The organism is Microbispora sp. CA-102843 (assembly GCF_050936215.1).
Lineage (GTDB): Bacteria > Actinomycetota > Actinomycetes > Streptosporangiales > Streptosporangiaceae > Microbispora.
Window position 1 is genome coordinate 2,759,571 of the sequence record NZ_JBNJNF010000001.1, and the last position, 226,568, is coordinate 2,986,138.

Consider the following 226,568-nt stretch of genomic DNA (forward strand, 5'->3'; position numbering starts at 1 on the left):
CCGGCTCGGCCTGGAGCCGGAGGACGTGGCGGAGGTGACCGGCCGGGAGCGGCGTGAGCTGGCCAGGCGCGTGCGGGTCTACCGGGGAGATCGGCCGCTGCCGGAACTGCGCGGCCGTGACGTGATCGTGGTGGACGACGGCCTGGCGACCGGAGGCACGGCGCGCGCGGCGCTGCGGGCCGTGCGGACGATTCAGGCGGGGCTGGGCCGGGTGACGCTGGCGGTGCCGGTCGCCGCTCCGGAGACGGTGGAGGCGATGCGGGGCGAGGCGGACGAGGTCGTCGTGCCGGCCACGCCACAGAACTTCCGCGCGGTGGGCCAGTGGTACCGGCGGTTCGACCAGCTCACCGATGACGACGTGCTGGGACTGCTGGCCGCGGCGGGGTGTGGAGGGACGGATGAGACCTGAAGGGCGCCTCGCGTGCGCCGTCGCCCACAGCGGGGGACGGGACGCGAAGCGCCCAGCGGTGACGCGTGTCGGGGAAGGGGGAAACGCTCAGGCGACGGCGCTGATACCGGCGCTGGCGGCGCGGCGCATACGACGGCGACGCTCGGACGCGCGCTCGTCCTCGTTGAGGCCGCCCCACGTGCCGTACTTCTCCGGACGGGAGAGCGCGTAGTCGAGGCACTCCGCTCGCACAGGACACTGAGCGCAGATGGCCTTGGCCTTGCGCTCCCGGATGTCGCGCTCGGGCTGACGCTCGCCGTCAGGACCGAAGAACAGCACCAGGTCCTCTCCCCGGCACGCGGCATCATCCTGCCAACCCCAGCTGGGGCGCGGGCGGGCGAGCTGCCGACGTACCTGAGACATGAGAAACCACCTTTGGTGAGAGGTATTTCAGTGTTTGTGCCGCATTGGACGCTTGTGGCATCCCTTGTGCCAACGCCGGGATAGGCCGTGGTGTTCCCGGCTCCGGGGCGGAGCCCTCAGGTCAATACCGGCGTGAGCTCGCTCAGCTCGGCCAACCTGTAGGTCGGGATTCCGTCGGCGCAGGTCATCCCGCACGGTGCCGTGAACACCGTGGGTTCGACCACGACCCGGAATCGTGACGTCCCACGCTCCGTCGTGCACCGCACGAAGCAGATCGTGGTGTCGTCCACCGACCGGGAGGATTCCACGGCCACCCCGCCGACCGAGAGCTCGCCGGTATGCGCCCGGACGAAGTGCTCGGCGGCCTGCAGTGACTCAGGGATACCCGCGCGTCCCCGGAAACGGTCGAGGACGACCTCGCCGTGCCGGTACGCGTTTGCCGCCGCGATCGCAGCAGCCTGAGACATGCTGCCGTAGTAAAGCCCGTGTGGCAAGCATACGAGGTTGGCGGCGTATCGATCGCCGCCGACATGTGTGGTTTCCCACACTTCGCCGGACAGGTTCTCGTCGAGGAACCGCGCCAGCGGGAGTCCCAGACGCGCACAGCACATGTTGTGCCTGCCGTGCGTGCAGACCAGGTACATCGGCTCGCTCACCAGTATGCAGGACTCCGGAACCACTCCGTGCACGAGAGCGCCCAGGTCAAGATCGTCGGGGCGTTCCACGAAGCCCTCGGCGAGCCACGGATCGTCAACCGCGGACGCGGCGACGTAGACGTGCAGGGGGCCCGTGAGGGCCTCGCGGCGGCCGGGCCGGCGGATCAGTTGCGGCCGGATGTCAAGAGCCCTGGCGCGAGAAATCAGCCGGTGGACGTCGTCAGGCAGCCGGCACTCCTCCAGCTCCGCGGCCCAGGGCCCCGCGTGCTCGATGAGCAGCCAGAACCGGCCCTTCTTGGTCGCGCTCGCCAGGATCGGCGCCTCCCCCGTGTGGCAGGCGGCGGGGTGCTCGCACCCGTTGGCCATCCGGTCCCGTCCTTCACTCGCGTTTCTTAGGTAAGACTAACCTTATCGGATTGAGTCAGAGGTCGCGGGAGTGGGGCCCTAAATCCACGTTAAATCCGTTAATGTCCGAATACTGTCGGTGCATGTACTGCCGCACGGATCGGCCGCCGCGACGAGGGTGGGCGCCGATCAGGGATAGGCCAGGGCGGCCTCGGCCGCGGCGAGGGCCGCCGCCCGGTCCTCGGGCACCAGGCCGATCCTCGTCCGCCGGTCCAGCAGGTCGCCGGCGTCCAGGGCGCCCTCGTGGCGCACGGCCCACACCAGTTCGGCCCGGGTGATCCCCAGCGCCACCGGCTCGGCCAGGGCCGGGTCCCCGCGCATCAGCTCGCGCACCGCCCAGGCCTCCGAGCCGTACCTGCGGGCCAGCCGCCCGGGCGTGCCCGGCCGCACCGGCCCGGCCCCGACGAGGGGCAGCCGCGCCGTACGGCTCCCGCAGGCGCGGGGGCAGGCGGCGTCGACCGCGTCCTCGGCCATCCGCCGGTAGGTGGTGAGCTTCCCGCCCACGACCGTCACGACGCCCTCCGGCGAGCGCAGCACGGCGTGGCGGCGGGACAGGTCGGCCGTCCGCCCGCCGGCGGAGTCCGGTGCGTCGACCGTGTCTGCCGTGTCGACCAGGGGCCGCAGCCCGGCGAAGGCGCCGGCGACGTCCGCGCGGGACAGCGGCCGGTCCAGCGCCGTCCCGATGACCTCGAGCAGGAACGCGACGTCGCTCTCGGGAGCCTCGGGGACGTCGGGAATCGGGCCGTCGAGCGGCTCGTCGGTCAGCCCGGCGTAGACCCGCCCGTCGGCCTGGGGGAGCACCAGCGCGAAGCGGGCGCGCTCGCCGGGGATCGGCACGTGCAGCCCCGCGCGCAGCGCGCCGAGGGCTCCGGGGCGCAGGACGAGGTGCGTGCCCCGGGAGGGACGCAGCGCCACGGACGGCGTCAGCTCTCCGGCCCACACGCCGGTCGCGTTGATCACCGCACGGGCCCGGATGTCGAACTCGTCGCCGGTCAGCTCGTCGCGCACCCGGGCCCCGTCCCCGGCGAGCGCCAGCGCCCGGCACCGGGTGAGGATCCGCGCGCCGTGGGCGGCGGCCGTACGCGCCAGCGCCACGACCAGGCGGGCGTCGTCCACCACCCGGCCGTCCCACGACAGCAGCGCCCCGCGCAGGCCGTCCGCGCGCAGCGACGGAGCGAGCGCGAGCGCCCGCTCGGCCGCGAGCCGGGAGGGGCCGGGCAGCAGGCGCCGTGGCGTGCCCGCGGCGGCCCGCAGCGCGTCGCCCAGGCGGTAGCCGGCCATGAGGGTCGTGGCCTGAGCCCGGGGGACGGCCCGCGTCAGCGGCAGCAGGTACGGGTGGGCGGCGACCAGATGGGGCGCCGTGAAGCGCAGCAGGGCGTCGCGCTCCACGGCGCTTTCCCACGCCACGCCGACCTGTCCGCTCGCGAGGTAGCGCAGCCCGCCGTGGATCAGCTTGGAGCTCCACCGGGAGGTGCCGAACGCCAGGTCGTGGGCGTCCACGGCGGCCACCGACAGCCCGCGTGAGGCGGCGTCGAGCGCGGCTCCGGCCCCCGTCGCCCCCAGACCGACCACGAGGACGTCCACGACGTCCGCACGCGCCTCGTCGAGCTCCCAGCGGCGTCTGGCCGCATTCAGTGAGGAGTTCATGTCCCCTCCACTACTTCCGCATTACCCTTGAGTAACCTACCTGGAGGCGCGACGGCTATGGAAACCCCTCTCACTCCGGCGGAACCCATGCTCTGGTCGGGCTGGGGCGATCCCGCCAAGGCCGCCGAGCTGCCCGCGCCGGTGCGCGATCTGCTGGCGGGACTCCTCGGCGTCCGGGCGCCCGCCACACCGGGGGCGACGTTCGGCGAGGTGAGGCTGCCGCAGGTGGCGCTGCCGGCGCCCGTCCTGGCCGCGCTGGCCGAGATCGTGGGGGACGAGCACGTGCGGGCCGACGACGACGCCCGCATCCGCCACACCCGGGGCAAGTCCACCCCCGACCTGCTGCTCATGCGCGCGGGGGACGGCTCGGACGCGCCCGACGCCGTCGTGCTCCCCGGCTCGCACGACGAGGTGGCCGCCGTGCTGCGCCTGTGCGCGGAGCAGCGGGTGGCCGTGGTGCCGTTCGGCGGGGGCACCTCGGTGGTCGGCGGGCTCGCGGCGGCCCGGCGAGGCTTCGCGGGCGTGGTCGCGCTCGACCTGGCCCGGCTCAACCGGCTCGTCTCGGTGGACCCCGTCTCCATGGTCGCCGAGCTGGAGCCGGGCCTGCGCGCGCCGCAGGCCGAGCAGCTCCTCACCGCGCACGGGCTGACGCTCGGGCACTTCCCCCAGTCGTACGAGTACGCGACGCTGGGCGGGTTCGCGGCGGCCCGGTCGAGCGGGCAGGCCTCGGCCGGGTACGGCAGGTTCGACGACATGGTCGTCGGCATGACCGTGGCGACGCCCCGGGGCACGCTGGAGATCGGCCGCGCGCCCAGGTCGGCCGCCGGGCCCGACCTGCGTCAGGTGTTCCTGGGCTCGGAAGGCGCCTTCGGAGTGATCACCTCGCTGCGGCTGCGCGTCCGCAGGGCCCCGGACGTCACGGCGTACGAGGGCTGGCGGTTCGCCACCTTCGCCGAGGGCACGGCCGCACTGCGGCGGCTCGCGCAGCAGGAGGGCCCGCCGCCCACGGTGCTGAGGCTGTCGGACGAGACCGAGACCATGGTCGGGCTGGCGAAGCCCACCGACCTCGGCGAGGCGGGGCGCGACTCCGGCTGCCTGCTGGTGGCGGGCTTCGAGGGTTCTCCGGGCGACGTGGCTTACCGGCGGGACCGGGCCGCCGCCGTGCTGGTCGAGGCGGGCGGCGTGCACCTCGGGCCGGAGCCGGGGGAGAAGTGGGCGCAGGGCCGGTTCTCGGCCCCCTACCTGCGCGACTCCCTGCTGGCGGCCGGGGCGACGGTGGAGACGCTGGAGACCGCCTGCTTCTGGTCGAACCTGCCGCGCCTGTACGACGCCGTGCGGCTGGCCCTGCTCGGCGCGCTCGGTTCGCCGCTGGTCATGTGCCACGTCTCCCACGTGTACGCCACGGGCGCCTCGCTGTACTTCACCGTGGTGACCGCGCAGACCGGCGATCCGCTCGGGCAGTGGGCGACGGCCAAGCGCGCGGCGAACGAGGCGATCGTGCAGGCGGGCGGCACGATCTCGCACCACCACGGCGTCGGCCGCGACCACCGCGAGGCGTACGCCGCGGAGATCGGCGACCTGGGCGGCGAGATCCTGCGCGGGATCAAGGAACGGCTCGATCCCGCCGGGATCCTCAACCCGGGTGTGCTGATCCCGTAGAAACGCCAAGATTGTTCCCATGGTCGATGTGGGCGCGGCCGCCGCGCGGGGGAAGCAGGTCTCGTCACGGGTCTCGCAGGCCGGAGCGGGCTGGGACTGCACGCAGATCGGCACGTTCGACGCGCTGCGGCCCAACCGGAACTCCTTCACCTGGCTGAACCCCGCGACGCTGTGGCGGTCCCGCAACGAGGTCCTCGCCCAGCTGTTCGGCGACCCCTCGCCACAGGTGCGCAGCCGCTGGGTGGCGGCCCAGCGCGACCGCGGCGCCGACCCAGACTTCCGCATCAGGCTCGACCTGGGGGAGGAGTTCTCGTTCCTGGTGCTCGGCGACACCGGCGAGGGCGACGCCTCGCAGTACGCGGTGGTGCCGGGGCTGCTCAAGCTCGGCGCGGACACCTCGTTCGCCGTCATCGCGAGCGACGTGATCTACCCGACCGGGTCGGGCAACGAGTACGGCGACAAGTTCTTCCGGCCGTACAAGGACTACCCGGCCCCGATCTTCGCCGTGCCCGGCAACCACGACTGGTACGACGGGCTCGGCGGCTTCATGCGGGTGTTCTGCGACGCGCACCCCCTTTCGGCCGAACGGAGAGGGTTCCGGCTGTCGCCGGACGGGCTGCGCGGGCTGCTGTGGAAGAAGCCCGAGACGATCGACGACGACGCCCTCGCCGAGGCCAGGAAGATGCGTCCCAACCCGGGCCCGGCGCTGCCGGGGCCCTACTGGGTGATCGACGCCGGCCGCCTCCTGCTCGTCGGCATCGACACCGGGATCAAGGGCACGCTCGACCGCGAGCAGGGCGAGTGGCTGCGCCGGGTCTCCGCGGACCCCCGGCCCAAGATCCTGATCACCGGCAAGCCGATCTACGTCAACAACGCCTACCACCCGTGCGAGATCGAGGGCGGCGGCACCGTGGACGACGTGGTCCGCGACCCGGCGCACAACTACGTCGCGGCCATCGGCGGCGACGTGCACAACTACCAGCGCTACCCGGTCCGGGCGGAGGGACGGCTCATCCAGTACGTCGTGTCCGGGGGCGGCGGGGCGTTCATGCACGCCACGCACACGATTCCCCGGGTGGACGCCGGTGGCGTCCACGAGGACGACTTCAAGTGCTATCCGCTGCGCGGCGACTCGCTGTCCTTCTACAGCCTGCTCTACAGCAGGAGGCTGCGGCTGCGCGGGCTCTACATCACCCCGGAGGAGGGGCTGGCCCTGATGTCGCGGCGGATCGGCAACACCCCGCCCCGGCCCACGCCCGGGGCGCCGATCGGCGCAAGGGTGAAGTGGGCGGCCCGGCTGCTCGGCGGCTGGCCGATGCCGTTCCGCCTGCCCGTGGGGCGGGTCTTCCACCGGTACATCTCCGAACTGTCCGACTGGGACACCCCGCCCTTCTTCAAGAGCTTCCTCCACCTGTCGGTCACCGGGGACACGCTCCGGGTGCGCTGCTTCGCCGCCACGGGCTGCCTGCCCCAGGAGGAGGAGCCCCCGCTGGAGGACGAGGTCGAGATCCCGCTTTGACCCCGGCGCCCCGGCGGTCCGGCGGGGGAACTGTCGGTGGCGTCTGGCACGCTGGTGGGGTGCACGTTGTGGTGGCGGCCGACGCCGAGGGGGGCGGCATCCTGAAGCCCCTCGACGGACCGGCGAGCCGGGTCTCCGATCTCGCGGCGGCCGTGCGCTCGCTGGAGGCCGCCGAGCGGCCCCGCTGGGTGTGGGCGGACGCGCGCCGCGTCTACCCGGCGCTCCTGTCCGCCGGCGTACGGCTGTCGCGCTGCCACGACGTCGCGCTGACCGAGAACCTGCTGCTGGCGGCCGACGGGCGCTACGGGGAGCCCAGACAGGTCCAGGCGGCCTACGCGCGCCTGCACGGCCTCCCGGTGCCCGACGACCCCCACGACGCGTCTGAGGCGCATCTGGCGGGCGGCACGCAGGCGAGCCTGTTCGACCCGGCGCCGCCCAGGCATGGCGTGCCCGAGGCCGACATGGTCGCCGAGGTGTTCGAGGACCAGCGCCGCCGCGTCGCGCGTACGCCCGATCCCGGGCGGTTCCGCCTGCTCGTCGCCGCCGAGGCGGCCGGTGCGCTGATCGCCGCGGAGATGGGCCACGACGGCATGCCCTGGCGCGAGAACGTCCACGACGAACTGCTGACCGATCTGCTCGGGCCCCGCCCCGCCCACGGCATGCGGCCCGCGAAGCTGCAGGCACTGGCCGACGAGGTGTCGGCCGCCATCGGCCACCTCATCAACCCCGACTCCCCGCAGCAGATCGTCCGGGCGTTCAAGACCGCGGGGATCGAGATCCCGTCCACCCGCTCCCGCGTGCTGAAGACGGTCGATCACCCGGCCGTCGCGCCGCTGCTGGCGTACAAGGAACTGGCCCGTCTGTACAGCTCCCACGGCTGGATCTGGGCCGATCAGTGGGTCAGCGGCGACCGCTTCCGGCCCGAGTACGTCGTGGGCGGGGTGGTGAGCGGCCGGTGGGCCACCAGTGGCGGCGGCGCGCTGCAGATCCCCAAGGTGATGCGCAGGGTCGTGGTGGCCGACGACGGCTGGACGCTCGTGGCCGCCGACGCCGCGCAGCTCGAACCCCGGGTGCTGGCCGCGCTGTCCGGCGACCGGGGGCTCGCGCGGGCGGCCGGGGAGATCGACCTGTACGCCGCGCTGGCCCAGGCGTTCGGCGGGGTGCGCGAGTCGGCCAAGATCGCCATGCTGTCCGCGATGTACGGCGGGACCAGCGGCGACGCCTCCAAGCTGCTGGCCGTCATGCGGCAGCGGTTCCCCAAGGCGTACGCGTTCGTGGAGGACGCGGCCCGTGCGGGGGAGGAGGGGCGGCTGGTCCGCTCGTGGCTGGGCCGCACCTGCCCGCCCCCGTCGGAGCGGTGGCGGCGCCTGGTGGCCGGTCCGGAGGGCGCCCGAGCCGCCAGGGACCGGGGAAGGTTCACCCGCAACTTCGTCGTGCAGGCCACGGCGGCCGAGTGGGCGCTGACGCTCCTCGCGGTGCTGCGCGGGATCCTGCCGGACCCGGCGCGGCTGGTGTTCTTCCAGCACGACGAGGTGATGGTGCACTGCCCGCTCGACCTGGCGGGCGAGGTCCGCGAGGCCGTGGGCCACGCGGCGGACGAGGCGACCCGGCTGCTGTTCGGCGACACCGCGGTCCGCTTCCCGATGGAGGCGGTGGCCGTCACCTGCTACGCCGACGCCAAGTGACCGAGGGCACGCTTACGGCTCAGGGAGCCGGACGTCATTTCCGGGTGATGAAAGCGGCCACCAGCAGGGCCGGCGCTCCGAAGACGGCGAGGAACACCAGGAGTGCCACGGCGGCGACGGTGCCGTTCCGGAGGTTGGCCGAGGGCGCCGCTCCGACACCGAACACGGTGTCGTCGCCGGAGCACGTCACCTTGTAGGTGTCCGTCTTCGGCGCGCGGATCTCGTAGAGCAGTCGCCACTTCACGGCGCCCGTGGCGAACGGCCGGTAGCTCGTCGCCGGCCGGGCGAGCCTGGCGTTCCGCCCACGGCCGTTCTCGACCTCGCAGCGCGGATCGGGTGACGCGTCGGAGATGTAGATCGCCGGCTTCAGCGCGGGATTCAGCGCGACGGTCAGCGGAGAACCGTCGCCGGAAATCCGTCTCGGCGTGGCGGAGATGCCCATGCCGACCTCGCACACGGCGGCGACGGCCATGAGGAGCCCGCAGAGGACCGCCCAGGCGCGCGTGGTCCGCCGCAGCCAGGCGGGGTACCGCCTGGGCTTTGGCCCGGGTGCGGGACGCGCCGGCGGCCCGTACGGCCTCGCCGGGCGGCGCGCGGGCCCCGCCGGGTGGGGAGCGGGGTGGAAGTACGGGGGGTTCGGCGCGGGAAAGGCCGGCCGGGGTCCGGGCGTGACCACCTGAGGGCCCGGTCCTCCGCCCGCCAGGGGACCCCCGGGCGCGCCGGCCATGTACGGATGCGGCGCCCCCGGCGCTCCCGGCATCCGTGGGCCCGGCGGGCCGGACACCCCAGGGCCGGGCCCGTCGAACAGCAGCGAGCGCGGCGGCTCCGGTGACGCGGTGAAGGCGCGTGTCGGAGCGACGCGCGTACGCACCGCCTGCGCCACGGTCGGGGGAAGCCACCTGCTCTGCTGGACGGGCGAGGCGAAGTCATGGCCGTCGCCGGCCAGCTCGTTCAGCACGGCCGACACGGTCGGCCGCCCCTCGGGTTCCTTGGCCAGGCACCGCGCGACCAGCGTGCGCACCGTGGGCGGCAGCGCGTCAAGGGCGGGCTCCTCGTGCACGATGCGATACCAGAGCCCCTGCCAGGACCCCTGTCCGAACGGCCCGGTGCCCGTCGCGGCGAACGCCAGCACCAGCCCCAGGCAGAACACGTCGCTCGCCGGTCCGACCCGGGTGCCCTTGAGCTGCTCCGGGGACATGAACCCGGGGCTTCCCATGGTGATGCCGGTCTTCGTCAGCGAGCCGCCATCGGTGGCCAGGGAGATGCCGAAGTCGATGACGCGGGGGCCGTCCCCGGCCAGCAGCACGTTCGACGGCTTGAGGTCCCGGTGGACGACCCCGGCCGCGTGGATCGACTCCAGCGCCTCGGCCAGCCCCGCGGCCAGGGCCAGGACGGACTCCTCCGGCCACGGCCCGTGCTCGTCCACGGCGTCTTCCAACGACATGCCCGGCACGTACGCCGTCGCGAGCCACGGTGGTGACCCGTGTGGGTCGGCGTCGACCACTCCGGCCGTGAAGAAGCCGTTGACCTTGCGGGCCGTGGCGACCTCGCGGTCGAACCTGCGGCGGAAGTCGGGGTCGCCGGCCAACTCGGGCCGCACCACCTTCACCGCGACGGCCCGTCCGCTCCGCGAACGCCCGAGATACACGCAGCCCATCCCGCCCTCGCCCAGGCGTGCCTCGATCCGGAAGGGGCCCACCTGCCGCGGATCGCCCTCCCGCAGCGACTCGAAGGTCCGCACCGGCACTCCTTGGAACCCGGGATTCACGCGTGGTCGATCAGGACATTCTCTCCAAAGGTGCGGCGAACAGGTCGCCAGGCGCCGGTGCCGGTGCCGGTGCCGGGGTGAGGCACGCGCTGCCGCGCGACCGGCACGCCCGCGAGGCCGGCGTCCCGGTCACCTCGGCGCGGATCCGCGCCTCCGGCCCGCACCCGGATCCCCGGCGAGGTCCGGGCGTCAGGCGGGGCGGAAGGTGTTCCAGAGGGCCTGCCGCACCGGTGCGGCGGACTCGTTCCAGTCGAAGTCGGGCGAGGCGAACATGATCGCGTAGGCGCGTCCGCCCGTCTCCAGGTAGCGGATGACCGCGTGGACGGTGACCTCGCTGGTGTTGGTGTAGGTGTACTCCCAGTCGGCCGCGGGGTAGCGGTAGTTCACCTGACGCAGCTGGACCTGGGTGTAGTCGGTGAAGTCCTTGATGTCCAGGTTCTGCTCGGCGGACCGCAGCGCCGCCAGGCTGCCGTCCGGGATCCTCTTGATCGTGATGCTCTGCCCGCTGTCCTTCGGGCCCGTGAGCCTGACGGCCCCGTCGTCGGTCGCGGCGGTCCAGTCCTTCGGCACCGCCACCGACACCCCGCCCTGCGTCGCCATGCGGTAGCCCTCGGGCACGCGTACGGCCGACAGCGGGCGAGCGGTCGGCCTGGCGGTGCCGGTGGGCGCCGCGGAGGCGGCCGACCTGCCGTCCTGCTGGGAGACCACGGCCTCGTCGTCAGGGCCGCTCGGCAGCAGCACGAACACGATCGCGACGATCACCGCGACCACGGCCGCGGCGGCGACGGCGAGCAGGAGCTTCGACCGGCCCTCGCCGTCGGGGACCGCGTCGGCCCGCTCCTTGCGCCTGCGCCCCACCCCGGGCCGGTGCGGGCCCGTGGCGTCCGCGCCCGGCCCGGAGTCGCCGGGCTGCGGCGAGACGGCTTGCGGTGAAACGGCGGCCGGCTGCTGCTGGGGCGCCGCGTGCTGCCCGGGCCGGTGCGGCGGCTGCGGCGTCCCGCCCAGGTCCCCGGGCATGTCGCCGGGCGTGGGCGTCGGCCACATGGCCTCCTTCGGCCGCTCCGGCGCGTGCGTCGACCCCGAGGGGGACGACAGCGGGTCGAAGCCCGTGTCGAAGGAAGGAGTCTGCCCGAAGGCGGTCACGGGCCCGAACGCGCCCGGAGGCTCGTACGCGAGGTCGGCGGGCCGCGGCTCCCCGGCACGGGGCTCCACGGGACCGTGCTCTCCGGGACGGGGCGCGGCGACGCCGGACGGGGTCGCCCCGCCCGCGGGCAGGTTCTCGGCCGTGAGCGGCACGCGGACCGGCCCCGAGGGCGTCTCGATGATGCGCGAGGGCAGCGGCCCCGAGGGGATGTCGAGCGGCGGCAGCAACCCCGCGGGCGTGGAGTCCTGCGGGGTCGGCACCAACGTCGGCGTGCCCGCGCGGCCGGGCAGCCCGGCGCCGTGGCTGTGCAGCACCCGCTCCAGCATCTCCGCGACCTGCGCGGCCGGAAGACGGTCGGCCGGGTTCTTGCGGAGCAGGCCCTCGATGACCGGCAGCAGCGCGCCCGCCCGGCGCGGCCGGCTGGGCTCCTGCGTCAGCACCGCGCCGAGCACGGCGACCGCGTCCGGCCCCTCGTACGGCGGGCGGCCCTCCACGGCGGCGTACAGCGTCGCGCCGAAGGACCACAGGTCGGCGGCGTGGGTGATCGGGCGGCCCTGCAGGCGCTCCGGCGGGATGTAGGCGGGCGAGCCCATGAGCAGCCCGGTCTGGGTGATCGTGACGTCGCCCTCGATGGCGGCGATGCCGAAGTCGGTGAGCACCACGCGGTCGGCGGTGAGCAGCACGTTGCCGGGCTTCACGTCCCGGTGAAGGATGCCCGCGGCGTGGGCGTGACGCAGCGCGTCGAGCACCCGGATGCCGATCTCGGCGGCCTGCACGACCGGCAGCGGCCCGCTCTGCCGTACGGCCTGTTCAAGGGACCAGGCGCGGACGAGCTCCATGACGATCCACGGCCGCCCGTCCTCCTCGACGACGTCGTGGACGGTGACGATGCCGGGGTGGCTGAGCCGGGCGGCCGAGCGCGCCTCACGCAGCATGCGCCGGTGGGCGGTCTGCGCGCCGGCGTTGTCGAGCCCGAACGGCAGGAGCAGTTCCTTGACCGCGACGTCCCGGTCCAGCAGCACGTCGTGGGCGTGCCACACCATCCCCATGCCGCCGCGGCCCACCGGGGACAGCAGCCGGTAGCGCCGGCCGACGAGACGTCCCTGCCCTTCGGGGGCGCCCCCCGCGGAGACGCGGCCCACAGGTCCCTGGCCCTCTGGCATAGGGGGGACCATACCGAGCAGGCGATCGGTCGTCATAGATAAGGTCCCCAATTCACGCTCGCTCCGCAAGATCCCCCGAACGGACCGTGCGAATTGCATCGGATATCTGAGGTTGACGACGATATTACGGTCTGATGACGGTCAAAGGGAATTCACGCGTCGCCCAGGGCGTCGAGGGCGGCCGTGAAGGCCCCGGCCGGAGGGCTGACCAGACCCGCTCCCACCTGCCCGGTTCCGGCGATCCTCCCCGCGATTCCGGTGTTCACGACGGGCAGCAGACCGGTCCTGGCCACGAGGGCGACGTCGATGCCGGCCGGCGTGCCGCGGAAGCCCAGCCCCGGGATCTGGTACACCGGGTGCTCGGCCATCGTGATCTCGTACATCGAGGTCGTGGCCGCCACGGCGTCGGACACCTCGCCGCCGACGAACCGGACGATCGCGGGGGCCGCCGCCATGGCGAAGCCGCCCAGTCCCGCCGTCTCGGTGATGGTGGAGTCGCCGATGTCGGGGTTGGCGTCGTCCGGGCCGTACCCGCCGAGGTACAGGCCGTCGGGCACCCCCGCGGGGCCGGTGAACCACCGGTCGCCGAGGCCCGACACCTGTATTCCGAAATCGGTTCCATTGCGCGCCATCGCCACGACCAGGCTGGATCCAGGCACGCCGCGCGCCGCGTCGGCGCTGACTTTCGCCGCCGCCATTCCCGCGTTCAGGAAGAAATGATCATTTCCATTGATGAATCGCAGCACCTCGGCAGCGCGGTCCGGGGCCGCCTCCACGACCGCCGGCGCGATCTCGCGCACCAGCAGGGACGTCGCGGCGCGGTTGCGGTTGTGCAGTTCGTCGCCCATCTGCAGCGCCTGGGCGATGAGGGTGCGCAGGTCGAGGGGGCCGCACCGCTCCAACGCCGCCGCCAGCGCAGGCCCGAGCACCTCGCCCATCCAGCGCAGCCGCTCGATCACCTCGGGCCCGTAAGCGCCGTAGCGCAGGACCTTGCCCAGCCCCTCGTTCAGCGAGCAGTAGGCCGTGCCGCCGTGTTCGGCGTCGGCGACCTCCAGCATCCACATGGACGGGCTGACCACCCCCGCCATGGGGCCGACCGTGCGGTGGTGGTGGCAGGAGTCGAGGGTGATCCCCGCACCGGAGGCCAGGCGGTCCTCCGCCTCCTCGGGGGTGGCCGCCAGGCCCTCGAACAGCATCGCCCCGACGAGCGCCCCCCGCATGGGGCCGGAGGCGCGCTCCCAGGTGATCGGCGGACCGGCGTGGAAGAACTCCCCGGCCTCCAGGCCGAGGACCGCACGCGCCGGACGTACGCCGGTCAGCATGGGCCGGGCCGACAGCATCCTCCCGACGGCGGTGGCGTTGGCGCTCTCGCGCCGGGGGTCGGCGAGCACCCGCGCGAGGGCCGTGGAGGTGCCCGGCAGCGGCGGCCGCCAGTCGACCTCCCGCCGCGGCACGGCCTGCCGGTCCAGCGCCTCGCCCAGCACCTGCGCGCCCACGGTGATGACGCGCGGCTCGCCGTACAGCATGGAGAGGGTCATCGGGCTCCGATCCGGGTCGGCGCGGTCACGCCCGTCACCCGCCCACCAGGAGGCGGGCGTGCCGGGCGGCCGCGGCGTTGGAGGTGAAGACCGCCGCCCCGGCCTCGTTCAGCCGGGCGGCCTGGGCGCGCAGTCCCTGCGGGTCGCCGTCGGTGCCGACGACGGCCACGACCACGTCCACGCCCCTGGCCACCGCGTCGCGGATCGCGGGCGCGAGCCAGGAGGACGGGTCGGGGTCGGCGCCGTGCCCGAGCACGACGTCCATCAGCACGACGCCGGAGGCGACGCCGCGCAGCGCCTCCAGGCGCAGCGCCGGGTCGATCATGGGATGGGCCCGGCCCCGGGTGTAGGAGTCGTCGCCGAAGTCGGTGAACTCGCCGGCGCCTGCGACGAGGGCCGCCTCCGCGCACAGTGTGCCGCCGGCGTAGAGCCCCCGCAGGGCCGCCGCTTCCGGCCGGTTCGCGGGGGCGGGCCAGGAGGGCCACTCGGGCACGTCGCGGCCGAGGGCGCGCAGCACCTTCTCCGCGGCGGTGGTCAGGTCGTCCTGCCCCGGCCCGAGCAGCGCGGCGACGACCGGCGTCGCCAGGTCGAGGTCCCGCACGGCACGGGCCACCTCGGGCGCGGGGGGCTTGGAGACCAGCACGATCAGCTCGGTCGCGGGGTCCTCGTCGAGCGCGCGCAGCGCCTGCACGGCCGAGCGCCCGCCCACCTCGGCGGACAGGTCCCTGCCGCCCACGCCGAGCACGTGGGACACGCCGACGCCGGCGAGGTCGAGCAGGCTGGTCACCTGCTGGGCGCCGGTCCCCGAGGCGGCCACGACGCCGACGGGCCCGGGGCGCAGGACGTTGGCGAAGCCCAGGCCGGCCCCGCCCACGACCGCTGTGCCGCAGTCGGGCCCCATCACGAGCACGCCCTCGGCCCGTGCCCGGTCCTTGAGCAGGATCTCCTGCTCCACCGTCATGTTGTCGCTGAAGATCATCACGGAGAGCCCGGCCTCCACGGCGTCGAGCGCCTCGGCGAAGGCGTGCTCGCCCGGCACGCTCACCAGCGCCAGGCTCGCCTCGAAGGCCCGCGCCGCCGACCGGGTGGTGCGCGGCGGCGCCTCGCCCCGCGTCCCGCTCGCCGGCGCCCGTGCGGCGAGCTGTCGCTCCAGTTCGGCGGCGGCGTCCTCCAGCTCCGCCGGCGAGGCGGCCCGGACCGCCACCAGCAGGTCTCCCGGCGTCGCGGGCGGCACCGCGAAGCCGAGATCGCGGGCGAGGCCCAGGTTGAGCTCGGTGGCCATCGCGACGACGGCGACGGTCACTCCGGGCCTTTCGGTGAGCGCGCGGCTCACCCGCATCAGGGTCACAGAGTCGCGGTAGACCCCGGGGCGCACCTCGACCAGGTCGTTCACAGGGTCGGTCACTGGCCCTCCCGATGGGCGAGGACGGCGGACAGGCCGATCTGCACGCCCCACGCCAGATCGGCGCCCGAGGTGTGGCCGAGGCGGAGCAGGCGGTGCACGGCGGGCTCCAGCGGCTGGTGCCCGGCCACGCCGCGCAGCACCCCGGTGACCTCCGGGCTCACCTCGCCCCTCGCGGCGCAGTGCAGCAGGGTGGCCGAGATGGGCGTGGTCCGGGTGCGTGCGTCGTAGGTGACCGCCGCGGCGAGCCAGTCGGCCAGCCAGACGGCGCGCGGCACCCCTGCCGCCGCGCCGAGGTGCCGCAGCGCGACCAGCAGGCCGGCGAGCATGTCGTCGCCGCTCGGCGTCAGCCCCGGGCCGAGGCCGATCAGCCGCTCTGCCGCGGTGATGCTCTCCACCAGCGAACCGGCCCGGCAGCCGCGCTCGAGCAGCGCAGGGGCGCCGTCCGGGTCCAGGCCCGGCCGCCGGGGCGAGGCCGCGCGGGCACGGCCGAGCAGGCCGAGGGCGGGCGCGAGCCGTGCGGCGTCGGCGGGGCCGAGCGGGGGAGCGGGGTCCCACCAGCGGCGCACGCAGATCGACACGCCGCCGACCTCGACGGAGCCCTCGCCGACCCAGGCGTCGTCGCCCGCCGACACCCCGTCGAGGCGTTCCGGGAGCACCACGGCGTTGGGCAGGCGGGTGGCCTCGCCCGTGACCACGGCGATGACGTGCGGCTCGGTCTCGCTCCTGATCTCCAGGTAGAGCGCGAGGGGAAAGGCCGCGAGCACCCTGGCCGGGCGGCGGGGCGCCTCAAGCGCGGGCCGTAGGGCCACGCTCGCGGCGCCGCTCACGTAGGCGGGGGCCGCCGGGGGGCGGGACGGGGGCGTCGCCGCCCGCCGCCCTCTCGGGCGCGTGCCAACACTCACCGGACCTCCCGAAGCCAGTCGCTGCCGACGCTAAGGCCCGGTTTCCCCCCTCCGTACGGAGAAAGATGCCAACAGTCGGCCGAATGCTTGGCTCTTCCTGACAGGACCGGTGTCGGGCACAATCGGCCTGAGACGTCCCCGGAGCGAGCCCGACGCAGTGAGCGGAGTGGTCCGCGAGGTACGAGCGGCCCGCGTAGCGAACGAGGAGGGTGAGCGACCATGACCGGGAGCGAGCCCGACGCAGTGAGCGGAGTGGTCCGCGAGGTACGAGCGGCCCGCGTAGCGAACGAGGAGGGTGAGCGACCAATGACCCGAGGGCGTCGCGACCCCCGGTGACGGCATTCTCGGAGACGGCATTGCAGAACGACCCGGCCCCGCCCGCCATGCGCCTGGCGAGCACTGGAACGATCCTCCACGGCGTGTCGGTGGGCGAGGTGCTCGGGGTCTCGACGCTGGCGGACGCCCGCCTGATCGCCGGGCGGGGCGGCCTCGACCGCATCGTGCAGCGCCTCAACGTGATGGAGGTGCCCGACATCCTCGCCTGGGTGAAGCCGCACGAGCTGCTGCTCACCACGGGCTACCCGCTGCGCAACACGCCGCAGTCGCTCGACCGGCTCGTGGCCGACCTGGACGAGCGCGGCCTCGCCGCTTTGGCGATCAAGCTGGGCCGCTACCTGGACGAGCTCCCGGGGGAGATGGTCGAGCAGGCCGACCGGCTGGGCTTCCCGCTGATCCTGCTGCCCAACGACGTGGGCTTCGACGACATCCTCAACCAGGTGCTCACCGACATCCTCAACCGGCAGGCCGCGATCCTCGCCCGCACGGAGGAGGCGCACCGGGCGCTCGTGCAGATCGTGCTGGCCGGAGGCGGGATGCGGGAGGTCACGGCGGAGGTGGCCGGGCTGCTGCAGGTGGCCGTGGGGGCGACCGACGCCACCGGCCATCTCCTCGCGGCCGCCGGGGAGTCCGCGCAGGTGGCGCGGTTGCGGGAGATCAACGGGGCCCTCGCGCGGACGTCTGCGGCCACGCCCGCGGGCGGGGACGGGCACTACACGGCGGTGCCGATCGTCGCGGGCGGGCACCACCACGGGAGGATCGCGGCCTACAGCGCCCACGGCACGCTGACCTCCAGCGACATCGGCATCCTGGAGCGCGCCGCGACCGTCGCCGCGCTGGTGATCACCAAGCAGGAGGCGGTCACCGCCGTCGAGAGCAAGTACCGCGCCGACTTCCTGCGCGACGTGCTCACCGGCAGGGGCGGGCTGCGGGTGGCCGAGCGCGCCCAGGCGTTCGGCTGGGACCTGGAGCGACCGGTGAGCGTGCTGGTCGCCGAGATCGACCCGGACGCCGAGGAACGGCCGGTCCAGGACCGCATGCTGGCGGCGTGGCAGGCGTCGGTGCGCAAGCACGACCCGCGCGGCGCGGTCGCCGGCTTCTCCCACGAGGTCGTGGCGATCGTCGGGGCGGCGGCCGACCCGGCCAAGGTGGCCAGGGACGCGCTCGCCGCCGTCTCCGACGGCACGTTCTCCACCGGCCTCAGCCGGGTCGCCTCCGGCGTGGACGCCCTGCCCGGCGCGTACGGCCAGGCGCTGAAGGCCGCCCGGGTGGGCCGCCAGCTCCACGGGGCGGGCGCGGTCGCCCACTTCGACGAGCTGGGGGTCTACCGGTTGCTGTCACTGGTGAACGACACCGACGAGCTGCACGCCTTCGTCCGCGAGACCCTGGGCCCGCTGGCGGGCGACGACGACGCGGAGAACGCCGACCTGCGCCGCACCCTGCAGGCGCTGCTGGAGACCAACCTCAACGTCGCCGAGACCGCGCGCCGGCTGCACTTCCACTACAACACCCTGCGCTACCGCATCGGGAAGCTGGAGCGCCTGCTGGGCAACTTCACCGAGGACGCGCACCTGCGGCTCAATCTCACCCTCGCCCTGCACGTGCTGCGCATGAGGGGCATCTAGGTCGTGTCCCTTAGATCTTTCGCCTACTGCGGTCGCCCGAGGCGGCGCCTCGCCGCGTTGTCGTCGTCGCCCATAGCTCCGCTATGGGCTCCTCCGCCTTGCGACGCACCCCCTGGCCGATCCTCGCTACGGCGAGATCTGCGGGACACTCCCTGACTCCCTAAGCTGGCGGCGTGAACGACGCGAAGGCCCCAGCGATCACCTTCGAGCTGGACGGCGACTACATCCCGCTCTGCGATCTCCTCAAGTTCTGCCAGATCACCGACAGCGGCGGCGCGGCCAAGCACCTCGTCGCGGAGGGCGGGGTGCGCGTCGACGGACGCGTGGAGCTGCGCAAGGCATGCAAAATCCGGGCGGGCCAGGTCGTCACCGGCGAGGGGTACACGATCCGCGTGGTATGACGCCCCGGAGCTCGCCGCTTTGGCAGATCATGCCCATGTCTGTCGCGCACGCCAGTCCTAAAGTGCCCCAAACGGTCTAGAAGCGCCGCGGAGGGACGCCTGCGGGGTGGCCGACCGGCCCACGGCCCAGTACCAAGAGGGGCGCATATGGCTTTCAGATGGACGATGCACGGCGACGGGCGAGGGCTGGCCCCCGGGGAGGTCGTCAAACCCGACGAGAGGCTGAGCTGGCCGCGCATGGTCGGCATCGGCGCCCAGCACGTGATCGCCATGTTCGGCGCGACCTTCGTGTTCCCCCTCGTCATGGGACTGGACCCGAACACGGCCGTGATGATGTCGGGCGTCGCGACGATCCTGTTCCTGCTCTTCACCCAGGGGCGGATCCCCAGCTACCTGGGCACGTCGGCGTCGTTCGTCGGCGGCGTGGTGGCGGTGCGGGCGGCGTTCGGCGGCGACACCCCGGCGGCCGACCAGGTCGTGACCGGCGCGATCCTCGTCGCCGGCCTGGTGCTCGCCCTGTGCGGCGTGGCGATCCACGTGCTCGGCGTGCAGATCATCCACCGCGTCTTCCCGCCGGTCGTGACCGGCGCGGTGGTCATGCTGATCGGCTTCGGCCTGGCGTACGTCGTGGCCGACGTCTACTGGCCGCAGGACCCGTGGATCGCGCTGATCACGATGACCGCGACGTTCGTGTTCATCGTGCTGTTCCGCGGCTTCCTCGGCCGGATCGGCGTGCTGCTCGGGCTGGTCTTCGGGTTCGTGGTGTCCTGGCTCGCGGACAAGGTCCTCGGGAACATCACCGCTTACAACGCCGGCACCGGGAAGATCGACACGCATCCCCGGGTGAGCTTCCAGGCCGTCGCCGACGCCGACTGGATCGGGCTGCCGCACTTCCACGCGCCGTCGTTCCAGGCGTCGGCCGTGCTAGTCGTGCTGCCCGCCGTGATCGCCCTGATCGCGGAGAACGTCGGCCACGTCAAGGCCGTGGGCCAGATGACCGGCGCCGACGTCGATCCCCAGATGGGCAAGGCGATCATCGCCGACGGCGTCGGCACCGCGGTCGCGACCGCCGTCGGCGGCTCGCCCACCACGACGTACGCCGAGAACATCGGCGTCATGGCCGCCACGCGCGTCTACTCGACGGCCGCCTACTACATCGCCGCGGTCATCGCGATCCTGTTCGGCCTGTGCCCCAAGTTCGGCGCGCTGGTCGCCGCCACGCCCGGCGGCGTGCTCGGCGGCGTCACGGTCATCCTGTACGGCATGATCGGGTTGCTCGGCGCGAAGATCTGGGTGGAGAACCGGGTGGACTTCGCCGACCCGGTCAACATGGTGCCGATCGGCGCGGGGATCATCCTCGCGATCGGGCCGGTCACCCACCAGATCACCGGCGACTTCTCGCTCGCCGGGATCGCGCTCGGCACGATCGTGGTGCTCGCCGGCTATCACCTGCTCCGCGCCATCGCGGGCAGACCAGCGAAGGAGGTCACGGGTGGGGAGATCGGGCTCGAACGCGACACGGCCGTCTGAACGGCCCGCGCCGCGGATGCGTACGCGGTGAAGCCGCCCCCGTTCGGCTACCACGGCCCGGCCACCCTCGGCGAGGCGCTCGACGTCCTCGCCGAGGCCGGGCCCGACGGGAAGGTGCTGGCGGGCGGCCAGAGCCTGATCCCGCTGCTCAACATGCGGCTGGCCGCGCCCGCCCACATCGTCGACGTGAACCGCGTGCCCGGCCTGGGCGGGATCGAGGCCGGGCCGTCGGGCGTACGCGTCGGGGCCCTGGCCCGCCACGCCGCCGTGGAGCGCTCGCCGGAGGCCGCCGCCGCGCAGCCGCTGCTGCGGCAGGCGCTGCGGCTGGTCGCCCATCCCGTGATCCGCAACCGTGGCACGGTGGTGGGCAGCCTCGTGCACGCCGACCCCGCCGCCGAGATGCCCGCCGTGCTCGCCCTGCTCGGCGGGTCCGTACGGCTGGCGAGCCGGGGCGGGGAGCGGGAGGTGCCGGCCGCGGAGTTCTTCACCGGTCCGATGGAGTCGGCGTTGCGGCCCGGCGAACTGGCCGTGTCGGCGTTCTTCCCTGCGCTGCCCCGGCGGTCGGGCACGGCCTTCCACGAGGTGGCGCGGCGGCACGGCGACTACGCGGTGGCCGGGGTGGCCGCCGCCGTCACGCTGGACGAGGACTTCCGGATCGCCGCCGCCCGCCTCGCCTGCGTGAGCGTGGGACCGGTCCCGGTGGTCGTGGACGTGACCGCGGCGTGCGGCCCGCGCCCGGCCGCCTCCGTCGACTGGGAGGCCGTGGCGGAAGCCGTACGGGACCGGATCGAGCCGGAGGGCGACATCCACGCGACGGCGGACTACCGGCGGCACCTCACCGGGGTGCTCGCCGTACGGGCGCTACAGGAGGCCGCTCGCGCGGCCCGGGGGGAGGAGCCGTGACCGAGCCGGAGACGCGCCACCGGGTGACGCTGACGGTCAACGGGGTCGTGCGGGAGGCGACGGTGCCCGGGCGGCGGCTGCTGTCCGACTGCCTGCGCCACGACCTCGGACTCACCGGCACCCACGTGGGCTGCGAACACGGTGTCTGCGGCGCCTGCACGGTGCTGCTGGACGGCGAGCCGGTGCGGTCGTGCCTGACGTTCGCCGTCACGGTGGACGGCCATGAGATCACGACGGTGGAGGGGCTGGCGCGCGGCGGCGAACTGTCGCCGGTCCAGCGTGCCTTCACCGAGTGCCACGCCCTGCAGTGCGGGTTCTGCACGCCGGGGTTCCTGTGCACGGTCACCGCGTTCCTGCGGGACAACCCCGCCCCGTCCGAGGAGGAGGCGCTGGAGGCCGTGGCGGGCAACCTGTGCCGGTGCACCGGCTACCAGAACATCCTCAAGGCGGTCCATCGCGCTGCGGAGATCCAGGCGGAGGAGGGCGGGGCATGACCACCAGGCTGTTCGGCGAGCCGGTCCGGCGGCGCGAGGACGCCCGGCTCATCACGGGTCAGGGGCGCTACCTCGACGACCTGGGGGCGAACGCGCTGGCGGCCGCCTTCGTCAGGTCGCCGCACGCCCACGCGCGGATCCTCGACATCGACGTGTCGGCCGCCCTCGACGTCGAAGGCCTGGTCGCGATCTATACCTGGGAGGACCTGCCGGGCGCGCTGGCCGAGCCGCTGCCGCTGCTGATCCCGCACCCCGCGCTCACCCACGGCCGTACGGCGTACCCGCTGGCCCGGGAGATCGTCCGGCACGTCGGCGAGCCCGTCGTGATGGTCGTCGCCCGCGACCGCTACCTCGCCGAGGACGCCTGCGCCCTGATCCGGGTGGACTACGAGATCCTCAAGCCGGTCGTGGGCATCGAGGAGGCCGTGCGCGGCGTTCATCTCGTGCACGAGGACGTGCCGGGCAACGTCGGCGCCCACCTCGTCCAGGAGGTGCCGGGACCGGGCGGCGTGGCCGCGCGGGAGGCCGTGGACGCGGCGCCGCACCGGCTGGAGTTCCGGCTGGACGTCGAGCGCAGCGCGTGCACGCCCCTGGAGGGGAAGGGCGTGTACGCCCGCTGGGACGCCGACGACGAGTCGTTGCGCGTCTACTCCTCCACGCAGACGTCCACGAGCGTGCGGATGGCCCTCGCGGCCAAGCTCGGGCTGCCGCTGCCCAAGGTCGAGGTGATCGCGCCCGACGTCGGCGGCGGGTTCGGCGTGAAGATCGTGCATCCGTGGCCGGAGGAGGTCCTCGTGCCGTGGGCGGCCCGGCTGCTGAACCGCGAGATGAAGTGGACCGAGGACCGGCGCGAGCACTTCGTCTCGTCGTCACACGAGCGCGGCCAGGTCCAGCACGTGCGGGTCGGGTTCGACGACGAGGGCCGTGTCCTCGGCCTGGAGGTCGAGATCCTGCACGACCACGGCGCCTACACGCCGTACGGGATCATCGTGCCGATCATCACCTCGACGCAGCTGCTCGGGCCGTACAAGGTGGGGGCGTACCGGGTCGAGTTCTCCTCGATCTACACCAACACCGTGCAGGTCACGCCCTACCGGGGCGCGGGCCGCCCGCAAGGCGTGTTCTGCATGGAGCGGACGATGGACCGCATCGCCGCCCACCTCGGGAGGGACCGTACGGAGGTCCGCGCGGCCAACTTCATCCAGCCGGACGAGTTCCCGTACGACCAGGGCATGACGTTCCAGGACGGGCGCCCGCTGATCTACGACAGCGGCGACTACCCCGAGGCGCTGCGCATGCTCAAGGAGCTGATCGGCTGGGACTCCTTCCCGGAGACGAAGGCCCGCGCGGCGGCCGAGGGACGCAGGATCGGCATCGGCGTCGGCTGCTACGTCGAGGGCACCGGCGTCGGCCCCTACGAGGGCGGGCACGTGCAGGTCACCTCCGACGGCCGGGTGCACGTCTCGACCGGCCTGACCTCCCAGGGGCAGGGGCACGAGACCGTGTTCGCGCAGATCGCGGCCACCGAGCTCGGCGTGCCCATCGAGAAGGTGTCGGTCGTCACCGGCGACACCCGGCGCTTCGGGTACGCCGTGGGCACCTTCGCCTCACGGGCGGCCGTGATGAGCGGCAACGCGATCGCGCTCGCCTGCCGCAAGGTCAGGGAGAAGGCGCTGCGGATCGCGGCGGAGGCGCTGGAGGCCGACCCGCGCGACCTGGAGATCACCGACGGGATGGTCCACGTCGCCGGCGTGCCGTCGGCGTCGATCCCGCTGGCGACCGTCGCCGTGCTGTCCAACCCGCTGCGGTACGCCTTCGACGAGGAGGCCAAACGGGCCACCCAGTTCGCCGGGCCCGCCTCAGACGACCGGCCGCCCGTGGCGGAGGGGGAGGAGCCCGGACTGGAGGGCCGGGACTACTACTCGCCGATCAGGTCCACGTTCGCGGCCGGCATGCACGCGGCGATCGTGGAGACCGACCCGGACACCGCGGAGATCAGGATCCTGCGTTACGCCGTCGTCCACGACTGCGGCAAGCTGATCAATCCGATGATCGTCGAGGGCCAGATCCACGGCGGGGTCGCCCAGGGCGTCGGCGGGGCGCTGTACGAGAAGATGGTCTACGACGAGCACGGCCAGTTGCTGAACGCCTCGTTCATGGACTTCCTGATGCCGTACGCCACGGAGGTGCCGCGCATCGAGACGGCCCACCTGGAGACGCCCTCGCCGCTGAACCCGCTCGGGATCAAGGGCGCGGGGGAGGCCGGGGTCATCCCCGTCTCGGCCGTCATCGCCTCCGCGGTCGAGGACGCCGAGGGCATCACGATCGCCCGGATGCCCGTCTCCCCCTCCGACCTCCACCACCTGCGCCTGGAACGGTGACCACTGTCATGGCCCGATCATCTGACCGACCCGGAAGACGAGCTCCTCATGGGAGCCCGGATCGATCTTCGTGTGGGGCTTGGTCAGGCTCGCTGCGTTGAGGGTCTCTATCACTCCGAGGTCCGCGACCCCGGTCCCCGGGACGGTGAACAGGCGGCGCGGGTGGATGACTTTTGCCATCGTGTCGTCCCGCCGGTAGACCGGGAGGGTCAGCACGTTCCCGGACCCGTCACGAAGGTGGCGCCTGCTCGAGATGACCAGGCGCGGCTCCGGCCCGAGTACGGCGTTCACATGCCAGATGTCGCCGAAGGCCGGCTCAGTCGGCATTGAGGGCTTCCTGATCCGCGCGGCGTTCCCCGGCGAGCCAGGCCGAGTTCTCCCGGATGCGCTCGGCGCGCCGTGCCAGCGCCTCCTGGGCTGCGGGGTCGTTGGCGAGGTTCGCGTAGTGCCGGTCCTCGTCCATGTCGATCCACTCGGCCAGTGCCTGGCTCACCAGAGCCGACACCGACATGTTCCGGGCGGCGGCGATGCTGCGGATGTCGTAAAGAACGCCTTGGTCGAGGCTGAGAGCGGTCTTCTCCGTGGCCATGCCCCTGAGTCTATCCGACCGATCCTCTCTGACCATTGAGGTATTACCACATGGGCAGGTATGTCTGCCTGCTCCTACCTTGCCATCAGAGGACCTCGGCGGTGAGGCGCTTGCGGAAGACCCAGTAGGTCCAGGCCTGGTAGGCGATGACGCCCGGCAGGGCGATCAGGCCGATCCAGGTGAGGACGGTCAGCGTGTACGGCGCCGAGGCCGCCTCGGCCAGCGTGAGCCCGGGCAGGGGAGCGGTCCACAGCACGCCGAAGACGGTGGCGGTCGTCGCGGCGATCGCCGTCGCGGTGGCGGTGAAGGCCCAGCCCTCCCGGCGGCCCCACACCAGCGTCACCCCGGCCGCCAGCGCCGCGGCGGCGAGCAGGGCCGTGCCCAGCGTCCACAGCGGCCCCTTGCCGGGCACGGACGGCAGCGTGGCGAGCGCGACCGGCACCGCGCCGACCGCCGCGAGCAGCGCGGCGCGCCGGGCGCGGGCGCGGACCCCGCCGGTCGTCTTGAGCGCCACGAACACCGCGCCGTGCAGCACGGCCACCGACAGCGACAGGGCGCCGCCGAGCACGGTCGCCAGCGCCGTGCCGAACAGCAGGTTGCCGAAGATCGCGCCCCACAGGAACGCCGGCAGCACGCTGCCGGTGACGATCCCGACGTCGCACAGCGCGACCTCGCGCCTGGAGTGGACCTTGCCCCGCCACTCCAGGCCCACGCCGCGTACGATCAGACCGGCGATGACGAGGAAGACGGCCAGGTAGAAGCCGCTCAGCAGGCCGGAGTACCAGGCCGGGAAGGCGGCGAACATCGCCCCGATCGCAGTGATCAGCCACACCTCGTTGCCGTCCCAGACCGGCCCGATGGTGGCCAGCACCTGCCTGCGGTCGGCCTCCGACCGCGACAGCAGCGGCAGCAGCGCGCCCACGCCGAAGTCGAACCCCTCCAGGACGAAGTAACCCGTCCAGAGGAACGCGATCACGATGAACCAGAAGGTCGTCATCTCGTGGCTCCTCAGTACATGAGCGTCGGCGTGAGCCGCGCCTCGTCGGGGCGGGCGGGAGCGGCGCCGGCGGGCGCGCTCTCGACCGGCGGCAGCTCCGGGCCCGCCTTGACGTGCCGCACCAGCAGCACGCCCTCGGCCAGCGCAAGCACGCCGTACAGGACCGTGAAGATCGCCAGGGTGATCGCGACCTCGCCGAGCGAGACGCCGGGCGACACGCTGGCGGCCGTCATGAGCTCGCCCTGGACGGTCCACGGCTGACGGCCGATCTCGCTGAGCAGCCAGCCCGAGATGATCGCGATTGCGGGCAGCGGGAGCGCCAGCACGCACACGCGGGCGAACCAGTCGGGCACCGGCTTCGCCGTGCCGCCGCGCCCTCGCCGGGGCCGCCGGGTCAGCCACAGGCCGAGCGCGGACAGGCCCACCGTGGCCATGCCGAAGCCGATCATCACGCGGAACGACCAGAAGACGACCGGCAGGTTCGGGGTGTAGTCGGCCGGCCCGAAGGTCTTCTCGTACCGCGCCTGGATGTCGTCGACGCCCTGGATCTTCGCGCCGGGGTCGTGCGCGGCGAGCAGGCTGAGCAGGCCGGGCACCTCGACGCCGGGCGCGATCGAGAACGGCGCTCCGGCGGTGTCGTGGCGCAGGCCCTCCGCCGCGGCGAGCTTCATCGGCTGCTGCTCGCGCAGCAGCTGGCCGGACAGGTCGCCGCTGCCGGCGACGACGGCCCCCGCGATCGCCGTCATGACCAGCGCGGCGCGCAGGCTGGTCCGCCACATGTCGGGGAGGCGACGCATCGGCGTGGTGGCGTCCCCGGCGGCCGTACGGGCCCGGCGGCCGGGACGCAGGCCGAGGCCGCGCTCGCGCAGGATGCGGTAGCCCGCGACGGCGATGACGAACCCGCCCGCCACGACGAACGAGGCGGCGACGACGTGCGGCACCTGGGCGAGGGCCGTCGAGTTGGTCAGCACCGCCCACAGGTCGGTCATCCTGGCCCTGCCGTCCACGACCTCGTAGCCGACCGGGTGCTTCATCCACGCGTTGGCCGCGAGGATGAAGTACGCCGACAGGTTGGAGCCGATGACGGCCGCCCACAGGCAGGCGAGATGGATCCGCTTGGGCAGCCGGTCCCAGCCGAAGATCCACAGGCCGAGGAACGTCGACTCCAGGAAGAACGCGAGCAGCGCCTCCAGCGCCAGCGGCGCACCGAACACGTCCCCGACGAAGGTCGAGTACTCACTCCAGTTCATCCCGAACTGGAACTCCTGGACGATGCCGGTGACCACGCCCATGGCGAAGTTGATCAGGAAGAGCTTGCCGAAGAACTTCGTGAGCCTGAGGTAGTGCTCCTTGCCCGTCAGGTGCCAGGCGGTCTGGAGCCCGGCGACGTAGACGCCCAGCCCGATCGTCAGGGGTACGAAGAGAAAGTGGTACACGGTGGTCACCCCGAACTGCCACCGTGCCAGGTCAAGCGCGTCCATGTCTCCCTCACGCCAGAGCTCTACGGCCTGTAGTTCTATGTCCAGTAGTACTACAAGCTGTAGAGCATTAGGTCCCGGCGAAGTGCGATCTTCGTCACAGCCGGGCGGTGTGCCGCCCGGACCCCGTTTCGCGGTGCCCGGATTCCCATTGCTTGCAGTACCGACGATCACGGTCGGACCGTCCCGGTCGCCAGGGACGAGGGTCCCGTCCCGCCGGGAGCGCCTCCTGGGGAGGCACGGGATCAAGGATGGACGAACGATGACAAGTGCCGCGTCCGCCGCGCGGCTGATTCGCTCGTACGCCGCGCGGTTGACGGCGCGAAGGCCGGACCGGTGGATGGGTGTACGGTCCGGCGGCTCGCCGAAGGAGGGGTGGGCCGAGACGTGGGGCTGGGGTGAGGACTGATCGTGTTCCTGCGCGAGGTGGACGGCGTCCGGACCGCCGGGCACGGCGGCTCGGCGAACGGGCAGTTCGCCGAGCCGCTCCGCTTCGGGGAGGCGCGGGCGCCCGCCTGGCTCGCCCCTATGCGGCGGTGGGATGGAGGGCGAGCAGGGGGTAGTCGGTGTAGCCGCGGTGGTCGCCGCCGAAGGCGGTGCTCAGGTCGGCCTCGTTCAGCGGCGCGCCGACGCGCAGGCGCAGCGGCAGGTCGGGGTTGGACAGGAAGGCCCTGCCCAGCGCGACCAGGTCGGCGCCCCAGTCCAGCAGTCTCTCCGTGGCGGCCGTGGGGTCGGCCGCCGCGGGGTCGTTGACGACCAGGGCGTTCGGCCACAGGTCGCGGATCCGCGCGTCGAGCTCGCCGTCCCCGCTCGCCACAAGATGCAGGTAGACCAGGTCGAGGTCGGCGAGCGCGGACACCAGCGCGGGGTAGACCTCGTGCGCGTCCTCCTCGACCAGTCCCTGGGCGCCGTTCACAGGGGACAGCCGGATGCCCACCCGCTCGGGGCCGATCTCCTCCGCGACGGCCCTGGCGGTCTCCACCGCGAACCGGATCCGGCCGGCCACCGACCCGCCGTACCGGTCGTCGCGCAGGTTGGCGTTCTGGGACAGGAACTGGTGGATGAGGTAGCCGTTGGCCCCGTGCAACTCGACCCCGTCGAACCCGGCCTCAACGGCGCGGCGCGCGGCGGTGACGAAGTCGTGGACCGTCGCCTCCACCTCGGCGGTGGACAGCTCCACGGCGACCGGCGTGTCCTTGAGGCCCGCCGGCGTGAAGATCTGCTCGCCGACCCGTACGGCCGAGGGGGCGACCGGCAGCCTGCCGGTGTTGTCGGGGTGGCCGACCCCTCCCGCGTGCATGATCTGGGCCACGATCCTGCCGCCCGCCGCGTGGACGGCGCCGGTCACCTCACGCCACCCCGCCACCTGATCGTCGGTGTGCAGCCCCGGCGTGTTCATGTAGCCCTGTCCCGCGGAGCTGGGCTGGACGCCCTCGGTGACGATCAGGCCCGCCGAGGCGCGCTGGGCGTAATAGAGCGCGGTCAGCGGAGAGGGGACCCCGGCAACGTACGCGCGGGAGCGTGTCATGGGCGCCATGACGAGGCGATTCGGCAGCCGGAGGGAACCCAGCTCGAAGGGTGTGAACGGCATGATCGTGTCCTTTCCTCAATAGATGGCCCGCCAACTTGGTCAGCAAACTTGGTCGGCCAATCCATACTCATACAACTTGGCCGACCAATGTGCAAGCGCGAGATGATCGGGTGTGAGGCCTGCGAGGGCCGGTACGCCGTCCTCGCTCTCCGAGACGGCCTCGGCCTTCCGGTAGCCGGCCGCACCGCCGGGGCATGTGAACTCTGCACGACCGCGGCGCCGTGCCGGGGCAGATCTTGCCGTTCTCGACGTACGGGTGATTCTCTAGGGTGCTCGGCATCGGAGGTGGCCCATGAAGGTCTCAGGCAGCGCGCTGGTCGCGGCGGAGCGCAAGCGGGTCTGGGACGCCCTCCAGGACCCCGGCGTCCTGGTGCGGACGATCCCCGGCTGTGAGCGCCTGGAGACGATCGGCGAGAACGTGTACGCGATGACGGTGACCGCCGGAGTCGCCTCGATCAAGGGCGTCTACCAGGGCGAGGTGGCGCTGAGCGGCCAGGAGGAGCCGGACCGGTTCACGCTCGGCGCGCGCGGGCAGGGCGCCCCCGGCACGGTCGAGGCGACCGTGGCCGTACGGCTCAGCGACGCCGGGGGCGGCACCCGGATCGACTACGACGCCGAGGCCGTCGTCGGCGGCATGATCGGCGGCGTGGGGCAGCGGATGCTCGCCTCGGTCGCCAAGAAGACCGCGGGGGAGTTCTTCGCCGCCGTCGAGCGGCACCTGCTGTCCGTCACCGCCGGATCCGCGGAGACCGCCGTCACCGAGGCCGGGCCGGTCGCGGCGCCCGGCGAGGAGCGTGCGGTGCCGGCGGCCGTGACCGGGGAGGTCGCGCCGCGGGTGTTCACGCGAGAGGTCCCGGCCGCGCCCCGCCAGGGCGTGCCGGCCTGGACGATGCTCGCGGCGTTCGGCGCGGGCGCCGGGGTGGCGCTCGGCAGCGCCGTCATCGGCTGGCTTCTCGGCCGCCAAGGCCGCCGCAGGTAGAAGCCGCAGGTAGAAGCCGCGGGTAGAAGCCGCAGGGAGAAGCCGCGGGTAGAAAACGCGCCGCCGCGGATAGGACACCGTGCCGGCGGCGCGGGGGGCTCCGCAGACAGGCCGGTGCCGCCTCAGCGGGACCGGCCTGTGTAGTTCGGCTCCTAGGAGTGGGCGCCGACGGGCGTGTCCCAGTCGATGCGGTAGCGCTGCTCCGGGCCCACGGTCTTGTCCGGATTCATGAACGTCTTCAGCATCAGCGGCATGAGAAGCGGCATCAGCTTCTGTATGACAGGGCCCGGCGTCTTGGCGTGGTTGATCTTGTGGGTGCGTGCCGCCACCTTCTCCACCCGGGTGCGGCGGAGCCGCTCGTACGTGGCGAACGCCCGCGGTACGTCCTCGATGTCCCGCAGGCAGCGGGCGAGCTGGACGGCGCTCTCGATGGAGAGCGACGCGCCCTGTCCGGAGCTGTTCGACGGCGCGTGGGCGGCGTCGCCGACCAGGACCATCCGGTCCCGATGCCAGTGCGGGACGCTGGGCATGATGTAGAGCGCACCCGTCACCTGCATCGACGTCAGCGGGGTGTGACGGAGCAGATCACCGCCGGGCACGTCCTCGCCGTACGTCTCACGCAGGATGCGCATCCACTCCTCGCGCGGCACCTCGCGGGCCTGGGCGAGGGACAGGCGGCGGTGGTAGGGCAGGTTGACGCCCCAGGTGCTGCCGCCTGCGGCGTTGCGCCAGTAGAGGTAGTAGCCGCGCCTGCCGAAGGCGAAGACCATCGTCTCCGGATCTTCGGGTACCTCGTACGAGGACACGCCTTCCAGGCCGAGCATCCCGGTCCACTTCGGGCCGGGCGCGTCCGGATCGATGAGCCGGCGAACGGTCGAGTGGACGCCGTCGGCGCCGACCAGGATGTCGAACCGGGCCCGGCTGCCGTCGTCGAAGACCGCTGTGGTGCCCTCGACCCCGGTGAGCCGTCTGCCGTACTCGACGTTGACGCCCTGCTTCACGGCCTCGTCGTGAAGCGCCCCGTAGAGGTCGGCGCGCCGGACCATGTGCAGCGGCCCGACCTGGGACAGGCTGGGCAACTCCAGGCGCGTGCGATTGGCGAGTGTCATCACCGAGCGCGTGCCGGGCTGCGCGGCCGCCCGCACCGCTTCGGCCACACCGACGATTTCCAGCGCCGCCATGCCGTTGGGGGCGAGGACGAGCGATCCGCCGACACCGTCGGCGCTGGTGGGGTACGCCTCGTAGATGGTGGCGTCGATGCCCGCCTTGCGCAGCGCCAGCGCGGTGACCGGGCCGGCGATACCGCCGCCGATGATCGCGACGTTCTTCATTTCTCCTCCTGTCGATTGACGTGCCGAACCGTCATGGGAGGAGACCCGTTATCCTCGATTCGTTGCCATCTTCGGGCCATCCGCATGTCGGTTCGAAGGTTCTCCTGGTGGCGGTGTTGCAGCACCGCCACCAGGACTAAATGTCGGTGATGTTGTTCTCCGCGAGTTCCTTCATCTCGGCCGACAGTCCGCCGGCCTCGTGGAAGGCCCGCCACTCCGGCAGGCCGGGGAAGGTGCCCGCGGTCAGCTCTTCGAGCAGGGCGCCGATCCAGCCCTCCTCCGCCTTGAGCATCGCCAGGTCGTACTCCGTTTCGATGAGGAACAGCCGCGGCACTTGCGCGCTGTCACGCTCGTAGAGCTCCTCCAGCCCGGTGATCCCCTTCCTGATCGCCGCGAGCCGGTCGGTGAGCAGCCCGGCCACGTCGTCCGGGGGGAGCACCGCCATGACCGACAGGCCGGCTCGAAACCACGGGAACTCCGTGTGGGGGACGCTGAGCAGCTCCCTGGTCCAGTCGACCAACTCCTCCCGGCCCGCCTCGGTGATCTGGTAGATGGTCCGCTCCGGGCGGCGCCCCTGTCGGCTGCTCTCCAGTTCCTCGATCAGCCCGTGCTTGGCGAGGTTGCCGACGACCGTGTAGAGAGACCCCCACTTGATCCCCATGTCGTGCTCTTTGTTCCAGCCGCGCAGGGCCGCCGCCATCTCGTAGGGATGCATGGGCCGATGCGCGAGCGTGGAGAGCACCGCCAACGCCAGCAGATTGGCCACCTTGCGCCGCTTCGCCATGGACGATCACCCTCTTGCCATGTTTACTCGCCTACGAATATACGGTTGCGAGTTGACGCTCGCAAGACCCCGGATCCCGGCGTACGCCGCCGGCGGGGAATCGGCCGCCGACGGCGCCGGTTGGGACATGTCGTGAAAGTCGAGATCTTCTCCGATGTCGTTTGTCCCTGGTGCTACATCGGTCACCACCGTCTACGGCAGGCCGTACGCCTCTACGAGGGGGACGTCGAGGTCACCCATCGTCCGTTCCAGCTCGACCCGGACTCGGTCTCCGGCGGCGAGCCGCTGCTGGGCGCGCTGGAGCGCAAGTTCGGCGGCGCCGCCCGCGTGACGCAGATGACCGGGCAGGTCACGGGCGTCGCGGCGCAGGACGGGCTGGAGCTCCGCTTCGACCGGGCGGTGGCCGCCAACACGTTCGAGGCCCACCGGCTGATCTGGCTGGCCGGGCGCGCGGGGCGCGACGCGGACATGGCCGACCGGCTCTTCCGTGCGCACTTCACCGACGGTCTCGACGTCGGCGACCCCGGGACGCTCGCGGCGCTCGCCGCCGAGACCGGCGTCGAGGACACCGGGCAGGGCGCCGAGCAGGTGCGCGCGGAACTGGCCCGCGCCCGTGCGCTCGGCGTCCGCGCCGTCCCGCTGTTCCTGTTCGAGGAGAAGTTCGCCGTCTCGGGCGCGCAGCCCGTCGAGACGCTCGTGGCCGCCCTGCGGGAGGTCGAGGCGCGCACGGCCGAGGAGAGGGCCGTAGGCGAAACGGCGGGCGAGGGCTGCGACGACGGGGCCTGCGCGGTCTGAGCCATCCGTCCGGGCAGGGTCTGACGACAGGACGGCGATTCTTCGGCAGAGTGCGCCGGTTCTTCCGATCGGCGGTGATCGGTAAACACGGAGCATGTCCAGCGTCCGCATCGGGGTCGACACAGGCGGCACCTTCACCGACGTCGTGCTCGTCGACGAGGAGTCCGGCCAGATCGTCACGACCAAGACTCCCTCGACTCCTGCCAATCCCGCCGACGGGTTCATGGCAGGCGTTCACAAGGTGCTCGAGGCCCACGCGGGGTCCCGCGCCCTCGATGCCGTGTCCGCCCTCGTCCACGGCACCACCGTCGCCACCAACCAGTTGCTGGAGGACCGCCCGGACGGCACGTCTCACCTGGGCTTCGTCACCACGGAGGGCTTCGAGTCCGTCCTGGAGATCGCCCGGCAGAGCGTGCCGGACGGGTACGGCAACTCCTACTTCTGGGTCAAGCCGCCGCGGATCGTGCCCGTCCACCGGGTGCGGACCGTCGGGGGACGGCTCGACCACCTCGGCCGGGAGGTCCGGCCGTTCGACGAGGAGCAGGCCGCGGACGTCGCGCGATGGTTCAGGGAGCGGGGCGTCACCGCGATCGGGGTGTGCTTCCTGCACTCCTACGCCAACCCCGAGCACGAACGGCGGATGCGCGAGGTGCTGCGGCGCGAGCACCCCGAGGCGGTCGTGTCGCTGTCGAGCGACGTGCTGCGGGAGTACCGGGAGTACGAGCGGTCGGTGACCACGCTGGTGGACGCGGCGGTCAAGCCGATCATGCGGCGCTACATCGAGAACCTGTCAGAGCGGCTCGGCCGGCCGTTCTCCGTCATGAAGAGCAACGGCGGCGTGCTGTCGGCGGCCGAGGTGGTGCACCAGCCGATCACGACCGTGCTGTCCGGCCCGGCAGCGGGGGCGCTCGGCGCGGCGCTGATCGCGGGGGCCGCCGGAGACCCGAGTGTCATCACTCTCGACGGCGGCGGCACCTCGACCGACGTGGCCGTCGTGGTGGACGGAGAGCCGTCGCTGACGACCGAGGGCACCATCGGCCGCTACCCGTGCAAGATCCCGATGATCGACATCGTCACGGTCGGGGCCGGCGGCGGGTCCATCGCCTGGATCTCCCCCGAGGGGACGCTGAAGGTCGGCCCGAGGTCGGCGGGCGCGGACCCCGGCCCGATCTGCTACGGCAGAGGCGGCGCCGAGGTGACGGTGACCGACGCGCACGTCTTCCTCGGGCGGGTGCCCCCGCATCTGCTCGGCGGCGAGATCCCTCTCGACGTCGCCGCCGCGCGGGCGGGCGTCGAGGCGCTCGCGGGCCGTCTGGGGCTGACCCCGGAACGCTGCGCCACCGGGATCCTGGAGATCAGCGCGTTCAACCAGTCGAACGCGATCAGGCAGATCACCGTCCAGCGCGGCCTCGACGTGCGGGACTTCCCGATGGTCGCCTTCGGCGGCTCCGGGCCGCTGCTGGCCTGCCGCCTCATCGACATCCTCGGGCTGCGGGCCGCGATCGTCCCGCCCGACCCCGGGAACGTGTCCGCGTTCGGCCTGCTCACGGTCGACGTGAAGAACGACTACGTGCGCACGTACGTCGCCCGCGACCCCTCTCCGGCAACGGTCGGCGAGATCCTCGCCGACCTGGAGGCCGAGGCGGCGGTCGCGCTCGACCGCGAGGGATTCGCCGAGCACGTGTACGCGCGCAGCGCCGACCTGCGTTACTACGGCCAGGCGTACGAGGTGCGGGTGCCCGCCCCCGACGGTCCGGTGGACGAGGCGTGGCTCGCCGTGGTCGCCGAGCGGTTCCACGCCGAGCACGAGAGGCTCTACGGGTACGGTTACCGCGACGACTCCCGCCACGCCGTCGAGTGGGTCAACCTCCGGGTGTCCGGCATCGGCCCGATCACCCGGCCGAAGATCGCGCGCAGGCCCCGCCAGGAGGACGAGCCGAGCCCGGTCGCGACCCGCGACGTGTACTACGAGCAGTGGGGCAGGACCGTGATCTACCGCCGGGGCGACCTCGGGGCGGGGGCGGTGGTGCGAGGGCCCGCCGTGGTCGAGGAGTACGGCTCGACCCTCCCGGTGCATCCCGGCTTCACGGCGACCATGGACGACTACGGCAACCTCGTGGTGGTGAGCGATGACCGATAGGACCGTCGACCCCGTGCTCGTGGAGATCGTGGAGGGCACGCTCGCCTCCGTGGAGATGGAGGTGGAGACCGCGATCGCCCGCACCGCCAGGTCGCCCATGATCCGCGACGCGCACGACTTCCGCGCGGGCATCCACGACGCGCGGTTGCGCAAGCTGACCGGGCGCTCCTATTCGGCGCTGGTGCAGCCGGTCGTCCGCGACTTCCCGATCGACACCATGCGGCCCGGCGACGTCTTCTTCCACAACGACGTCTACCTGTCCGAGGGAGGCATCGGCCACCTGCCCGACCTGTGCGTGACGGTGCCGGTCTTCCACGAGGGCGATGTCGTCGCGTTCGTCCAGGCGTTCGGCCACCACGACGACATCGGCGGCGCGGTGCCGGGATCGATGCCGTCGCACGCGCGCAGCGCGTTCGAGGAAGGCCTGATGGTCCCGCCGATCAGGCTGTGGGACCAGGGCGTGCCCAACCGCGCCGCGCTCACCATCATGACGCGCAACTCCCGGATGCCCGACTCGCTGGGGGGGGACCTCGACGCGGAGTGCTCGGCCTGCCTCATGGGCGCCCGGCGGCTCGGCGAGCTGTTCGACCGGTACGGCCGGGAGGCGGTCGAGGCGTGCTTCGACGCGATCGTCGGCAAGACGACGGAGACGTTCCGCCGCGAGCTGCTCGCGAAGATCCCCGAGGGTGTCCACGTCTGGGAGGACTACGCCGAGCACGACGGCGTGGACGAGCCGCGCCTGCACACCCAGCGGATCACGCTCACCGTCGACCACTCGGCGGACACCCCGCTGACCATCGACTTCACCGGCACCTCGCCCCAGGCCAAGGGGCCGATCAACCACGCCGGCGACTACGCCGACGGGGTCTTCCTGAAGAAGTGGCTGGCGCCGATCCTGCGCAACCTCGCCGACACGCCCGAGCGGATGGCCGAGCTCGACGTCAACGAGGGCGTCGTGCCGCTGATCAGGATGGTCTTCCCGGAGAAGGGCACGCTGCTGACGCCGATCTTCCCCGCGCCCACGAACGCCCGTACGTTCGTGATCCTGCGCCTGCTCGGCGTGCTGGCGGGCGTGCTGGCCAAGGCGACCGGCGGCCGCATGCCCGCCGACCAGGAGACCATCCGCTACACCGGCGTGTACGGCGAGTCGGACGACGGGCCCTACCTCATGCGCGAGGTGCTCGGCGGCGGCTCCGGCGGGCGCTGGTACGCCGACGGGGAGGACACCATCCACGTGGTGCCCGACAGCCGCAACATCCCGGTGGAGTTCGCCGAGGCGCGGTGGCCGTTCCGGGTCGAGCGGCTGGGCCTGGCCGTGGACAGCGGCGGGCCGGGGGAGTTCCGCGGCGGCCTCGGCTACGACAAGCACATCCGCATGCTGCGGGACGCCTCCTTCATGTCGATCGCCGACCGCTCGATCCTGTCGTGCTGGGGCGTCAACGGCGGCCGGGCGGGCCGTCCCTTCCAGGTCACGGTGGACGGCGTGGAGATGGAGGGCCTGGTCGACGACTTCCCCGTACGCGCCGGGCAGGTCATCCGCATCCGCACGACCGGCGGAGGCGGCTGGGGCTCGCCGTACGACCGGCCGGCGGAGAGGGTGGCCGCCGACGTGCGCGACGGGAAGGTCTCGTTCGAGGGCGCGCGCGAGGACTACGGCGTCGTGCTGTCCGGAACCGCCGGCGAGATCGTCGTGGACGCGGAGGCGACCGAGCGCCTGCGGGCGCGGCTGCGCGAGACGCGTCCCGCCGCCTTCTTCGACCGCGGCCCCGGCTACCCCAAACTCTCCGGCGGCCTCCCGCACGCGGAGGTGGACACTCTCTGACGCGCTGCCGGAGCGGCGCCGAGGATCGTCCTCTGCGCCCGGCGGTACGCCCGTTCGCCGGGAAGCCGAGGGCCTGGCGCGGGGACTCCGTACCGCCTCGGCCTCAGCCGCTCATCGCGGCGGAACGGGAGACCTTGGCGGGTGTGGCGCGCAGCTCCGCCTCGAGTTCGGCGATCACGTGCTGAACGGTGCTCCTCATCCGCGCCCGGCGGCCGTTGAGCTCTTCGGCGAAGGCGCGAGCCGCCGGGCCCACCCATACCGGTTCACCGCCGAACTGGGCGCAGGCCCGGTCCAGGGCCGTCTCCAGGACGTGAACGTGCTCCCGAACCGTCTCGAGCGCGGCCCGCAGGTCGTCGTACTTCGGGTTCGGCACCAGGTCGTCGTCCGTGGGCACGTTTCGGGCTCCCATTTCAATGACCGAAAAAGACAGGTGGTCGTGCCGTGCTACTCCCTGAGATTATGTGGCCGGATATGGTTCCGGCGAGACACGGAGGCGAACTCGATGCCCGGCGCGCCCCTTTCCGTACGGCTACGCCCCATCGCCGCCGCGCTCCTGCTGGCGCTTCTCACCTCAACCGCCTGCACAACAGAAAACTCCCCCACAGCAGCACAAGCAGGCCAAACCCTAAAAAAGCACATCCTTCAACTACTGGAGGAGCGCAACGCCCAGAACGTGACCATCACCGACCCCGGCGGCAAGAACATCCCCTGCGGCGACGGCAAAGCCAAACAAACCTTCGCCGCCACTGGACAGGATCTCCCCCAGAGGGGACCGGCTGCTCTTGTGGACTCTTTGGTAGGAGCACTGAAGCGTGTGGCGCCGTACGACATCACCGCTGTTGGTGATCCGGGCGAGCCTGTACGCGTGCGGAACAACGCTGCACACACGCTCCTGACACTTGCATCACCGCGGAATGGCCAGTATTTGGTGAGCGGTGAGACGGAATGCCTGGGCATGAGCTTGCACGGCTAATAAACGGCTGCGCGGCGCTGTGCCGCATCTTTCCGCCCGTCGAACCGATCCGCGAGAAAGCGGGTGACCTCGCCGAAGGAATTCTTGTCACCGCCGAGGCCGTTGGCGATGAACCATTGGTCGAGGGCTCGCAGGCCCTGGTTGCCTGACTGAGCTATGGCGGGGAAGGGGCGGAGGTTGCCCTCCCCGTCCGCGATGGCGACACCGGGCGGGCATGTGGCCTGGTAGTCCTTGGGCGATACGGCCGCGGGGAACCCGGCGCCGAGGAGAAGCCCGGCCACGGTGTGCTGCCGGCCCAGGGTTTCGGCGTCGTCGCTGTCACGCAGTCGCTCGACGTTCGTCTCCTCGCCAGGGCTGATGTTGTTCACCAGACCACGGCCCTGGTCGAGCATCAGCCACAACAGTTCCCCCTGCGGCAGGGCCTTGCCGAGGACCAGCTGGCTGACGTCCCAGGCCATGTCGTCCGCGATGTCGTTCCGCTCCGCGACGTCGTCGAGAGCCTTGAGGTGTTTTTCCGCGGCGGCGAGTTCGAAGCCGCGGACGTTGCCCAGTGCGGCGAAGAGGTCGTCCAGGCGAGAGGGGTCCGCGGCCTTGAGCATCGGTGGCACGTTCACGCCGACGAGGCGCTTGGCGAGGTCGCCCATGCCCTGGTCGAACGGCCTGCGGTCGGACTCGTCGCCCGCGAAGGCGAGCAGGAACCGGTAGGTGTCCTCGGGGCTCAGCCGGAACGCCGGTGACAGTCCCGGCACGCGCGACTCGACCGGGCCGAACGCGCTGGGCAGCAGCTGGTTGGAGTCGCCGAGGTTCGCGCCCTCGGTCATCTCGGTGGCGTACGCGCCCGCGATCTCGGCGAGGTGGACGCGCGTGGGCGGGGCGAAGCGGAGACCTGAGGTCCCGGTGACGACGGCGAAGGCGAACCGCGCCGCGACGTCGCTGTGGGCTCCGTCCCTCTCGTCGTACGCGCCGGACGCGGCGGCGAGCATCCGCCCGAACGCGTCGGCGGACGTGCCGTCCACGGCCGCACGGTCGTTCAGGTCCCGCAGGAACGTCACAAGGTCCGGCCGCCGGTCACGCGAAGCGAGACCCGGACGCGTGAGCAGGCGGGCGGCGGCGTCCCTCGGCAGCGGGCTGTTCCTGGTCGCCAGCGCGATCGCGAGCCGCGCCGCCGCGGGATCGGCGGCCAGCGCATCGAGGTACGGCGTCAGCGTCTCGCCGCGTGTCTTCTCCCCGGGGAGGAACACCTGTGTGGCCACCGCCTCGGCCAGCCATTCGGTGGGCAGGCGCCCCGCCGACAGCAGGTCGCCGACGTCCCTGCGGTCCTCCTCGTCGTCCGCCCTGGTGTGCACGGCGGCGGCGACGGCCGCGAAGCCGGGGACCGCGGACCCTCCGCTCACCGCCGAGCCGAACGCCCGGCTCGCGGTCCGTACGGCCTCGTCCACGTTCTCCTGCAGCACCTGGCGCAGCCGCCGGGGCAGTTCGACGGTCCGGCGTACGCCGATGCCAGCGAAGAAGGCGGCGGTGAACTCGGAGTCGTCGGCGTGCGCGGCCAGGTCCTCGACGAGCGTGCGGTACTTGTCCACGAGGTGGAAGTCGAACGGGGCGTCCGGATCGACGTCCTTGTACGCCGCGGCGAGTGCGCCGCCCAGCCGCCGGGCCTCGGCCGCCCCGAGGAGGTTCTTCTCGTCGTACGGCACCAGCGAGCCGGGCGACCAGCTGGGCGCGTGGGAGAGGCCCACGGCCATCCGGTGGCGGCGGCGCAGGTCGGGCAGCCGTTCGTCGATCCACCGTTCGACCTCACCGATGGGGCTCAGGGGCGAGGCGGGCAGTCCCCTCGCGGCGAACACCCGCCGGACGGCCTCGGCGCGTTCCCCGATGACCCCGCGGGCGTGCTCCAGTTCCTTGACGAAACGATCCATGGGCCCGGGGGATATGCCGCTGAAGTCCGGCGACAACGGCCCCGTGCCCGGTGCATCCGATCTCACGTCTCGCCCCCAGGTCGCGTACCGCCACCGCACGTCGTCCCCGGCTTTCACGGTACCGCCACGAGTGCCACGGCAGCCGGGGATTGGCGGCGGTGTCCGTGGGTAACCGTTCAGTAACGGCACAAATGGGATGGTGAGTTACAAATGGCGTCTATAGTCCAGCGCATCAGGGACTACCTGCAGAGCTCCAAGGGCCACGAGAACGTCGAGAAGGCCAAGACCATGGCGCGTGATCCGGAGAACCGGCAGCGGCTGCGCCGGCTGATGGACCAGTGGCGCGGCCATCGGACGCACCACTGACGTCCCGGGGCCGGACGCCGCGGCCGCCGCCACGCGGCGGCCGGCCCCGGCGGCGACGTCCCGGCAGTGCGAGCCGTACGGCGCGGACCGGGCTGTCGTGCCGGCGGGGTGACCTGGCAGGCTTGCCGGTGGAGACCGAAGGACGTTCTCCTTGACGACCCCCGTGGAGGCTGGCCGTGCAGGGACCTCTCAGCGGCATCGTCGTCCTCGATCTGTCCCGGGCACTCGCCGGGCCGCACTGCGCGCAGATGCTCGGCGACCTGGGCGCCGACGTGATCAAGGTGGAGCACCCGTCGGGGGACGAGTCGCGCGGATGGGGCCCGCCCTTCGTCGGCCCGGACCACGACATATCCACGTACTTCCTCGCGGCCAACCGCAACAAGCGGTCGGTCACGGTGGACATGAAGTCCGACGAGGGCCGCGACCTGGTCGAGCGGCTCGTGCGGCAGAGCGACGTGCTGGTGGAGAACTTCCGCACCGGCGTGCTCGACCGCCTCGGGTTCTCCGTCGAGCGCCTGCACGCGCTCAACCCCCGGTTGGTGATCCTGTCCATCACCGGGTTCGGCCACGACGGTCCCGAGGGGGGCCGGCCGGGCTACGACCAGATCGCCCAGGGGGAGGCCGGGCTGATGTCGCTGACCGGGCCGTCGCCCGACGAGCCGTACCGGGTCGGGGCCTCGATCGCCGACCTGCTCGCGGGCATCCACGGCGCGTACGGCGTGGTCGCGGCGCTGTACGAGCGCGAGCGCACCGGTCGCGGGACGGTCGTCAGGACGTCCCTTCTGGCGTCGGTCGTGGGCGTGCACTCCTACCACGGCACCGCCTGGACCGTCGGCGGCACGGTGCCGAAGGCGGGCGGCAACCACCACGCCTCCATCGCCCCGTACGGCGCCTTCCGCTGCGCCGACGGCATGATCCAGATCGCGGTGGCCAACGACGGGCAGTGGCGTAAGGTCGCCCAGCTGCTGGACATCGATCCCGAAATGCCGAAATATGCGACAAACAGGGATAGGTTCGCCCATCGGGAAGAGCTGATCGCCGACATGGAGAAGGCACTGGCGGCGCACGACCGCGAGCACTGGCTCGCGGCGCTGGGGGAGATCGGCGTGCCCGCGGGCGCGATCCGGTCGATCGACGAGGTGTACGCCTGGGACCAGGTCCGGTCGCAGGGCCTGCTCGTCACCGTCGACCATCCCGTGCTCGGCCCGATCGAACTGCCCGGCCCGCCGCTGCGGTTCGAGCGCGACGACCAGGCGAGGACGATCGGCGAGGGGCATGTCTCGCCTCCCGGCCTGGGCCAGGACAACGACACCGTGCTCGGCTGGCTGGCCGAACGGGAGCGGCGCTCGCCATGAACAAAGGCGACGCGGGCAGGCCCGACGCGCGGACGCTGATCGCGCGGGTGCTCGACCCGGACTCGTGGAAGTCGTGGGACGAGCCTCCGCGGGACCGGGCCGCGCCCGGGTCGGAGTACGCCGCCGAACTCGCCCGCGTCCGGGCCAGGACGGGGTACGACGAGTCGGTCGTCACCGGCGAGGGCACGCTCGACGGCCGCCGGGTGGCCGTCGTCGCCTGCGAGTTCTCCTTCCTGGCCGGATCGATCGGGGTGACGGCGGCCGAGCGGCTCGTGCGGGCCGTCGAGCGGGCCGGCGCCGAGCGCCTGCCGCTGCTCGCCGCCCCGGCCAGTGGCGGCACCCGCATGCAGGAGGGCACGCTGGCCTTCACCCAGATGGTGAAGATCACCGCGGCGGTCGCCGCCCACCGTGCCGCCGGCCTGCCGTACGTCGTCTACCTGCGCCATCCCACGACGGGCGGGGTGTTCGCGTCGTGGGGCTCACTCGGCCACGTGACGGCCGCCGAGCCGGGGGCGCTCATCGGCTTCCTCGGGCCGCGGGTGTTCGAGTCGCTGCACGGCTACCCGTTCCCCCAGGGGGTCCAGGTCGCCGAGAACCTCTACGCCCACGGGCTGGTCGACGCCGTGGTCTCGGCCGAGGACGCGCGGGAGATCGCCATCAGGACGCTGGCCGTGCTCTGCGCCCCGCGCGCGGGCCTGGAACCCGGCCCGGAACCCGAGGAGGCGGCCGAGCCGGCACCGGCGTGGGAGGCCGTCACCCGCTCGCGCCGCGACGACCGCCCCGGCGTGCGCGACCTGCTCAAATACGGCGCACGGGACGTGACCCCACTGCACGGCACCGGCACCGGGGAACGCGACCCCGGCCTCCTGCTGGCGCTGGCCAGGTTCGGCGCCGCGCCCGCCGTCGTCCTCGGCCAGGACCGGCGGCGGCAGCGGGCGGGCAGCACGCTCGGCCCGGCCGGGCTGCGGGTGGCCCGGCGCGGCATGCGCCTGGCCGGCGAACTGCGCCTGCCGCTGGTCACGGTCGTCGACACCGCCGGGGCCGAGCTGTCGAAGGCGGCCGAGGAGGGCGGCCTGGCCGCCGAGATCGCCCGTTGCCTGGCCGACCTCGTCATGCTCGACGCGCCCACTGTGTGCCTGCTGCTGGGGGAGGGCGCGGGCGGTGCCGCGCTGGCCCTGCTCCCGGCCGACCGGGTCGTCTGCGCGCAGCACGCCTGGCTGTCGCCGCTCCCGCCGGAGGGCGCGTCGGCGTTGCTGTACCGGACCGTCGACTTCGCCCCGGAGATCGCCGCCGCCCAGGGCGTACGCGCCGCCGACCTGCGGCGGGACGGCATCGTGGACCGGATCGTGCCGGAACGGCCGGACGCGGCGTACGAGCCGGAGGAGTTCTGCCGCAGGGCCGGGCGCACGCTCGAACACGAGATCGCGGGCCTGCTGGACCGCCCGGCGGGGGAGCGGATGGCGACCCGCTTCGCCCGCTACCGGTCGCTGGGCTCCTGACCAACCCACCGGCCTCTTCTACCGGTCTCTGGGCTCCTGATCCGCTCCGGCTCGAGTCCTCAAGAGTTCTCGTGACCGTCCGCCCGGTCAGGAGTGAGCGGCACCGGCACACGCTCCACCCGGATCGCGTGGACCTCGTCGCGGGGCACGACCACCTCGTACGCGCCGTGGTCCACCAGCCAGTAGCCGAGCGCCTCGGCCTTCAGGCCGTTGTGGCCGGTGTAGGCGATGTGCAGGCCGCCCTCCCCGCCGTCCTCGCCGTCGTCCTCGTCCAGCACGAGGCACGGCTCGCCGCCGAACGCCCCGACCGTGCGCAGCAGGGTCAGCCGCTCCAGCTCGGCCCGGCTCACGGGCAGCCTCCAGTAGCCGCCCGCGGCGGTGAACCCCTCCTGCGGGGTCTCGCTGAACAGCACCACGTCGTCGCCGCCGGGCCCGACCGCGGCGGCGTAGTCCCGGTCGCGGTAGCGGGCGACGAATCCCAGGCCGACCGGCTCGATCTCGCTCATCGCGCCGGCCGCCAGGTCAGGCCGTCGAAGCCGGCGAAGGGACGCTCCCCGGCCGCGGTGACGTGGACGATCTCCGCACCCGCGGGGATCGGCATGGGCATCGTGTGGAACTGCGGCACCACCTGCTCGCGCGAGGCGGTGAACCCGTTCCCGGTGAAGGGCGGTGCATCGCTCCAATCACCGCCCATGTGCGGGCCGTACGGGACGACGTAGGTGTCGATGTCCCGCGCGTCCCAGCGCATGATGTACAGCTCGGGCACGTCCGGCGTCAGCTCCGATCCGTCGAAGCACAGGTCGAGGGCCTCGACGAGCGCGGCGGGGGTGGTGAGGCGGTCGCAGTCCTGCTCGCGGTACACGTAGCCGGAGATGATCGTGCGACGGCCCGACAGGTACGGCACGAGCAGCCGCGGCGGAACCACCTTCTGCATCCGTGTCCTGCGTCCCGGCTCGCTCATGGGGCCAAGTTTACGATCTGACGACTCCGAGCCGGCGATGTTCGAGCGAGGGGAGGGTGGCGCGCGCGGTCTCGGTCCACGCCGCGTCGATCTCCGCGATGAGTACGCCGGGGCCCGTGCCCAGGTCATGCCGGGCGACGCCCATCGGGTCGACGAGCATGCTGCGGCCTACACCGAACCCGTCCGGTATGGCGGGATTAGGCGCCTGGCCGACCGCGACGGTCCAGGTGGTGTTCTCGATGGCCCTGGCCCTGACGAGGGTCGTCCAGTGGTCCTCCTTCAGCGGCCCCGAACCCCAGGCGGCGATCACCGCGAACGTGTCCGCGCCCTGGTCGACCAGCGCGCGGGCCAGTTCGGGGAAGCGGACGTCGTAACAGGTGATCAGGCCGATCCTGAGCCCGGCCAGCTCCACGACCGCCGGCGCGTCCCCCGGCGCGACCAGTTTCGATTCCTTCGCGCCGAAGGAGTCGAACAGGTGGATCTTCCGGTACGCCGCGGCGAGCGAGCCGTCCTCCCGCAGGCAGACGGCGGTGTTCCAGACCCTGCCGTCCGCGGCGGGCTCGAAGACGCCGGCGATGACGGCCGTGCCGTGCTCGCGCGCGGCCTCGGCCAGGCCGGTGACGAACGGGCCGTCCAGCGGCTGGGCCGTCTCGACGATCCCCGGGCCGAACCGGGCGAGCGTCGCTTCGGGGAACACGGCGAGGTCCGCCCCCCGCGCCCGCGCGAGGGCGTCACGCACGGTCGATAGGTTGGTCTCCGGGTCGTGGTCGACGGGGATCTGGCACAGCGCTACGCGGGTCACGGATCACAGTCTGCCCGGTCGCCGGCTCGCCCCACCAGGTGCCCCGTGAGGTGCCCCACCAGGTAAGCGTGCGCCACACCCACTCCAGCGGGCCGTGCCGGTGCCGGGCGAGCCACCACCTGCAGAAGACCGCCTGCGCGGCGACGGTGACGACGGCGAGCGCCACGACGGCGGCCCCCGTGCCGTCGGCCTCCAGCAGCGGCATCGCCACCACGATCACCGTCGTGCCCGTCACGTAGTTGGTCAGGGTCATCCGTCCCAGCGCCTCGAACACCGCCGCGTGACGGGCGAGCAGCAGGAACGCCGTCGCGTACGCCACCGCGGCGCACAGCGCCGCCGCCTGGTAGACCCCGCCGCCGGGCGGCGCGTGGTTCCACCACCAGGTCAGTCCGGCCGCGAGCACGGCCGCCGCCCCGCACACGACGCCGAGGAACGGCCCGCTGCCCAGGCCGTCCGCCCCGCCGAGGCGCCTGGCACCCCTCCTCGCCTCCGCATCCGCCTCCGCATCCGGGGCGGCGGCCAGACCGAGCAGGAACAGCGCGGTGATCAGCACGTACGGATGGGGGTCGAGCACGGCGGCGACCAGGACGCCGCAGCCCACCAGCAGCACGGCCGCCCGGGGCAGGAGGCTCGCCGGAAGCAGGACGACCGCCCCCAGCAGCGCGTACGGCAGCAGCACCTCGCCGGGGTCGATCAGGATGTGCGCCGCCCCCAGCGCGGCGAGCACGGCCAGGCGGCGGAGCATGACGACGCGCGGGCGCCTCGTCCGCAGCCGGGCCGAGCGCAGGAACAGCGCGAAGGACACCCCGAACAGGAACGCGAACATCGGGTAGAAGCGGCTCTGGAACAGGTTCACCATCACCCAGTCCAGCGAGGTCGGCCCGTGCCGCACCCTCTGCTGCCAGGCGTTGACCAGCATGATCCCGCACACGGCGAACCCGCGCAGCGCGTCGACCCGCCGGATCCTGCCTGCCGCCACGTTCACCCGCCAGTCCTTTCGTGTCAGTCCCTTCGCGAGCCGGGCGGCCAGAGCACCAGCACCCGCATCTCCCGCTCGCGGGCGTGCGCGACGACGTCGGCCGTGCCGCCGAACCCGCGCGCCGGCAGCCCGTCCCAGACCGCGAGCAGCTCGTCCGCCCGCTCCAGCATGAAGACCGAGGCGGCCATGAACGCCACCGGCTCCGGCCGTTCGAACGGCATGTCGTGCACGTGCCGCGCGAGCGGGAGCAGGTCGTCGTATCCCGCCCGGGCCGCGTGGGGCAGGCTCTCCCGGTATCCGGCGGCGGGCACGACCACGTCCAGGTCGCCGCCGGCGCGCAGCACCTCCCGGGCGAAGAGCTGGTCGGCCCCTTCGGCCAGGCAGGACAGGCCCACCAGCGGCCGACCCCGGCCGGCGAGCACGGCCCGCAGGGCGCGGCGGACCCGGTCGGCCGTGTCCCTGGGCAGGCCCCGGTGGCCGGTGAACGCGATCGTGCTCATCCCCCTCACTCGTTCAACCGACGCGTACGATCTGGAAACCCGCGGTGGCCAGGATGCGCGGCAGGTTCCGCACGGTGTCGCGGTCCTTCTCCTTCGCCGCATCCGAGATGTTGTCCCAGCTGTCCAGGTCGGGGTGTCTCCTGTTCTCTTCGTCGCGGACCGGGCCGCGGGTCCATCCGTCGGCGACCAGGTCCCGCAGCCACCGTTCGTGCTCCATCATCGCAAGTTGCTCGATCTCGTAGTCCTTCAAGGAGAAATGCAACTCGGGCTCCACGCGGGGAGCGAGGGCGCAGCCGATGCTCGTCAGCTTGCGGCCGATGTCCTCGGCCTGCCGTCGGGAACCGCCGCAGCTCGGCGGCGAAGAGCAGGCGGGCTCCGTCGACCAGGGTGTAGATCGTCACGCCGGGCGCGGTGAAACGGGCGAACTCCAGCAGGGCCGGCAGCGGTTTCGGCTCGTCGAGCGGCGCGGAGTCGAACACGAACAGGTGCAGGTCCCAGTAGAGGAGGTCGAGGGGAGACGACGGCAGACCCAGGGTTTTCGCATATGTGTGGAGACCGATATATCTGGTCACCAATGCGACTATCGCCAGGCCCGCGAATACCGCACGCACCACGTAGCTCGCGGGAAAGGCCATAAATCCTCTTCCTTTGCTGGATGGCACGTGCCTTTATGAAAATAACCCGCCAAAAGGGGAGCGCTCCAGGCCCGCACTATGAAAGGTGTTGCCGTTCCGAGGCCGCCGGGCTCTTTCGCGTTACACCGGTTCGGAGGATGCTCTGCCTGAGATCCTTCGACGATCGACACGGAGGGCCCGGCGTTGACGGACGGGGTGTGGTCGGCGGATCGCGAGCGGCGCCTCGCGGTCGCGCAGAGGGGAAAGGTCCACGGAGGCAGACCGGTGTTCCTGCTGCACGGGACGCCTGGCAGCCGGATCGGCCCCCTTCCACGGGAAGGTCTGCTCTATCGGCTCGGCGTGCGGCTCATCACCTACGACCGCCCAGGGTACGGCGACTCCGACCGGCACGAGGGCCGCAGTGTGGGGGACGTCGCCGCGGACGTGGCCGCCATCGCGGACCACCTCGGCCTGGACCGTTTCGCGGTGGTGGGCCGCTCCGGCGGCGGGCCGCACGCGCTCGCCTGCGCCGCCCTGATCCCCCACCGGGTGACCCGGGCCGCGGTGCTCGTCGGGCTCGCCCCCCGGGAGGCGGAGGGCCTCGACTGGTTCGACGGCATGACCGAGGGCAACGTCGCGGAGTACATGACCGCCATGCAGGGGCGGGAGCGGCTCGCGGCGCGGCTCGGCCCGACCGCCGACGAGATCCGCGAGGACCCCGTACGGCTCGTGAACGCCCTCTACGACGAGCTGCCGGAGTCGGACAGGAGCGTCATCGCGGACGCCGGCATCCGGACGATGCTGGTGCAGAACTACGCGGAGGCCGTGCGGAACTCCGCGTACGGCTGGATCGACGACGCCATGGCCTTCTGCTCGCCGTGGGGGTTCGACCCCGCCGACATCAGGGTCCCCATTCTCCTGTGGCACGGCGAGGACGACGTGTTCTCACCGGTCAGCCACTCGCGCTGGCTGGCCAGGCGAATACCGACCGCCACGGTGCGGATCCAGCGGGGCGCGGCGCACTTCCACGCCCTGCATGTGCTGCCCGACCTGCTGGGCTGGCTCGCCAGGGACGGACGGGCGGCCTGATCACACGGGCAGCCTGGTCACCAGGGGAGGGGTTCCAGCTCGCGGTCGACGCGGCGCCAGTCCAGCACCGTGGCGAGGCTGTCGGCCGTCTGCAGGATGCGGGAGTGCGGGTCGGGCAGGAGCTCCTCCAGGCGGCGGCCGAGATTCAGCGCCCGGTCGAACTCACCCCGCCGCCACAGGTACCGCACGCGGTCGATCACGGGCGGAGGGCACGCAGCAGCGCGGCCGCCGCGTGCTGCTCGTCCAGCCGGAACAGGTCCAGCGCGGGCGGGTCGGCGTACGACTGCGGGAGCCGTAGGTCCGACACTCGGACGGGGACGAGATCGACCGACAGCGCGGCGGGGCCTCGGTGGCGCGCCACGTCTCCCGCGCCCGCCGCGCGCGCATGCGGGCCTGGTCAGTACGGCGGCGATTCACTTCTCCCACAACCGGTCCTCGGGGATGTAGCTCACGGTGACGTCGTTCGACAGCGCCGGGCGAACAGCTCCCGGTAGCTCAGCCGTAGGTCCTCGTTCAGCGGGGGAAGGGACGAGACCCGGCCTCCGGTGATGACGCTCGTGAGCCGCTCGTAGGCGGCCAGCAGCGAGCCGGGGGAACCGGGCGCGTCACCGAAGGTCGCGAGGGTCTCCTCGTACGCGTAGAACGGCTTGTAGGGGATCTCGACGGCCCGCCAGTAGCGGTTCGCCTGTTCCGGATCCATACCGGCGAGGAACCTATCGAACTGACTACGGGCGAACGCCCGGCCGAGGTCAAGCTTCTCCCTCGCCGCGTCGTCCACCCGCATCGGGATGGGCACAATCCTGATGTTGCGATCGGCGTAACGCCCGGCGATGTCCGCCCCTACCTGCACGGCACCCTCAATGCTCTGGTCGCTGAGCGTGAAGGCGAGGACCACGGTATCGGGGAACTGGACCGTGCAGATGTCGGCGATGTCGTTCAGGCCGTTGCGGCTGTCGATGAGTACGTAGTCGTAGCCGCGCAGCATGTCCTCCCGCAGGGCGTCGAGGAACTGCCCCCCGCCGAGTCGCTCGTAGAAGTCGTCCCAGTCGAAGGTGGACGCCAGCGAGGAGTAGTCGCGGTTCTGCCGCCCGGCCGGCAGGAAGTCGAGGGAGCCGCCGTCGGGGAAGTGGGGCCACTCGATCGGCACGACGTGTCGCCCCACGTCCGCGTACCGGGTGTGCCAGTCGGCGGGACGCGGGTCGGGACGGGTCGCGGCCCAGGCGAAGTCCTTGACCAGATCGATCACGCCGGCCGTGCCGCTGATCGCCTTCCCGTCCAGGAAGGGGCGGAAGAACCTGTGCAGGCCGGGAGACTCCAGGTCCCAGTCCACGACCAGCACGCGGTGGCCGTTGGAGGCGAGGATCCAGGCCGTGTTGGCCAGCGCCATCGTCCTCCCCGCCCCTCCCTTGTAGGAGTAGAAGGTAATGATGTGGCCGTTCTGGAACTGGCTCACTGCCTCCCCTGCCTCACTCCCGCCGCGTCGCGGGGCTCGGGGCCACGCGAGCGGGCGGCCGTGTCGGCCAGTTGCGTGGCGAACCGCCGCTCCATCGCCGGGAGCGCCCAGTCGGTGATCTGGCCGATTGTCTCTACCAGCCGTTCGAGTTCCTTCTTACCGAGGAGATCGCTGACAGAGAGCCACCCGTACGCGTCACACAGCAGCCGCTCGCGGCTCATGTCGCCGCCGGTGAGGTCGAGCAGATCGAGCAGCGCATCGAGCTGGGCGTGTGGATGCGCAGGTCGAGATCGCAGACACCCTCGACCGCCCGGCGGAGCGTACGCGAGAATCGCCGGAGCCGCTCGATTCCGGCGAGGAGGGGCTCGCCTCCGTGGAAGACGACGTGCGTCGTCTGAATCCGGTGCTCGGCGGCATGCTCCGCGATCCGATCCGCCACCCGGACGGCGGTGCCATCGGACATCACCATCGGTCGTCCCCGCCAGCTGGTGTCGGCGTGTTCGTACACATAGCAGTGATCGCAGGCCAGATCACACCTGCTCGCCACCTTGAGTACGAATTGCCGGAACGGCACGATGGATAGAGGTGACCGATTGAGACCCATTGGATTCATAGCCTCGGTTCTGTGAGCCCGACGGGTTGGGAAAGCGTTTATTTCGCCCTTGCGACGCCCTCCGGGCTGCGCGGGTATGTAGGTCCCCAGCGGATCGGCACCACTTCACGGCCGACCCTATGAGGAGTCATTCCCGCCGTCTAGTCGGTGACGGTCTGCCAGGCACTCCCGCACCCCTTTCTCGGCTGCGGTAAAGGATGGGTGGCCTTCCCCCACGCCCTGACGAGTCAGTCTCAGGGACTCTTCGTACAGTTGGAGGGCAGCAGTCGTGTCGCCGAGCAGGCGCATGACCCGCGCGAGGTTGTTCATGGATACGATGCTCGCGGGATGCGTCTCGCCCAGTACCTTGCGTCGCAGTGTGAGGACCTTCTGATGGAGCGTATGCGCCTCTTCCAGGTCTCCTCGCGCACGCGACACCTCCGCGAGGTTGTTCATCCAGACGAGATTGTCGGGATGCTCCTCTCCTAACAGCTCGCTTCCGACCCTTACTACCTTTGTGGCAAGAGTACGGGCAGTGGAGAGGTCGTGAAGACGCCGGCACACCTTGCCGAGGTTGTTCATTGCCATAAGAGTGTGGACGTTACGTTCACCGAGTGTGCGTAACCGTGTGGAAACGACCTGCTCGTATATGCGCCTTGCATGGGGAAGACGCTCATCCAGTTCCATGAGGACACCGCCCAGATCATTCATCGTCTGGATTGTGTCCGAGTGGTCCTCTCCGTAGTCGCGGCGGTAAACAGAGAGGATCTGCTCATAGAGGTCTTTTGCTTCGTTCAGATTTCCGAGTCCGTGAGTGACCTGGGCAAGACAGTTCGTCAGGCGCAGCAGGCGTGGGTCGGTGTCGGAGAGCGTCTCTTGGCCGATCCGCAGAGCTCGGCGGCACAGCTCTTCGGCCACCGCGTAGTCGCCGCTTCGGAACAGCCGAATGCCAAGCTCGCCGAAGAGTTGTGCGGCAAGAATCATCTCCTTTTTGCGAAATGTCACCCCTCCGTTCGCCAGGTAGGTCCAGACCTTCTCCGCATGGGGAAGCAGGGTGGCGGCGCGACTCCAACCGTCCGGGTCCCGCTCGTCTACCTGCACGCCCGCCCACAGGAGAGCCAAAGTGGCGTTCACCCAGCGTGAGACGCTCCAGGACGAGGACGAGTCTCTTCCCGGCAGAAATGTCGTCCGCAGGCCGCGTAACCACCGCAACCTGCGGTTCCCATCGGCTGTGATCCTGTCGCGGAGCACGTCTGAGATCAACTGGTGAACCCGGATGTGCTCTGCGGTGGCCGAGGTGAGAAGGGACGCCTGGAGGAGCGTCGCGATGGTCTCATCGAGGCCCACGACATCGGCACAGGCGTGCGCGAGCGCACGAGGAAGCACGGACGGGTTTATCGCAGGCAGGTTTCGAGGAACCTCCGCCGGCGCCATGAACGCGAGGACGCGAAGGAGTTGCATGGCTGCGAGATTGCGTCGCGCGACCCAGTCGAAGGAAAGCTCGAGAGTCGCCTCCACGCTGACGCGATTGAGGCCTGAACCCTGCCGAAGCAGGCGCGCCCGGCTGGAGTCGTAGCGCTGCAGGTAGTCGCGGAGACCGATGCCGGAGTCACGGCAGTAGGCGCCCGCCTGCTCCAGCGCGAGAGGCAGGCCCCCAAGCCTCGTCGCCAGTTCTTCAGAGGAGTCCTGGTCGGTGTCGCCGACGCGGTTGCGCAAGAACCGGGCGGCCTCTTCCTGTGGGAACACCTGTAGGAGCAGAGTCTCTGCAAGACGATCGAATTGTGGGTTCCTGGACGTTATGAGGACCTGACCGCCTGACGTGACGGGTACTAGATCCAGCAGGTCCTCGCAGGTCCTGGCGTCGTCGAATATGAGTAGCCATCCCTCCCGCTCGCTCAGTGACTCCACGACTTTCTTAGCTGTGGACTCGGCGGTGGGGGAGGACAGGTTCAGTTGGCGGCCGAGCTCTGCCAGGGAAGAGATCGCCGACGCTCGGCTACCCGCCGAAATCCGCCATCCCAGAGTGACCGACGAGCGTCGGCGCTGTGCGTAAGCGAGAGCGAGTTGCGTTTTTCCGACACCCCCCATGCCGCACAATAGAAGCGCTCGACCGCTTCCTCGCATCAATATCGTGCCGATTCTGCGAAACTCTGCTCTGCGATTGCTGAATTTCTTAACGGGCGCCGGGATATTCCATATCTGAGCGTCGGTGTCCGGGGCGGCCGTAGCTGGGGGAGGTGTATATTCGGCAGGCGCGTCGTGCCGTGTGCGCAGCTCCATCACCAGTACGGGAATCGCGAGCAGTATGCAGATGGGCCACGCTAGCCAAAGGTTCGATCGCCAGGAATCGGGAAGAGCATTCGAGGCGACGTTGGTCGTCGTCGGCAGCAAGACGACAGCGATGACCGATGTAGTCAAAACCCATGAGGTCCGACGACGTGGCAAGACCGGCTCCTTCGAACGCTCTTCCCAAGGGCGGCCTGCGCTGCCATCCCGCTCGTAGGCTACCCGTAGGAGGGCGCCCGTGACGAGGTTTTCGGACAAGCGCGAGAATTCCGGACCTAGTGAATCGAAGACCCCAATCGAAGGACAAGTAAATTATTTGGTTCGGTGGCCGTCCGGCAACTCCTCCCGAGGTATGTTGGTGTAAATGGCGATCGGCGTGTGCGGAACGGGGAAGTCGTTCATGGAATTCCTGCCAGTTGTGAGCCGGGGATCCTTTGGCGTCTGCGGTGGGGAAATGAGGCAAATGTTGTGCGCGGCCGATGTCCTGGGGCGAGTTGCGGTGCAGGCAGGGGGGCGGTTCTCCCCGTCGTCTGCATTGTGCTGTCGAGGCTTGCACCTGACGTATTGAAGGTTCCAGATAGGCTGACGGCGTGAGTGAGCCGCTGGTGCGGCGGATGCGGGAGTTCGGCACGACCGTGTTCGCCACGATGACGAAGCTGGCCGTGGAGACGGGCTCGATCAACCTGGGCCAGGGCTTCCCGGACACCGACGGGCCGGAGCGCATGCTGGAGCGCGCGGTCGAGGCCGTGCGGAGCGGCCTCAACCAATACCCGCCCGGGCCGGGCCTCCCCGAGCTGCGGCAGGCGGTCGCCGAGCACCGCAAGCAGTGGTACGGCCTGGCCTACGACCCCGACGGTGAGGTCCTCGTCACCGTCGGCGCCACCGAGGCCATCGCCGCGACGATCCTCGCGCTCTGCGAACCGGGTGACGAGGTGGTCGTCTTCGAGCCCTACTACGACTCCTACGCCGCGGCCGTCGCGCTCGCGGGGGCCGTGCGCAGGGCGGTCACGCTGCGCGTCGACGCGGGGCGGTTCACCTTCGACCCGGCCGAGCTGGAGGCCGCGATCACGCCTCGCACCCGGGCGATCCTGGTGAACTCGCCGCACAACCCGACCGGGACCGTGTTCACCCGCGAGGAGCTGGAGTGCGTCGCCCGCGTGTGCCGGGAGCACGACCTGATCGCGGTGACCGACGAGGTCTACGAGCACCTCACCTTCGACGGCGTCCAACATGTGCCGCTCGCCACGCTGCCCGGCATGCGCGAGCGCACGGTCATGATCTCCTCCGCGGGCAAGACCTTCAGCGTCACCGGCTGGAAGACCGGCTGGGTGTGCGCTCCGGCGCCGCTCGCGGGCGCCGTGCAGGCGGTCAAGCAGTTCCTCACCTTCACCGCGAACGCCCCCTGGCAGGCCGCGGTCGCGTACGCCCTGCGGGAGGAGATGGAGTGGGTCTCGGCCCAGCGGGCGGACCTGCAGGCCAAGCGGGACCGCCTCGTGGCGGGCCTGACGACGGCCGGTTTCGACGTGCTCCGGCCGGCCGGCACCTATTTCGTGCAGACCGACATACGGCCGCTCGGCTTCGAGGACGGGCTGGAGCTGGCCCGGCGGCTGCCCGAGCTGGCGGGGGTCGTGGCCATCCCGACCCAGGTCTTCTACGACCACCCCGCGCGGGGCCGTCACTTCCTGCGGTTCGCCTTCTGCAAGCGCGACGAGGTCATCGACGAGGCGGTGACCCGCCTGCGCCGCCTCGGCGACGATCGGGTTTGATGGCGGAGCGTCACCACTCCCATGCTCTCGGTTGATGGTATCAGTGTGATACCGCGCCGTAGGATGGAGGCATGGCCATGACGCTTCGCCTGACCGATGAGCAGACCGAGGCCCTCCGGCGGCGCGCCGAGAAGGAAGGCCGGAGCATGCAGCAGATCGTCGTCGCCGCGGTGGAGGAGTACCTCGCACGGCACACCGCCGATGAGGAAGTGCACCGCCTCGGTGTCGAGGCGGTGCGCCGCTGGAAGCCGGTGCTCGACCGCCTCGCCCAGTGACCCGCTATCTGACGGTCGAGCAGGATCTGGATCTGGCCGAACTGGCCGTTGAGGCCACACCCCAGCTCCGAGACCTCGGCCTGCTCGACTCGGCTGTGCACCGGCCGCAGGCGAGGATGTTCGACCAGGAGGCATACCCCGACCTTCTGGCGAAGGCCGCCGCGTTACTGCACTCACTGGCGATCAACCACCCCTTCATCGACGGGAACAAGCGGGTCGCCTGGGTCTCCACTGTGGTCTTCCTTGCCTACAACGGCGTGGAGGTGGACACGGATGACGACTCGGCCTACGACCTGGTGATCGCGGTCGCGTCGGGGAAGCTCACCGAGGTCGACGAGATCGCGGACGTGTTGCGGGGCTTCACCGCCTCCTGAGCAACCGGACCGTGCCGGTGGCGACGAGCGGGGTCGCCAGAGCCCTGCCGCCCGCCGCGGCCTGCAGACGGTCTGCGCCGGCCTCGCCGAAGATCGATGTCGTGCACGGACGCCACGAAGAACAGCAGCGGGATGCGCGGCACGAGCATCGGCCGGGACACCCGCTCGATCTGGTCGAACAGCGTGTGATGGGCCCGCCAGGCGAACCAGAGCATCAAGAAGGCCGTGAACGAAGGAGCCGAGGAACGCGCTCAGCCGCTGGAAGTCCTCACCTTCCGGGCGGGGGAACGCCCGGACTCCGGCGCGAACGGCCCCGGTGCTCGGTGCCGAGCTTGGTGAAATCTGCCCATGGATGCGGCAGGGGTGGGCGAGACTCGCCAATGAAGGCCCGGATGGGGCTGGATAGTTTCCGGGTGTGGGCGGACGCGTACTGATCGCACTCGGCGGCAACGCCATGACGGCTCCCGACGGGAGCGCGTCCCCGGCCGACCAGCAGCGGGCGATCGGCGAGGCGATGGCCCATGTGGCGGCGTTCAGCAGGGCCGGGCACGAGGTGGTGCTCACCCACGGCAACGGCCCCCAGGTCGGCAACCTCCTGCTGAAGAACCAGCTCGCCGCCCACGTCGTGCCGCCCGTCCCGCTCGACTGGTGCGTGGCCCAGACGCAGGGCACGATCGGCACGCTCATCATGAACGCCCTGCAGCGCGAGCTGGGGCACGCCCGGGTGGCGGCGATCGTCACCCGCACGCTCGTGGACCCGGCCGACCCGGCGTTCCAGGACCCCGTCAAGCCGATCGGGCGGTACTTCGGAGAGGACGAGGCGCGCCGCTTCGAGGGGCACGGCCAGGTTTGGCGGCGGTTCGACCGCGGGTGGCGGCGGGTGGTCGCCTCGCCGCGGCCCGTGGAGATCCCCGACGCCCCCGCCGCCGTCGCGCTCATCGACGCCGGATTCACCGTCGTCGCCGCGGGAGGCGGGGGAGTGCCGGTCGTACGCGGGGAGGACGGCACGCTGACCGGAATCGAGGCCGTGATCGACAAGGACCTCGCCGCCGCCGCGCTGGCGGTGGCCGTCGGCGCCACCGATCTCGTGATCGCGACGGACGTGCCGAACGCCGCCGTGGACTTCGGCACGGCCCGCGCCCGCCCGATCGGGGAGATCGACGTCGCCGCCCTGCGCGAGTTGCAGGCGGCCGGTCACTTCGCCGGCGGCAGCATGGGGCCCAAGGTCGAGGCCGCCCTGCGTTTCGCCGAGGAGACCGGGGGACGGTCCGTGATCACCTCGCTGCACCACATCGGTGCCGCGCTGTCAGGAAATATCGGTACGAGGGTGTACAGAGGGGTGGAGAGATAGTGCCGGATCCGATCGAGGTACGGAAGGTCCCCATCGAGAGCGTCACCGACGCCTCCGGGCTGGCGAGGCTGATCGACGACGGCGTGATCGAGGCCGACCGCGTGCTGGCCGTGATCGGCAAGACCGAGGGCAACGGCGGCGTGAACGACTACACGCGGATCCTGGCCGACCGTGCCTTCCGCGAGGTGCTCGTGGCCAAGGGCACGCGCACCGCCGAGGAAGCCGCGCAGGTGCCCCTGGTGTGGTCCGGCGGCACCGACGGCGTGCTCAGCCCGCACGCGACGATCTTCGCGACCGTCGATCCCGCCACGGCCGTGCGGACCGACGAGCCGCGGGTGAGCGTCGGCGTGGCGATGAGCGAGGTGATCCTCCCCGAGGACATCGGCAGGCCCGCCATGGTCGAGAAGGTGGCCGCCGGGGTGCGTGAGGCGATGAAGATCGCCGGCATCGACGACCCGGCCGACGTCCACTACGTGCAGACCAAGACGCCGCTGCTCACGCTGTCCACGATCACCGACGCCAAGGAGCGCGGCCAGACGGTCGTCACCGAGGACACGTTGAAGTCGATGGACATCTCCAACTCCACCACGGCCCTCGGCATCGCGGTCGCGCTCGGTGAGATCGAGATGCCTTCGGCCGAGCAGATCCACAAGGACCTGTCGCTCTACTCGTCGGTCGCCTCGTGCTCCAGCGGTGTCGAGCTCGACCGGGCCCAGATCGTCGTGGTGGGCAACGTACGCGGGATCGGCGGGCGCTACCGCGCCGGACACTCGGTCATGAAGGACGCCCTGGACACCGAGGGGATCTGGGAGGCCATCCGCGGCGCGGGCGTCGACCTGCCGGAGCGCCCGCACCCGGACGACCTCGGCGACCGGCTGGTCAACCTGTTCATCAAGTGCGAGGCCGACCCGTCGGGCCGCGTACGCGGGCGGCGCAACATCATGCTCGACGACTCCGACGTCCACTGGCACCGCCAGATCAAGGCGACCGTCGGCGGGGTGGCGGCGAGCGTGACCGGCGACCCGGCCGTGTTCGTCTCCGTGGCGGCGGTCCACCAGGGCCCGTCCGGCGGAGGCCCGGTGATCGCCATCGCGGACCTGGGCTGACACCCCCAGCGGCCCCCGGGGGTAGGGTCGGGAGACGTGCCATCGATTCCGCAGCCCCTGCGCCCCGACGACGACGGCGGCACCGACGCGTCCGTCGCGTCGGCGCTGGCGGCGTTCCAGACCGGCACGGCGACCGCGGCCGACGTCCTGGCGGCGCTCGCCGGGACCAGGCTGCTCGTGCCCGTGGTCGCGCTGCTCACCGAGTCGGAGGTGGGGGAGCACGGCCTGCGCCAGGAGAAGGAGAGCGAGATGGCCCTCCCGAAACTGGTCGGCAAGGACGGCCGTGAGGCCGTGCTCGCCTTCACCGGGACCGAGCCGATGCGCAGGTGGCGCGCGGACGCCCGGCCGGTGCAGGCCACCGCCCCGCAGGTCTGCCAGGCGGCGCGGCACGAGAGCGCCGCCGCCGTGGTGGTGGACGTGGCCGGGCCGGTCCCGTTCGTGATCGAGGGCGGCATGCTGCAGGCCCTCGCCACGGTGGAGGAGGCCAAGAGGGACGCCTCCGCGGTGGACCGCCTCGCCCGCGAGGTGCCGGGCGCCATGGTGGCCCGTCTGGGGACCGCGGAGGAGAAGCGCCGCGGCCGCTGGTGGAGCCGCCGCCGCGCGTGACCCCTCCTGTGGCGTTACCGGAAGGGATTGCGCCCGGTGACCGTCAGGTAGAGCGGGAAGAAGACGACCCACAGGATGAGGCATCCCAGAAACCACGCCTGGGGCGTCGCGATCCGGACGGACCCGAGGGTGAAGACCGCGGGGTCGCCCCGCTTGAGATGCTCTTTGGCGTCCGTGTAAACCCAGGCGTCGGCCGTCAACGCCACGACCAGGACGAGAAGCGGCACCAGTGCGGTCAGGGACGGGTCTGTCATCCCGCCCTCCTTCCGGCCTCATCGGAGAGGGGCTCGCGATCAGCGTACTGGCCGCGGCCTTTCGCCGTCTCGTCACCGGGTCGGCCTTCCCGGAGCCGAACTCGGCGAGGGGAGCCGCATACGTTGTCCACAGGCGGGCCCGTGCCCGGAACGAGGCCGGGCGAGGGGCATTAGTGTCGGCCGGGTGTCCCTTGTCGTCCTCGTCGCCGTCCTCGGATTGATCGCCGGCGCGTACGCGCGGGCCGCCGCCGCCGGATTCGACGCGGAGCCGGGCGATCAGCGCGAGAGCCGCCGCGGGGAGGCGAGGGGGGCCTTCGCCGCCGCGGCCCGTGCCGTGCCGCTGCCCCGCCCGCCGTACGCGGTCGAGGCCGCGACCGCGCTGGCCGCGGCGCTGGTGGCCTGGCGCGTCCACGACGGCTGGGTGCTCGCCGCCTGGCTGTACGCGGTGGCCGCGGGGGCCGCGCTCGCGGAGATCGACAGGAGAACCTGGCGGCTGCCCGACGCGATCACGCTGCCGTCGTACCCGATCCTGCTGGCCCTGCTCGCGCCGTCGGGCCGCCTGCTGCCCGCGGTGGCGTCGGGCTGCGCGCTCGGCGCGGTCTACGCCGTGCTGTGGTTCGCCCGCCCCACGGGCCTCGGGCTCGGCGACGTGAAGCTGGCCGGGCTGATCGGCCTGCTCACCGGCGCGCTCGGCGTGCAGGCCACGGTGGTCGCCGGGATGGCGGGCCAGGTCCTCGGCGCGCTGTACGCCGTGGGGCTGCTCCTGGCTCGTAGAGCCACCCGCACGACCGAGTTCCCGTTCGGCCCGTTCATGCTCGCGGGGGCGCTCGTGGCGGTGGCTTTCCCCGGGGCTTCCCCCGGTGGGTAGCACGTGTGGTTTTCCGGTCTGGGGGATCCGCGTACAGTCATGGGGGTGTCAGGGGGACGCCGCAGTCGGGCGCACATGGAAGACTTGTCACCATGCTGCGCTGGTTGACTGCCGGGGAGTCGCACGGCCCCGAGCTTCTCGCGATCCTGGAAGGCCTGCCCGCCGGGGTGGAGGTGACCACCGCCGACCTCGCAGAGGCGCTGCGCCGCCGCCGCCTCGGATACGGCCGCGGGGCGCGGATGAAGTTCGAGCAGGACGAGGTGACGATCTCCGGAGGCGTACGGCACGGCCGCACGCTCGGCTCGCCCGTCGCGATCCGCATCGGCAACACCGAGTGGCCGAAGTGGGAGACCGTGATGGCCGCCGATCCGGTGGCCCCCGAGTTGCTGGAGGGCCAGGCGCGCAACGCGCCGCGGTCGCGGCCCCGCCCCGGCCACGCGGACCTCGCCGGCATGCAGAAGTACGGCTTCGACGACGCGCGGCCGGTGCTCGACCGGGCCAGCGCCCGGGAGACCGCCGCCCGGGTGGCGCTCGGCCAGGTCGCCCGCTCCTTCCTCAAGCAGGCCCTCGGCGTCGACATCGTCAGCCACGTGGTCTCGATCGGCGAGGCCGTCGCGCCCCACGACGTGCTCCCCGGCCCCGGCGACATGGAGTCCGTGGACGCCGACCCGGTGCGCTGCGTCGACCCGGCCGCGAGCGCGGCGATGATCGCCGAGATCGACAAGGCGCACAAGGACGGCGACACCCTCGGCGGCGTGGTCGAGGTCGTCGTCTACGGCCTGCCGCCGGGCCTCGGCAGCTACACCCACTGGGACCGGCGCCTCGACGCCCGCCTCGCCGGGGCGCTCATGGGCATCCAGGCGATCAAGGGGGTCGCGGTCGGCGACGGCTTCGAGACCGCCCGCCGTCCCGGCTCGCGGGCCCACGACGAGATCGAGAACACCCCCGAGGGTGTGCGCCGGATGACCAACCGGGCCGGCGGCGTCGAGGGCGGCATGACCAACGGCGAGCCGCTGCGGGTCAGCGCCGCGATGAAGCCGATCTCCACCGTGCCCCGCGCGCTCGCCACGGTCGACGTGCTGACCGGCGAGCCGGCCAAGGCGCACCACGAGCGCTCGGACGTCTGCGCGGTTCCGGCCGCCGCGATCGTCGCCGAGGCGATGGTGGCGCTGGTGCTCGCGGACGCGGCCGTCGAGAAGTTCGGCGGCGACTCCGTCGAAGAGGTCGCGCGCAACCTGGCGGGCTACCTGTCGTCCCTGGTCATCAAGTAATAGGGTTTGTGATCATGCAATCGGCGTCCCAAGGCCCCGCCGCGGTCCTCATCGGCCCGCCCGGCTCGGGCAAGTCCACGGTCGGGCGGCTCCTCGCGGACCGCCTCGGCCTCCCGTTCCGCGACACCGACGCCGACGTCGAGGCCCTCGCCGGCAAGACCGTCAGCGACGTGTTCGTGGAGGACGGCGAGGAGCGGTTCCGCGAGCTGGAGGCGCAGGCCGTGCGCGACGCGCTGGAGACGCACCCCGGCGTGCTCGCGCTCGGCGGCGGCGCGATCCTGCACGAGCACACCCAGAAGCTGCTGTCCGGCCACCGGGTCGTGTACCTCCAGGTCGGGCTCGACCAGGCGGTCAAGCGGGTCGGCCTCGCCTCGGCCCGGCCGCTGCTGGTGCTGAACCCGCGCAGCCGGCTCAGGCAGCTGATGGAGCAGCGCCGGCCGATCTACGAGGGCCTCGCCGCGATCACCGTCGCCACCGACGGCCGCGAGCCCGAGGACGTGGTGACCGAGATCGAGGCGGCGCTGTGACCGCGACACGCATCACCGTGCGGGGCGAAAGCCCGTACGACGTCGTCGTCGGCACCGATGTGCTGCCGGAGCTGCCGGGCCTGCTGGACACCAAGGTGCGCACGGTCGCCGTGATCCACCCCGCCGGGCTGCCCGAGATCGCCAGGCCGGTGCGCGAGACCCTGGAGGGCGCCGGGTTCGAGGTCGTCGCCCTGCCCGTGCCGGACGGCGAGGAGGCCAAGTCCGTCCACGTGGCGGCCGAGCTGTGGTCGGCGTTCGGGCGGTACGGCATCACGCGTTCCGACGCGGTCGTCGGCGTCGGCGGCGGGGCGACCACCGACCTCGCCGGGTTCGTGGCCGCGACGTGGCTGCGCGGCGTCCAGGTCGTGCAGGTGCCGACCACGCTGCTGGCCATGGTGGACGCGGCGGTCGGCGGCAAGACCGGCATCAACACGCCCGAGGGCAAGAACCTGGTCGGGTCCTTCCACCCGCCGAAGGGCGTGCTGTGCGACCTGGCCACGCTGGCGAGCGTGCCGCGCGAGGACTACGTCGCCGGCCTCGCCGAGATCATCAAGGGCGGCTTCATCGCCGACCCCACGATCCTCATGCTCATTGAGGACGATCCCGCCGCCGCCCGCACCCCCGAAGGCGAGCACACCCGCGAGCTGGTCGAGCGCAAGATCCGGGTGAAGGCCGACGTCGTCGGGGCGGACCTGCGCGAAAGCGGCCTCCGGGAGATCCTCAACTACGGCCACACCCTCGCCCACGCCATCGAGCGGGTCGAGGACTACCACATCAGGCATGGTGAGGCCGTGGCCATCGGGCTGGTCTACGCCGCCGAGCTGTCCCGGCTCGACGGCCGCGTCGGCCGCGACGTCGTGGACCGCACGCGCTCGATCCTCGAGTCGGTCGGGCTGCCCACCTCCTACCGCGCCGACGCCTGGCCGCGGCTGCGCGAGCACATGCGGGTGGACAAGAAGGCCAGGGGAGCGGTGCTGCGGTTCGTCGTGCTCGACGACATCGGCAGGCCCGCCCGCCTGGAGAACCCCGCCGAGGAACTGCTCGAAGCCGCGTACCGGGAGGTCGCCCGATGAGGCAGGTGCTTGTCCTGAACGGGCCCAACCTGGGCCGTCTCGGCAGCCGGGAGCCCGACGTCTACGGCGCGCAGACCTTCGACGACCTGGCGGCCCTGTGCCGCGAGACCGGCCGCGAGATGGGCCTGTCGGTGGAGGTCAGGCAGACCGACGACGAGGCCGAGCTGGTGAGCTGGATCCACGAGGCGGCCGACAGCAGGACCCCCGTGGTCCTCAACCCCGCCGCCTTCACCCACTATTCGTACGCGTTGCGCGACGCGATCGCGCAGCGTACGGCTCCGCTGGTCGAGGTGCACATCTCCAACCCGAACGCGCGGGAGGAGTTCCGCCACACCTCGGTCGTGGCGGCGGTGGCCACCGGGACGATCGCGGGGTTCGGCATGCGGTCGTACGAGCTCGCGCTGCGTGCGATCGCCGGCATGGGCGAGTGACGAAAGAAGGGATCATGGGCTACCGGTCGTATGTGGCGGTCGGAGACAGCTTCACCGAGGGGCTCAACGACCCCCTCCCGGGCGCGCCCCCTGCGGCGCCGGGGGAGGTGCTCCGCTACCGGGGCTGGGCGGACCGGGTCGCCGAGCGGCTCGCCTTACTCGAGCCGGACTTCCGCTACGCCAACCTCGCGGTGCGGGGGAAGCTGATCGACCAGATCGTCGCCGACCAGGTGCCCGTGGCCGTCGGGCTGAAGCCCGACCTGATCAGCTTCTGCGCGGGCGGCAACGACCTCATCCGCCCCGGCGCCGACCCCGACCAAATGGCCAAGAAGCTGGCCGCCGCCGTACGCGACCTGAGGGCCACGGGCGCGGACGTCGTGCTGTTCACCGGCACCGACCCCCGGGACACCCCGATCATGCGCCGGGTGCGCGGCAAGTTCGCGATCTTCTTCATGCACGTCCGCTCGATCGCCGACCTGTACGGCTGCCACCTGGTGGACATGTGGTCGATGCAGGGATTGCGGGACTGGCGGGCCTGGAGCGACGACCGGCTGCACATGAACGCCGAGGGCCACCGCCTGGTCGCGGCCCGGGTCCTGCACGTGCTGGGCGTGCCCGGCGAGGACGACTGGCGCAAGACATGGCCGCCCCGGGAGCAGGTGGACCCGAGGGCCAAGCGCCGCGAGGACGTGCAGTGGCTCACGGAGCACTTCGGCCCGTGGATCGGGCGGCGCCTTCGCGGCACGTCCTCCGGCGACGGTCTCGCCCCCAAGCGGCCCGATCTCAGCCCGCTGCCCCCGATCCCCTCTCCCTGATCCGGGCCCGCGCCGCGCCGGCAGCGGGTAGCCACCAGCGTGCTCGCATCGGCGTCTACCGCGCCGTGCCGATCTGCGCCGTCGCGCGGCGCAGGCTTCGTGATGTCCAGAGCGGGCAGTCCGGATCGCCTTCGGCCTCCTCGGCGGTGACCCAGAGGAATCCCTCCACCTCCTCCGCAGAGGCGACCACGGGCTGGGCGTGAGGCGGCATCGTTCCGCGGAAGACCACGTTGACAACGGGGTCGCCGTCGTCGGTCACGAAGAACCCGCTCTCCACGTAGGAGAGTCCGGCTCCCGTGAGATCGACTCCGATCTCCTCGGCGACCTCGCGTCGTGCCGTCTCCTCGAGCACGTCGAGTCCCGCGCCGTCGACCTCGACCTTGCCGCCTACGCCGGCGAGCATGCCGGGCGCGTGCGCCTCCTGCGCGCCCCTCCGGATGAGCAGCCATCGGCCGTCGCGCTCCAAGAAGACCTCGACGTTCACGACGAAGGCCGGTCTGCCGCCTCGGGTGAGGCACACCGGCGTGGCAGGGGCGTCAGCGCTCATGCCCCCGCACTCTACGCGCGGTTCCGGGCCGCACGCCCTGCCCCAGGCACAGACATACCTCGGTCCGTTGTGCGACGAGCGGACATCGCGCCAGGCTCCTGCCGCACGACCACCGGAAGTCGAGAAGGGGAGTGACGATGGCGTGGAAGCGATGGCGCGCGCCCCGGCGCGGACGCGCGCATCTACGCGAAGGCGGCGTGCCGGGTAAGCCGGTGGGTCACGGCGAACGGCGGGCCGCAGGCCGTGCTCGACCTCATCCGGCGCCTGAACGCGGGGGAGACGTTCGGCACGGTCACGAAAATGTGACCAGACCCGGCCGGGCCCCTCGTGGCCGGAGGCGGGACGCCGAGGTGACTGCCGGGGTTCGGCCCGGCCGAGGTGCGTGTGGTGCCGGAGCCCGAGCCGCTGCGGTGGTGGGGCCGACCCTCGCCCTCTCGTGAAAGCGGTTTCAGACACGTACGCTCTGATTATGCGGGTATGCGATCTGCGGATATATCCCCTCAAGTCTGCTGCCGGTCTGTCCCAAGAGAGCGGTTTCGTCGAGCAGTGGGGGTTGGCGGGCGACCGCCGCTGGGCGGTGATCGGCGAGGACGGGGACAACCTCTGGCTCGGCGAGTTCCCCCGCATGATCACCGTGACCGCCCGCAATCTCGACGGGGGCGGGCTGGCGCTGTCGGCGCCCGGCATGCCCGATCTGACCGTCCCTCCGGCCGCCGGGCCGAGCGTGCCGGTCGGGTTCACCGGGCTGGACCGTGCGGTGACCGCCGATCCGCGGGCCGACGAGTGGTTCACCCGGCTGCTCGGCCGGACGGCGCGGCTGGTGTGGCTGGACGATCCGCGCCGCCGGTCGATCGACCCGGCGCACGGCGGGCTGCCGGGGGAGGTCGTGAGCTTCGCCTGGGACGCGCCGCTGCTGCTGGCCTCCCTGTCGTCGCTGCGCCTGCTGGACGAGTGGATCGCGAAGGAGGCCGCCGAGCGGGGAGAGGAGCCCCCGGGGCCGCTCGAAATGGCCCGCTTCCGGCCGAGCGCCGTCGTCGACGGCGCGGAGCCGTACGCGGAGGACGGCTGGCGGGAGGTCCGCATCGGAGAGGTGGAGTTCCGGGTGTCGGAGCTGTGCGACAGGTGCGCGGTCACCACCATCGACCCCGCCAGCGCCCTCAAGGGCAAGGAGCCGCTCCGCACGCTCGCCCGGCACCGCAAGTGGGACGGCAGGACCTGGTTCGGCATCCGCGTCGTCCCCCGCAACACCGGCACGATCCGCGTCGGGGACCCCGTCGTCCCCCTGGCCTGACCTCCGCGGCGCGCGGTGACGGGGCCGGCCCGGCTCAGGAGCCGGCGGTGAGGCGGCGCAGCGCGTCGCGGACCTTCGCGGGGTCGGTGGTGCGCCAGAAGGGCGGCAGCGAGTTGAGCAGGAACCCGCTGTAACGGGCGGTGGCGAGCCTCGGATCGAGCACGGCGACGACGCCCCGGTCGTCCATCGACCGCAGCAGCCGGCCCGCGCCCTGCGCCAGCAGCAGCGCGGCGTGGGTGGCCGCCACCGCCATGAAGCCGTTGCCCCCCGTGGCCGCCACATGCCGCTGCCGGGCGGAAGCGAGCGGGTCGTCGGGACGCGGGAACGGGATCCTGTCGATGATCACCAGGGTCAGTGAGGGGCCCGGCACGTCGACGCCCTGCCACAGGGACAGCGTGCCGAACAGGCAGGTGGCGGGGTCGCCCGCGAACTGCTTGACGAGCTGCGAGGTCGAGTCGTCGCCCTGGCACAGCAGCGGCACGTCGAGCCGCTCGCGCAGCGCCTCCGTGGCGGCCTTCGCGGCCCGCATGGAGGAGAACAGGCCGAGCGTCCGGCCGCCGGCCGCCTCGATGAGCTCGGCGATCTCGTCGACGTACGCCTCGGGCAGGCCGTCGCGGCCGGGCTGGGGGAGATGCGTGGCGACGTAGAGGATGCCGCGGCGCGGGTGGTCGAACGGCGAGCCGACGTCGAGGCCGGTCCAGTCCCCGGCCGGCAGGCCCCACTGACGGGCCAGGCTGTCGAACGAGCCGCCGAGCGCGAGCGTGGCGCTGGTGAGGACGACGGTCCGGTCGCCGAACAGCTTGTCGCGCAGCATGCCGCCGACCGACAGCGGCGCCACCCGCAGGGCGGGGGGAACGCGCCCGCGCCCCTCCTCCAGCCAGACGACCTCCGCCCGGTGGACCTCCTCGGACCGGGCGTCTCCCGTGCCGCCGCCGTTCGCGCCGCGCTCCGAATCCCGTGAGTCCCCGGTGTCCTCCGCGTCGTCTTCGGCCTCGTCGCCGCCGGCCGCCGGTCCGAAGGCGTCGAGCATCCGCTGGGCGGTGTCGTGCACCTCGTCCAGCGCGGTGAAGGCGGCCTTGCGCAGCCCGGCGTTCTCCGGGTCGTCCTTGTCCTTGTTGCGTGGCCCGAGGGCCGTGATGCAGGCGAAGGCGGCGTCGCGCACCAGCGCGAGCGTCATCCCGAGCGACCCCGGCAGCGTGTCGACGCGGCCGGGCGGGGCGACGGTCAGCAGGGCGCGCAGGTCCTCGCCCGCCTCCTGGAGCCGGTCGGCCACCCCCTGCTCGATGAGCCGCCCGGCCCGGCGCGCGGCGAGGCTCACGGTGCTCTCCGACAGCTCCCCGGTGACCACCGACGTCACCCGGTCGACCAGCTCGTGCGCCTCGTCCACCACGACCACGTCGTGCTCGGGCAGGACGGCGAAATCCTCCATGGCGTCGATCGCCAGCAGCGCGTGGTTGGTCACCACGATGTCGGCCTCGCCCGCGCGCTCCCGCGCGAGCTCGGCGAAGCAGTCGGCGCCGCTGGGGCACCGCTGGACCCCCAGGCACTCGCGGGCGGTCACGGAGAACTGCCGCCAGGCCTGGTCGCTCACGCCGGGCACGATCTCGTCGCGGTCGCCGGTCTCGGTCTCGTTGGCCCACTCCTGGATACGCTGCACCATCCGGCCGGTGGCGCTGACCTCACGCGGGTCGAAGAGCTGGTCGTCCTCGTCCTCGGGCATCCCGTCGGCCATCTTGTGGCGGCACAGGTAGTTGCGGCGGCCCTTCAGGATCGCGAACTCGGGGCGGTGCGGCAGCAGGCTCTCGAGCGCGTCGGCCAGCCGGGGCAGGTCGCGATCGACCAGCTGGCGTTGCAGCGCGATCGTGGCGGTGGACACCACCACGGCCTCGCCGCTCTCGGCCGCGTGCCTGATCGCGGGCACGAGGTAGGCCAGCGACTTGCCGGTGCCGGTGCCGGCCTGCACCGCGAGGTGCTCCTCGCTCTCGACGGCGTCGCGCACCGCCTGTGCCATCTTGACCTGGCCCGGGCGCTCCACGCCGCCCACTGCGGTCACCGCGGCGGTGAGGAGTTCTTCGACGGGCGGAAGCTCAGGACGGTCCTTGGGCACGGAAGAACGCTACCCGGTGCGACCGACATCCTGTGCGTGTCCGCCTCACCACATCCTGGCGTTCCAGGAACTCCCTCCCGGCGCGCATGGCACACTGAGATGTCAGTGCTCTCAAGGTCAACGGCGATCTACCCAGTGAGGTCGAAAAGGGACGAAACGGAAGTTTCGCGAGGGTTCCCGAGATCGAGTGGACGGAAAAGGGCAGGTAAAGGCACTATGTCTGCCATGTCGGAAGTTGTCCCACTGCCATCGTTCGGCGAGGTGTTCTTCGACGCACGAGGTCAGGACCGCGTGCTCCGGGTCACGTGGCACGACGGCACGCTGGTGCTGAGCCTGTGGCGGGGCGAGATGTGCACGGCCAGTTTCCGCATGCCCATGGACGATGTGGGGCGGCTGATCGACACCCTGGACGAGGGTTTCGCCGAGGCGGGCGGCGAGGAGCAGGACGCCGGGACGGGACCGTTCCCCCAGCAGGGGATGGCGGGCCAGGACGGCTACGCCCCCCAGGAGGCGTATCCCGCGCACCCGCAGGACCAGGGGCAGGACGCCTACGCGACCCAGGTCCACGACCCGTACGCCACGCAGGTCCACGACCCGTACGCGGCCGAATCCCAGGACGCGTACGCGAGGGCCCAGGACGCCTACGCCGTGCCCGACGCGTACGCGGGGCAGCCCGGTGACGGATACGCGGTGCAGGACCCCTACGGCGCACCCCAAAACGCACCTCATAACGCGCCCCAGATCCCGTACGGCCAGGCCAGGGACGGGTACGCCGCCGATGAGGGCCACGCCGCCGCGCCCGACGGCTACGGCCAGGTCCCGGACGGGTACGGCATGGCCCGCGACGGCTACGCGCAGGGCGAGAACGGGTACGTCGCCCGGGACCGCCGCGGGACGCACGACGCCGGGTTCCCCGAGCAGCCCGCCCAGCCCGACTACGAGTACCGGGACTATCCCGGCCCCGATTATCCGGGTACAGGGCAGTACGCCCGTCCGCCGGTGCCGCCGCCCGCCCCGGCCCCCGAGGCCTACCCCGCGCCGGCCGCGCTCGGCCCCAACGACGTGCTCGTCGCCCGGGGCACGCCGACCCAGGACCGCCTCGTCGCCTCCTCGGCCCAGACCGGTCCGCAGCCGGTCTACCCCTCGGCCCCGCAGCCCCCGGGCGCGCAGCCGGTGGGGCAACACCCCGGGGCGGTCGACCCGAGCGATCCCCTCGGCCTCGGCGCGGTCCGGCCGTACGTGAACGAGCAGTACGCGAACGAGCAGTACGTGAGCGAGCCGCCGCTCTACACCACGGGAGAGCGCCTGCGGCCGGACCAGTGGCCGGCCGGCCAGGCCCCGGACCAGCACGCCGAGCACGAGCGCCGCGGGAGGCGGCGCGGCGGGCAGCCCTCCACGGACTCCCCGATCCCGTGGTCGGACGAGGACGAGGAAGGCTGGGAGAATTCGCGAGGGTGGTGAGGGCCCCGGTCATCGGGAGTTCCAGCTGTAAGTAACCTCGTCGTCTGATGGACACATCAACGGCACTGCAGTTCCTCCTGCTCCCGGCCGGCGCTCTCGGCGTCGCCGCCCTGGCCAGATGGCGCGACTGGTCGGCCCCCCTGATCCTGGTGGTGGCCGGGCTGGCCGCCTCCTACGTGCCGGGGGTTCCCGACTACAGCCTCGACCCCCACATCGTTCTGGTGGTCTTCCTGCCGCCGATGCTCTACTCGGCGGCGCTGGACAGCTCATACCTGCGGCTGCGCGACGCCGCCAGGCCCGTCGGCCTCCTGGCCGTCGGGCTCGTCCTGGTGACGACCCTGGTGGTCGGCTTCGTCGCGCACGCCATGGTCCCCCAGCTTCCGCTCGCCGCGGCCTTCGCGCTCGGCGCGATCGTCGCCCCTCCCGACGCGGTGTCGGCGGTCGCCATCGGACGCAGGCTCGGCCTGCCGAGACGGGCGCTGACCATCCTCGTGGGCGAGAGCCTGTTCAACGACGCCACGGCGCTGACCGCCTACAGGGTCGCGGTCGGCGCGGTGACCGGCGCCGCCGCCGGACTGCTCGACATCGGCGGGCAGTTCCTCCTGTCCGCCGGCCTCGGCGTGGCGATCGGCCTCGCCATCGCGTACCTCGCGGGGTTCGCGCTGCGGCGGCTCGGCGACGCGCTGATCGCCAACGGGGTCTCGCTGCTCGTGCCGTACGCCGCCTACCTCGCGGCCGAGGCCGTGCACGCCTCCGGCGTGATCGCCGTCGTGATCGTCGGCATCTACCTGGGCCACGAGCTCAGCCGGACGACGTACGGCACGCGGCTGCTGTCGAACGCGGTGTGGAAGGTCGTCGACCTGGTTCTGGAGTCGATCGTGTTCGCCCTGATCGGGCTGCAGCTGCGCCCGATCATCGCCGGGCTGGGCGGCGAGCGGCCCGGGGCGCTGGCGACGTACGCGATCGTGCTGTTCCTGGTGGTCGTCCTCGTGCGGATCGCGTGGGTGCCGCCCAGCACCTACCTGCCGCGGATGCTGTCGAAGCGGGTGCGCGCCCGGGAGCCCAAGACGCCGTCCTGGCAGAACGTGATGCTGACGAGCTGGGCGGGCATGCGCGGGGTGGTGTCGCTGGCCGCGGCCTTCGCCCTGCCCGAGAACTTCCCCCAGCGCAACCTGCTGCTGTTCCTGACGTTCGCGATCGTCGTGGGCACGCTGATCGTCCACGGGCTTTCGTTCCCCTGGCTGATCAGGCGGCTGGGCGTCTCCACCGCCCCGGAGCGGTACGCCGACGACCTCGCGGAGGCGGGCGCCCAGCAGGCCGCCGCGGCCGCGGCTCTGGCGCGGCTGGAGGAGCTCACCTCCGACGGCGTGCTGGACGTCCACGAAGAGGTCGTCGACCAGTTGCGCACCCGCTCCGAGCGCCGGGCCCTGCACGCCTGGGAACGGCTCGGCGGCGGCACCGGCGCCGAGGGCGAGGAGACGCCCGCCTCGCTCTACCGGCGGCTGCGCCGCGAGATGCTCGCCGCCGAACGCGAGGTGTTCGTGCGGCTGCGCGACGAGCGGCGCATCGACGACGAGGTCCTCCACCGGGTCATGCAGGAGCTCGACTTCGAGGAGGCGACGCTCGAACGCGGCTGAGCGGGCTCAGGGCTCGGCGCTCAGGGCTCGGCGCTCATGACACGGCGCTCAGGGCACGGCCTGGCCCAGGCGCTGGTCCACGAAGCACCACCGCCAGTCCTCGCCCGGCTCGAACGAGCGGATCACCGGGTGGCCGGTCTCCTTGTAGTGGGCGGTGGCGTGCTTGCCGGGAGAGGAGTCGCAGCAGCCGATATGGCCGCACTCCAGGCACTTGCGCAGGTGGACCCATCGCATGCCGTGCTCCAGGCACTCCTGGCAGCCTTCGGGCGTGAGCGGCGCGGGGTCGGCCGTCACGAGCAGGTGTTCGCAGTTCCCCATGCCGCAGATGCTACGGCGCGCGACTGGGTGCCCGGCGCCCTCCCACGGCCGTGGGCCGGGTACGCCGAACCTCTACAAACTCCCCCTCGGGATCTGCACATCGCTTCCGTAGGTTCGTGGGCCATGACGACGACGGTCGACACCGGCGACTTCATCGCCTGGTTACGCGACTTCGAGGGCGCGGCGCTGCTGCGGCGCACGTGGGGCGACCCCGACTGGAGTGCGGGCGCACGGCTGGAGCCCGCCCTCGTACGGAGCCTCCAGCGGTTCCAGGTGGGGGAGGACGGCGACGGCGCCCGCCTCATGGACAAGGCACGCCGGGCGGGCGACCCCGTGTACGCGGAGGCGGTCCGCCTGTTCGTGGCGGAGGAGCGCGAGCACGCCCGCCTGCTGGGCAGGCTACTGGAGGCGGCGGGCGCGGCGACGATCTCCGGCCACTGGACCGACGCCGCCTTCGTCCGGCTGCGGCGGCTCCTCGGACTGCGCACGGAGCTGATGGTCCTGATGCTCGCCGAGGTGGTCGCGCTCGGCTACTACCGCGCGGTGCGCGACGGCGTCCGGGACCTCCTCGCCGCGGAGGTCGCGGGCCGGATCCTCGCCGACGAGCTGCGCCACGTGCCCTTCCACCGCGACCGGCTGCGGCTTGCCTTCCGGAGGTCCTCCCGGCTTTCGCGGACGATCGCCTCGGCCCTGTGGTGGTCGCTGCTGGCGGGCGTGCTGACCGTTGTCGCCCTCGATCACGGCGACGCCCTGCGCCGCGCCGGAGTGTCCAGGACCGCCTTCGCCCGCGAGGTCGCGGGGTATTTCCGCGGGGTCGTCACGGAGGTGATGACGCGGTGAGGGCGAAGGGCGCCCGGCTTCGTCTCCGCGGCGGGCGGGCCGCGGTTGGGTAGGGTGATCGGCATGCGACTCCTCCCGTTCGCCGCCGCCTGCGCGGCCGCCGTCCTGCTCGCCTCCGGCTGCGCGAGCGCGGACAAGGCGCAGACGTGCGCCGAGGCGACGCGGCTGATCAGCCAGACCATCAGCGGGATCGGCAAGGTCGTGGACGACCCCGCCGCCATGCGCAAGAAGATCGAGGACGGCGCCGCCGACCTGGAGGACATGGCGAACAAGGCCGCCGACACCACGCTCAGGGAGGCCCTCCAGGGGCTCGCCGGCAGCCTCCAGAAGCTCAACGTCGACGACGCCAAGGCGGCGGTGGACGCGGCGCAGAAGGTCGCCACCGACGGCGCGACCTACCTGCGTGAGGTCGGCAAGGCCTGCATGTGACCCGGCCGCCGGCGCCGGCCCGGCGCGCCGGACTCGCGGGGAACGGCAAAAGCGGCAACCCGGCAAATCTAGGGGAAAAGGGGCAGAAATAGCGTTCTCGCATGGAAGAGAACGAACCAGACCCCCGCTTCGTCCTCGCCAACGAGCGCACGTTCCTCACCTGGATCAGCACCTCGCTCGCGCTGAGCGCGGGCGGCATCGCCATCGCGGTCGTCCCCGGGGACGTCTTCGTGCCGTGGGTGCGCACGCTGCTCGCCGTCGTGCTCGTGCTGCTGTCCGCGGTGGCGGCCGGATCGGCCTATCCCCGCTGGCGGCACATCGACCGGGCGCTCCGGCAGGACCGCGCGCTCCCGCCGCCCGCCCTGGCCCCCATGTTCGGGTACGGCGTGGCCGCGGTGGCCGTCCTGGCCCTGCTCCTCATCCTCCTGGCGCGGTGAGCGGCCCGTGAGCGGCCAGCCGAGGCCGGGCCTGCACAGCGAGCGGACCCGGCTGGCCTGGGTCCGCACGGCCGTGACGATGTCGGGCTCGGCCGTCGTGGCGGCGGGGATCACGGTCCGTCACGACCTGCCCGGCCTCGCCGTCCCGTTCGCGGCGGCCGCCCTGGCCGGGGCGGTGCTGCTCCTGCGCACCGGGAGGCGGCACCGCGCCCTGGAGCGGACGCTCCTGCACGGGCGCCCGCTCGACCATCGGCTGGACGCCCGCATCGCCTGGGCCGGCGCGCTGGCCGTCGCCGCCGCGGCGCTGGTCGCGGTCGTCGCGATCACGATGTGATCCGCGGTCAGTCGCCCGCGGCGGCGATGGTCTCGGCGACCTCCTCCGCCCGTTCCTCCTCCTCGCGGGCGAAGCGCTCCGCGTCGAGCCGCTCGGCGATCTCCTCGTCCTGCCGCATCAGCGCGTCGAGGCTCTGCCCGGCCATGTCGAGCACGCCCATGTCGGCGTACGCCTGCTGGAGGCGAGGGCTCCACAGGCCGATGTCCTTCACGCACGGGACGATCCGGCTGAACAGCAGCGAACGGAACAGCCGCAGGTACTCCGACCGGTCCACGCACTCCATGGCCTCGGCGGACTCCTGCCGCGACAGGCCGACGGTCTCCCAGATCTCCTCGCCGCGCAGTCGGTCGCGCATGAGGTAGCACCCCTCGATCACGAAGTCCTCGCGCTCGCGCAGCTCGGCGTCGGACAGGTTCCGGTAGTAGTCGCGCAGCGCCATCCGGCCGAACGCCACGTGCCTGGCCTCATCCTGCATCACGTACGCGAGGATCTGCTTGGGCAGCGGTTTGGTGGTGATGTCGCGCATCACCCCGAACGCGGCCAGGGCCAGTCCCTCGATCAGCACCTGCATGCCGAGGTAGGGCATGTCCCACCGCGAGTCGCTCAGCGTGCTGTCCAGCAGCGCCTTGAGGTGCTCGTTGATGGGGTAGGCGAGCCCGACCTTCTCCTGGAGGAATCGCGCGTACGTCTCGGCGTGCCGCGCCTCGTCCATCGTCTGGGTGGCGGCGTAGAACTTGGAGTCGAGGTCGGGCACCGACTCCACGATGCGGGCCGAGCAGATCATCGCCCCCTGCTCGCCGTGCAGGAACTGGGAGAACTGCCAGGAGGCGTTGTGCCTGCGCACCTCGTCGCGCTGCCGCCGGTCCATGCGCTCCCACAGCGGGGAGCCGTGGATCGCGAGGGTGGTGTCGGGGACGCCGAGCACGTTGTACGGGTCGACCTCGAGGTCCCAGTCGATCCGCTTGACGGAGTCCCACTGCTTGTCCTTGCCCTTCTGGTAGAGGGCGAGCATGCGGTCCCGGCCGTCGTCGTACTCCCAGGTGAACCGGGCCGCTCCGGTCATCTCCACGTCCCACGTGGACAGCTCGGCGGGGATGGTGTAGAGCTTGTGGGTCGACACGAAGACCTCCCTTGACGTACACCGTACGTATCCTCCGTGAGCGTGTCACGTACGCTGTACGTACGTCAATGAACGGAGAACGCGCGCGGCGAGAGAGGATTCGGTCATGCTCAACCGGAACCGCATCGTCACCGCCGCCGTGGAGCTCATCGAGAGGGAGGGCGCCGACGCCGTCTCGATGCGCAGGATCGCCGCGGAACTGGGCGTCGGCGTCATGTCGCTGTACAACCACGTGCCCAGCAAGGCCGCACTGCTCGACGCCGTCGCCGAGGACGTGCTGTCGCGGATCGGCTTCACCGATGACCCGTCCGCCCACTGGACCGAGCGGGTGCGCATCCAGGCGCGGGCCTTCCGGCGCATCGCCCACCACTATCCCCGTTCCACGATGGTCGTGGTGAGCAGGCAACTGGGCTCGACCGCGGGCCTCCTCCCGGTGGAGCGCGCCCTGGCGACCCTGCGCGAGGCGGGCTTCGACGGCCGGGAGGCCGTCCGGATGCTGCGCATGTTCATCGCGTACGTCGTCGGCTCGCTGCTGCGGGAGGTGGGGGTGACCCCCACGTTCGCCCCCGTACGGGCCGACGCCGTGATCGCCGAGGTGGACCCGGCGCTGTTCCCCGTGGTGAGCGAGCTGCGGCCGCATCTGGACGCCTGCGACCACGACGAGGAGTTCGAGTTCGGCCTGGAACTGCTCGTCCAGGCGATGGCCGTACGGGCCGCCGCGCGGGCGGACGCGCAGGCCGACCGCGAGACCGGCGAGCGGGCCGGTCGTGGAGGCGCCCGGCGGTAGGCCGCCGGGCGCCTCCGCCCGGTCAGTACCAGTTGTGGGACCGGAAGTGGCCCCAGGCGCCGCACGGCGAACCGTAGCGGCCCTTGATGTACCGCAGCCCCCACCTGATCTGGGTCTGCGGGTTGAACCGCCAGTCGCCGGCGACGTAGCCCATCTTCCGCCCGGGCAGCGCCTGCGGGATGCCGTAGGCGCCCGAGCCCTGGTTGTAGGCCCGGTGGTCCCAGTTGCTCTCCCTGGTCCACAGGCTGTCCAGGCACTGGAACTGCTCGCCCGACCATGTGCGGCGGGTGACGAGCCTGAAGGCGTACGCCTTGCTGCGGATCCTCGCCGGAGCGCGGAACCGGGGCGGCTGCGCCGCCGCCCGCGTGGTCCACACTCCCACGTGGGTGACGGGCCGCATGCTCTCTCCGGTCCGCTCCGCGGCGGTCCACTCGTCGGCCCGCGCCACTCCGCTTCCGCCACCGGCCACGGTGGCCGCGATGACGGCGGCGACTGTGTTGCGTAGAACGCTTCTGCTGTCCAAATCGGTCCTTGTCGTCGGGTCGCGTGCGGAAGGCGGGCGCACGTGGCGCCCTCCGCGCGGCCGCGCGCCCATGGCGTGGGCGCCGCCGTCCGCTCGGCCCGCACCGGATCACCAAGAGCTTCCGGCGGGCACCGCGACGGGTCCTCACGCGGATTGAAATACGGCCGCCCGCCTCGCCGGCGGCATTCGCGGCACGCCGCGGACGGTTCTTTGCCGATCCGCCCCCCAACGCCGACCGTTCCCGGGGGAGCGGGTTACCGTGCACGGCGCGCCCTGCGGCGAGAGGGGACGGGACGCTCGTTTAGGGTGCGAACATGAGCGTTCTCGAGATTCCGGTGGCCACGATCGACGGTGAGAGCACGACCCTCGGCGACCTGCTCGGCGGCGGGGCCGCCCTGGTGGTCAACGTGGCGTCCAGGTGCGGGCTGACCCCCCAGTACGAGGGCCTGGTCGCCCTCCAGAAGGCGTACGCCGGCCGGGGGTTCACCGTCGTCGGTGTGCCCTGCAACCAGTTCATGGGCCAGGAGCCCGGCTCGGCCGAGGAGATCAAGGAGTTCTGCTCCACGACGTACGGCGTGGACTTCCCCCTGCTGGAGAAGACCGAGGTCAACGGCCCGGGGCGGCATCCCCTCTACGCCGAGCTGACCGAGGCCCCCGACGCGGAGGGCGAGGCGGGCGACATCCAGTGGAACTTCGAGAAGTTCCTGGTCGCCGCCGACGGCCAGGTGGTGGCCCGGTTCCGCCCCCGCGTGGTCCCCGAGGCCCCGGAGGTCACCGAGGCCATCGAGAAGGTCATCGCCTAGGGATTGAGACCCTGGGCCCGCAGCTCGCCCTCACGACGAGCTCGGTGGGCAGCGTGACGGTCGGAGGACGCCTGCCGTGCCGCAGCACCAGCTCGGCGGCGCGGTAGCCGATGTCCTGGGCGGGCTGGGCGATCACCGTCAGCGGCGGGGAGCACAGCTCGGCCCAGGGCACGTCGTCGAACATGATGAGCGACACGTCCTTGGGGATGCGCACGTCCAGCTCGCGGGCGGCCAGCACGGCCGCCTCGCCGAGCACGTTGCCGCCCGCGATCACCGCGGTGACGTCCGGCCGGTGCTGCAGCAGGCCCGCGGCCGCGGCGTAGGCGGAGTCGCGGCTCGACCGGGCGTGCACGACCAGGTCCCGGTCGGCGGGCAGCCCCAGCGAGGCGACCGCGGCGGTGAACGCGGCCACCCGCTGCGACTGCCCGTGCCTGCCGAGGTAGGCGATCTTCCGGTGGCCCAGCCCGGCCAGGTACTCCACGGCCGTCAGCACCCCCGCCCGGTCGTCGGGCACCACGCTGGGCACGTCCGCGCGCACCCGCCGGTCGGCGAACACCACGTTCAGCCCCGCGCGCAGCGCGGGCGCCCACATCTCCCCGTCCCCGGACGGCACCGCGATCAGCCGGTCCATGCTCTGCTCGATGAGCGTGCCGATCAGCTCGGCCTCCCGCTCGGGGTCGTCGCCGGTGACCCCCACCGTGACCGGCTCGCCGTACGAGCGGGCGCACGACAGCACGCCGTCGGTCAGCCGCGCGTAGAAGCTGTCGGTGATGTCGGGGACCAGCAGGCCGATGCCGCCCGTCCGCTGGCGCCTCAGGTTGCGTCCCAGCGCGCTCGGCCGGTAGTCGAGCCGCGCCGCCGCGGCGAGCACCTTCTCACGGGTCTCGGCGCTCGCCGAGCCGCCCGACAGAACCCGGGACACGGTGGCCACCCCGACCCCGGCCGCCTCCGCCACTTCCTTGATGGTTATCCGCCGCTGCGCTGGACCACTCATGGAAACGATTCCATCATCATTCCATGGGCTGTGTCACCGAAATCTTGACAATATGCGGTATTTCACGGGACAGTCTTGAAAACGTATCCACTCCCTCTTGTCTCGGAAGCGCGAAGGACTGGCATGGCTTCTATCGTTCTGAACAACGTCGACAAGATCTACGCGGGCGGGGTGAAGGCCGTGAACGGCCTCAACCTGGAGATCAAGGACGGCGAGTTCATGGTGCTGGTCGGCCCGTCGGGCTGTGGCAAGTCCACCGCCCTGCGGATGATCGCCGGCCTGGAGGACATCAGCGGCGGCGAGATCGTCATCGGCGACCGTGTCGTGAACCACCTTCCCCCGAAGGACCGCGACATCGCGATGGTCTTCCAGAACTACGCGCTCTACCCGCACATGACGGTCGAGGAGAACCTCGCCTTCGGCCTCAAGCTGCGCAAGATGTCGAAGCCCGAGATCCAGAAGCGGGTCAACGACGCCGCCCGCATGCTCGGCCTGGAGCAGTACCTCAAGCGCAAGCCGGCCGCCCTGTCCGGTGGTCAGCGTCAGCGTGTCGCGATGGGCCGCGCCATCGTCCGCGAGCCCCAGGCCTTCCTCATGGACGAGCCGCTGTCCAACCTGGACGCCAAGCTCCGCGTGTCCATGCGCGCCTCGCTCAACCAGCTCCACGAGAACCTCGGCGTCACCACGGTCTACGTCACCCACGACCAGGTCGAGGCCATGACCCTCGGCGACCGCGTCTGCGTCCTGCGCGACGGCGTGCTCCAGCAGGTGGACACCCCGCAGAACCTGTTCGACGACCCGGTCAACCTGTTCGTCGCCGGCTTCATGGGCTCCCCGTCCATGAACTTCGCCTACGCCGAGCTGGTCCGCGACAACGGCGGCGCGTCGGTGGCCTTCGCCGGCTACCGCCTCCCCGTCCCCGACTCGACCTTCGCCGAGAAGCCGGGCCTCGACCGCTACATCGGCCGCAAGATCATCCTCGGCATCCGGCCCTCCGACTTCGAGGACGCCGGCTCGGCCAGCGGCAACGGCGCCGGGTGGGTGCGCATCCCGGTCCGCGCCAACGTCACCGAGGAGCTGGGCTCGGAGATCAACGTCCTGTTCACGATCGACGCCCCGCCGGTCGAGCACAAGGACACCGTGGCCGCCGCCCACGACGGCGACGACGAGGAGACGACGCTGCCGCTGACCGGCGACAAGTCGCTGTGGACCGCGCGCGTCAACGCCCGCAGCCACGTCCGTCCCGGCCAGGAGATCGAGCTGGTCGTCGACACGCACAACCTGCACTTCTTCGACGTCGACTCGGGCCTGTCCATCGGCCACGAGGCCAACATCGGCCGCTGACCCCGGTCACCCCCGCCGTACGACGGGCGGCGGGGGATTCCCGGCGGAGCGCGGGTGCGGCACGCGCCCGCGCGGCCGATCGCCGGCCGGCATCCGCAAGGACGTCCACGCCTGCCTCCGGAACGCGGGGGAGTCGTGCCGGAAGCGCGCATAGAAGAAGCCGTGCGTGAGGCGCGCGTAACAGAGCAGCACGGCGGCGGTCGCGGCGGTGACCGCGGCCGCGGCCCCCGCGGGCACCCAGCCGAGCGCGACCGCGAGCCCGGTCGTCCCGGTGCCGGCCGAGACGCCGCACAGGGCGGGTGCCACCGTCCGCGCCGGTCCCGCCGTCCGGCCCGCGCGCCGCGGCCGGCGGACGGCGTACGCCCCGGCCCCCACGATGGCGGCCAGCGCAGGCAACAGCAGCCCGGCCGCGACCGTGGCCGGGCCGCGTCCGGCCGTCAGCCCGGCGGCCGTACAGGTCAGAACGAACCCGGCGAACAGCGAGCCGGACGGCCCGAGCCGCACCCTGCCCGGCGCCCTGCCGTACGGGAGGGCGCCGAGGCATACCCCGGCCAGGGCGGTCGCGAGCACCGCGAGGGACGGGTCGCCCAGCACGAGCGCCGTCCCGGCGAGGAACGCGCCGGTGACGGCGGCGACCGCGGCCAGCGCGCCGCCGAGCCGGTCGAGCAGCCCGTACGCGTTGGTCATCGCGACGATCCACATCACGCTGACCGGGCCGTCCAGCCAGTCGCCCGTCAGCGTCACCTGCACGCCGCACAGCACGACGCCGCCCGTCGCCACCGACTCCACGATGAGCCGCGTGACGAGCGGCAGCGCGCCCACCTCCGCGATGAGCCCGAGCAGCGCCACCGCCGCGGCGGCCAGCAGGACCGCGCTCACCCGCCGGTCCGGCGGGCCCAGGGCCGTCATCGCGCCCGCCGCCGTGCCCGCCGCCAGCATCACCCCGCTCAGGTAGGGGACCGTCCGGCGCACCGGGCGCAGACCCGCGGCCGCGACCAGGCAGGCGGCCGCTCCCGCGAGCACGGGCGCCAGCGCGGAAAGGGGCGTCATCGGCTGCCCACCTCCGACCGCGTCGCGCCGCGCAGCGCACGGTAGAGGGCCTCGGTGTCGGCCACCAGCCGGTCCACGCAGAACGCCCGCCCGGTCCACGCGCGGGCCGACTCGCCCATCCGCCGCGCCAGGCCGGGATCGACCAGCAGCCGTACGACGTGGTCGGCCATCTCGTCCGCGTCCGGTTCGGTCAGGAAGCCCGTGCGGCGGTCCATGACGACCTCGGGAACGCTGCCGACGCGCGTGGCCACCACCGGCAGGCCCGCCATGCCGGCCTCCACGAGCGCCAGCGGCGTGCCCTCGCTGTCGGAGGTGAGCAGCACCACGTCGGCGGCGGCGTACACGGTCTCGACGTCGCGCCGCCAGCCGAGCAGCCGGAAGGAGTCCCACATCGGCATGACGGCCCGCTCCACCTCCTCCTTCAGCTCGCCGCTGCCGCAGACGAGGAACCGGGCGCCGGGCAGCCGGGCCAGGACCGCCCTGGCGACCTCCGCGAGCCGGTCGGGCCGCTTGGCCTTCTTCAACCGGCCGACGTAGGCCACGATCGGCGCGTCCAGCGGGACGCCCAGCGCGGCGCGGGCCCGGGCGCGCTCGGGGAGCGGGCCGAGCCCGGTGCCGGGAGGGATGACGACGTACTGCTCGGCCCCGCCGATCCCGGCCGCGAGGAGGTCGTCGCGCACCCGGGCGCCGACCGTGACGAGGCGGTCGGTCATCCTCGCCAGCCGGCGCTCGATGCGGATGTAGACGGCCCGCCGTGAGCGGGAGAGCTGTCCGTCGAGGAGGTGGCCGTGGTAGCTGTGCACCCGCGCCGCCCCGACGCCCGACAGCCGCACCGCGAGGCGGCCGAGCGCGCCCGCCTTGGTGGTCCTGGTGTGCACGATGTGGGGCCTGAACTCGCGCATCGCGTTCGTCAGCCGAAACAGGGCCCGATAGTCGTCGGCCGGCTTGATCGCGCGGCCGAGGCCCGGCACCCGGTGGACCGGAATCGTCGCGTCGCGAAGCTGCAGGTGGTCGCCTTCGCCGCCGTCGACGTATCCGGTGTACAGGCGATGGTCGAACTCCGCCGGGCTGAGCCGCTCGCACAACCCGGTGACCTGGGTGGCGGGACCGCTCACGTTCATCCGGGCGATTATCTCCATGACACGAATCCGGTCGTCCGGTTTCATGCTGGCTCCTCCCTGATCATGTCGGAGAAGCTAGTCCGCGGTCCCACCGCCGACGGGTCGCCCGGACGCCGCCGGAAGAGACTTTTCCCTATCCGTACCCAAGCCTTACAGCGGTCCCGACCGCCAATCCCGGGGGTGGCGGCGGGGTCGCTCCTACAGTTCGTAGCGTGGCGGAGAAGCTGGTGGTCGTGGGCCAGGGCAGTGCCGGGCTGCCCCTGGCGATGCGCGCCGTGGAGGCCGGGTTCCGCGTCGTCGGCCTCGACGAGGACGAGTGGCGGGTCAAGCGGCTGAACGCGGGGGAGCCGTGCGCCGAGGGCGTCGGCGCCGCCGCGCTGGCCGCCGCGCACGCCTCCGGCCGTTACGCGGCCAGCGCCGACGCGGCCGACGCCTCCGGGTTCGACGTCTGCGTGCTCACCTCGCCCGTGCGGATGCGGAACGGCGCGCCCGACCTCGGCCCGCTCGGCTCGGCCGCCGGCCGGATCGCCCCGTTCCTGCGGCCGGGGGCGACCGTGGTGCTGGAGGGCACCGCCTACCCCGGCACCACCGAGGAGTTCGTACGGCCGCTGCTCGAACTGGGGTCGGGACTGCGCGCGGGAGACGACTTCCACCTCGGCCACAGCCCGCACCGGGCCGAGCCGGGCAACCCGCGCTGGCGGCTCGGCAACACGCCCAAGGTCGTCTCGGGCGTCGACGCGGCCTCGCTGCGGGCGGTGACGGACTTCTACGGCAGGCTGGTGCGGGAGACCGTCCCGGTCTCCTCACCTCGGGTGTCGGAGTTGTGCGCGCTGCTGGAGAGCGCCAGCGCGCACGTCGGCGCGGCCCTGGCGAACGAGCTGTCGATCTTCGCCGCGCACCTCGGCGTCGACGCGTGGGAGGCGGTCGAGGCCGCCGCCACCACGCCGTTCGGGTACGCCGCCGTGGCACCCTGCCCCGGGCTCGAGGACTCCTGCCTGCCGCTCGACGTGGCGTACCTGCCGTGGGGGATCCGGCGCGGCGTCGGGCGGGGATTCCGGCTGGTCGAGGCGGCCAACGACGTCAACGTGCACATGCCCGCCCACGTGGTCGACCGGCTCTGCCTCGCGCTCAACCGGAGGTGCCGCTCCATCAGGGGCAGCAGGATCCTGCTGCTCGGGCTGTCGCCGGTCGAGGTCGCCAAGACGCTGTGCCGGCTCGGCGCCCGGGTGCGGGCCGCGGATCCCCGCGCCGACGACCTCGTCGTACCGGCCGGGGTCGAGATGGTCGAGCCGGACGCCGCCGAGCTGGCCAGGGCCGACGCGGTCGTCGTGCTCGGCGGGCAGGACTGCTACGACTACGACCTGGTCCAGCGGGCCAGCCGGTTCGTCTTCGACACCCGGGGCCGCTGCCGCGGCCCGAACGTCGAACGGCTGTGACTCAGCGGTAACGCAGCCTCGCCATGCGGCCGACCAGGTTGAGCGGCAGGAGCCTGGCCAGCGCCGCGACCGCCTTGTAGCGGACCGAAGGGACGCTCACCCAGGCCCCGCGGGCGAGGTCGCGCATCGCGTCGGCGGCGACGCGGTCGGCCGACAGCCACGCGAAGCGCGGCAGGCCGGACATGTCGAGCTTGGCCCGGTCGTGGAACTCGGTCCGCACGAACCCGGGGCACAGCGCCATCACCCGCACGCCGTGCCGGTTGACCATGTTGGCCGCCGAGGCGCTGTAGTTCACCACCCACGACTTCGTGGCGCTGTAGGTGCCGCCAGGAAGGAACGCGGCGACCGAGGCCACGTTCACGACCCCGCCCCGCCTCTTGGAGATCATGTACGGCAGGGCCGCCCGGGTCAGCCGCAGCACGGCCTCGCAGTGCAGCCGCAGCATCCGGACCTCCTCCTCGACGGGGGTGTCCAGGAAGCCGCCGTGGTGCCCGAACCCGGCGTTGTTGACCAGCAGGTCGATGCCGGAACGCAGTCGTTCCTCGACCGCCGCCGTCCCCTCCTCGGTGGTCAGGTCGGCGCGCAGCGGCTCGACCGGCACGCCGTACCGCTTGTGCAGGGCCTCGGCGGAGGCGGCGAGCCGCTCCTCGTCGCGGGCCACCAGGACCAGGGAGAATCCGTCGGCGGCCAGGCGGCGCGCGAAGGCGGCGCCGATCCCGGCGGTCGCGCCGGTGATGAGTGCGGTGGGCATGACGGCAGCGTACCCACCGGACGGGCCGGTCCCGTCCGGCCCGCCGCGCGCCCCGTCCCTGAGGCGGTGGTCACACCGCGCCGGTGCGGCTGATCAGCTCCTCCACCTTCGCGCTGAGCCGGGCGGCGCGGGGCCAGCCGGCGTACAGGGTGAGGAACACGACCGTCTCGCGCAGTTCCGCCGGGGTCAGCTCGCCCGAGCGCAGGGCGGTGTCGAGGTGCAGTTCGAGCATGTCGTCCATGTCCTGGCCGACGAGCAGGCCGAGCAGCAGCAACCGCCGTTCCCTGACCGTGAGGACCTGCCGGGACCAGACCTCGGAGAACATGCGCTCCGCCGTCACCCCGAAGAAGCCGTCCGTCCCCTCGCCGGTGCCGTCTTCTTCGTAGACCTGCTTCATGTTCGCCAGCCTTCCCACGGTGATTCCTGACGGCATGCATCAAGTTGTCGTGTTCGAGGCAGTCAGGCGTTACATGATCTGCTCATCCGACACCTGGCGATCTCAATGGGCGGGTCTTCCGTGCGTCATGCCTGCTTTCGGCGGTCGTCCATTGGGTATCGCCATCAGAGGGCCACCGGGGGCGGACGCCGGTGCCGGCGCGGCGATGTGAGCAGCCTCCGTGTAACAGGAAGAGCCAAGATTCGAGAAAGATTCGGTCTAGTTTTCCGGCCCATCGCAGATTTACCGTTGGAAGGACAGTCGGAAAACGGGCACTACTACCTCGTAGACCCGCAAAGCGGAGGTTAGGCCCTGGTGGAAAGACCGCGGGTAAAGACCGGGGTGGTGGAAACGGTCGTGGGGGCGGCGGTGGCCGCCTCCTTGCTGTCCGGCTGTGCCGGCCCCCAATACACCTACGTACGGGACGACTCGGGCGGCACCTACTTCAAGGTCCCCGCCTCATGGCGGCAGATCGACCAGAAGAGCCTCGACAAGGAGGTCTTCGGCGACACGGAGTCGGCCACCACGCAGGTGGTGAAACAGCTGGTGTGGACGACGGCCTTCGACGCCCATGCCGATCCGTCCGCGGGGCACCTGCTGCAGGGCTCGCCCGGAGCCGAAGACCAGCCGTTCGTCTTCGCCAAGGTGGAGAAGCTCACGGAGGACGCGCAGAACGCGGTGTCGCTCAATGAGCTGCGCAACTCCAGCGGGCTCTACGTGGTCGTGCCCGAGGAGACGCGCCAGAAGATGGAGGAGGCCACGGCCTACAAGGGCTTCGAGCTGCTGGCCGACGAGGTGCTGCCCGTGGCGGACGGCCTGCGCGGAGTGCACAGCGTGTTCAACTACCGTCTGCTGGGCGGCCCGGTGCAGACCTTCGACGAGACCGCTTACCTGTCCGCCGACGGGACGACGGTCTCCACCCTGTTGATCCGCTGCTCGCCCGCGTGCTACCGCCAGCGGGCCGCGGAGATCGACACCGTCGTCAAGTCCTTCAAGGTCAAGCACCTCATCAACCCGTGAAGGAGCCCCTCATATGAGCACGGCCCTCCCACCGAAGCACCACGAGGGGCTTCGCGAGCCGGGGTCGGGTCCGGTGGACCGCGACCCCCTCACCAGGAAACGTCTGCCGCTGTGGGACCGGACCAAATTCCTCCTCCTGCTCGCCGTCGCGTTCGGAGTGCTGGTCTGGAACACCACCGCCACCTATGAGGGCATCATCTCCATCTACGACGCCTTCGTGCTGACCGTCAGGGACGCGTCCTGGATCCTGTGGCTCGTCGGCGTCGAGGTGGTCCGGCAGATCCACTTCCTGATCAGTGAGCGCTCGGCCGGCTACCACCGGTTCTGGACGCGGAAGGTCTTCGGCGGCTGGAACGGCTGGACCCACCGCAGGTTCAACGACTGGAACCGCTACCGCATCGCGCGGGCCGTCAAGTGGGCCGTCTGGATCGCGGTCATCGCGCTGGTGCTCGGCAAGGTGCAGCAGGTCTCGCCGCTGCAGGCGCTGTTCAGCGTGCCGGCCACCGTGTGGGGCTTCCTCCCCATGGTCCTGCAGCTCATGCTGATCATGGTGGTCGCCGTGGGGCAGTTCGTGGCGATCTTCTGGTTCCTGTCGCGGGGCGGCGTCGACGTCTATTTTCCCGACGACATCAAGACGCGCTTCTCCGACGTCTGGGGCCAGGACCACGTCGTCGAGCGGGTCAAGGAGAACATCGTCTTCCTGGAGAAGCCGGACGAGATCGAGGCCAGGGGCGGCTACGTGCCCAGCGGCATCCTGCTGTGGGGCCCGCCCGGCACCGGCAAGACGCTGATGGCCGAGGCGGTCGCCGGCTCGACCGGCAAGCCGTACGTGTTCGTCGACCCGGGCGCGTTCATCAACATGTTCTTCGGCGTCGGCGTCCTGAAGGTCAAGTCGCTGTTCCGCAAGCTCCGCAAGCTGGCCCTGCGGTACGGCGGCGTCATCGTCTTCTTCGACGAGGCCGACTCGCTCGGCAACCGCGGCGCGCTCGCGCAGGGCGGACCCGGCGGCTGGGGCAGGTCGGCGCCGGCGCCGTTCGAGGACTCCGGCTGCAACGGCTTCGCCTACCTCGACCCGCACACCCGCACCACGCTCGGCCGTCACGCCGCCGGCCCGCCCGCCGAGGCCGCGCGGATGCCGCGCACCGGCGCCCTCGTCAACCGCATCATGTACGGCGGGGGCATGGGCGGCGGCGGTGGCGGCATGGGCACGCTGGAGGCGCTGCTCACCGAGATCTCCGGCCTGAAGAAGCCGCGCGGCTTCGTCAACCGCTACGTGCGCAGGCTGCTCGGCATGCGGCCCAAGCCGCCGCCGAAGTACCGCATCCTCATCATGATGGCCACCAACCTGCCCGAGGCCCTGGACGAGGCGCTGCTGCGGCCCGGCCGTATCGACCGCATCTACAAGGTCGGCTATCCCTCGAAGGCGGGGCGGATCCGCACGTACAAGGGCTACTTCGACAAGGTCAGCCACCAGCTCACCGACGAGCAGATCGACAAGCTCGCCACGATCACGCCGTACGCCACCGGCGCCACGATCAAGGACCTGGTCAACGAGTCGCTGATCACCGCGATCCGGGACGGCCGGGAGACCATCACCTGGTCGGACGTCATGCGGGCCAAGCGGCTCAAGCAGCTCGGGCCGCCCGAGGACGTGGAGTACATCGAGCGGGAGCGGCACGCGGTCGCGGTGCACGAGGCGTGCCACGCGGTCGTCGCCTACCGCACCCGCCACCACCTGGAGATCGACCTGGCGACGATCGAGAAGGGCGCCGACTACCTCGGCATGGTGGCCAGCATCAAGCCGGAGGACCAGTTCACCCGGTGGAAGTCGGAGTACGAGGCCGACATCATGGTGTCCCTCGCCTCGCTGGCGGGGGAGCGGATGTTCTTCGGCGAGGACAACTCCTCCGGCGTCTCCAGCGACCTGCAGAGCGCGACCGCGATCACCGGGCTGATGGAGGCCCACTGGGGCATGGGCATCGGGGTGGCCTCGCTGCCCGCGCTGCAGGAGCTCGGCCTGCGCGAGGGCAAGGCGGCCCAGCCGCAGCCCGGAGGCGGCGGCATCGGCTTCACCGGCACTCCGGCGGGCCGGCGCGACGAGATGGTGCCCGACATGCTCCCCGAGCGGATCGAGTTCAACCTCAGCCGGCTGCTGGAGAAGACGGCCGAGCTGCTGCGGGACAACCGCCGCGAGGTGCTGTCGGTCGCGCACGCGCTGGAACAGCACAAGACGCTCAACGGTGACGACGTGGTCGCCGTCATCGAGTGCAGGATGGGCCCGCTCATCGACGGTGGCGTGTACAACTCCGACGAGTTCTACGAGGACATCGAGACCTACCACACGGCCGCGGTGGAGGCTCACCGCACCCACAGCGAGGTCCCGGTCGAGCTCCCGCTGCCCCGGACCCGGGTGATCGAGGCGTCGGTCGTGGCGGCGTCCGCAGGCGGCGCCGCGCCGGTGCTGGTCGCCCCGCCGCCGAACGGCCTGGCCGGCGGCAACGGGCACGCCCCGGCGGTGCAGCCGGTGGCGCCGGCGCAGCCGGACTTCGTGCCGTGGCACGGCACGACGCCGCCGGTCTCCCCGGCCCCGCCGCTCGGGCTGTCATACGGCGCACAGTCCCGCAGGTCGTCCGGCGCGCTGTGGGTGGTCGTCGGCGTCGTCGTGGCGGTGGTGCTGCTCACGCTGCTGGGGGTGCTGCTCTTCGCCTCGCCGCGGGGCGTGGCCGGCGCCGGGGCGGCGGTCGGGGGCGTGCCCGCCGGCACGGCCGTCCTGCTGGCCGTCGCGCTGGTCGCGGTGATCGGCGGCATCGCGGTCGCGGTCCTGCTGGTCCGCTCCCACCAGGCGGGGCGGCGGCAGGCCGAGGAGGCCAGAGACCGGGCGGCCGAACGGGCGCAGTTGCTCGCGGCGGCCATGGACCCCGAGGTCGCGATGCGGCTGCTCGGCTACGACGGCAGGCGAGGCCCGGAGGCCTGAGGCGCCTTCGCGATCCGATCCCCGGCAGGCCGTGCCCGCCGGGGATCGGCGTTTTCCCGGCCACATTCGCTTCAGTAACTTAATTAAGTTACTGATACAGTTTGGCGCATGCCCGAGTTCGCCGAGCTGAGCATCGCCGGCCTGACCCGCGTGCTCGAAGACTTCACCCGCATGCACATCCGGCTGCCCGCCGAGCGGAGACTGAGCTTCACCACCCTGTCCGTGCTGCACACGCTGGCGGGCGGCGGCCCCAAGCGGCTCACCGATCTGGCCGGCAGCGAACAGGTCACGCAGTCGGCGATCACCCAGATGGTGACCAAACTGGAGCGCGAGGGCCTGGTGGAGCGTCACCCCGATCCGTCGGACGGCAGGGCGGTCCTCGTCCACGTCACGGCCGCGGGCGCCGCGATCGTGGACGGACGGCGGGCCGAGCGCATGGCCCGGCTCTCCGAGCTCGCCGACGGGCTCACCCGGGCGGAGCGGGCGGCCATCGCGGCGGCGCTGCCCGCGCTGGCCCGCATGGTCGAACTGCACAGTGTCCACGGCACGGCCCCCGGCACGAACCCTGGCACGAACCCTGGCACGGACACGCCACGCGACAGTGCGAGGAGATGACGATGAGCCCCACGACCACCCCGTCCGCCGCGACCCGGCCGTTCCCGCTGGAGCCCGCGCCGATCCACGTTCCCGACGAGGTGCTCGACGACCTGCGGCGGCGCCTGGAGCTGACCCGCCTGCCGGACGACGCGGGCAACGACGACTGGCGCTACGGCGTGAACGCCGCCTACCTGCGGGAACTCGTCGACTACTGGCGCGACGGGTACGACTGGAGGGCGGCCGAGGCCGCCATCAACGCTTACGAGCACTACCGCGTCGAGGTCGAGGGCGTGCCGGTCCACTTCATGCGCAGGCCCGGCGCCGGTCCCGACCCCACGCCGCTGATCCTCACCCACGGCTGGCCCTGGACGTTCTGGCACTGGTCCAAGGTCGTCGATCCGCTGGCCGACCCCGGCGCGTACGGCGGCGACCCGGCCGAGGCGTTCGACGTGATCGTGCCCTCGTTCCCCGGCTTCGGGTTCTCCACCCCGCTGCCGAACCACCCGGACATGAACTTCTGGAAGGTCGCCGACCTCTGGCACACGCTGATGACCCGGACCCTCGGCTACGAGAGGTACGGCGCGGCGGGCTGCGACGTGGGAGCCCTGGTGACCGGACAGCTCGGGCACAAGTACGCCGCCGAGCTGCACGCCGTCCACATCGGGTCGGGCCAGAAGCTCACGTTGTTCAACGGCGACAGGGCCTGGGACCTCAGCGGCGGCAGGCCCATCCCGGAGGGCCTGCCCGCCGACATACACGCCCAGGTCGTCGCGGTGGAGAGGCGGTTCGCCGTCCACCTCGCCGCGCACGTGCTCGCCCCGAGCACGCTCGCCCACGGGCTGTCCGACTCACCCGCCGGGATGCTCGCCTGGATGCTGGAGCGCTGGGCGAACTGGAGCGACAACGGCGGCGACATCGAGACCGTCTTCACCAAGGACGACCTGCTCACCCACGCCATGATCTTCTGGGTGACCAACTCGATCGGCACCTCGATGCGGACCTACGCCAACAACAACCGCTACCCCTGGACCCCGTCCCACGACCGGCAGCCGGTCGTCGAGGCCCCCACCGGCATCACCTTCGTCGGCTACGAGAACCCGCCCGGCGTGAGCACGGACCAGCGTGTGCGGCACTTTCTCGACGGCGACCGCGCCGGCTGGTACAACCTCGTCAACCTCAACGCCCACGACCACGGCGGCCACTTCATCCCCTGGGAGATCCCCGGCGAATGGGTGGACGACCTGCGGCGCACCTTCAGGGGCCGGCGCTGACACCCCCGGGTGGGCCAGGCTGCCGCGTCGGGGTGCGCGTCATCGCCTCCCTCCGGGTCAGAGCCGGAAGGCCAGATCGGGCGTGATCTCCGCCACGTCCATCTGGGCCTTCTGCAGGCGGCCCGAATAGTCCCAGTTCATCGCCTGCCAGCGGGTGAACTGGTCGAGCACCCACATGCCGCTCTGCCTGCTGCCGTTGCCCGACTTGCCGTTCCCGCCGAACGGCAGGTGGGCCTCCGCGCCGGAGGTGGAGTTGTTGACGCTGACCATGCCGGCCGAGACGCCCTCGCGGAACCGGAACACCGCCTTCGGGTCGGTGGTGTAGATGGACGACGACAGGCCGTATCCCGGCCGGTTGGCCAGGTCGATCGCCTCATCCAGGGTGGAGAACGTCGTCACGCCCACGATCGGGCCGAACGTCTCCTCCAGGAACAGCCGGTCGTCCGCGCGGACGCCGTCCACCACCACGGGGTGGTAGTACAGTCCCTCGCCGTCCATCCGGCCGACCGGGCCGGGCAGCACGGTGTGGTGCGGCTGGATCCAGCCCAGGTACTCCTCGTAGCGCTGGGCGAACTTGTGGTCGAGCAGCGGGCCGTACAGCACGTCGCCGTTCGGGTCGCCGATCTTCGCGTCGCGCACGGCGGCGGTGAACCGGCGCAGAAACTCGTCGTGGACGTCCTCGTGGACGATGACCGTGCCGAGGGACGTGCACCGCTGACCGGCGGTGCCGAAGCCCGAGAACAGGGCGCCCTCGGCGGCGAGGTCGAGATCGGCGTCCGGCATGACGACCATCGGGTTCTTGCCGCCGAGCTCCAGGCAGGGCGACTGCAGGTGCCGCCCGCACAGCTCGCCGACGGCCCGGCCGACCGCGCTCGACCCGGTGAAGCCGACCTTCTGCACGGTGCCCTCGCCGAGCGCGCGGTCGAGACCCTCGTACGTCTGACCACCGTCGGCGAAGACGATGTTGAGCACGCCGTCGGGCAGCCCGGCCGCCGAGAACAGCCGGTAGAGCGCGTGCGCGGAGGCCGCGGCGTACTCCGCGGGCTTCCACACCACCGCGTTGCCGCACAGCAGCGCCGGAACCAGATACCACGAGGGGACGGCCACCGGGAAGTTGCCCGCCGTCACGATCGCCGCCACGCCGACCGGGACGCGGAAGGTGAACAGGCTCTTGTCGGGCATCTCCGACGGCACGGTCTGTCCGTAGAGGCGGCGGCCCTCGCCCAGGAAGAAGTCGCAGGTGTCCACGATCTCGCGGACCTCGCCCAGCGCCTCGGCGTACGGCTTGCCGATCTCCTCGGTCACCAGCCGGGCCAGCGCCTCGGTGTTGGCCTCGACCAGTCGGCCGATCGAGGCGATCACCCGTCCGCGCACCGGCGCGGGGACGCGCGCCCACTCCCGCTGGGCAGCCGCCGCGGCGCGGCAGGCGCCGGCGAAGTCGTCCGCGCCCGCGAGCAGGACGGTCGCCACCGTCTCCGCGGGCCGCGCCGGGTTGACGGACTCGTAGGGCGTGCCCGAAGAGAGCTCCTCACCCGCGACGACGGAAACGATCTGCCGAGCCACCGCTGACCTCCGGAAGTGTTGCTGGTGCCGAGCCTCGATTACACAGTATTTCCGCCCGCGGCGTCGGGCGACAGCCCCTCCTGGAGGGCGACCGCGGCGGCCTGGGTGCGGCTGGTCACGCTGAGCTTGGCCAGGATGTTCGAGACGTGGACGCTGACCGTCTTCTGTGAGATGAACAGCCGCTCGCCGATCTCGCGGTTGGCCAGGCCGCCCGCGACGTGGGCCAGCACCTCCCGCTCGCGCGCGGTGAGCGCGGACAGCCGCCCCGGCTCCCGTGCCGCCCCCGGTGGCTCACCGGCGGTGATCTCCTGCGCGTCGCCGTCGTGGGCGGCGGAGGAGGCCGTGGGGGTGGTCGCCGTCGGGTCGGGGAACCCGGCCCGCGCCCCGACCACCCTGAGCGTCTCCAGGAAGGGCCGGGCTCCCAGCGCGGCGGCGACGCGCGCCGCGCGCTCCCACTCGGCGCGGGCCGCCGCGCGGTCGCCCGCCCGCAGCAGGCTCTCGGCCAGGCGCCACCGCGACCGCGCCTCCTCGTAGACGAAGCCGAAACCGAAGGCCTCGGTGGTGCGCCGCCAGACCTCCGGATCCTCCGTGCCGTGCGCGCGGTGCCACTCGGCCTCCGCCCGGGCCAGCCAGGCGAGCCCTTCCGGCCCCAGCCGGACGCGCGGGCCGTTCGGCCCGTTCTCCGCCGCCCACCGCGCACGGCTCAGCAGGTCGTCGCAGGGCTCGCCGGTCCGGCCGAGGTCCGCCAGCGCCCACAGGCCGGTGGCCGCGATGCGGATCACACCGGAATCGAACGGCTCGAGCGTCGCGAGGATCGCGTCGACGTGGTCGAGCGCGGTACGCGGGTCGCCGCGCCACAGCGCCTGCTCGGCCGCCATGCCGCGGGCCATGTAGCCGACCAGCGTGTCCGGCCAGAACCTGGTCAGCCACCGCAGTCTTTCGTCGGCGCCCGGGCGCCCCCGGCCCACCTCGACGAAGAGGGCGAACGACGACAGCTGGGCCTCGGCCCGGGTGCCGACCCGGACGCCGAACCCTCCCGCCAGCCGTTCCGCGGTGTCCCAGTCGCCGTCCGCGTACTGAACCAGGTAGTGCAGGAAGCGCAGGTCGGTGCCGAACGTGCTCCAGGCGAGCCCGGTCTCCCCGGCCAGCCGTACGCCGTCCTCGGTGATGCGGGCGGCCACCGCGAGGGCGCCGTTCTCGTAATGGACGCGGGCGAGGTTGAAGCGCGCCCGCAGGTCGATGGACAGGTCGCCCGAGGGGCGGCGGGTGGCGCGCGTGAGCAGGTCGACGGCGTGCTCGACGCTGCTTCCGAACTCCTCCTCGATCAGGGCGAGCGAGACGAGGGCGCTGGACTCCGCGTCGCGGGCGCCGGTCGCCTCCGCCACCTCCAGCGCCCTGGACGCCGTCGCGGCCCCCTCCTCGAAGCGGTACTGCCGGGACAGGGCGCGGGCGTAGGTGGCCAGGGCCCTGGCCAGCAGCGGGCTGTGCGGCGCGAGGTCCACCGCCTCCCGGGCCATCTCGATCGCCTCGGCCTCGTCGCCGCCCGCGTCCGCCAGATAGTAGGAGAGCCGCTCGCCGGTCTCGGCGATCAGGACCGGGTCGCTCGCCTCGCGGCGCAGCCGCCGCAACTGCTCCACTGCCCGGTGGTAGTCGCCGCCCGCGGCCGCCGCCGCGGCGCTGGCCAGCGCGATCCTCGCCCGGCTCTCCCCGGCCAGCCGTTCGGCTCCGGGCACCTGGTCCCAGACCTCCAGCACCCGCTCGAAGTGCCGGTGCGCCTCCGCCGGCGCGCCGAGCCCGGCGGCCAGCCGTCCGGCCTCCACCGACGCCCGCAGCGCGCCCGGCAGGTCGTGCCCGGCGAGGTGGTGATGGGCCAGCTCGGCGGGGGAGCCGCCGCGTTCGGCGAGCAGCGCGGCGAACATGGTGTGCAGGCGGGTCCGCTCGCCCGGCAGCAGGTCGTCGTAGACGGCCTCCTGGAGCAGCGCGTGCCGGAAGGCGTAGCCGTCGCTGCCCGGCGTGAGCAGCCGCCGCGAGACGATCTCGCGCAGCGCGTCCTCCAGCGGCAGGTCGCCGAGCCCGGTCGCGTCGCGCAGCAGGTCGTGGCCGACCCGGCGGCCGGCCACCGCGGCGACCCGCAGCACCTGGCGGGCGGTGTCCGACAGAGTCTCCACCCGGGCGAGCAGCAGGTCGGCGAGCGTTTCCGGCAGCGGCGCCCGTTCGGCGCCGGCCGCCAGCAGTTCCTCGGCGAAGAACGGGTTGCCCCCGGCGCGCTCGATCACGGTCGTCAGGCCGCGTCCGGCCACCGGTCCCGCGGGGCCCTCGCCGTATCGGTCGAGGATGGCGAGATACTCCGCCATGTCGTCGTCGCCGAGCGGCGGCAGTTCTACGGAGGTGACCAGCGGCAGCCGCCGCAGCTCGGCCAGGACCGGGCGCAGCGGGTGGCGGCGGTGGAGGTCGTCCGTACGGTAGGTGCCGACGAGGCAGACCCGCTCGCGCTGCAGCATGCGGGTGAGGAAGACCAGCAGGTCGCGGGTCGAGCGGTCGGCCCAGTGCAGGTCCTCGAACACGACCAGGACCGGCTGCCGCTCGGCCACCTCGGACAGCATGTCGAGCACCGACCCGAACAGGCGCTGCTGGGCGAGACCGCCGGTGGTCGCCTCCGCCGGGCCCGCCTCGTCGCCGGGCAGCAGCCGCCGCAGCGCTGGACGGGCCGCGACGGCGGGAGCGACCGGCCCGTCGGGATCGGCGGCGGCGCCGCGCAGGGCGTCCGCGAGTGGCAGGTAGGGCAGGGCGTCGCCGAGCTCGGCGCACTGGCCGATGAGCGTCACGAACCCTCGCCGCTGCGCGAGGTCGCACAGCTCGGTGACGATCCGCGTCTTGCCGATCCCCGCGTCGCCGCCCACCAGGGCGACCCCCGCGAGCCCGGCCGCGGCGGCGTCGAGCACGCCCACAAGCTGACCGAGCTCGGCGGAACGCCCGATCAGCTCCCTTTGCGGCGTACGTGCAACCACGCAGGTGAGTATGACACGCGGTCCCGACAGAACCGTGATGACGGCATGGCGCTCACCCGGTCCTGCGGCCGTCCACGAGGCGGGGACCGCGCGCGTCGTCGCGCAGCTCGGCGGGCAGCGCGGCGTCGGGGACGTTCTGGAAGGCCACGGGCCGCAGGAAGCGCGCGACGGCGGCGGTGCCCACCGACGTCGTGGCCGGTGCGGTGGAGGCCGGGTAGGGGCCGCCGTGCTGCTGGGCGTCGCTCACCGTCACGCCGGTCGGCCAGTCGTTCCACAGCACGCGCCCCGCGTGCTCGGCGAGCAGCGGCACCAGCGCGAGCGCGAACTCGTCGCCGTCCGATCCGGCCTGGACGGTGGCCGTGAGGTGTCCGCCCAGCGCGGCGACGACGTCGTACACCTCGGACTCGTCCGTGTACTCCACCAGCAGGGCCGCGGGCCCGAAGCACTCCGTGCCGAGGACCGCAGGCCTGGCCAGCGCGGCGGCGGCGGTCGTACGCAGCACCACAGGGGCCGCCCCGGTGTCCTCCGCCTCGTCGCCGCACAGGGAGATCTCGACCCCCGGCTCGGCCGCCAGCTCCGCGATGGACGTGTGGAAGCGCCCGGTCGTCTCCGGCGTCAGCATCCGTCCCGCGGTCAGGGGCGGCAGGGCGGCGGTGAGCGCCGCGGCGTCGGGCACGAGCACGACCCCGGGTTTGGTGCAGAACTGCCCGGAGCCGAGGGTGAAGGAGGCGGCCAGCCCGCGCGCGATCTCGCCGGCCCGCTCCCGCCAGGCGGCGGGCGTGACCACGACGGGATTGGTGCTGCCCAGCTCGCCGTAGAACGGGATCGGCGTCTCGCGCGCGCAGGCCAGGTCGAACAGGTGCCGGCCGGCCCGCTGCGAGCCGGTGAACGCCACCGCGCGGACCCGCTCGTCCCTAACGGCGGCGACCCCCGCTTCCACCCCCTCGACGAGGGCGAACGCCCCCTCCGGGGCCCCGGCGGCCGTCAGGGCGGCGGCCACCACCTCGGCCGTACGCCTCGACAGGCCGGGGTATCCGGGGTGTGCCTTGAGCACGACCGGGCAGCCGGCGGCCAGGGCGCTGACCGTGTCGCCCCCGGCCACGCCGAAGGCGAAGGGGAAGTTGCCTGCGGCGAACACCAGCACGGGTCCGAGCGGGACCGTCGTGCGGCGGAGGTCCGGGCGGGGGCCCATCGGCCAGTCCGGATCGGCGTGATCGACGCGTACGTCGGCCAGCAGTCCCTCCCGCAGCCGCGTCGCCAGCAGGCGGGCCTGGAAGGAGGTCCGCCGCAGCTCGCCGCTCAGCCGCGAGTCCGGCAGGTGCGTCTCCGCGCGCGCGAGCGGGACGAGTTCGCCGGCGGCGGCGTCGAGCGCGGCGGCGAGAGCGTCCAGCATCGCGGCCCGCCGGTCGGGCGTCGTCCGGGCGAGGACCCGCGCGCTCGCCGCGCTCGCGGCGAGGACGGCGTCCAGGGTTTCGGGTGTCGTCTCGCGGCCGATGCCGGGGCCGGCCGCGGGCCTGGGCTCGGGCGTGATCTCGGGCGTGATCTCAGTGGTGTTTTCGGGGGTGTTCTCGGGGGACACGCGGCTCCGTTCCGATGGGGAAGTGTTCGGGTGGCCGTTCAGGCGGCGTTCGCGAAGCGATCGAGGAACCCGGCGAACTCGGCCACGAGGTGGTCGAGCAGGCGGCGCCCCGCTGCGGGGGTCGCCGGGGTGACGGGGTCCGTGGTGCCGTTCATCCGGGCGATCCAGTCGTGCTCGGCGACGAAGACGCCGTCCGCCGTCATCGGAATCGGGCCGCCGGTTCGCTCCGGCGCCGTGCCGTCCTCGGCGATCGGCACGCCCAGGCCGAGGAGCAGGGCCGCCTCGAAGGCCCCGGCGTGGCCGGGCACGTGGGAGATGCCCGCCTCGCCCGCGACGGCCGCGAGCCTGTCGCCGCCGAGCGACCAGTACGAGGCGGCGGCCACCGTGATCTCGTGGTCGAGCACGGCGTCCCTGGCGGCCTGGCGGACGAGGTCGTCGTTGCCGCCGTGGCCGTTGAAGACGACGATCCTGCGGAAGCCCGTGCGCGCCGCGCTGTCGAGCAGGTCGCCCAGCACGGCGAGCAGCGTCCGGCCCCGCAGCGAGAGCGTGCCGGCGAACGGCAGATGGTGATGCGAGGAGCCGTACGCGATGACGGGCGCGACCAGCACGGCCGAGCGCGCCATCGCCGCCGCCATGCCCGCGATCCGCTCGCTCACGACGGCGTCGGTGGCGACCGGGAGGCGGGATCCGTGCTGCTCGGTCGCTCCGACGGGAATGACCAGGGTCGCCTCCGGCGACAGCGAGGCGAGTTCGGCGCTGGTGAGTTCGCCCAGGACGTGGGACCGCATGCTGGCTCCAATGCGCGTGAACGGCTTTCCTCCCGGCCGGGCGTCGCCGCGGCGGGCTCGGGCACCCACATTACGAGCTATTTACGCACACCGTCGAGAGGGGGAAGGCTCTCGTTCCCGCCGAAGTTCCGGACGTCCGAAGCCTCCGCAGGACCCGGGAGCCCCGGGAACGGGCCGCGACGCGGGCTGTTACGAACTATTTTGTTAACGTGTCCGAAATGCAGCCCATCCCTCTGGAGACCCGGGCGCCGGTGCGTACCCGGCTCGGCCTCGTGGTGCCCACGTCCAGCGAGAGCGTTTTCGAATCGGCCCTGGTCAGCCTGCAGGGCGTGGAAGCCCGGTGGGTGCGCTACGAGGACGAGGGGGAGATAGGGCTCGCGGTCCGCGAGGCCCTCCAGGACGTCGACGCGGTGTTCTTCGCCGGGCCGATGCCCCTGGATCGGTGCCGGTCGCTCCTGCCCGACGAGATGCCGGTCGCCGCGGCCCGCCAGGGCCCGATCGACCTGGCGCTGGCCCTGCTGCGCGCCCGCGAGCGGGGGCTGGCCCTCGCCCCGGCGAGCGTGGACACCTTCGACGAGCACGTGGTGGAGGAACTCGCCCGCGAGCTCGGCCTGCCGGTGAAGGCGATGCGCGTGCTGCCGTACGCGCCGGGGCAGGACGTCGAGGACATCGTGCGGTTCCACCTGGAGATGCGGCGGCGCCACCAGACCCACTACGCGGTGACGGGGCGCAGCGGTGTCTACGCGCGACTGCTGGAGAGCATGGATGTGCCGGTGCTCCGCTCGGTGCCGACGGTGGCCTCGATCCGGTCCGCGATGAACGAGGTGGTGCTGCGCGCGGTGTCCGCGCGGCACTCCAACCTCCGCTTCGCCGCCGCGGTGTACCGGCTGCTGGAGGACTCCGGCCTGTACGAGGCGGGCGTCGAGCGGGTCAACACCCTGCGCATGTTCTTCGACGCGCCGGAGTTCGGCGAGGCGTGGATCGAGCCGCGGGGGGACCAGTCCGTGCTGGTCTTCGCACACAAGGGCCTGCTGGAGCAGATCACGGCCTCCTGGACCGCGGTGCCGCTGCTCGAGGACGCGCGGTCCCGGCTCGGCGTGCGCATGGCGGTCGGCTTCGGGGTGGGCGAGTCGGTCAGGGACTCGGTGCGGCACGCGGAGATGGCGGTGCGCAGGGCGATGGCCGAGGGCGGCGACGCCGGTTATCTCATGACCGAGGACGGCCTGGTCATCGGCCCGATCGGGGTCGCGACCGACCCGCTGCGCTACACCTACAAGGCCGACGACCGCACCGACGACCGCGGGCTGCGCGAGCTGGCCGGGCGGGTCGGCCTCGGCGTGGCCACGCTGTCGCGCCTCGCCGACCTGGAACGGCGGCTGGACGGCGCCGGCGCCAGCGCGGAGGAGATCGGGCAGGCGCTGCGGGTCAGCGTGCCGAGCGGCCGGCGGATCATCCGCGTCCTGCGGGAGAACGGCCTCGCCCTTCCTGTCGGGCTCTCCCAGCCCGCGAAGCGGGGCCGGCCCAAGAGCCTGTACCGGCTGGACATCAACAGCCAGATGAAGGGCGCCCACCGGTCGGCCTGACCGAAGCCGGTATTTCGGACCCTTGACGCGCCCCACCGGGGCCTGCACACTAGGGCAACTAAACGAACTATTTCCGAACATAGTCGTAATTCCTTGCCCCTCCCCGGCCCCCCAGGGGAGAAAGGAGCAGACCGTGGAGCCGATGCAGCGTCGCAACCTCCTCAGGGCAGGTGCTCTCCTACTCAGCGCGGGCGTGCTCAGTGCCTGCGGTGTCTTCGGAGGCACGACCGGCGGGACGGCGTCATCCGGTTCGTCCTCGGGTTCCGGTCCCGTCTCCCTGGAGTTCTGGACCATCAACCTCAAAGAGGGCTACACGCCGTACATCGAGGGCGCGATCCACACGTACGAGCAGCAGCACAGCGGCGTGAAGATCAAGTGGGTGGACATCCCCGACTTCGAGCAGACCCAGAGCAAGCTGCTGGCCGCCATCAGCGGCGGCGCCACTCCGGACGTGGTCAACATGACCCCGTTCATCCTGCCGAAGTTCGCCTCGACCAACACGATCTACTCGATCGACGAGCTGGCCCCCGACGTCCAGTCGATCGGGGCCGAGTACACCCCCGGCCTGTGGGACGCCGGCGTGATCGGCGGCAAGGCGTACGCCATCCCCTTCTACGGCAGCGTCTCCGCGCTCATCTACAACGCGGAGCTGTTCCGCAAGGCCGGGCTCGACCCGGACAAACCCCCGGCGAACTGGGACGAGGTCTTCGCCGCCGCCCGGAAGATCCACGAGAAGACCGGCGCCTCCGGGTTCGTGCAGACGCTGGACGACTTCGACGACGCGGGCAACCCGTCCGACATCCTGGCCGGTCAGGCCGGCGTGCCGCTGCTGTCCCCGGACGGGAAGAAGGCGGCCTTCGCCACCCCCGAGGCGGTCGCCCACCTGGAGCAGTACGCCACGGGAGTCAAGGAGGGCTGGATCGACCGCACCTCCGTGAACGGCGCGGTCATGGACGGGGCCAAGGTCCTCGCCCAGGGCAAGACGGGCATGGTCTTCCTCGGGCCGTGGATCCTGCGCTGGCTGAAGGACAACACCGACGAGGAGACCTTCAAGCAGTTCAAGGTCGCCGAGCACCCGAAGGGCGCGGGAGGCGCGGCCAACGGCTTCCTCCAGCAGTTCGCGATCCCCAAAGCCAGCAAGAATCCCAAGCAGGCGCTCGACTTCGCCCGCTACTTCAGCTCCACCGTGCTCGAACTGGCCAAGCAGGCCCCGGTGATCCCCGGGCTCGCCTCCGTCGGCAAGGACCCCTACTTCCAGTCGTCGCCCGAGACCAAGGTGCTGGTCGACCAGGAGGTGAAGTTCTACTGGCCCAAGCATCCCGCCGTCGCCGAGCTGTTCGCCTCCCTCCGTACGCGCTTCCAGGCCGCGCTCCTCGGCCAGAAGACGCCGAAGGCGGCGCTCGACGAGGCGGCCGGGGACTGGGACCGCATCCTCTCGGGGACGCAGTGAGCGAATCGGCACTCCCGACCGGCCGGATCGGCACGGCCCGCGCCCGCCGGGCACCGCGCTCCTGGCGCCGGGTCAGGGACTCACGCTGGGGATGGCTCCTCGCCGTCCCCGCCGTGGGGCTGATCGGCGGCTTCGTCCTCTATCCCGCGCTCAACACGCTCGTCTTCAGCTTCACCGACTTCAACGGGCTGACCCCGGCCTCCTGGGTCGGCGTGGGGAACTACACCGCGCTCGTCTCGGACGCCGTCTTCCGGCAGACCCTGCTCAACTCGCTCGTCATCACCGTGGTGGTGACCGTTCTGCTCGTCTGCCTGCCGCTCCCCGTGGCGTACTGGATCCACCGGGGCATCCCGTTCCGGCGGTTCTTCCGCACCGTGCTCTACCTGCCGGTGGTGGTGCCGATCATCGTCTCGTCCGTGGCGTGGAAGTGGCTGCTGGACGACAACGGACTGGTCAACTACGTCCTGGTGACCCTGGGCGTCGTGGACCGGCCCGTCTCCTGGCTCTCCGACCCGGCCTGGGCCATCTGGTCGGTGGTGGGGGTCATCGTGTGGCGGGCGTTCGGGATCTACCTGCTGATCTACCTTGCCGGGCTGTCGACCATGTCCGGCGACCTGTTCGAGGCGGCCGCCCTCGACGGGGCCGGGCACGCGCGGACCTTCGCGAGCATCGTGGTGCCGCAGCTGCGCGGCTCGATCGTGCTGAGCTCCGTCATCGCGTTCGTGGCCGCGATGCGCACCTTCGACGAGATCTACGTCATGACCGAGGGCGGTCCCGTGAACGCCAGCAAGAACACCGCCTACCACATCTGGGAGTCGGCCTTCTCGTTCTTCAAGTTCGGGTACGGCAGCGCGATGGCGGTCGTGCTGCTGGTGCTCGTCCTCGGGCTGGTGCTCCTCGGGCTGCGGCTGGCGAGGAGGGTGTCGTGAGCGCGGGGACCAAGGGGGCGTTCGGCCCGGCCGGCCGCGTCATGATCGTCGCCCTGCTGGGCGCCGCCTCGCTCGTCGCGGCGGGCCCGCTGCTGTGGCTCGTGTCCACCTCGTTCAAGAGCCGGGGCGACGTCTTCACGGTGCCGCCGGAGATCATCCCGGCCCATCCGACGCTGGACAACTACGCGTACGTGTGGGGCCAGGCCGACGTGCAGCGCTACTTCGCCAACAGCCTCCTCGTGTCGCTGGGGACCGTCCTGCTGAACGTGTCGGCCGCGGCGCTGCTCGGGTTCGCCCTCGGCAGGTTCGACTTCAAAGGGCGGGGCCTGCTGTTCCTGCTCGGGCTCAGCACGATGGTCATCCCCTTCCCTGCCATCATGCTGCCGCTGTTCATCGCCGTGAAGGAGATGGGACTCACCGACAACCTGCTCGGGATCATCATCCCGACCAGCGCGATGACCCTCTGGCTGTCGGTCTACATCCTCCGGGAGGCGTTCCGGGGGCTGCCGGACGAGCTGGAGGAGGCCGCCGTGATCGACGGCTGCTCGCCGCCGCGGCTGCTCCTGCGGGTGATGCTGCCGCTGGTGAAGGCGCCGCTGGCCACGTCGGCGATCCTCGTCTTCACCCTCACGTGGAGCGAGTTCCTGTGGCCCCTGGTGATCATGCGGGACCACGCGAAGTTCACCATCTCGGTCGGCCTGCAGTACTTCATGTCGACCCTGACCTCGAACTGGCACCACATCGCGGCCATCGCGGTCATCGCGTCGCTGCCGGTGGTGGTCATCTTCCTCGCGCTCCAGCGCTACTTCTTCTCCGACGTCCTGGCCGGATCGACCAAGGGATGAACCGCATGAAAGTGACACGGCTGGAGGCCGTGCCCGTCTCGGTGCCGCTGCGCGAGCCGTTCACCTCAGCGCTGGGCGTCCAGGCGACCTCCGACTACGGGATCGTCATCGCCGAGGCCGACGACGGCACGATCGGTCTCGGCGAGATCTCCCTCATCTGGCACGGCAACGGCGCCGCGCTCTGCGACCTCGTCGAACGGCTGCTGGCCCCGGCGGTCGTCGGCGCCGATCCGTTCGAGCTGACCCGGTTCGAGGCCGCGGCGGCGGGACTGCTCGCCTTCGGCAGGCACACGCTGGCCGCCGTCGCCGCGGTCGAGACCGCGCTGCTCGACCTGGCCGGGAAGGCCGCAGGCCAGCCGGTCTACAACCTGCTGGGCGGCCGGGCGCGCGACCGCGTGCCGCTGTCCATGTCGCTGCCCATCGCGCCGGCGGAGGAGGTACTGGACCGGGCCCGCCGGCTGGTGGGGGAGGGGTTCGGCACGCTGAAGGCCAAGGGCGGCGGCGACCACGACCGGCTCGTCGAGGTCGTCGCGGCCCTGCGGGCCGAGTTCGGGCCCCGGCTCGGCATCCGGGTGGACCTCAACATGGCCTGCCCTCTGGCCAAGGAGGCGCTGCGGCTCATCCGCAGGCTGGAGCCGTACGACGTGATGTCGGTCGAGCAGCCGCTGCCCGCCGACGACGTGGACGGCATGGCGGAGCTGTGCGCCCTTTCACCCGTGCCCGTGATGGCCGACGAGAGCGTGTGGTCGCCCGGGGACGCCTGGCGGGTGCTGCGCGCGCGTGCCGCCGACATCGTGAACGTGTACGTGCCCGAGTCCGGCGGACCGGTCCGGGCCCGGCGGATCGCGGACCTGTGCGCGACCGCCGGGGCCGGAGTGGCCATCGGGAGCATGCCGGAACTGGGCATCGGCACGGCCGCCGCGGCGCACGTGGCCTTCAGCTCGCCCCGGCTCGACCAGCCGAGCGACGTGGCCGGGCACCTCTACCACGCCGACGACGTGGTCCGCACCGATCTGGTGATCGAGGACGGGTTCCTGCTGCCGCCCGCCGGTCCCGGGCTGGGGGTCGAACTCGACCGCGACAAGCTCGAGGCCTACCGGATCGACCCCGGCGCGGCGGTCCGTCCCTCACTCCGTGCGTCCTGACAAGCGAGGATCTTTTGCGTTATCTCGACTGCAACGCCTTCATCGGCCGCCCGGCGGGGCACCGGCCGCACCTCACCCGCGCGGTGAGCGCGGCCGACCTGGTCGCCGAGATGGACCGGGTCGGCGTCCACGAAGCGGCGATCTATCACGTGCTCGCCCACGAGTACGCCCCGGAGACCGGCAACGACCTGCTGCTGCGCGAGCTGGAGCAGGCGCCGCAGGGGGTGCGGGAGCGGCTGCGCCCGGTCGGCGTGGTGCTGCCGCCGCACACCGGGGAGATGCCGGAGCCGGAGCGGCTGGTGGCCGATCTGCTGGCGGCCGGCGTGCGCATGGCGCGGGTGTTCCCGTCGTCGGTGATGGCCGGGCATCGGTTCTCACTCGCCTCCTGGTGCTCCGGAGAGTTGCTGGCCGAGCTCGAGCGGGTGCGCATGCCGCTCGCGGTCGACTTCACCCTCTTCCGGCGCGGCGAGCCGCCGTGGCGGGAGATCCACGACCTGGCGGACGAGCACCCCGGGCTGCCGGTGATCCTGATGGACGTCCAGGGCCGCAACAACCGCACGCTGTATCCCCTGCTCAAGCGGTTCGGCAACCTGCTCGTGCAGTCGGCCGGGTTCAACGTGCACTGCGGCCTCGAGGACCTGGTCGCCCGCTTCGGCCCGCACCGGGTGGTCTTCGGCTCCGGCTTCCCCCTCCGCTCCCTGGGCGGGGCCCGGCTGCACCTGGACCGCGCCGACCTGCCCGAGGCGGACAAGGAGCTCATCGCGTCGGGAACGCTGACCCGGCTGCTGTCCGAGGTCGAGATCAAGGAGGCGGTCGCGGATGCCCGCTGACACCATGGAACCGGACAAGACCCCTGAATTGGACAAGACGCCGCCGACCGACTGGCCGCTGGTCGTGGACGCCCACTGCCATCTGGGCGCGTTCCGCAACTTCCACATCCCCGGCAACGACATCGACGCCATGGTCGGCGTCATGGACCTGCTCGGCGTGGACGTGGCCGTGGTGGCGGCGCACGCCGGCATCTACGCCGACTACCGGTTCGGCAACGACCAGGTGATGGAGGCGGCCCGGCGGCATCCCGGCCGGGTGCTCGGCTACTGCTGCATCAACCCCAACTACGCGGGGGAGGTCCGCGACGAGCTGGAGCGCTGCTTCGCCGACCCGGCCTTCCGCGGCGTCAAACTGCACCCCGAACTGCACGGCGACTATCCGCTCGACGGGCCCGCGTACCGGCCGGTCTGGGAGTTCGCCGCGGAACGGGGCGTGCCGGTGCTGTCCCACAGCTACTTCGCGGGCGATCCGCTCGGGGTGTTCGCGGCCCTGGCCGACGAGTATCCCTCGGTGCCGCTCCTGCTCGGTCACGCCGGTCTCGACTACGGCCTCGACCGGGTCGTGGACGTGGTCGCCGGCCGCCCGAACATCCACCTCGACCTCACCGGCCCGCTCTCCTGGGACGGCGTCGTCGAGTTCCTGGTGCGCGAACTCGGGTCCGGGCGCCTGGTCTACGGCAGCGACATGCCGTTCATGAACGCCGCGCTCCAGCTGGGCGGGTGCGTGTACGCCCGGGTGGACCGCCAGGACAAGGAGCGCATCCTCGGGGCCAACGCCGCCGCGCTGTTCCGGGTGGACACCATGACGGAGGTGGCGGCATGACCCGGCTCGCCGGACGCACCGCCCTGGTGACGGGGGCGGCCCGCGGCATCGGCCGCGCCGTCGCCGCCAGGCTCGCCGCCGAGGGCGCCCGCGTCACCGCCTGCGACGTCCAGGCCGACCGGCTCGCGGCCACGGTGGCGGAACTCGACGGCGCGGTGGAGCCCCTGGTCGCCGACGTCGCCGACCACGCCGCGATGGCTCGCCTGATCGGCGAGCGGCCCGTGCCGTACGACGTGGTGGTGAACAACGCGGCCGTCGCGCCGCGCATCCCCCTGGCCGACCTGAGCCCCGAGGACCTGCGGGAGACGCTGCGGGTCAACGTGGAGGCGGCCGTCTTCATCAGCAGGGAGGCCGGGCGGGCGATGTGCGCGGCCGGCCGGGGTTCCATCGTCAACGTGGCCTCGGTCAACGCGATGCGCGGCCAGCCCGACATGCTGCACTACAACGCGTCCAAGGCGGCGCTGGTGTCGGTCACCCAGACGCTCGCGGTCGAGTACGCCCGGTTCGGCGTGCGGGTGAACGCGGTCTGCCCGGGCTCGACGTGGACCGAGATCTGGGAGGAGAGCGGCTGGGACGAGGAGACCAAGGCCCATTTCACCGGCCGGATCCCGCTTCACCGGTTCGCCGCCCCAGACGAGATCGCCGCGGCGGTCGCGTTCCTCGCCGGGGACGACGCGTCGTACGTGACGGGTCACGCGCTCGTCGTCGACGGCGGCCTCACGGTCGGCATGTAGTGACCCAGTTCTCGATCTTCTGTAGTCCGCTGGACCTGGCGGGGGAGGGCGTGGGCACGGTCCTGCGCAACGTCCGCGAGCGCGCGGGCGTCGAGCGGATCGCGCCGGCCGTGGCCTACCACGCGGCCCGCGACCTGCTGCCGCACAACCCCCTGCGGGCGGTGGCGGACGGCGGCGCCGGCGTCTGCTTCACGCCCGAGTGGGACCGCTATCCGAGCCCGGCTCTGCGGCCCGCGGAGAGCGAGTTCGCCATGGGCCGCGACCTGCTCGGCGAGCTGTGCGGCGCCGCCGGGTCGTACGGCGTGGAGGTGGACGCCTGGATCGTGTACCTCCACGACGACGGTCCCGGGGCGCGCCCCGGTGTGGTGCGCAACCTGTACGGCGACGCGTATCCGCACGTGCTGTGTCCCGCCTCCCCGGAGGTGCGGGCGTACGCGGTGGCGCTCACGGAGGACGTGTGCCGCTATCCGATCGGCACGGTGCTCGCGGAGGCGCCGCACTGGCTGCCGTTCGAGCACGGCTACGGGCACGAACGCCGGTCGGTCCCGCTCGACGAGGCCGCCGCGCTCCTGCTCGGGCTGTGCTTCTGCCGGCACTGCCGGCAGGCGGGCGGCGAACGCGGGGTGGCCGTGCCCGACCTGCTCGCCGCGGCCCGGGCGCACGTCGAGGCCTGTTTCACCGGCGACCCGCCCGTGCCCGGCTCGGCCGGCCGGGTGTGGCGGGCCGGGCTGCGGGAGTACCTCGCCGCGCGGTGCGAGCGGGTGACCACGCTGGTCGCCGACCTGGCCGCGGCGGCCGCCCGCGCCGGGGCCGGATTCCGGCTCATCGACCTGTCCGCCGGGCTGCTCGGCTGGGCGGACGGCCGTCCCGAGGGCCCGCCCGGCGTCGCCACGACCGGGGAGCTGGGGGTCGACCCGGCCGGGGTCGGCCGGATCTGCCCGATCACCGTCACCGCCTACGCCCGTGACCCGATGCGGGTGCGCGAGGAGACGGCCGCCTACCGGGGCGCGGCCGGGTCCGCGGCGCGTCTCGGCGTCGCCCTGCGCCCGATGAGCCCCGACTGCGACAGCGCCGAGAACCTCGCCCGCAAACTCGGCGTCGCCCGCGATCTCTGCCTGGATCGCGTGGATCTCTATCACTACGGTCTGAGCCCGCTCGCGGCTCTGGACCGCATCCGCGAAGCACGCGCCATCGCCGCACGTCGAACCCACACCGAGGAGGAACCCGGATGCACCGACGTCGAAGCATCCTCTTAGCCGGGATCGTCGCGGCGACGATCTGCACGGGCCCGTTACCGGTCCCCGCGCAGGCGGAGCCGGTGCCCCCGCCCCTGGGCGGCCAGCAGGTCTGGCCGACCCTGAGCCAGCCGTACGTCGAGGGCGTGCGGGAGGCGCTGCGGTCCGGGACGGACCTGTGGGGTGAGCACCTGATCTCCACGCCGGAGGGCCCCACCTTCGAGAACATCAAGGACTACCTGGTGCCCATCGCGACGGGCGGCGTCGCGACCGGCGAGCCGGACAACGGCGCCCTCGGCGTCTCCGACACCGGCTACCACTACCTGCCGCTCACGCTGCCGCAGGGCGACACGGCGAAGACGCAGTCCCCGCCCGAGCCGACCTCCAACCACTACGCGCTGCACACCGCGGACGGCAGCGGCATCACCGCCGACTGGCACACTCCGTGCGAGGCCGCGCCCTGGACGAAGGACTACTCGGAGGCGTTCACCGCCCGCTGCGCGAACTTCTGGCAGGCCCAGTTCTTCGTGGGCGCCGACGGCGCCGAGCGCTACGGCTCCGACCTCGGCAGGCTGACCGGGCAGACCCTGCTCGACGGCTACCTGCCGGTCCTGCGCACGGGCTACCGCGACGCCGCCGGGGTGGACTACGTCCAGGAGTCCTTCGCCGCCCGCGTGCCCGAGACCTCCTCCCTCGTGAGCTTCGTGAAGATCACCGCTACCGGCAGGGGGACCGCCCGTGCCGCGAAGGTCCGCGTCCACGTACGGGACCCGAAGAACCCCGGCCTGACGCTGGACGGGCACAAGGTGAAGGCCGGCCGGAACGTCTACCTGCTCGCCGACGGGCGGCCCGCGCTCGCCGGCGGCGACCTGACCTACGACCTGGACCTGTCCAAGGGGGCGCGCACCGTCACCCTCGTCGTGGTCAACAACCCGGGCGAGGTGCGCGGCGACGGCGTCCCCGCGCTGCGCCGGTACCAGTCGGCGCGCGAGGAGGTGGCGCGCTACTGGCGCGGCAAGCTCAACGGCGGGGCGAAGATCTCCATCCCCGAGGAGTACGCGACCGACGCGCTGCGCAATCTGCTGATCCAGAACCTCACCATGGGCTGGCGCTACAGCATCGGCAACTTCTACGAGCAGCAGTACGTGCCGGAGATGGTCGACACGGTGTCCGCGCTGGGCGAGTTCGGCTTCACCGAGGACTACCGGAACAACCTGCAGACGCTGCTCGACCTGACGAAGGAGGGCGGCCCCGCCTACCCCGTCATGTACCGGAACTGGGAGCAGGGCGCCAAGCTGCTGGGCGCCGCCCGCTACTACCGGCTCACCGGCGACCGGGGATTCATCGAGCGCAACCTGGACAAGCTGCGCGGCTACCTGGACGACTACGTCCGGCAGGCCGCGGCCGACCCGCACGGCATCCTGGAGAAGCAGCGCTGCTGCGAGGACAACTGGAACGACGGATACTGGACGCACTCCCAGCTCGTCTCGTGGTGGGGCTGGCGTGACATGGTCGAGGTGTTCCGCCGGACGGGCCGTCAGGACCTGGTGGACGCCTACGCGGGGCCGTTCGAGACCTTCAGCGACAAGCTGCGGGCCGTGATCGACGCGTCGAAGGTGGAACTGCCCGACGGATCCATGTTCGTGCCCAGGGAACTGCTGTCCGGCGACCAGCCGTACGAGACGATCACGCAGACCCGCGACTCCAGCTACTGGAACCTGCTGGCCTACTACGGCTACTCCTCGGGCTTCTTCACCGAGGAGGAGAGCGCGAAGCTGCTGAAGTACGTCCACACGCACGGCGGCACCTTCCTCGGCATGGTGCGGTTCAACTACACCGGACAGGCGATCGGCGACTGCAATCCCGACGGGCTCGCGGGCTACGAGGGCACCGGCGTGGACCAGGTCTACGGCTACCAGTACAACCGGTTCCTCGCCGCCAACGACCAGGCCGACCGGCAGGTGCTCTCCTTCTACGGGCAGCTCGCCCACGGGTTCTCCCGCGACACGTTCACGGTCGGGGAGGGGGCGAACCTCGACCCGTGTCCCGGCAAGTTCTACCGCGGCACCTGGCTGTCGCCGCTGAGCGCCAACAACGCCTCGTTCCTCAAGGACCTGCGCGAGATGCTGGTGCACGAGGAGGGCGACGAGCTGGGCAGGCCCACCGGCCTGCGGCTGGCCTCGGCCACACCACGCGGCTGGCTCGCGGACGGCAAGACCGTGGGAGTCGGCGATCTGCCCACCGTGTACGGCCAGGTCGGCTACACGCTCACCTCCCAGCTGTCGAAGGGAGTGGTCCGCGCCGACGTGCGGCTGCCCTCCGGCCTGCGGGGCGCCGGCGTGAAGCTGCGGCTGCGGGTGCCCGCCGGTCACACCCTGACCGGGGCGAAGGCGGGCGGCCGTACGCTGCCGGTGAGCGGCGACACGATCGACCTCACCGGCCTGAGCGGACACGTCACCGTGACGGCGCGGTTCTCGCGCTGACCGGCCTGATCTCCCTGGCCTGACCTGGCATCTCGGCGTGACGGCACTGCTTTCACGCTGACCGGCCTGCCGCGGCGGCGAACTGGCGATGGCGCGCCGCCCCGGCAGCAGGCGGGCGGGGCCCGGTTGGGCTCCGCGGTCCCGTCCGCCACCTGCCCTGCCGCCGCCGCCCGCGGTGAGCCGGACGGCCCGGGTGCGTTCTTCCCCTGCCGGGCCCGGCTCGTACAGGCTGGGCGCACAACCTCTCATCGACTCGTGAAGGCACGCTTATGCGACTTGTTCGTGGCCACCTCCCCGATGACACCTCGGGCCCCGCACGCTGGGCCGTCCGTGACGAGGAGGGCGACCGCCTGCTCCCCGAGGACTTCTCGCTCGGGGAGGCGCTCTCGTCCGGCCTCGGCCACTTCCGCCGGTCCCTGGCGGCGGCGACCGGTGAGGCCGTGACGCTGGCCTCGCTCGCGGCCCCCGTGGACCGCTGGACGGAGGTCTGGGCCGCCGGGGTCACCTACCGCAGATCGCGGGAGGCGCGCAGGGAGGAGAGCCGCGCCCCCGACGTCTACGAGATGGTGTACGACGCTCCCCGCCCCGAGCTGTTCTTCAAGTCACTCGGCTGGCGGGTGCGCGGGCACGGGCAGGCGATCGCCGTACGGCCCGACTCGTCCTGGAACGTCCCGGAGCCTGAGCTGGCCGTTGTCGTCTGCGCCAACGGGGAGATCGCCGGTTACACCATCTGCGACGACGTGAGCTCCCGTTCCATCGAGGGCGAGAACCCGTTGTACCTCCCGCAGGCGAAGGTCTACCTCGGCGGAACCGCGCTGGGGCCGGGCATCCGCCCCGCCTGGGAGGTCCCCGACCCGTACGACCTCGGCATCCGCATGGGCATCTCGCGCGACTCGCGGGAGATCTGGACGGGCTCGGCGAGCACCGGCATGCTGCACCGGCGGATCGACGACCTGGTGGAGCACCTCCTGCGCGCCGACCGCCATCCGTACGGCGTGGTCCTGGCCACCGGCACCTGCCTCGTGCCCGAGTCGGACTTCACGCTGACGCCGGGCGACGAGGTGCGCATCGAGATCGACGGCCTGGGCCGTCTGGTCACCCCCGTGGGCACGGTCGCGGACATCGACCCCTGACCGGGAGAGCCGCCCGGTGACCGGGCGTCCCGGAGGTGCCGGCGGCCTCGCAGGGCGCGGGGAACGGGGCCGCCGTCGCCCGGCGAGGAAGCGTCAGGGCGAGGCGCTCGCCTGCTCGCCGGGCGAGGCGGCCGGCGTGCCGTGCGCCGCCCGGGCGGCGACGATGGCGTCCGCATGGTCGCGGATCCAGGCCGTCAGACCTCGCAGCGGTTCGCTGATGCCGGCGCCGAGCGGTGTCAGCCGGTAACTCACCTGGGGCGGCGCGGACGGCACGACGGTGCGGTGCACCAGGCCGTCCTGGGCGAGCGTGCGCAACGTCTGGGAGAGCATCTTCTCGCTGATCCCCTCGATCTTCTCGCGCAGCTCGAAGAACCTGAGCGGTCCGCCGGACAGCGCGGTCAGCACCAGCACGCCCCAGCGGCTCGTGACATGCTCCAGCACCATGCGTGCGGCGCAGCCGCTGTGAAACTCGTCACTCAACGGCTCCGCCTCCGCCGTCCGGCCTGGACCCCGACTCCGACCTCATGAACTTACCTCAAGGTACGTCCTTACCAATAGAAAGCCGGTTTCCTATCGTGACCCGTCGAGTCGAAGGGAGCTGGAAATGGAGAAGGTCGCGCTCGTGACAGGTGCCGGCCGGGGGATCGGCGCCGCGGCCGCCCGGGAGCTGGCGGCACGGGGATATCACGTGATCGTGAACTACCGTCGCGACGAGGCGGCGGCCAAAGCCGTGGTCGACGCGATCGAGGAGGCCGGGGGGACCGCCGAGCCCGTCCGCGCCGATGTGCGCGAGCCGCGGCAGGTGGAGGACCTGATCGCCGCCTGCCGTCGTCTCGACGTCCTGGTGTGCAACGCGAACATCCAGCCGCCGTTCGCCCCGTTGGCCACGATGACCTGGGAGGACTTCGCCGGGAAGGTCATGGGTGAACTCGCCGCCGTCTTCCACGTCAGCAAGCTCGCTCTCGCACTGATGCGAGAGCGGCGACAGGGCCGGATCGTGTACGTCTCCAGCGTCAGCGCCGAAGCGGTCCGTCCGGGAGCCGTCGCGCACGGCACCGCCAAGGCGGCCCTGGAGGCGTTCGCCCGCCAGGTGGCCGGAGAAGCCGGGGCGTACGGGATCACCGTCAACATCGTGGCCCCCGGCGGCGTCCGCACCGACGCCTCGGCCGGGCTTCGCACCCCCGAAGCGGAGGCCGCCCTGGGCAGGCGTTCGGTCCTGGGGCGCATGCTGGAGCCCGAGGACGTGGCCGCGGTGATCGCCGCCGTGGCGGCCGGGGGCTTCCACGCCGTCACCGGGACCCGTGTCGCCGTGGACGCCGGACACGGCGTCATCATCGGCCGGTGAGGCCGTCAGCCGGGCGATCACCGGGACCGCCCGGCACGTGTCCTCATTGGCCGGTGGCACCGTCGATCCGCTCGCGGAGCAGGTCGGCGTGTCCGTTGTGGCGCGCGTACTCGGCGATCATGTTGACCAGGACGCGGCGCAGCGAGATCGGCTGTCCGGTGGCGCGGTGGACACCGGTCTCGTCCAGTGAGCGGGCGGCGGCCACGATCTCGCGGGAGCGCTCGCACTCCGCCCGCCACACGGCGAACGCCTCGTCGACGTCCCCGTCCAGATCCTCGAAGTCCTGGTCGGGGTCGTCGTCCGAGTAATAAAGGAGCGGGACGTCCTCGCCGGCGAACTGGATGCGGAACCACCACCGCTCCACGCCCCCGAGGTGCCGGAGGATCCCGTGGAGACTGAGCCCGGACGGCGGCACCGCCTTGTCCGACAGCCGATCCTTCGGGACGCCCGAGCACTTCAGCGCGAACGTCTCGCGGTGCCAGTCGAGGAAGGCCGTGAGGATCTCCCGCTCGTCGCCCACGAGGGGAGGGGCGGACCGGGAATCCTCGTCCCATTTCTTCGAGTAGTTCGCCTCGGGAATCTCGCTCATGGGCCCGACCCTGCCAGACACCCCCGACAGTTCCGCCCACCGCCCTCCCGGCCGGTGCGGCGGCCGTTCGCGTCCGGGCCCGGTTTTGTCGGAGCGCGTGGCTACTGTGCGGCGCGTGAAGGAACGGTGGGGCATGGCCGCGACCCGAGACACGGGCGACGCCGAGGCAGGCCGCGCCCGAGCCGGCGCCGAGGCCGGTGGCCGGGCGGCGGCCAGGCGCACCCAGGCCGAGCAGCGGGAAAGCAGGGTCGCCGCGGGACTGTCCGAGCTGGAGCGGTGGCTGGCCGACCAGATCGGGCATGGGCTGGCGCAGGCACGCCAGACGGGGCCGGCCGACTGGGACGACCTCGCCAGGCGGCTGGTCGACGCGCAGGCGCCGGGTGCGGCGGGGACGGTCACCCGGCTCCCGCGGGTGCTCGGCGCCGAGGACTGGCCGGGCCTCCTGCTCGGGGAGTACGCGCTGCTTCATCTGCTCGCGGTCGCCCATCGCCGCGCCGCCGCGCTGCCCGAGCCGTTGCGGCAGACCGTGCGGGCGCGGGTCGGCTTCCCCGTCACCAGGGAGTCCGTCCTGGCCACCCCCGCGGTGCGGGACCACTGGGACGTCGTCGGCAGCCGGGACGAGGAGCAGGACCGGCTGGTCGCCCGGCGCGTGTGGCTGGCGGGGCGTATGACGGGCCGCCTGGCGATGGTGCTGTCGTTCTCGCCGGTCGGGCAGCCGCTCGAGTCGTTCCCGCCGCCGGGCACGACGGTCGACGCCGACCTGACCTTCTACCCGGGGGCGTCGCCGCTGCGCGCCCTGGTGGCCGAGCGGCGGAACCTCGTCGACGCGGGGCCGCCCCCGGGGACGAAGGTCTCCCAGGTGCCCGCGCTGATCGCGGAGGTGCTCGCGGCCGATCCATGGACCGACTCCTGGCCGCTGGTGCTCGACGGAGCCGTCCCCTGCCCGGACGGCCTCGCGGACGACGAGGGGAACGCGCTGCCGCTGCACCCGTCCGCGGGCGTCCCGTGGCGGCTGCTGGCCGTCTCCGGCGGGCGGCCGGTGACGGTCGCCGCCGAATGGACGCCGCGCGGGCTGCTCCCGCTGACGGCCTGGGACGAGGAGGGCGGGGTGGTGCGGTTATGACGCGGGCCGTTCCCAGCGGGTGGGAGGCCGGGCGGGATTCGTGGGAGGAGCTGGTGTCCACCGCGCTGGTGGGCGCCGACCGCCGCGCCGTCCCGCCGGAGAGCCTGCTGGAGCGGGCCGCCGAGCAGGTGGTCCGGATGCGCGCGGGGCGGCGGCCGGGCAGGGCCAGGTCGCCGGCCCCCGCGGCGGCGGAGACTCTGCCGCCCGTGCCCGGCGCCGCCGCGGACCGGCTGGCCCGGATGCTCGCCGGTGAGCAGGGCAGGCTGCTGACCGAGTGGCTGGAGACGGCCGCCGCTCGGCGGGTGCGGGTCCCGGCCGAGATGATCCCCGGGCTGCTCGACCTCGGGGCGCGGGACCGGTCGATCCGCGCGTGCGTGGGGGCGGTCACCGGAGCCCGGGGCCGCTGGCTCGCCGGTCTCAACTCCGCCTGGGCGTACCTGCTGGCCGAGCCGGCACACGTGCCGCCCGGCGAGGTGTGGGAGCTCGGCACGAGCGGCGACAGGCGCGCCTTCCTGACCGCGTTGCGGCGCCGCGACCCCGCTGGCGCGCGGGAACTGCTGGAACGCGGCTGGAGCGAGGAGACGCCGGAGGACCGGGCCGTCTTCGTGACGATCCTCGCCGACGGCCTCGGCATGGCCGACGAGCCGTTCCTGGAGGCGGTGCTCGACGACCGGCGCCGCGAGGTGCGGCAGGCCGCCGCCGACCTCCTCACCCGCCTGCCGCGGTCGCGGCTGGCCCTTCGCATGACCGCACGGGCGCGCCGGTTCGTGACCAGGAACGGCTCCGGGCTCCGGGCGGAGCCGCCGCCGGCCTGCGACGGCGCGATGGAACGCGACGGCGTCAGGGCGCGGCCACCCGCAGGGATGGAGACGCGGGGCTGGTGGCTGCAGCAGGTGGTGGCGCACACGCCGCTGTCGTTCTGGCCGGCTCACCTCGGCATGCCGCCGGCCGAGATCGCAGGGGCCCGGGTCGGCGACTGGGAGCGGGAGGTCCGCATGGGCTGGACCCGTGCCGCCATCCTGCAGCGGGACGCGACGTGGGCGCGCGCCCTGTTCGAGGCCGAGCCGCTGACCGACCTGCTGGCCGTGCTCCCGCCGGAGGAGCGGTCCCACCGGGCGGCCGAGCTGGTGGCGGGCCACCCGGTGGACGGCCAGATGGTCATGATGCTGGGCGGCGTGCCGCGGCCGTGGGGACACCGTCTGGCGAGGGCCGTGCTCAAGAAGATCGTCGAGACCACGCGGACGCAGCCGTGGAACGCCGGCGAGCTGATCCGGCTGGCGGGGGAGCGGTTCGACCCCGTGATGCACGAGCACGCCGGGGAGGTCCCCGAACTCGCCGCGACCCTGCGGTTCCGCTTCGACATGCTCAAGGAGCTCGCATGACCAGCGTTCTGCGCCCGCACGCGGAGGACCAGTTCGCCGACGAGCTGGCGATCCTCGTGAAGACCGACGACCGGCCGCGCCCGCCCGGCTGGCGGCTGTCGCCCTGGGCGGTGACGACCTACGTGCTGGGGGACGGCGGCCAGATCACGCCGAAGTACATCGGCCCGCGCAGGATCGTCGAGGTCGCGGTGGCGACGCTCGCCACCGACAGGGCGCTGCTGCTGCTCGGCGTGCCCGGCACGGCCAAGACCTGGCTGTCCGAGCACATCGCCGCGGCGATCAGCGGCGACTCGACCCTGCTCGTGCAGGGCACGGCCGGCACGGCGGAGGAGGCCGTCCGCTACGGGTGGAACTACGCGCGGCTGCTGTCGGAGGGCCCTTCCCGGGCGGCGCTGACGCCGAGCCCGGTCATGCGCGCGATGGCGGAGGGACGGCTGGCCCGGGTCGAGGAGCTCACCCGCATGCCGTCCGACGTCCAGGACGCCCTGATCACCGTGCTGTCGGAGAAGACGCTGCCGATCCCGGAGCTGGGGGAGGAGGTGCAGGCGGCCAAGGGATTCAACGTCATCGCCACCGCCAACGACCGCGACCGCGGGGTCAACGACCTGTCGAGCGCGCTGCGCAGGCGGTTCAACACCGTCGTGCTGCCGGTCCCCGCCACCACGGAGGAGGAGGTCGGCATCGTGGCCCGGCGCGTGGCGCAGCTCGGCCGCTCCCTGGAGCTGCCGGAGACCGTGACCGGGATGGAGGAGATCCGCCGCGTGGTGACGGTCTTCCGGGAGTTGCGCGCGGGCGTGACCTCCGACGGGCGGACCAAGGTCAAGTCGCCCAGCGGCACGCTCAGCACGGCGGAGGCCATCTCGGTCGTCACCAACGGGATCGTGCTCGCCACCCACTTCGGGGACGGCGTGCTGCGCCCGGCCGACGTCGCGGGCGGCATCGTGGGGGCGGTGGTCCAGGATTCGGTGTCCGACCGCGTGGTCTGGCAGGAGTACCTGGAGACGGTCGTCCGCGACCGCGACGACTGGCGCGACTTCTACCGGGCCTGCCGCGATGCCGGCTGAGATCGCCGCCGGCGCCTCGTCCGGCCGGGTCCCGGGCGGCGAGGGCGGGCCGGAGGTGCCGGAGGTGCCGGTGCCGGGTCTGTCGGTGCTGGGTTTGTCGGTGCTCGGGGTGCGGCACCACGGGCCGGGATCGGCCAGGGCCGTGCGTGACGAACTGGACAGGATCCGGCCCGACCTGGTGCTCGTCGAGGGCCCGCCCGAGGCCGACGGCCTGGTGGCGCTCGCCGCCGACCCCGGCATGCGCCCGCCCGTCGCGCTGCTGGCCTACGTGCCGGGGGAGCCGCCGCGGGCCGCCTTCTGGCCGTTCGCGGAGTTCTCGCCCGAGTGGCAGGCGATCTCCTACGCCGCCCGGGCGGGCGTCGAGGCGCGGTTCTGCGACCTGCCCGCCGCGCACGGTCTCGCGCTCGACGCCGACCCCGTACGCCGCGATCCCATCGGCGAGCTGGCGCGCGCGGCGGGGTACGACGACCCGGAGCGGTGGTGGGAGGACATGGTCGAGCACCGGGGCGAGGCCGGGACGCTCGACGTGGTCGCCGAGGCGATGCGGGCCGTGCGCGAGGGGCACGTCGCCGAGGGCGTCGAGGCCCGGCGCGAGGCGTACATGCGCAGGACGCTGCGGAAGGCGGCGCGGGAGGGCTTCGCCCGGATCGCGGTGGTCTGCGGGGCCTGGCACCTGCCCGCGCTGGCCCCGCTCGCGCTGTCCCTGTCCGGAGGCCGCGCCCGCGGGCCCGGCCCGGACGCGCCGGACGGGCCCGGCCGCCTGCCCTCCGCGGCCGAGGACGAGCGGCTGCTGCGCGGCCTGCCCAAGGTCAGGGTCGAGATGACGTGGGTGCCGTGGACCCACGGGCGGCTCGCCGCGGGCGCGGGCTACGGCGCGGGCGTCGCCGCGCCCGGGTGGTACGAGCACCTGTTCACGGCGCCCGACCGCCCGGTGGAGCGCTGGCTCGCCCGCGCCGCCGCGATCCTGCGCGAGGAGGACCTGCCCGTCTCCTCCGCCCACGTCATCGAGGCCGTACGGCTGGCCGAGGGACTGGCGGCGCTGCGCGGCAGGCCGCTCGCCGGGCTGTCGGAGGTCACCGAGGCGGTCAGGGCGGTGCTGTGCGGCGGCGACGAGCTGCCGGTCGAGCTGGTCCAGCGGCGGATGGTCGTGGGGGAGCGGCTCGGGCGGGTGCCGGACGCCACGCCGATGGTGCCGCTGCGGCGGGACCTGCGCGAGGAGCAGCGGCGGCTCCGCATGAAGCCGGAGGCCCTGGCCGGGGAGCACGACCTCGACCTGCGCAGGCCGCTCGACCTCGGCCGCAGCCGGCTGCTGCACCGGCTCGCCCTGCTGGACGTGCCCTGGGGGACGCCCCGGCGGGCCCGGAGCAAGGGGACGTTCAAGGAGTCCTGGTCGCTGGAGTGGCGCCCAGAGCTCGACGTGGCCCTCATCGAGGCCGCCGTGTGGGGGATCACGGTCGAGGCGGCGGCGACGGCCCGCGTCCGCGACCTCGCGGGCGGCGCGGGCCTGCCCGAGCTGGCCGCGCTGGTCGAGCGCTGCCTGCTCGCCCACCTGCCGGACGCGCTGCCGCACGTCCTGGGGCGGATCGAGGACCGGGCGGCGCTCGACGGCGAGGTGCGCCACCTCATGGGGGCGCTGCCCGCGCTCGTGCGGGCCCGCCGGTACGGGGACGTGCGCGGCACCGAGGGCCTCGCGGGTGTCACCGAGTCGATGCTCGCGCGGATCTGCGCCGGGTTGTCCCCCGCCCTGACGGGGCTGGACGAGGACGCGGCCCGCGAGATGGCGGCGCTGATGGACGGCGTCCACACCGCGGCCGGGTTGATGGGCAGCGGCCGGTGGCTCACGACGCTGGCCGGGATCGCCCGGCGCGACGACCTGCCGGGGCTGCTCGACGGCCGGATCGTGCGGATCCTGTTCGACGCCGAGGCCCTGGAGGACGATGTGGCCGCCCGCATGGCGCGGTCGATGTCGCCCGGCAGCCCCCCGGCCCGGTCGGCGGCCTGGATGGAGGGCTTCCTGTCCGGGGGCGGCCTGCTGCTCGTTCACGATCCGCGCCTGCTCGCCACCGTGGACGTCTGGCTGACCGGCCTGTCACCCGAGGCGTTCGTGGACGTGCTGCCGTTGCTGCGGCGCACGTTCGGGGCGTTCCCTGCGCCGGAGCGGCGGATGATCGGCCGGCGGGTCCGCTCCGGCGCCGCGCTGGGCTCTTCCGAGCCGGGCGGCGACGTGGGGGCGGACTGGGACGACGGGCTGGCGGCCGGGGCCGTGCGGACCGTGCGCGAGATCCTGGGACGCGAGACGGGCGGGAGGCCCTGATGGACGGCGAGGACGAGCGGCTGCGGCGCTGGCGGCTGGTGCTGGGCGGCGCGGCGGAGGGGACGCTGGAAGGAGCGGACGCCCGGATGGACGCCGCTCTCACGGCCCTCTACGACGGGCAGGAGCGGCGCGGCGCCGGCCTCGGCGCGTCCGCGCCGCGGGTGGCCCGCTGGCTGGGGGACATCAGGGAATACTTCCCCGCCGGCGTCGTGCAGGTCATGCAGAAGGACGCCATCGAGCGGCTCGACCTGACCCGGCTGCTGCTGGAGCCCGAGATGCTGGAGGCCGTCGAGCCCGACGTGCACCTGGTGGGCACGCTGCTGTCGCTGGGCCGGCTGATGCCGGAGCGGGCCCGAGAGTCGGCCAGGGCCGTCGTCCGCACGGTCGTGCGGGAGCTGGAGGCGCGGCTGACGCGGCGCACGCTGACGGCCGTCGGCGGCGCGCTCGACCGCTCGGCCAGGACCCACCGGCCCAGGAGGGCGGCCGAGGTCGACTGGAACCGCACGATCCGGGCGAACCTGCGCAACTACCTCCCGGAGCGGAAGACCGTCGTGCCGTCCCGGCTGGTCGGGTACGCCCGCGGGCAGCGGGCCGTGCAGCGGGAGGTCGTGCTGGCCGTCGACCAGAGCGGCTCGATGGCCGCCTCGGTGGTGTACGCGGGCGTCTTCGCCGCGGTGCTCGCCACGATGCGTTCGCTCAAGACCTCGTTCGTGGCCTTCGACACGGCCGTGGCCGACCTGACCGACCGGCTGCGCGACCCCGTCGAGGTGCTGTTCGGCACCCAGCTCGGCGGCGGCACCGACATCAACCGGGCGGTGGCCTACTGCCAGGACCTCGTCACTCGGCCGGCCGACACGATCTTCCTGCTGGTCAGCGACCTGTACGAGGGCGGGCCGCGGGAGGAGATGCTGCGCCGGATCGCCGCCATGACCGCCGCCGGGGTCCAGGTGATCGTGCTGCTCGCGCTGTCGGACGAGGGGGCGCCGCAGTACGACCGCGACAACGCGGCGGCGCTGGCCGCGATGGGCGTCCCGGCCTTCGCCTGCACACCGGACGCCTTCCCCGGTCTCATGGCGGCCGCCATCGAGCGCCGGTCCTACGACCAAGGTCGCATTTCCGTGCAAGGACGGTGATTTGTAATGTCCGTATCATGTCTTCGGTAATGACCGCCGCCCCGGCCGTCTTCAGCCAGCGATATCGCGCCCTGAGCGTCGGAATCGTGGCCCTGGTGATGCTCGTGGCGTTCGAATATCTCGCGGTGGCCACCGCGATGCCCCTGATCGGCCGGGAGCTGAACGGCTACCACCTGTACGGCCTGGCGTTCAGCGGCGGCATGGCGGCCAACGTCATCGCCACGGTGGTCGGCGGGCGCTGGAGCGACGCGCGCGGGCCGTTCCCCGCGCTGTGGACGGGAGTGGCGGGGTTCGTCGCCGGGCTGGCCGTGTCCGGGTTCGCGCCCGCCATGGAGGTCTTCCTCGTCGGGCGCTTCCTCCAGGGACTCGGCGGCGGCCTGTTCAACGTGGCGCTGTACGTCCTCGTCGCCCAGGCGTACCCCTCCGCCATGCACCCGCGGGTGTTCTCCGCGCTGGCCGCGGCGTGGGTGCTGCCGTCCGTGGTCGGCCCGGCCGTCACCGGCTTCGTGGCGGAGACCTGGAACTGGCGCTGGATCTTCCTGGGCGTGGCGGTGCTGTCGGTCCCCGCCGCGCTGATCATGTGGCGCGGCCTGCCCCCGGCGGCCGGGCAGCCGAGGGAGCCGATGGGCCGGGCCTTCCTGCCCAGGTTCGCCTGGGGGGTGTGCGCCGCGATCGGCGCGGCCCTGCTGCAGTACGGCAGCGGCGCGGCGGGCGCGGGCATCCCCCTGGTCGTGGCCGGGCTGGCGGTGCTCGCGCTGACGCTGCCGAGGCTGCTGCCCAAGGGGACGCTGCGCGCCGCCCGGGGCCTGCCCACCGTGGTCGCGCTGCGCGGCCTGGCCGCCGGGTCGTTCTTCGCCGCCGAGGTGTTCGTCCCGCTGATGCTGGTGCAGGAGCGGGGGCTGAACGCCGCCGAGGCCGGTCTCGCGCTCACCGGGGGGTCGCTCGCCTGGTCGCTCGGCTCGTGGATCCAGGGCCGCACGCCGCACGCGCGGGCGCTGGCCATCCGCCTCGGCGCGACGCTCGTCGCCACCGGGATCTGCGTCACCGCGTTCGCCGTCATCCCCGCCGTGCCCGTCCTCGTCGTGTTCGCGGGCTGGGTGGTGGCCGGGCTCGGCATCGGCATGGTCTTCCCGACGTTGTCCGTGCTGGTCCTGGAGCTGTCGGCACCGGGGGAGGAGGGCCGCAACAGCGCGTCGCTGAGCGTCGGCGAGTCGGTCTTCTCGGTCCTCGCCGTCTCGCTCACCGGCGCGCTGCTCGCCGCGAACGGGGGCCTGCCGTGGGTCTATCTGACGTGCCTTGGCCTGCTCGTCGTCATGGCGGGCACGGCCACGCTCGTCGGCGGCCGTTTCGAGCACCGCCGCGAAGCGGGCACCATGGAGGTCTAGGGAATCCCGGAGATCCCCGCCGTGGAGCGGGCCGGCCGGACGCAGCGCCCCCGAGGCGCCGCCGGGGCGGCCTCCAGGCGGGACTCAGGGGAAGAAGCGAGGGGATCCGAGTGCCGCGAGTCCGGGAGCTGGAGGTCTTCAGGATGACCCTGCCGTACGGCAGGCGTCCGGAGACCGTCCTGATAAAGATCACGGACTACGGCGGCATGGTCGGCTGGGGCGAGGCGGTCGATCCCGCCGAGGCAGGCCCGCTGGAGCGGGCCCTGCCCGCGCTCATCGGCCTCGACTGGGAGCACCCGTCGGATCTGGGGGAGATCCCCGGCGGCGCGGCCGGCGACATGGCCTGCTGGGACCTGTGGGGCCGCATGAACGGCGTCCCGCTCGCCCACGCCCTCGGCGGCACCCGCACGTCGCTGATCGCGACCGTCAGGCTGGCGGCGGACCGCTCCCTGGAGAGCATGGTCGCCCGGGTGAACCGGCACGTCTGCGCGGGCTACGGGCACGTGACGCTGGACGTCCACCCCGGCTGGGACGTCGAGCCGCTGCGCGCCGTGCGCGCCGCCTACCCCGCCCTGGCCATCGCGGTGGACGGGCGCGGCGCCTACACCGAGATCGAGCAGCTGGAGGCGCTGGACGCCTACGGGGTGGTGGCCATCGAACGCCCCTTCAAGGACCTGCTGACCAGTGCCGACCTGCAGGACCGGGTGTCGGCCGCGGTCGCGGTCGAGGTGACCTCCGTGCCCGAGCTCGACGAGGCGGTGAACCTCAACGCGGGGCGGGCACTGCTGCTGCGCCCCGCGAAGTTCGGCTCGCTCGGCGCCGTACGGCGGGCGCACGACCGCGCGGTGGAGGCCGGGTGGGACATCGTCTGCGCGGGCGGCCTCGGCGCGGGGCTGGCCCGGGCCGCGACCGTCGCCGTCGCCAGCCTGCCGGGCTGCTCCCTGCCCAGCGACGTGGCCGAGCCGCCGCGCAGCGCCCAGGTGGTGCTCCCTCCGGTCGGCGCGTCCGGCGGGGTCGTCGCCGTGCCGCTCACCCAGCCCGGTCTCGGGCACACGGTGGACGAGGACCGGGTGCGCCGCATGGCCCGCGAGTCGTTCCGCGTCTGACGGTGATGCCGGAGGCGAGCCTCGGAGGTCCCCACCGGCCGCCGGGTCACGCCGCCGGCTTCTTCATCAGATCCACGAGGCTGGAGAAGCTGCCGGTCGCGTGTCCGGCGTTCATCCCACGCCGGAACAGGTCGGCGACGGCGGCCGGAAGGGTCGTGTCGACGCCCGCGTCGGCGTTGGTGTGCAGAACGTGTTCGACGCTGGCGGCGCCCATGGCCAGGCGGTCCACGTCGCCGTCGTGCCTGCCGGCGTCGATGCGTGCCGCGTAGAAGGCCAGGAAGCCCGGCATCGACGCCATGGTCTCGATGGCGTGCGGCAGGATGTCCGCGGCGGTGAGGCCGTTGGCGTCGGCGAGCGCGATGGCCTGCCAGTAGCTGAGCATCGACGTCCAGAACATCACCATGCCGATCTGGTAGAACAGCGCGGCCAGCCCGGGGTCCTCACCCCGGAAGTCCGTACGGGTCAGGACTTCGAGGGTGGGGCGGGCGGCCTCGAAAGGCGCCCGCGGGCCGCTGTAGAAGGTGGACGATTCGGGCTCGCCGATGCCCGACGGCGGCACGGTGACCCCGCCGGTGATGTGGACCCCGCCGTGCCCGGCCACCCAGCGGGCCCCCGCCCGGGTCTTCTCCGGGGTGTCGGAGCTGAGGTTGACCAGCACACGGCCGCTCAGCGCGTGCGCGGCCGGTTCGAGCACGGCGTACATCGCGTCGTAGTCGGTGAGGCTCAGGATCACCAGGTCGCCGGCGGTCAGCGCCTCCTCGACGGTCCCGGCGAGTACGGCACCCTGCTCGACCAGGGCCTCGGCGCGGGACGCCGTACGGTTCCAGACGGTGACCGGGTGGCCCTCGCGAGGCTGGGAGCGGCTGGTGTACGACAAGCTGCTGCACGCGGGCTTCGGCGATGATGACGCGCGGGACCTGGCGACCACGGTCATCAGCACGCTGGAAGGCGCAGAAGTGACAGCCCAGGTCCACCGCAGCGAAGAGCCCCTGCGCGCGGCGGGCCGTCAGCTGGCCCGCCTGGTCGGGTCGTACGAGGCGGGCGTCGCGGAACGCCGGGACGAGGCGCGGAGCTGAGCCTCGCGCCCGGTGTGCGGAGTGTCCTCACCCGCCGCCCTCGTACGGTCACCGCCGGGGACGAGAGGAGACGGGCTCAGCGCGCCATCGCCGTGGGCGGCGCCCCGCAGCCGTCGTCGATCGGGCTCGGCGTCCCCGGCGGCGAGAGCACCGGCGTGGGGGAGGGCGTCGGGGAGTGCCGGTGCCGGTGCGGCCCCAGAGCGGGTGAGGGCGCGGGCGAGGAGCCGGACGGCGTGGCGGAAGGGCCGGCCTGGGTGTGGACCGAGGCGCGGATCGCCCTGGCCGTGAGCAGCCGGATCCGGTCCCAGTCGGGATAGGCGGTGTTGATCAGGGGCGGCACGAACTGCAGGCTGGTGATCGCGGCGTGCTTGACCTTCCAGGCCAGCGGCACCAGGTGTTCCAGCATGGGCCGGGGCACGTCGGTGCGGACGATCCTGCGGGTGGCCGCCGCGATCTCGGTGAACCGCGTCAGCACCGTGGCCGGGTCGGCCTGGGAGAGCAGGGCCCCGAGGACGCATCGCTGCCGGTGCATCCGGTCGAAGTCGTCACTGAAGGTGCGGGAGCGGGCGTACCACAGCGCATCGGCGCCGTTCAGCCGCCGGGTGCCCGCCTTGACGACGCCCTCGTTGTGCAGGCCGTACACGATGTCGCGGTCCACCGACACCACGAGCCCGCCGAGGGCGTCGATCATCTTCGCGAAACCCCAGATGTTGACCAGCGCGTACCAGTCGATCCGCAGGCCCAGGATGTGGCCGACCGTCTCCTTGAGTACCTCGGCGCCCATGTGCCGCCGCCCGCCGAACAGCTCGGGGTGGTCCTCGGCGTACTGCCACACCGAGAACAGCAGGTCCTCGCGCCAGCCGGGGCGATACTCCGGAAGCTGGAAACCGAAGGGGAACCGGGCGGCCATGGGGCTGCCCGGGGGGAATCGGACATGCTCCAGGTTGCGGGGCACGCCGAGCAGCACGGTGTTGCCGGTCCGCACGTCCACGCTGGCGACGTTGATGCTGTCGGTGCGCATCCCGATCCGGTTGTCGCCCCAGTCGCCGCCGAGCAGGAGCACGTTGACCCGGTCGCGGCCCGCCCACGGGTCGTCCGGGCGTACACCGCTGCCCGCCTGGCCGGCCGCGCCCGGCGCGGCGAACAGCGAGTCGAGGGTCTGCTCGGACAGGCGGACATACCGGGCGGCGATCGCGAACGGCACCGCGACGACGACCGCGAGCACGCCCGCGACCAGCCCGGTGAGGATCTGCCCCTTGCGGGGCAGCCGCCCGGGACGCAGGACGACGTACGAGCGGATGACCAGCGAGAACCAGGCGACGGCACAGGCCGCGAACACCAATGAGATCTGGCCCAGCCAGCCCAGTGCGCGTCCGGCGAGGCCCGCGTCGGCGCCGACGGCCACGCCCGCGACGCAGGCGACCACGGTCAGGTAGCCGCCGAGCAGGAGCAGCCCGGTGCGCCACCGGCCCACTCGCAGGTGCGCCGCGCCGGGCAGCACCGCCGACAGTGCCACCCAGCCGATGAGCGCGGCGGCTCTGAACGCCGGCCCGCTGCGACGCGTCGCCGGCGGGGCGCCGTTCCTGGGTGCCAGATCAGGGGTGACCACGCGTCAATTGAAGCGACACCGGCCGCCGAAAGCCCGTGACCGGCCCGAGCCGGAGCAGTCCATACCGGCATTTGACCGAGACTCGACCTGGGGCTCGACCTACCAGGGGAACGCGAACAGGCCGTAGTAGGCGGCGGTCAGGAGCAGCAGCGCGGTCCCGCCCAGCACGCCGGCGAGCACGCTCTTCTGCCAGGGCGTCGGCTCCCAGCCGTCCCGCAGGCCGCCGATCACCGCCGCGAACGTCGTGACCGTCTGCACGAGCATCACGATGGCGAGCAGGCGTACGACCAGCCATCCGGCCTGTACGGCGGGCCAGGCGCCGGCCTGGTTGACCGAGAACAGCACGATGAGCGTGATGAACGCCAGGACGGCGGCGAGCTCCCCGAGGCCGGTCCAGGCCATCCTGCGCAACCGCCGCCGGATGGCCGGCCACAGCTGCACCGTGGCCTCCATCCTGGCCTGCAGCCGCAGGTCGCGCCCGCGCAGCCGGACGACCATCTCGGTGACCGGCGCCGCGACGTAGCCGACCGCGGCCAGGCAGAGCGCGAGCCACAGGATCGTGCTGCCCCCCCACCACGGCGCGGCCGGCACGTCGGCAGCCTCGAAGCGCTGCACCGGCGTCGCCCCCGCGATCGCCACCGAGGGCCTGGCCGTACGCGGCAGGTCCTTGATCCAGTTCGCCAGCGTGGGCAGGTAGTCCGCCGCGTACGGGCCGCCGCGGATCCGCATGGCGTGGTCGGCCCCCGCGAGGAAGCGGATCGTGTAGTCGGTGTTGCGGCCCCGGGCCAGCGCGCCGGTGAGCGTCTCGGTGCTCTCCACGAACGGGATCGACGGGTCGTCGGTGCCGTACAGCGCCAGGACGGGCTGGGTGATCCCGCGCAGGGCGGGCACCCCGTCGTAACGCAGGAAGTCGAAGCCGACCCCGCCCATCGCCCGGGTGAGCAGGTCGCGTACGCCGCTCGGGGCGTGCAGGCGCAGCAGCTGCTCGTTCAGCGCCCAGGCGACCTGGCGCAGCGGCGAGACGTTCGGAGAGGAGACCAGCACCACGAACGCGGCCTGCGGATCGCGCGCGGCGGCGATCGGGACGACCCAGCCGCCCTCGCTGACGCCCCACAGGCCGGCCCGCGCCGGGTCGACGTCGGGCCGTCCGCGCAGCACCCGCAGCATGCGCAGGGCGTCGTCGGCGAGCAGGCCGAAGTCGCGGCTGCGGAAGGAGTAGCCCACCGTCCGCTTGTCGTACGCGAGCGTGACGATGCCCGCCTGGGCCAGCCACTCGGCCTGCTGGGCGAACTCCCCGCCGTCGCCCGACCCCGAGCCCTGCACGAACACCATCGCGGGATGGCGTCCCGGGGACAGGGGCGCCCTGATCGTCGCCTTCAGCGTCTCGTTCTTCGCCGGCACGAGCAGCGTCTCGGTACGGAACCGGTCGGTGCGGGCCACTGCCCGCACTTCGGCGGCGGACTGGGAAGGTAGGTCGCGAAACTGGGGCGAAGTGGACAGAGGTGGGGGGTCGAAGGCCGGCGGGGAGAGCAGATGGCCGACGGCGGCGAGCACCACCATCAGCACACCGGCGATCACCCCGAGAGTGCCCCGGCCGACGTTCATGAGGCCGCTCCCCCATGCGTACTCGCGATACCGAATCCAGGCTAAGTCATTACTCCTCCTTTGCGTCGTGCACCAGAGGGGCGGTTGGGGCCGTGTTTGTCGGCGGGACCTGTTAGCTTGCTGCGACATGCGTGTCCTGCACAGCTCCGACTGGCACCTCGGCCGGTCGTTCCACCGCGAGAGCCTGCTCGGCGCCCAGGCCGCGTTCGTCGACCACCTGGTCGAGACCGTGCGGACCGAGCGCGTGGACGTCGTGGTGGTCTCCGGCGACGTCTACGACCGGGCCCTGCCTCCCGTCGACGCGGTCGCGCTGTGCAACGAGGCGCTGGCCAGGCTCAAGTCTCTCGGCGTGCACACCGTGCTGATCAGCGGCAACCACGACTCCGCCGTACGGCTCGGCTTCGGCGCCGACCTCATGGAGCGGGTGCACCTGCGCACCGACCCCGCCAGGGCCTGGGAGCCGGTCGTGATCGGCGACGTGGCGTTCTTCGGCATCCCCTACCTCGAGCCCGAGCTGGTCAGGGGGCCGTGGGAGCTGGCCGAGCGCAGCCACACCGCCGCCGTCACGTACGCGATGGACCGCGTGCGGGCGCACCCTGCGGCGCGCAAGGTCGTGCTCGCCCACGCGTTCGTCACCGGGGGAGAGGCCAGCGACAGCGAGCGGGACATCAGCGTCGGCGGGGTCTCGCACGTGCCGTTGGGCGCGTTCTCCGGGGTCGACTACGTGGCGCTGGGTCACCTGCACGGCCGTCAGGTGATGAGCGAGACGGTCCGCTACAGCGGGTCGCCGATCGCCTACTCCTTCTCCGAGGCCGGCCACACCAAGGGCTCCTGGCTGGCCGATCTCGACACGGGCCGGACGGAGTTCGTCCCCGCCCCCGTGCCCCGGCCGGTGAGCACGGTGCGGGGCCGTATCGACGACCTGCTGACCGACGGCCGCTTCGATCGGTACGAGGACCACTGGCTGCAGGTGACGCTGACCGATCCGGTGCGGCCGCGCGAGGCGATGGAGCGCCTGAGGCGGCGCTTCCCGCACACGCTGGCGCTCGCCTTCCAGCCGGATGGCGTGGCGGAGGGACCGGCGGGCCGGGCCAGGATCGCCGGCCGGGCCGAGATCGAGGTGGCGCTCGACTTCGTCCGGGAGGTCCGCGGTGAGCCCGCGGACGACGACGAGCGGCGGTTGCTGCAGGAGGCGGTCGAGGCATGCCGTATCAAGGAGAGCGCGTGAGTGGCCTGCCCGCCGCGCTCCGGGGCGAGGCGGCCGGGCGGGAGTGCGGGCCCGGCCCGCGGACGTGTGAGGAGGTCCGGTGAGGCTGCATCGGCTGCGCCTGGTCGCGTTCGGCTCGTTCCCCGGGACGGAGGAGGTCGACTTCGACGCGCTCGGCGAGGCGGGCCTGTTCCTGATCCACGGGCCGACCGGCGCCGGCAAGACGACCGTGCTCGACGCCGTCTGCTACGCCCTGTACGGCAGGGTGCCCGGCCAGCGGGAGAGCGCCCGGAGCCTGCGCTGCGACCACGCGCCGCCCGACCGGGGACCGTCGGTCACGCTGGAGCTGACGATCCGGGGCAGGCGCCTGCGCATCACCCGTTCGCCCGCCTGGATGCGGCCGAAGCTGAGGGGTTCGGGCCTGATCGAGGAGAAGGCGAAGGCCAGGATCGAGGAGCTGACCGAGCCCGGCGGGCAGTGGATCGTGCGGAGCACCCGCAGCGACGAGGCCGGCGACTTCGTGAACACGCTGACGGGCATGACCGCGGCCCAGTTCTGCCAGGTCGCGATGCTGCCGCAGGGCGAGTTCGCGAAGTTCCTGCGGGCCGGCGGCGAGGAGCGGCGGGAGCTGCTGGAGCGGCTCTTCTCGGTGCGCGTGTTCAGCGACGTGGAGCGGTGGCTGGCCGACCACCGCACGCGTACGTGGCGGGAGGAGCAGGAGCTGGGCCAGCGGGTCGAGTCGGTGCTCGACCGCATGCGCGGCGCGGCGGGCGACGACCTGCCGCTGCCCGAGAACGCCGAGGAGCCCGCGGCCTGGGCGGGGGAGGTGCTCGGCCTCGCCCGCGGCGCGCTCGCGGACGCGGTCGCGGCCGGCGCGGCGAGCCAGAAGGCGCTGCTGTCGGCCCGCGCCCGCCTGGAGGAAGGCCGGGCCCTTGCCGACCGGCAGCGCAGGCACGCCGCCGCTCTCGCCCGGCGGCAGGAGCTCGACGCGGCGGCGGACGAGCGGTCGGACCTGGAGGCGATGCTCGACGAGGCCGCGCGGGCCGACCGGGTGGCGCCGCTGATCCGGCAGGCCGGCCAGCGGTCGGAGGCCGCCGCCAAGGCGCGGCGGGTGGCCGCCGACGCCGCGCTCCGCGCGCTTCCCGGCCACGCGGCATCGCGCACCGGTGCGCAAACGCCTGCGGACTCGGGCGCGCGGTGGCCGGGCGCCGCGTGGGAGGACGCCGGCGACGCCGTGTGGCAGGTGCGGGGACCGGACCCGGAGCGGTTGGACCCGGAGCGGATGGACCCGGAGCGGATGGACCCGGAGCGGCCGGACCTGGATCGGCTGGACACAGAGCGGCCGGACCCGGAGCGGCTGGCCGTGCTGGAGCGGGAGCGGCGCGACGAGGTCGCCCGGGTGCGCCAGATCCTCCCGGAGGAGGCGCGCCTGCGGCAGGTGCGGAGCGAGCGCGCGGACGCGGAACGCGGGCTGGCGGAGCTGACCGAGGAGGAGGCGGAGCTGACGCGGCGGCAGGCGGACCTGCCCGCCGAGCGGCTCGACGTCGAGGAACGGCTCGCCCGGGCACGTACGGCGATGGCGAGCCTGCCGGGCCTGACGGCCGTCAGGGACGCCGCGCTGCGGCTGCGGGAGGTCACCGGACAGGCCGCGCTGCTGGACGGCGAACTGACGCGGCTCGCCGAGGACGAGGCGCGGGCACGGGCCGCGCAGGCCGAGCTGCCGGGGCTGCTGGCCGGCGCCGAGGAACGGCTCAGGGGCTTACGCGACATGGCCGCGCGCGTGCCCGCGCTGGAGGCCGCCGCCCATCTGGCGGGGGAGCGGCTGGAGGCCGCGCGGCTGCGCGACGCCTTGACCGCCGAGCTGGGGGAGGCCGAGCACGACCGGCGCGCGGCCGTCGACCTGGCCCAGGAGCGCCGCGACCGGCTGCAGGAGGTCCGCCAGGCCAGGATCGAGGGCATGGCCGCCGAGCTGGCGGCGGGGCTCGTGGCCGGGGAGCCCTGCGCCGTCTGCGGTGCCACCGAACACCCCCGTCCCGCCGCGCCCGCCGGACGGGCCGCGACCGCGGACGACGAGCAGGCGGCGCAGGAGGCGTTCGAGGCCGCGCAGCGGGCCCGCGAGGAGGCGGAGACGACCGTCGCCGCGCTCTCGTCGCGGCTCGGGGACGCGGCGGCGCGCGCCGCGGACCTGTCCCAGGAGGACGCGTCCGCCGCCCTCGCGGAGGCCCGCGAGGAGCTGTCGCGGTTGCGCGCGGCCGAGACGGCGGTCGCGGCGGCCGAGGCGGAGGCCGGGCGGCTCGCGGCGGAGCTGGAGTCGGCCCGCGACCGGGCCGTGGAGCTGACCGGCCTGCTGACCGAGACCAGGACCAGGCGGGACGCCCTGCTGGCCGAGGGCGAGCGGCTCGCCGCAGGTCTGGAGGGCGACCTCGAGACGGCGAAGGCGGACCTGGAACGGGCCCGGTCCCTGGCCGCGGCCGAGGAGGAGCTGGCCGCCCGCGCCACCCGGCTCGCGGCCGAGCTTGAAGAGCTGGGCGCGCGGGCCGCGCGCACCGGCGCGGCGCTCGCCGAGGCGCGCGCGCACCGCGACAGGCTGGAGGCCGACGAGCGCAGGCTGGCCGAGGTGATCGACGCCGCCCGCGGCGAGGACACCTCGCTCGCCGCCCGCCTCGACCGGCTGAACGAGGAGGCGGACCTGCTCAGGGAGGCCGCCGAGGCGGCGTCCGCGGCGTCCGCGGCCGACCGCGAGAGCGAGACGGCGCGGGCCGAGGCGGCCAGGGCCGCCACCGGCGAGGGGTTCGCGAGCGCGGAGCACGCGGCGGCCGCCGTGCGCACGCCCGAGGACCGGGAGGCGATGTCCGAGCGGCTGGGACACCTGGACGCCGAGCGGGCCACGGTCGAGGGGCTGCTCGCCGATCCCGAACTGGTCGCGGCGGCGGCCGAGCCCGCCGCGGACCTGCCGGAGCTGGAGGCCGGCCACGAGCGGGCCGAGCGGGACCACGCCGCCCGCACCTCGGCGCGCGACCGGGCGAAGGGCAGGCTCGACCAGCTCACGGGGCTCGCCGGTGAACTGGACGCCGCGCTGCGCGCCTACCGGCCCGCCGAGGAGCGGCACCGCCTGGCGCGCCGGCTCGCCGAGCTGGCGACCGGCACGTCCGGCGACAACCGGTGGCACATGAGGCTGTCGGCGTACGTGCTGGGCGAGCGCCTCCGCCAGGTCGTCGACGCGGCGAACGAGCGCCTCGACCGCATGTCGAGCGGGCGCTACCTGCTGCGGCACGACCTGAACCGGTCCGCGGGCGACCGGGGCCGGTCGGGCGGCGGGCTGGGCCTGCGCGTGCTCGACGCCTGGACCGGCGTGGAACGCGACCCGGCCACGCTCTCCGGAGGCGAGAGCTTCATCACCTCGCTCGCCCTGGCGCTGGGCCTGGCCGACGTGGTGACCGCCGAGGCGGGCGGCGCGGAGATCGGCAGCCTCTTCGTGGACGAGGGCTTCGGCACCCTCGACGACGAGACGCTCGACGACGTGCTCGACATCCTCGACGGCCTGCGCGAGGGCGGCCGGGCCGTCGGCGTGGTCAGCCACGTCGCCGAGCTTCGGGTGCGCATCCCCGCGCAGCTCCGCGTGATCAAGGGGCGTTCCGGCTCCATCCTGTCGCACCGCTGACCCGCGCTTCTCCTCACGGCTCCGGCGGTTCCGCCTGTCGTGGGTCCCGAGGCGCCCCGCCGGCACGACGCCCACATCCCGGCGGGCGGTGACCTCCCCGCCTGCGGCGCTCTTGCCCGGTCACGGGCAAGAGCGGTCACGGGCAAGAGAAGGTCAAGCACTCTGCAACCGTGCGGCCCTATCAACGGCTTGTGAGGCCCGCGGAATCCATCACGGGGCTCCGCCTGACCGGCCGAGCGGCACAGCCGCCGATGAGAGGTGAGCGCGTCATGAAGAGCATCCGCAGGAGCACGGTCATGGTCGTCACCGTGGGCGCCCTCGCCCTCGGCCTGGCGCTCCCCACCGGGACGGCCAATGCGTCCGCCGCCTCCAAGACGTTCACCTGGAAGAACGGCTCGACCGCGGGCGACTGCACGATGTACAGCGGCGGCGCCGGCTGGACGGCCCCGACATGGACTCTCTATCCGGACGGCACGGCCCGGTTCGACGCCACGCTCACCAGTCTGTCGGGTGACGACGCCTGGCTGATGTGGGCGCATCTCAAGGACGAGAACGGCGCACTGCTCGCCGACATACGCATACCCGGCAGCACCAGCACCAAGTTCGTCAAGAACCTGCCCCTCGCCTGGCCGCGGAAGTATCGATGGCTGGCCGAGGGCCGGTTCGACCCCAGCCTGTACCCCCTGATCAAGGGCATGTCGCTGAGCAAGCACTGCTGAGGACGTCCACATTCCTCGGCCGCTTCCACCTCGCAGGGAGCGCGGGGAGGGGTTCGGCGCGTGGCGCCTCGCGGCCGGACGCGCCGGGCTCACCAGAGAGCGAGCGACCGGGTCAGGATGCCGGCGAGGTCCTCCTCCCGCACGGGCCTTGGAGAGGTGGTGAGCAGCCGCTGCTGCTTCATCGCCCCCTCCACCAGCGCCGGCACGTCGGCCTCCGCGTATCCCACGCCGCCGGTGCCGTTCGGGATGCCGACGTCGCGCATGAGCGCGGTCAGCACGCCGGGCAGGAATTCCGCCGGCTCGTCCGGCTTCACCGCCGAGGGATCGAGCAACTCGGCCGCGCGCAGGTGCCGCGCCGGGTCCGCCTCGAAGGTGAACCGGAACGCCTCCGGCGCGGTCAGCGCCACGGCCATGCCGTGCGGGACCATCGGCTCGCCGCCGGGATAGCCGCGCGGGTGGAAGTCCTTAACCCGGCCGGCGATCGGATAGGCGTTGGCGTGCGGGATGTGCACGCCGGCGTTGCCGAACCCGAGCCCCGCGAACGTCGCCGCCAGCGCCATCGCGCCCCTCGCCTCCGCGTCGTCGCCGTGCCGTACGGCGGCGCGGAACGAGCCGGCGAGCAGCCGGATCGCCTGCTCCGACCACATGTCCGCCACCGGGTTCGACCCGCAGTACGGCACGCGCTCCTCCGGCCGCCTCCGCTCGTATGAGGTGTACGGCCGGGCGGTGTAGCTCTCCAGGGCGTGACAGAGGATGTCCATCCCCGCCGCGGCGGTCACCTCGGGCGGCTGCGTCATCGTGAGGTCCGGGTCCACGACGGCCAGCACCGGGCGGAGGCGGGCGTGACTGATCCCCGTCTTGACCTTCAGCCCGAGCACGTCGAGCACGCAGATCGTGGTGCTCTCCGAGCCGGTGCCCGTGGTCGTGGGCACCGCGACCAGCGGTTTGAGCGGCCGGGAGGGGGCGCGGCCGGCGCCGATCGGCGCGTTGACGTAGTCCATCAGCTCGCCCGGATTCGTCGTCAGCAGGTTGACGGCCTTGGCCGTGTCGATGCTCGACCCGCCGCCGACCGCCACGAAGGCGTCCCACGGGCCGCTCGCGCGGGCGTGCCCGATCGCCGCGATCAGGCTCTCGTCGGTGGGCTCGACGCGCACGCCGTCGTACACCTCCGCGTGCATGCCGAACCCGGCGATCTGTTCGGCGATCCGCGCCGGAGCGCCCGTCGCCGCGACGCCGGCGTCGGTCAGCACCAGCACGCGGCGCACGCCGTACTGCCCGAGGTCGAAGCCGATCTCGGCGGACGCGCCGGGGCCGAACTTCAGCGCGGGCGCGCCGTACGTGAAGACGGACTCGGGGTTGCTCGGGACGATCACGATCGCTGGCCTTTCACTCGCGGCGGTCATGAGGGCACAGACCCGGGGGCCTACGCGGCGCGCTGCATACCCGATGGGCAACCTGGCATGTAGCATGCTGCATGTCAATGCGCCGCCGTACGCGGGCGGGCCCACGACCCTCCGGAGGGTGGTCAGACGGTGCGAGCGGTCGCCGGCACGTCCAGTCTCACCGAGCAGGTCATCGAGGCGGTCAGGGAAGCCATCCACTCGGGAGAGCTGCGGCCCGGAGAGCTGTATTCGGTGTATCGGCTGGCGGAGCAGCTCAACGTCTCCCGCACCCCCGTACGCGAGGCGATGCTCCGGCTGGCGGAGGCAGGCCTGGTGCGCTTCGAGCGGAGCCGGGGTTTCCGCGTGCTGCGCCGCGACCCCCGGGAGATCGCCGAGGTGTTCCACCTGCGGCTGCTGCTCGAGATGCCGGCGACCAGGCGGGCGGCCCGCCACGCCGGTCCCGGCCTCGCCCGCGTGCTGCGCGAGGAGCTGGAGGCGATGCGCGCCGCGGCGGCCGACCACGACGAGCCGCGGTTCATGCGGCACGACCGGGCGTTCCACGACGCGATCCTCGCCGCGGGGGCCAACCGGCGGCTCGCCGAGGTCGTCGCCGGGCTCAGGGACGCCACGGTGACGCTGGGCGCCTCCACTGTCGACCGCTCCCGCTCGCTGGCGGACGTCGCCGCGGAGCACGAGCCGATCCTCGTCGCCGTCCTCGGGGGCGACCCGGACGCCGCCGCCGCGGCGATGCGCGGCCATGTGGCCCACACCGGCGAGCTCCTCGTGGCCCAGGCCGCCGCCGAGAACGGCCAGCCCGCCGACCCGGCCGACATCGCCCTCATCCACGACGCAGCGGACGAATCTACGGCGTAAAGGACCAAACGGTCGAGCGGACCGCGCACATGATCAGAGCATGGGCAAGATCCGAGCCTGCAGCCCACCGGGTCATGCAAGGTTCGCGGCGCGCTCAACGCCGTGGCCGCCGCCCCCGAACCACGTGTGGTGACGGCGTCGGCCGGCAACCATGGGCTCGGCGTCGCCTTCGCCGCGAAGACGCTCGGCCGCGATGCGACGGTGGTGGTCCCGAGCACCGCCTCGGCCGCGAAGGCAGACCGGCTGCGCCGCCTGAACGTGGACTTGGTGAGTGCAGGGGAGAGCTTCGACGAGGCCGAAGAACACGCGCTCGCGCTCGCCGAGGCGTCGGGGCGGTACTACATATCCGCCTACAACGATCCGTACGTCATCGCGGGTCAGGGCACGATCGGACACGAGCTGGACGAGCAGCTCGACGGGCCGCTGACCGTGGTGTGCCCGGTCGCCGGTGGAGGGCTCGCCTCCGGACTGGGGCTGTGGGCGGCGGGCCGCGCGGACGTACGCGTCGTCGGCGTGGAGACCGCGGCCTCCACCGCCGTGTCCGCGGCGGTCGCCGCGGGCCGTCGCGTGCCCGTCGAGGTCGGCCCGACCCTCGCCGACGGCCTGGCCGGGAACATCGAGCCCGGATCGGTCACCGTCGGCCTCGTCGCGCGATATGTGCATCACCTGGTCACGGTGACCGAGGACGAGATCCGCGCCGCGCTGCGTTACCTGGCCGCCGAGCGTGGATACGTGGCCGAGGGCGCGGGAGCGGTACCGGTCGCCGCTCTGCTCGCGGGAAAGGTCGCCGCGTACGGACGGGTCGTCGCGGTGCTCTCGGGCCGCAACATCACCGCCGCCGCGCTCGCGTCCGTCCTCGCGGCCGGCGAGACGGAACCGGCCTCGCCGTCGTGAGCCGCAGGCCGGGCCTGGACCAGGACGACAGGTCAGGGAGCGCGCTTATCCGTGACCGTGGTGAGCGCGGCGACGGCTCGCAGCGCCGCCGCCGGGTCGTCGGCGAAGAACCGCACCCGCGGGACGGCCGTCGGGCGTACGGCAGCCGCCAGCAGGCGGCGCGGGCGGGCTACCTCGATCGGTTCGCGCAGGTCGACCACGATGTTCGTCTGCGCCGAGACCGCGAGGGCGAGCTCACCGTCCGACAGGCGCAGGAGTCTCTTCTCGTCGTAGCGGCGGTCGATCCGCGCCGACGCGATGAGCTCCGCCGGAACGTCCAGGCTGAACAGGCGGCCGTACCGCAGGCGCAGCCCGTCCGGTGACACGGTGTGCGGCCGGCGGGCGCAGCTCACCATGACGCCGAGGACGCCGAGGGCCGACGACGCGTCGAGCGCCAGGATCACCAGGCGCGGCACGTCCGGCAGCCCGAACCGGCGCAGCAGCAGGTCCATGGCCACGGTCTCCAGGACCAGCACGAACAGCAGCGCCGCCATCGTGGGCGTCTGCTCCCGGCTGTAGCTCACCGCGTGCCTCACGACGGCGCTTCGTCCGAGAGCAGCGCCATGACCTGCCGTACGACCTCGGCCTGCGCGGGGGACAGATCGGCGAGGAACGCCCCCGCGAACGGGTCGTCGGCGCCGGGCATCGCACCGCCCAGCGCGGCGGCGAGTTCGCGGGGCAGGTGGGCGGCGAAGTCGGCGGCGAGGGCGCCGACGCGGGGATCGGCGGGGTCGGCGCCGTCCAGCTCCGCCAGCCTCCGATACAACGCCTCGGCCCGCGCCAGCGACTCCGGCGTTGTCATGGGCCGCATCAGCTCCAGCAGCCGGTCCCGATCCTCGGGCTCGGCCACCGTGTCGAGGAGGGCGAGCAGTTCGGCGTCGGCCGCCGCGAACGGGGAGTCGCGCACGGGTTCGAGGCCCCGCAGGAACTCGGCCATCCGCGGCGAGACGGCGCCGTCCGGCGACGGCGACTCCTCGCTCAGCAGCGCGGCGAGCCGCTCGCGCCTGGCCCGGATCGCCGCCTCCTGCCGGGCGAGGTCGGCGTCCAGCTCCAGCAGGATCTCCCGCAGCTCCCTGGCGGAGTCACCGGCCAGCACATCGCGCACCTCGTCCAGCGACAGGCCCAGCTCGGTCAGCCTGCGGGCCCGGGCGAGGCGGAGCGCGTCGCGCAGGCCGTACTCGCGGTAGCCGTTGACCCGCCTCGGCGGTTCGGGCAGCACGCCCAGATGGTGATAGTGCCGCACAGTACGGGTGGACACCCCGGCCAGCGCGGCGAGTTCTCCGATCCGCATGCCCTCATTAGAGACGTTGACGTCGCGGCAAGGTCAACAGCTCAAAGAGATAGCCAGGGCGCGGCGAGGAGAAAGCCGCCGTAGACGAGCGCGGCGGCGGAGACGAGCAGGAACAGCAGCACCCACAGCGTGCCGGGCACGCGGGTCAGCCGGGCGAGCTGGTCGGCGTCGGAGTCAGGGGCGCGGCCGAGGCGCCGCTTGCTCTGCAGCTCCAGGATCGGCCGCACACCGCCGAGCAGCAGGAACCACGCGGCGGCGTACGCGCAGGTCGACTGGACGTGGGGCGGGGCGAACCACGACAGCGCGAAGACCGCGCCGCCCACGGCGAGCAGCGACACGGCGCCGAAGAAGTTTCTGATCATCAGCAGCATGCACGTCAGCAGCGCGAGCACGGCCCACAGCAGCATCGTGATCCGCCCGCCGGAGACCAGCCAGGCCGACCCGAGCCCGATCAGGGAGGGTGCGACATATCCCGCCGCGGCTGTGGCGATCATGCCGGGCCCCGTGGGCCTGCCCCTGGTGAGCGTCACGCCCGAGGTGTCCGAGTGGAGGCGGATGCCCCGCAGTTTGCGCCGGGTCAGCACCGCGACCAGCGCGTGGCCCCCCTCGTGCGCGATCGTGATCAGGCCGCGGGAGATGTGCCACGACGCCGGGTAAGCGACGACGGCGAGTGCGGCGAACCCGGACAGGACGACCAGCCAGAGCGGGGGCGCGATCTGCGTGGCGGTCAGGTGGTTCCACAGGGCGTTCAGGGGGTTCACCCCCGAGATCGTACGGCCCGCCGCCCCGGCCCGTGGTCCCCGTGCCTGAGCATTGGGTCCGTATGGCTGGGGTAAGCGCGACGCTGGCGGTTACCTTCTACGTGTGGCTGAGCGGCGTATGCGTGGACTGCGCGGATTGAGTGGGTTGATGAGGACGAAACCGGAGCAGGCTCCCGAGCACTCCATGGATCCCCGTGCGGATGAGGCGGAGACGTTCAGGCAGAGTGTGATCGACAACGCCGTGTACGTGGACGGCGAGCGCGTGGACTCGCCGTTGTCGCTGGGCGACGCGATCGCCTCGCTGCGCTCGCGGCCGAGCGCGATGGCGTGGATCGGCCTCTACCGGCCCGAGGAGGACGAGCTGATCAAGGCGGCCGAGGAGTTCGGCCTGCACGAGCTCGCCATCGAGGACGCCATCGTCGCCCACCAGCGGCCCAAGGCCGATCGGTACGGCGACACGCTGTTCGTCGTGCTGCGGGCGGCGCAGTACCTCGACAAGCCCGAGAAGGTCGCCTTCGGCGAGCTGCACGTCTTCGTCGGTCCCGACTTCGTGCTGACCGTGCGGCACAGCGAGGCCCCCGACCTGTCCAAGGTGCGCCGGCGCATGGAGTCGGACCCCGACCTGCTCCGCCAGGGGCCGCAGGCCGTGCTGTACGCGATCCTGGACGCGGTGGTGGACGGCTACGCGCCGGTGGTCGCCGGGCTGCAGAACGACATCGACGAGATCGAGGTGCAGGTCTTCGGTGGCGACCCGGCCGCGCCCCGGCGCATCTACAGCCTGTCGCGGGAGGTCATCGAGTTCCAGCGGGCGACCAGCCCGCTGGTCCCGATGCTCGACGGCTTCATCGCGGGCTCGCCCAAATATGGCGTGAACGAGGAGCTGCAGCGCTACCTGCGCGACGTGTCCGACCACGCCATCACGGTCACCGAGCGCGTGGCGGGCTTCCGGCAGATGCTCCAGGACATCCTCGTCGTCAACTCCACACTCGTCAGCCAGCAGCAGAACGAGGAGATGACCAAGCTCACGGCCGCGAGCATCGCCCAGGGCGACGAGGTCAAGAAGATCTCGTCGTGGGCGGCCATCCTGTTCGCCCCGACGCTGGTCGGCACGATCTACGGGATGAACTTCGACCACATGCCCGAGCTGGACTGGCTGCTCGGATACCCCATGGCGATCGTGCTCATGGGTGTCGTCTGCCTCACGCTCTACCTGGTCTTCAAACGCCGCGACTGGCTCTGAGCCGCACAGGGCCGGGCACGGCCTTGTCGGGCCAACTATCTAGATATATCGTTTATGTATCTCGATAGTTGGAGGATCAGATGCACGACGAGATGTGGCCCCCGCCGGCCCCGTTCGCGCCGCCTCCGCCCCTGTCTCCGCCGCCCCACCTCGATCTCCCGCTCCCGCCGGTTCCACCCGAACCCCCGCTCGGTGTGCCGCCCGCGCTGGGCCCGCGCGTGCGGCGGGGCGACGTCCGCACGGCCCTGCTGCGCCTGCTGACGGAGGAGCCGCGCAACGGCTACCAGATGATTGAGGAGATCGCGCGGCGCAGCGGGGGAGTGTGGCGGCCCAGCCCCGGCTCCGTCTACCCCGCCCTCCAGCAGATGGAGGACGAGGGGCTGGTCAGCGGGGTGGAGACCGGCGGCAGCCGTACGTACCGGCTGACCGAGGAGGGGCGGCGGCAGGCCGACGAACGGGCCGAACCGTGGGCCGACGTGTGCCGCAGCCTGCCGGAGGACCGGCACGAGCTGCGGACGCTGTGGGGACAGCTGAGTGAGGCGTTCGTCCATCTCACTCACGTCGCCGACGACCGCCAGGTCGCCGAGACCAAGAAGCTGCTCAAGAGCACCAGGCAGGCGATGTTCCGGATCCTCGCGGAGGACGCATGAGCGTCGCGGTGGAGGTGCGCGGGCTGCGCAAGAACTACGGCGAGGTCGAGGCCGTCAAGGGCGTCGGCTTCGACGTGGCGCCGGGTGAGGTGTTCGGCTTCCTCGGGCCGAACGGCGCGGGGAAGACCACCACGATCAGCATGCTGTGCACGCTGGTCACCCCCACGGGCGGCACGGCCCGTGTCGCGGGGTACGACGTGGTGAAGCAGCGCGACGAGGTGCGCCGCAACATCGGCCTGGTCTTCCAGGACCCGACCCTGGACGGCTACCTCACCGCCGAGCAGAACCTGCGCTTCCACGCCGAGCTGTACGGCGTGCCGAAGGAGGTGCTCGGCGACCGGCTGCGCCAGGTGCTGGAGATGGTCGGGCTGTGGGACCGCAAGGACAGCAAGGTCATGACGTTCTCCGGCGGCATGAAGCGCCGCCTGGAGATCGCCCGCGGTCTGCTGCACTCGCCCCGCGTGCTGTTCCTTGACGAGCCCACGGTGGGCCTGGACCCGCAGACGCGCTCGGCCATCTGGGGGTACATCAACAGGCTGCGTCACAGCGAGGACATCACGATCTTCATGACGACGCACTACATGGACGAGGCCGAGTACTGCGACCGCATCGCGATCATCGACCACGGCGAGATCGTCGTGATCGACTCGCCGGAGGCGCTGAAGGCGAGCGTGGGCAAGGACCGCGTGCAGATCCAGACCGGCGACGACGAGCGGGCCATCGGGCTGCTCAAGGAGAGGTTCGGCCTCGACGCCGCCGTACGCGAGGGCCAGGTGACGTTCGCGGTGGCGTCGGGGGAGGAGTTCGTGCCCCGGCTGTTCGCCGACCTCGGCGTGCCGATCCGGTCGGTGAGCGTGTCGCGCCCGTCGCTCGACGACGTCTTCATGTCCTACACCGGCTCCACGATCCGCGACGCCGAGTCGTCGGGGGCGGGCAACCAGTGGATGCGGGCGAGAGCAATGCGGGGAAGGTGAGCCCATGACGACCGACGTGGTCCGGGTGAGCGTGCCGCGCGCGAGCGGCGGCCACGACCTGCGCGCGATCAAGGTGGTCCTGCACCGGGAGATGCTGCGGTTCGTGAACGACCGCACCAGGATCGTCTCCTCGCTGGTCCAGCCAGTGCTGTGGCTGTTCGTGATGGGCACCGGGCTCGGCACGCTCGTGCGCGGGTCGATCCCCGGCGTCGACTTCCGCACGTTCATGTACCCCGGCATGATCTCGATGACCGTGATCATGACGGCGATGTTCTCGGCCGGCTCCATCGTCTGGGACCGCGAGTTCGGCTTCCTGCGCGAGATGCTGGTCGCGCCGGTGAGCCGGGGCGCGATCGTGATCGGCAAGTGCCTCGGGGGCGCCGTCGTGGCCTGCCTGCAGGGCGTGATCATCGTCGCTCTCGCGGGGCTGGTCGGCGTGCCGTACTCGCCGGTGCTGATCCTCACGCTGCTCGGCGAGATGTTCCTGGCCGCCTTCACGATCACGGCGTTCGGCGTGACGCTGGCCGCCAGGATGCGCAACATGCAGAGCTTCTTCGGCGTGATGCAGATGGCGATCATGCCGATGATGTTCCTGTCCGGCGCGATGTTCCCGCTGGCGAACCTGCCGTCGTGGCTGCACGTGCTGACCACGGTCAACCCGCTGACGTACGCGGTGGACCCGATGCGCCGGGCGGTCTTCGGCCACCTCGACGTGCCGCCGCAGGTGGACGCGATGCTCAACCCCGGAGTGAGCTGGTTCGGCCACAGGCTGCCGGTGCCGCTCGAACTCGGCCTGGTCGCCGCCATCGGCGCCGCCCTGCTCGGCGTGGCCGTCCTCCAGTTCCGCCGGACGGACTGAGTAGCCCTGCGTCAAGCCGCCGCGGCCGGCGGACGATCGCGGGCGCGAACCGGCCCGGGGCGTGCGGGACGCCCCGGGCCGGCTCAGTGATCCTCTAGCGCTTCACGCGCACCCAGTCGCTCCGGCTGGTGGAGCGATCGGCCTCGCCGTTCCCGGCGAAGACGACCTTCCAGTAGCCGGACGCCGACGCCTTGGTCTTGCCCCAGAACTTGCCGGTGCTGTTCGTCCACAGCGTCTTGACGTAGTGCCAGGAGCCGCCGGCCTTCTTGAACCACACGCTCACCCTCTGGTGGCCGTAGCCCTCCCAGCCGTCGTCCCAGGCCTGGAGCTCGCCGCGGAAGGTGAGGTACCTGTGATACCTGACCGGCTCCGGTGCCGCGTTGAACTGGACGACCCGGGTGTGGGCCTTGGGCGTGGGCGGAGGCGTCGGCCGGGGCACGCGGACCGTCACGTAGTCGGTCGCGCTCGCCGAGTAGCCCGCTCCGCCGGCGCCCTCGAACTCAGCACGCCACCAGCCGGAGGTCCTGGCCGTGACGTCCGCCCAGAAGCGGCCGTCGGAGTCGGTCCAGTCGGAGGTGACGTACTGCCAGCGGTAACCGCCGGCCGGCTTGAACAGGATCTTCACCTGCCGGCCCGGGTAGCCGCTCCAGCCGGCGAAGCCGGAGATCTCCAGCCGGCCGCGCAGGCGCAGCGCGTCACCGGCGTCGACGGGCTCGGGGGAGGCGTCGAATCCGGTGATCCGGGTGCGGCTGGCCTGGGCTCTGACGTCGACCCGGTCGCTGTCGCTCGTCGCGGGCTCGGCGTCGGAGGCGCCCTCGAACTCGGCGCGCCACCAGCCGCTCCCGACCGCGCTCTCGTCGACGGAGAACCGGCCGCGCCGGTCGGTCGTCACCGAGCCGACCCGGCTGTAGGAGCCGCCGACCGGCTTGAAGGCGATGTAGACCCGCTGCCCGTCGTACGCCTGCCGGCCGTCGCCGTCCCGGTAGGTCAGCGCGCCGGTCAGCCTGATCCGGTCGCCCCGGTCGACGACGTCCGGTGCGGCGTCGAAGTCGAGGTCGGTGGTCCAGTGGACCTGGAACTCCTTGCTCGCGGTGCCGCCGCCGGCCCGCACCTCCAGCTTCCAGACGCCCGGCTCGTCCCTGAAGGTGAAGCCGTACCTGGCCGTGTAGGCGCCGGAGCCCGAGGGGCCGGGATCCAGCGTGACGGTCCGGCCGTCGCGGTCGACCAGCCTCGCCGCGCCCTTCTCGGACGCCTTGTAGGTGAAGGTCGCCGTCGTGCCCGCGCCGGTTGCGACGACGACGGGACTGGGGGAGACGGTCAGGTCGCCGGGACCCGCCGCCGTCGCCGCACCGGCGGTGGCCGGGAGCGCGACGAGGGCCGCCCCTCCCAGAGCCACTGCCGCGATCACGGCATGAATGCGTTTCAACATTCCGGTGAACCATCCTTCCCGGTGGTTGAACGCGGCCTGAGGGTGCCACGTCATTCATTACGAGTAGACGGGCGAATACCGGCGACGGTTGAGCTCACTTACTTATCGTCATCGATTTGTGTCAAAAGACATGATCCATAATCTCGTGTGAGCGTGCCGCTCGGATCCGTATCCCCAGGCGAAAAGTGCTGTGTGTGACGATTGTGATTGCGGGTGGCTCGACGACCTCGGCGCGCTGCGCTCCTGGCGGAGATATCTCTCGACGCCGCGCGAGACAACGCCTATGTGGCCGCGATCCCTCATCACATGGCGGCTGCTCGACGGCTGAGGACGACCCACCTCGCCATCGGTTTTTCCCCTGGTGACACGGCCCCGAGGGGAGAGCCGTAACGGAGTTGTCGCTGTGCGGGACGGAGCGTGCATCGTGCGACATAATCGGCCGTGTGGTGCGGGACGCTGTGGAGACGCATTTCGCCGAGGCCGTCGGGGCCCTGACCCCCGGACCCTCTCGGGATCCGGACCTGCCGGTACGGCCGGGCACGGGCCTGACGGGCACGCGGTGCCGTGAGCTGTTCGCCGTGCAGCTCGGCAGCCGGCTCCTCGACGTCGCCGCCCGCGTCATGCGTGAGCGCGACGAGGGCTTCTACACGATCGGGTCGTCCGGGCACGAGGGCAACGCCGCCGTGGCCGCCGCGCTCCGCGTGGACGACCCCGCGCTCCTGCACTACAGGTCGGGCGCCTTCTACCTGACCCGTTCGGCTCAGGCCGGGCGGCTGGCCGAGGAGGGGCTGCGCGACGTGCTGCTGGGGATCACCGCGTCGGTCGAGGAGCCGATCGCGGGCGGCCGGCACAAGGTGTTCGGCCACCCCGGCCTCGCCGTCATCCCGCAGACCTCCACGATCGCCAGCCACCTGCCGCGCGCCGTCGGCGTCGGCTTCGCGATCGAGCGGGCGCGCATGCTCGGCCTGCCCTCACCCTGGCCCGGGGACGCCGTCGCCGTCTGCAGCTTCGGCGACGCGTCGATGAACCACGCGTCCGCGCTGACCGGGCTGAACACCGCCGCGTACGGCCGCTTCCGCGGGCTGCAGATCCCGGTGCTGTTCGTGTGCGAGGACAACGGCCTCGGCATCAGCGTGAAGACCCCCCCGGAGTGGATCGCGCAGGCCAGGCACCCCCTGCTGGAGTATTTCCAGGCCGACGGCTGCGACCTGGCCGAGGCCTGCGACGTGGCGCTGCGCGCCGTCGAGCACGTGCGCGTCAACCGCGCCCCGGCGTTCCTGCACCTGCGCACCGTGCGCCTGATGGGCCATGCCGGGTCCGACGTGGAGATCGGCTACCGCACCCGCAGGGAGATCGCCGCCGATCTGGATCGCGACCCCCTCGTCCGTACGGCGCGGTTGCTCGTGGAGGCGGGCCTGGCCGCGCCCGACGAGCTGCTCGCGCGCTACGAGGCCGAGCGCGACCACGTGCTGAAGCTGGCGTCGGAGTGCGCGCGGCGGCCCCGGCTCACGACGGCGGCGGAGGTGATGGCCCCGCTCGCGCCGCGCCGTCCCGAGGCGGTGGCCGCCGTGGCCGTGCGGTCCGCGCCCGCCGAGGCGCGCGAGCGCGCCTTCGCCACCCTGCCGGAGCAGGAGGGCAGGCTGACGGTGGCCCAGGCGGTCAACCGCGCGCTGGCCGACGCGATGGCGCTGGACCCCGGGGTCCTGGTGTTCGGCGAGGACGTGGCCCGCAAGGGCGGGGTGTACGGCGTGACGCGCGGGCTGCTGCGCCGGTTCGGCGCCGAGCGGGTCTTCGACATGCTCCTGGACGAGCAGGCGATCCTCGGCCTCGCCCTCGGGAGCGGGGTGTCGGGGCTGCTGCCGGTGCCGGAGGTCCAATATCTCGCCTACCTGCACAACGCTCTTGATCAGATTCGCGGCGAGGCGTCGACCATGCAATTCTTCTCGCAGGGCGCGTATCGCAATCCGCTGGTCGTACGAGTCGCCTCATATGCCTACCAAAAGGGCTTTGGTGGACATTTCCATAATGACAACTCAATCGCCGCATTGCGCGATATTCCCGGCGTGATCGTCGCGTCTCCGGCGCGGCCCGACGACGCGGCCGCGATGCTGCGCACCTGCCTGGCCACCGCCCGCGAGGACGGCAGCGTCTGCGCGTTCCTCGAACCCATCGCGCTGTACCACACGCGCGACCTCTTCGAGGAGGGCGACGGAGGCTGGCTCGCGCCGTACGCGCCGCCGGCGCGCTGGGCCGAGACGCACGTCCCGGTCGGCCGCGCCCGCTCCTACGGCGACGGCCGCGACCTGACCATCGTCACCTTCGGCAACGGCGTGCGCATGAGCCTGCGGGCGGCGGTCAAGCTCACGGCGGAGGACATGGGCTGCCGGGTGCTCGACCTGCGGTGGCTGTCGCCGCTGCCGGTCGAGGACCTCATGCGCGCGGCCGAACTGACCGGCCGCGTGCTGATCGCCGACGAGACCCGCCAGAGCGGCGGCGTCTCCGAGAGCGTGATCGCGGCGCTCGTCGACAACGGCTTCCGCGGCCCGATCGCCCGGGTGACCTCACAGGACAGCTTCGTCCCGCTCGGCCCGGCCGCTGACACCGTCCTGCTGTCGGAGTCCGACATCGAACGCGCGGCCCGCAAACTGCTCGCCTGACCGGTCAGGCGGTCAAAGCCGCGATGCGGCGTACGGCCCGGACCTACGCCGGAAGCAGGGTGAATGCGGGAGTGTGGATGGGACGGACCACCGAGAAGTCCCGTACGTCGACGGTCATCACCTCGGCGATCCGCGTCCGCTCCGCCACGGCCACCACCGAGGCGTCGGCGGCGCCCAGGGGAAGATCGTGGTATCGCTCGACGAGGACCGCGATTCTCGCGAGGTCGGACTCGGTCAGGTCGACGAGGCGGAACCAGCCGGACTCGAGGAGCCGGACGAACGCCGCCTCGGCCTTCGGCCCGCCCAGCCTGCCGAGCATGTAGCAGCTCTCGGCGGCGACGAAGCTGGGAACCAGCAGCGGACGGTTCGCCTTTTTAAGCCGCACGAACTCCTGTACGCAACGCTCGTGGTTCTTGTCGTTCAGGAAGGTGGCGGCCACGATCGGACCGGTGTCGACAACGATCACGCTTCGTGACCGTAGCCCTCCGCAAGGATTTCTTCCACCTGTTCGGAAGCGTCGCTCCGATTGGCGTGGAACGCGCCGAAAAGCGCAGGAAGACCGTCAGGGCCGAGCTCCGGCTCCTCACGGGAATAGACCAACTGGAGGAGCCGCGCACGCTCCTCACGCACCTGGTCTGGCCGGAGCTGGTCGACCAGCCGATGAAGATCCTCATACTCTTCCCGCGGCGCCGTCATGCCCTCGAGTCTATGACGCGAGCCCGGCGGTGAGGGGATTCAGAGCCGCGACAGGGCGGCGCGGGCCATGGTGCGGAGCAGGTCGGCCATGGCCTCGGGGGCGAGCTCTCCCGCGCTGCGCGGGGTGGAGTTGAGCAGGCCGAAGACCGCGTGCGTGGCGGCGCGCAGCCGCGCGGGCGGGCACGCGGGGTGCAGTTCGGACAGCACGGTGACCCACTCCTCGACGTACAGCCGCTGCAGCCGCCGGATGGCCCGGCGGGCCTGCTCCGGCACGTTGTCCAGCTCGCGCTCGTGGACGCGGATGAGTGCGGGGTGACTCAGCGCGAACTGGATGTGCCCGGACAGCAGCGCGTCGAGCGCGGCCTCCGCGGTGTCGGGATCGGCGGTGGTGGCCAGCCGTGCCCCCTGCTCGCGCAGCCGCTCGCTGATGTCCAGCAGCATCTCGGTGAGCAGGGCCTCCTTGCCGCTGAAGTGCCGATACAGCGCCGGCCCCGACACGCCCACGGCCGTGCCGATGTCCTCGATGGACACGCCGTGGAAGCCGCGCGCCGCGAAGAGGTCCGCGGCCGCTTCGAGGATCTCGGCCCGCCGATTGCGGGTAGGGGTCTTCACGGCACCATGGTAGACGGAGTCTGTTAATGATGACTAACATCCGAGCATGAGCACGAGTGACTGGCCGGTGCTGGAGAGCCGGTGCGACCCGGGCGGTGAGCCGTACAAGCGCAACGCGGAGGCGAACGAACGCCTGGTGGCGGACCTGCGGGAACGGCTCGCGGCGGCGGCGCGCGGCGGCCCCGAGCGGGCCAGGGCCAGGCACGTCCAGCGCGGCAAGCTGCTGCCCAGGGACCGTGTCGACACGCTCCTCGACCCCGGCGGGCGCTTCCTGGAGCTGTCCCCGCTCGCGGCCACCGGCATGTACGACGACCAGGCCCCGGCGGCCGGGATCATCACCGGCGTGGGACGGGTCGCCGGACGCGAGGTCGTGATCGTGGCCAACGACGCCACCGTCAAGGGCGGCACGTACTACCCGATCACGGTCAAGAAGCACCTGCGCGCCCAGGAGGTCGCCCTCCACAACAACCTGCCGTGCGTGTACCTGGTCGACTCGGGCGGCGCCTTCCTGCCGAAGCAGGACGAGGTCTTCCCCGACCGCGAGCACTTCGGCCGCATCTTCTACAACCAGGCCACCATGTCGGCGCGCGGCATCCCGCAGATCGCGGCCGTGCTCGGCTCCTGCACCGCGGGCGGCGCGTACGTCCCGGCGATGAGCGACGAGGCCGTGATCGTCCGTAACCAGGGGACCATCTTCCTGGGCGGGCCGCCGCTGGTGAAGGCCGCCACCGGCGAGACCGTCACCGCCGAGGAACTGGGCGGCGGCGACCTCCACGCCCGCGTCAGCGGCGTCACCGACCACCTCGCCGAGGACGACGCGCACGCCCTGAAGATCGTCAGGGACATCGTGTCGACGCTCGCTCCGAAGGGCTCCCGCCCCTGGGAGGTCGCGCCGGCCGAGCCGCCGCTGTGGGACCCGCGCGACCTGTACGGCATCGTCCCCCAGGACACCCGCCAGCCGTACGACGTGCGCGAGGTGATCGCCCGCGTGGTCGACGGCAGCCGGTTCCTCGAATTCAAGGCCGAGTACGGCCCGACTCTGGTCACCGGCTTCGCCAGGATCCACGGGCACCCCGTGGGCATCGTCGCCAACAACGGCATCCTCTTCAGCGAGTCGGCGCTCAAGGGCGCGCACTTCATCGAACTGTGCGACCGGCGGTCGATCCCCCTGGTGTTCCTGCAGAACATCAGCGGCTTCATGGTCGGCAAGGCGTACGAGGCCGGGGGCATCGCCAAGCACGGCGCGAAGATGGTGACGGCGGTCGCCTGCGCCCGGGTGCCGAAGTTCACCATGATCATCGGTGGCTCGTTCGGCGCGGGCAACTACGCGATGGCCGGGCGCGCCTACTCGCCCCGCTTCCTCTGGATGTGGCCGAACGCCCGCATCTCGGTCATGGGCGGCGAACAGGCCGCGACCGTGCTCACCATGGTCGGCGACGCCGACGCCGACGAGATCCGGGCCCAGTACGAGCACCAGGGCAACCCCTACTACTCGACCGCGCGCCTGTGGGACGACGGGGTGATCGACCCGGCGGACACCAGGACCGTCCTCGGCCTGGCGCTCGGCGCCGCCGCGAACGCCCCCCTCGAACCCGTCGGCTACGGCATCTTCCGGATGTGAGGTGTTTGATGACTCGTTCGCCGGCTCCTCGTTCGCTTCGCGAGCGGTTCGTTCCTCACCGCTCACTCCGCTCACTGCGTCGGGTTCTCGCTGTGTTGATGACTCGTTCGCCGGCTCCTCGTTCGCTTCGCGAGCGGTTCGTTCCTCACCGCTCACTCCGCTCACTGCGTCGGGTTCTCTCGTGATGTTCTCCAGTGTCCTGATCGCCAACCGGGGCGAGATCGCCGTCCGGATCATCCGTACGCTGCGCGCCCTGGGCGTGCGGGCCGTCGCCGTCCACAGCGACGCCGACCGCGACGCCCGTCACGTGCGCGAGGCCGACCTCGCCGTACGGCTTCCGCGCGGTTACCTCGACATCGACGCGATCGTCGAGGCCGCCCGGGCGAGTGGCGCCGAGGCCGTCCACCCCGGGTACGGCTTCCTCGCCGAGAACGCCGAGTTCGCCCAGCGCTGCGCGCAGGAGGGCCTGGTGTTCGTCGGCCCGTCCGCCGGGGCCATCGAGGCCATGGGCGACAAGATCCGGGCCAAGGAGACGGTCGCCCGCGCGGGCGTGCCGGTCGTGCCCGGCGGCGCGGAACCGCACGACGACCTGGCCGAGGTCGCCGAGCGCATCGGCTTCCCCGTGCTGATCAAGCCGTCCGCGGGCGGGGGCGGCAAGGGCATGCTGCGGGTCGAGTCCGCCGACGGCCTGGCCGCGGCAGTCGAGTCGGCCCGCCGTACGGCGACGGCGGCCTTCGGGGACGGCACCCTGCTGATCGAGCGGTTCGTGGACCGGCCCCGGCACATCGAGATCCAGGTCATGGCCGACGGCCACGGCAACGTCGTCCACCTCGGCGAGCGTGAGTGCAGCCTGCAGCGGCGCCACCAGAAGATCGTGGAGGAGGCGCCCTCGCCGCTGCTCGACGACGAGACGCGGGCCCGGATGGGGGCGGCGGCGGTGCAGGCCGCCCGGTCGGTCGGCTACGTCGGCGCCGGCACCGTCGAGTTCATCGTGCCCGGCTCCCATCCCGGCGACTTCTTCTTCATGGAGATGAACACCCGGCTGCAGGTCGAGCATCCGGTCACCGAGATGGTCACGGGTCTCGACCTGGTCGAACTGCAACTGCGGATCGCGGCGGGGGAGCTGCTGCCGCTCGGGCAGGACGAGGTGCGCCTGCGCGGCCACGCCGTCGAGGCCCGCGTCTACGCCGAGGACCCGGCCCGCGACTTCCTGCCGACCGGCGGCCGGATCCTGGCCCTGCGCGAGCCCGCGGGCGAGGGTGTGCGGTTCGGCGTGCGGTTCGACTCTGGGCTGACCGGCGGGATGGTCGTGGGCAGCGACTACGACCCCATGCTGGCCAAGGCGGTGGCCTGGGCCCCTGACCGGGCGGGCGCGCTCGCGGCCCTCGACCGGGCGCTGGCCTCGACCGTGATCCTCGGGGTCACCACGAACATCGGGTTCCTGCGCGCGCTGCTGGCCGACCCTGAGGTCGCCGCCGGGCGGCTCGACACCGGGCTGGTCGAGCGGCGGCTCGGCGACCTGGTGAGCGGCGAGGTTCCGGACGAGGTGCTGGCGGCGGCCGCGCTCGTCTTCCACGCCGGGTTCGACTCCTTGGGGCGTACGACGGACGACCCGTGGGACGTGGCGGACGGCTGGCGTGTCGGGGAGCCCGCCTGGACCGTGCACCGGCTCGGCGTGCCCGTACGGGTGCGGGGCGCCGCCGGCGACGCGGAGATCGAAGTTAACGAACGTTCACTCGGCCGTGCTCGGCTGGAGCGGACCGGCTCAGGTGAGGCGGCGGTCACTCTCGGCGGGATCACCCGGAGGTACGCGGTGGCCCGGAACCGCGAAACGGTGTGGCTCGCCGAGGGTGGCCGCGCCTGGCCCCTCACCCGGCACGAGCCCGGCGACCCGAAGGACCGGGCGGGTGGGGCGCTCTCCGGCGACGGGGTCGTACGCAGCCCGATGCCGGGAACGGTGCTGCTCGTGAAGGCGGCGGAGGGCGACCGGGTCACGGCGGGGCAGCCGCTGGTCGTCGTGGAGGCGATGAAGATGGAACACACCCTGACGGCGCCGGCCGACGGCGTGCTCGCCGAGTTGCGGGCCCGGCCGGGACAGACGGTGGAGCTGGACGCGGTCCTGGCGAGGGTGACGCCGTGCGAGTGACGATCTACGAGGTCGGCCCGCGCGACGGCCTGCAGAACGAGTCCGCCGTCGTGCCCGTCGAGGTCAAGCGCGAGTTCATCGGGCGGCTGGCCGAGGCCGGGCTGACGACCATCGAGGCGACGAGCTTCGTCCACCCCAAGTGGGTGCCTCAACTCGCCGACGCGGGCGAACTGCTGGAGAGCCTGCCCCGGGTGCCCGGAGTGCGCTACCCGGTGCTCGTCCCCAACGAGCGGGGCCTCGACCGGGCCCTGGAGCAGGGCGTCACCGACATCGCGATCTTCGGCAGCGCCACCGAGTCGTTCGCCCAGCGCAACCTGAACCGGACCGTCGAGTCGCAGTTCGAGATGTTCGCCCCCGTCGTCGAACGGGCCCTCGCCCACGGCATGCGGGTCAGGGCGTACGTGTCGATGTGCTTCGCCGACCCCTGGGAGGGGGCGGTCGCGCCCGAGCAGGTCGCCCGGGTCGGGCGCAGGCTGCTCGACCTCGGCTGCTACGAGCTGTCGCTCGGCGACACGATCGGCGTCGGCACACCCAGGCACGTCGAGGCGCTGCTCGACGCCTTCGCCGAGGCAGGCGTCGGGCCCGACCGGCTGGCCGTCCACTTCCACGACACCTACGGACAGGCCCTCGCCAACACGCTCACCGCGCTGAAGCGGGGGATCACGGTCGTAGACTCCTCCACCGGCGGCATCGGCGGCTGCCCGTACGCCAAGAGCGCCACCGGCAACCTCGCGACCGAGGACCTGGTGTGGATGCTCGACGGTCTCGGCGTCGAGACCGGGGTGGACGTCAGGTCTCTGACCGCCACCAGCCTCTGGCTCGCCGAAATCCTGGGCCGGCCGAGCCCCTCCCGCGTCGTCCAGGCTCTCGGCAAGGAGATCTAGATGCTCAACGACGAGCACGTCGAACTGCGCAAGTCGGTCGAGGAGTTCGCTCGCGAGGTGGTGGCTCCCGTCATCGGGGACTACTACGAGCGGTGCGCGTTCCCGTACGACATCGTCCGCAAGATGGGCGCGATGGGCCTGTTCGGCCTGCCCGTCCCGGAGGAGTACGGCGGCATGGGCGGCGACTACTTCGCGCTGTGCCTGGCCTTGGAGGAGCTGGCCAGGGTCGACTCCTCGGTGGCGATCACCCTTGAGGCGGCGGTCTCGCTGGGCGAGATGCCGATCCTGAGGTTCGGCACGGACGCCCAGAAGCAGCGGTGGCTGCCGAAGATGGCGACGGGGGAGATCCTCGGGGCGTTCGGGCTGACCGAGCCCGGCGGCGGGTCCGACGTGCCGGGCGGCATGGGCACCACGGCCGTCCTCGACGGCGGCGATTGGGTGATCAACGGCTCGAAGGCGTTCATCACCAACTCGGGCACCGACATCACCGGAGTCGTCGGGGTGGCGGCGATCACCGGCCGCCGGGAGGATGGCAGGCCGGAGATCTCCACGATCCTCGTGCCGTCGGGCACGCCCGGGTTCACGGTGTCGAAGAAGTACTCCAAGGTCGGCTGGTCGGCCTCGGACACCCGGGAGCTGTCGTTCGCCGACTGCCGGGTGCCGGAGGAGAACCTGCTAGGTGAGCGAGGCCGGGGCTACGCGCAGTTCCTCCAGACGCTGGACGAGGGCCGGGTGGCCATCGCCGCGCTGTCGGTGGGCCTCGCCCAGGGCTGCGTGGACGAGTCGCTGCGGTACGTCCGGGAGCGCCGGGCCTTCGGTCAGGAGATCGGCCGCTACCAGGCCATCCAGTTCAAGATCGCCGACATGGAGGCCAGGGCGCACACGGCCCGCCTGGCCTACTACCACGCCGCCGAGCGCATGCTGGCCGGTCTGCCGTTCAAGAAGGAGGCGGCGATCGCCAAGCTCGTGTCATCCAACGCCGCGATGGACAACGCCCGCGACGCCACCCAGATCTTCGGCGGCTACGGCTTCATGAACGAGTTCCCCGTGGGCCGCTTCTACCGGGACGCGAAGATCCTGGAGATCGGCGAGGGCACCAGCGAGGTGCAGCGCATGCTCATCGCCCGCGAGCTCGGCCTGCCCGCCTAAGTAGGGAGGGTGTCGCGCTCGGTCCAGCAGGGCTACGGGAGAGGCCGAGCCGGTCGGGGGGAACGCCCTGCTGAGCTGGCTGACCACGCTCGTGCTTGAGTGGGTGGTGATCAGCTCATCCCGATTTCCGCAATGAGATTTACCGACCCGTTCGACCCGCTCACTCGGCCACCGCTGAATCGACGCCTCGCCCGGGGCTTTGACCGGCGCACTACCAGCAACGTCAGATCAGAGATGTTCAGGACCTGTTGCACACCAGAGATGGTCATTCGCTCAGGTTGTCTGTATAAGCGGCTCTTCATGGGTGAGCGGGGTTGTGCCCTCGTTTGATCGCTGAGTGTGATCTCCGTTTGGTTGCTCTCCGTGGTGGGCGCCGGCTCGTGCGGGTGGTGGCGTAGCGGGAGCGACGACGCTGGCCGGCCCGGGTCGCGGAAGCCGAACGCGATCTGGGCGGCGAGCTTGATGACCCGGTTGGTGCCCTCGCTGGCGGCGTTGGAGACCTTCAGGGTGATCGCGGCGGCGATCTGCTCGCGCCACCGTCTCGGCCAGGGTGACCAGTTCGGGGATGTGGTCGTGGGCACTGCACCAGGAGAAGAACGCGTGCAGCCGGTCGCGGACGCCGGCGGCGCACCGACGCGACCATCCTGGTTGCGGCCTGGACCACGTGGAACGGGTCGACCACCAGGTGGGGCAGATCCGCCCGCCCGCCCCGCCCCCGTAGGCAGCACATGCACCCGCCGCCTGCCGTTGTGGCCGGCTTCCACCTCCGAGACCTCCAGGCAGATCAGGCCCAGCAGGTCCGATCCTGCATGTTGATCCACGCGCCCGCGCCGTAATCACTTTCCCTGAACAAGATCGTGATCTTAGAGGCCGCGGGCGCTTCCCATGTCCGACCCTCGAGTTCGATCACCACCTTGATGGCTGCCCGGTCACAAAGAGAGCTCAGGTGACAGCGCCGCCCCGACTAAACGCGAAGACCGTATAAGCCAGATTCCTCCGCAATTGCCCAATAAGCATCCGAAATATGTCGTATGGTGGCAAAATGCGACAGATGTGCGTGGTATGAGTCGGGCGTACTCGTGGGGCGAACCTAGCGGTCGCTTTGTGGGACTCCTGTGATCATTTATTGGCATGGTTTCGGCCCAAATACCGGCGCCTGTCCCTGCTCGGTCAATTGGGTATGATGTCGAGCGGCGGGATGTAAAGAGCGTCCCGTCGCGCGGTATAGTGGCCACGGGTGATCACACAATGATCACATAGGGTGGGGTACCGCAGGAAACTTGCGGGATTGACGTCCAAGTAGCGCGTTCCGACCCTTGCGGGCGTGGCCCGAATGGTCGGTTTTGGGGGGATGCTGATTTTCCTGTCCCTGGTCTCTGTCGTAACGGGCCGGGTCGGGAATGTAATGCTACCTACAGTTCGTATCCGAACGTGACTCGGTCATCACGTTTCGGGGATGGCATCTCCAGTGGTAGAGACCTGGAGGGCCGTGCTTCCATGCGAGTTCGATTCCTAGGTCCAGCCCGCACTCTGGCACGGCCCTCCTTCGTACAACCTTCAATGAGGAAGGCAGCACGAACAGGTGCAAAATCGCATAACACCCTCTATGAGGGTAGCCGACATCGGCACGTCTTGTCTGCGTGACCGCAAGTATAGAGAGTGCTACGTTCCGCTAGGGGCGCTGTCTGTGCTTGTTCCCGTCGGCCAGTGGAAGGCGTGCGTCCGATGAGTCGGGAAGTGCAGCCACAGCCCCAGGCCATCTCGGCTACCGGCGCCCCACAGCCCAAGAAGTCGAGGTTGAGGCGAATTGGTGCGTTCTGTAAGCGTCAGGCAGTCAGAGTCGGGAGCCTGGCTCTTCTCGGCATCGCGTGGCCCGTCATCGCGAGCCAGATCTCTCTGACGATCATCCAGGCACTGATCGGCTACATCGTGGTCGTTGTCGTCGGAGTTGGCGCGACACTCGTCCTCGCGCCGCTCTTTACCTTGCGCGATGCGGAGTCGCACGAGCGAACGAGTAAGCATCTCGTCCGAGCGGCGCGTTGCCTCGTCTTTGTTTGGGTGAGCATTGCCGATGCCTTCCGCCCTCGCGGTGAGCGGGCGACGATCGATCCAGACGCCATCCTCTCCTGGGAAGAGGGCAGGAAGAGCGACGACAGAGTGACGAGTTCTATAAGTGTCATCACCACTGCCCAGGTCATCGCGTCCCCCTCCGGGGCCAGAGCTGACGATGACGCGTTAGCCCGGTTGCCGGAGCCGACGAGCATTCGCGCCATCCCCGCCTCGGCGGGGCAGCAAGAAGGGGGCGCGGCCACGGAACCGCTGGACATCGCTGCCCTGTTCCTCGCCGATCCTGACGATTCCAACGGGTCGAACGAGAAGGTTCGGCAATAATGGTTGAACGCCCCCTACAGAAGGCTTCACGTGTGACTTCCCCGCGTCACATACGGCAGGATACGCGACGGAAACGCGGAATGCTCCCCCCAGTCGCGCCTACTGTCGCAATCCTGGTAATCTGTGCGGTCGGGCTATCCATTGACCGTGGCATCATCCATTTCGATGGCCTTCTGGTGACGCTTCTCGGGGCCGTGGCCGTGGCGGTGACGGTGGCTGCGATGCTGTTCTTGGCGCCGCTTTTCGCGCGCTCGGAAGAGGAGTTCGTTAGATCCGCCAACCATTTGGTCAGAGTAACCAGAATAGTCGGCACGACTTTGTCCCTGATGGTAGGTGGCCTGAAATTATCGAAGGTCGACCGGTTGGGCGATTGGTCGGGGCCCGGGCTACATGTAAATCGTGCAGGATCGAACGATCGCATCGGCGATTCCTCGGGTTGCAGGTCTGAGGCTCTAGACCCGAAGAACGTCGACACGGAGGCGCGTAAGCCGCTGACTGCCACGGATTACAGAAACGCCTTCAGGCTTGTCTGGGCACAGAGTTTGCGCCGGGAAAGGGAACCGCAACTTTCGATTGCACAGATAAACCAGTTCCTGGCGCGGCGGATACGCGACACCTGCCCGGATCCCTGGGATTCCGATTGCGCCAGGCAGGAAAACGGCGGCCACCCGAGTGGGAAGCATCAGGAATGACGAGGGTGCCTCGGCCTCGTCGTCGCTCACTCGGCCAACAGGTGGGCGCTGGACCGCCCGCTGACCGGCGCGAGGGCTGGCACTACCCACCGGCCGGCGCGGGTACCCGTGACCGCTCTCGGTTCAGCGCCGGAACACCGCGTCAGGGCATGGTCCGGGGTGGGAGGACGGTGAGGTACAGGGGGGCGTGGCCGTCGTAGCCGAGCCCGTGCTGGTTCCAGGGGACGTCCGCGGGCCGGGGCTGCACGTTGCCCGCCCTGTCGCGGGCGCGTGACATCACGCGGTAGCGCCCAGGCCGAGCCCCTCGCCACGGCACCTCGAACCGGACCCAGATCAGCGGCTCGGGCGGGGTGAGGAGCGTCGCCCCGCGCCAGGGCATCTCCGACACCCAGCGCCCGGGGGCGATCAGCCGCTCGATCGTGACGTCGACGTGGTCGATCGTCCCGGCGCCGGACCAGGCCCGGCCGTGCAGCGTGTGGTCGCCCGGCGGGAGCGTGACGCCGTCGTCGAGTTCGAGGGCGCTGCGGACCCGGCCGACGGTCGGCCGGACGGGCGTGGGGTAGGAGGGGCCCACGAGCACCTGGTTGCGCTGGAGCCCCTGGGCGGGCAGGCGTCGTACGGACGCCTCGATCGTGCCGAGCCACTTCACCGCCGTGTTGGCGCCCCACCCGGACATGAGGGCGCGCAGCGGATAGCCGTGGTCGACGGGCAGGTCGGCCCCGTTCATGTGGTGCGCCAGCAGGCTGTCGTCCCGCAGGGCCTTGCCGGCGGGGACGACCTCCGAGTAGTGCACGGTCCCCTCCGGGGTGGCGATCTCGTCCAAGCCGGTGAACCGCACGTCCACGGCGTGGCCGAGCCCGGCCGCCGCGAGCACGTCCCTGACCCGTACGCCGGTCCACTCGGCGGCGCCGACCGCGCCGAAGTGCCACTGGGTGTAGCCGGTGGGAAGCCACCGGCCGTCGCCGGACGGCGGGAGTTCGGGGAAGAAGGCCGAGCAGTTCGCGCCGCAGTCGAGGGTGCGGCGCACGGTGACCTGGGGCAGCGCGAGCAGGTCCGCGTACGAGAACGACCTGGGGCGGGGGACCGCGTCACCGGTGATCTCCAGACGCCACGACGAACGGTCGATGTGCGGCGGGCGGGCCCGGTTGTGGATGTAGAACCGGTCGTTGGGGATCAGGTCCCCATATCCGCCGACCGGACCCCACTTCATCTCCTCCGAGCCGTTCCCCCGATGGGAGAAGTAACGGGACGGCGTCTCCTGCACGACGAAGTCCTGTCGGGCGGGCGCGGAGACGGCCTGCCGCGGTGGCGCCGCGGGCGCCTGCCGTACGGCGGCGAGGGCCAGCGGTCCCGCCGCCGAGTAGACGAGGAACCGGCGGCGGGAGCATCCCGCCTCCGCGCTCTCGGTCCGGTCTTGCCGACGACGATCTTCCATGGCCCTCACCCCGCCGTATATCTGCCCATTTCTGGACAAATGCCTCAGTCGGTCCGCGGGCCCTGTGGATTCGGTCAGGCGATGGTGTAGCGGAGTTCCGGGCGGCCGGGGCCGCCGTACTGCGGGACGCGGCGGGCGACGCCGGTCTCGACGAGGTGTTCCAGGTAGCGCCGGGCCGTCACCCGGGACACGCCCACGGCCGCGCCCACGGCCTGGGCCGACATGCCGCCGACGGCGTCCCGCAGCGCGCCCGCCACGGCCTCCAGGGTGTCGGTGGTCATCCCCTTGGGCAGATGGGGGCGGGCGGTTCCTCGCAGGGTGGACAGCGCCCGGTCCACCTCGCCCTGGCCGCTGACCTCGCCCGGCCCGCTGATCGACGACCGGAACGCCGCGTACCGTTCGAGCTTCTCCTGCAGCAGGGCGAAGGTGAAGGGCTTGAGCAGATACTGCACGACCCCGGCGGAGACGGCCGACCTGACCACCGACAGGTCCCGCGCGGAGGTGACGGCGATGACGTCGGAGGGGAGGCCCGCTGCCCGCATGGCCCGGCAGACGTCCAGCCCGTGCATGTCCGGCAGATAGAGGTCGAGGAGCACGAGATCCACCGGTTCGCGGCGCAGCGCGCGGACGGCCTCGCCGCCGGACCTGGCCACGCCGGCGACCCGGAAGCCCGGCACCCGCTCGACGTACAGGCGGTTCGCCTCGGCCGTGAGCTCCTCGTCCTCCACGATCAGGACCGAGATCACGGCCGCACCTCCTCGGGCGAGCAGCCGCCGCCGGGAGCGCCCGCCCGCTCCGCGCCGTACCCCGGGCGTGCCTCGCGAGGGTCGCGCTCCACGCCGGTGTGGGCCGGCCGGGGCGGCAGCGGGAGCCGTACGGTGAAGACCGCACCCCGATCACCGGCGCCCGCCTCGATGGAACCGCCCAGGCGCCGGGCCGCCTGCCCCGCCATCGCGAGGCCGAGCCCCCGGCCATCCCCCTTCGTGGACCAGCCGCGCCGGAACACGTCCCGTACGACGCCGGGGTCGAGCCCGGGACCGCTGTCGGCGACCCGGATCAGGAACGTGCCGTCCTCGGCGCGCAGGTGGACGCGGACCCGGCCGGGCGGCGCGCCCTGCACTGCGCCCTCCACCGTGCCCTCCACCGTGCCCTGCACCGTGTCCTGCACCGTGTCCTGCACTGCGCCCTGCACCGCGGCGTCGATCGCGTTGTCGATCAGGTTGCCGACGATGGTCACGAGGTCGCGGGCGTCGAGGGCGATGTCGTCGAGCTCGCTGCCGGGGCTGATCACGAGGTCGACCCCGCGCTCGGCGGCCGCCGCGCTCTTGCCGAGCAGCAGCGCCGCGAGGACGGGTTCGCGGATCGCGCCCACCACGCGGTCGGTGAGCCGCTGGGCCATCCGCAGCTCCGCGGTGGCGAACTCCACCGCCTGGTCGGCGCGGCCCAGCTCCACGAGCGCGACGACCGTGTGCAGCCGGTTGGCCGCCTCGTGGGCGGCCGAGCGGAGCGACTCGGCGAAGCCGCGCTCGGCGTCGAGCTGCCCCGTGAGGGCCTGCAGCTCGGTGTGGTCGCGCAGTGTGACCACCGTGCCGAGCGAGCGCGCGCCCGAGCGGACCACGGCGGCGCTCGCCACCAGCACGCGCTCCCCGGTCAGGTGGATCTCGTCGGACCGGCTCTCCCCCGAGCCGAGCATCGCGGCCAGCGAGGGCGACAGGCCCAGGTCGCCCACGTGCCGTCCCTCCGCGTCCCCGGGCAGGCCGAGCAGCTCGCGGGCGCCGTCGTTGGCGAGCGTCAGCCGGCCGTCCCGGTCGACGAGCAGCAGCCCCTCGCGCACCGCGTGCAGGATCGCGTTGTGGTACTCGTACATGCGGCTCAGCTCCGCCGGGCCCAGCCCGTGCGTCTGGCGGCGCAGGCGGGCGCCCACCAGGTAGGCGCCCGCGATGCCCGCCGCCAGGCCGATCAGGCCGGTGAGGACGGCCGAGCCGATCTGCCCGCGCACCTCGGCACTGATCTTCGCCACCGTGATGCCGGCGCTGACCAGTGCCCGCACCCTGCCGGTGGCGTCCCGTACGGGGGTGACGGCCCGTACGGACGGCCCCAGCGTGCCGGTGTAGGTCTCGGTGAACGTGCGCCCGGCCAGCGCGGGAGCCGTGCTGCCGAGGAAGCGCCCGCCGATCTGCCCGGGGTTGGGATGCGTGTACCTGCGGCCCTCCCTGCTCATGATCGTGATGAAGTCGAGCCCGGCCTCCGTGCGCACCCGCTCCGCGTACGGCTGGAGCACGGCCGAGGGGTCGGGGTCGTCCAGCGCGTCGAGCACGGTGGGCGCGTCGGCCACGCTGATCGCCACCGCCCTGGTCGTCCTCGCGGCCTCGTCGCCGAGAAGCTCACGCGTACGCAGGAAGCCGAGAAGGGTGGCGCCGGCCACGGTGACCCCGACGACCAGGATCTGCAGCACGAGCACCTGCCGGGCCAGGCTCCAGCGTCCGAGCCTGGCGGTCATCGTCGTCACGGCCTCAGCGTCCTCGCTCCACATGCGGGTCTGCGCGGATTCACGGCCGAGGGGCGCGCCGGTGAAAACCGCCGTGAACGAAATGTACGCAATAGTGACCCAGGTCACTACCGCGGCGCATAGTCACCGACCAGATCGCATCTCCGCCCGCGTCGTCGCGGGCCGTATGAGGACGAGGAGGGTCGCGTGACGACCACACTGACCCGCGCCGGTGACCGGGCGCCCCGGGACCGGACCCATTATCTGTACCTGGCGGTGATCGCCGCGGTCCTCCTCGGGATCGCCGTCGGGCTGGCGGCGCCGGACGCCGGGGTCGCGCTGAAGCCGCTGGGCACGGCCTTCGTCGCCCTGATCAAAATGATGATCAGTCCGATCATCTTCTGCACGATCGTGCTCGGCGTCGGATCGGTGGCCCAGGCCGCGAAGGTCGGCAAGGTGGGCGGGCTGGCCATCGGCTACTTCCTGGTCATGTCCACGGTGGCGCTGGCCGTCGGCCTGCTCGTGGGCAACCTGCTGCACCCCGGCGAGGGGCTCCAGCTGACCGACGAGCTGCGCAAGGCCGCCGAGGAGCAGGCGGCCAAGGGCGGCGAGAGCGACACGACGTCGTTCCTGCTCGGCATCATCCCGGCCACCTTCGTCTCGGCGTTCACCGAGGGCCAGGTGCTGCAGGCCCTGCTGGTCGCGCTGCTGACCGGCTTCGCGCTGCAGGCGATGGGGGAGCGCGCGGCGCCCATCCTGCGAGGGCTCGAACACCTGCAGCGGCTCGTCTTCCGCGTCCTGGCGATGATCATGTGGGCGGCCCCGGTCGGCGCGTTCGGCGCGATGGCCGCCGTGGTCGGCGCGGGCGGTTTCGACGCGCTGCGCAGCCTGGCCGTGCTGATGGGCGGGTTCTACCTGACGTGCCTGCTGTTCGTGGGGCTCGTGCTCAACGCGGTCCTGTGGCTGGGCGCGCGGATCAGCCTGCTGTCGCTGCTGCGCTATCTCGGCCGGGAGTTCCTGCTCATCCTGTCGACGTCCTCCTCGGAGTCGGCGCTGCCGCGCCTGATCGCCAAGATGGAGCACCTGGGGGTGAGCCGCACCGTCGCCGGCATCACGGTCCCGACCGGCTACTCCTTCAACCTCGACGGCACCGCCATCTACCTGACCATGGCGACGCTGTTCGTGGCCCGCGCGACCGGTTTCCCGCTCTCCACGGGGGAGCAGATCGCCCTGCTGGTCTTCATGATCATCGCGTCCAAGGGGGCGGCGGGGGTCACCGGCGCAGGCCTCGCGACTCTGGCGGCGGGCCTGCAGTCGCACCGGCCGGCCCTCGTGGACGGCGTCGGCCTGATCGTGGGCATCGACCGGTTCATGTCGGAGGCCCGGGCGCTGACCAACTTCGCGGGAAACGCGGTCGCCACCGTCCTGATCGGCACGTGGGTGGGCGACTTCGACCGCTCGCGGGCGGAGGAGGTGCTGGCCGGCCGGGTCCCCTTCGACGAGGCGACGTTCCTGGGCGACGAGGACGCCGCCCCGGCCCCCGAGGCCGGCCGCGCCCCCGCCGCCCCGGCGGCTCACCCGTAATCGGATCAGCGGGCGGGCGGCCGGAACTCCGGCTGGTCGAGCACCCGCAGCCAGCTTCCGTCGGGCTGGCGCCGTACGACCTGGGCCCGGGCGCCGGCGCCGTCCTTCGGCGGGGTCGAGGTGAGCGCGATGTCTCCGCTGACCAGGGTCGGCAGTGGTTCCTCGGGCTCGAAGCGGGGGCGGTTGGCCAGCACCTTCTCCCACAGGGCGCGGATCGCCTCCCGGCCGGCCGTCACGCCGCCCGGCGGGTAGGCCAGCACCGCGTTCTCCTCGTACAGGGCCGCCACCCCCGCGGCGTCCCCGGCATTGGACCGCTCGACGAACAGGCGGGTGATGTCCTCCGGCCGCATGGCCTTCTCGTACTCCGGCATTTGATTCCTCCCGAACTCTCGTACGGGCTCCAGCCTGCCGAGGCGCCTACCAGAAGTCCAACAGATGGATCGGATGGGAACTAGAATTACTGGTTATGGAACTGCGCCAGCTGGAGTATTTCGTCGCGGTCGCCGAGGAGCGCAACTTCACCCGCGCCGCCGAGCGGGTGCACATCAGCCAGTCCGGCGTCAGCGCCCAGATCAGGCAGCTCGAACGCGAACTCGGCGCCGAGCTGTTCGACCGGTCCGCGCGGAGCGTCACGCTGACCGTCGCGGGGAAGGCCGCGCTCGACCACGCCCGCGCCGCGCTCGCCGCGGCCGGGGCGCTGGGACAGGCGGTGGGCGAGGTGACCGGCCTCATCCGGGGCCGGCTCACCGTCGGGATGGTCGTCGGCTGCACCGTCACGCCGCTGTTCGACGCCCTCGCCGCGTTCCACCGGGCCCACCCGGGGGTCGAGATCGCCCTGCTGGAGGACAACTCCGACCGGCTCGTCGAGCGCGTGCGCTCCGGGGCCCTCGACCTGGCCCTCGCCGGGCTCGCCGCCGCCCCGGACGGCCTGGAGACGCTGACGATCATCAGCGAGCGGCTCGTCGCCGCCGTCCCGCCCGGCCACCCCCTCGCGGGCCGGGACGGCGTCACCCTGCGCGACCTCGGCTCGCACCCGATCGTCTGCATGCCGTACGGCACCGGCCTGCGCACGGTGTTCGACCGGGCCTGCGCGGCCCGGGGCCTCCAGCCGGTGATCGCGCTGCAGGCCGGGGCGGCCGACGCCGTCGCCGACCTCGCGACCCGCGGACTCGGCGTCGCCGTCCTCAGCGAGTCGATGGCCGCGGCCCACCGCGACCGGCTCACCGTGTTCACCATCGAGGACGCCGAGACGCCCGCCCTGCTCGCGCTGGTGTGGCGCGGTGGGCAGGGCCCCGCCGTACGCGAGTTCGTACGGCACGTCCGGCGGGCCTTCGGCGTCACCTCCGCCTGAGGGGCCGTCTCGCCTGCCGCCGATCTCGTGGCGGATTGGACGTATGTGCTTAGGTACTCCTAGAGTCCATTTCATGACGTCTGGTGATCTCCAGCTCCGGAGGGCCGAGAAGACCGACGCGGACGAGATCTTCGCGCTCGCCCGCGAGTTCGCGCTGACGTTCCGGCCCGAGCGCGCGCCGTTCGACGCGGCGCTGCCGCAACTCCTGGAGAACGAGGACGCCTTCCTCATCGTCGCCACCATCGAAGGGACCGTACGCGGCTACCTGCTGGGCTTCACCCACCTCACGCTGTTCGCCAACGGCAGGGTCGCGTGGGTGGAGGAGGCGATGATCGACAGCGGCTACCGCCGCCACGGCATCGGGCGCAGGCTCCTGGAGGAGTTCGAGACGTGGGCGCGCTCACGGCAGGCCGGATACGTCGCGCTGGCGACCCGGCGGGCCGCCGAGTTCTACGGCGCCCTCGGCTACGAGGTGTCGGCCACCTACTACCGCAAGATGCTCAGACCGAAGATGTGAGCTGGGCGTCCAGGCGATAGCCGTCCACGGTCACGTAGACCGAGTCGCCGGGCCGCGCGTTCAGCCGCATCAGGACCGGCTGGAGCGAGTCGAACACCGGCTGCCGGTCGCGCCACACCAGGACGACCGCGTTGTCCCCCGGGCCGGTGACCGACAGCAGCGTCCCCGGGCGCATGCCGAGCTGGGCGGCGTACCCCTCGGGGACCGCCACCGGCTCGCCGCGCAGATGGCCGCTGGTGACGTCGATCCGCTGCCAGCGGCGCGGGTCTGAGGCCGGGCTGGAGGTCGGGCGGGGGTTCGGCACCAGATGCGGCCGGGGCACGCCGCCCGCCAGGTTGCCGCCCGCCGGGTTTCCGTTCAGGTTGCCGTTCGTGAGCGCGGCGAGCGCGGCGAGCGCGGTGCCGGCGTCGGGCCCGTTGTTGGCCTGCGAGGGAATCGGGACCCCGCCGCGGCCGTGGTGGTGGCCGTTCGCGCCCGGCGTACGGCGGGGCAGCGGCGCGGGCTTGGCCGTCAGGTCGGGCCCGTGCCGGGTGGGCAGGGGGCCGGGTTCGGACGGGGAGCTCGCCTGCGGCATGGAGTCCAGCCACGCCTTGGCGGAGTGGGCGCGGATGCCGAGCTGGCCGAGCAACTCCACGACGTCGGCGTCCACGGGCTTGCTCGCCAGCAGCTGGCGCGTCTTCTCACGCAGCCCCGCCAGGTCGCCGGCCACGAGCCAGCCGTCCTGCAGGCGGCGGTCGGGCATCAGCGTCACCAGCACCCGCCAGAGCGGCGTGCCGAGGGCCGGGACCTCGATGGGGTGCGACGGGTCCGCCGCGATGAGCTGCTCCTGGGTGGCCGCGGCGCCCAGCCACTCGGTGAGCCCGAACAGATGGCCCGTGAGCGGCGCGGAGTCGGGGGAGCGCAGCCACAGCAGCACCCGCTCCTCGGCCGTGCGCTGGGCCTGGGAGAGCAGTTCGCGGTCCACGTTGAGGTTGTGCGCCAGCGTGCGCAGGCTGATCGGCTCCGCGGCGAACAGCCGCTCGGCCGCGACGGCCCTGGCGAGCGGGTCCCAGCCGCGGAACAGGCCCTCGATGATCGCGACCATCGGGTGCGCGCTGAGGTCGGCCGGCTGCCGCTCCCGCGCCGCCTCGGCCGCGGGCTGCTGGGCAGAGGCGGCCTCGGGCTGCGGGAGCGAGGCTCCGGACTGCCGGGCGAAGGGCTGGGTGGCGGGCTTGACCGGCTCCGCGACAGGTGCCTGCAAGGCGGGCGACGGGGCCGGCGACGGCGCGCCCTGCCCCGGCCGGCCGGGTGCCTGCCCCTGCTGCCCGTGTCCCTGCTGCCCGGGTGCCTGGGCGGGTGTCTGGGCGGCCTGCCCGGGCGCCGGAGCGGTCGGCCGGGTGAACGGCTGCGAGGTGGTTCCCGGGGCGGCGACCTGCGGGAAGGGCTGAGAGGAGGGCCCCGCCTGGGGGAAGGGCTGAGAGGAGGGCCCGGCCTGGGGGAACGGCTGCGACGTCGTTCCGGGCGCGGCCTGCGGGAGGGGCTCGGAGACGGGAACGGCGGGCGCCTGGACCTGTGCCTGGGGCGCGGCCTCGCCCCCCGCGGGCGCCTGCGCGGACTGTCCGGACGCCAGCTCGCTCTCCAGGCGCCCGAACACCTCCCGGAACACCGTGGTCAGGAGGACCTCGGGCGAGGCGGGAGCGGCCGGGGCCTGGAGATCGCACGGCGTCAAACGGCGCAACCGGTACCACCCGCCGAGGTGGTTGACCACCGTGCGTACGGGATCGGGCCAGCCGGGCATGGCCGGGTCCACGGTGTGCACCTGGAGCGCCGGGAGCAGGTCGGTGAGGGGCAGGTGGTCCCAGCGACCGACGGCCAGGCGGGCGAGCCGCTCGCAGAGCCAGTCAACGCCGGTCGCCCGCATCGCGCGGCCGATCCCGACGGATGCCCACCAGCCGCCGGGCAGGCGCGGGTCGGCCAGCATCTCGGCCACCTGCTGAGGACGGCTCCAGCGCAGGGCCGGGACCAGGTCGCTCAGGCAGATCGTTGACTCGGCGTCCATCGGTATGACCGCACCCTCCCGAGAGTGACGCATGTTGCTAATGGTGCAGCTTACGCCGCAAACCAGCAATTGGTGTCAATAGGGTAAAGTTCCCAGGATCCGGCCGGGCGCCGACCTGCGCGACCGCCGCAGCACCCGCCTCACACCCCTTGCGCAGGGCCTCCTCGGGAGGGCTCCCGGCCATCGATGCGACCAGGAACCCCGCGGCGAACGCGTCTCCCGCGCCCGTCGAGTCGACCACCTCCGCCGGGGGCGCGGCCGCTCTGGCGACTATACGGCCATCGCGGGCCAGCAGGGCACCGCCGGCCCCCAGCTTGACCACCGCCGTGCCGTAGTGGGCGCTGAGCGTGCGGGCCGCCACCTCGGGATCCGCGGTGTCCGCGAGCAGCAGCGCCTCCTCCAGGTTGGGGATCACGACGCCCGCCGGGGCCGTCTCGCGGAGGAACCGCTCGGGGCCGAACGCGCGCAGGGGCCCGCAGGAGGCCGGATCGACGCTGACGGGGATCCCGCGCCCGGCGGCCTCGCGCATCGCCAGCCGCACGAGCTCCAGGCCCGGCTCGGCGAACATCGTGTACGCCGACAGGTGCAGATGCCCGACCCCGTCCAGCAGATCGGACGTCCAGTCGCCGGCCCCGATGTGGCCGCTCGCCCCGCGATTGGTGAGCATGGACCGCTCCCCGGTGGAGTCGACCATCGCGATCACGACGGCCGAGGGCCGCTCCGGGTCGATCCGCAGGTGCGGCCGGACCCCGGCCTTGACCAGCTGGGCCGCGTGCCATTCGCCGGTGTCGTACCCGGCCCGCGCCAGCAGGCGGGTGTCGGCGCCGAGCCGGGCGGCCCAGGAGGCGGTGTTCGCCCCCGAGCCGCCCGGATGCAACGCGATGTCGGCGGGCGTGTCGGTGCCGGTGGCCGCGGGGCCGTCGTGCAGCGCGACGACGTCGGTGACCACGTCGCCGATCACCAGCAGACCGCTCACCCGGCCGCCCAGGCGGCTGCGATCTCCCCGGCCAGGCGGGTGTTGCCGCGTACGGCCGCGAGGTTGGCCTCCAGCGACGCGCCACCGGTGCCCTCGACCAGGTACTCCAGCAGGAACGGGGTGATGGCCTGCCCGGTGACCCCGCGCTCCTCGGCGGCGCGCAGGCCCTCGGCGAGCACCCGGTCGTGCAGGGCGGGGTCGAGCTGCAGGTCGGCGGGGACCGGGTTGGCCACGATCAGCGCCGTGTCCAGCCCGGCGAGCGCGTCCTGGGCCCGCATGACGCCGGCGGCCTCCTGCGGCGTCTCGATGCGCCAGTCCACCGGCTCCCCGGAGCTGTGCAGGTAGAAGCCGGGGAACTCGTCGGTCCGGTAGCCGACGACGGTGACCTGCTTGGTCTCCAGCCGCTGGAGCGTCGCGGGCACGTCGAGGATCGACTTCACCCCCGCGCACACGACCGTGATCCTGGTGCGGCTGAGAGTGTCGATGTCGGCCGACTCGTCCTGCACCGTGGTCCAGCCGCGGTGGACGCCGCCGAGACCCCCGGTGGCGAACACCCGCACGCCCGCCCTGGCGGCCAGGAACGAGGTGCCCGAGACGGTCGTGGCGCCGCTCAGCCCGAGCGCGGCGGCCGGGGCGAGGTCGCGGAAGCCGAGCTTGCGTAGGTCCGGCTCGGTCGCGATCCGCTCCAGCCCGTCCTTGTCCAGGCCCACCCGGGGAACGCCGTCAAGCACCGCCACTGTGGCCGGCACGGCCCCCGCCTGCCGGACGAGGTCCTCCAGTTCGAGGGCGACCTGGAGGTTACGGGGCTGGGGAAGCCCGTGGGAGATGATGGTGGACTCCAGGGCGACGACCGGACGGCCGGTGGCCAGCGCCTCGGCGACCTCATCGGAAACGCGCATGTCTCTCCTGCTTCCCGCTCACCATCGGGGCGCTCATACCCGCCTGGCCGTACCGAAGGCGCGCTTGGTCGCTTCGCTCCCGCGCGCACCTCAGTCCAGACCGGCGGCGCGCCCCTCCGGATCGCTCGTTTACTTCTCGTACCAGCGGAAGATTGTCCGCTTCGGCATATTCTGCCCGAGTCTTGTGGGGGATCTTGCGATAAGTTGCGGGCGTCCGCCCAGGCCCACCCGCTGCCATCTCCTGCCGTCACCCCCTACGAGACCCTCCCATGCCCGCCGCCACAATCCGCATCCGGCCCGCATGCAACCGCGACACCGAGCCACGTACGACCCGGGAGAACGCTCCATGCCACGTTCGCACTACGACGTCGTCATCGCCGGCGCCGGGCACAACGGCCTCGTCGCGGCGGCCTACCTCGCGCGGGCCGGGCGTAGCGTGCTGGTCCTCGAACGCCTCGGCCACGTGGGCGGCCTCGCCGTGTCGGCCCGCGCGTTCCCCGGCGTGGACGCGCGGCTGTCGCGCTACTCCTACCTGGTCAGCCTGCTGCCCACGAAGATCGTAAAAGATCTCGGGCTGCGTCTCGACCTGCGCCGCCGCCGCTTCGCCTCCTACACCCCGGCCGGAGACACCGGCCTGCTCGTGGACAACGAGGACGCCGCGCGCACCGCCGCCTCCTTCGAGGCCGTGACCGGGGGACGGCACGACCTGGCGGCCTGGGAGCGGTTCTACGGGATGACCGCCCACGTGGCGCGCCGGGTCGCGCCGACGCTGCTCGAACCCCTGCGCGGCCGTACGGCCCTGCGGGAGGTCGTGGGGGACGACGAGGCGTGGCGCGACCTGTTCGAACGGCCCATCGGCGAGGTGGCGGACGAGCGGTTCGCCGACGACACGGTGCGTGGAGTCGTCCTCACCGACGCCCTGATCGGCACCTTCGCCGATCCGGCCACCGACCTGCTGGCCAACCGGTGCTTCCTCTACCACGTCATCGGCGACGGCACGGGCGACTGGAACGTGCCGGTCGGCGGCATGGGCGCGGTGACGGCCGAGCTCGCCGAGGTCGCCCGGCGGCACGGCGCCGAGATCCGCACCGGGGCCGAGGTGCTGGCGATCGACCCCGGCACCGGGGAGGTCACGTTCGACGACGGTGCGGAGCACGCGGTGACCGCGGGGAAGGTGCTGGCCAACCTGCCGCCCGCCGTGCTCGCCCGGCTGCTCGGGGAGACGCCCGAGCAGCCCGAGGGCGCCCAGCTCAAAATCAACATGGTGCTGTCGCGGCTGCCCCGGCTGCGGGACCCCGCCGTGGACCCCGCCGAGGCGTTCAGCGGCACCTTCCACATCAACGAGACCCGTGACCAGCTCGCCGCGGCGTACGCGCAGGCGGCCGCGGGGAAGGTCCCGGACCTGCCGCCCGCCGAGGTCTACTGCCACTCGCTCACCGACCCCTCGATCCTCGGCCCGGAGCTGCGGGAGGCGGGGGCGCACACGATGACGCTGTTCGGCCTGCACATGCCGGCGCGGCTGTTCGCCGACCCGGCGGCCAAGCGGGAGGCGCTGGCCCGCACGCTCGCCTCGATCGACTCCGTGCTCGCCGAGCCCATCGAGGACTGCCTGCTGCGCGCGCCCTCGGGCGAGCCCTGCCTGGAGGTCAAGACCCCGCTCGATCTGGAACGGGACGCGGGCCTGCCCGGCGGCCACATCTTCCACCACGACCTGTCCTGGCCGTACGGCGAGGAGGGCGACCACGGGGCTCTGCCTGCTCAGTGGGGCGTCGAGACGGCGCACGAGCGGGTGTTGCTGTGCGGCGCGGGCGCCCGGCGCGGCGGCGGCGTCAGCGGTATCCCCGGTCACAATGCCGCGATGGCCGTGCTTGGTCGTGCCTGACAAAACATGCTCTGCTACGCGTGGCCCACTCCCTTAACGGAACCTTCATGACCCTCGGGTAGCTTGTGCCGGTGCGTGAGGAATCGGCGAAACTGCTGGTAGTGGACGACGAGCCCGCCCTCAGGGAGGCGTTGCGCAGCAGCCTGGAGTTCGAGGGCTACGCGGTCGAGACCGCCGCCGACGGGCTGACCGCGCTCGACCTCCTCGACCGGGGAACCTACGACGCCGTGCTCCTCGACGTCATGATGCCCCGGCTCGACGGGCTGACGGCCTGCCGCCGGCTGCGCGCGGCCGGCAACCGGCTCCCCGTCCTCATGCTGACCGCGCGCGACGCCGTCGGCGACCGTGTCTCCGGCCTGGACGCCGGAGCGGACGACTACCTGGTCAAGCCGTTCGAACTCGACGAGCTGCTCGCCCGGGTGCGGGCGCTGCTGCGGCGCGGCGGGCAGTACGCGCAGAACGAGAGCGGCGGCGACGTCATCGCCTTCGGCGACCTGCGCATGGACACCGTGAGCTGGGAGGTCACCCGGGCCGGCCGCAGGCTCGACCTCACCCGCACCGAGCACCTGCTGCTCGAACTGTTCCTCACCCACCCCCGGCAGGTGCTCACCCGCGAGCAGATCCTGCGAGAGGTGTGGGGCTTCGACTTCGAGCCGTCGTCGAACTCGCTCGACGTGTACGTGATGTACCTGCGGCGCAAGACCGAGGCGGGCGGGCAGCCCCGCCTGATCCACACCGTTCGCGGCGTGGGCTACGTGCTCCGGTCGTCGCCGTGAGGCGGCGTTCGCTCCGGTCCCGGCTCACGCTGCTGATCGCGGCCGCGGTCGCCCTGGCCGTCGCGGTGGCGGCGGCGGTGTGCTGGCTGCTCGTCCGCGGCGAGATGCGCGGCCAGATCGTCGACTCGATCACGCACCTGCGGCCGCCGGCGCAGCAGGTCGGGTTCGCGCTGCGGGACTGCGCGGGTCAGGGACGCAGGGAGGGCCCGCGGCCCGACTGGGACCCCTCCGGGCGCAGCTGGCAGGTCGTCATGGCGGACGGCTCGGTGTGCGTCGCGTCCGGGTCGGCCCTGGTGGCGCCGACCGCGCGGGAGCGGGCGATGGCCGTCTCCGGGGGCAAGCCCGTGCTGCGCGACGCGGTCACCACCGACGGCACCTCCGTGCTCGTCTACACCTTCAGGTATGAGCCGCGTCTCGGCGGGCCGCCGGGCGACGCCGCGCAGTTCGCGGAGCCGCCCCTGCCGCAGGGCCCGGTGACGGTCAGCGTGTTCCGCTCCACCGCCGAGATGGACCAGACGCTCCGCATCCTCGCCCTCGTCTTCGGCTCGGTCTGCGTGCTCGGCGTGCTCGGCGCCGCCGTGGCCGGCCTCTGGCTGGCCCGTACGGCGCTGCGCCCGGTGGAGCGGCTGACCCGCGCCGTCGAGCACGTGGCCAGGACGGAGGACCTGAGCGTGACGATCCCGGTGGAGGGGGAGGACGAGATCGCCCGCCTCAGCCGGTCGTTCAACACGATGACCACCGCCCTGTCCAGCTCCCAGGAACGCCAGCGGCGGCTCGTGGCCGACGCCGGGCACGAGCTGCGCACCCCGCTGACCAGCCTGCGCACCAACATCGACCTGCTGCTGCGCAGCGAGAACACCGGCCGCGCCATCGAGCCCTCGGCCAAGCGGCGGCTGCTGGCGAACGTCAAGGAGCAGTTCGAGGAGATGTCGAGCCTCATCGGCGACCTGCTTGAGCTGTCGAGGAAGGCGGAGAGCGGCGAGCTGTCGTCCGACATCGACCTGCACGAGGTGGTGGCGTCGGCGGTCGAGCGGGCCAGGCGGCGCGGCCCCGGGCTGCGCTTCGACGTCGACCTGGAGCCGTGGCAGGTCCACGGGGACGCCCGCGGCCTGCAGCGGGCCGCGGTGAACGTGCTCGACAACGCCGTGAAGTTCAGCCCGCCCGGGGGCCTGGTGACCGTGCGGCTCAAGGCCGGCGTGCTGACCGTGCGCGACGAGGGCCCCGGCATCCCCGAGGACGAGCTGCCGCACGTCTTCGAGCGGTTCTGGCGCTCGCCGTCGGCGCGCAGCCTGCCCGGCTCGGGCCTCGGCCTGTCGATCGTGGCGCAGGCCGTGCGGGACGCCGGGGGACGGGTCGCCATCGAGGACGCGCCGGGAGGCGGGACACTCGCCACGGTCGAACTCCCCGGCGCCCCGCCGCCCGCCTGACTCACCCTCCCGGACGGCCCGCTCACCTGTCCGCGAACAAACGGTCTGCCGGAGATCCGGGCGTGCCAGACTGCCAGGTATGGCAGCATCGGGCCGATCAGTGGTCATCGACATACGGACGCGCCGGGCCGGCAAGGAGCGCGGCCCGGACATCCCCGACGGCCCGGCGGACCCGTTGCTGCGGAAGGTGTACGGGGAGATCCTCCGTGACGAGCGGCTGGATCAGGACCGCACGCTGGATGACGTGGCGCGTGCGGTAGGCATGTCCAAGCAGTATCTGTCGGAGGTCGAGCGCGGCCGCAAGGAGCCGTCGTCGGAGATGCTGCATTCGGTGTGCGACGCGCTCGGGTTGCCGATCGAGCACCTGCTGACCCGCGCCGTCCGGCGGATCACGGCGTCGCGCCGGATCGCCACACGCGCGTCGTCCGGTACGCCACGGGTGGAGCTGCTGGCGGCGTGAGCGCTACGACGACCCGCGGGTGTCGATCAGCTCGTCGGCCAGGCCGTACTCGATGGCCTCACGAGCGCTGAAGATCCGATCCCGGTCGGTGTCCTTGCGCAGTCGGGCGACGTCCACGCCGGTGTGGGAGCTGAGGATCTCCTCGGTCTGGGCGCGCAGGCGCATCACCTCGGCCGCCTGCAGGGTCAGGTCGGAGATGGTGCCCTGCCCTTGCGTGAACGGCTGGTGCAGCAGCACGCGGGAGTGGGCGAGCACGAACCGCCGTCCGGGGGCGCCGGCGGCGAACAGCACCGCGGCGGCGGAGGCCGCCTGGCCCATGCAGTACGTCGCGACCTTCGCGCGGATGAACTGCATCGTGTCGTAGATCGCGAGCATCGCGGTCGCCGAGCCGCCGGGGGAGTTGATGTACAGGTTGATCTCCTGGTCCGGGCTCTCCGCCTCCAGGTGGAGCAACTGTGCCATCACGACGTTCGCGACGCCGTCGTCGATCTCGGTGCCGAGGAAGATGATCCGCTCGTTGAGGAGCCGGCTGAAGATGTCGAACGATCGCTCACCCACCGGGGTCCGTTCGATCACGTACGGAATCGTGTACTGCGTCATGACGAGAACCCCATCCGGTTGGGAACGGCGTACGGTGCGAGGCTGTGGAAGGAGTCGATGATCCCGTAGTCGCGGGCCTGCTCAGGGGTGAACCAGCGGTCCCGGTCGCTGTCGGCGGAGATCTCCTCGACCGTGCGTCCCGTCTCCGCCGCGAGGATCTCCTCGGACTGCCGCTTCATGTACTCGAGGTTCTCGGACTGGATCGCGATGTCGATCGCCGTGCCGCCGATGCCGGCCGACGGCTGGTGCATCATGATCCGGCTGTGCGCGAGGCTTATCCGCTTGCCGTGCGTGCCGGACGCCAGCAGCACCTGCCCCATGCTCGCCGCCGACCCCAGTGCGACGGTGACCACGTCGTTCGGGACCAGCTTCATCGTGTCGTAGATCGCCAGCCCGGCCAGCACCGACCCTCCGGGCGAATTGATGTACAGGATGATGTCGCGCTCGGAATCCTCCGAGGCCAGCAACACCATCTCGGCACACACCCGCTCGGCCATCTCGTCGTCGACCTCTCCGGTCAACAGCAGGGTCCGTTGCTGGAACAGCTTCTCGTTCAGCCGATCCCGGTAACTCATGCTCGGTGAAACTCGCATGGCGCCTTTGTATCCGCCGCAGCCCCGCGAACTGTCGATATGTCTGCTGAGGGCGGACCAGGCGGGCCGATGGGACCGTACGGTTGACCGCGCCAGGACGTGGGACGCCCGCGCCCGGACCGGGTGCCGGCCGTCGGAGGAAGGGCGCTGCGGGCGGGCGGCCACCGGCGTTCGATCCGCGGATCTACACTCAGCGGCCACGCCGTCGAGTGCGGCGTCAACCGGCTCGAACGCCACCGCGCTGTGGCCACCCGCTTCGACAAGCCGGTGGTGCGCTACCAGGCCACCATCCACATCGCCGCCATCGACGAGTGGCCCTGCCCAGACCTGCGAAACAGGCTCTAGTCGGGAAGGGTGGGCTCGGCATCGCTCCAGCCCGAGTCCACGACCAGCCAGTAGTTCAGCATCCTGCCGGGAACCTGCCACTTCTCGCTGTCGGGGCCGGGTTCGAGCTGGATGTCACAGCTCCCCAGAAGCTTGCCGGTCCGCTGGTCGAAGAGCACCTGCCGCTGGATCCTGCCGCGGCCGTCCGCGCTCTCGAACGGGGCCGCGAGGGCGACGGCGGTGCGCCCGAGCGGATCCGTGACGGTGCCCAGCCGCTGCACGCCGGGATAATCGGTGACCAGGCGCATGAGACCGGCTCGCACCTTGGGCGGCACGGGCGTGTTCGCGAGGATGTCGAAGACCTTGTCGAGCACGCTTGTGGCGTCCCCGCAGTGTTTCGGCGCTCCAGACCGGCCGTCGGCGAGTTTGATCGAGCCCTCGCACAGGAGCGTGCGCAGATCTCCGGGATCGGTGGGCAGTTCCTGGAGCTCCTGATAGGTGAGCTGGCCGACGCCGCCCATGTTGAACGTGCCGCCGCTCGTGTCGGCCGGATCGTCCGCCTGCCAGGAACCCGACGTCGTCCCGACGGTCCTGCTCACCCCCGACGAGCGCACCGTCCAGCTCCGAGGGGAACCCGCCGCGCGCCAGGCGTCGGCGTCGGCGTCGGTCTGGGGCCTGCCCGCGAAGTCACGGCCGTAGAAGGACTTGCCGTCGCCGGGGGTGCGTCCCGTCCATTCGAAGGTCTCGTCCCGCTCCTCCACGACGTACCCGCCGGTCCGGCCGAGCGCGAGCGCCGCGAAGGCGGTGCGCTGATGCGTGTACCAGTAACGGCCCTGGTGCTGCAGCTCGGCCCGGGAGGCGGCGGCCAGCATCATTCCGCGAGGGGACAGGGCGTCAGGGGTGGCCTGCACGCCCGTCCGCGGTCGCGCGGGGTCGTCGGTGGCGAGCGTCATGCCCGCCACCACGGCTGCGGCGGTTGCGGCGGCCACCAGGCCGAGCGGTACGCGCCACGCACGGCGACGGCGCTGCCGGGCGGTGTCGTCCTGGCTCAGCATGCGGCCACGGGCGGCCGCCGCGGCCTGCTCGGAGGGCGGGGGCGGGTCGTCGTACACCGCACGTACGAGATGCAGCTCGTTCATCGATGTGTCTCTTCCTCATCAAGCAGCGGATTCGTTCCGTTGAGCGCTCTGCGCAGCTTCTTCCGAGCCCGGTTGAGCCGCGAGGAGACCGTGCCGAAGGGGACGTCCAGGGCCTGCGCCACCTCGTCGTAGCTCAGCCCCGCGAGCGCCACCAGCAGCAACACGTCACGCTGGCTCGCCGGTAGGGCGGCGATGGCCCTGGCCAGCGTGCCTTTGACGCCTTGCGCGCTCACCTTCGCCGTCACCTCGTCCTCGTGGCCCGGGGCCGGCTCCGCCTCGGGGTGCAGCCGGCCCACGGCGGGGAGGCGTACCGATGGATCTCCGCGTGGTGCGCGTCGAAGACGGCGCCGAAACGCTCAGGCTCGTCCCAGGACCGCTCGATCACGACAGCGTCGTCCTGCGACGGTGAGGCGACGCCGGGGGAAGCGGCCAGGTGTGGCTCATTCATTCAAAGGCCTTGTAGTCGGCGGGACATCGGTCACCTGTTGTTGTCCGGAGACCGTCATCGCCTTCCCCCGAGTCCGCCTTCCCCCGAGTCCCGGCCGTGCCCCGGCCGTGGAGCAGTCCCAGCGTGGCCGGACGAACGGCTCCCCGCCACATGCACGGCGGTGTGCCATTAGGAGTTTCGAGCGCCGGTGCTCCACTAGTGTGGGCGGGTTAACGCGACGGGAACGACGCATGACGAGACCACGACCTAGGTGACATGGCCGGCGCCACGCCCGCCGGGGAGACGCGACACGATATGACCAGCCCGAAGGCCACCGTCGACGTGGTGGTGCTCACCATGAACGACCGGCCCGAGCCGTTCGAACGGGCGATGGAATCCCTCCTGGCCCAGCGGGACGTCGACCTGCGTGTGGTCATCGTCGGCAACGGCGTCGAACCCGACCACGTGCCGGACGGGGTCCGCGCGGTGGTCCTGCCCGTCAACGAGGGCATCCCCGCCGGGCGGAACGCCGGAGCCGACGCCCTGGCCGGACCGGACGCCGGCGAGTTCGTCTTCTTCCTCGACAACGACGCCGTCCTGCCCACCACCGGCACTCTCGCCCAGCTCGTCGCCGTCGCCCGCCGCCACCCCGGAGCGGCCTACATCCAGCCGCGCATCGCCGACCCCGACACCGGGGTGACGCTGCGCCGATGGGTGCCGCGCCTGCGCGCCGGCACGGCCACGCGGCCGGGCACCATCACCGTCATGGCCGAAGGCGTCGTCCTCCTCCGCCGCACCGACTACGAGCGCGCGGGCGGCTGGCCCGGCCACTTCTTCCTCTTCCACGAGGGCATCGACCTGAGCTGGAGGCTGTGGGACCTCGGACGCACCGGCCACTACGCGCCGGACATCGTCATCCACCACCCCGCCACCGATCCCGCGAGGCACGCTCCCTTCTACCGCCTCGTCGCCCGCAACCGCGTCTGGCTCGCCTACCGCCGGCTCCCGGCCCCGCTCATTCCCGTCTATCTGGCCGTCTGGACCGTGGTCAGCATCGTCCGGATTCGTTCCCGTGCGAACCTCGCCATCTGGTTTCGTGGGCTGCGCGAGGGCCTGAAGGGCGGGCACGGGCAGCGCCGTCCCATGTCATGGGCCACCGTGGCACGGCTCACCCTCGCGGGCCGCCCCCCGATCGTCTGACCGGAGCCTCTCGGGGGCGTTCTCATCCGGGGTTAATGAACGCCTCAGAGCGGTCCCATTCCGGCCCGCGAGCGTGGGCCCATGAGCGTAACGATGGTTTCCGGGCCGGCGGCGGGGGCGTCCCGCAGGACCCGCCTGGTGGAGGTTGTCGTCCCCGTTTACAACGAGGAGCGCGTCCTGGCCGCGAGCGTGGGGCGGCTGCACGCCTATCTGAGCGGCGACTTCCCGTACGGCTTCCGCGTGACGATCGCCGACAACGCGAGCACGGACGGCACGTGGACGGTCGCCCAGCGGCTGGCGCGGGAGCTGCCGGGGGTGCGGGCCGTCCACCTCGACCAGAAGGGCCGGGGCCGGGCGCTGCGGCGGGTGTGGGAGTCCAGCGACGCCGACGTGGTCGGCTACATGGACGTGGACCTGTCGACCGACCTGGACGCGTTCCTCCCGCTGATCGCGCCGCTGATGACCGGCCACAGCGACCTGGCGATCGGGACCCGCCTGTCCCCGTGGTCCAACGTGGTGCGCGGCCCGAAGCGCGAGATCATCTCCAGGTCGTACAACCTGCTGCTGCGCTCGCTCATGGGTGCGCGCTTCTCCGACGCGCAGTGCGGGTTCAAGGCGGCCCGCACCGAGGTCGTGCAGGCCCTGCTGCCCGCCGTGAAGGACGAGGCGTGGTTCTTCGACACCGAGCTGCTGCTGCTGGCCGAGCAGCACGGGCTGCGCATCCACGAGGTGCCGGTCGACTGGGTGGACGACCCCGACAGCCGGGTGGACATCGTCAAGACCGCTGTGGACGACCTCAAGGGCATGTGGCGGGTCGCCCGGGGGAGTCTCGCGGCCCCCGCCGCGCCGCCGTCCCGGACGTCGGTGCGCACGCAGATCCCCGTCTTCGCGGTGATCGGGGCGATCAGCACCGTGGCGCACCTGGCGCTGTTCTGGATGCTGCGCTCGGTGCTGCCGCCCGTGGCGGCCAACGCGATCGCGCTGTTCGTCACCGCCGTCGCCAACACCGCGGCCAACCGCCGCTTCACCTTCGGCGTACGGGGACGGGCGGGGGCTCTGCGGCACCACCTCGGCGGGCTCGTCGCGTTCGTCGCCGGGCTCGCGCTGACCAGCGGAGGCCTGGCCGCGCTGCCCGACGGCGCGCCACGGGCGGCCGAGCTCGCCGCCGTCATCGTGGCGAACGGCCTCGCCACCCTGCTGCGCTTCCTGCTCCTGCGATCCTGGGTCTTCGCGCCCCGGAAGGACTCCCGTTGACGCTCCTCGCCTCTGTGACCCCGATAAGCCACCGGGCCGGGGCGGACCGCGTGACCCCCCTCCTACGCTGGGGGAAGTGGGCCGTCCTCGCCCTCGCCGCCGTGTTCTACACCTGGGCGCTCGGCCGCAACGGGTACGCCAACGACTACTACGCCGCCGCGATCTACTCCGGAACGAAGAGCTGGAAGGCGTTGTTCTTCGGCGCGCTGGACGCCGGGTCGTACATCACCGTCGACAAGCCGCCCTTCGCGCTGTGGGTGATGGGCCTGTCGGCCCGGATCTTCGGGTTCGGCACGTGGAGCATGCTGCTCCCGCAGGCGGCGGCCGGAGTCGCGTCGGTCGCCCTGGTCCACTCCGCCGTACGGCGGGCGTTGCGCGGGCTCGACGCCCGCGCGGCCGGGGCCGCCGCCCTGCTGGCGGCGCTCGTCATGACGCTGACCCCCATCACCGTGGCCATCAACAGGGACAACAACCCGGACACCGTCCTGGTGCTGCTGCTGGTCGCGGCCGGATGGTTCTGCCTGGAGGCGGTCCGCACCGGGCGCCTGCGCACGCTGCTGATCACCGCCGTGCTGGTGGGCCTCGCCTTCAACACCAAGATGCTCCAGGCGTACCTCGTGCTGCCGGCGTTCGCGCTGACCTATCTCTACGCCGCGCCGGGGACGTTCGTACGCCGGATCGGGCGCCTGCTGGCCGCCGGCGCGGTCCTCGTGGTCACCAGCGGCTGGTGGATGGCCGTGGTCGACCGGTGGCCCGCGTCCTCGCGGCCGTACATCGGCGGCAGCACGGACGACACCGTCTGGGACCTCGTGATCGGATACAACGGCCTGGGCCGGATCTTCGGCGGCGCGGGCAACGGCGGCGGCCCGGGAAGACTTCCCGCCGACGCCCCGGAAGGCGTGACACGTGCCCTCGGCGGCGGCATGGGCGGTGGCCCAGGTGGTGGCGCCGGTGGCGGCTTCGGTGGCGCGTCCGGCGCGGGCAGGCTGTTCAACGACGTCATGGCGGGCCAGATCTCCTGGCTGCTCCCGTTCGCCGCCGTGGCCCTCGTCTGCGGCCTCGTCCTGGTCGCCAGGCCGGGCCCCGGGCCGTCGAAGGGGACGGCCAGGGACGCGGTGCGCGCCTCGCTGCTGGTGTGGGGCGGCTGGCTCGTCGTGCACTACGCCGTCTTCAGCTTCTCCAGCGGCACCTTCCACCCGTACTACACGACCGCGATGGCGCCCGCGATCGCCGCGCTGACCGGCATCGGCGGCGTGCTGATGTGGCGGGCGGCACGCGCCTCGGCCGCCTGGCGGCTGGTCCTGGCCGCCGCGGTCGCCGTGACCGGAGCCTGGTCGTTCGTCGTGCTTCGCCGTACGCCGGAGTTCGTGCCGTGGCTCTCCTGGGCCGTCGCGGGCGGCACGGCGGTCGCGGTGCTCGCCCTGGTGGTCACGGCGCGCGCCTCCGCTGCACGCGCCTCCACAGCACAGCGCGCGGAGAGCGGCGACCCGGCCGGGCGTGGGGGCCGGACGGCCGCGCGGATCACGGCGGTGGCGCTGGCCGCGGCGGTCGCGGCCGGGCTGGCCGGTCCCGCGGCGTACGCGGTGACGCCGCTGGGCACGGCGGTGAACGGCACCAACCCCACGGCGGGGCCCTCACAGGGCATGGGAGGACCGTTCGGCCGAGGCGGCTTCGGCGGCCCCGGCGGCATGACCCCGCCCGGAGGCACGCGACCGGGAGGCGCGACGGCTCCCGAGGGCGAGGCACCCGGAGGGAACGCGCAGGGCGGCGGCGCACAGGGTGGCAGCGCACAGGGGGGAACGGGTCCGGGCGGACGCGGCATGCGCGGGCCCGGCGGCCGGATGGACACCGCGATGGCGGCGTACCTGAAGCGGAACAAGGGGAGCGCCACCTGGCTGGTGGCGGTGGACAGCGCGCAGAGCGCGTCGTCGCTCATCCTGTCCACCGGCGAGCCGGTCATCGCGATGGGCGGATTCACCGGCTCCGACCCGGCGATGACGGTCGAGAAGCTGCAGCGGTACGTGGCCGAGGGGAAGCTCAAGTACATCCTGATCGGCGACGGAGGCTTCGGGCCCTCCCGCGGCGCGAGCGCGGACGTCACCGAATGGGTGAAGGCGCACGGCACGCAGGTCGAGGCCGCGGAGTACGGCGGAACGGACAGCGGCACGGGCGGCGGCTCCTCGCTCTACAAGCTGGGCTGACGGCGTTCGGCCGCCTCCTCAGCGGGTACGTGATGGGCCTTCCGACCGACGAAAGGACGATCTCAGATGGACACGGAGGGCTTCATCGCCCTGCTCAACGAGGACCTGGAGAGCGAATACCGCTCGATCGTGCAGTACGTGCAGCACACGGCCACCATCAAGGGCGCGGAGTACCTGTCGATCATCGAGGAGCTCAAGCAGCACCTCGGCCAGGAACTCAACCACGCGAGCACGCTGGCCGAGCAGATCGACTTCCTCGGCGGCGTGCCGACCGTCCACGTTCCCGAGGTGCCGGTGGCGACCGATGGAGCCGACGCCCTCCGGCTCGACCTGGAGCTGGAGCAGGAGCAGCTGCGCCGCTACCGCGAGCGCGTGGAGCAGGCCCAGGAACTCGGCCTGAGCGACGTGGCCGAGGCGCTGCGCCCGCTGCTGCAGCAGACGCAGGACCACGTCATGGACCTGCAGACCGCCCTGGGGAAGTGACGGACGGCCACAGGCGCGTGAGATGCGCGGGCGCGCGGCCCTGGACGGGCCGCGCGCCCGCCGCGCGCCGAGGGCGGCGATCTCCACGGCACGCCCGCGGACGTGCGCGTGTTCACGAGGAGCGGCGCTACGAGGTGTGCTCGTCCGCAAGGCCGGTGCCGCCGCCGAACATCGTCGCCGCGGTCTCCCGGCCCAACGCCTGGTTCTCGGCGACGTAGGGCCGCAGCTCCGCCTCGTACGCGGCGAAGGCGGCCGCGTGATCGCCGCCGGCCGAGGCCAGGGCGCGCGCCAGCGTCCAGGCGCCGATCAGCGCTTGTGAGGTGCCCATGCCGCTGGTCGGCGCGGCGCAGTACCCCGCGTCGCCGAGCAGCGCGATCCGGCCCGACGACCAGCGGTCCAGGTGGACCTGGCAGGTCGAGGCGAAGTAGAAGTCGCCGGCTTCGCTCATCGCCTCCAGCAGCCGGGGCGCCTGCCAGCCGCGCCCGGCGAAGGCGGCGCGCACCGCCTGCTCCTGCTCGTGCCGGGGCCGCCTGTCGAGTGCGGGCGAGGCGGTGGAGAAGGAGAGACTGACCGTGAGGCGCTCGGGGTCGCCCGCGCTGAACAGGTAGATCGCCGTGTCCTTGCCGTGCTGCAGCATTCCGCTGCGGCGCAGGCCGAGGTGGTTGGCGGTGCTGAAGCCGGCACCGGAAAGGCCGAGGTGCCGCAGCGCCTCGGCGTGCGGGCCGAAGGCCAGCCGCCTGACCTTCGAGTACACGCCGTCGGCGCCGAACACCAGGTCGAACTCGCGGGTGGCGCCGCGTTCGAACTCGACCGTGACCCCGGACTCGTGCTGGGTCAGTGCGCTGATCGAGTCGTCGAACACGTACGCGACGTCGTCGGCGGTGATGCGGTGCAGGATGCGGGTCACCTCCCGCTTGGGCACCTCCAGCTCGCCGGCGAACGCCTCGGCGGGCAAGCGCCCGATATCGGCGCCCTCCTCGTCGACCAAGGTGGTGCCGCCCATTCTGGTGTCGTGTCCGCGGACCTCGGACAGGATGCCCATCTCCTCAAGCACCTCGAACGCCGCGCCGCGGAAGTCCACGGCGTAGCCGCTGTCGCGGAGATCCGGCGCGCGCTCCACCACGGTCACCTCGTAGCCGTCGCGGTGCAGGAAGTAGGCAAGGGCGGGTCCGGCCACGCTCGCACCCGAGATCAGAACCTTCGTCGTGGTCATGGCACGACCGTAGCGTGGATTTGTCCATATGGTCAAACCGGTTGGATAAACCATTTGGGCAAGCCGTCCGGTATGCTGCGCGGCATGGGAAACCGAGAGGATCTGCTGGCCGGCGCGAAGCGGTGTCTGATCGAACGCGGCTGGGCGCACACGACCGTCCGCGACATCGCCGCAGCCGCCGGGGTCAGCCACGCCGCGATCGGCTACCACTTCGGCTCCAAGGACGCCCTGCTCACCCAGGCCCTGGTGGAAGCGGTCGACGAACTCTCGCAGGAACTCGCCTCCCGTGCCCCGTCCGGTAAACCCGAGGAGGGCTGGCAGGCGCTGATCGACAGCTTCACCAGCCACCGGGCGTTGTGGGTGGCCCAACTCGAGGCCGTGGTGCAGGCCGAGCGGTCACCGGAGGTACGCGAACACCTCGCGAAGGGGCAGCGCGAGGGACGGGAGGGACTCGGCGGCTCGGTGCCGCTCGCCCTGCTGACCGGTCTGATGCTGCAATGGCTGGTGGATCCGGACCGCGCGCCCGGCGGCGCTGAGGTGATCGCCGGGCTGCGCTCGCTCGCCGCCGACCTCTGACCGGCTCAAGGCTCGCCAGCCGCTGGCGGCGCCTCGCGGTGCGCGTACGGCGGGCGGGTCAGCGCGGCCGGGCGTAGTCGTCGAGGGCGCGCACGATCAGCGCCCTCGCGTCGTCGCGGAAGGCCGCCACCTCGCAGAACTCCTCGAACGCCTGGGCGTAGAAGGCGACGTCCTCGGCGTCGCGAAGCAGCAGATCCCTGGTCCTGGTCGCCACCCCGACCATGCAGTCGTCGTAGATCCAGAACGAGTTCATCAGCGCGGACGGCAACTGCGCCTCGAACGGCAGCAGCCCGAACTCCACGTTCGGCAGCGTGGTCACCGCGATCAGCCGGTCGAGCTGGCCGCGCATCACGTCCGGGGGCGCGAGCCGGTAACGCAGCACCGCCTCGGGCATGACGAACCGGAACCGCCGCGTCGGGTCGTACAGGATCTCCTGGCGGCGCATGCGGACGCGGATGGCGTCGTCCACGTCGTCGGTGGACTCGTACACCCGCCTGACCTTGCCGAAGATGTGCCTGGCGTACTCGGTGGTCTGCAGCAGGCCGATCACCACGCCCGGCTCGAACGCCCGGAACAGCAGGGTGCGCGTCTCCAGGTCGCGGACGTCCTCCTGCAGCGCGGCCAGGCCGTTCCTGTGCCGCTGCCGCCAGGAGTCCTGCCGCTCCAGCAGGCCGGCCGCCTGCCGGATCAGGCCGTCGATCGTCTGCGGGTCGGCCTCCACCGCCTTCCCCCACAGGGCCACGTCGTCCTCGGTGGCGGTCTGGCGGGCGTTCTCGATCCGCGAGACCTTCGACGGCTGCCAGCGCAGCCGCTCGGCGAGGTCCTTCCCGGACAGGCGGGCGTTCTCCCGCAACTGGCGTAGCTGGGCTCCCAGGTCCATGCGGGCCTGATGGAAACCGCTCACTCACACCTCCGGCCACGGTGCGGTCCAAGGTAGACCCGGCACGCCGGATCACGCCAGAGGGCGGCTCTCAATCGCGATCGGACAGGACCCGCCGGGCGATCTCGACGAGGAGTTCCCTCGGCACCTCGACCGCGGTCTCCCCGTCGAGCACATGGCGCAGGTCGGCGCGGGCCTCGCGGTCCACGATCTCCAGGCCCTGGACGACTATCGTGCCGCGGTCGGTCTCGTAGAGGGAGGGGCAGGCCCCCGCCTCCGACGTGGAGCCGAGAAAGCGCAATCGCATGTCCTTCCCCCCATTTCGCAGCGATCGCGCGCAATCCTAGTCACGAGGGAACGGGCACGCACACGGCGCGAAGACGCTCCCCGAGCGCCTTCGCCTGGGCGTCGAGGAGCGGGCTGGCCGCGACGCCCCTGCCCAGCAGCCCGTGGACGACGAAGTTGAGCGCGTGCAGGTTCGGCAGCGCGAACCGCTCGATCGGCAGGTCGCCGACCTCCGGCAGCAGTTCCCTGAGCCGGTCCACGGTCAGGAACGCCGCGAGCCACGGATACCGTGCGGGGTCGCGCACCCAGACGCCGAGGTTGGCGTCGCCGCCCTTGTCGCCCGAGCGGGCGCCGACGACCGTGCCGAGCGGCGCGACCGGGCCGGCCGCGAGATCCCCGGCGTACGGCGGAACCGCGGCGCCTGCCGCGTCGCCGGGCGGCCCGCCCGCCTGCTCGCCCAGAACCGGACCGGGCGGCGGAGCGTGCGGCACCTCGACGCGGACTCCGTCCACGGTCACCACCGGGAGCACGGCCCGCGCGTCGGCCGAGGAGGGCCAGTAGACGCCGTAGGGGGAGGCGTCGCCCGGCGGGGTCAGGCCGTAGAAGCCGGGGTAGCTCGCCAGGCCGGTCTCCACCACGGCGGAGGAGAACGCCCGCCCGGCCCTGCGCGGATCGGGGTCCATGACCGTGATCCGCAGCAACGAGGTCCCGGCGTCGTCCCCGCGATCCACCTCCGCATGGCCGATGGGGGTCAGTTCCACGTGGACCTGCTCGAACGACTCGCGGGGGACGCGCGCCCAGATCGCCTCCTGCGCGATCCGGGCCTTGGCCGCGATGTCGAGGCCGGTCAGCACGAGCGTCATCGTGTTGCGGTAGCCGCCGAGATAGGTGACGGCGACCTTCAGCGTGTCAGGAGGGGGCTCGCCGCGCACGCCCGTGATCCTGACCCGGTCGGGCCCCTCCTGCTCCAGCCGGATGGTGTCGAACCGGGCGGTCACGTCCGGTCCGAGGTAGCGGGGCGAGGCGATCTCGTACAGCAGTTGCGCGGTCACGGTCCCGGTCGAGACCAGCCCGCCGGTGCCGGGGTGCTTGGTGATCACGCTCGACCCGTCGGCGTGCAGCTCGGCGATGGGGAAGCCGCAGCGGGCGAGGTCGGGCACCTCCTCGAAGAAGGCGTAGTTGCCGCCGGTCGCCTGGCAGCCGCACTCGATCACATGCCCGGCGACGACGGAACCGGCCAGCGGGTCGAGGTCGCCCGGGTCCCAGCCGAACCACCACATGCCGGGCCCGGTGACCAGCGCGGCGTCGGTGACCCGCCCGGTGACGACGACGTCCGCGCCGTGCTCCAGCGCCACGGCGATCGGCCGGCCGCCGAGGTAGGCGTTGGCGGTGAGCGGGGTCGCCCGCAGGGTCTCGCCGGTGTCCGCGTTGACCGGCGGCTCGGCCGGCGGCATGAGGTCGTCGCCGGTGACGTGGGCGACGGCCGCGCGCAGCCCGAGCCGGTCGGCCAGGGCCGAGACCGCCTCCGCGCAACCGGCCGGATCGAGGCCGCCCGCGTTGGCGACGACTCTGATGCCCCGATCGAGGCAGGTGCCGAGGACCTGCTCCATCTGGGTGAGGAACGTACGCGCGTAGCCGGGGCGGCCCTTGAGCCGGTTGCCGGCGAGGATCGACATGGTGAGCTCGGCCAGCCAGTCGCCCGTCAGCACGTCGATCGGCCCGCCCTCGACCATCTCCCGGGCGGCCGACAGCCGGTCGCCATAGAAGCCGCCGCAGTTCGCGACCCGCATCGGTCCCGGCCGCCCGGCCTCCGCCGTCATCGCCGGGCGTCTCCGGCCGGGGCCTCGGAAGGAACCCAGGCGGCGGGCCGTTTCTCGGCGAACGCCCGGATGCCCTCCTGCCCCTCCTCCGAGGTGAAGCGCTCGGCCGACAGCGCGGCCATCGCGCGGAACCCCTCCTCGACCGGCAGCAGTGGCACCTCCCGCACGAGCCGCTTGGTGATCGCCAGCGCCTCGGGGCCGCCACGCAGCAGCATGCCGGTGTAGTGCGCCACGGTCGCGTCGAGGTCCTCCTCAGGGACGGCCCGGGTCAGCAGGCCGATCTCGACCGCGCGTTCGGCGGTGAAGACCTCGCCGGTGAGGAAATACTCGGCCGCGGCCCGGGGCTCGAGACGGCGCAGACAGGTGACCGCGATCATGGCGGGGGCCACCCCGAGCCGCACCTCGGTGAAGGCGAACGACGCGGTCGCCGGGGCCACGGCGAAGTCGCAGGCCGCCACCAGGCCGAGGCCGCCCGCTCGCGCCGTGCCGTTCAGGCGGCACACGACCGGCTTCGGGCTCTCCCAGATCCGCAGCATGATGTCGGGGAAGGACGCGGTGACCGGCGCCCCTCCGCCGCGCTGCTCCTTCAGGTCGGCGCCCGCGCAGAACACCGGTCCCGTGCCGGTCAGCACGACGACCCGTACGGCGGGCTCGTCCAGCGCCCACGACAGGGCGTCGTCGAGCTGCCGCAGCAGCCGGGACGACAGGGCGTTGCGGTTGTGCGGCGAGTCGAGCGTGATCGTGGCCACGCCGCCCGCCTGCTCCCGGCGTACCAGGGTCTCCTGGGGTTCGCTCATGGCTGCGTCGCCTCCTCGCCCGGATTCGCGCCGGTCTCCGGGCCGCCTGCCACGCCCGGATCCTGGTCGGCCACAGTGTCCGCCGCAGTGCTGCCCACAGTGTCGCCCGCAGTGTCGGCCACGGCAGCGGGCTCCGTTCCGGTGCCTTCCGCGTGTGGGCCGCCGTCCGGCTCCGGGGGCGGCGACGGCTCGATCACGGCGAGCGGCACGCCCGCCTCGACCTGCGCGCCCGGCGTCACGTGCAGCGCGGCCACCGTGCCCGAGGCGGGGGACACGATCAGGTGCTCCATCTTCATCGCCTCCAGCACGACCACCGGCTGCCCGGCCTCGACCACGTCACCGGGCTTGACCTCGACACGCAGGACCGTACCCGGCATCGGGGCGGGCAGCGCACCCGGCGTCACGCGCGCGGCGGGCTCGGGCAGCCGCCCGGCCGGGGTGAGCCGCACCGGACCGAGCGGGGAGTCGACATGCACTATGCCCGGGTTCATGTCGGGGTAGGCGGCCACCTCGAAGGTGTGCCGCAGGCCCGCCGTCTCCAGCACCACCCGGCCGGGTTCCGCCGCCACGAGCGTGACGTCCTCGAAGCCCTCGGCCCGCAGCCCGTCCCTGGTCAGCCGGTAGGCGACCTCCAGGCGTCCGCCGTCCTCGACGGCGAACACCGTGCGTTGGGCCTGGGAGGGGACGTTGCGCCAGCCGCTCGGCAGCCCGCCCAGCACGCCGCCGGCCCGGGCGGCCGCGCGGTTGGCCGCCGCCCCGGCGAGCGCCGCCGCGAGCGCGGACAGCCGTGCGGCCTCGGGACCGGCGAGCGGGGCCGGTGCGGGATGCCGGTCGAGGAAGCCGGTGTCGAGCGCCCCGGACAGGAAGTCCGGGTGCCGCAGCACGCCCACGAGCAGGTCGCGGTTGGTCGTCAGCCCGTGGATCCGCGCCCGCGCGAGCGCGCCCGCCAGCCGCCGGGCCGCCTCCGCCCGGTCCCGGCCGTACGAGACGACCTTGGCGAGCATCGGGTCGTAGTGGACGCCGATCTCGGTGCCGGAGGCCACTCCCGAGTCGAGCCGCAGCCGGGCCCCAAGACCGAACTCACTGTCCACGCCGGGGATCTCGAAACGGTGCAGCACGCCGCTCTGCGGGCGGCCCCCGGCGTCCTCCGCGTACAGGCGGGCCTCGATCGCGTGACCGACCGGGCTCGGCGGCAACGCGGCGAGCTGGGCGCCCTCGGCCACCTCGATCTGCAGCCGGACCAGGTCGACCCCGTAGACGCACTCGGTGACCGGGTGCTCCACCTGGAGGCGGGTGTTCATCTCCAGGAAGAAGAAGCCTTCGTCCGACAGCAGGAACTCGACGGTGCCCGCGCCCTGGTAGCCGATCGCGCGGGCGGCCCGGATCGCCGTCTCGCTCAGCTCGCGGCGCAGCTCGGGGGTGACCGCGGGGGAGGGGGCCTCCTCGATCACCTTCTGGTGGCGGCGCTGGATCGAGCACTCGCGCTCGCCGAGCGCCCAGACCGTGCCGTGGGCGTCGGCGAGGATCTGCACCTCGATGTGACGGGCGCCCTCAAGCAGCGGCTCCGCGAACAGCGTGCCGTCGCCGAAGGCCGACAGCGCCTCCCGCCGGGCCGACTCGACGGCCCCGGCGAGATCGGCCGGATCGCGCACCACCCGCATGCCGCGCCCGCCGCCGCCCGCCGACGCCTTGACCAGCACGGGAGCCGTCATCTCCAGCGGGCCGTCCGCGGACAGCGGGATGGTCGGCAGGACCGGCACGCCGGCCTCCGCCATCAGCGCCTTGGCCTCGATCTTCTTGCCCATCGCGGCGACGGCCTCGGGGGAGGGGCCGATCCAGGTCAGCCCGGTGTCCAGCACGGCGCGGGCGAAGCCGGGGTTCTCCGACAGGAAGCCGTACCCGGGATGGACCGCGTCGGCTCCCGACCTGCGGGCCGCCTCGACGATCCGCTCCGGATCGAGGTACGCCAGGGGGGCGCCCAGCCGTACGGCCTGGTCCGCCTCGGCGGTGTGCGGGGCGGACGCGTCGGCGTCGGTGAAGACGGCGACGGTCTCGATCCCCAGCTCGCGGCAGGTGCGGAAGACCCGGCGGGCGATCTCCCCGCGGTTCGCGACCAGCAGGCGCCCGATCATGACCCCTCACCCCCGTCGATCTGCATGAGCACGGTGTCGATGAGCACGGTGTCGATGAGCACGGTGTCGATGACCACGGTGTCGATCAGCATGGTGTCGATGAGCATGCCGGTCACATCCGGAAGACGCCGTAGCCGGCCCGGCCGGCGTCCGGCGATCCCGCCACCGCCGACAGACACAGTCCGAGCACCGTACGGGTGTCGCGGGGGTCGACGACCCCGTCGTCGTACAGCCGGCCGGACAGGAAGAACGCCGCCGACTCCGACTCGATCTGCGCCTCGACCGCCGCGCGCATCGCCGCGTCGGCCTCCTTGTCGTAGACCTGCCCCCGCGCCTGCGCGGCGGCCCTGCCCACGATCGACATGACGCCCGCGAGCTGGGCCGGCCCCATGACGGCCGACTTCGCGCTCGGCCAGCTGAACAGGAAGCGGGGGTCGTAGGCCCGCCCGCACATGCCGTAGTTGCCCGCGCCGTAGGAGGCGCCCATGACGATCGTGATGTGCGGCACGGTCGAGTTGGCCACCGCGTTGATCATCAGCGCGCCGTGCTTGATGATGCCGCTCTGCTCGTACTCCCTGCCGACCATGTACCCCGTGGTGTTCTGCAGGAAGACCAGCGGCGTACGCGACTGGTTCGCGAGCTGGATGAACTGGGCGGCCTTCTGGGACTCCGCGCCGAACAGCACGCCGCTGGCGTTGGCGAGGACCCCGACCGGGTGGCCGTGGACGCTCGCCCACCCGGTGACCAGGCTCGGCCCGTAGAGCGGCTTGAACTCGTCGAAGTCGCTGCCGTCCACCACCCGGGCCAGGACCTCGCGGGGGTCGAAGGGGACCTTCAGGTCCTCCGGCACGATTCCCAGCAGTTCGTCCTCGTCGTACAGCGGAGCCGCGTAGGCGGAGGCGGGAACGTTCCCGGCCTTGCGCCAGTTGAGCCGCCGCACGATGCGGCGGCCGATCCGCAGCGCGTCGTACTCGTCGGCGGCGAGGTGGTCGGCCAGCCCGGAGGCCCGGGCGTGCATCTCGGCGCCACCCAGCGACTCGTCGTCGGACTCCTCACCGGTGGCCATCTTCACCAGGGGCGGGCCGCCGAGGAACACCTTGGCCCGCTCCCGCACCATGACGACGTGGTCGCTCAGGCCCGGCACGTACGCGCCGCCCGCGGTGGCGTTGCCGAAGACCAGCGCGATCGTCGGGACGCCCTCGGCCGACAGCCGGGTCAGGTCGCGGAAGACCTGGCCGCCGGGGATGAAGATGTCCTTCTGCGACGGCAGGTCCGCGCCGCCCGACTCCACGAGGTTCACGTACGGCATGCGGTTGCGCAGCGCGATCTCCGCGGCGCGCAGCGTCTTGCGCAGCGTCCAGGGGTTCGACGCGCCGCCGCGCACGGTCGGGTCGTTGGCGGTGACGACGCATTCGACGCCCTCGATCACCCCGATGCCGGTCACGACGCTCGCGCCGACGGGGTACTCGGTGCCCCAGGCCGCCAGCGGGGACAGCTCCAGGAACGGCGAGTCGGGGTCGACGAGCAGTTCGATCCGCTCGCGGGGGAGCAGCTTGCCGCGCTCCCGGTGCCGTTCGACGTACTTCGGCCCGCCTCCGGCGACGGCCTTTGCGTGCTCGGCCTCCAGCTCGCCGAGTTTCGCCAGCATGGCCTCGCGCCGTGTGCCGTACTCGCCGCTGGAGGTGTCCAGCCGGCTCACGAGCAGCGTCATGGCACCACCGAACCGAGTTCTGTCACGGGATGATCCTCGGTGGTGAGCCGCCGTCGCGTCAACGAGCCGGGTCCGGCCTCCGGATCGGCCCCGGCCCCGTCTGGATCAACCACAGTGTGACCACGCGCTGCTCCAGGCGGCGGTGGCGTAGCCGCCACCCCAGATGACGCACGTGCCCTTGGCCGGCAGCCGGAGCGGCCCGGCGTAGGCCGTGTAGGAGCCGGAGTCGTTGGCCGACGAGCCGTTCTTGACCTTGAGCACGGCGCTCATCTTGATCTTCCCGGGCACGACGTACTTCGACATGGTGATCACGCAGTTGTAGCCGTTGGACGCGTTGTAGAGCAGGTAGGTCGTCGCCTGCCCGTAGGAGTGCGAGTCGACGACGGAGTAGCCGCTGCCGCACACGCCCTTGGCCGTGTAGGGGTTGGGCTTGGGCGCCGCGGTCTTCGTCGGGGTGGGCTTCGCCGTCGCGCTGGGCTTGGGCGCCGCGGTGGTCTTCGTCGGCGCCGGGGTGGGCTTGGGCGGCGCCGTTGTGGTCTCCGCGGACGGAGTGGTCTTGGGGGCGGGACTGGGCTCGGCCGGGGGCGGGACCGCGTGGGAGGGCGACGGCTGCGCCTGGCGGGTGCGCGACGGGGAGGCGGCCGGCTTCGCGCTCGCGCTGGGCCGCCATGCCGCCGGACTCGGCGAGGAGGACTTCCTGGTTTTGGGCCGCGCGGGGGTGGTGACCAGATCGGACGGCTGCGGGATGGGCACCTCGTCGTCCCGGGACTCCGTCACCGAGGGCGACGCGGCGGGGCCGAGGGCGTCCTCTGAGGAGATCTGCCGGGCGGACACCCACGTCGGCACGAGGAAGGCCGCCGCCGCGAGGGCCGACACCCCGATCCCGGCCGCCGTCCACGTCAGCACCGGCCGCCGCGGCCTCGACCCGTCGGGGCCGGGCCCGCGCCGTACGGGCGGTGGAGGCGCTCCGGCACCCTGAGGGCCCGGTGCGGGCGCGTGTGGCCCGGGCGCGGGTGCGGGACCGTGCGGTCCTGCCGGGGGCGCCTGCGACCCGGGCTGGTGTGGTCCCGGCGCCTGCGGGTGGGGTGCCGGAGGCGGCGGCGCTGCGGCGGGCAGTACGGGCACGGTGGGCTGCCCGGTGAGCCGCGCGACCACGTGCTCGGCCGAGGGGCGCAGCGCGGGGTCCTTCGACAGGCAGGCGGCGACGATGTCCCGCAGCGGCGCCGCGAGGTCGCCCAGGTCGGGCGGCGCGTGCAGGATCCGGGTGATCACCGAGGGGATCGAGTCCGCTCCGAAGGCGGGCCTGCCGGTGGCGGCGAACACCATCGTGACGCCCCAGGCGAACATGTCGGCGGACGCGGCCGCCGTGCCACCCGAGAGCACCTCGGGGGCCAGGTAGGCGGGCGTGCCGATGGACGCGCCGGTCGCGGTGGACTGGGGCGAGTCGGGCGCCCTGGCCACCCCGAAGTCGATGACGACTGGGCCCTCGGGACCCATCAGGACGTTGGCCGGCTTGAAGTCGCGGTGGGTGATCCCCGCCCGGTGGATGGCGGCCAGCGCCGTCGCCGTGCTGATGGCGAGCCGTTCGAGCGCGGCGCCCCGGCGCGGTCCCTCCCGGTCCACGAGCTGCCGCAGCGACGGCCCGGACACGAACTCGCTGACGATGAACGGCTGGTTACCGGCGAGGTCGGCGTACAGGACGGGGGCCGTGCAGAAGGGCGCGACCCGCTGCGCCAGCGCCACCTCGCGCAGGAACCGCTCCCGGGCCTCGGGATCGGCCGTCAGCCGGGTGTGCAGCAACTTGACCGCGACCTGCTCGCCCGCCGGGCCGCGCCCGAGGAAGACGACCCCCTGGCCGCCCTCCCCGAGCCGGTCGACGAGCGTGAACGGGCCCAGGCGGTCGGGATCCCCAGCCTCTAACGCCACCATCGCCCCCGATTACCCCTGCAACCTGATAATGGGACCAAACGCTACCAGCGCGGTCAGATAGCTTTACCGGGGTTGAGTATGTTCAGCGGGTCGAACACCTGCTTGATGCCCTGGTGCAGGTCGGCGGCCACCGGGCCGGTCTCCAGGCCGAGCCAGCGCTTCTTCAGCAGGCCGACGCCGTGCTCGCCGGTCAGCGTCCCGCCGAGGTCGAGCGCGGCGCGGAAGACCTCGTCGGCCGCGGTCCAGACCTCCTCCGGCGGCTCGGCGAGACCGCGGTCGAACACGAACACCGGATGGACGTTGCCGTCCCCCGCGTGGGCGACCGTCGCGATCAGCACGCCGTGCCGGGCCGCGACCTCCTCGATCGTGGTGATCATCTCGGGGAGCGCCGAGCGGGGCACGCACACGTCCTCCACCAGGCACTGGCCCAGCCGCTCCTTGGCGTGGTAGGCCAGGCGCCTGATGCCGATCAGCTCGGTGGCCTCCTCCGGCGTGGACGACACCGCGACGAACGACGCGGCGCCGCACAGCGCGGCCATCTCGTCCGCCGAGCCCTCCGCCTGGGCGATGAGCATCGCCCGGGTGGACGGCTCCAGCCCGATGTTCTTCCAGTCGTCGATGGCCTGCAGGGTCGTGCGGTCCATCAGTTCGAGCATCGACGGCTGGCAGCCCGCGGCGACGATCGCCGACACGGCCGCCGCGGCGTCGCGCAGCGAGGTGAACTCGGCGGCGACCGTGGCCATCTCGCGCGGCGCCCGCCGCAGCCGCAGCGTCGCGGCGGTGATCACGCCGAGCGTCCCCTCCGACCCCACGAACAGGCCGGTCAGGTCGTAGCCGGTCACGCCCTTCATCGTGCGGCGGCCGGTGGTGAGCACGCGGCCGTCGGCCAGCACGACCTCGAGACCGAGCGTGGAGTCGCGGGTCACGCCGTACTTCACGCACCGCAGGCCGCCCGCGTTGGTCGCCAGGTTGCCGCCGATGGTCGAGATCTCGTACGACGAGGGGTCGGGGGCGTACATCAGGCCGTGCTCGCGGGCCGCCCGGTCGAGGTCGGCGTTGATGACGCCGGGCTCCACGACCGCGATCTCGTCCTGCGGCGACAGCTCGCGGATCGCGGTCATCCGCGCGAGGGACAGGACGACGCAGCCGTCCACGGCCGTCGCCCCGCCGGCGAGCCCGGTGCCCGCGCCGCGCGGGACCACCGGCACGCGGTGCTCGCTCGCCCAGCGCATCGTGGCCACGACGTCGTCGCGGGACTGCGCGAGCACCACGCCGAGCGGCCTGCCCGGCGGCACGAACGTGCGGTCCCTGGCGTACGAGTCGACGACGTCGGGATCGGTGAGGACTCGCCCGTCCGGCAGCGCCGCGGCGAGCGCGGAGGTCAGCTCGTTCACAACTGGACTTTACGGCACGGTTCGGTATCGGGTGCCATCCGGAATTATTAACGGTTTTCGGTACAGATCACATTTTGACAACCATACCGTTTGCCTCTTTACCCTCCCTTTACCCCCTCGTTTAAGGTCCCGCATGCGCGCTCATCCCGGCGCGCTGTGCATGGGTGTCCGGGGAACCCGGACGGGAAGGGATCTCGTTGTCCAGAAGAATCCGGCGTCTCGCCGCGATCGTGCCCGCGCTCGGGCTGGCGGCAGGAGGTCTGGCGGCGGCTGGTGCGGCTGCGGCGCCCACGGCGGGCTACCAGCCTTCCGCCAAGGACCACTACATCAACTACGCGCCGCCGCGTGTGCAGGGCGACTTCACCACGACCGAGGAGAAGGTCCCGGCCAAGGGGGCCAAGCGCACCGCGGCCCTGGCGCAGGCCGTCGACCACAAGTTCGCGAGCGGCAACCCTGTCGCGGCGCGTGTGCTGGCCAAGCACGAGAAGCAGGCGATCAGGACCGGAAAGAACCCCTTCGACTTCATCTACAAGAAGGCGAAGACGACCCGGACCGCCAAGCTCCTCACGCTGCTTGTCGAGTTCAACGACCAGGCCAACGACGACTTCTCCGGCTGGTCGCACCCGAAGACGATCGACGACGTCGACGACTGCGTGACCGAGCCGCCGGGCACCAAGCTGAACGGCCCGCTGCACAACAGGATCCCCAACCCCGCGACCGCAGGCGGCGGGGGCAAGGACAACAATTCCATGTGGGTGGCCGACTTCAACACCGCCCATTACAACAACATGCTCTACACCTCCAAGGGGATCACGACCCGGGTCCGCCCGGACCTGACCGACCCCCGGGACGGCAAGAAGGGCATCGACATCTCCGGCTCCACCATGAAGAACATGTATGAGGAGATGTCGAAGGGCGCCTACACCGTCACCGGCCAGGCCGTCGGCTGGATCAAGGTCCCGCACTCCGAGGCGTGGTACGGCGCGGGCAAGTGCCACACCTACCCGCAGGACATGACCGGCCACCCGGACAACCCGCGCGGCGCCGCCCAGCTGGCGGTCGACGCGGTCGACGCGCTCGTGAAGTCGAACCCGAACTTCCCGTGGGCGGACTACGACGTGGAGGACACCTCCGACGCGGACGGCGACGGCAACTACGACGAGCCCGACGGCGTCATCGACCACCTCGTGCTGATCCACGCCGGCGAGGACAAGTCGGGCGGCGGCGGCGCCGAGGGCACGCTCTCGCTGTGGGCCCACTCCAGCGACGTGGCCGGCGGCTACACGATCCCGGGCACGAACGTGAAGATCTCCAACTACATCCTGCAGCCGGAGGACGCCGGGGTGGGCGTGTTCGCCCACGAGTACGGCCACGACCTCGGCCTGCCGGACCTGTACGACACCACCGGCGCCGGCGACTCCGACATCGACTTCTGGGACCTGATGTCGAGCGGCTCGCACTCCGGGCCGATCTTCCAGTCCCTGCCCACCCACATGGGCCTGTGGGACAAGTGGGTGCTCGGCTGGGCCAACCCCAAGATCATCGAGCCGGGCGGCAAGAACCAGCTCGTCGCGGTCGGCCAGACCTCGCGTACGCCGAAGGGCACCGAGGACGGCGTCCGGATCAACCTGCCGGACAAGCAGAACATCATGACCACCCCGCACAGCGGGTCGAACGTGTGGTGGTCCAACAGCGACCAGGACTGGGCCGACAACAAGCTGAGCAGGACCGTCGACGTCCCGGCCGGACCGGACGCGAAGTTCCGGTGGTGGAGCGACTGGGGCATCGAGGCCGACTGGGACTTCGGTTTCTTCGAGGTCTCCGCCGACGGCGGCGCCACCTGGACCGAGCAGAAGATCTACAACGAGGACGGCAGCCTCGCCAGCACCGGCGACGACTACACCGACCCCAACGGCCGCCTGAAGGACTACGGCAACAAGAAGTACGGCCTCACCGGTGAGAGCGGCGGCTGGCACCACCTGTACGTCGACCTCGCGCCGTTCGCGGGCAAGTCCGTCCAGATCCGCCTGCGTTACGCCACGGACGCGGCGTCCGTGCAGCGCGGCTGGTTCAACGACGACTTCTCGCTGAACAACGGCGCCACCGCGGTCTGGACCGACGACGTCGAGGGCGGCGCCAACGGCTGGACGGCCACCAAGGGCACGTTCACCGACAGCAGCGGCGCCGGCTGGATCATCCACTCCGGTCAGGAGCAGGCGGCGCAGTACTACCTGGCCGAGTGGCGCAACTTCGACGGGTTCGACAAGGGCCTGCAGTACGCCTACGACACGACCTGGCTGCGCGACGGCGCCTGGAAGGTCGAGAAGGTCAAGTACAACGCCCCCGGCCTGCTCGTCTGGTACCGCGACACCTCCGTGTCCAACAACGACGTCTCGGGCCGCACGTTCGACCTGCCGTCGGTGGGCCCGAAGGGCGAGCTCCTCATCGTGGACTCGCACTTCGACCCGCTGCGCCGTACGGGCGAGGCGGCGGCACACGACCCCACCACGCTGAAGAACCTTCCGTCCCGTCCGCAGTCGTCCAACGCGGCGTTCAACTTCGTCGGCACCTACCCGTTCAAGGAGTGCGTCGAGGGCGAGCCGTTCAAGGAGTACTGCACCTCGTTCGGCAAGCAGGCCGCGGTGACGGCGTTCACGGACGCCAAGGGCTGGTACCCCGGCCTGGAGGTCCGCGACGACAGCCTCTACTACCGTCAGCGTGACTCCTCGGCCGTCGTCCCGTCCAAGGACAACCAGCAGTACTCGACCCGGATCGTCCACGCGGACGGCACCCCGGCGAAGGAGCTGTACGGCACCGACATCGGCGGCGCGATCCTCGGCACCGGCAACCCCGGCGACGAGGGCAAGCAGCTCGGCGTGCAGATCAAGCTGATCAGCCCGCTGCCGGCCAACCTGGGCGCGATCGTCCAGGTCACCCCGGCGAAGAAGTAACCACCTCCAGGTGGTCTCCGTGCCCGGCCGCCGTCCGCTCCGGACGGCAGCCGGGCACACTCATGTCCGGGTTCTGCGGAATGCGCGCCCGTGCCCGGCGGCCCCTAGCATGTGAGCGTGCGGAGCAAGGCGGATCACACGGCGGCCATCCACCGGGAGCGGAGAGCCGCCGTCGTCGTGAACACCAAGTCCCGGCGAGGCCGCCGCCGCTACGCCGAGGTGGTGCGGCTGCTGAAGGAGCGGGACTTCCGGCTCACCGGCGTCCACCCGGTGACCGACCCGGCCCGGCTGCGCGACGTCATCACCCGGGCGCTCGAACCACAGCCCGACCTGCTCGTGGTCGGCGGCGGCGACGGCACGCTGAGCAGCTCGATCAAGCACGTGGCCGGCCGCGACGTCGCCCTCGGCGTGCTGCCGCTCGGCACCACCAACAACTTCGCCCGCAGCCTCGGGCTGCCGCTCGACCTGGCCGGGGCGATCGGCGTGTTCACCGCGGGCAAGGTGGCCGACATCGACCTCGGCGTCTGCGGCGACCGGCCCTTCGCCAACCTCGCGAGCTTCGGCGTCTCGGTCGAGGTGGCGGGCACCGTCAAGCCGTGGGTCAAGCGGATGCTCGGCCGGGCGGCCTACCCGCTGACCGCGCTCACGATCCTGCCGAGGCACCGGCCGTTCCGCGCCTACATCACGGTGGACGGCAAACGCCACGAGCTGCTGACCCATCAGCTCAACATCGCCAACGGCCGCTTCCACGGCGGCTGGCAGATCGCCAGGGACGTCAGCATCGACAACCGCAAGCTGGTGGCCTACCAGCTCGGCTCGGGCAAGCGGCTGCGACTGCTCGGGGAGACCCTCGTGCGGGCGACGACCGGCAGATGGACCAGCCTCGCGGGCGGGCCGTTCGTGACCGGCCAGGAGATGCTGCTGGAGACCGACCCGCCGATGGCGGCCGACATCGACGGCGAGGTGCGGCTGCGCACCCCGCTCGTGCTCAGGACCATCCCGAACGGTGTCCGGGTGATGGTCCCGCAGAGCTTCGAGGACACCTGATCTCTAGCCGGCCTCCTCGTTCTCCTCGGCCGCGAGAGTCCGGTAAGCGGGCCGCAGCAGGTCGAGGAGCGGGATGTGCCTGGCCTTGACCTGCGGCGGGTCCAGTGCGCGCAGCAGCAGGTCGGGAGGCGACCCGGGATCGGCCGGCGGGCCGAGGCGGGCCGGTGAGGCGCCGGACTCGTAGAAGTCGCCGACCCGCTCGGCGAACGGGACGTCGGCCACGTCGAGAAGCCGGGGTATCCCACCGCCCGGCTCACCCGGAACCTGTCCGCCGCCGGTGGCGCGGAGGGCGTCGAGCAGCGCCTCCCTGGCCATGCCCCGCCAGGCCAGCACCAGGAACGGATCGTCGTCGAACGTCTCGGCCAGCAGGTACAGCACGGCCGACAGGTGCTTGCACGGAAATCCCCAGTCGGGGCAGGAGCAGGCCATGTCCAGCCCGCGCTCGCCGGGGAACAGCGGCAGCCCGCACCCGGAGAAGACGTCCTCGATCTCCGGCGGCATCTCCCCGGCGAGCAGCTTGGCCCGGTGGAGGGCCTGCGCGGCCAGCGCCTCGACCAGCCCCGCCCACTCCCGCTCGCCGTACGCCGTGATCCGCACACTCACGTCGTACGGCTTCGGGCGCGAGCCCTGCACCCGGGCCTTCACCAGGCCGGAACCGAGGTCGAGGTCGAGCACCTGGCCCCGTCGCGCGTACGCGCGCCCCCGGCTCAGCCTGCCCGCGTCGCAGACGCGCTCCAGGATGTCGATGAACCGCCGCGACCACCACTGCTCGCCGATGGACCCGCGCTTCGAGCGCGCCTTGATGCCGCCCTCGACCCTGATGGGCCGCGCGGCCTCGAACCAGCCGTCCCGCCCGACCGGCATTCAGCTCACCGCCTCGGGGGACAGGCGGAACAGCTCGCGCAGCTCCGCTGTGGACAGCCCGGCGATCCAGTCCTCGCCCGTCCCGACGACGCTTTCGGCCAGGGCCTTCTTGCGCTCGATCATCTCGTCGATCCGCTCCTCCAGGGTCCCCGCGCAGATGAACTTCCTGACCTGCACGTTGCGGGTCTGCCCGATGCGGAACGCCCGGTCGGTGGCCTGATTCTCCACGGCCGGGTTCCACCACCGGTCCACGTGCACGACGTGGTTGGCGGCGGTGAGGTTGAGCCCGGTGCCGGCGGCCTTGAGCGACAGCAGGAAGATCATCGGCTCGTCGTCGGTCTGGAACCGCTCCACCAGCGCGTCGCGCGTCTTCTTCGGCAGCCCGCCGTGCAGCCAGAGCACCGGGCGGTCGAGACGCGCCGCCAGGTAGGGCTGCAGCATCGAGCCGAACTCGGCGTACTGCGTGAAGACCAGCGCCTTGTCGCCCTCGCTGACGATCTCCTCGGCCAGCTCTTCCAGCCGGGCCAGCTTCCCCGACCGGCCGGTCAGCCGGGAGCCGTCCTTGAGCAGGTGGGCGGGGTGGTTGCAGACCTGTTTGAGCCTGGTCATCGCCGCCAGGACGTTCCCACGCCGCTCGATGCCCTCGCTGCCGGCGATCCTGTCCATCATGTCCTCGACCACCGCCTGGTAGAGGCTCGCCTGCTCAGGGGTGAGCGTGCACCAGACCTTCATCTCCATCTTGTCCGGTAGGTCGGAAATGATCGTCTTGTCGGTCTTGAGGCGCCGCAGCACGAACGGGCCCGTGGCCCGCTTGAGCGCGGAGGTCGCCGTCTCGTCGCCCCGCCGTTCGATCGGCTCCTGGTAGCGGTCGCGGAAGGCCCTCGCCGATCCGAGCAGGCCGGGGTTGCAGAACTCCATGATCGACCACAGCTCGGCCAGATGGTTCTCGACCGGGGTGCCGGTCAGCGCCAGCCTCGTCCGCGCCGGAAGCGAGCGCACCGCCTGGGCCTGCCGTGCGGCGGCGTTCTTGATGGCCTGGGCCTCGTCGCAGACCAGCCGGGCCCAGGCGAACCGGGCCAGAGCGTCCCGGTCACGCAACGCCGTGCCGTACGTCGTGAGGACGAGGTCGGCCACGCCGACCCGCTCGGCCAGTTCCTCGCCGCGCAGGCGGCCAGTGCCGTGATGGAGGTAGACGTCCAGCGAGGGCGCGAAGCGGGCGGCCTCCTTCTGCCAGTTGCTGAGCAGCGACATCGGGCACACCAGCAGCGTCGCCCCGGTTCGCTCGCCCGATTCACGCTCTTTCATCATGAGTGACAGTGTCTGGGCGGTTTTACCTAAGCCCATATCGTCCGCGAGGATGCCGCCGAGTCCGATTTGGGACATGAAGGCGAGCCAGGCCAGGCCGCGCTCCTGGTAGGGCCGCAGCGTGCCGTGGAAGGCGGCCGGGGTCGCGACGGGTTCGAGACGGCGGTCGGCCTCGCCCGACAGCAGGTCGCCGAGCAGGCCGTCGGCGTCCACCTCCACGAGCGGGAGTTCGTCGTCCCCGCCGTGGACCACCTCCTGGATGACCTCCCCGATCGTCATCTGACCCGAACCGCGGCGCTCCACGGCCCTCAGCGCGGCGTTCAGCTGCCGGGCGTCCAGCTCGACCCACTGCCCGCGCAGCCGGACCAGCGGCACCTTGAGCCGGGCCAGCTCGGCCAGCTCCGCCTCGCTGATCGTCTCGTCGCCGACGGCCAGCTCGGCCCGGAAGTCCACGAGCTGCGCCAGCCCGAACCCCTGGTCGGCGGCGGCGCCGGGTCCGGAGCGGGACCGTGCGGTGAGCTTCAGGCCGAGCCGGGTGCGGCCCGCCCACGCGGGCAACTGCACCCCGAACCCGGCCGATTGAAGGAGCGGCGCGGCGTGCCGGAGGAAGTGGAAGGCCCCCTCCACGTCGAGGCCGACGTGCGCCGGCCGGGCCTCCCGGAGGGCGTCGTCGATCCTCGGGTAGAGGCGGGCCGCCCGGCCCAGCCCGGCGAGCAGGGTCTCGTCCGGCCGCCCGGGCAAGCCGGGCAGGGTCTCGCCCGTCCAGACGAGGGGAGCGGGCACGTAGAGGCTCGGGTCCTCGGCCGACTGGAGGGCGAACTCGACCCGCCACGCCGCCGCGCCCGCTTCGGCTGGTGCGCCCGTTTCGGGCACTGCGTCCCTGCGCGGGGTGGGGTCCCCTTGGGCCTCGCTCGCCCCGTCGGCCGCGATGTCCTCATGCGCCGCCGCGCCCGCTCGTGCTGCGGCTTGCGCCGGGGCCTGCTCGGCCGCCACCCGCGGGCTCGTGGTCGCCTCGTGGCCCGGCTGCTCCTCGGGCAGGAGGGGCTCGACGAGGCGGAAGCACACCTTGACCGGGCCGTCGAGCTGGTGGGCCGCCCTGAACCAGTCCTCCAGCGGCCGGGCCAGCGCCTCCGCCTCCTCCCGGCGTGCGCCGGGAAGGGCCGCCGTGTCCCCGGTGAGCGCCACCGTCCACCGGTCGGCCAGGGGACTGCGCGGCCCGGGACGGTGCCCGCGCAGCAGGCGCTCCGGCAACGCCTGCCGTACGGCGGCGTCGGCCAGGCCCGCCAGCGCCTCGATGAGCACATGGGCGGACGGCCGCTCCTCTCCGACGGCCCGGCAGACCGGCGGCATGGCGGTGGCGAGCTCACGGAAGCGGTCGGCGTGTGCGCCGGTCAACACCGGCCGCCAGCGCGCCGCGTAGCCGCCGTCCTCGGCGACGAGCTGGGGCAGCACCCGGCCGCGCCGCACCAGGTCACGGGCGTGGGCGGCGACGACCGTGAGATAGCGCAGGGACGGCCCGGCGGCGGGTGGCGGTTCGAACGCCCCCGTCAGCAGCCGCAGCGCGGGCCCCGGTTCGACCAGCAGCACGGGCACCCGCCACGGACTGATCCTCGCGCGGCGCGCGGTGATCCGCAGTCCGGTCTCCGGGGAGGGGAGGGGACTGGTGGCCGAACTCGGCAGCAGCAGCACCGCCTCGCCGGACACGGCCTTGCCCGCGGCCTCGGCGGCGGCGTCCCCCCAACGCGGCAACTCCGCGGCGAGGGTGCTCGCCGGGGCGGCGAAGGGGTGGGCGCGCACCTCCGCGCGGGAGGCCACCGGCTCCGCGCCGGCCGTCTCCTCCGCCCAGAGCACGAGTTTCCCGCCGTCCCAGGCGGCGTGGATCACGAGCACGCCGTCTCCTTCGCCTGGGGCGCGAGCCGCCCGCCGTTCCCGGCCGCGTCAATCACGAGCACGCCGTCTCCTCCCGCCAATTCGGAACGCTAGCAGCGGAAACAGGGCTCCCGAGCCGCTCCCGCCGACGCCTGTGGACAACGCCCCGCGCCGTCCGCTGCCCGCCCAGCCGGAACCGTCGCGGGCGGTCCGGTCCAGTCTCCGGCAGGCGGCGCGGCGCAAGCCGCGGGCCGGCAGCGCCCACCACGCGGCCCCGGCCGGCCGGGCACGTCATCGCCCGGGTGTCACTCGGTGGGCGGGAGCCGCACGGCGGTGTACTGCCGCAGGTCGTCGCCGTCGAGCGGAGTTCCGGGAAGAGACGATCCCCGGTCGGCGCGCAGGCCGTCCAGCATGATCTCCACCACGCGCGTCATGGCCTGCTCGCCGGGCAGGTCCGGTGGCGTGTAGACGTGCAGGGTCATCAGGAGAGCGATGTCGCCGGGGCCGATGTCGGCGCGTAGCGCGCCGTCCGCCTGCGCCTGCTCGCTCATCCCCAGGACGGCGGCGATCACCCGCTGCCGCATCACGTGCAGGTCGGCGCCGACGCGCATCCGCTGGTGCAGGTGTGGTTCGAGCTTCGCCGGCAGCACGCCCAGCCGCAGCGCGACCGAGCCGCGCAGGAAGCGGCACAGCGCGTGCCAGGCGTCCGGCTCCTCGCGCCGGGCCGTCTCCGCCAGGTCCACAAGGCGGCGCAGGCTCTCCTCGCCGACCGCCCTGAGCAGCGCGTCCCGGTCGGGGAAGCGGCGGTAGAGCGTGCCGACGCCCACGCCGGCCCGGCGGGCGACCTCCTCCAACGGCACGTCGACGCCCTGCTCCAGGAACAATTCCTGGGCCGCGGCGACGATCAGGTCCCGGTTGCGGCGCGCGTCGGCGCGCAGCCCCTTCTCCACTGCCACCTCATCACGGGATCTGGACGATTTTCCTCCGGTTAGGATACCGTCGTATATGCGGAGGAAAATCTTCCGGTTAGGGGATATGCCATGAGCACAGTGCTCATCTCGGGGGCCGGGATCGCGGGGCCGACGCTGGCCTACTGGCTGGCGAGGCACGGATTCCGGGTCACGGTCGTGGAACGCGGGGGAAAGCCCCGGTCCAGCGGCAACCCGGTGGACGTCAGAGGGCCGGCCGTCACGGTCGCGGAACGGATGGGCGTCATGCCCCGGCTGCGCCGGGCCGCCACCGGCACGACCGGGGTCAGCTTCGTCGACGCGGCGGGCAGGCGGGTCGGCCGGATGGACATGCGCGCCGTGCAGCGGCCCGACGAGGTCGAGGTGCCGCGCGGCGACCTCGCGTCGATCCTGTACGAGGCGAGCCGCGACGACGCCGAGTTCCTCTTCGACGACTCCATCAGTGCGCTCGGCCAGGACGAGCACGGGGTGGACGTCACCTTCGAGCGCGCCGCCCCCCGCCGCTTCGACCTGGTGATCGGGGCCGACGGCCTCCACTCGGTGACGCGGCGCCTGACGTTCGGCCAGGAGGGGACACCGCAGAGCGGACTCGTGCGCCACATGGGCCTGTACGTCGCGACGATGCCGCTCGGCGACGGGGCGGCCGGGGCGGGCCGGGACATCCTCATGCACAACACGCCCGGCAAGGCGATCGCCGTCAATCCCAGGCCCGCAGGCGCGTTCTTCCTCTACCGCAGCCCGGCGGCGCCGGGGTTCGACCACCGCGACACCGAACAGCACAAGCGGATGCTGGCCGACGCCTTCGCGGACGTGTCCTGGCGGGCGCCGGAACTGCTCGAACGCGTGCGTGCCGCCGACGACCTCTACTTCGACTCCGTCAGCCAGGTGCGCCTGCCGCGCTGGTGGAAGGGCCGCGTCGCGCTTCTCGGCGACGCCGCGTCCTGCGTGTCGCTGTTCGGGGACGGTTCCACCCTGGCCATGGCCGGGGCGTTCACCCTCGCCGAGGCACTGGCCGCCCACTCCGGCGACCCCGGCGCGGCCTTCCGCCGATATGAGGCCGCGCACCGGCGCCTGGTGGACCCCAAGCAGCGGAACGTCGGGCAGGCGTCGGCGCTCCTGGCCCCCGCGACCCGAGGCGGCATCGTCGCCAGGAACCTGGCCACCCGCCTGTGGCCCGCCGTGGCCGCCGCCACCCGCCTCAAGCACGCGCTCGCGTGGTGAGGGCGGCGGGCCCGGCCGCCTATCTCAGAGGCCGGACGTCCGCCAGGTGGCGCCGGCGGCGGTGACGGCGAAGGCCTCGTAGCCGTCCAGTCCCTCCACCCACTCCCGGGCCGCGCCGCCCATGGCGAAGGCGGCGGTGGCGTACGCGTCCGCCAGGGTGAGGTCCGGCCCGATGACCGTCACCGAGGCCAGCTCGGTCGCGGGCCGGCCGGTGTGGGGGTCGATGACGTGCGCCCCGCGCTCCGCCGTGCCCGAGGTCGCCACGGCCAGGTCGTTGCCCGACACCACGGCGGCGAGGTCTCCCGGGCGGAGTGGGTGGGCGACGCCGACCCGCCAGGAACGGCCGGGGGCAGCGGCGCCGGACAGCCGCACGTCCCCGCCGCCGTTCACGCAGTGGTCGGCGGCCCCCGCCTCGCGCAGGACGGCCGAGGCCCGGTCGACCGCCCAGCCCTTGACGATGGCGGAGGGGTCGAGGCGGCCTCCCGGGTAGGCCGTGAAGTATCCGCGGGACTGGTCGCTCACCGATTCGCACATGCCCAGGACGTCGGCCACCTCCGGCGGGCAGTCGGCCAGGGTGATCTCGCCCCGGCCCAGCCGGCTGACCGGGCTGTCCGGCTTGTAGGTCGAGAAGACCTCGTCGACGTGGTGCAGCAAGGCCACCGCGTCCGCGAGGGCCGCCGCGACACGCTGCGCGGCGGCGTCATGGTGGCGTCCGTCGAAGTGGCGTCCGCCGAAGTGGCGTACGTCGAAGGAGAACACCGTGCCCATCACGTGCTCGACGTGGCGTGTCACAGGGCGGCCTTGTCGAGCGCGCTCTGCAGGGAGCGGATGTACCCGTCGCTGGTGTAGGTGGCGCCGGAGACCGTGTCGATCTGGGCGGACTGCGCCGACAGCGCCTCCTCGTTGAGGATCGGCAACGCCTCGTTGTTGATCTCGATGTCGCGGCGGTTGTTCGCGGGAGCCACCGGCACCTTGATGCCGGTCAGCTTCCCGCCGGAGACCACGATCTGCACCTGGACGGGCCCCCAGCGGGTGTCGGCGGAGTCGCCGGTGACGGTCTTCTCGCCGCTGGTGACGCCCGCGGTGGCGCCCTGCCCGGTCCACGCCGACCCGGAACCGGAGGAGTACTGGGAGCCCTCGCCTCCGGGCGGGGACCCCTCGTCGTCGTGGTGGCGGCCGAAGAAGCCGTCGCCCGGGCCCTGCTCGCTCTGGACGCGGCCGCCGTCGCCGGCGTCCCCGCCCTGGGTCACGGCGGCCGGACGCTCGGCCAGCGAGGTCACCTCGTGCGGTTTGAAGGACAGCAGCAGCACGAGACCGACGGCGGTCGCGAGCACGGCCAGAATGGCTCTGCGCATGGAACTCCCATCCAGGATGATCAGAATTCAAAAGATTCGCGGTGTATGCGGCGGTTCGGCACCCCGGCGGCCCGCAGGGCGGCGGTGACGGCGCTCGTCATCTCGGCCGGCCCGCAGACGTACACCTCGTGGCCGGGCAGGTCCGGCACCAGCTCGGCGAGCGTCGCGGGCGCGAACGGGTCGCCGATCACGGCACGGGGGCCGACACAGTAGTGCAGGGTCGCGCCGCGCGCCGTGGCGATCTCCTCGAGCTCGGCGCGGAACACCAGGTCCCGTTCGTCGCGCGCGCGGTAGAGGAGGGTCAGGTCGCCGGGGGCGGCCGGCACCGACTCGAACAGCGCGCGCAGCGGCGTGATGCCGACGCCTCCCGCGACGAGCAGCACCTTGCGCGCCCGGCGCCCGGTCGCGGTGAACGCGCCGTACGGCCCTTCGGCGAGCACCCGGGTGCCGGGCCGCAGGCCGGCGAGGGAGCGGCTCTGGTCGCCCAGGTCCTTGACCGTGATCCGCATCTCGCCCGCGCCGGGCGGGGCGGACAGCGAGTACGGGTTGGGGGACCACCACAGGTCCCTGGTCAGGAACCGCCAGCGGAAGAACTGGCCGGGCTCGGCCCGCAGCCGGTCCAGGCGCCGCCCGCTGACATACACCGAGACGACCCCCGGAGCCTCAGGCACCACCCGGGAGACCCTCAGGCGGTGCCGTACGGCCAGCCGTACGGGCGTGAGGAAGCGGTACCACGCGATCAGCGCCGCGACGCCCCAGTAGAGGACGTACCAGGAGGTGCGGGCCACCGGGGCCACGGCGAACTCCGCGCCCGTGGCGAGCTGGTGCCCGAAGGCCAGCCACGCGGCCAGATAGGTGTAGAAGTGCAGGTGGAACCACGTCTCGTAGCGCAGCTTCGGGCGGATCCTACGGGCGGAGACGACACCGACGCCCACGAGGAGCAGCAGCGCGACCGTGGCCTTCAGCACGTCGGGATAGGTGAGGTTCAGCGTCACCGTCTCGCTCACCACGTCGGTGCGGTCGGTCAGCGCGTAGCCCCAGATGATCAGCAGCATGTGCGCCACCGCCAGACCGACGACGTAGCGGCCGCCCATCGAGTGCCATCGGGCGAGCCGGTCGGAGCCGACGCCGCGCTCCAGCGCGGGGACCCGGGCCATCAGCGCCAGCAGCACGGCGATCGCGTATCCGGCGAGCAGTCCGGTGATGCGTCCCGCGTTCGTCAGCCAGTCGTCGAGGCCCGCGACGCTGGGCGTGTTCGCCCACCACATGCCGATGACCGCGACCACGCCCGCGGCGATGAGCGCCAGGACGGCCTCGGGGCGGGCGCGCACACTCCGTCGGGGCGGACGCGTGTGCCCGGTTGTCACCGCTGTCCCCGGGAATGTGGTGGTCACGGATGCCTCCTCGTCGTCATCACGTGACCCACCGTGCCAACCGAACCTCTTGTTTTCCTATGAACCGGGGCACCTGCGGACCATTCATAGGATTCTCTGAGGCGGCTCACAGGGTAGGCCCGGTGAGCGGGGAGGACCCTGTAACCATCATGCATAAGACTTCGAAAGGCCGGCCCGGCCTGGTCCGCCCCGACGGAAACCCCGTACGCGTCCTCGTGGTCGACGACGAGCCGGACCTCGTCGAGGTCCTCGGCGCGGTGCTGAAGTACGAGGGGTGGGAGGTGCGCACGGCGGGCGACGGGACGTCGGCCGTGCGGGAGGCACGGGAGTTCCAGCCCGACGCGGTGCTGCTTGACGTGATGCTGCCCGACTTCGACGGGCTGGAGGTGCTGCGCCGCCTGCGTGCCGAGGCCCCGGACGTGTGCGTGCTGTTCCTGACCGCGCGCGACGCGGTGGAGGACCGCATCGCGGGCATCACCGCGGGCGGGGACGACTACGTGACCAAGCCGTTCAGCCTGGAGGAGGTGCTCGCCCGGCTGCGCGGGCTGCTGCGCCGCGCCGGCATGGCGCGCAGCGCCGAGGGCGACCGGCTGGTGGTGGGCGACCTGATGATGGACGAGGACGCCCGCGAGGTGACCCGCGACGGGGAGCTGATCGAGCTCACGCCGACCGAGTTCGAGTTGCTGCGCTTCCTCATGCGCAACCCCCGGCGCGTGCTGAGCAAGGCGCAGATCCTCGACCGCGTCTGGTCGTACGACTTCGGCGGGCAGGCGCACGTGGTCGAGCTGTACATCAGCTACCTGCGCAAGAAGATCGACGCCGGCCGCAGGCCGCTGATCCACACGGTGCGGGGCGTGGGATACGTCCTGCGGCCGTGATCGGGCCGCCGTGACCGGCCCGCCGCGCCGGGCGGCGCCGCGTACGCGCCTCCGCCTTCGCCTGGCGCCGACCACGCTGCGGGCCCGCCTGGTCGTGGGCACGCTGGTGCTGCTCGTGCTCGCCTGCGCGGCGGCCGGGGCGGCCTCGTCCCTCCTGCTCGAACGGTTCATGGTCGAACGGCTGGACCAGCAGCTGTCCATGACGGCCGGGCGCTTCGCGGCGAGCCTGGCCCACGAGGAGCGCGAGCACGGATACCCGCGCGATCCGTACGGCGGGCGCGGGGACTCGCGCGGCCAGGCGTCCGGCACCCTGGGCGTGCTCGTGCGGGACGGCCAGGTGGGTGTGCCCGCGGTGGTGGGCCGGGCCGACCCGGTGCTGTCGGCGGCGGACCAGAAGGCGCTGGCCGCCGTCCCGTCCGACGGGCTCGGGCACACGGTGGAGCTGTCCTCCGGCGGTCTCGATGACTACCGGGTGATGGCCGTCCCCAACCCCGACGGGGAACTGCTCGTCACCGGCCTGCCGCTGGACGACGTGCGGGCCACCGTGCAGCGCCTGCAGATGGCCGAGATCGGGGTGTTCGCCGTCGTCGTGCTCGTGACCGGGATCGCCGGGGCCGTCTGGGTGAGGCTGTCGCTGCGCCCGCTCGACCGGGTCGCGGCCACGGCCCGGCGCGTGGCCCGCCTGCCGCTCGCCGACGGAGAGGTGGCGCTGCCCGAGGGGGTGCCCGACGAGGACCCCCGCACCGAGATCGGCCAGGTGGGGGAGGCGTTCAACCGCATGCTCGGCCACATGGGGCGGGCCCTCGCCCGCCGCCACGCCAGCGAGCAGCGGATGCGCACCTTCGCCGCCGACGCCAGCCACGAGCTGCGCACCCCGCTCGCCACCGTCCGCGCCCACGTCCAGCTCGCCCGGCGCGACGAGGAGGCCGTCCCCGGCGGCGTACGGCACGCGCTGGAACGCATCGACGCCGAGTCGGCCCGCATGGGCACGCTCGTGGACGACCTGCTGCTGCTGACCCGGCTCGACGCCGGCCGCCCGCTGGCGCGCGAGGAGGTCGACCTGACCCGCCTGGCCATCGACGCCACCGGCGACGCCCGCGCCTACGGGCCCGACCACCGCTGGAGACTCGACCTGCCCGAGGAGCCGGTCAGCGTGCCCGGGGACCCCGACCGGCTCCACCAGGTGGTGGCCAACCTGCTGGGCAACGCACGCGCGCACACCCCGCCCGGCACGACCGTCACCGTCGCCTTGCACCTGCCCGGCCCGGACAAGGTGGAGCTGACCGTGACCGACGACGGTCCCGGCATCCCCGAGGACCTGCAGGGCGAGATCTTCGAACGGTTCGTCCGCGCCGACAAGGCCCGCAGTCGCGCCTCGGGCGGCAGCGGCCTGGGACTCGCGATCGTCAAGGCGGTGGTGGCGGCCCACGGCGGCACCGTCGACGTCGAGAGCCGTCCCGGCCGTACGGCGTTCCGCGTCATGCTGCCCGCCGAGTGACGTTGTGCTGCCCTCGGCCGATGTGTTCCAGGGGGTGCCGCGAAACAAATGTTGCATATGAGGAATACTTAGGCGTTGGGGGGGCAGGGGGGTCCTTTCTCAGCGGAGGTCCCTCCGCGACAAGAGAGGTGTTGCAATGACCGCGACCGCTACCGAGCGCCGCAGCGCTGACGGGCTTCCTCATCCGTGGCCTGACGACCTCTACGAGGTCAGGTGTGACAGGGAGAGCCCGTACACCGGTAGCCGTGACCGCTACCACTACGCCAAGAACGCCGTGGAGTCGGCGAAGGCGCTGGAGAGAGCGGGGCTCGCCCGCCGCGTCGTGGTCGTCAGGCTGGCGGACGAGACCGTCATCTACGACCGTGTCGGCGATGTGAACCTGCCTCCTGAGTCGTGGTGATCCTGCATGGCGTGGCCTGACATGTCCGGTCGCGTTCAGTTCGTATAACGGAAGACGACGATCCCCCGGGAGTTTGTCCCGGGGGATCGCCTGTGTCTGTCGGCCGCCACCCGGCGGTCAGACGGGCGTGCAGGTCATGTCGGGGGCCTTTCCACCGCCCAGGCGGGCGGCGAGTCCGAAGACGGTCGAGCCGCCGATCGGCAGGTTCCCGTTGTAGCTCTCGTTGCCGAACGCGTACGTGCCGACGACGCCGATCACCGGGAGGGGCACGGCTCCCCACACCTGGGTGACGACGCTGCCGTCGGTGTAGCGCCACGACACACGCCAGCCGTTGATCGCAGACGAACCGGTGTTGGCCACGGTGACCTGCCCGAGCGCGGTGGCGTCCCGGGTCCCTGGCCATGTGCTGGTGATCGTGTAGCTCGCCGCGCAGCCGATCGAGTCCGCGGCCGCCGGAACGGCCGTGATCCCCGCGGACGCCAGGACCAGGGCTGCCGTGGTGATCGTCTTCCTGATCATCGATCTCCCCTTCTCGGCACTGACTTGGATGCCCGCCTTCCCCAGAGAGGGGTCCGTCTGGGGAAGGCGGGTGACTGGGGCGAGCCCGGGAGCGCGGGCTACGCGGGGGTGCAGGTGACGGACGAAGGGGCGGTGCCCGACCCGGTGCCGGTGAAGCCGAAGCTCGTGGTGGCGCCGGCGCTCAGGTCGCCGTTCCAGGACAGGTTCTTCACCGTGACGTTCGACCCGCTCTGGCTGACGGTGCCGCTCCAGAGCTGGGAGACGGTCTGGCCGTCCGGGAACGACCAGCCCACCGTCCAGCCGGAGACGGCCGCGGTGCCGGAGTTGCGCACGGTGACGTCCGCCTGGAAACCGCCCTGCCACGAGTTGGTCACCTTGTACGTGGCGGTGCACGCCTTGCCGGTCACCGGCGACGGGCTGGGCGACGGCGACGGGGACGGGGAGGCCGAGGGGCTGGGCGAGGCGGACGGTGACGGTGACGGGGACGGGGACGGGGACGGCGAGACCGAGGGGCTGGGCGACGGGGACGGCGAGACCGAGGGGCTGGGCGACGGGGACGGCTCGGTCCCGGGCGCGTTGCCCCAGATCTTGGTCGATCCCGAGTACAGCGTCATGTTCTGCACCGTCACCGGGGTGGAACCGGGGGTCGTCGGCACGCCGGTGTACGACCAGTCGTTCGACGGGTCCCACGAACCGGAGCTGGCGATGCGGAACTGCACCTCACGCCGCGACTCCGACTGCCCCTGCGGGGCGATGACCTGGCCGGAGCAGTCGACCGTGACGTAGTAGACCTTGCCGGAGAACTGCGTGGGCCCGGTCGGCGGCTTGCACTGGTTGTAGTTGGCCGTCAGCGTGATCTGGCTCGGCGTGGTGTCGCCGTCGAGGGTGAAGTAGTAGCGGAACGACCCGTCGGACAGCGCGCGGGCGGGCCAGGCCGAGTGGTTGTAGACCATCGTCTTGATCTCGGTGAAGTTCTGGCCGGTGGCGTTGAGCGACGCCTGGAGGTAGATCTCCGGGCCGTCGGGGGTCTCCGCGACCGGGAAGTTCGCCAGCGGCGTGCCGCCGTACTCCTTGTAAAGCCGCACCAGCGCGCTGGTGAAGCCGGCGTTGTAGTCGGTGGCGACCTCGTTCATCGTGTAGTCGGCCCGGCTGTCGGTGTAGGCGTCGTCGGCCGACTTGGGACCGCCGACCAGCGCGCCGTACAGGATGTGCCGGCTCTGCTCCGGCTCGCCGTTCAGGTTGTTGGTCCAGGTGCCGTGCGCGGTCCGGTGGTGCGGGTTGCGCGGCGGGTTGGTCCCGAAGCCGATTTCGTACGACGACTTGCGCGGGTTGTCGCCGAGCGCGTAGTTGATCTGCCGTACGGCGAAGTCGTGGTAGCGGGCCTTGCGGGTGGCGTCGGTCAGCCAGTCGCTGTAGTCGAGCGCGACGAACGCGGTGTTGGCGGCGTAACGCAGCGAACCCCACGAGTCGAGCACGGCCTGGCCGCCGGGGGAGTAGTTCACCTTCTGCCCGTTGACGCCGACCGTCCACCAGTCGAGCCACCGGTTCGCGTCGTCGGCGTACTGCTGCTTGCCGGTCAGCTTGGCCAGCAGCGCGTAGCAGCCGTACGACTTGTCGTCCCAGGCGATCGTCCACTTGTACGACCTGGTGGTCGACTGCGGCTCGGTGCCGAGGTTGGCGTAGTACGACTCCGCCTTGGCGAGGTAGGAGGAGTCGCCGGTGGCGCGGTAGAGCCAGATGGCGCCCCACACCAGCTCGTCGTTGTACCCGCTCCAGGACTTGTAGAAGTTGGCCGCGTCGGTGATGCAGTCGCTGTACTTGCCCCGCACGGTGTCGGCGAACGTGTACAGCTGCTTGGCGTGGGTGAGGAGCTTGTCGGCGTACGCCGCGTCGGTGGGCCGGAAGACCATCGAGGAGGCCGCCATCGCGGCCGCCGTCTCACCGGCCAGGTCGGACCCGGCGCACGAGGAGTCGATCTTGTAGGCGGGCCTGCTCATCGGCAGCACCTCGGCCGCCCCCCACCAGGCGTGGTCGGGGTTGCCGCTGCCGACCTGGCCGTACAGGACGTTGGGGGAGGGGTGCGCCTTGACGAAGTAGTCGTTGACGAAGCGCAGGCTGTTGAGCAGGTAGGTGAGCTGCCCCGACGAGGCGTAGGCGTCGCGGTAGTCCACCGCGCCCCACGCGAGCATCGTCGTGCTGAACGCCATCGGCAGGCCGAACTTGACGTGGTCGCCGGCGTCGTACCAGCCGCCGGTCAGGTCCAGGCCGGCGTCCTTGCCGTCGTTCAGCGCAGAGTCGCCGCGCCAGGTGACGCGGTTGGTGGACGGCAGCTTGCCGGACTGCTGGGCCTCGTAGAAGAAGAGCGACTTCTGCAACGCCTCGCCGTAGTTGAACGCCGGGGCCGCGGAAGCCGACATGGGGACCGCGGCCGGGACGACCGCGGTGGAGATGATCAGCGCCGCCAGTGCCGGGAACGTACGCCGCATGAAGATGTGCCTCGCATAGGTGGGGGGTCGGGGGCGCGGCGGCGGGTCAGGCGCCGCCGCGCCCCGGCTACTTGGGGTGCGGTGAAGGGTCAGGCGACACCGCACCCCGGCTTACGGGGACCCGCTCAGCCGTTGGGGAAGAGCAGGCCGTACTGTCCGAGCGCGGTGGCCACGTCGGCCTGCGCCCAGAAGCGGTGGTAACGGAAGACCGGCGCCGATCCGCCGTTCAGGTACGACTGGACCTTCGACCAGTCCGGGTCGTTCTTGTACCAGGACCGGATGGAGATGAAGGTCGAGTTGCTGTTGATCGGGTCGCCGTTCGGCATCTTGCCGGTCCAGCCGGACGGCACGTAGATCGGGTCGTCGAGACGGTTGTAGTCGGTGCGGGTCTCGGGGATCGAGACGCCCTTGGCGTCCTGGTTGTTCTTCCAGATGCCGTCGAGCAGCGCCTTGGCCGTGCTCTTGGCCTGGGCGTGGTTCGCCTTGGCCGCGTAGAACATCAGCGCCTTGGCGTACGAGCCGGCGACGCCGATGTCGTTGGTGTAGTCGGCGATGGTCACGTGCAGGCCGGTGTTGGCCGGCGGCATGCCCGGGCCGCTGAAGCTGGCGTCCGGCTGGCCGGTCCAGTGCAGCGTCGACGGGATCTGGAAGGTGCCGTCGGAGTTCACCGTGGTGCCGGAAAGCGCCCAGGTGACCCACTTGTCGAGCACCGCCTTGGCGTCGGCGTTGCCCGTGGCGTAGTAGTACTCGGCCACGCGCTCCATCGACCACGCCTGGAAGCCGAACCACTGGTTGGACGGCGGGTCGTGGTAGACCGGCTCCCAGTCATAGGCCATGCCGAAGAACTTCGGCAGCCCCGACGGCGGGGCGGCGTAGTGGCCCTCCCAGCTGTTGGTCGCGCCACCGGCGATGGCGCCCTCGGCCGACTGCAGCCACTTGTAGAACTGGATCTGCCGGGTGAGGCTGGTCGACCAGTCGGTGACGGCGGTCGTGCCCTTGGGCTTCAGCGCGTTCACGTTCGACAGCGCCCAGGCCGCCATCGGGTTCTGGTAGCCGCCGTGGTTGTGGCTCGAGCCGATGCGCCAGGCCCAGCCGGCCGACGTGTCGGTCGCGCCGCCCCAGGCGTAGTACCAGGACAGCAGGTAGTTCGACGCGTTCTTGCCGGTGCCCGCGGGGCAGGAGGTGCTGGTGCAGCCCGACTGCTTGAAGTACTTGTCGTACATGGCGTAGCGCAGGTAGTCGCCCATCTTCGCGGCGTTGGCCACGGAGGTGGAGATCTGCGACTGCTTGCCCTGCTCGGTCGCCCAGGTCAGCGCCCAGTAGGCGGCCTGGACGGCGCGGGCGTCGGCGTCCGGCGCGTTGGTGTACTTCCACTGCTTGGCGTAGCTGCTGTCGCCGGTGAACAGGTCGAGGTACCCGTTCGGGCCGCCGAACTTGAAGGTGTCGCACGACGGCTGCGGAATGGTCTCGAAGACCGACTCCTCGGGCCCGCGCTGGTAGGTGTTGATGTACGCCGGCTTGGTGGTGCCGTCGCCGCAGCGGCCGTAGCCGTAGGTGTTGTCGACGTCCAGCAGCCAGTGCATGCCGTAGATGTCGGAGGTGCCGTAGGCGGACTTCAGCTCGCCCGCGATCGGGTCGCTGCCGACGCTGACGCTGTTGTCGAGCCTCGACGGGTACTGGCTGATGTCGTTCCACTCACCCGCGTACGTCGCCGGCTTGCTGGCGTCGTACTTGTCGTTGGTGGGCTGGTCGGCGTGCGACGGGATGATGTACTTCTCCATCGTCGTCCACGCGGTGTTGAACTTCGTCCAGTCACCGGTGATCTTGCCGTACATCGCCTCCAGCCACAGGTAGTAGCTGAACGCCTCGGACGTCGTCTCGTGGCCCTGGTCGGGAGCCTCCACGAGCAGCGTCTCGACCGAGTGGTACGGCACGCCCTGGGGCGAGAAGTACCCGTTGGCCGGGTCGTGGATCTTGTTGTACATCGTCATGAAGTTCTTGACGTACTGGTTGTCCGTGCCCGGCGAGGGACTCGTCGACGGCGACGCGGACGGCGACGGCGACGGGCTGGCGGACGGGCTGGCGGACGGGCTCGGCGAGGGCGAGCGGGACGGGCTGGCGGAGGGGCTCGGGGAGGGCGACGGGGACGGGCTCTGGCTCGGAGCCGCCCCGCAGTTCACCCCGTTCACGGAGAACGAGGTGGGCGCGTTGTTGCTGCCGTTCCACGATCCGTTGAATCCGATGTTGGTCGACGCGCCGGTCGCGAGGCTGCCGTTCCACGACATGCTCGTGGCCGTGACGTTCGCGCCGCTCTGGCTCCAGTTGGCCGACCAGCCCTGCTGGATGGTCTGGCCGTTCGGGAAGCTGAACTTGAGGGTCCAGCTGCTGATCGGGTCGCCCAGGTTCTTGACGTCGATGCTGGCCGTGAAACCGCCGGGCCAGGAGTTCGCCGCGTACTTCACGTCGCAGGCCACGGCCGCGGACGCGGGGGCCTGCGCCAGTCCGACGAGGACGCCACCGGACACGGCGGCGGCCGCCAACAGGGCGATGCGTCTCCGCGATTGTGGGAGCGCTCCCGTACTCAGAGCTCTCGTTCGCATTTGTGGAGGGTCTCCAAAGCAGGTTGGGGTGGGAGCATCGGGTGAAGAAATGCCAGGTAGCGGATTTCGTGGCCGATGCGGGCAAGGGTAGATCTGAACCGATACGATGGGAGCGCTCCCACCTCAGGATTGTGGATTGGGCCCCCGGTATGTCAATGACGGGTTGCCGACGCCTCACCCGGCGGCCCCGCCGGGCGGTGAGCCGGGGCCCCTTGCTGGCCTTTTGCCCGCCTCTGACAGATGTGGCGCTATTTCATAACTGAAACTTTCACGTGTAACAGCCGGGCCGTTCACCCCGCCGAGGCCCGTGGTTAGGGCTCTCGGCTGCGGGTAGGCGCTTCCCAACCCTGGAAGGGAGGCAGGCCATGACCATCCAGAAGGAGTCGCTGTCCACGGGCGAACTCGTCCGCAGGCTGTCCGAGGACGTCTCCCGGCTGATCCGCGATGAACTGCGGCTGGCGCGGCTGGAAATGACTCGCAAGGGCAAACGCGCGGGCATGGGCGCGGGCCTGCTCGGCGCCGCCGGTCTCATCGCGTTCTACGGCGGAGGAGCCCTCGTGGCCACGGCGATCCTGGCGCTCGCGCTCGTGCTGCCCGCCTGGGCCAGTGCCCTGATCATAGGCGCCGCGCTGTTGGCGCTCGCCGGGCTGATCGCCCTGGTGGGCAAGGAGCAGGTGTCCCGCGCGGCGCCGCCCACTCCCGACGAGGCGATGCGCAGCCTCAAAGCAGACATCGACGTCATGAAGGAGAGTGCGCGCAGATGACCGAGACCGATCCCGGAGCGGCCCGGCCGAACGCCGGGTCCGTGGGTGTGCACAGACAGGACGTGTCCGAGCCGGTCACCGAGCCGGAGTCGCTGAACGCCGTACGGCAGTCGCGGCCCGGCCCCGAGCCCGTCGCCGCGGCCCGGGACACCGAGACCAGACGGGAACACGAGGGGAAGGGGCACGACGAGATCGCCGAGGTCCGCCAGGAGATCGAGCGGACCCGCGACCATCTCGGCGACACGATCGAGGCCCTGGCCGCCAAGGCCGACGTGAAGGCGCGGGCGCAGGAACGCGTGCACGCGACCACCGCGGCCGCGCGGGCCAGAGTGGCCGGCGTCACCGGGCGCGTACGCGAGGCCACGCCGGAGCCGTTGCGCGGAGCCGCCGGCAGGGTCGGCGAGCAGGCGAAGCGTCGTCCCGGCCTGATCGTCGCCGCCGGAGCCGCGGGCACCGCGCTGCTGCTGCTCCGCCAGATCACCCGGAACCGGGGCCGTACGACGAGGCCCGCCGTGTCCGGCATGTTCCAGAAGCCGGGCATCTCCGGCAAGACAGGCATCTCCGGCAAGACAGGCATCTCCGGCAAGACGGGCATGCCGCAGATCCGCAGCTTCGGCAGAGCCCGCATGGGCCGGGGGATGTTCGGCGCCTCCGGCAAGATCGGCATGCCGCGCGGCGGGCCCCGGATGTTCGGCGCCAAGACCAGATTCGGCGGCATCGGCCCGTTCGGCGGCAAGGGCGCGTTCGGCGGGAAGAGAACGCTCGGCGGGATGAGCATGTTCGGCCGCAAGAGCATGTTCGGCGGGACGAGCATGCGCGGCGTGTTCGGCCGGCCCCGCATGTTCGGCGGTCGCCGGATGTTCCCGCAGGCACGTCGCACGCTCATGCGGAGGTTCGCTCACCGATGACCGACCCCGAGGACGAGCAGGGGCCGCTGGAGAGGCTGTCGCGCCGCGACTGGATCGGAGTCGTCAAGCGCACGGCCAAGGAGTTCAAGGAGGACAACGTCCCCGACTGGGCGGCCTCGCTGACGTACTACGCCGTCCTCTCGATCTTCCCCGGGCTCATCGTGCTGGTGTCGATACTCGGCCTGCTGGGGCAGAGTGCCACCGACCCGCTGCTCGGGAACATCAAGTCGCTGACGCCGGGGCCGGTCCAGCAGATGCTGCAGACCGGCCTCGCCAACGTCCAGCAGCACCAGGGCACCGCCGGGGTATTCGCGATCACGGGTCTGCTGCTCGCGCTGTGGGCGGCCTCCGGCTACATGGGGGCGTTCATCCGGGCGACCAACGCGATCTTCGACATCCGGGAGGGCCGTCCGTTCTGGAAGGTGACCCCGCTCCGGGTGGGGCTGACACTCCTGCTGGTGATCCTGATGGCGGCCTCCGTGCTCGCCGTCGCCTTCACCGGCCGCCTCGCCGAGATCGCGGGGAACCTGCTCGGCCTCGGGCCCGCCGCGGTCACCGTGTGGGGCATCGTGAAGTGGCCGGTCCTCGTGCTGCTCGCGGCGGGAATGATCACCCTGCTCTATTACGCCGCGCCCAACGTCCGCCAGCCGGGCGTGCGGTGGCTCAGCCCCGGCAGCCTGTTCGCCGTCGTGGCCTGGGTCGTGGTGTCCGCCGGCTTCGGGCTGTACGTCGCGCGGTTCGGCTCCTACAACAAGACGTACGGCACGCTCGCGGCCGTGGTCGTCTTCCTCGTCTGGCTGTGGCTGTCGAACGTCGTCATCCTCAGCGGCGCGGAACTCGACGCCGAACTCCAGCGCGGTCGCAGGATCGCCGAAGGCGAGTCCCCCGCGGAGCCGTACGTCGACCCCCGTGTTCCCCCGAAGAACCCCGAGCCCGAGGAGGGCCTGGGCGAGGCCCCCGTGACACGGCGTGAAGCGCGCCAGGAAGCCGATGCGCCGTGAGGCGGTGCCCCGGAGCTGATCCAGAATAGTATTCTGGTGTGACGGTCCATGAAGCCCGTATCGGGCGCTACTACGAGGACTTCGTGGTCGGCGACGTCTACCAGCACCCGCTCGGCCGGACGATCAGCGAGGCCGACAACACCTGGTTCACGCTGCTGACGATGAACACCAACCAGAACCACTTCAACGCGCACTTCGCCGCTCGGGCTCCGGTCGGAAAGATCATCGTGAACTCGGGTCTCTCGGTGGCGATCGTGCTCGGGCTGTCGGTCATCGACGTCAGCCAGACGGCCATGATGAACCTCGGCTGGGACGAGATCCGGCTGACCCACCCGGTCTTCGTGGGCGACACGCTGTACGCCGAGTCGATCGTGGTGGACAAGCGCGAGTCGAAGTCCCGGCCGTACGCCGGCATCGTCACCTGCCGCACCCGGGGCCTGAACCAGGACGGGGACGAGGTGATGTCGTGGCGGCGCGCGGTGATGGTCTACAAACGCGACGCGCCACACGACAAGGGGTACTTCCCGCGTGCCAAGACCGGCCCGATGGAGGCGTGATGGACTTCGACCTGAACGAGGAGCAGCGGCTGTTCCGGCAGACGCTGCGGGAGTTCGTGGACAAGGAGATCGTCCCCGTCGCGTCCGAGTGGGAGCGCACCGGCCGCTATCCGGAGGAGATCGTCCGGCGGTTCGCGCAACTGGGACTGTTCGGCCTCACCATCCCTGAGGAGTACGGCGGGCTCGACCTCGACCGGGTGTCGTTCGCCCTCGTCTTCGAGGAGATCGCCCGGGGCTGGATGGGCGTGGCGGGGGTGCTCGGCTCCCACTCCCTGTCCACGTGGATGATCGCCAAATACGGCACCGAGGAGCAGCGCCGCCACTACCTGCCCGACCTGGCCACCGGCGCCCGCCGTACCGGGATCGCGCTGACCGAGCCGGGCGCGGGCACCGACCTGCAGGGCATCGCCACCCGGGCGGTTCTTGACGGCGACCACTACGTCGTCACCGGGACCAAGACCTGGATCACCAACGCGCGGCACGCCGACCCGCTGCCCGTCCTGGTGAAGACCTCGATCGAGACGCCCGCCCACCGCGGGATGTCGGTGCTGCTGGTCGATGCCGGCAGCGAGGGCCTGACCGTCAGCCGCGACCTGCCCAAGCTGGGCTACAAGGGCACCGAGACGTGCGAGGTCGTCCTCGACGGCGTGCGCGTGCCGGCGTCGCGGCTGCTCGGCGGCGTGGAGGGGCGCGGCATGCAGCAGGTGCTGTCGGCGCTCGAACTCGGCCGCCTCAACATCGCCGCCCGGGCCGTCGGCGTCGCGCAGTGCGCCTACGACGCGGCTCTGAGCTACGCCCGCGAACGGCACGCGTTCGGGCAGCCGATCTCCGACTTCCAGGCGATCCAGCTCAAGCTGGCCGACATGGCGACCGAGATCCAGGCGGCCAGGCTCATGACGTACTGGGCGGCTGTGCGGTCGGAGGCGGGGCCGGTGCGCAGCGAGGCCGCGATGGCGAAGTACTTCGCCTCGGAGGTGGCGCTCAGGGCGACGATGGAGGCGATGCGGGTCCACGGCGGGTACGGCTACTCGCAGGAGTTCGTGGTCGAGCGCCTTTACCGGGACGCGCCGCTCATGGCGATCGGCGAGGGCACCAACGACGTGCAGCGGCTGATCATCGCCAAGGCCCTCGTCGAGGGCGACGCCACGCTCGGCTGGTGACCGTGGACGGCTGCCTGTTCTGCGAGATCGCGGCGGGGGAGCGGCCCGCCCACGTGGTGCTGGACGACGAGGTCGCGGCGGCCTTCCTCGACACCCGGCCGGTGTTCAAGGGACACGTGCTCGTCGTGCCGCGCGCCCACGTCGAGACCCTGCCGGACCTTCCGGCGGACGAGGTCGGGCCGTTCTTCGCCCGGGTCCAGGCCGTCGCGCGGGCGGTCGAGGCGGGCACCGGCGCGGCCGGCACGTTCGTCGCGATGAACAACCGGATCAGTCAGAGCGTGCCCCACCTGCACGTCCACGTCGTGCCACGCAACCGCAAGGACGGCCTGCGCGGCTTCTTCTGGCCTCGGGTCAAGTACGACGGCGACGCCGAGATCGAGGACTACACCGCTCGCATCCGCGCCGCGCTTTGAATCTACAACGTAAAGGGCAACGCATGGACTTCCTCCGCACCCCCGACGAACGCTTCGCCGACCTGCCCGGCTTCCCCTACGAACCCCGCTACGCCGAGGTGACCGGCGGCGCCCGGATGGCGTACGTCGAGGCGGGCCCCGCGGACGGCCCGCCGGTGCTGCTGCTGCACGGGGAGCCGAGCTGGTCGTTCCTCTACCGGCACGTGATGGCCGTGCTGGCCGAGGCGGGCTGCCGGGCCGTCGCCCCCGACCTGGTGGGCTTCGGCCGGTCGGACAAGCCGTCCCGCCCCGAGGACCACACGTACGCCCGGCACGTGGAGTGGGTGCGGTCGCTCGCCTTCGACGCGCTCGACCTGCGCGGCGTGACGCTGGTCGGCCAGGACTGGGGCGGCCTCATCGGACTGCGGCTCGTGGCCGAGCACCCGGACCGCTTCGCCCGAGTCGTCGCCGCCAACACCGGCCTGCCGACCGGCGACATCCCGATGCCCGAGGTGTGGCACCGCTTCCGGGAGGCCGTCGAGAAGGCGCCCGTGCTCGACATCGCCCGGTTCATCCAGTCGGGCTGCGTCACCAGGCTGCCCGAGCCCGTACGGCGGGCCTACGACGCGCCGTTCCCCTCGGAGGAGTTCAAGGCGGGGCCGCGGGCGATGCCGGGCCTGGTGCCGATCACCCCCGACGACCCGGCCGCTCCCGCCAACCGCGCCGCCTGGCAGACCCTCGTCACCCTCGGCCTGCCGTTCCTCGTCGCGTTCTCCGACCGCGACCCCATCACCGGCGGGATGGCGCCGATCCTGAAGAAGTCCATGCGCGGCGCGGCCGGGCTCGACCACCCCGTCTTCGCCGGCGCCGGCCACTTCCTGCAGGAGGACGCGGGCCGTGAGCTGGGCGAGGCCGTCGCCGCCTTCGTCCACGAGACGGCCGCCCGGTAGGTCCGGGTCTCCTGCCGCCCCACCGTTCACCTCGCTCGCCTCGCGGGCACCGGTTACCTCGGATACCGCATCAACAATGTGGCCGCGGTCAGCTCCCTCGACTGGGGCTGGATGAAGATGTACGTCCGCGGCTCGACCGACGGCTGGTTCGAGGATCTCCGCGGCGACGGCGAGTGGTACTACTACCCGGCCAACCACGACATCACCCAGATCTGCGTTCACTGCTGAATCCACTCACTCAACGGCGGAACACCGCGCTTCGGCCCGTCCGGGTTCGCCCCCGGGGGCCGGGCGCATCGCCCTCGCTCGGCTCGGGAGTAGGCTGCGGCGGCGTGGAACCGGTCGTCACCGCGCTCGTCGTCGCCGTCCTCGTCGCCGTGCCGGCGGTCGTGCTGTGGCGGGTGCTGCGCGGCCGGCGGGACCTCGGCAGCAGCCCCGCCGAGCGGGCGACGTTCGAGACGCTGCACACCGCGTCGCTGGCCGCGCCGCCGCTGCGCGCCGGGCTCACCCAGGCCGGGGCGCTGAAGGCGTCGCGGCACCTGCGCGAGCTGCTCGGCTCCCCGGCCATCGCCATCACCAACGGCGAGGAGCTGCTCGTCTACGACGGCGTGGGCGACCACCACGCGGCCGGGGCGTTCGAGCACGCCGCGGAGACGCTGAAGGACGGCCGCACCCAGGTGCTCGCGCTCGACTGCGGGCGGCCCGAGTGCCCCGTCAGGCACGCCGTCGTCGTCCCGCTCACCACCGACGACCGTGTCGTCGGCTCGCTCGCGGCGTACGGCGACCACGCCTCGGCGGGGCTCGTGCGGGCGGCGCAGGAGGTCGCGCGGTGGGTCGACTCCCAGCTGGAGCTGGCCGAGCTCGACCGCTCCCGGACGATGCTGATGGAGGCGGAGGTCCGGGCGCTGCGGGCGCAGATCTCGCCCCACTTCATCTACAACTCGCTGACCACCATCGCGTCGTTCGTCCGCACCGACCCCGAGCGGGCCAGGGAGCTGCTGCTGGAGTTCGCCGACTTCACCCGCTACTCCTTCCGGCGGCACGGCGACTTCACCACGCTGGCCGAGGAACTGCGCTCGATCGACCGCTACCTCACGCTCGAGCGGGCCAGGTTCGGCGATCAGCTCCAGGTCACGCTGCGCATCGCGCCGGAGGTGCTGCCCGTGGCCGTGCCGTTCCTGTGCCTGCAGCCGCTGGTGGAGAACGCCGTACGGCACGGCCTGGAGGCCAAGCCGGGCGTGGGCCGCATCACGATCGTCGCCGAGGACGCGGGCGCGGAGTGCGGCATCACCGTCGAGGACGACGGCGTCGGCATGGACCCAGAACGGCTGCGGCGGGTGCTCGCCGGGGAGGACCGCTCGGGCGCGGGCGGCATCGGCGTGGCCAACGTGGACGAGCGGCTGCGCCAGGTCTACGGCGACGAGTACGGTCTCGTGGTGGAGACTGGCGAGGGAGCCGGCACCAAGGTCACCGTGCGGGTCCCCAAGTATCACCCCGGGGTCTCCCTCCACTGACACCGTCTCGTGACAACGGGAGGCGTTGACTTACTGACGTTGTGGTCATCACTCTCTAGGGGATCGGTCGGTGAAAGGGGTGATCGTGAGCGGTCTGCGGGTTCTGGCGGTGGACGACGAGCAGCCCGCGCTGGAGGACGTCGCCTACCTGCTGCGCGCGGATCCCCGCATCGGCGACGTGCTCACCGCCCGCGACGGGGCCGCCGCGCTCCGGCTGCTCGACCGCGCCATCGCGGACGGCAGGCCGGTGGACGCGGTCTTCCTCGACATCCGCATGCGCGGGCTCGACGGGGTGGTGCTGGGCCGGCTGCTGACCCAGTTCACCCGCCCACCGAAGATCGTTTTCGTCACCGCGTACGAGGACCACGCCGTGGACGCCTTCGAGCTGAAGGCCGAGGACTACCTGCTCAAGCCCGTACGGCCGGAGCGGCTGGCCGAGGCGATCCGCCGGGTGTGCGGCAGCCGGGGCGAGCCGGGGGAGGGGCCGCAGGCGGACACGATCCCGGTCGAGCTGGGCGGCGTCACCCGGTTCGTGGCGAGCACGGAGGTGCGCTACGTCGAGGCGCAGGGCGACTACGCGCGGCTGCACACGGCGACCGGCAGCCACCTGGTCCGCATCCCGCTGGCCACGCTGGAGGAACGGTGGGCGTCGGCCGGGTTCCTGCGCGTCCACCGCAGTCACCTCGTCGCGGTCAAGCACATCGACGAGCTGCACATCGACTCGGGCAAGTGCGTGGTGCGGGTGGGGGACACCGAGATCCCGGTGAGCCGCCGCCACACCAGGGAGCTGCGCGACCTGCTCGTCCGCCGGGCCCGCAGGGGCCAGGCCCGGTGAGCGGACGGTGAGGGCGCGATGACCGGCAAGCCCCGCAGGGCGGCGGCGACCGGCACGCGCGGACAGGGCGAGGGGGCGGCGACGGGCGGCAAGCCCCGCAGGGTGGTGGTGACCAGCCCGCGCACGGCGGCGGCCCGCAGGCCACGGCACCCGCTCACCCGGGAGATCGACGAGCAGACCCGCCTGGGTGAGGTCTACATGGGCTCCCTGGTGCGGACCCAGTTCCGCCTGGCGTTGTTCGTGTGCAGCCTGCTGGCCTGCCTCGTGGGCGGATTGCCGCTGCTGTTCCTGCTGGCCCCCGAGCTGCGCGCGGCCGAGGTGTTCGGGCTGCCGCTGCCGTGGGTCGTGCTCGCGGGGCTGATCTACCCCGCGTTCGTCGTCGGGGCCTGGCTGTACGTGCGGCAGGCCGAGCGCAACGAGCGCGACTTCGCCGACCTCGTGGAACGCCGATGAGGACGGTACGCCGGTGAGGACGGTATGCCGTTGAGGGCGGTGCGCGGATGAGGACGGTGCGCGGGTGAGCCAGATCGCCGCGGTCGTCCTGGTGATGCTGGCGACCGTCCTCATCGGCGCGTTCGGCATCCGGGTGTCCCGCACCACGTCGGACTTCTACGTCGCCTCCCGCACGGTCTCGCCCCTGTGGAACGCCTCGGCCATCGGCGGGGAGTACCTGTCGGCGGCCTCCTTCCTCGGCATCGCGGGGCTGATCCTCACCTTCGGCGCGGACATGCTGTGGCTGCCGGTCGGCTGGACCGGCGGCTACCTCGTGCTGCTGGTGCTGGTGTCGGCGCCGCTGCGGCGGTCGGGGGCGTACACGCTGCCCGACTTCGCCGAGGCGCGGCTGGAGTCGATGGCGGTGCGGCGGCTGTCGAGCGTGCTCGTTGTGCTGATCGGCTGGCTCTACCTCATGCCGCAGTTCCAGAGCGCCGGGCTGGTCTTCCGTACGATCACCGGGGCGCCGCCGTGGACGGGCAGCCTGCTGGTGGCGGTGGTGGTCGCGACCAACGTGCTGTCGGGCGGCATGCGGTCGATCACGTTCGTCCAGGCGTTCCAGTACTGGCTGAAGCTGACGGCGCTGGCGGTGCCGCTGGCGTTCATGCTGGTGGCCTGGTGGTCCGACGGAACGCCCGGCCTCGCCCCGGGGGACGAGTGGGTGCTGCCGCTCCACGGCCGCGACCATCCGGTCTACGAGACGTACTCGCTGATCCTGGCGACGTTCCTCGGGACGATGGGGCTGCCGCACGTGCTCGTCCGCTTCTACACCAACCCGGACGGCCGGGCCGCCCGCCGAACCACGCTCGTCGTGCTGACGCTGCTCGGCGCCTTCTACCTGATGCCCGCCGTGTACGGCTACCTCGGCCACGTCTACGGCATGCCGGAGAGCGACACCGTGGTCATCGCGCTGCCGGGACGGCTGGTCGGCGGGCCGGTGGGCGAGTTCCTGACCGCGCTGGTGATCGCGGGGGCGTTCGCGGCGTTCCTGTCGACCTCGTCGGGGCTGACGGTGTCGGTCGCCGGGGTGATCGCGCAGGACATCCTGCGTGGCGGGGTGCGCGCGTTCCGGGTCGCGACCGTGCTCGCGGTGCTCGTGCCGTTCGCGCTGGCGGGCGTGGCCCGGTCGCTGCCGGTGGCGACCGTGGTGGGACTGGCGTTCGCCGTGGCCGCCTCGTCGTTCTGCCCGCTGCTCGTGCTCGGCATCTGGTGGCGCAGGCTGACGACGGCGGGGGCGATGGCCGGGCTGCTGGCCGGGGGAGGGCTGGCCTGCGCGGCGGTCGTGGTCACGATCATCGGCGGCCCGCACACCGGCTGGGCGGGGTCGCTGCTGGCGGAGCCGGCGGCCTGGACGGTGCCCGTGTCGTTCACGGTCATGGTCGTGGTGTCGCTGCTGACGCCGTCGCGGGTGCCGCGCGGCGTGGCGCGCACGATGGTCCGCCTGCACACGCCGGAGACGCTGAACGTCGACCGCGGCGACTGGCACCCGCGTTTCATGTAACGGGATGGCATGACCGCTCGGCGCGTGCAATCGACCACTCGTCGCACGGATGCGCCATGTGAACGAGCGGGCGGTACGGCTGGGCGACTCGGCGGCCCCCGGGGCTCGTCGGCGCACACGGCGCACTCCTACGTTGAAGTGATCCAGATCACTTGCCGAAGGAGATCTTGTGACCGTCCAGCACGATCCATCGGTTTACGAGCGTATACAGGCGGGTGAGCAGTTCCAGGAGCTGCGTCGCCGCTACCGTTCCTGGGTCTTCCCCATGACCGTCGCCTTCCTGGTGTGGTACCTGCTCTATGTGGTGCTGTCCGGCTTCGCCCGCGACTTCATGGGCACCAAGTTGTTCGGCAACATCAATGTCGCCCTCGTCTTCGGCGTGCTGCAGTTCGTGTCGACGTTCCTGATCGCCTGGGCGTACTCGCGGCACGCGGCGGCCAAGCTCGACCCGATCGCCGACGAGCTGCGCGACGGGGCCGAGACCCGCGACGAGATCGGGGAGGGCGCCAAGTGAGCCACGAGACGCTGTCCACGATCCTCTTCCTGGTCTTCGTCGCCCTCACGCTGGCGATCACGTTCTGGGCCAGCCGCAACACCAAGAGCGCGGCGGACTTCTACGCCGGCGGCCGGTCGTTCAGCGGCCTGCAGAACGGCCTGGCCATCGGCGGCGACTACATGTCGGCCGCGTCGTTCCTCGGCATCGCCGGCATCATCGCGCTGTCGGGCTACGACGGCTTCCTCTACTCGATCGGCTTCCTCGTCGCCTGGCTGGTCGCGCTGCTGCTGGTCGCCGAGCTCATGCGCAACTCGGGCAAGTACACGATGGCCGACGTGCTGGCGTTCCGGATGTCGCCGCGCCCGGTCCGTACGGCGGCCGGCGTGTCCACGATCGTCGTCAGCATCTTCTACCTGCTCGCGCAGATGGTCGGCGCGGGCGCGCTCGTCGGTCTGCTGCTCGGCGTCCACTCCGAGGCGGGCAAGATCTGGACGATCATCGCGGTCGGCCTGCTGATGATCGTCTATGTCGTGTTCGGCGGCATGAAGGGCACCACCTGGGTGCAGATCGTCAAGGCCGTCATGCTGATGGTCGGCGCCGCGCTGATCACCCTGCTCGTGCTCGGCAAGTTCGGCTTCAACCTGTCCGGGCTGCTCGGCGACGCCGCCACCCAGAGCGGCAAGGGCGACAGCTTCCTCAACCCGGGCCTCAAGTACGGCACCGCCGCCCAGGGGACCTGGGGCAAGATCGACCTGATCAGCCTCGGCCTGGCCCTGGTTCTCGGCACCGCCGGTCTGCCGCACGTCCTGATCCGCTTCTACACGGTGCCGACCGCCAGGGACGCCCGCAAGTCGGTCATGTGGGGCATCGGCATCATCGGCGTGTTCTACCTGCTGACGCTGGTGCTCGGCTTCGGCGCCGCGGCCCTGGTGGGCTCGAAGACGATCGCCGCGGCGGACAAGGCCGGCAACACGGCGGCCCCGCTGCTCGCCCAGAAGGTGGGCCAGGACATCTTCGGCGACGTCGGCGGCACGGTCCTGCTGGCGGTCATCGCGGCGGTCGCGTTCGCCACGATCCTCGCGGTGGTCGCGGGCCTGACCCTCGCGTCCTCCTCCAGCTTCGCCCACGACCTGTACGCGCACGTGTTCAAGCGGGGCGCCGCCACCGAGCGCCAGGAGGTCGTGGTCGCCCGCGTCGCCGCGTTCGTGATCGGCGCGGTCGCGATCGCGCTGAGCATCTTCGCCCAGTCGCTCAACGTGGCCTTCCTCGTGTCGCTGGCCTTCGCGGTGGCCGCGTCGGGCAACCTGCCCGCGATCCTCTACAGCCTGTTCTGGAAGAGGTTCAACACGGCGGGCGCGGTCTCGGCCATCTACGGTGGCCTGATCTCCGCCGTGGTGCTGGTGATCTTCTCGCCGGTCGTCTCCGGCGCGCCGACGGCGATGTTCCCCGACGCCGACTTCCACCTGATCCCGCTGTCGAACCCGGGCATCTTCTCGATCCCGATCGGCTTCCTGTGCGGCTACCTCGGCACGATCCTGAGCAAGGAGTACAACGCGTCGAAGTACGCCGAGATCGAGGTCCGCTCGCTCACCGGCCTCGGCGCCGAGAAGGCCACGAGCCACTGACGCCGGCTCCCGGCCGCACGTCGCCGGTTTCCCGGCGGTGCCACCCACCGCCGCCGGGGAGCCGGCACCTCCATACGCCCGGCCGCGGGCACGGTGCCACCCACCGCGGAGGCTCACGGCCGGGCGTATGCCTGCCCTGTCCCTCGCGTCATGGTGTTGGGGCACCCACTCTGGTTATGGTTCGGTCCGTGGACAGCCCTCTCCAGACCGCCAAGGCGTGGTCGCGCTCGCGGAGAAGGAAGCAGCCCTCCGACGGCGACGCCCGCACCCGCATCCTCGACGCCGCCGAGGAACTGTTCGCGGGCGGCGGCTACGAGGCCACGCCGACCGCGCGCATCGCCGAACTCGCCGGCGTGCCCAAGGGCCTGGTCTTCCACTACTTCCCCCGCAAGATCGACGTGCTGATCTCGCTGGTGGACGAGCGGACCGTGGTGGTCGAGGAGGAGGTCGAGGCGGTCCCCGGCGACGCGGCCGGCGCGCTGTCGCGGCTCGCCCGCCGGCTGCCGCTGCGCGCGTCCCCCGCGATGCGGCGCATCCTGTTCCGGGAGGCCGACACCCACCTGTCCGTACGGGAGCGCCTGGGCCGCCTGAACGCCGAGATCATCCGCCGGGCCAGGTTCGCCCTGGAGCTCGCCCTGCCGGGCGGGCGCGGCGACGCCGCCCGGCTGGAGGCCGCCGCCGCGACCTTCGCCGCGGTCCTGCTGTACCAGGAGAGCATCTGCCTGCTCACCGGCCATCACATCGACCCCGACGCGGTCGCCGAACTGATCGCCAACGCCCTGCACTGACGAGGGCTGCGCTCCTCCCTGGCGCCTCCCGCGCGACTTCTTGAGCGCGCCTCCCGCACGACTTCCTGGCGCGCCTGGTCAGGCGGGCACCATCTCCTCCCGCTCCTCCCGCTCCTGCCGTTCCTCCCCGGGCCGTACGGGAGCCGGGTCGTGCGAGGAGTCGTCGAGCAGGGCCAGGAGTTCGTCCATCGCCTCGCGCAGGTGGTCGATCATGCTCCAGACGTCCGGCAGCCGGGTCGGGCAGGCGACGACGCCGAAGTCCAGCCGCCCGTCGTACGAAGCGCAGGTGATGCTGATCCCCCCGGTGGCGTCGGTGACCACCGACAGCGGGTGGTAGGCGAGCATCCTGGCGCCGCACAGGTACAACGGCAGGCGGGGACCCGGCACGTTCGACACGATGAGGTTGACGCCCGCCCCCGCGACCCCCGCGAGGCGGAAGACCACCGGTGTGGCCAGCGCCGCGAAGGCGTTCGGCACCATCGCGCACACGTCGTCCAGCCAGGTGCGGTGGGAGACGGCGAAGCGCCGCTTGGCGGCGGCCAGCGTCGAGCGGACGGCGGTCAGGCGATCCCTGGGGGAGGCGACGTCCGTGGCCAGCGGCGTGATCATCGCCGAGATCCGGTTGCCGACCCGCCCGTCCGCGGCGTCCCGGGACGACCCGCCCGAGCCTGCCGGTTGCGGGCGCAGCGCGACCGGCACGGCGGCCACCAGCGGCCGGTCGGGCAGCGCGTCGTGGGCGAGCAGCCAGCGCCGCAGCGCCGAGGCGCACAGCGTCATCACCACGTCGTTCGGGCCCATGCCGAAGGCCCTGGCCACCCTCCTGACCTCCGCCAGCGGCACGGAGCCGAAGGCGACCTCCCGCGTGCCGGAGATCGGGCCGTTGAACGGCGTGCGCGGCGCGACCAGCGGCGGCGTCTCGGGCAGCGGGCGCGAGTCTCCCGCGAGCGCGCGGGCGGCCTGGGCCACGAGCCGGGCGTCGGGCAGCGCCGCCACCACCGGGATCGCGTCCAGGTCCGCGGCGGCGCGGGCGAGCGAGCACAGCGTCTCCACCGGCTGGACGATCGACCGGGTGATCGCCCCGGCGAGCATCGTGAGCAGCCCGGGCGGCTGCGGCGGCGCCGGAGCCGGGGGCGCCTCGATCCGGCGCGGCTGCGGCGAAGGGTCGAGCAGCGCGGTCAGGATCTCCGAGCCCGACACGCCGTCGATCGCACAGTGGTGCACCTTGGTGTAGAGGGCGCAGCGGCCGCCCTCCAGGCCGTGGATGAGGTGCGCCTCCCACAGCGGTCGCCCGCGGTCGAGCCGCCGCGCGTGGACGCCGGCCACGTACGCCGCCAGTTCCCGCTCGCCGCCGGGCGCCGGGAGGGTGGTCTCGTGCACGTGCGCGTCGAGGTCCACGTCGGGGTCGTCCAGCCAGTACGGCCGGTCGAGCCCGAAGGGCACGTCGGCCAGCCGCATCCGCAGCGGCGGGGCGAGGTGCAGCCGCTCGCGCAGCAGGGCGAGCAGCGCCTCCCTGGTCAGGGCGCCGGAGGGCGAGGTCGACGGGTCGAGTACGGCGACGCTCGCCACATGGGTCGCGGTCGTCGCCGACTCCACGCTCAGGAACTGCGCGTCGAGTGCCGTCAACTGGCGCATCTCGTCATCCTCCCGCTCACGCCGCCCGATCCGCCGCAGGTCCGCGGCCGGCCCCGCCGCCCGGGACCACGTTCCCGGTGCCGGGCTCGTATGCCGGTCGCATGCCGGGGGCCGCACACCCGCGGCGATCCCCTGGCACACGATAACCACCCGCCTGCGCACCGTGACCATCATCGCCGCATCGCGTTACCGCCGCATTTCTCCCACGTGCCGCCGGGGGATGTTCAGGCGCGCCCGTGACCCGCGCGAGACGAACACGGTGGGGAATCGGCGTCGCCCGAGAGGCGTGTTCGGGTTAGGGCTTGCGTGCGACGCCGCCGAAGCAGGCCACCTCGCGGGGCTCGCCCCACGGGTTGTCCTCCGACCGCCACCGCGACACCGAGACGATGCCGGGGTCGAGCAGGTCCAGACCGGTGAAGTAGCCCTCGATCTGCTCGGGGCTGCGCGGCGTGTAGGGGATGGCGCCGCTGCCCGCGTTGTAGCGGCCAAGCGCCTCGACGTACGCCGGGTCGGTGTCCGAGCCGTCGTAGAGCGCGAGATAACTGCCCGAGGGCAGGGCCGCCAGTAGCCGGCGCACGATGTCCCGCGCCTCGTCGTAGTCCGCCACCAGGCCGAGGATGCCCATCAGCATGAGCGCGGTCGGCCGCTCGAAGTCGAGCGTTGCGGCCGCCTCCCGCAGGATGCGGCCGGGGTCGCGTACATCGGCCTCGATGTAGTCGGTGGCCCCCTCGGGGGTGCTGGTCAGCAGTGCCTGGGCGTGCACCAGCACCAAAGGGTCGTTGTCGACGTAGACGATGCGGGACGCCGGGGCCAGCCGCTGGGCGACCTCGTGGGTGTTGTCGACGGTGGGCAGGCCCGTGCCGATGTCGAGGAACTGGCGGATTCCCGCCTCGCCGGCGAGGTATCCGACGGT

The 226,568-nt window shown here is 72.2% G+C and carries 207 protein-coding genes (2 of these 207 cut by a window edge); 116 read left to right on the forward strand and 91 right to left on the reverse strand.

Features of this window, described 5'->3' with window-relative positions:
- Positions 1-409, forward strand: partial view of a phosphoribosyltransferase gene (locus ACQEVJ_RS12995; protein ID WP_433112693.1) — the 3' portion only. It extends 263 nt beyond the left edge of the window; 409 of the gene's 672 nt are visible here — the last part of the coding sequence; the start codon falls outside the window, past its left edge; it ends in the stop codon at positions 407-409.
- Positions 410-496: 87 nt separating this feature from the next.
- On the opposite strand, the gene ACQEVJ_RS13000 is transcribed toward ACQEVJ_RS12995, so the two are convergent.
- The 3 genes from ACQEVJ_RS13000 to ACQEVJ_RS13010 all read right to left on the reverse strand — a co-directional run bounded on the left by ACQEVJ_RS13000 (position 497) and on the right by ACQEVJ_RS13010 (position 3,519).
- Positions 497-811 (reverse strand): WhiB family transcriptional regulator, encoded by a 315-nt coding sequence (locus tag ACQEVJ_RS13000; protein ID WP_076434697.1) that lies wholly within the window; start codon positions 809-811, stop codon positions 497-499.
- Positions 812-927: 116 nt separating this feature from the next.
- The gene (locus ACQEVJ_RS13005) at positions 928-1,833 is read right to left on the reverse strand and encodes a sucrase ferredoxin (RefSeq protein WP_433100541.1); all 906 of its coding nucleotides are present in this window, start codon (positions 1,831-1,833) and stop codon (positions 928-930) included.
- 168 nt (positions 1,834-2,001) lie between these two features.
- Positions 2,002-3,519: a glycerol-3-phosphate dehydrogenase/oxidase gene (locus ACQEVJ_RS13010; protein ID WP_433100543.1), complete on the reverse strand. Its 1,518-nt coding sequence runs from the start codon at positions 3,517-3,519 to the stop codon at positions 2,002-2,004.
- A gap of 57 nt (positions 3,520-3,576) precedes the next feature.
- Here ACQEVJ_RS13010 and ACQEVJ_RS13015 point away from each other — a divergent pair, with 57 nt between their 5' ends.
- Genes ACQEVJ_RS13015 through ACQEVJ_RS13025 form a run of 3 tightly spaced genes read left to right on the forward strand, consistent with a single transcriptional unit; the run spans position 3,577 to position 8,382 of the window.
- Complete coding sequence (locus ACQEVJ_RS13015; protein WP_433100545.1) at positions 3,577-5,178, forward strand: FAD-binding oxidoreductase; 1,602 nt, start codon at positions 3,577-3,579, stop codon at positions 5,176-5,178.
- A 19-nt stretch (positions 5,179-5,197) separates the two neighbouring features.
- Positions 5,198-6,697: a metallophosphoesterase family protein gene (locus tag ACQEVJ_RS13020; RefSeq protein ID WP_433100547.1), complete on the forward strand. Its 1,500-nt coding sequence runs from the start codon at positions 5,198-5,200 to the stop codon at positions 6,695-6,697.
- Positions 6,698-6,756: 59 nt separating this feature from the next.
- Complete coding sequence (locus ACQEVJ_RS13025) at positions 6,757-8,382, forward strand: bifunctional 3'-5' exonuclease/DNA polymerase (RefSeq protein ID WP_433100549.1); 1,626 nt, start codon at positions 6,757-6,759, stop codon at positions 8,380-8,382.
- Between the two features lie 34 nt (positions 8,383-8,416).
- Here ACQEVJ_RS13025 and ACQEVJ_RS13030 read toward each other — a convergent pair whose 3' ends face one another.
- From ACQEVJ_RS13030 to ACQEVJ_RS13050, 5 genes are all read right to left on the reverse strand, one after another.
- Positions 8,417-10,123 (reverse strand): protein kinase domain-containing protein, encoded by a 1,707-nt coding sequence (locus ACQEVJ_RS13030; protein WP_433100551.1) that lies wholly within the window; start codon positions 10,121-10,123, stop codon positions 8,417-8,419.
- Positions 10,124-10,339: 216 nt separating this feature from the next.
- Positions 10,340-12,457 carry a protein kinase domain-containing protein gene (locus ACQEVJ_RS13035; RefSeq protein ID WP_433100553.1) on the reverse strand — a complete coding sequence of 706 codons (2,118 nt, stop codon included), beginning with the start codon at positions 12,455-12,457 and terminating at the stop codon, positions 10,340-10,342.
- A 152-nt stretch (positions 12,458-12,609) separates the two neighbouring features.
- Positions 12,610-13,995 (reverse strand): DUF1116 domain-containing protein, encoded by a 1,386-nt coding sequence (locus ACQEVJ_RS13040; protein WP_433100555.1) that lies wholly within the window; start codon positions 13,993-13,995, stop codon positions 12,610-12,612.
- 34 nt (positions 13,996-14,029) lie between these two features.
- Positions 14,030-15,400: an FdrA family protein gene (locus tag ACQEVJ_RS13045; RefSeq protein ID WP_433100557.1), complete on the reverse strand. Its 1,371-nt coding sequence runs from the start codon at positions 15,398-15,400 to the stop codon at positions 14,030-14,032.
- The gene (locus ACQEVJ_RS13050; RefSeq protein WP_433100559.1) at positions 15,397-16,302 is read right to left on the reverse strand and encodes a DUF2877 domain-containing protein; all 906 of its coding nucleotides are present in this window, start codon (positions 16,300-16,302) and stop codon (positions 15,397-15,399) included. Before ACQEVJ_RS13050 ends, ACQEVJ_RS13045 begins: the two co-directional genes overlap by 4 nt.
- A gap of 383 nt (positions 16,303-16,685) precedes the next feature.
- Here ACQEVJ_RS13050 and ACQEVJ_RS13055 point away from each other — a divergent pair, with 383 nt between their 5' ends.
- The 6 genes from ACQEVJ_RS13055 to cutA all read left to right on the forward strand — a co-directional run bounded on the left by ACQEVJ_RS13055 (position 16,686) and on the right by cutA (position 23,972).
- Entirely contained in the window at positions 16,686-18,263 is a 1,578-nt protein-coding gene (locus ACQEVJ_RS13055) for a PucR family transcriptional regulator (protein WP_433112695.1), read from the forward strand.
- Positions 18,264-18,436: 173 nt separating this feature from the next.
- Positions 18,437-18,664, forward strand: coding sequence for an RNA-binding S4 domain-containing protein (locus tag ACQEVJ_RS13060; RefSeq protein ID WP_433100561.1), 228 nt, complete (start codon positions 18,437-18,439; stop codon positions 18,662-18,664).
- Positions 18,665-18,811: 147 nt separating this feature from the next.
- Positions 18,812-20,194: a uracil-xanthine permease family protein gene (locus ACQEVJ_RS13065; protein WP_433100563.1), complete on the forward strand. Its 1,383-nt coding sequence runs from the start codon at positions 18,812-18,814 to the stop codon at positions 20,192-20,194.
- 27 nt (positions 20,195-20,221) lie between these two features.
- Complete coding sequence (locus ACQEVJ_RS13070) at positions 20,222-21,097, forward strand: FAD binding domain-containing protein (RefSeq protein ID WP_433100565.1); 876 nt, start codon at positions 20,222-20,224, stop codon at positions 21,095-21,097.
- Complete coding sequence (locus ACQEVJ_RS13075; RefSeq protein ID WP_433100567.1) at positions 21,094-21,591, forward strand: (2Fe-2S)-binding protein; 498 nt, start codon at positions 21,094-21,096, stop codon at positions 21,589-21,591. The genes ACQEVJ_RS13070 and ACQEVJ_RS13075 overlap by 4 nt, the downstream gene beginning before the upstream one ends.
- The gene (cutA, locus tag ACQEVJ_RS13080) at positions 21,588-23,972 is read left to right on the forward strand and encodes an aerobic carbon-monoxide dehydrogenase large subunit (RefSeq protein WP_433100569.1); all 2,385 of its coding nucleotides are present in this window, start codon (positions 21,588-21,590) and stop codon (positions 23,970-23,972) included. The genes ACQEVJ_RS13075 and cutA overlap by 4 nt, the downstream gene beginning before the upstream one ends.
- 6 nt (positions 23,973-23,978) lie before the next feature.
- Here the strand turns inward: cutA and ACQEVJ_RS13085 are convergent, their stop codons facing one another.
- The 5 genes from ACQEVJ_RS13085 to ACQEVJ_RS13105 all read right to left on the reverse strand — a co-directional run bounded on the left by ACQEVJ_RS13085 (position 23,979) and on the right by ACQEVJ_RS13105 (position 28,627).
- Positions 23,979-24,299, reverse strand: a complete 321-nt coding sequence (locus ACQEVJ_RS13085) for a hypothetical protein (RefSeq protein ID WP_433100571.1) — start codon at positions 24,297-24,299, stop codon at positions 23,979-23,981.
- Positions 24,289-24,561 (reverse strand): hypothetical protein, encoded by a 273-nt coding sequence (locus ACQEVJ_RS13090; RefSeq protein WP_433100573.1) that lies wholly within the window; start codon positions 24,559-24,561, stop codon positions 24,289-24,291. The genes ACQEVJ_RS13085 and ACQEVJ_RS13090 overlap by 11 nt, the downstream gene beginning before the upstream one ends.
- 85 nt (positions 24,562-24,646) lie before the next feature.
- A complete protein-coding gene (gene cydB, locus ACQEVJ_RS13095) occupies positions 24,647-25,558 on the reverse strand; it encodes a cytochrome d ubiquinol oxidase subunit II (protein WP_433100575.1) in 912 nt (303 codons plus the stop codon).
- Between the two features lie 11 nt (positions 25,559-25,569).
- Entirely contained in the window at positions 25,570-27,039 is a 1,470-nt protein-coding gene (locus ACQEVJ_RS13100; protein WP_433100577.1) for a cytochrome ubiquinol oxidase subunit I, read from the reverse strand.
- Between the two features lie 523 nt (positions 27,040-27,562).
- On the reverse strand, positions 27,563-28,627 hold the full coding sequence (locus ACQEVJ_RS13105) for an alkene reductase (protein WP_433100579.1): 1,065 nt from the start codon (positions 28,625-28,627) through the stop codon (positions 27,563-27,565).
- A gap of 292 nt (positions 28,628-28,919) precedes the next feature.
- Here ACQEVJ_RS13105 and ACQEVJ_RS13110 point away from each other — a divergent pair, with 292 nt between their 5' ends.
- Positions 28,920-29,606 carry an SRPBCC family protein gene (locus tag ACQEVJ_RS13110; protein ID WP_433100581.1) on the forward strand — a complete coding sequence of 229 codons (687 nt, stop codon included), beginning with the start codon at positions 28,920-28,922 and terminating at the stop codon, positions 29,604-29,606.
- Between the two features lie 152 nt (positions 29,607-29,758).
- Here the strand turns inward: ACQEVJ_RS13110 and ACQEVJ_RS13115 are convergent, their stop codons facing one another.
- The gene (locus ACQEVJ_RS13115; protein ID WP_433100583.1) at positions 29,759-30,937 is read right to left on the reverse strand and encodes an FAD-dependent oxidoreductase; all 1,179 of its coding nucleotides are present in this window, start codon (positions 30,935-30,937) and stop codon (positions 29,759-29,761) included.
- A 136-nt stretch (positions 30,938-31,073) separates the two neighbouring features.
- A complete protein-coding gene (locus ACQEVJ_RS13120; RefSeq protein WP_433100585.1) occupies positions 31,074-31,721 on the reverse strand; it encodes a PadR family transcriptional regulator in 648 nt (215 codons plus the stop codon).
- A gap of 132 nt (positions 31,722-31,853) precedes the next feature.
- Here ACQEVJ_RS13120 and ACQEVJ_RS13125 point away from each other — a divergent pair, with 132 nt between their 5' ends.
- The 3 genes from ACQEVJ_RS13125 (at position 31,854) to ACQEVJ_RS13135 (ending at position 36,478) form a co-directional block, all read left to right on the forward strand.
- Complete coding sequence (locus ACQEVJ_RS13125; RefSeq protein ID WP_433100587.1) at positions 31,854-32,516, forward strand: DsbA family oxidoreductase; 663 nt, start codon at positions 31,854-31,856, stop codon at positions 32,514-32,516.
- 94 nt (positions 32,517-32,610) lie between these two features.
- The gene (locus ACQEVJ_RS13130) at positions 32,611-34,656 is read left to right on the forward strand and encodes a hydantoinase/oxoprolinase family protein (RefSeq protein ID WP_433100589.1); all 2,046 of its coding nucleotides are present in this window, start codon (positions 32,611-32,613) and stop codon (positions 34,654-34,656) included.
- Complete coding sequence (locus ACQEVJ_RS13135) at positions 34,646-36,478, forward strand: hydantoinase B/oxoprolinase family protein (RefSeq protein WP_433100591.1); 1,833 nt, start codon at positions 34,646-34,648, stop codon at positions 36,476-36,478. Before ACQEVJ_RS13130 ends, ACQEVJ_RS13135 begins: the two co-directional genes overlap by 11 nt.
- A 103-nt stretch (positions 36,479-36,581) precedes the next feature.
- Here ACQEVJ_RS13135 and ACQEVJ_RS13140 read toward each other — a convergent pair whose 3' ends face one another.
- Entirely contained in the window at positions 36,582-36,872 is a 291-nt protein-coding gene (locus ACQEVJ_RS13140) for a hypothetical protein (RefSeq protein ID WP_433100593.1), read from the reverse strand.
- Between the two features lie 108 nt (positions 36,873-36,980).
- Between ACQEVJ_RS13140 and ACQEVJ_RS13145 the strand changes: the two genes are divergently transcribed.
- On the forward strand, positions 36,981-37,451 hold the full coding sequence (locus tag ACQEVJ_RS13145) for a hypothetical protein (protein WP_433100594.1): 471 nt from the start codon (positions 36,981-36,983) through the stop codon (positions 37,449-37,451).
- Here the strand turns inward: ACQEVJ_RS13145 and ACQEVJ_RS13150 are convergent.
- On the reverse strand, positions 37,448-39,367 hold the full coding sequence (locus tag ACQEVJ_RS13150) for a hypothetical protein (RefSeq protein ID WP_433100596.1): 1,920 nt from the start codon (positions 39,365-39,367) through the stop codon (positions 37,448-37,450). The two genes, ACQEVJ_RS13145 and ACQEVJ_RS13150, sit on opposite strands and share 4 nt — an antisense overlap.
- Positions 39,368-39,577: 210 nt before the next feature.
- Between ACQEVJ_RS13150 and ACQEVJ_RS13155 the strand changes: the two genes are divergently transcribed.
- From ACQEVJ_RS13155 to ACQEVJ_RS13165, 3 genes are all read left to right on the forward strand, one after another.
- On the forward strand, positions 39,578-39,733 hold the full coding sequence (locus tag ACQEVJ_RS13155) for a hypothetical protein (RefSeq protein WP_433100598.1): 156 nt from the start codon (positions 39,578-39,580) through the stop codon (positions 39,731-39,733).
- Positions 39,734-39,909: 176 nt separating this feature from the next.
- Positions 39,910-41,088: a CaiB/BaiF CoA transferase family protein gene (locus ACQEVJ_RS13160; RefSeq protein ID WP_433100600.1), complete on the forward strand. Its 1,179-nt coding sequence runs from the start codon at positions 39,910-39,912 to the stop codon at positions 41,086-41,088.
- Positions 41,085-42,587 (forward strand): carboxyl transferase domain-containing protein, encoded by a 1,503-nt coding sequence (locus ACQEVJ_RS13165; protein ID WP_433100602.1) that lies wholly within the window; start codon positions 41,085-41,087, stop codon positions 42,585-42,587. Before ACQEVJ_RS13160 ends, ACQEVJ_RS13165 begins: the two co-directional genes overlap by 4 nt.
- Before the next feature lie 59 nt (positions 42,588-42,646).
- On the opposite strand, the gene ACQEVJ_RS13170 is transcribed toward ACQEVJ_RS13165, so the two are convergent.
- The 6 genes from ACQEVJ_RS13170 to ACQEVJ_RS13195 are packed head-to-tail and all read right to left on the reverse strand — an operon-like array spanning position 42,647 to position 46,091.
- Entirely contained in the window at positions 42,647-43,093 is a 447-nt protein-coding gene (locus tag ACQEVJ_RS13170; RefSeq protein ID WP_433100604.1) for a hypothetical protein, read from the reverse strand.
- Positions 43,090-43,548 (reverse strand): hypothetical protein, encoded by a 459-nt coding sequence (locus ACQEVJ_RS13175; RefSeq protein ID WP_433100605.1) that lies wholly within the window; start codon positions 43,546-43,548, stop codon positions 43,090-43,092. Before ACQEVJ_RS13175 ends, ACQEVJ_RS13170 begins: the two co-directional genes overlap by 4 nt.
- A 10-nt stretch (positions 43,549-43,558) precedes the next feature.
- On the reverse strand, positions 43,559-44,350 hold the full coding sequence (locus ACQEVJ_RS13180; RefSeq protein ID WP_433100607.1) for a carbon-nitrogen hydrolase family protein: 792 nt from the start codon (positions 44,348-44,350) through the stop codon (positions 43,559-43,561).
- On the reverse strand, positions 44,280-45,335 hold the full coding sequence (locus ACQEVJ_RS13185) for a DUF418 domain-containing protein (RefSeq protein ID WP_433100608.1): 1,056 nt from the start codon (positions 45,333-45,335) through the stop codon (positions 44,280-44,282). Before ACQEVJ_RS13185 ends, ACQEVJ_RS13180 begins: the two co-directional genes overlap by 71 nt.
- A gap of 17 nt (positions 45,336-45,352) precedes the next feature.
- Complete coding sequence (locus ACQEVJ_RS13190) at positions 45,353-45,829, reverse strand: hypothetical protein (RefSeq protein ID WP_433100609.1); 477 nt, start codon at positions 45,827-45,829, stop codon at positions 45,353-45,355.
- Between the two features lie 13 nt (positions 45,830-45,842).
- Complete coding sequence (locus ACQEVJ_RS13195; RefSeq protein WP_433100611.1) at positions 45,843-46,091, reverse strand: RyR domain-containing protein; 249 nt, start codon at positions 46,089-46,091, stop codon at positions 45,843-45,845.
- A gap of 556 nt (positions 46,092-46,647) precedes the next feature.
- On the opposite strand from ACQEVJ_RS13195, the gene ACQEVJ_RS13200 reads away from it, so the two are divergent.
- Positions 46,648-47,532 carry an alpha/beta fold hydrolase gene (locus ACQEVJ_RS13200; RefSeq protein WP_433100613.1) on the forward strand — a complete coding sequence of 295 codons (885 nt, stop codon included), beginning with the start codon at positions 46,648-46,650 and terminating at the stop codon, positions 47,530-47,532.
- Between the two features lie 17 nt (positions 47,533-47,549).
- Here the strand turns inward: ACQEVJ_RS13200 and ACQEVJ_RS13205 are convergent, their stop codons facing one another.
- The 6 genes from ACQEVJ_RS13205 to ACQEVJ_RS13230 form a co-directional block, all read right to left on the reverse strand.
- Entirely contained in the window at positions 47,550-47,732 is a 183-nt protein-coding gene (locus ACQEVJ_RS13205) for a hypothetical protein (protein ID WP_433100615.1), read from the reverse strand.
- Positions 47,729-47,893 (reverse strand): hypothetical protein, encoded by a 165-nt coding sequence (locus tag ACQEVJ_RS13210; protein ID WP_433100617.1) that lies wholly within the window; start codon positions 47,891-47,893, stop codon positions 47,729-47,731. The genes ACQEVJ_RS13205 and ACQEVJ_RS13210 overlap by 4 nt, the downstream gene beginning before the upstream one ends.
- A gap of 87 nt (positions 47,894-47,980) precedes the next feature.
- On the reverse strand, positions 47,981-48,985 hold the full coding sequence (locus ACQEVJ_RS13215) for a tyrosine-protein kinase family protein (protein ID WP_433100618.1): 1,005 nt from the start codon (positions 48,983-48,985) through the stop codon (positions 47,981-47,983).
- Positions 48,982-49,206 carry a hypothetical protein gene (locus ACQEVJ_RS13220; protein ID WP_433100620.1) on the reverse strand — a complete coding sequence of 75 codons (225 nt, stop codon included), beginning with the start codon at positions 49,204-49,206 and terminating at the stop codon, positions 48,982-48,984. The genes ACQEVJ_RS13215 and ACQEVJ_RS13220 overlap by 4 nt, the downstream gene beginning before the upstream one ends.
- Positions 49,203-49,598, reverse strand: coding sequence for a radical SAM protein (locus tag ACQEVJ_RS13225; protein ID WP_433100622.1), 396 nt, complete (start codon positions 49,596-49,598; stop codon positions 49,203-49,205). The genes ACQEVJ_RS13220 and ACQEVJ_RS13225 overlap by 4 nt, the downstream gene beginning before the upstream one ends.
- Before the next feature lie 117 nt (positions 49,599-49,715).
- Positions 49,716-51,857 (reverse strand): tetratricopeptide repeat protein, encoded by a 2,142-nt coding sequence (locus ACQEVJ_RS13230; protein ID WP_433100623.1) that lies wholly within the window; start codon positions 51,855-51,857, stop codon positions 49,716-49,718.
- A gap of 596 nt (positions 51,858-52,453) precedes the next feature.
- On the opposite strand from ACQEVJ_RS13230, the gene ACQEVJ_RS13235 reads away from it, so the two are divergent.
- The 3 genes from ACQEVJ_RS13235 (at position 52,454) to ACQEVJ_RS13245 (ending at position 54,278) form a co-directional block, all read left to right on the forward strand.
- Positions 52,454-53,629, forward strand: coding sequence for a pyridoxal phosphate-dependent aminotransferase (locus tag ACQEVJ_RS13235; protein ID WP_433100624.1), 1,176 nt, complete (start codon positions 52,454-52,456; stop codon positions 53,627-53,629).
- A 71-nt stretch (positions 53,630-53,700) separates the two neighbouring features.
- Positions 53,701-53,904 (forward strand): ribbon-helix-helix protein, CopG family, encoded by a 204-nt coding sequence (locus tag ACQEVJ_RS13240; RefSeq protein ID WP_076434728.1) that lies wholly within the window; start codon positions 53,701-53,703, stop codon positions 53,902-53,904.
- The gene (locus tag ACQEVJ_RS13245; RefSeq protein WP_433100626.1) at positions 53,901-54,278 is read left to right on the forward strand and encodes a type II toxin-antitoxin system death-on-curing family toxin; all 378 of its coding nucleotides are present in this window, start codon (positions 53,901-53,903) and stop codon (positions 54,276-54,278) included. Before ACQEVJ_RS13240 ends, ACQEVJ_RS13245 begins: the two co-directional genes overlap by 4 nt.
- On the opposite strand, the gene ACQEVJ_RS13250 is transcribed toward ACQEVJ_RS13245, so the two are convergent.
- Positions 54,191-54,493 carry a hypothetical protein gene (locus ACQEVJ_RS13250; protein WP_433100628.1) on the reverse strand — a complete coding sequence of 101 codons (303 nt, stop codon included), beginning with the start codon at positions 54,491-54,493 and terminating at the stop codon, positions 54,191-54,193. The two genes, ACQEVJ_RS13245 and ACQEVJ_RS13250, sit on opposite strands and share 88 nt — an antisense overlap.
- 200 nt (positions 54,494-54,693) lie before the next feature.
- Here ACQEVJ_RS13250 and ACQEVJ_RS13255 point away from each other — a divergent pair, with 200 nt between their 5' ends.
- Genes ACQEVJ_RS13255 through ACQEVJ_RS13265 form a run of 3 tightly spaced genes read left to right on the forward strand, consistent with a single transcriptional unit; the run spans position 54,694 to position 57,341 of the window.
- A complete protein-coding gene (locus ACQEVJ_RS13255) occupies positions 54,694-55,629 on the forward strand; it encodes a carbamate kinase (protein ID WP_433100629.1) in 936 nt (311 codons plus the stop codon).
- On the forward strand, positions 55,629-56,735 hold the full coding sequence (locus ACQEVJ_RS13260; RefSeq protein ID WP_433100631.1) for a ring-opening amidohydrolase: 1,107 nt from the start codon (positions 55,629-55,631) through the stop codon (positions 56,733-56,735). The genes ACQEVJ_RS13255 and ACQEVJ_RS13260 overlap by 1 nt, the downstream gene beginning before the upstream one ends.
- Positions 56,736-56,771: 36 nt before the next feature.
- Complete coding sequence (locus tag ACQEVJ_RS13265; protein WP_433100633.1) at positions 56,772-57,341, forward strand: SseB family protein; 570 nt, start codon at positions 56,772-56,774, stop codon at positions 57,339-57,341.
- Between the two features lie 14 nt (positions 57,342-57,355).
- On the opposite strand, the gene ACQEVJ_RS13270 is transcribed toward ACQEVJ_RS13265, so the two are convergent.
- Positions 57,356-57,595, reverse strand: coding sequence for a hypothetical protein (locus ACQEVJ_RS13270; RefSeq protein WP_433100635.1), 240 nt, complete (start codon positions 57,593-57,595; stop codon positions 57,356-57,358).
- 184 nt (positions 57,596-57,779) lie between these two features.
- Here ACQEVJ_RS13270 and ACQEVJ_RS13275 point away from each other — a divergent pair, with 184 nt between their 5' ends.
- From ACQEVJ_RS13275 to ACQEVJ_RS13300, 6 genes are all read left to right on the forward strand, one after another.
- Positions 57,780-58,463, forward strand: a complete 684-nt coding sequence (locus ACQEVJ_RS13275) for a prepilin peptidase (protein ID WP_433100637.1) — start codon at positions 57,780-57,782, stop codon at positions 58,461-58,463.
- A gap of 92 nt (positions 58,464-58,555) precedes the next feature.
- Positions 58,556-59,734: a chorismate synthase gene (gene aroC, locus ACQEVJ_RS13280; RefSeq protein ID WP_433100639.1), complete on the forward strand. Its 1,179-nt coding sequence runs from the start codon at positions 58,556-58,558 to the stop codon at positions 59,732-59,734.
- A gap of 14 nt (positions 59,735-59,748) precedes the next feature.
- Positions 59,749-60,261, forward strand: a complete 513-nt coding sequence (locus ACQEVJ_RS13285) for a shikimate kinase (protein ID WP_433100641.1) — start codon at positions 59,749-59,751, stop codon at positions 60,259-60,261.
- A complete protein-coding gene (gene aroB / locus ACQEVJ_RS13290; RefSeq protein ID WP_433100643.1) occupies positions 60,258-61,334 on the forward strand; it encodes a 3-dehydroquinate synthase in 1,077 nt (358 codons plus the stop codon). The genes ACQEVJ_RS13285 and aroB overlap by 4 nt, the downstream gene beginning before the upstream one ends.
- Positions 61,331-61,765 carry a type II 3-dehydroquinate dehydratase gene (gene aroQ, locus ACQEVJ_RS13295; RefSeq protein ID WP_433100645.1) on the forward strand — a complete coding sequence of 145 codons (435 nt, stop codon included), beginning with the start codon at positions 61,331-61,333 and terminating at the stop codon, positions 61,763-61,765. The genes aroB and aroQ overlap by 4 nt, the downstream gene beginning before the upstream one ends.
- Positions 61,766-61,779: 14 nt before the next feature.
- A complete protein-coding gene (locus ACQEVJ_RS13300) occupies positions 61,780-62,580 on the forward strand; it encodes an SGNH/GDSL hydrolase family protein (RefSeq protein WP_433100647.1) in 801 nt (266 codons plus the stop codon).
- Between the two features lie 55 nt (positions 62,581-62,635).
- On the opposite strand, the gene ACQEVJ_RS13305 is transcribed toward ACQEVJ_RS13300, so the two are convergent.
- Positions 62,636-63,127, reverse strand: coding sequence for an NUDIX hydrolase (locus ACQEVJ_RS13305; protein ID WP_433100649.1), 492 nt, complete (start codon positions 63,125-63,127; stop codon positions 62,636-62,638).
- Positions 63,128-63,596: 469 nt separating this feature from the next.
- Here ACQEVJ_RS13305 and ACQEVJ_RS13310 point away from each other — a divergent pair, with 469 nt between their 5' ends.
- On the forward strand, positions 63,597-64,418 hold the full coding sequence (locus ACQEVJ_RS13310) for an MOSC domain-containing protein (RefSeq protein WP_433100651.1): 822 nt from the start codon (positions 63,597-63,599) through the stop codon (positions 64,416-64,418).
- Positions 64,419-64,452: 34 nt separating this feature from the next.
- On the opposite strand, the gene ACQEVJ_RS13315 is transcribed toward ACQEVJ_RS13310, so the two are convergent.
- Positions 64,453-66,525, reverse strand: a complete 2,073-nt coding sequence (locus ACQEVJ_RS13315; protein ID WP_433100653.1) for an ATP-dependent DNA helicase — start codon at positions 66,523-66,525, stop codon at positions 64,453-64,455.
- 225 nt (positions 66,526-66,750) lie between these two features.
- Between ACQEVJ_RS13315 and ACQEVJ_RS13320 the strand changes: the two genes are divergently transcribed.
- The gene (locus ACQEVJ_RS13320; protein ID WP_433100655.1) at positions 66,751-67,986 is read left to right on the forward strand and encodes a hypothetical protein; all 1,236 of its coding nucleotides are present in this window, start codon (positions 66,751-66,753) and stop codon (positions 67,984-67,986) included.
- Positions 67,987-68,033: 47 nt separating this feature from the next.
- Positions 68,034-69,623, forward strand: coding sequence for a Na+/H+ antiporter (locus ACQEVJ_RS13325; protein ID WP_433100656.1), 1,590 nt, complete (start codon positions 68,034-68,036; stop codon positions 69,621-69,623).
- A gap of 48 nt (positions 69,624-69,671) precedes the next feature.
- Here the strand turns inward: ACQEVJ_RS13325 and ACQEVJ_RS13330 are convergent, their stop codons facing one another.
- Positions 69,672-69,941 (reverse strand): ubiquitin carboxyl-terminal hydrolase 14, encoded by a 270-nt coding sequence (locus ACQEVJ_RS13330; RefSeq protein WP_433100658.1) that lies wholly within the window; start codon positions 69,939-69,941, stop codon positions 69,672-69,674.
- A 123-nt stretch (positions 69,942-70,064) separates the two neighbouring features.
- On the opposite strand from ACQEVJ_RS13330, the gene ACQEVJ_RS13335 reads away from it, so the two are divergent.
- The 4 genes from ACQEVJ_RS13335 to ACQEVJ_RS13350 all read left to right on the forward strand — a co-directional run bounded on the left by ACQEVJ_RS13335 (position 70,065) and on the right by ACQEVJ_RS13350 (position 71,981).
- The gene (locus tag ACQEVJ_RS13335; protein ID WP_433100660.1) at positions 70,065-70,781 is read left to right on the forward strand and encodes a ferritin-like domain-containing protein; all 717 of its coding nucleotides are present in this window, start codon (positions 70,065-70,067) and stop codon (positions 70,779-70,781) included.
- Between the two features lie 63 nt (positions 70,782-70,844).
- Positions 70,845-71,210 carry a hypothetical protein gene (locus ACQEVJ_RS13340; protein ID WP_433100662.1) on the forward strand — a complete coding sequence of 122 codons (366 nt, stop codon included), beginning with the start codon at positions 70,845-70,847 and terminating at the stop codon, positions 71,208-71,210.
- Between the two features lie 101 nt (positions 71,211-71,311).
- Positions 71,312-71,647 carry a YidH family protein gene (locus ACQEVJ_RS13345; RefSeq protein WP_433100664.1) on the forward strand — a complete coding sequence of 112 codons (336 nt, stop codon included), beginning with the start codon at positions 71,312-71,314 and terminating at the stop codon, positions 71,645-71,647.
- Positions 71,648-71,654: 7 nt separating this feature from the next.
- Positions 71,655-71,981: a DUF202 domain-containing protein gene (locus ACQEVJ_RS13350; RefSeq protein ID WP_433100666.1), complete on the forward strand. Its 327-nt coding sequence runs from the start codon at positions 71,655-71,657 to the stop codon at positions 71,979-71,981.
- Positions 71,982-71,988: 7 nt separating this feature from the next.
- Here ACQEVJ_RS13350 and ACQEVJ_RS13355 read toward each other — a convergent pair whose 3' ends face one another.
- Positions 71,989-73,101: a ferritin-like domain-containing protein gene (locus ACQEVJ_RS13355; RefSeq protein WP_433100668.1), complete on the reverse strand. Its 1,113-nt coding sequence runs from the start codon at positions 73,099-73,101 to the stop codon at positions 71,989-71,991.
- 106 nt (positions 73,102-73,207) lie between these two features.
- On the opposite strand from ACQEVJ_RS13355, the gene ACQEVJ_RS13360 reads away from it, so the two are divergent.
- The gene (locus ACQEVJ_RS13360) at positions 73,208-73,888 is read left to right on the forward strand and encodes a TetR/AcrR family transcriptional regulator C-terminal domain-containing protein (RefSeq protein ID WP_433100670.1); all 681 of its coding nucleotides are present in this window, start codon (positions 73,208-73,210) and stop codon (positions 73,886-73,888) included.
- A 22-nt stretch (positions 73,889-73,910) separates the two neighbouring features.
- Here the strand turns inward: ACQEVJ_RS13360 and ACQEVJ_RS13365 are convergent, their stop codons facing one another.
- On the reverse strand, positions 73,911-74,411 hold the full coding sequence (locus ACQEVJ_RS13365) for a lytic transglycosylase domain-containing protein (RefSeq protein WP_433100672.1): 501 nt from the start codon (positions 74,409-74,411) through the stop codon (positions 73,911-73,913).
- A gap of 314 nt (positions 74,412-74,725) precedes the next feature.
- Between ACQEVJ_RS13365 and ACQEVJ_RS13370 the strand changes: the two genes are divergently transcribed.
- Entirely contained in the window at positions 74,726-75,214 is a 489-nt protein-coding gene (locus ACQEVJ_RS13370) for a glutathione peroxidase (RefSeq protein ID WP_433100674.1), read from the forward strand.
- Here the strand turns inward: ACQEVJ_RS13370 and ACQEVJ_RS13375 are convergent.
- A complete protein-coding gene (locus ACQEVJ_RS13375; protein ID WP_433100676.1) occupies positions 75,204-76,208 on the reverse strand; it encodes a LacI family DNA-binding transcriptional regulator in 1,005 nt (334 codons plus the stop codon). The genes ACQEVJ_RS13370 and ACQEVJ_RS13375 overlap by 11 nt on opposite strands.
- A gap of 123 nt (positions 76,209-76,331) precedes the next feature.
- Between ACQEVJ_RS13375 and ACQEVJ_RS13380 the strand changes: the two genes are divergently transcribed.
- Positions 76,332-77,552 (forward strand): ABC transporter ATP-binding protein, encoded by a 1,221-nt coding sequence (locus ACQEVJ_RS13380; RefSeq protein WP_433100678.1) that lies wholly within the window; start codon positions 76,332-76,334, stop codon positions 77,550-77,552.
- A 6-nt stretch (positions 77,553-77,558) separates the two neighbouring features.
- On the opposite strand, the gene ACQEVJ_RS13385 is transcribed toward ACQEVJ_RS13380, so the two are convergent.
- Both ACQEVJ_RS13385 and ACQEVJ_RS13390 read right to left on the reverse strand, forming a co-directional pair.
- Positions 77,559-78,602 carry a hypothetical protein gene (locus ACQEVJ_RS13385; protein ID WP_433100680.1) on the reverse strand — a complete coding sequence of 348 codons (1,044 nt, stop codon included), beginning with the start codon at positions 78,600-78,602 and terminating at the stop codon, positions 77,559-77,561.
- Complete coding sequence (locus tag ACQEVJ_RS13390; protein ID WP_433100682.1) at positions 78,599-79,768, reverse strand: glycosyltransferase; 1,170 nt, start codon at positions 79,766-79,768, stop codon at positions 78,599-78,601. The genes ACQEVJ_RS13385 and ACQEVJ_RS13390 overlap by 4 nt, the downstream gene beginning before the upstream one ends.
- 167 nt (positions 79,769-79,935) lie before the next feature.
- Between ACQEVJ_RS13390 and ACQEVJ_RS13395 the strand changes: the two genes are divergently transcribed.
- Positions 79,936-81,159 carry a nucleotide sugar dehydrogenase gene (locus ACQEVJ_RS13395; RefSeq protein ID WP_433100684.1) on the forward strand — a complete coding sequence of 408 codons (1,224 nt, stop codon included), beginning with the start codon at positions 79,936-79,938 and terminating at the stop codon, positions 81,157-81,159.
- Between the two features lies 1 nt (position 81,160).
- Here ACQEVJ_RS13395 and ACQEVJ_RS13400 read toward each other — a convergent pair whose 3' ends face one another.
- Together ACQEVJ_RS13400 and ACQEVJ_RS13405 are read right to left on the reverse strand one after the other, a co-directional pair.
- The gene (locus ACQEVJ_RS13400) at positions 81,161-81,910 is read right to left on the reverse strand and encodes an SDR family NAD(P)-dependent oxidoreductase (RefSeq protein ID WP_433100686.1); all 750 of its coding nucleotides are present in this window, start codon (positions 81,908-81,910) and stop codon (positions 81,161-81,163) included.
- 70 nt (positions 81,911-81,980) lie between these two features.
- Positions 81,981-82,307 (reverse strand): carboxymuconolactone decarboxylase family protein, encoded by a 327-nt coding sequence (locus tag ACQEVJ_RS13405; RefSeq protein ID WP_433100688.1) that lies wholly within the window; start codon positions 82,305-82,307, stop codon positions 81,981-81,983.
- Positions 82,308-82,691: 384 nt separating this feature from the next.
- Between ACQEVJ_RS13405 and ACQEVJ_RS13410 the strand changes: the two genes are divergently transcribed.
- The 4 genes from ACQEVJ_RS13410 (at position 82,692) to ACQEVJ_RS13425 (ending at position 88,208) form a co-directional block, all read left to right on the forward strand.
- Positions 82,692-83,366, forward strand: coding sequence for a hypothetical protein (locus ACQEVJ_RS13410; protein WP_433100690.1), 675 nt, complete (start codon positions 82,692-82,694; stop codon positions 83,364-83,366).
- Between the two features lie 13 nt (positions 83,367-83,379).
- Positions 83,380-86,340 (forward strand): AAA family ATPase, encoded by a 2,961-nt coding sequence (locus ACQEVJ_RS13415; RefSeq protein ID WP_433100692.1) that lies wholly within the window; start codon positions 83,380-83,382, stop codon positions 86,338-86,340.
- 108 nt (positions 86,341-86,448) lie between these two features.
- Entirely contained in the window at positions 86,449-86,955 is a 507-nt protein-coding gene (locus tag ACQEVJ_RS13420) for a MarR family winged helix-turn-helix transcriptional regulator (protein ID WP_433100694.1), read from the forward strand.
- A gap of 2 nt (positions 86,956-86,957) precedes the next feature.
- Positions 86,958-88,208 carry an epoxide hydrolase family protein gene (locus ACQEVJ_RS13425; protein WP_433100696.1) on the forward strand — a complete coding sequence of 417 codons (1,251 nt, stop codon included), beginning with the start codon at positions 86,958-86,960 and terminating at the stop codon, positions 88,206-88,208.
- 57 nt (positions 88,209-88,265) lie between these two features.
- Here the strand turns inward: ACQEVJ_RS13425 and ACQEVJ_RS13430 are convergent, their stop codons facing one another.
- The 4 genes from ACQEVJ_RS13430 to ACQEVJ_RS13445 all read right to left on the reverse strand — a co-directional run bounded on the left by ACQEVJ_RS13430 (position 88,266) and on the right by ACQEVJ_RS13445 (position 95,146).
- A complete protein-coding gene (locus tag ACQEVJ_RS13430) occupies positions 88,266-89,771 on the reverse strand; it encodes an aldehyde dehydrogenase family protein (protein WP_433100698.1) in 1,506 nt (501 codons plus the stop codon).
- 38 nt (positions 89,772-89,809) lie between these two features.
- The gene (locus ACQEVJ_RS13435) at positions 89,810-92,779 is read right to left on the reverse strand and encodes a helix-turn-helix transcriptional regulator (protein WP_433100700.1); all 2,970 of its coding nucleotides are present in this window, start codon (positions 92,777-92,779) and stop codon (positions 89,810-89,812) included.
- A gap of 52 nt (positions 92,780-92,831) precedes the next feature.
- Positions 92,832-94,274: an aldehyde dehydrogenase family protein gene (locus tag ACQEVJ_RS13440; protein ID WP_433112698.1), complete on the reverse strand. Its 1,443-nt coding sequence runs from the start codon at positions 94,272-94,274 to the stop codon at positions 92,832-92,834.
- Positions 94,275-94,396: 122 nt separating this feature from the next.
- Positions 94,397-95,146, reverse strand: a complete 750-nt coding sequence (locus tag ACQEVJ_RS13445) for a creatininase family protein (protein ID WP_433100702.1) — start codon at positions 95,144-95,146, stop codon at positions 94,397-94,399.
- A 218-nt stretch (positions 95,147-95,364) separates the two neighbouring features.
- Between ACQEVJ_RS13445 and ACQEVJ_RS13450 the strand changes: the two genes are divergently transcribed.
- From ACQEVJ_RS13450 to ACQEVJ_RS13500, 11 genes are all read left to right on the forward strand, one after another.
- Entirely contained in the window at positions 95,365-96,729 is a 1,365-nt protein-coding gene (locus tag ACQEVJ_RS13450) for a hypothetical protein (RefSeq protein WP_433100704.1), read from the forward strand.
- Positions 96,730-96,871: 142 nt separating this feature from the next.
- Positions 96,872-98,179, forward strand: coding sequence for an extracellular solute-binding protein (locus ACQEVJ_RS13455; RefSeq protein WP_433112701.1), 1,308 nt, complete (start codon positions 96,872-96,874; stop codon positions 98,177-98,179).
- Complete coding sequence (locus tag ACQEVJ_RS13460) at positions 98,176-99,108, forward strand: carbohydrate ABC transporter permease (protein ID WP_433100706.1); 933 nt, start codon at positions 98,176-98,178, stop codon at positions 99,106-99,108. Before ACQEVJ_RS13455 ends, ACQEVJ_RS13460 begins: the two co-directional genes overlap by 4 nt.
- Positions 99,105-99,953 (forward strand): carbohydrate ABC transporter permease, encoded by an 849-nt coding sequence (locus ACQEVJ_RS13465; protein WP_433100708.1) that lies wholly within the window; start codon positions 99,105-99,107, stop codon positions 99,951-99,953. Before ACQEVJ_RS13460 ends, ACQEVJ_RS13465 begins: the two co-directional genes overlap by 4 nt.
- 5 nt (positions 99,954-99,958) lie before the next feature.
- The gene (locus ACQEVJ_RS13470) at positions 99,959-101,098 is read left to right on the forward strand and encodes a mandelate racemase/muconate lactonizing enzyme family protein (protein ID WP_433100710.1); all 1,140 of its coding nucleotides are present in this window, start codon (positions 99,959-99,961) and stop codon (positions 101,096-101,098) included.
- A 14-nt stretch (positions 101,099-101,112) separates the two neighbouring features.
- Positions 101,113-101,928 carry an amidohydrolase family protein gene (locus ACQEVJ_RS13475; RefSeq protein WP_433100712.1) on the forward strand — a complete coding sequence of 272 codons (816 nt, stop codon included), beginning with the start codon at positions 101,113-101,115 and terminating at the stop codon, positions 101,926-101,928.
- Complete coding sequence (locus tag ACQEVJ_RS13480; protein ID WP_433100714.1) at positions 101,918-102,751, forward strand: amidohydrolase family protein; 834 nt, start codon at positions 101,918-101,920, stop codon at positions 102,749-102,751. Before ACQEVJ_RS13475 ends, ACQEVJ_RS13480 begins: the two co-directional genes overlap by 11 nt.
- A complete protein-coding gene (locus ACQEVJ_RS13485; protein WP_433100716.1) occupies positions 102,748-103,485 on the forward strand; it encodes an SDR family NAD(P)-dependent oxidoreductase in 738 nt (245 codons plus the stop codon). The genes ACQEVJ_RS13480 and ACQEVJ_RS13485 overlap by 4 nt, the downstream gene beginning before the upstream one ends.
- Positions 103,485-104,741, forward strand: coding sequence for a hypothetical protein (locus ACQEVJ_RS13490; protein WP_433100718.1), 1,257 nt, complete (start codon positions 103,485-103,487; stop codon positions 104,739-104,741). The genes ACQEVJ_RS13485 and ACQEVJ_RS13490 overlap by 1 nt, the downstream gene beginning before the upstream one ends.
- Complete coding sequence (locus ACQEVJ_RS13495; protein WP_433100720.1) at positions 104,714-107,203, forward strand: hypothetical protein; 2,490 nt, start codon at positions 104,714-104,716, stop codon at positions 107,201-107,203. Before ACQEVJ_RS13490 ends, ACQEVJ_RS13495 begins: the two co-directional genes overlap by 28 nt.
- 269 nt (positions 107,204-107,472) lie before the next feature.
- Positions 107,473-108,336 carry a fumarylacetoacetate hydrolase family protein gene (locus ACQEVJ_RS13500; RefSeq protein WP_433100722.1) on the forward strand — a complete coding sequence of 288 codons (864 nt, stop codon included), beginning with the start codon at positions 107,473-107,475 and terminating at the stop codon, positions 108,334-108,336.
- A 93-nt stretch (positions 108,337-108,429) separates the two neighbouring features.
- Here ACQEVJ_RS13500 and ACQEVJ_RS13505 read toward each other — a convergent pair whose 3' ends face one another.
- Positions 108,430-108,816 (reverse strand): winged helix-turn-helix transcriptional regulator, encoded by a 387-nt coding sequence (locus tag ACQEVJ_RS13505; protein ID WP_433100724.1) that lies wholly within the window; start codon positions 108,814-108,816, stop codon positions 108,430-108,432.
- A 124-nt stretch (positions 108,817-108,940) separates the two neighbouring features.
- On the opposite strand from ACQEVJ_RS13505, the gene ACQEVJ_RS13510 reads away from it, so the two are divergent.
- Positions 108,941-109,681 (forward strand): SDR family oxidoreductase, encoded by a 741-nt coding sequence (locus ACQEVJ_RS13510; RefSeq protein WP_433100726.1) that lies wholly within the window; start codon positions 108,941-108,943, stop codon positions 109,679-109,681.
- Positions 109,682-109,724: 43 nt separating this feature from the next.
- Here the strand turns inward: ACQEVJ_RS13510 and ACQEVJ_RS13515 are convergent, their stop codons facing one another.
- Positions 109,725-110,270 (reverse strand): DinB family protein, encoded by a 546-nt coding sequence (locus ACQEVJ_RS13515; RefSeq protein ID WP_433100728.1) that lies wholly within the window; start codon positions 110,268-110,270, stop codon positions 109,725-109,727.
- 133 nt (positions 110,271-110,403) lie between these two features.
- Between ACQEVJ_RS13515 and ACQEVJ_RS13520 the strand changes: the two genes are divergently transcribed.
- From ACQEVJ_RS13520 to ACQEVJ_RS13550, 7 genes are all read left to right on the forward strand, one after another.
- Positions 110,404-111,393 carry an SWIM zinc finger family protein gene (locus ACQEVJ_RS13520; protein ID WP_433100730.1) on the forward strand — a complete coding sequence of 330 codons (990 nt, stop codon included), beginning with the start codon at positions 110,404-110,406 and terminating at the stop codon, positions 111,391-111,393.
- Positions 111,390-112,775 (forward strand): DUF5691 domain-containing protein, encoded by a 1,386-nt coding sequence (locus tag ACQEVJ_RS13525; protein WP_433100732.1) that lies wholly within the window; start codon positions 111,390-111,392, stop codon positions 112,773-112,775. The genes ACQEVJ_RS13520 and ACQEVJ_RS13525 overlap by 4 nt, the downstream gene beginning before the upstream one ends.
- On the forward strand, positions 112,772-113,839 hold the full coding sequence (locus tag ACQEVJ_RS13530) for an ATP-binding protein (protein ID WP_433100734.1): 1,068 nt from the start codon (positions 112,772-112,774) through the stop codon (positions 113,837-113,839). The genes ACQEVJ_RS13525 and ACQEVJ_RS13530 overlap by 4 nt, the downstream gene beginning before the upstream one ends.
- Complete coding sequence (locus ACQEVJ_RS13535) at positions 113,829-116,153, forward strand: DUF5682 family protein (RefSeq protein WP_433100736.1); 2,325 nt, start codon at positions 113,829-113,831, stop codon at positions 116,151-116,153. The genes ACQEVJ_RS13530 and ACQEVJ_RS13535 overlap by 11 nt, the downstream gene beginning before the upstream one ends.
- Complete coding sequence (locus ACQEVJ_RS13540; protein WP_433100738.1) at positions 116,153-117,286, forward strand: VWA domain-containing protein; 1,134 nt, start codon at positions 116,153-116,155, stop codon at positions 117,284-117,286. Before ACQEVJ_RS13535 ends, ACQEVJ_RS13540 begins: the two co-directional genes overlap by 1 nt.
- A 17-nt stretch (positions 117,287-117,303) precedes the next feature.
- Complete coding sequence (locus tag ACQEVJ_RS13545; RefSeq protein WP_433100740.1) at positions 117,304-118,671, forward strand: MFS transporter; 1,368 nt, start codon at positions 117,304-117,306, stop codon at positions 118,669-118,671.
- 110 nt (positions 118,672-118,781) lie between these two features.
- Positions 118,782-119,777 (forward strand): enolase C-terminal domain-like protein, encoded by a 996-nt coding sequence (locus tag ACQEVJ_RS13550; RefSeq protein ID WP_433100742.1) that lies wholly within the window; start codon positions 118,782-118,784, stop codon positions 119,775-119,777.
- A gap of 46 nt (positions 119,778-119,823) precedes the next feature.
- Here the strand turns inward: ACQEVJ_RS13550 and ACQEVJ_RS13555 are convergent, their stop codons facing one another.
- The gene (locus ACQEVJ_RS13555; RefSeq protein WP_433100744.1) at positions 119,824-120,654 is read right to left on the reverse strand and encodes an NAD(P)-dependent oxidoreductase; all 831 of its coding nucleotides are present in this window, start codon (positions 120,652-120,654) and stop codon (positions 119,824-119,826) included.
- On the opposite strand from ACQEVJ_RS13555, the gene ACQEVJ_RS13560 reads away from it, so the two are divergent.
- A complete protein-coding gene (locus tag ACQEVJ_RS13560; RefSeq protein ID WP_433100746.1) occupies positions 120,644-120,853 on the forward strand; it encodes an LmrA/YxaF family transcription factor in 210 nt (69 codons plus the stop codon). The two genes, ACQEVJ_RS13555 and ACQEVJ_RS13560, sit on opposite strands and share 11 nt — an antisense overlap.
- Before the next feature lie 76 nt (positions 120,854-120,929).
- Here ACQEVJ_RS13560 and ACQEVJ_RS13565 read toward each other — a convergent pair whose 3' ends face one another.
- Both ACQEVJ_RS13565 and ACQEVJ_RS13570 read right to left on the reverse strand, forming a co-directional pair.
- Positions 120,930-122,462: an LCP family protein gene (locus tag ACQEVJ_RS13565; RefSeq protein ID WP_433100748.1), complete on the reverse strand. Its 1,533-nt coding sequence runs from the start codon at positions 122,460-122,462 to the stop codon at positions 120,930-120,932.
- A gap of 99 nt (positions 122,463-122,561) precedes the next feature.
- A complete protein-coding gene (locus tag ACQEVJ_RS13570) occupies positions 122,562-124,067 on the reverse strand; it encodes an alpha/beta hydrolase family protein (protein ID WP_433100750.1) in 1,506 nt (501 codons plus the stop codon).
- Positions 124,068-124,194: 127 nt separating this feature from the next.
- Between ACQEVJ_RS13570 and ACQEVJ_RS13575 the strand changes: the two genes are divergently transcribed.
- The 3 genes from ACQEVJ_RS13575 to ACQEVJ_RS13585 all read left to right on the forward strand — a co-directional run bounded on the left by ACQEVJ_RS13575 (position 124,195) and on the right by ACQEVJ_RS13585 (position 129,654).
- Complete coding sequence (locus tag ACQEVJ_RS13575; protein WP_433100752.1) at positions 124,195-125,295, forward strand: exonuclease SbcCD subunit D; 1,101 nt, start codon at positions 124,195-124,197, stop codon at positions 125,293-125,295.
- A gap of 79 nt (positions 125,296-125,374) precedes the next feature.
- Positions 125,375-128,935 carry an AAA family ATPase gene (locus tag ACQEVJ_RS13580; RefSeq protein ID WP_433100754.1) on the forward strand — a complete coding sequence of 1,187 codons (3,561 nt, stop codon included), beginning with the start codon at positions 125,375-125,377 and terminating at the stop codon, positions 128,933-128,935.
- A gap of 269 nt (positions 128,936-129,204) precedes the next feature.
- Positions 129,205-129,654 (forward strand): DUF6294 family protein, encoded by a 450-nt coding sequence (locus ACQEVJ_RS13585; RefSeq protein WP_433100756.1) that lies wholly within the window; start codon positions 129,205-129,207, stop codon positions 129,652-129,654.
- An 89-nt stretch (positions 129,655-129,743) separates the two neighbouring features.
- On the opposite strand, the gene ACQEVJ_RS13590 is transcribed toward ACQEVJ_RS13585, so the two are convergent.
- Positions 129,744-131,027 (reverse strand): hydroxyacid-oxoacid transhydrogenase, encoded by a 1,284-nt coding sequence (locus ACQEVJ_RS13590; protein WP_433100758.1) that lies wholly within the window; start codon positions 131,025-131,027, stop codon positions 129,744-129,746.
- Positions 131,028-131,186: 159 nt separating this feature from the next.
- On the opposite strand from ACQEVJ_RS13590, the gene ACQEVJ_RS13595 reads away from it, so the two are divergent.
- Together ACQEVJ_RS13595 and ACQEVJ_RS13600 are read left to right on the forward strand one after the other, a co-directional pair.
- The gene (locus tag ACQEVJ_RS13595; RefSeq protein WP_433100760.1) at positions 131,187-131,909 is read left to right on the forward strand and encodes a GntR family transcriptional regulator; all 723 of its coding nucleotides are present in this window, start codon (positions 131,187-131,189) and stop codon (positions 131,907-131,909) included.
- Positions 131,910-131,966: 57 nt separating this feature from the next.
- The gene (locus ACQEVJ_RS13600; protein ID WP_433112704.1) at positions 131,967-132,803 is read left to right on the forward strand and encodes a threonine ammonia-lyase; all 837 of its coding nucleotides are present in this window, start codon (positions 131,967-131,969) and stop codon (positions 132,801-132,803) included.
- Between the two features lie 32 nt (positions 132,804-132,835).
- Here ACQEVJ_RS13600 and ACQEVJ_RS13605 read toward each other — a convergent pair whose 3' ends face one another.
- The 3 genes from ACQEVJ_RS13605 to ACQEVJ_RS13615 are packed head-to-tail and all read right to left on the reverse strand — an operon-like array spanning position 132,836 to position 134,885.
- Positions 132,836-133,378, reverse strand: a complete 543-nt coding sequence (locus ACQEVJ_RS13605) for a hypothetical protein (protein WP_433100762.1) — start codon at positions 133,376-133,378, stop codon at positions 132,836-132,838.
- Positions 133,375-134,133 (reverse strand): MerR family transcriptional regulator, encoded by a 759-nt coding sequence (locus ACQEVJ_RS13610; protein ID WP_433100764.1) that lies wholly within the window; start codon positions 134,131-134,133, stop codon positions 133,375-133,377. Before ACQEVJ_RS13610 ends, ACQEVJ_RS13605 begins: the two co-directional genes overlap by 4 nt.
- 41 nt (positions 134,134-134,174) lie before the next feature.
- Positions 134,175-134,885, reverse strand: a complete 711-nt coding sequence (locus ACQEVJ_RS13615; RefSeq protein ID WP_433112707.1) for a M50 family metallopeptidase — start codon at positions 134,883-134,885, stop codon at positions 134,175-134,177.
- A gap of 157 nt (positions 134,886-135,042) precedes the next feature.
- Between ACQEVJ_RS13615 and ACQEVJ_RS13620 the strand changes: the two genes are divergently transcribed.
- The 4 genes from ACQEVJ_RS13620 (at position 135,043) to ACQEVJ_RS13635 (ending at position 138,617) form a co-directional block, all read left to right on the forward strand.
- A complete protein-coding gene (locus ACQEVJ_RS13620) occupies positions 135,043-136,134 on the forward strand; it encodes a magnesium and cobalt transport protein CorA (protein WP_433100767.1) in 1,092 nt (363 codons plus the stop codon).
- 80 nt (positions 136,135-136,214) lie between these two features.
- Positions 136,215-136,784 carry a PadR family transcriptional regulator gene (locus ACQEVJ_RS13625; RefSeq protein WP_433100769.1) on the forward strand — a complete coding sequence of 190 codons (570 nt, stop codon included), beginning with the start codon at positions 136,215-136,217 and terminating at the stop codon, positions 136,782-136,784.
- Positions 136,781-137,758 (forward strand): ATP-binding cassette domain-containing protein, encoded by a 978-nt coding sequence (locus tag ACQEVJ_RS13630; RefSeq protein WP_433100771.1) that lies wholly within the window; start codon positions 136,781-136,783, stop codon positions 137,756-137,758. Before ACQEVJ_RS13625 ends, ACQEVJ_RS13630 begins: the two co-directional genes overlap by 4 nt.
- Positions 137,759-137,762: 4 nt before the next feature.
- Positions 137,763-138,617, forward strand: coding sequence for an ABC transporter permease (locus ACQEVJ_RS13635; protein WP_433100773.1), 855 nt, complete (start codon positions 137,763-137,765; stop codon positions 138,615-138,617).
- A gap of 94 nt (positions 138,618-138,711) precedes the next feature.
- Here the strand turns inward: ACQEVJ_RS13635 and ACQEVJ_RS13640 are convergent, their stop codons facing one another.
- Positions 138,712-140,046 (reverse strand): hypothetical protein, encoded by a 1,335-nt coding sequence (locus ACQEVJ_RS13640; RefSeq protein WP_433100775.1) that lies wholly within the window; start codon positions 140,044-140,046, stop codon positions 138,712-138,714.
- A 443-nt stretch (positions 140,047-140,489) separates the two neighbouring features.
- Here ACQEVJ_RS13640 and ACQEVJ_RS13645 point away from each other — a divergent pair, with 443 nt between their 5' ends.
- A complete protein-coding gene (locus tag ACQEVJ_RS13645; protein ID WP_433100777.1) occupies positions 140,490-142,703 on the forward strand; it encodes a transketolase C-terminal domain-containing protein in 2,214 nt (737 codons plus the stop codon).
- A gap of 43 nt (positions 142,704-142,746) precedes the next feature.
- On the opposite strand, the gene ACQEVJ_RS13650 is transcribed toward ACQEVJ_RS13645, so the two are convergent.
- From ACQEVJ_RS13650 to ACQEVJ_RS13660, 3 genes are read right to left on the reverse strand one after another with little or no spacing between them, the layout of a single operon-like run.
- On the reverse strand, positions 142,747-143,169 hold the full coding sequence (locus ACQEVJ_RS13650; protein ID WP_433100779.1) for a type II toxin-antitoxin system VapC family toxin: 423 nt from the start codon (positions 143,167-143,169) through the stop codon (positions 142,747-142,749).
- Complete coding sequence (locus ACQEVJ_RS13655) at positions 143,166-143,399, reverse strand: hypothetical protein (protein ID WP_433100781.1); 234 nt, start codon at positions 143,397-143,399, stop codon at positions 143,166-143,168. Before ACQEVJ_RS13655 ends, ACQEVJ_RS13650 begins: the two co-directional genes overlap by 4 nt.
- Positions 143,400-143,438: 39 nt before the next feature.
- A complete protein-coding gene (locus ACQEVJ_RS13660; RefSeq protein ID WP_433100783.1) occupies positions 143,439-144,011 on the reverse strand; it encodes an SACE_7040 family transcriptional regulator in 573 nt (190 codons plus the stop codon).
- A 46-nt stretch (positions 144,012-144,057) separates the two neighbouring features.
- On the opposite strand from ACQEVJ_RS13660, the gene ACQEVJ_RS13665 reads away from it, so the two are divergent.
- The 4 genes from ACQEVJ_RS13665 (at position 144,058) to ACQEVJ_RS13680 (ending at position 149,811) form a co-directional block, all read left to right on the forward strand.
- The gene (locus tag ACQEVJ_RS13665) at positions 144,058-145,632 is read left to right on the forward strand and encodes a carboxyl transferase domain-containing protein (protein WP_433100785.1); all 1,575 of its coding nucleotides are present in this window, start codon (positions 144,058-144,060) and stop codon (positions 145,630-145,632) included.
- Between the two features lie 184 nt (positions 145,633-145,816).
- The gene (locus ACQEVJ_RS13670) at positions 145,817-147,778 is read left to right on the forward strand and encodes a biotin carboxylase N-terminal domain-containing protein (RefSeq protein WP_433112710.1); all 1,962 of its coding nucleotides are present in this window, start codon (positions 145,817-145,819) and stop codon (positions 147,776-147,778) included.
- Entirely contained in the window at positions 147,769-148,662 is an 894-nt protein-coding gene (locus tag ACQEVJ_RS13675) for a hydroxymethylglutaryl-CoA lyase (RefSeq protein ID WP_433100787.1), read from the forward strand. The genes ACQEVJ_RS13670 and ACQEVJ_RS13675 overlap by 10 nt, the downstream gene beginning before the upstream one ends.
- Positions 148,663-149,811: an acyl-CoA dehydrogenase family protein gene (locus tag ACQEVJ_RS13680; RefSeq protein ID WP_433100789.1), complete on the forward strand. Its 1,149-nt coding sequence runs from the start codon at positions 148,663-148,665 to the stop codon at positions 149,809-149,811.
- A 110-nt stretch (positions 149,812-149,921) separates the two neighbouring features.
- Here ACQEVJ_RS13680 and ACQEVJ_RS13685 read toward each other — a convergent pair whose 3' ends face one another.
- A complete protein-coding gene (locus ACQEVJ_RS13685) occupies positions 149,922-150,632 on the reverse strand; it encodes a transposase (RefSeq protein WP_433100791.1) in 711 nt (236 codons plus the stop codon).
- Between the two features lie 886 nt (positions 150,633-151,518).
- Between ACQEVJ_RS13685 and ACQEVJ_RS13690 the strand changes: the two genes are divergently transcribed.
- A complete protein-coding gene (locus tag ACQEVJ_RS13690; protein ID WP_433100792.1) occupies positions 151,519-152,202 on the forward strand; it encodes a hypothetical protein in 684 nt (227 codons plus the stop codon).
- Between the two features lie 80 nt (positions 152,203-152,282).
- Positions 152,283-152,894, forward strand: coding sequence for a hypothetical protein (locus tag ACQEVJ_RS13695; protein ID WP_433100794.1), 612 nt, complete (start codon positions 152,283-152,285; stop codon positions 152,892-152,894).
- 142 nt (positions 152,895-153,036) lie between these two features.
- On the opposite strand, the gene ACQEVJ_RS13700 is transcribed toward ACQEVJ_RS13695, so the two are convergent.
- The 3 genes from ACQEVJ_RS13700 to ACQEVJ_RS13710 form a co-directional block, all read right to left on the reverse strand.
- Positions 153,037-154,329: a molybdopterin-dependent oxidoreductase gene (locus ACQEVJ_RS13700; RefSeq protein WP_433100796.1), complete on the reverse strand. Its 1,293-nt coding sequence runs from the start codon at positions 154,327-154,329 to the stop codon at positions 153,037-153,039.
- A gap of 74 nt (positions 154,330-154,403) precedes the next feature.
- Entirely contained in the window at positions 154,404-155,075 is a 672-nt protein-coding gene (locus ACQEVJ_RS13705; protein ID WP_433100798.1) for a response regulator, read from the reverse strand.
- A complete protein-coding gene (locus ACQEVJ_RS13710; protein WP_433112713.1) occupies positions 155,072-156,829 on the reverse strand; it encodes an ATP-binding protein in 1,758 nt (585 codons plus the stop codon). Before ACQEVJ_RS13710 ends, ACQEVJ_RS13705 begins: the two co-directional genes overlap by 4 nt.
- 195 nt (positions 156,830-157,024) lie before the next feature.
- Here ACQEVJ_RS13710 and ACQEVJ_RS13715 point away from each other — a divergent pair, with 195 nt between their 5' ends.
- Positions 157,025-158,401: a cation:dicarboxylate symporter family transporter gene (locus ACQEVJ_RS13715; RefSeq protein ID WP_433100800.1), complete on the forward strand. Its 1,377-nt coding sequence runs from the start codon at positions 157,025-157,027 to the stop codon at positions 158,399-158,401.
- A gap of 5 nt (positions 158,402-158,406) precedes the next feature.
- Here the strand turns inward: ACQEVJ_RS13715 and ACQEVJ_RS13720 are convergent, their stop codons facing one another.
- On the reverse strand, positions 158,407-158,772 hold the full coding sequence (locus tag ACQEVJ_RS13720) for a YybH family protein (RefSeq protein WP_433100802.1): 366 nt from the start codon (positions 158,770-158,772) through the stop codon (positions 158,407-158,409).
- A gap of 95 nt (positions 158,773-158,867) precedes the next feature.
- Here ACQEVJ_RS13720 and ACQEVJ_RS13725 point away from each other — a divergent pair, with 95 nt between their 5' ends.
- Positions 158,868-159,752, forward strand: a complete 885-nt coding sequence (locus tag ACQEVJ_RS13725) for a LysR family transcriptional regulator (protein ID WP_433100804.1) — start codon at positions 158,868-158,870, stop codon at positions 159,750-159,752.
- Positions 159,753-159,825: 73 nt separating this feature from the next.
- The gene (locus ACQEVJ_RS13730) at positions 159,826-160,269 is read left to right on the forward strand and encodes a GNAT family N-acetyltransferase (protein WP_433100806.1); all 444 of its coding nucleotides are present in this window, start codon (positions 159,826-159,828) and stop codon (positions 160,267-160,269) included.
- On the opposite strand, the gene ACQEVJ_RS13735 is transcribed toward ACQEVJ_RS13730, so the two are convergent.
- The 3 genes from ACQEVJ_RS13735 to ACQEVJ_RS13745 are packed head-to-tail and all read right to left on the reverse strand — an operon-like array spanning position 160,253 to position 164,182.
- Positions 160,253-162,307 carry a hypothetical protein gene (locus tag ACQEVJ_RS13735; protein ID WP_433100808.1) on the reverse strand — a complete coding sequence of 685 codons (2,055 nt, stop codon included), beginning with the start codon at positions 162,305-162,307 and terminating at the stop codon, positions 160,253-160,255. The genes ACQEVJ_RS13730 and ACQEVJ_RS13735 overlap by 17 nt on opposite strands.
- Before the next feature lie 37 nt (positions 162,308-162,344).
- Positions 162,345-163,283: a carbohydrate kinase family protein gene (locus ACQEVJ_RS13740; RefSeq protein WP_433100810.1), complete on the reverse strand. Its 939-nt coding sequence runs from the start codon at positions 163,281-163,283 to the stop codon at positions 162,345-162,347.
- Entirely contained in the window at positions 163,280-164,182 is a 903-nt protein-coding gene (locus ACQEVJ_RS13745; protein ID WP_433100812.1) for a pseudouridine-5'-phosphate glycosidase, read from the reverse strand. The genes ACQEVJ_RS13740 and ACQEVJ_RS13745 overlap by 4 nt, the downstream gene beginning before the upstream one ends.
- Positions 164,183-164,528: 346 nt before the next feature.
- On the opposite strand from ACQEVJ_RS13745, the gene ACQEVJ_RS13750 reads away from it, so the two are divergent.
- The 4 genes from ACQEVJ_RS13750 to ACQEVJ_RS13765 all read left to right on the forward strand — a co-directional run bounded on the left by ACQEVJ_RS13750 (position 164,529) and on the right by ACQEVJ_RS13765 (position 168,727).
- On the forward strand, positions 164,529-166,064 hold the full coding sequence (locus ACQEVJ_RS13750; protein WP_433100814.1) for a phytoene desaturase family protein: 1,536 nt from the start codon (positions 164,529-164,531) through the stop codon (positions 166,062-166,064).
- Positions 166,065-166,135: 71 nt separating this feature from the next.
- Positions 166,136-166,840: a response regulator transcription factor gene (locus ACQEVJ_RS13755; RefSeq protein ID WP_433100816.1), complete on the forward strand. Its 705-nt coding sequence runs from the start codon at positions 166,136-166,138 to the stop codon at positions 166,838-166,840.
- Positions 166,837-168,267: a sensor histidine kinase gene (locus ACQEVJ_RS13760; RefSeq protein ID WP_433100818.1), complete on the forward strand. Its 1,431-nt coding sequence runs from the start codon at positions 166,837-166,839 to the stop codon at positions 168,265-168,267. Before ACQEVJ_RS13755 ends, ACQEVJ_RS13760 begins: the two co-directional genes overlap by 4 nt.
- 79 nt (positions 168,268-168,346) lie before the next feature.
- Positions 168,347-168,727: a helix-turn-helix domain-containing protein gene (locus ACQEVJ_RS13765; RefSeq protein WP_433100820.1), complete on the forward strand. Its 381-nt coding sequence runs from the start codon at positions 168,347-168,349 to the stop codon at positions 168,725-168,727.
- A 3-nt stretch (positions 168,728-168,730) separates the two neighbouring features.
- On the opposite strand, the gene ACQEVJ_RS13770 is transcribed toward ACQEVJ_RS13765, so the two are convergent.
- Complete coding sequence (locus ACQEVJ_RS13770; RefSeq protein WP_433100822.1) at positions 168,731-169,327, reverse strand: ClpP family protease; 597 nt, start codon at positions 169,325-169,327, stop codon at positions 168,731-168,733.
- Positions 169,324-169,902: a ClpP family protease gene (locus tag ACQEVJ_RS13775; protein ID WP_433100824.1), complete on the reverse strand. Its 579-nt coding sequence runs from the start codon at positions 169,900-169,902 to the stop codon at positions 169,324-169,326. The genes ACQEVJ_RS13770 and ACQEVJ_RS13775 overlap by 4 nt, the downstream gene beginning before the upstream one ends.
- A 117-nt stretch (positions 169,903-170,019) precedes the next feature.
- On the opposite strand from ACQEVJ_RS13775, the gene ACQEVJ_RS13780 reads away from it, so the two are divergent.
- Complete coding sequence (locus ACQEVJ_RS13780; RefSeq protein WP_433100826.1) at positions 170,020-170,265, forward strand: hypothetical protein; 246 nt, start codon at positions 170,020-170,022, stop codon at positions 170,263-170,265.
- Here the strand turns inward: ACQEVJ_RS13780 and ACQEVJ_RS13785 are convergent.
- The 3 genes from ACQEVJ_RS13785 to ACQEVJ_RS13795 are packed head-to-tail and all read right to left on the reverse strand — an operon-like array spanning position 170,262 to position 171,831.
- Complete coding sequence (locus ACQEVJ_RS13785) at positions 170,262-171,383, reverse strand: CU044_5270 family protein (RefSeq protein WP_433100828.1); 1,122 nt, start codon at positions 171,381-171,383, stop codon at positions 170,262-170,264. The two genes, ACQEVJ_RS13780 and ACQEVJ_RS13785, sit on opposite strands and share 4 nt — an antisense overlap.
- On the reverse strand, positions 171,380-171,628 hold the full coding sequence (locus tag ACQEVJ_RS13790) for a sigma-70 family RNA polymerase sigma factor (RefSeq protein ID WP_433100830.1): 249 nt from the start codon (positions 171,626-171,628) through the stop codon (positions 171,380-171,382). The genes ACQEVJ_RS13785 and ACQEVJ_RS13790 overlap by 4 nt, the downstream gene beginning before the upstream one ends.
- Entirely contained in the window at positions 171,625-171,831 is a 207-nt protein-coding gene (locus tag ACQEVJ_RS13795; RefSeq protein ID WP_433100832.1) for a hypothetical protein, read from the reverse strand. The genes ACQEVJ_RS13790 and ACQEVJ_RS13795 overlap by 4 nt, the downstream gene beginning before the upstream one ends.
- Before the next feature lie 294 nt (positions 171,832-172,125).
- Between ACQEVJ_RS13795 and ACQEVJ_RS13800 the strand changes: the two genes are divergently transcribed.
- From ACQEVJ_RS13800 to ACQEVJ_RS13815, 4 genes are all read left to right on the forward strand, one after another.
- Positions 172,126-173,010: a glycosyltransferase family 2 protein gene (locus ACQEVJ_RS13800; protein ID WP_433100834.1), complete on the forward strand. Its 885-nt coding sequence runs from the start codon at positions 172,126-172,128 to the stop codon at positions 173,008-173,010.
- Between the two features lie 81 nt (positions 173,011-173,091).
- The gene (locus ACQEVJ_RS13805; protein WP_433100836.1) at positions 173,092-174,264 is read left to right on the forward strand and encodes a glycosyltransferase; all 1,173 of its coding nucleotides are present in this window, start codon (positions 173,092-173,094) and stop codon (positions 174,262-174,264) included.
- Positions 174,265-174,314: 50 nt separating this feature from the next.
- On the forward strand, positions 174,315-176,465 hold the full coding sequence (locus ACQEVJ_RS13810; RefSeq protein WP_433100838.1) for a glycosyltransferase family 39 protein: 2,151 nt from the start codon (positions 174,315-174,317) through the stop codon (positions 176,463-176,465).
- Between the two features lie 66 nt (positions 176,466-176,531).
- Positions 176,532-176,948, forward strand: a complete 417-nt coding sequence (locus ACQEVJ_RS13815; RefSeq protein WP_433100840.1) for a ferritin-like domain-containing protein — start codon at positions 176,532-176,534, stop codon at positions 176,946-176,948.
- Positions 176,949-177,075: 127 nt separating this feature from the next.
- Here the strand turns inward: ACQEVJ_RS13815 and ACQEVJ_RS13820 are convergent, their stop codons facing one another.
- Positions 177,076-178,161: an FAD-dependent monooxygenase gene (locus ACQEVJ_RS13820; protein ID WP_433100842.1), complete on the reverse strand. Its 1,086-nt coding sequence runs from the start codon at positions 178,159-178,161 to the stop codon at positions 177,076-177,078.
- Positions 178,162-178,245: 84 nt separating this feature from the next.
- Here ACQEVJ_RS13820 and ACQEVJ_RS13825 point away from each other — a divergent pair, with 84 nt between their 5' ends.
- Entirely contained in the window at positions 178,246-178,737 is a 492-nt protein-coding gene (locus ACQEVJ_RS13825) for a TetR/AcrR family transcriptional regulator (protein ID WP_433100844.1), read from the forward strand.
- A 58-nt stretch (positions 178,738-178,795) separates the two neighbouring features.
- Here ACQEVJ_RS13825 and ACQEVJ_RS13830 read toward each other — a convergent pair whose 3' ends face one another.
- The 8 genes from ACQEVJ_RS13830 to ACQEVJ_RS13865 all read right to left on the reverse strand — a co-directional run bounded on the left by ACQEVJ_RS13830 (position 178,796) and on the right by ACQEVJ_RS13865 (position 189,685).
- Positions 178,796-179,641 carry a helix-turn-helix domain-containing protein gene (locus ACQEVJ_RS13830; RefSeq protein ID WP_433100846.1) on the reverse strand — a complete coding sequence of 282 codons (846 nt, stop codon included), beginning with the start codon at positions 179,639-179,641 and terminating at the stop codon, positions 178,796-178,798.
- Positions 179,642-179,708: 67 nt separating this feature from the next.
- Positions 179,709-179,924, reverse strand: coding sequence for a hypothetical protein (locus ACQEVJ_RS13835; RefSeq protein WP_433100848.1), 216 nt, complete (start codon positions 179,922-179,924; stop codon positions 179,709-179,711).
- Between the two features lie 40 nt (positions 179,925-179,964).
- Complete coding sequence (locus ACQEVJ_RS13840; RefSeq protein WP_433100849.1) at positions 179,965-181,722, reverse strand: acyclic terpene utilization AtuA family protein; 1,758 nt, start codon at positions 181,720-181,722, stop codon at positions 179,965-179,967.
- Positions 181,719-182,519: an enoyl-CoA hydratase-related protein gene (locus tag ACQEVJ_RS13845; RefSeq protein WP_433100851.1), complete on the reverse strand. Its 801-nt coding sequence runs from the start codon at positions 182,517-182,519 to the stop codon at positions 181,719-181,721. The genes ACQEVJ_RS13840 and ACQEVJ_RS13845 overlap by 4 nt, the downstream gene beginning before the upstream one ends.
- Positions 182,516-184,651, reverse strand: coding sequence for a biotin carboxylase N-terminal domain-containing protein (locus ACQEVJ_RS13850; protein ID WP_433100853.1), 2,136 nt, complete (start codon positions 184,649-184,651; stop codon positions 182,516-182,518). Before ACQEVJ_RS13850 ends, ACQEVJ_RS13845 begins: the two co-directional genes overlap by 4 nt.
- A gap of 112 nt (positions 184,652-184,763) precedes the next feature.
- A complete protein-coding gene (locus ACQEVJ_RS13855) occupies positions 184,764-186,362 on the reverse strand; it encodes an acyl-CoA carboxylase subunit beta (protein ID WP_433100855.1) in 1,599 nt (532 codons plus the stop codon).
- Between the two features lie 105 nt (positions 186,363-186,467).
- Entirely contained in the window at positions 186,468-188,291 is a 1,824-nt protein-coding gene (locus ACQEVJ_RS13860; protein WP_433100857.1) for a protein kinase domain-containing protein, read from the reverse strand.
- A gap of 53 nt (positions 188,292-188,344) precedes the next feature.
- Positions 188,345-189,685, reverse strand: a complete 1,341-nt coding sequence (locus ACQEVJ_RS13865) for an FAD-binding oxidoreductase (RefSeq protein WP_433100859.1) — start codon at positions 189,683-189,685, stop codon at positions 188,345-188,347.
- Positions 189,686-189,882: 197 nt separating this feature from the next.
- Between ACQEVJ_RS13865 and ACQEVJ_RS13870 the strand changes: the two genes are divergently transcribed.
- Positions 189,883-192,636, forward strand: a complete 2,754-nt coding sequence (locus ACQEVJ_RS13870; protein ID WP_433100861.1) for an immune inhibitor A domain-containing protein — start codon at positions 189,883-189,885, stop codon at positions 192,634-192,636.
- A gap of 117 nt (positions 192,637-192,753) precedes the next feature.
- Positions 192,754-193,683, forward strand: a complete 930-nt coding sequence (locus tag ACQEVJ_RS13875; RefSeq protein ID WP_433100863.1) for a diacylglycerol/lipid kinase family protein — start codon at positions 192,754-192,756, stop codon at positions 193,681-193,683.
- 3 nt (positions 193,684-193,686) lie between these two features.
- On the opposite strand, the gene ACQEVJ_RS13880 is transcribed toward ACQEVJ_RS13875, so the two are convergent.
- From ACQEVJ_RS13880 to ACQEVJ_RS13890, 3 genes are all read right to left on the reverse strand, one after another.
- Positions 193,687-194,547, reverse strand: a complete 861-nt coding sequence (locus ACQEVJ_RS13880; protein WP_433100865.1) for an SWIM zinc finger family protein — start codon at positions 194,545-194,547, stop codon at positions 193,687-193,689.
- A complete protein-coding gene (locus tag ACQEVJ_RS13885; RefSeq protein ID WP_433100867.1) occupies positions 194,548-197,742 on the reverse strand; it encodes a DEAD/DEAH box helicase in 3,195 nt (1,064 codons plus the stop codon).
- Between the two features lie 284 nt (positions 197,743-198,026).
- On the reverse strand, positions 198,027-198,677 hold the full coding sequence (locus tag ACQEVJ_RS13890; protein ID WP_433100869.1) for a TetR/AcrR family transcriptional regulator: 651 nt from the start codon (positions 198,675-198,677) through the stop codon (positions 198,027-198,029).
- 84 nt (positions 198,678-198,761) lie between these two features.
- Here ACQEVJ_RS13890 and ACQEVJ_RS13895 point away from each other — a divergent pair, with 84 nt between their 5' ends.
- Positions 198,762-199,910 carry an FAD-dependent monooxygenase gene (locus tag ACQEVJ_RS13895; RefSeq protein WP_433100871.1) on the forward strand — a complete coding sequence of 383 codons (1,149 nt, stop codon included), beginning with the start codon at positions 198,762-198,764 and terminating at the stop codon, positions 199,908-199,910.
- A 24-nt stretch (positions 199,911-199,934) separates the two neighbouring features.
- Here the strand turns inward: ACQEVJ_RS13895 and ACQEVJ_RS13900 are convergent, their stop codons facing one another.
- The 3 genes from ACQEVJ_RS13900 to ACQEVJ_RS13910 are packed head-to-tail and all read right to left on the reverse strand — an operon-like array spanning position 199,935 to position 202,659.
- Positions 199,935-200,702: an FAD:protein FMN transferase gene (locus ACQEVJ_RS13900; RefSeq protein WP_433100873.1), complete on the reverse strand. Its 768-nt coding sequence runs from the start codon at positions 200,700-200,702 to the stop codon at positions 199,935-199,937.
- The gene (locus ACQEVJ_RS13905; RefSeq protein WP_433100875.1) at positions 200,699-201,265 is read right to left on the reverse strand and encodes an FMN-binding protein; all 567 of its coding nucleotides are present in this window, start codon (positions 201,263-201,265) and stop codon (positions 200,699-200,701) included. The genes ACQEVJ_RS13900 and ACQEVJ_RS13905 overlap by 4 nt, the downstream gene beginning before the upstream one ends.
- Before the next feature lie 20 nt (positions 201,266-201,285).
- The gene (locus ACQEVJ_RS13910) at positions 201,286-202,659 is read right to left on the reverse strand and encodes a ferredoxin reductase family protein (protein ID WP_433100877.1); all 1,374 of its coding nucleotides are present in this window, start codon (positions 202,657-202,659) and stop codon (positions 201,286-201,288) included.
- A 149-nt stretch (positions 202,660-202,808) separates the two neighbouring features.
- Here ACQEVJ_RS13910 and ACQEVJ_RS13915 point away from each other — a divergent pair, with 149 nt between their 5' ends.
- From ACQEVJ_RS13915 to ACQEVJ_RS13925, 3 genes are all read left to right on the forward strand, one after another.
- Positions 202,809-203,537, forward strand: a complete 729-nt coding sequence (locus tag ACQEVJ_RS13915) for a response regulator transcription factor (RefSeq protein WP_433100879.1) — start codon at positions 202,809-202,811, stop codon at positions 203,535-203,537.
- 10 nt (positions 203,538-203,547) lie between these two features.
- A complete protein-coding gene (locus tag ACQEVJ_RS13920; protein ID WP_433100881.1) occupies positions 203,548-205,035 on the forward strand; it encodes a sensor histidine kinase in 1,488 nt (495 codons plus the stop codon).
- Positions 205,036-205,171: 136 nt separating this feature from the next.
- Positions 205,172-205,435, forward strand: a complete 264-nt coding sequence (locus ACQEVJ_RS13925; protein ID WP_433100883.1) for a hypothetical protein — start codon at positions 205,172-205,174, stop codon at positions 205,433-205,435.
- 117 nt (positions 205,436-205,552) lie between these two features.
- Here ACQEVJ_RS13925 and ACQEVJ_RS13930 read toward each other — a convergent pair whose 3' ends face one another.
- From ACQEVJ_RS13930 to ACQEVJ_RS13940, 3 genes are all read right to left on the reverse strand, one after another.
- Complete coding sequence (locus ACQEVJ_RS13930; RefSeq protein ID WP_433100885.1) at positions 205,553-205,954, reverse strand: cellulose binding domain-containing protein; 402 nt, start codon at positions 205,952-205,954, stop codon at positions 205,553-205,555.
- A 98-nt stretch (positions 205,955-206,052) separates the two neighbouring features.
- On the reverse strand, positions 206,053-208,440 hold the full coding sequence (locus ACQEVJ_RS13935) for a glycoside hydrolase family 9 protein (protein ID WP_433100887.1): 2,388 nt from the start codon (positions 208,438-208,440) through the stop codon (positions 206,053-206,055).
- A gap of 125 nt (positions 208,441-208,565) precedes the next feature.
- Positions 208,566-210,980: a glycoside hydrolase family 48 protein gene (locus ACQEVJ_RS13940; RefSeq protein WP_433100889.1), complete on the reverse strand. Its 2,415-nt coding sequence runs from the start codon at positions 210,978-210,980 to the stop codon at positions 208,566-208,568.
- A 425-nt stretch (positions 210,981-211,405) separates the two neighbouring features.
- Between ACQEVJ_RS13940 and ACQEVJ_RS13945 the strand changes: the two genes are divergently transcribed.
- The 15 genes from ACQEVJ_RS13945 to ACQEVJ_RS14015 all read left to right on the forward strand — a co-directional run bounded on the left by ACQEVJ_RS13945 (position 211,406) and on the right by ACQEVJ_RS14015 (position 224,023).
- Positions 211,406-211,804 (forward strand): phage holin family protein, encoded by a 399-nt coding sequence (locus ACQEVJ_RS13945; RefSeq protein ID WP_193203215.1) that lies wholly within the window; start codon positions 211,406-211,408, stop codon positions 211,802-211,804.
- On the forward strand, positions 211,801-212,712 hold the full coding sequence (locus ACQEVJ_RS13950; protein ID WP_433100892.1) for a DUF3618 domain-containing protein: 912 nt from the start codon (positions 211,801-211,803) through the stop codon (positions 212,710-212,712). Before ACQEVJ_RS13945 ends, ACQEVJ_RS13950 begins: the two co-directional genes overlap by 4 nt.
- Positions 212,709-213,713, forward strand: a complete 1,005-nt coding sequence (locus tag ACQEVJ_RS13955; protein WP_433100894.1) for a YihY/virulence factor BrkB family protein — start codon at positions 212,709-212,711, stop codon at positions 213,711-213,713. The genes ACQEVJ_RS13950 and ACQEVJ_RS13955 overlap by 4 nt, the downstream gene beginning before the upstream one ends.
- A 38-nt stretch (positions 213,714-213,751) precedes the next feature.
- Complete coding sequence (locus ACQEVJ_RS13960) at positions 213,752-214,270, forward strand: MaoC family dehydratase (RefSeq protein WP_433100896.1); 519 nt, start codon at positions 213,752-213,754, stop codon at positions 214,268-214,270.
- Positions 214,270-215,430: an acyl-CoA dehydrogenase family protein gene (locus ACQEVJ_RS13965; protein ID WP_433100898.1), complete on the forward strand. Its 1,161-nt coding sequence runs from the start codon at positions 214,270-214,272 to the stop codon at positions 215,428-215,430. Before ACQEVJ_RS13960 ends, ACQEVJ_RS13965 begins: the two co-directional genes overlap by 1 nt.
- Positions 215,427-215,843, forward strand: coding sequence for an HIT family protein (locus ACQEVJ_RS13970; protein ID WP_433100900.1), 417 nt, complete (start codon positions 215,427-215,429; stop codon positions 215,841-215,843). Before ACQEVJ_RS13965 ends, ACQEVJ_RS13970 begins: the two co-directional genes overlap by 4 nt.
- A 23-nt stretch (positions 215,844-215,866) precedes the next feature.
- Positions 215,867-216,772 (forward strand): haloalkane dehalogenase, encoded by a 906-nt coding sequence (locus tag ACQEVJ_RS13975; protein ID WP_433100902.1) that lies wholly within the window; start codon positions 215,867-215,869, stop codon positions 216,770-216,772.
- A 78-nt stretch (positions 216,773-216,850) separates the two neighbouring features.
- Positions 216,851-217,000, forward strand: a complete 150-nt coding sequence (locus ACQEVJ_RS13980; RefSeq protein WP_433100904.1) for a hypothetical protein — start codon at positions 216,851-216,853, stop codon at positions 216,998-217,000.
- A gap of 104 nt (positions 217,001-217,104) precedes the next feature.
- Positions 217,105-218,286 (forward strand): sensor histidine kinase, encoded by a 1,182-nt coding sequence (locus ACQEVJ_RS13985; RefSeq protein WP_433100906.1) that lies wholly within the window; start codon positions 217,105-217,107, stop codon positions 218,284-218,286.
- Positions 218,287-218,371: 85 nt separating this feature from the next.
- Complete coding sequence (locus tag ACQEVJ_RS13990; protein ID WP_433100908.1) at positions 218,372-219,121, forward strand: LytR/AlgR family response regulator transcription factor; 750 nt, start codon at positions 218,372-218,374, stop codon at positions 219,119-219,121.
- Positions 219,122-219,139: 18 nt separating this feature from the next.
- Positions 219,140-219,574, forward strand: a complete 435-nt coding sequence (locus ACQEVJ_RS13995) for a hypothetical protein (protein WP_433100910.1) — start codon at positions 219,140-219,142, stop codon at positions 219,572-219,574.
- A gap of 64 nt (positions 219,575-219,638) precedes the next feature.
- Positions 219,639-221,114 (forward strand): cation acetate symporter, encoded by a 1,476-nt coding sequence (locus tag ACQEVJ_RS14000; protein ID WP_433100912.1) that lies wholly within the window; start codon positions 219,639-219,641, stop codon positions 221,112-221,114.
- A gap of 169 nt (positions 221,115-221,283) precedes the next feature.
- Positions 221,284-221,628: a DUF485 domain-containing protein gene (locus ACQEVJ_RS14005; RefSeq protein ID WP_433100914.1), complete on the forward strand. Its 345-nt coding sequence runs from the start codon at positions 221,284-221,286 to the stop codon at positions 221,626-221,628.
- On the forward strand, positions 221,625-223,235 hold the full coding sequence (locus tag ACQEVJ_RS14010) for a solute symporter family protein (protein ID WP_433100915.1): 1,611 nt from the start codon (positions 221,625-221,627) through the stop codon (positions 223,233-223,235). Before ACQEVJ_RS14005 ends, ACQEVJ_RS14010 begins: the two co-directional genes overlap by 4 nt.
- A gap of 188 nt (positions 223,236-223,423) precedes the next feature.
- A complete protein-coding gene (locus ACQEVJ_RS14015) occupies positions 223,424-224,023 on the forward strand; it encodes a TetR/AcrR family transcriptional regulator (protein ID WP_433100917.1) in 600 nt (199 codons plus the stop codon).
- 78 nt (positions 224,024-224,101) lie between these two features.
- Here the strand turns inward: ACQEVJ_RS14015 and ACQEVJ_RS14020 are convergent, their stop codons facing one another.
- A complete protein-coding gene (locus ACQEVJ_RS14020; RefSeq protein WP_433100919.1) occupies positions 224,102-225,655 on the reverse strand; it encodes a wax ester/triacylglycerol synthase family O-acyltransferase in 1,554 nt (517 codons plus the stop codon).
- 295 nt (positions 225,656-225,950) lie between these two features.
- Positions 225,951-226,568, reverse strand: the 3' portion of a protein-coding gene (locus ACQEVJ_RS14025) for an SAM-dependent methyltransferase (RefSeq protein ID WP_433100921.1). The gene runs 210 nt beyond the window's last position; the window shows 618 of its 828 coding nt (coding positions 211-828); its start codon lies off the right edge, out of view — the gene reads right to left on this strand; its stop codon occupies positions 225,951-225,953.

Bases quoted from the DNA above. Each gene is read 5' to 3' on its own strand.
- ACQEVJ_RS13000 (WP_076434697.1), bottom strand. From the start codon at position 811: ATGTCTCAGGTACGTCGGCAGCTCGCCCGCCCGCGCCCCAGCTGGGGT.
- ACQEVJ_RS13005 (WP_433100541.1), bottom strand. From the start codon at position 1,833: ATGGCCAACGGGTGCGAGCACCCCGCCGCCTGCCACACGGGGGAGGCG.
- ACQEVJ_RS13010 (WP_433100543.1), bottom strand. From the start codon at position 3,519: ATGAACTCCTCACTGAATGCGGCCAGACGCCGCTGGGAGCTCGACGAG.
- ACQEVJ_RS13015 (WP_433100545.1), top strand. From the start codon at position 3,577: ATGGAAACCCCTCTCACTCCGGCGGAACCCATGCTCTGGTCGGGCTGG.
- ACQEVJ_RS13020 (WP_433100547.1), top strand. From the start codon at position 5,198: ATGGTCGATGTGGGCGCGGCCGCCGCGCGGGGGAAGCAGGTCTCGTCA.
- ACQEVJ_RS13035 (WP_433100553.1), bottom strand. From the start codon at position 12,457: ATGCCAGAGGGCCAGGGACCTGTGGGCCGCGTCTCCGCGGGGGGCGCC.
- ACQEVJ_RS13040 (WP_433100555.1), bottom strand. From the start codon at position 13,995: ATGACCCTCTCCATGCTGTACGGCGAGCCGCGCGTCATCACCGTGGGC.
- ACQEVJ_RS13055 (WP_433112695.1), top strand. From the start codon at position 16,686: ATGCGCCTGGCGAGCACTGGAACGATCCTCCACGGCGTGTCGGTGGGC.
- ACQEVJ_RS13065 (WP_433100563.1), top strand. From the start codon at position 18,812: ATGGCTTTCAGATGGACGATGCACGGCGACGGGCGAGGGCTGGCCCCC.
- cutA (WP_433100569.1), top strand. From the start codon at position 21,588: ATGACCACCAGGCTGTTCGGCGAGCCGGTCCGGCGGCGCGAGGACGCC.
- ACQEVJ_RS13085 (WP_433100571.1), bottom strand. From the start codon at position 24,299: ATGCCGACTGAGCCGGCCTTCGGCGACATCTGGCATGTGAACGCCGTA.
- ACQEVJ_RS13090 (WP_433100573.1), bottom strand. From the start codon at position 24,561: ATGGCCACGGAGAAGACCGCTCTCAGCCTCGACCAAGGCGTTCTTTAC.
- cydB (WP_433100575.1), bottom strand. From the start codon at position 25,558: ATGACGACCTTCTGGTTCATCGTGATCGCGTTCCTCTGGACGGGTTAC.
- ACQEVJ_RS13100 (WP_433100577.1), bottom strand. From the start codon at position 27,039: ATGGACGCGCTTGACCTGGCACGGTGGCAGTTCGGGGTGACCACCGTG.
- ACQEVJ_RS13105 (WP_433100579.1), bottom strand. From the start codon at position 28,627: ATGCCGTTCACACCCTTCGAGCTGGGTTCCCTCCGGCTGCCGAATCGC.
- ACQEVJ_RS13110 (WP_433100581.1), top strand. From the start codon at position 28,920: ATGAAGGTCTCAGGCAGCGCGCTGGTCGCGGCGGAGCGCAAGCGGGTC.
- ACQEVJ_RS13115 (WP_433100583.1), bottom strand. From the start codon at position 30,937: ATGAAGAACGTCGCGATCATCGGCGGCGGTATCGCCGGCCCGGTCACC.
- ACQEVJ_RS13120 (WP_433100585.1), bottom strand. From the start codon at position 31,721: ATGGCGAAGCGGCGCAAGGTGGCCAATCTGCTGGCGTTGGCGGTGCTC.
- ACQEVJ_RS13130 (WP_433100589.1), top strand. From the start codon at position 32,611: ATGTCCAGCGTCCGCATCGGGGTCGACACAGGCGGCACCTTCACCGAC.
- ACQEVJ_RS13135 (WP_433100591.1), top strand. From the start codon at position 34,646: ATGACCGATAGGACCGTCGACCCCGTGCTCGTGGAGATCGTGGAGGGC.
- ACQEVJ_RS13145 (WP_433100594.1), top strand. From the start codon at position 36,981: ATGCCCGGCGCGCCCCTTTCCGTACGGCTACGCCCCATCGCCGCCGCG.
- ACQEVJ_RS13150 (WP_433100596.1), bottom strand. From the start codon at position 39,367: ATGGATCGTTTCGTCAAGGAACTGGAGCACGCCCGCGGGGTCATCGGG.
- ACQEVJ_RS13155 (WP_433100598.1), top strand. From the start codon at position 39,578: ATGGCGTCTATAGTCCAGCGCATCAGGGACTACCTGCAGAGCTCCAAG.
- ACQEVJ_RS13165 (WP_433100602.1), top strand. From the start codon at position 41,085: ATGAACAAAGGCGACGCGGGCAGGCCCGACGCGCGGACGCTGATCGCG.
- ACQEVJ_RS13170 (WP_433100604.1), bottom strand. From the start codon at position 43,093: ATGAGCGAGATCGAGCCGGTCGGCCTGGGATTCGTCGCCCGCTACCGC.
- ACQEVJ_RS13175 (WP_433100605.1), bottom strand. From the start codon at position 43,548: ATGAGCGAGCCGGGACGCAGGACACGGATGCAGAAGGTGGTTCCGCCG.
- ACQEVJ_RS13190 (WP_433100609.1), bottom strand. From the start codon at position 45,829: ATGAGCACGATCGCGTTCACCGGCCACCGGGGCCTGCCCAGGGACACG.
- ACQEVJ_RS13220 (WP_433100620.1), bottom strand. From the start codon at position 49,206: ATGAGCCGCGAGCGGCTGCTGTGTGACGCGTACGGGTGGCTCTCTGTC.
- ACQEVJ_RS13225 (WP_433100622.1), bottom strand. From the start codon at position 49,598: ATGAATCCAATGGGTCTCAATCGGTCACCTCTATCCATCGTGCCGTTC.
- ACQEVJ_RS13230 (WP_433100623.1), bottom strand. From the start codon at position 51,857: ATGGAGCTGCGCACACGGCACGACGCGCCTGCCGAATATACACCTCCC.
- ACQEVJ_RS13240 (WP_076434728.1), top strand. From the start codon at position 53,701: ATGGCCATGACGCTTCGCCTGACCGATGAGCAGACCGAGGCCCTCCGG.
- ACQEVJ_RS13250 (WP_433100628.1), bottom strand. From the start codon at position 54,493: ATGCTCTGGTTCGCCTGGCGGGCCCATCACACGCTGTTCGACCAGATC.
- ACQEVJ_RS13270 (WP_433100635.1), bottom strand. From the start codon at position 57,595: ATGACAGACCCGTCCCTGACCGCACTGGTGCCGCTTCTCGTCCTGGTC.
- aroC (WP_433100639.1), top strand. From the start codon at position 58,556: ATGCTGCGCTGGTTGACTGCCGGGGAGTCGCACGGCCCCGAGCTTCTC.
- ACQEVJ_RS13285 (WP_433100641.1), top strand. From the start codon at position 59,749: ATGCAATCGGCGTCCCAAGGCCCCGCCGCGGTCCTCATCGGCCCGCCC.
- aroQ (WP_433100645.1), top strand. From the start codon at position 61,331: ATGAGGCAGGTGCTTGTCCTGAACGGGCCCAACCTGGGCCGTCTCGGC.
- ACQEVJ_RS13300 (WP_433100647.1), top strand. From the start codon at position 61,780: ATGGGCTACCGGTCGTATGTGGCGGTCGGAGACAGCTTCACCGAGGGG.
- ACQEVJ_RS13305 (WP_433100649.1), bottom strand. From the start codon at position 63,127: ATGAGCGCTGACGCCCCTGCCACGCCGGTGTGCCTCACCCGAGGCGGC.
- ACQEVJ_RS13310 (WP_433100651.1), top strand. From the start codon at position 63,597: ATGCGGGTATGCGATCTGCGGATATATCCCCTCAAGTCTGCTGCCGGT.
- ACQEVJ_RS13320 (WP_433100655.1), top strand. From the start codon at position 66,751: ATGTCGGAAGTTGTCCCACTGCCATCGTTCGGCGAGGTGTTCTTCGAC.
- ACQEVJ_RS13325 (WP_433100656.1), top strand. From the start codon at position 68,034: ATGGACACATCAACGGCACTGCAGTTCCTCCTGCTCCCGGCCGGCGCT.
- ACQEVJ_RS13330 (WP_433100658.1), bottom strand. From the start codon at position 69,941: ATGGGGAACTGCGAACACCTGCTCGTGACGGCCGACCCCGCGCCGCTC.
- ACQEVJ_RS13335 (WP_433100660.1), top strand. From the start codon at position 70,065: ATGACGACGACGGTCGACACCGGCGACTTCATCGCCTGGTTACGCGAC.
- ACQEVJ_RS13340 (WP_433100662.1), top strand. From the start codon at position 70,845: ATGCGACTCCTCCCGTTCGCCGCCGCCTGCGCGGCCGCCGTCCTGCTC.
- ACQEVJ_RS13345 (WP_433100664.1), top strand. From the start codon at position 71,312: ATGGAAGAGAACGAACCAGACCCCCGCTTCGTCCTCGCCAACGAGCGC.
- ACQEVJ_RS13360 (WP_433100670.1), top strand. From the start codon at position 73,208: ATGCTCAACCGGAACCGCATCGTCACCGCCGCCGTGGAGCTCATCGAG.
- ACQEVJ_RS13370 (WP_433100674.1), top strand. From the start codon at position 74,726: ATGAGCGTTCTCGAGATTCCGGTGGCCACGATCGACGGTGAGAGCACG.
- ACQEVJ_RS13375 (WP_433100676.1), bottom strand. From the start codon at position 76,208: ATGAGTGGTCCAGCGCAGCGGCGGATAACCATCAAGGAAGTGGCGGAG.
- ACQEVJ_RS13380 (WP_433100678.1), top strand. From the start codon at position 76,332: ATGGCTTCTATCGTTCTGAACAACGTCGACAAGATCTACGCGGGCGGG.
- ACQEVJ_RS13385 (WP_433100680.1), bottom strand. From the start codon at position 78,602: ATGACGCCCCTTTCCGCGCTGGCGCCCGTGCTCGCGGGAGCGGCCGCC.
- ACQEVJ_RS13390 (WP_433100682.1), bottom strand. From the start codon at position 79,768: ATGAAACCGGACGACCGGATTCGTGTCATGGAGATAATCGCCCGGATG.
- ACQEVJ_RS13400 (WP_433100686.1), bottom strand. From the start codon at position 81,910: ATGCCCACCGCACTCATCACCGGCGCGACCGCCGGGATCGGCGCCGCC.
- ACQEVJ_RS13405 (WP_433100688.1), bottom strand. From the start codon at position 82,307: ATGAAGCAGGTCTACGAAGAAGACGGCACCGGCGAGGGGACGGACGGC.
- ACQEVJ_RS13415 (WP_433100692.1), top strand. From the start codon at position 83,380: ATGAGCACGGCCCTCCCACCGAAGCACCACGAGGGGCTTCGCGAGCCG.
- ACQEVJ_RS13420 (WP_433100694.1), top strand. From the start codon at position 86,449: ATGCCCGAGTTCGCCGAGCTGAGCATCGCCGGCCTGACCCGCGTGCTC.
- ACQEVJ_RS13425 (WP_433100696.1), top strand. From the start codon at position 86,958: ATGAGCCCCACGACCACCCCGTCCGCCGCGACCCGGCCGTTCCCGCTG.
- ACQEVJ_RS13445 (WP_433100702.1), bottom strand. From the start codon at position 95,146: ATGCGGTCCCACGTCCTGGGCGAACTCACCAGCGCCGAACTCGCCTCG.
- ACQEVJ_RS13450 (WP_433100704.1), top strand. From the start codon at position 95,365: ATGCAGCCCATCCCTCTGGAGACCCGGGCGCCGGTGCGTACCCGGCTC.
- ACQEVJ_RS13455 (WP_433112701.1), top strand. From the start codon at position 96,872: ATGCAGCGTCGCAACCTCCTCAGGGCAGGTGCTCTCCTACTCAGCGCG.
- ACQEVJ_RS13470 (WP_433100710.1), top strand. From the start codon at position 99,959: ATGAAAGTGACACGGCTGGAGGCCGTGCCCGTCTCGGTGCCGCTGCGC.
- ACQEVJ_RS13480 (WP_433100714.1), top strand. From the start codon at position 101,918: ATGCCCGCTGACACCATGGAACCGGACAAGACCCCTGAATTGGACAAG.
- ACQEVJ_RS13485 (WP_433100716.1), top strand. From the start codon at position 102,748: ATGACCCGGCTCGCCGGACGCACCGCCCTGGTGACGGGGGCGGCCCGC.
- ACQEVJ_RS13495 (WP_433100720.1), top strand. From the start codon at position 104,714: ATGCACCGACGTCGAAGCATCCTCTTAGCCGGGATCGTCGCGGCGACG.
- ACQEVJ_RS13500 (WP_433100722.1), top strand. From the start codon at position 107,473: ATGCGACTTGTTCGTGGCCACCTCCCCGATGACACCTCGGGCCCCGCA.
- ACQEVJ_RS13510 (WP_433100726.1), top strand. From the start codon at position 108,941: ATGGAGAAGGTCGCGCTCGTGACAGGTGCCGGCCGGGGGATCGGCGCC.
- ACQEVJ_RS13515 (WP_433100728.1), bottom strand. From the start codon at position 110,270: ATGAGCGAGATTCCCGAGGCGAACTACTCGAAGAAATGGGACGAGGAT.
- ACQEVJ_RS13520 (WP_433100730.1), top strand. From the start codon at position 110,404: ATGGCCGCGACCCGAGACACGGGCGACGCCGAGGCAGGCCGCGCCCGA.
- ACQEVJ_RS13525 (WP_433100732.1), top strand. From the start codon at position 111,390: ATGACGCGGGCCGTTCCCAGCGGGTGGGAGGCCGGGCGGGATTCGTGG.
- ACQEVJ_RS13530 (WP_433100734.1), top strand. From the start codon at position 112,772: ATGACCAGCGTTCTGCGCCCGCACGCGGAGGACCAGTTCGCCGACGAG.
- ACQEVJ_RS13535 (WP_433100736.1), top strand. From the start codon at position 113,829: ATGCCGGCTGAGATCGCCGCCGGCGCCTCGTCCGGCCGGGTCCCGGGC.
- ACQEVJ_RS13540 (WP_433100738.1), top strand. From the start codon at position 116,153: ATGGACGGCGAGGACGAGCGGCTGCGGCGCTGGCGGCTGGTGCTGGGC.
- ACQEVJ_RS13545 (WP_433100740.1), top strand. From the start codon at position 117,304: ATGTCTTCGGTAATGACCGCCGCCCCGGCCGTCTTCAGCCAGCGATAT.
- ACQEVJ_RS13570 (WP_433100750.1), bottom strand. From the start codon at position 124,067: ATGAACGTCGGCCGGGGCACTCTCGGGGTGATCGCCGGTGTGCTGATG.
- ACQEVJ_RS13575 (WP_433100752.1), top strand. From the start codon at position 124,195: ATGCGTGTCCTGCACAGCTCCGACTGGCACCTCGGCCGGTCGTTCCAC.
- ACQEVJ_RS13585 (WP_433100756.1), top strand. From the start codon at position 129,205: ATGAAGAGCATCCGCAGGAGCACGGTCATGGTCGTCACCGTGGGCGCC.
- ACQEVJ_RS13610 (WP_433100764.1), bottom strand. From the start codon at position 134,133: ATGCGGATCGGAGAACTCGCCGCGCTGGCCGGGGTGTCCACCCGTACT.
- ACQEVJ_RS13620 (WP_433100767.1), top strand. From the start codon at position 135,043: ATGAGGACGAAACCGGAGCAGGCTCCCGAGCACTCCATGGATCCCCGT.
- ACQEVJ_RS13625 (WP_433100769.1), top strand. From the start codon at position 136,215: ATGCACGACGAGATGTGGCCCCCGCCGGCCCCGTTCGCGCCGCCTCCG.
- ACQEVJ_RS13630 (WP_433100771.1), top strand. From the start codon at position 136,781: ATGAGCGTCGCGGTGGAGGTGCGCGGGCTGCGCAAGAACTACGGCGAG.
- ACQEVJ_RS13635 (WP_433100773.1), top strand. From the start codon at position 137,763: ATGACGACCGACGTGGTCCGGGTGAGCGTGCCGCGCGCGAGCGGCGGC.
- ACQEVJ_RS13640 (WP_433100775.1), bottom strand. From the start codon at position 140,046: ATGTTGAAACGCATTCATGCCGTGATCGCGGCAGTGGCTCTGGGAGGG.
- ACQEVJ_RS13655 (WP_433100781.1), bottom strand. From the start codon at position 143,399: ATGACGGCGCCGCGGGAAGAGTATGAGGATCTTCATCGGCTGGTCGAC.
- ACQEVJ_RS13665 (WP_433100785.1), top strand. From the start codon at position 144,058: ATGAGCACGAGTGACTGGCCGGTGCTGGAGAGCCGGTGCGACCCGGGC.
- ACQEVJ_RS13670 (WP_433112710.1), top strand. From the start codon at position 145,817: ATGTTCTCCAGTGTCCTGATCGCCAACCGGGGCGAGATCGCCGTCCGG.
- ACQEVJ_RS13680 (WP_433100789.1), top strand. From the start codon at position 148,663: ATGCTCAACGACGAGCACGTCGAACTGCGCAAGTCGGTCGAGGAGTTC.
- ACQEVJ_RS13695 (WP_433100794.1), top strand. From the start codon at position 152,283: ATGCTCCCCCCAGTCGCGCCTACTGTCGCAATCCTGGTAATCTGTGCG.
- ACQEVJ_RS13700 (WP_433100796.1), bottom strand. From the start codon at position 154,329: ATGGAAGATCGTCGTCGGCAAGACCGGACCGAGAGCGCGGAGGCGGGA.
- ACQEVJ_RS13710 (WP_433112713.1), bottom strand. From the start codon at position 156,829: ATGACCGCCAGGCTCGGACGCTGGAGCCTGGCCCGGCAGGTGCTCGTG.
- ACQEVJ_RS13720 (WP_433100802.1), bottom strand. From the start codon at position 158,772: ATGCCGGAGTACGAGAAGGCCATGCGGCCGGAGGACATCACCCGCCTG.
- ACQEVJ_RS13725 (WP_433100804.1), top strand. From the start codon at position 158,868: ATGGAACTGCGCCAGCTGGAGTATTTCGTCGCGGTCGCCGAGGAGCGC.
- ACQEVJ_RS13730 (WP_433100806.1), top strand. From the start codon at position 159,826: ATGACGTCTGGTGATCTCCAGCTCCGGAGGGCCGAGAAGACCGACGCG.
- ACQEVJ_RS13735 (WP_433100808.1), bottom strand. From the start codon at position 162,307: ATGGACGCCGAGTCAACGATCTGCCTGAGCGACCTGGTCCCGGCCCTG.
- ACQEVJ_RS13745 (WP_433100812.1), bottom strand. From the start codon at position 164,182: ATGCGCGTTTCCGATGAGGTCGCCGAGGCGCTGGCCACCGGCCGTCCG.
- ACQEVJ_RS13750 (WP_433100814.1), top strand. From the start codon at position 164,529: ATGCCACGTTCGCACTACGACGTCGTCATCGCCGGCGCCGGGCACAAC.
- ACQEVJ_RS13765 (WP_433100820.1), top strand. From the start codon at position 168,347: ATGGCAGCATCGGGCCGATCAGTGGTCATCGACATACGGACGCGCCGG.
- ACQEVJ_RS13770 (WP_433100822.1), bottom strand. From the start codon at position 169,327: ATGACGCAGTACACGATTCCGTACGTGATCGAACGGACCCCGGTGGGT.
- ACQEVJ_RS13775 (WP_433100824.1), bottom strand. From the start codon at position 169,902: ATGAGTTACCGGGATCGGCTGAACGAGAAGCTGTTCCAGCAACGGACC.
- ACQEVJ_RS13785 (WP_433100828.1), bottom strand. From the start codon at position 171,383: ATGAACGAGCTGCATCTCGTACGTGCGGTGTACGACGACCCGCCCCCG.
- ACQEVJ_RS13795 (WP_433100832.1), bottom strand. From the start codon at position 171,831: ATGAATGAGCCACACCTGGCCGCTTCCCCCGGCGTCGCCTCACCGTCG.
- ACQEVJ_RS13800 (WP_433100834.1), top strand. From the start codon at position 172,126: ATGACCAGCCCGAAGGCCACCGTCGACGTGGTGGTGCTCACCATGAAC.
- ACQEVJ_RS13805 (WP_433100836.1), top strand. From the start codon at position 173,092: ATGAGCGTAACGATGGTTTCCGGGCCGGCGGCGGGGGCGTCCCGCAGG.
- ACQEVJ_RS13815 (WP_433100840.1), top strand. From the start codon at position 176,532: ATGGACACGGAGGGCTTCATCGCCCTGCTCAACGAGGACCTGGAGAGC.
- ACQEVJ_RS13820 (WP_433100842.1), bottom strand. From the start codon at position 178,161: ATGACCACGACGAAGGTTCTGATCTCGGGTGCGAGCGTGGCCGGACCC.
- ACQEVJ_RS13825 (WP_433100844.1), top strand. From the start codon at position 178,246: ATGGGAAACCGAGAGGATCTGCTGGCCGGCGCGAAGCGGTGTCTGATC.
- ACQEVJ_RS13835 (WP_433100848.1), bottom strand. From the start codon at position 179,924: ATGCGATTGCGCTTTCTCGGCTCCACGTCGGAGGCGGGGGCCTGCCCC.
- ACQEVJ_RS13840 (WP_433100849.1), bottom strand. From the start codon at position 181,722: ATGACGGCGGAGGCCGGGCGGCCGGGACCGATGCGGGTCGCGAACTGC.
- ACQEVJ_RS13845 (WP_433100851.1), bottom strand. From the start codon at position 182,519: ATGAGCGAACCCCAGGAGACCCTGGTACGCCGGGAGCAGGCGGGCGGC.
- ACQEVJ_RS13850 (WP_433100853.1), bottom strand. From the start codon at position 184,651: ATGATCGGGCGCCTGCTGGTCGCGAACCGCGGGGAGATCGCCCGCCGG.
- ACQEVJ_RS13855 (WP_433100855.1), bottom strand. From the start codon at position 186,362: ATGACGCTGCTCGTGAGCCGGCTGGACACCTCCAGCGGCGAGTACGGC.
- ACQEVJ_RS13860 (WP_433100857.1), bottom strand. From the start codon at position 188,291: ATGGTGGCGTTAGAGGCTGGGGATCCCGACCGCCTGGGCCCGTTCACG.
- ACQEVJ_RS13880 (WP_433100865.1), bottom strand. From the start codon at position 194,547: ATGCCGGTCGGGCGGGACGGCTGGTTCGAGGCCGCGCGGCCCATCAGG.
- ACQEVJ_RS13895 (WP_433100871.1), top strand. From the start codon at position 198,762: ATGAGCACAGTGCTCATCTCGGGGGCCGGGATCGCGGGGCCGACGCTG.
- ACQEVJ_RS13905 (WP_433100875.1), bottom strand. From the start codon at position 201,265: ATGCGCAGAGCCATTCTGGCCGTGCTCGCGACCGCCGTCGGTCTCGTG.
- ACQEVJ_RS13915 (WP_433100879.1), top strand. From the start codon at position 202,809: ATGCATAAGACTTCGAAAGGCCGGCCCGGCCTGGTCCGCCCCGACGGA.
- ACQEVJ_RS13925 (WP_433100883.1), top strand. From the start codon at position 205,172: ATGACCGCGACCGCTACCGAGCGCCGCAGCGCTGACGGGCTTCCTCAT.
- ACQEVJ_RS13930 (WP_433100885.1), bottom strand. From the start codon at position 205,954: ATGATCAGGAAGACGATCACCACGGCAGCCCTGGTCCTGGCGTCCGCG.
- ACQEVJ_RS13935 (WP_433100887.1), bottom strand. From the start codon at position 208,440: ATGCGGCGTACGTTCCCGGCACTGGCGGCGCTGATCATCTCCACCGCG.
- ACQEVJ_RS13945 (WP_193203215.1), top strand. From the start codon at position 211,406: ATGACCATCCAGAAGGAGTCGCTGTCCACGGGCGAACTCGTCCGCAGG.
- ACQEVJ_RS13950 (WP_433100892.1), top strand. From the start codon at position 211,801: ATGACCGAGACCGATCCCGGAGCGGCCCGGCCGAACGCCGGGTCCGTG.
- ACQEVJ_RS13955 (WP_433100894.1), top strand. From the start codon at position 212,709: ATGACCGACCCCGAGGACGAGCAGGGGCCGCTGGAGAGGCTGTCGCGC.
- ACQEVJ_RS13965 (WP_433100898.1), top strand. From the start codon at position 214,270: ATGGACTTCGACCTGAACGAGGAGCAGCGGCTGTTCCGGCAGACGCTG.
- ACQEVJ_RS13975 (WP_433100902.1), top strand. From the start codon at position 215,867: ATGGACTTCCTCCGCACCCCCGACGAACGCTTCGCCGACCTGCCCGGC.
- ACQEVJ_RS13995 (WP_433100910.1), top strand. From the start codon at position 219,140: ATGACCGGCAAGCCCCGCAGGGCGGCGGCGACCGGCACGCGCGGACAG.
- ACQEVJ_RS14020 (WP_433100919.1), bottom strand. From the start codon at position 225,655: ATGCGCCAGTTGACGGCACTCGACGCGCAGTTCCTGAGCGTGGAGTCG.